The organism is Acinetobacter sp. DMC2 (genome assembly GCF_056314305.1).
The window spans coordinates 530,494-761,179 of sequence record NZ_JBQUYP010000001.1 but is presented as its reverse complement, the minus strand read 5'-3'; the positions used below and the strand labels follow the sequence as shown (position 1 = coordinate 761,179).

At 38.9% G+C, this 230,686-nt stretch carries 222 protein-coding genes and 5 tRNA genes (2 of these 227 running past the window's edge); 134 read left to right on the top strand and 93 right to left on the bottom strand.

Annotated elements, in window-relative coordinates:
• A protein-coding gene (locus ACT53H_RS03670) for a deoxyguanosinetriphosphate triphosphohydrolase (RefSeq protein WP_004790671.1) crosses the window boundary here: on the bottom strand, nucleotides 1–935 show its 5' portion. The gene continues 406 nt to the left of window position 1, outside the view; only the first 935 of its 1,341 coding nucleotides appear in the window; the start codon lies at nucleotides 933–935; its stop codon lies beyond the left edge, outside the window.
• A 309-nt stretch (nucleotides 936–1,244) separates the two neighbouring features.
• Here ACT53H_RS03670 and purL point away from each other — a divergent pair, with 309 nt between their 5' ends.
• The 4 genes from purL (at nucleotide 1,245) to ACT53H_RS03650 (ending at nucleotide 7,082) form a co-directional block, all read left to right on the top strand.
• Nucleotides 1,245–5,078: a phosphoribosylformylglycinamidine synthase gene (gene purL / locus ACT53H_RS03665; protein ID WP_476008634.1), complete on the top strand. Its 3,834-nt coding sequence runs from the start codon at nucleotides 1,245–1,247 to the stop codon at nucleotides 5,076–5,078.
• An 82-nt stretch (nucleotides 5,079–5,160) separates the two neighbouring features.
• Nucleotides 5,161–6,366, top strand: coding sequence for a multidrug effflux MFS transporter (locus ACT53H_RS03660; RefSeq protein ID WP_238611859.1), 1,206 nt, complete (start codon nucleotides 5,161–5,163; stop codon nucleotides 6,364–6,366).
• 200 nt (nucleotides 6,367–6,566) lie between these two features.
• Entirely contained in the window at nucleotides 6,567–6,692 is a 126-nt protein-coding gene (locus ACT53H_RS03655) for a KGW motif small protein (protein ID WP_476008633.1), read from the top strand.
• 69 nt (nucleotides 6,693–6,761) lie between these two features.
• Nucleotides 6,762–7,082: a YqfO family protein gene (locus ACT53H_RS03650; protein WP_004790680.1), complete on the top strand. Its 321-nt coding sequence runs from the start codon at nucleotides 6,762–6,764 to the stop codon at nucleotides 7,080–7,082.
• On the opposite strand, the gene ACT53H_RS03645 is transcribed toward ACT53H_RS03650, so the two are convergent.
• On the bottom strand, nucleotides 7,075–7,875 hold the full coding sequence (locus ACT53H_RS03645; RefSeq protein WP_476008632.1) for an enoyl-CoA hydratase-related protein: 801 nt from the start codon (nucleotides 7,873–7,875) through the stop codon (nucleotides 7,075–7,077). The two genes, ACT53H_RS03650 and ACT53H_RS03645, sit on opposite strands and share 8 nt — an antisense overlap.
• Before the next feature lie 109 nt (nucleotides 7,876–7,984).
• Between ACT53H_RS03645 and ACT53H_RS03640 the strand changes: the two genes are divergently transcribed.
• On the top strand, nucleotides 7,985–8,551 hold the full coding sequence (locus ACT53H_RS03640) for a nicotinate-nicotinamide nucleotide adenylyltransferase (protein ID WP_151964186.1): 567 nt from the start codon (nucleotides 7,985–7,987) through the stop codon (nucleotides 8,549–8,551).
• Here the strand turns inward: ACT53H_RS03640 and ACT53H_RS03635 are convergent.
• Complete coding sequence (locus tag ACT53H_RS03635; protein WP_004790687.1) at nucleotides 8,543–9,469, bottom strand: LysR family transcriptional regulator; 927 nt, start codon at nucleotides 9,467–9,469, stop codon at nucleotides 8,543–8,545. The two genes, ACT53H_RS03640 and ACT53H_RS03635, sit on opposite strands and share 9 nt — an antisense overlap.
• A 97-nt stretch (nucleotides 9,470–9,566) precedes the next feature.
• Here ACT53H_RS03635 and gstA point away from each other — a divergent pair, with 97 nt between their 5' ends.
• The 3 genes from gstA to ACT53H_RS03620 are packed head-to-tail and all read left to right on the top strand — an operon-like array spanning nucleotide 9,567 to nucleotide 10,803.
• Complete coding sequence (gstA, locus tag ACT53H_RS03630; RefSeq protein ID WP_476008631.1) at nucleotides 9,567–10,169, top strand: glutathione transferase GstA; 603 nt, start codon at nucleotides 9,567–9,569, stop codon at nucleotides 10,167–10,169.
• A gap of 39 nt (nucleotides 10,170–10,208) precedes the next feature.
• Nucleotides 10,209–10,421 carry a 2-hydroxymuconate tautomerase family protein gene (locus ACT53H_RS03625; protein WP_476008630.1) on the top strand — a complete coding sequence of 71 codons (213 nt, stop codon included), beginning with the start codon at nucleotides 10,209–10,211 and terminating at the stop codon, nucleotides 10,419–10,421.
• A 1-nt stretch (nucleotide 10,422) separates the two neighbouring features.
• Nucleotides 10,423–10,803, top strand: a complete 381-nt coding sequence (locus tag ACT53H_RS03620; protein WP_476008629.1) for a nuclear transport factor 2 family protein — start codon at nucleotides 10,423–10,425, stop codon at nucleotides 10,801–10,803.
• A gap of 4 nt (nucleotides 10,804–10,807) precedes the next feature.
• Here ACT53H_RS03620 and ACT53H_RS03615 read toward each other — a convergent pair whose 3' ends face one another.
• From ACT53H_RS03615 to dapD, 8 genes are all read right to left on the bottom strand, one after another.
• The gene (locus ACT53H_RS03615; RefSeq protein ID WP_004790695.1) at nucleotides 10,808–11,170 is read right to left on the bottom strand and encodes a glyoxalase superfamily protein; all 363 of its coding nucleotides are present in this window, start codon (nucleotides 11,168–11,170) and stop codon (nucleotides 10,808–10,810) included.
• An 11-nt stretch (nucleotides 11,171–11,181) separates the two neighbouring features.
• The gene (locus ACT53H_RS03610; RefSeq protein WP_476008628.1) at nucleotides 11,182–11,754 is read right to left on the bottom strand and encodes a CAP domain-containing protein; all 573 of its coding nucleotides are present in this window, start codon (nucleotides 11,752–11,754) and stop codon (nucleotides 11,182–11,184) included.
• A gap of 117 nt (nucleotides 11,755–11,871) precedes the next feature.
• Nucleotides 11,872–12,333 (bottom strand): peroxiredoxin, encoded by a 462-nt coding sequence (locus ACT53H_RS03605; RefSeq protein WP_476008627.1) that lies wholly within the window; start codon nucleotides 12,331–12,333, stop codon nucleotides 11,872–11,874.
• Between the two features lie 19 nt (nucleotides 12,334–12,352).
• Entirely contained in the window at nucleotides 12,353–13,039 is a 687-nt protein-coding gene (locus tag ACT53H_RS03600; protein WP_476008626.1) for a Dph6-related ATP pyrophosphatase, read from the bottom strand.
• Nucleotides 13,040–13,138: 99 nt separating this feature from the next.
• Nucleotides 13,139–13,555 carry a hypothetical protein gene (locus tag ACT53H_RS03595; RefSeq protein WP_003650267.1) on the bottom strand — a complete coding sequence of 139 codons (417 nt, stop codon included), beginning with the start codon at nucleotides 13,553–13,555 and terminating at the stop codon, nucleotides 13,139–13,141.
• Between the two features lie 16 nt (nucleotides 13,556–13,571).
• The gene (queC, locus tag ACT53H_RS03590) at nucleotides 13,572–14,240 is read right to left on the bottom strand and encodes a 7-cyano-7-deazaguanine synthase QueC (RefSeq protein ID WP_004790702.1); all 669 of its coding nucleotides are present in this window, start codon (nucleotides 14,238–14,240) and stop codon (nucleotides 13,572–13,574) included.
• Between the two features lie 40 nt (nucleotides 14,241–14,280).
• On the bottom strand, nucleotides 14,281–14,991 hold the full coding sequence (queE, locus tag ACT53H_RS03585; protein WP_133747135.1) for a 7-carboxy-7-deazaguanine synthase QueE: 711 nt from the start codon (nucleotides 14,989–14,991) through the stop codon (nucleotides 14,281–14,283).
• A gap of 98 nt (nucleotides 14,992–15,089) precedes the next feature.
• A complete protein-coding gene (dapD, locus tag ACT53H_RS03580) occupies nucleotides 15,090–15,911 on the bottom strand; it encodes a 2,3,4,5-tetrahydropyridine-2,6-dicarboxylate N-succinyltransferase (RefSeq protein ID WP_004699931.1) in 822 nt (273 codons plus the stop codon).
• A 286-nt stretch (nucleotides 15,912–16,197) separates the two neighbouring features.
• Between dapD and carO the strand changes: the two genes are divergently transcribed.
• Nucleotides 16,198–16,938, top strand: a complete 741-nt coding sequence (gene carO, locus ACT53H_RS03575; RefSeq protein WP_005307508.1) for an ornithine uptake porin CarO type 3 — start codon at nucleotides 16,198–16,200, stop codon at nucleotides 16,936–16,938.
• A 90-nt stretch (nucleotides 16,939–17,028) separates the two neighbouring features.
• On the opposite strand, the gene ACT53H_RS03570 is transcribed toward carO, so the two are convergent.
• The 6 genes from ACT53H_RS03570 to ACT53H_RS03545 all read right to left on the bottom strand — a co-directional run bounded on the left by ACT53H_RS03570 (nucleotide 17,029) and on the right by ACT53H_RS03545 (nucleotide 22,495).
• Nucleotides 17,029–17,952 carry a CysB family HTH-type transcriptional regulator gene (locus tag ACT53H_RS03570; protein WP_004790709.1) on the bottom strand — a complete coding sequence of 308 codons (924 nt, stop codon included), beginning with the start codon at nucleotides 17,950–17,952 and terminating at the stop codon, nucleotides 17,029–17,031.
• 28 nt (nucleotides 17,953–17,980) lie between these two features.
• Complete coding sequence (locus ACT53H_RS03565) at nucleotides 17,981–19,042, bottom strand: sulfate/molybdate ABC transporter ATP-binding protein (RefSeq protein WP_151964182.1); 1,062 nt, start codon at nucleotides 19,040–19,042, stop codon at nucleotides 17,981–17,983.
• Nucleotides 19,043–19,053: 11 nt separating this feature from the next.
• Entirely contained in the window at nucleotides 19,054–19,938 is an 885-nt protein-coding gene (cysW, locus tag ACT53H_RS03560; RefSeq protein WP_151964181.1) for a sulfate ABC transporter permease subunit CysW, read from the bottom strand.
• Nucleotides 19,935–20,768, bottom strand: a complete 834-nt coding sequence (gene cysT, locus ACT53H_RS03555; protein ID WP_004790714.1) for a sulfate ABC transporter permease subunit CysT — start codon at nucleotides 20,766–20,768, stop codon at nucleotides 19,935–19,937. Before cysT ends, cysW begins: the two co-directional genes overlap by 4 nt.
• A gap of 80 nt (nucleotides 20,769–20,848) precedes the next feature.
• Entirely contained in the window at nucleotides 20,849–21,457 is a 609-nt protein-coding gene (locus ACT53H_RS03550) for an RBBP9/YdeN family alpha/beta hydrolase (RefSeq protein ID WP_476008625.1), read from the bottom strand.
• A 30-nt stretch (nucleotides 21,458–21,487) separates the two neighbouring features.
• Entirely contained in the window at nucleotides 21,488–22,495 is a 1,008-nt protein-coding gene (locus tag ACT53H_RS03545; protein ID WP_104079154.1) for a sulfate ABC transporter substrate-binding protein, read from the bottom strand.
• A 263-nt stretch (nucleotides 22,496–22,758) separates the two neighbouring features.
• On the opposite strand from ACT53H_RS03545, the gene pabC reads away from it, so the two are divergent.
• The 4 genes from pabC to ACT53H_RS03525 all read left to right on the top strand — a co-directional run bounded on the left by pabC (nucleotide 22,759) and on the right by ACT53H_RS03525 (nucleotide 25,806).
• On the top strand, nucleotides 22,759–23,571 hold the full coding sequence (gene pabC / locus ACT53H_RS03540) for an aminodeoxychorismate lyase (protein ID WP_238611852.1): 813 nt from the start codon (nucleotides 22,759–22,761) through the stop codon (nucleotides 23,569–23,571).
• A gap of 1 nt (nucleotide 23,572) precedes the next feature.
• The gene (gene mltG, locus ACT53H_RS03535; protein ID WP_016140284.1) at nucleotides 23,573–24,643 is read left to right on the top strand and encodes an endolytic transglycosylase MltG; all 1,071 of its coding nucleotides are present in this window, start codon (nucleotides 23,573–23,575) and stop codon (nucleotides 24,641–24,643) included.
• 9 nt (nucleotides 24,644–24,652) lie between these two features.
• On the top strand, nucleotides 24,653–25,252 hold the full coding sequence (gene tmk, locus ACT53H_RS03530; protein WP_476008624.1) for a dTMP kinase: 600 nt from the start codon (nucleotides 24,653–24,655) through the stop codon (nucleotides 25,250–25,252).
• 137 nt (nucleotides 25,253–25,389) lie between these two features.
• Complete coding sequence (locus ACT53H_RS03525; protein ID WP_476008623.1) at nucleotides 25,390–25,806, top strand: PaaI family thioesterase; 417 nt, start codon at nucleotides 25,390–25,392, stop codon at nucleotides 25,804–25,806.
• A 56-nt stretch (nucleotides 25,807–25,862) separates the two neighbouring features.
• On the opposite strand, the gene nadB is transcribed toward ACT53H_RS03525, so the two are convergent.
• Nucleotides 25,863–27,506, bottom strand: a complete 1,644-nt coding sequence (gene nadB, locus ACT53H_RS03520) for an L-aspartate oxidase (protein WP_476008622.1) — start codon at nucleotides 27,504–27,506, stop codon at nucleotides 25,863–25,865.
• Nucleotides 27,507–27,736: 230 nt separating this feature from the next.
• On the opposite strand from nadB, the gene ACT53H_RS03515 reads away from it, so the two are divergent.
• The 12 genes from ACT53H_RS03515 to ACT53H_RS03460 all read left to right on the top strand — a co-directional run bounded on the left by ACT53H_RS03515 (nucleotide 27,737) and on the right by ACT53H_RS03460 (nucleotide 37,963).
• Nucleotides 27,737–29,113, top strand: coding sequence for a Do family serine endopeptidase (locus ACT53H_RS03515; protein ID WP_005307484.1), 1,377 nt, complete (start codon nucleotides 27,737–27,739; stop codon nucleotides 29,111–29,113).
• 124 nt (nucleotides 29,114–29,237) lie between these two features.
• A complete protein-coding gene (locus ACT53H_RS03510; protein WP_476008621.1) occupies nucleotides 29,238–29,690 on the top strand; it encodes an acyl-CoA thioesterase in 453 nt (150 codons plus the stop codon).
• 174 nt (nucleotides 29,691–29,864) lie between these two features.
• A complete protein-coding gene (lepA, locus tag ACT53H_RS03505) occupies nucleotides 29,865–31,682 on the top strand; it encodes a translation elongation factor 4 (RefSeq protein WP_009393568.1) in 1,818 nt (605 codons plus the stop codon).
• 76 nt (nucleotides 31,683–31,758) lie between these two features.
• Nucleotides 31,759–32,586 carry a signal peptidase I gene (gene lepB / locus ACT53H_RS03500; RefSeq protein ID WP_004790734.1) on the top strand — a complete coding sequence of 276 codons (828 nt, stop codon included), beginning with the start codon at nucleotides 31,759–31,761 and terminating at the stop codon, nucleotides 32,584–32,586.
• A gap of 24 nt (nucleotides 32,587–32,610) precedes the next feature.
• The gene (locus tag ACT53H_RS03495) at nucleotides 32,611–32,985 is read left to right on the top strand and encodes a DUF4845 domain-containing protein (protein ID WP_005307477.1); all 375 of its coding nucleotides are present in this window, start codon (nucleotides 32,611–32,613) and stop codon (nucleotides 32,983–32,985) included.
• Nucleotides 32,957–33,649: a ribonuclease III gene (gene rnc, locus ACT53H_RS03490; protein ID WP_004790741.1), complete on the top strand. Its 693-nt coding sequence runs from the start codon at nucleotides 32,957–32,959 to the stop codon at nucleotides 33,647–33,649. The genes ACT53H_RS03495 and rnc overlap by 29 nt, the downstream gene beginning before the upstream one ends.
• Before the next feature lie 11 nt (nucleotides 33,650–33,660).
• The gene (gene era / locus ACT53H_RS03485) at nucleotides 33,661–34,683 is read left to right on the top strand and encodes a GTPase Era (RefSeq protein ID WP_081399272.1); all 1,023 of its coding nucleotides are present in this window, start codon (nucleotides 33,661–33,663) and stop codon (nucleotides 34,681–34,683) included.
• 17 nt (nucleotides 34,684–34,700) lie between these two features.
• The gene (locus ACT53H_RS03480; RefSeq protein ID WP_336010843.1) at nucleotides 34,701–34,904 is read left to right on the top strand and encodes an NF038104 family lipoprotein; all 204 of its coding nucleotides are present in this window, start codon (nucleotides 34,701–34,703) and stop codon (nucleotides 34,902–34,904) included.
• A 9-nt stretch (nucleotides 34,905–34,913) separates the two neighbouring features.
• Nucleotides 34,914–35,627 (top strand): DNA repair protein RecO, encoded by a 714-nt coding sequence (gene recO, locus ACT53H_RS03475; RefSeq protein ID WP_174764647.1) that lies wholly within the window; start codon nucleotides 34,914–34,916, stop codon nucleotides 35,625–35,627.
• A gap of 13 nt (nucleotides 35,628–35,640) precedes the next feature.
• Nucleotides 35,641–36,366 carry a pyridoxine 5'-phosphate synthase gene (pdxJ, locus tag ACT53H_RS03470; protein ID WP_004790748.1) on the top strand — a complete coding sequence of 242 codons (726 nt, stop codon included), beginning with the start codon at nucleotides 35,641–35,643 and terminating at the stop codon, nucleotides 36,364–36,366.
• Nucleotides 36,367–36,372: 6 nt separating this feature from the next.
• The gene (locus ACT53H_RS03465) at nucleotides 36,373–37,017 is read left to right on the top strand and encodes a MiaE family protein (protein WP_004790750.1); all 645 of its coding nucleotides are present in this window, start codon (nucleotides 36,373–36,375) and stop codon (nucleotides 37,015–37,017) included.
• Nucleotides 37,018–37,204: 187 nt separating this feature from the next.
• Nucleotides 37,205–37,963, top strand: a complete 759-nt coding sequence (locus tag ACT53H_RS03460; RefSeq protein WP_238611844.1) for an SDR family oxidoreductase — start codon at nucleotides 37,205–37,207, stop codon at nucleotides 37,961–37,963.
• Nucleotides 37,964–38,133: 170 nt separating this feature from the next.
• On the opposite strand, the gene ACT53H_RS03455 is transcribed toward ACT53H_RS03460, so the two are convergent.
• Nucleotides 38,134–38,209: transfer RNA gene (locus ACT53H_RS03455), tRNA-Asn, on the bottom strand.
• A gap of 46 nt (nucleotides 38,210–38,255) precedes the next feature.
• Between ACT53H_RS03455 and ACT53H_RS03450 the strand changes: the two genes are divergently transcribed.
• Together ACT53H_RS03450 and ACT53H_RS03445 are read left to right on the top strand one after the other, a co-directional pair.
• Nucleotides 38,256–38,402, top strand: a complete 147-nt coding sequence (locus ACT53H_RS03450) for a hypothetical protein (RefSeq protein WP_443274022.1) — start codon at nucleotides 38,256–38,258, stop codon at nucleotides 38,400–38,402.
• Nucleotides 38,403–38,443: 41 nt separating this feature from the next.
• On the top strand, nucleotides 38,444–38,875 hold the full coding sequence (locus tag ACT53H_RS03445) for a hypothetical protein (RefSeq protein WP_476008620.1): 432 nt from the start codon (nucleotides 38,444–38,446) through the stop codon (nucleotides 38,873–38,875).
• 15 nt (nucleotides 38,876–38,890) lie between these two features.
• Here the strand turns inward: ACT53H_RS03445 and ACT53H_RS03440 are convergent, their stop codons facing one another.
• The gene (locus tag ACT53H_RS03440) at nucleotides 38,891–39,328 is read right to left on the bottom strand and encodes a PaaI family thioesterase (protein ID WP_151964171.1); all 438 of its coding nucleotides are present in this window, start codon (nucleotides 39,326–39,328) and stop codon (nucleotides 38,891–38,893) included.
• 240 nt (nucleotides 39,329–39,568) lie between these two features.
• Here ACT53H_RS03440 and ACT53H_RS03435 point away from each other — a divergent pair, with 240 nt between their 5' ends.
• Complete coding sequence (locus ACT53H_RS03435; RefSeq protein ID WP_476008619.1) at nucleotides 39,569–40,408, top strand: DMT family transporter; 840 nt, start codon at nucleotides 39,569–39,571, stop codon at nucleotides 40,406–40,408.
• A 52-nt stretch (nucleotides 40,409–40,460) separates the two neighbouring features.
• Here the strand turns inward: ACT53H_RS03435 and ACT53H_RS03430 are convergent, their stop codons facing one another.
• Nucleotides 40,461–41,696, bottom strand: coding sequence for a pyridoxal phosphate-dependent aminotransferase (locus ACT53H_RS03430; RefSeq protein WP_004790755.1), 1,236 nt, complete (start codon nucleotides 41,694–41,696; stop codon nucleotides 40,461–40,463).
• A gap of 208 nt (nucleotides 41,697–41,904) precedes the next feature.
• Here ACT53H_RS03430 and ACT53H_RS03425 point away from each other — a divergent pair, with 208 nt between their 5' ends.
• Complete coding sequence (locus ACT53H_RS03425) at nucleotides 41,905–42,084, top strand: hypothetical protein (protein ID WP_002118942.1); 180 nt, start codon at nucleotides 41,905–41,907, stop codon at nucleotides 42,082–42,084.
• A gap of 30 nt (nucleotides 42,085–42,114) precedes the next feature.
• Here the strand turns inward: ACT53H_RS03425 and ACT53H_RS03420 are convergent, their stop codons facing one another.
• A complete protein-coding gene (locus ACT53H_RS03420; protein WP_151964168.1) occupies nucleotides 42,115–43,554 on the bottom strand; it encodes a sensor domain-containing diguanylate cyclase in 1,440 nt (479 codons plus the stop codon).
• 176 nt (nucleotides 43,555–43,730) lie between these two features.
• Entirely contained in the window at nucleotides 43,731–44,522 is a 792-nt protein-coding gene (locus tag ACT53H_RS03415) for an A1S_2505 family phage non-structural protein (protein WP_004790757.1), read from the bottom strand.
• A gap of 180 nt (nucleotides 44,523–44,702) precedes the next feature.
• Here ACT53H_RS03415 and uvrB point away from each other — a divergent pair, with 180 nt between their 5' ends.
• From uvrB to proB, 8 genes are all read left to right on the top strand, one after another.
• Nucleotides 44,703–46,724, top strand: coding sequence for an excinuclease ABC subunit UvrB (gene uvrB / locus ACT53H_RS03410; protein WP_174740113.1), 2,022 nt, complete (start codon nucleotides 44,703–44,705; stop codon nucleotides 46,722–46,724).
• A 93-nt stretch (nucleotides 46,725–46,817) separates the two neighbouring features.
• On the top strand, nucleotides 46,818–47,405 hold the full coding sequence (locus ACT53H_RS03405) for a lipocalin family protein (protein ID WP_004643647.1): 588 nt from the start codon (nucleotides 46,818–46,820) through the stop codon (nucleotides 47,403–47,405).
• Nucleotides 47,406–47,515: 110 nt separating this feature from the next.
• A complete protein-coding gene (gene rarD / locus ACT53H_RS03400; RefSeq protein ID WP_476008618.1) occupies nucleotides 47,516–48,463 on the top strand; it encodes an EamA family transporter RarD in 948 nt (315 codons plus the stop codon).
• 216 nt (nucleotides 48,464–48,679) lie between these two features.
• Entirely contained in the window at nucleotides 48,680–50,137 is a 1,458-nt protein-coding gene (locus ACT53H_RS03395; protein ID WP_004790760.1) for a glyceraldehyde-3-phosphate dehydrogenase, read from the top strand.
• A 149-nt stretch (nucleotides 50,138–50,286) separates the two neighbouring features.
• Nucleotides 50,287–51,012: a hypothetical protein gene (locus tag ACT53H_RS03390; RefSeq protein ID WP_004790761.1), complete on the top strand. Its 726-nt coding sequence runs from the start codon at nucleotides 50,287–50,289 to the stop codon at nucleotides 51,010–51,012.
• A gap of 11 nt (nucleotides 51,013–51,023) precedes the next feature.
• A complete protein-coding gene (locus ACT53H_RS03385) occupies nucleotides 51,024–51,698 on the top strand; it encodes a hypothetical protein (RefSeq protein WP_004790762.1) in 675 nt (224 codons plus the stop codon).
• Nucleotides 51,699–51,880: 182 nt separating this feature from the next.
• Nucleotides 51,881–53,101, top strand: a complete 1,221-nt coding sequence (cgtA, locus tag ACT53H_RS03380; RefSeq protein ID WP_004790763.1) for an Obg family GTPase CgtA — start codon at nucleotides 51,881–51,883, stop codon at nucleotides 53,099–53,101.
• 15 nt (nucleotides 53,102–53,116) lie between these two features.
• Nucleotides 53,117–54,250 carry a glutamate 5-kinase gene (gene proB / locus ACT53H_RS03375; RefSeq protein ID WP_476008617.1) on the top strand — a complete coding sequence of 378 codons (1,134 nt, stop codon included), beginning with the start codon at nucleotides 53,117–53,119 and terminating at the stop codon, nucleotides 54,248–54,250.
• A gap of 26 nt (nucleotides 54,251–54,276) precedes the next feature.
• Here the strand turns inward: proB and ACT53H_RS03370 are convergent, their stop codons facing one another.
• Together ACT53H_RS03370 and ACT53H_RS03365 are read right to left on the bottom strand one after the other, a co-directional pair.
• On the bottom strand, nucleotides 54,277–54,933 hold the full coding sequence (locus ACT53H_RS03370; RefSeq protein WP_174730072.1) for an HAD-IB family hydrolase: 657 nt from the start codon (nucleotides 54,931–54,933) through the stop codon (nucleotides 54,277–54,279).
• On the bottom strand, nucleotides 54,900–56,108 hold the full coding sequence (locus ACT53H_RS03365) for a DUF1615 domain-containing protein (RefSeq protein ID WP_034596550.1): 1,209 nt from the start codon (nucleotides 56,106–56,108) through the stop codon (nucleotides 54,900–54,902). Before ACT53H_RS03365 ends, ACT53H_RS03370 begins: the two co-directional genes overlap by 34 nt.
• Before the next feature lie 83 nt (nucleotides 56,109–56,191).
• Here ACT53H_RS03365 and dusB point away from each other — a divergent pair, with 83 nt between their 5' ends.
• Entirely contained in the window at nucleotides 56,192–57,217 is a 1,026-nt protein-coding gene (gene dusB, locus ACT53H_RS03360; RefSeq protein ID WP_004790767.1) for a tRNA dihydrouridine synthase DusB, read from the top strand.
• 38 nt (nucleotides 57,218–57,255) lie between these two features.
• Here the strand turns inward: dusB and ACT53H_RS03355 are convergent, their stop codons facing one another.
• Together ACT53H_RS03355 and ACT53H_RS03350 are read right to left on the bottom strand one after the other, a co-directional pair.
• A complete protein-coding gene (locus tag ACT53H_RS03355; RefSeq protein ID WP_476008616.1) occupies nucleotides 57,256–58,302 on the bottom strand; it encodes an NAD(P)H-dependent flavin oxidoreductase in 1,047 nt (348 codons plus the stop codon).
• Between the two features lie 117 nt (nucleotides 58,303–58,419).
• On the bottom strand, nucleotides 58,420–59,121 hold the full coding sequence (locus tag ACT53H_RS03350) for a VIT1/CCC1 transporter family protein (RefSeq protein ID WP_151964164.1): 702 nt from the start codon (nucleotides 59,119–59,121) through the stop codon (nucleotides 58,420–58,422).
• Nucleotides 59,122–59,372: 251 nt separating this feature from the next.
• Between ACT53H_RS03350 and ACT53H_RS03345 the strand changes: the two genes are divergently transcribed.
• Together ACT53H_RS03345 and wecB are read left to right on the top strand one after the other, a co-directional pair.
• A complete protein-coding gene (locus tag ACT53H_RS03345) occupies nucleotides 59,373–60,593 on the top strand; it encodes a tetratricopeptide repeat protein (protein ID WP_476008615.1) in 1,221 nt (406 codons plus the stop codon).
• 1 nt (nucleotide 60,594) lies between these two features.
• Nucleotides 60,595–61,737, top strand: a complete 1,143-nt coding sequence (wecB, locus tag ACT53H_RS03340; protein WP_174739900.1) for a non-hydrolyzing UDP-N-acetylglucosamine 2-epimerase — start codon at nucleotides 60,595–60,597, stop codon at nucleotides 61,735–61,737.
• On the opposite strand, the gene ACT53H_RS03335 is transcribed toward wecB, so the two are convergent.
• From ACT53H_RS03335 to ACT53H_RS03295, 9 genes are all read right to left on the bottom strand, one after another.
• Nucleotides 61,722–62,642 (bottom strand): alpha-amylase family protein, encoded by a 921-nt coding sequence (locus ACT53H_RS03335; RefSeq protein ID WP_174739898.1) that lies wholly within the window; start codon nucleotides 62,640–62,642, stop codon nucleotides 61,722–61,724. The genes wecB and ACT53H_RS03335 overlap by 16 nt on opposite strands.
• Nucleotides 62,620–64,464 (bottom strand): hypothetical protein, encoded by a 1,845-nt coding sequence (locus tag ACT53H_RS03330; RefSeq protein ID WP_476008614.1) that lies wholly within the window; start codon nucleotides 64,462–64,464, stop codon nucleotides 62,620–62,622. Before ACT53H_RS03330 ends, ACT53H_RS03335 begins: the two co-directional genes overlap by 23 nt.
• Nucleotides 64,465–65,715, bottom strand: coding sequence for a glycosyltransferase family 2 protein (locus tag ACT53H_RS03325; RefSeq protein ID WP_151964161.1), 1,251 nt, complete (start codon nucleotides 65,713–65,715; stop codon nucleotides 64,465–64,467). It lies immediately after the preceding gene.
• Nucleotides 65,702–66,598, bottom strand: coding sequence for a hypothetical protein (locus ACT53H_RS03320; protein WP_151964160.1), 897 nt, complete (start codon nucleotides 66,596–66,598; stop codon nucleotides 65,702–65,704). The genes ACT53H_RS03325 and ACT53H_RS03320 overlap by 14 nt, the downstream gene beginning before the upstream one ends.
• A complete protein-coding gene (locus tag ACT53H_RS03315; RefSeq protein WP_004790776.1) occupies nucleotides 66,598–67,341 on the bottom strand; it encodes a hypothetical protein in 744 nt (247 codons plus the stop codon). The genes ACT53H_RS03320 and ACT53H_RS03315 overlap by 1 nt, the downstream gene beginning before the upstream one ends.
• 197 nt (nucleotides 67,342–67,538) lie before the next feature.
• Nucleotides 67,539–68,981, bottom strand: coding sequence for a cryptochrome/photolyase family protein (locus ACT53H_RS03310; protein WP_476008613.1), 1,443 nt, complete (start codon nucleotides 68,979–68,981; stop codon nucleotides 67,539–67,541).
• 118 nt (nucleotides 68,982–69,099) lie between these two features.
• Nucleotides 69,100–69,582, bottom strand: coding sequence for a peptidylprolyl isomerase (slyD, locus tag ACT53H_RS03305; RefSeq protein WP_005307390.1), 483 nt, complete (start codon nucleotides 69,580–69,582; stop codon nucleotides 69,100–69,102).
• A 135-nt stretch (nucleotides 69,583–69,717) separates the two neighbouring features.
• Nucleotides 69,718–71,004 (bottom strand): NAD(P)/FAD-dependent oxidoreductase, encoded by a 1,287-nt coding sequence (locus ACT53H_RS03300; RefSeq protein WP_476008612.1) that lies wholly within the window; start codon nucleotides 71,002–71,004, stop codon nucleotides 69,718–69,720.
• Between the two features lie 97 nt (nucleotides 71,005–71,101).
• Nucleotides 71,102–72,421: a D-alanyl-D-alanine carboxypeptidase PBP6B gene (locus ACT53H_RS03295; RefSeq protein WP_111854451.1), complete on the bottom strand. Its 1,320-nt coding sequence runs from the start codon at nucleotides 72,419–72,421 to the stop codon at nucleotides 71,102–71,104.
• A 171-nt stretch (nucleotides 72,422–72,592) separates the two neighbouring features.
• Here ACT53H_RS03295 and ACT53H_RS03290 point away from each other — a divergent pair, with 171 nt between their 5' ends.
• The gene (locus tag ACT53H_RS03290) at nucleotides 72,593–74,296 is read left to right on the top strand and encodes a M61 family metallopeptidase (protein WP_476008611.1); all 1,704 of its coding nucleotides are present in this window, start codon (nucleotides 72,593–72,595) and stop codon (nucleotides 74,294–74,296) included.
• A 398-nt stretch (nucleotides 74,297–74,694) separates the two neighbouring features.
• Entirely contained in the window at nucleotides 74,695–76,932 is a 2,238-nt protein-coding gene (locus ACT53H_RS03285; protein ID WP_004790788.1) for an NADP-dependent isocitrate dehydrogenase, read from the top strand.
• Nucleotides 76,933–77,045: 113 nt separating this feature from the next.
• Here the strand turns inward: ACT53H_RS03285 and ACT53H_RS03280 are convergent, their stop codons facing one another.
• A complete protein-coding gene (locus tag ACT53H_RS03280) occupies nucleotides 77,046–77,834 on the bottom strand; it encodes an rRNA large subunit pseudouridine synthase E (RefSeq protein ID WP_238611835.1) in 789 nt (262 codons plus the stop codon).
• 196 nt (nucleotides 77,835–78,030) lie between these two features.
• Here ACT53H_RS03280 and icd point away from each other — a divergent pair, with 196 nt between their 5' ends.
• Nucleotides 78,031–79,287, top strand: coding sequence for an NADP-dependent isocitrate dehydrogenase (gene icd / locus ACT53H_RS03275; protein ID WP_476008610.1), 1,257 nt, complete (start codon nucleotides 78,031–78,033; stop codon nucleotides 79,285–79,287).
• A 35-nt stretch (nucleotides 79,288–79,322) separates the two neighbouring features.
• On the opposite strand, the gene ACT53H_RS03270 is transcribed toward icd, so the two are convergent.
• Together ACT53H_RS03270 and ACT53H_RS03265 are read right to left on the bottom strand one after the other, a co-directional pair.
• Nucleotides 79,323–79,448 (bottom strand): hypothetical protein, encoded by a 126-nt coding sequence (locus ACT53H_RS03270; protein ID WP_476008609.1) that lies wholly within the window; start codon nucleotides 79,446–79,448, stop codon nucleotides 79,323–79,325.
• On the bottom strand, nucleotides 79,445–80,623 hold the full coding sequence (locus tag ACT53H_RS03265) for a YbfB/YjiJ family MFS transporter (RefSeq protein WP_476008608.1): 1,179 nt from the start codon (nucleotides 80,621–80,623) through the stop codon (nucleotides 79,445–79,447). The genes ACT53H_RS03270 and ACT53H_RS03265 overlap by 4 nt, the downstream gene beginning before the upstream one ends.
• A gap of 96 nt (nucleotides 80,624–80,719) precedes the next feature.
• Here ACT53H_RS03265 and ACT53H_RS03260 point away from each other — a divergent pair, with 96 nt between their 5' ends.
• The 4 genes from ACT53H_RS03260 to ACT53H_RS03245 all read left to right on the top strand — a co-directional run bounded on the left by ACT53H_RS03260 (nucleotide 80,720) and on the right by ACT53H_RS03245 (nucleotide 87,054).
• Complete coding sequence (locus tag ACT53H_RS03260) at nucleotides 80,720–81,601, top strand: LysR family transcriptional regulator (protein ID WP_476008607.1); 882 nt, start codon at nucleotides 80,720–80,722, stop codon at nucleotides 81,599–81,601.
• Nucleotides 81,602–81,809: 208 nt separating this feature from the next.
• The gene (locus ACT53H_RS03255) at nucleotides 81,810–83,204 is read left to right on the top strand and encodes an L-cystine transporter (RefSeq protein WP_238611830.1); all 1,395 of its coding nucleotides are present in this window, start codon (nucleotides 81,810–81,812) and stop codon (nucleotides 83,202–83,204) included.
• A gap of 149 nt (nucleotides 83,205–83,353) precedes the next feature.
• Nucleotides 83,354–84,169, top strand: a complete 816-nt coding sequence (locus ACT53H_RS03250; protein WP_476008606.1) for a PhzF family phenazine biosynthesis protein — start codon at nucleotides 83,354–83,356, stop codon at nucleotides 84,167–84,169.
• Between the two features lie 122 nt (nucleotides 84,170–84,291).
• Entirely contained in the window at nucleotides 84,292–87,054 is a 2,763-nt protein-coding gene (locus ACT53H_RS03245; RefSeq protein WP_476008605.1) for a M16 family metallopeptidase, read from the top strand.
• Between the two features lie 61 nt (nucleotides 87,055–87,115).
• Here the strand turns inward: ACT53H_RS03245 and ACT53H_RS03240 are convergent, their stop codons facing one another.
• A complete protein-coding gene (locus tag ACT53H_RS03240) occupies nucleotides 87,116–87,499 on the bottom strand; it encodes a DUF3144 domain-containing protein (protein ID WP_312821053.1) in 384 nt (127 codons plus the stop codon).
• A gap of 107 nt (nucleotides 87,500–87,606) precedes the next feature.
• Between ACT53H_RS03240 and ACT53H_RS03235 the strand changes: the two genes are divergently transcribed.
• On the top strand, nucleotides 87,607–88,239 hold the full coding sequence (locus tag ACT53H_RS03235) for a hypothetical protein (RefSeq protein WP_107882845.1): 633 nt from the start codon (nucleotides 87,607–87,609) through the stop codon (nucleotides 88,237–88,239).
• 35 nt (nucleotides 88,240–88,274) lie between these two features.
• Here ACT53H_RS03235 and ACT53H_RS03230 read toward each other — a convergent pair whose 3' ends face one another.
• Nucleotides 88,275–89,738, bottom strand: a complete 1,464-nt coding sequence (locus tag ACT53H_RS03230) for a CYTH and CHAD domain-containing protein (protein ID WP_476008604.1) — start codon at nucleotides 89,736–89,738, stop codon at nucleotides 88,275–88,277.
• 165 nt (nucleotides 89,739–89,903) lie between these two features.
• Between ACT53H_RS03230 and ACT53H_RS03225 the strand changes: the two genes are divergently transcribed.
• The 6 genes from ACT53H_RS03225 (at nucleotide 89,904) to rapA (ending at nucleotide 96,875) form a co-directional block, all read left to right on the top strand.
• Nucleotides 89,904–90,287 (top strand): Mpo1-like protein, encoded by a 384-nt coding sequence (locus ACT53H_RS03225; protein WP_111854442.1) that lies wholly within the window; start codon nucleotides 89,904–89,906, stop codon nucleotides 90,285–90,287.
• Nucleotides 90,288–90,402: 115 nt separating this feature from the next.
• The gene (gene thiE / locus ACT53H_RS03220; RefSeq protein WP_174758553.1) at nucleotides 90,403–91,014 is read left to right on the top strand and encodes a thiamine phosphate synthase; all 612 of its coding nucleotides are present in this window, start codon (nucleotides 90,403–90,405) and stop codon (nucleotides 91,012–91,014) included.
• Between the two features lie 42 nt (nucleotides 91,015–91,056).
• Nucleotides 91,057–92,355 (top strand): glutamate-1-semialdehyde 2,1-aminomutase, encoded by a 1,299-nt coding sequence (gene hemL, locus ACT53H_RS03215; RefSeq protein ID WP_476008603.1) that lies wholly within the window; start codon nucleotides 91,057–91,059, stop codon nucleotides 92,353–92,355.
• Between the two features lie 62 nt (nucleotides 92,356–92,417).
• A complete protein-coding gene (locus ACT53H_RS03210; RefSeq protein ID WP_440202604.1) occupies nucleotides 92,418–93,122 on the top strand; it encodes an acyl carrier protein in 705 nt (234 codons plus the stop codon).
• Between the two features lie 132 nt (nucleotides 93,123–93,254).
• Entirely contained in the window at nucleotides 93,255–93,893 is a 639-nt protein-coding gene (locus tag ACT53H_RS03205) for an RluA family pseudouridine synthase (RefSeq protein WP_005307342.1), read from the top strand.
• A 144-nt stretch (nucleotides 93,894–94,037) separates the two neighbouring features.
• Nucleotides 94,038–96,875: an RNA polymerase-associated protein RapA gene (gene rapA, locus ACT53H_RS03200; RefSeq protein ID WP_476008602.1), complete on the top strand. Its 2,838-nt coding sequence runs from the start codon at nucleotides 94,038–94,040 to the stop codon at nucleotides 96,873–96,875.
• A 57-nt stretch (nucleotides 96,876–96,932) separates the two neighbouring features.
• Here rapA and ACT53H_RS03195 read toward each other — a convergent pair whose 3' ends face one another.
• Together ACT53H_RS03195 and fabR are read right to left on the bottom strand one after the other, a co-directional pair.
• Nucleotides 96,933–97,949 (bottom strand): AI-2E family transporter, encoded by a 1,017-nt coding sequence (locus ACT53H_RS03195; RefSeq protein ID WP_004790840.1) that lies wholly within the window; start codon nucleotides 97,947–97,949, stop codon nucleotides 96,933–96,935.
• A gap of 166 nt (nucleotides 97,950–98,115) precedes the next feature.
• A complete protein-coding gene (gene fabR / locus ACT53H_RS03190) occupies nucleotides 98,116–98,811 on the bottom strand; it encodes an HTH-type transcriptional repressor FabR (RefSeq protein WP_476008601.1) in 696 nt (231 codons plus the stop codon).
• A 140-nt stretch (nucleotides 98,812–98,951) separates the two neighbouring features.
• Here fabR and ACT53H_RS03185 point away from each other — a divergent pair, with 140 nt between their 5' ends.
• Nucleotides 98,952–100,019: a ferredoxin reductase gene (locus ACT53H_RS03185; RefSeq protein ID WP_238611822.1), complete on the top strand. Its 1,068-nt coding sequence runs from the start codon at nucleotides 98,952–98,954 to the stop codon at nucleotides 100,017–100,019.
• Nucleotides 100,020–100,031: 12 nt separating this feature from the next.
• The gene (locus ACT53H_RS03180; RefSeq protein ID WP_004790847.1) at nucleotides 100,032–101,126 is read left to right on the top strand and encodes a fatty acid desaturase family protein; all 1,095 of its coding nucleotides are present in this window, start codon (nucleotides 100,032–100,034) and stop codon (nucleotides 101,124–101,126) included.
• A 62-nt stretch (nucleotides 101,127–101,188) separates the two neighbouring features.
• On the opposite strand, the gene ACT53H_RS03175 is transcribed toward ACT53H_RS03180, so the two are convergent.
• Nucleotides 101,189–101,764: an NAD(P)H-dependent oxidoreductase gene (locus tag ACT53H_RS03175; RefSeq protein ID WP_476008600.1), complete on the bottom strand. Its 576-nt coding sequence runs from the start codon at nucleotides 101,762–101,764 to the stop codon at nucleotides 101,189–101,191.
• 118 nt (nucleotides 101,765–101,882) lie between these two features.
• Between ACT53H_RS03175 and ACT53H_RS03170 the strand changes: the two genes are divergently transcribed.
• Nucleotides 101,883–102,779: a LysR family transcriptional regulator gene (locus ACT53H_RS03170; protein WP_476008599.1), complete on the top strand. Its 897-nt coding sequence runs from the start codon at nucleotides 101,883–101,885 to the stop codon at nucleotides 102,777–102,779.
• Nucleotides 102,780–102,826: 47 nt separating this feature from the next.
• Here ACT53H_RS03170 and ACT53H_RS03165 read toward each other — a convergent pair whose 3' ends face one another.
• The gene (locus ACT53H_RS03165) at nucleotides 102,827–103,528 is read right to left on the bottom strand and encodes an SIMPL domain-containing protein (protein ID WP_151766895.1); all 702 of its coding nucleotides are present in this window, start codon (nucleotides 103,526–103,528) and stop codon (nucleotides 102,827–102,829) included.
• A 466-nt stretch (nucleotides 103,529–103,994) separates the two neighbouring features.
• Here ACT53H_RS03165 and ACT53H_RS03160 point away from each other — a divergent pair, with 466 nt between their 5' ends.
• From ACT53H_RS03160 to ACT53H_RS03150, 3 genes are all read left to right on the top strand, one after another.
• The gene (locus tag ACT53H_RS03160) at nucleotides 103,995–105,368 is read left to right on the top strand and encodes a diaminobutyrate--2-oxoglutarate transaminase (RefSeq protein ID WP_174759340.1); all 1,374 of its coding nucleotides are present in this window, start codon (nucleotides 103,995–103,997) and stop codon (nucleotides 105,366–105,368) included.
• A 2-nt stretch (nucleotides 105,369–105,370) separates the two neighbouring features.
• Nucleotides 105,371–106,903: a pyridoxal phosphate-dependent decarboxylase family protein gene (locus tag ACT53H_RS03155; protein ID WP_353154993.1), complete on the top strand. Its 1,533-nt coding sequence runs from the start codon at nucleotides 105,371–105,373 to the stop codon at nucleotides 106,901–106,903.
• A gap of 284 nt (nucleotides 106,904–107,187) precedes the next feature.
• Nucleotides 107,188–108,618: an aldehyde dehydrogenase family protein gene (locus ACT53H_RS03150; protein ID WP_476008598.1), complete on the top strand. Its 1,431-nt coding sequence runs from the start codon at nucleotides 107,188–107,190 to the stop codon at nucleotides 108,616–108,618.
• A 69-nt stretch (nucleotides 108,619–108,687) separates the two neighbouring features.
• Here ACT53H_RS03150 and ACT53H_RS03145 read toward each other — a convergent pair whose 3' ends face one another.
• Nucleotides 108,688–109,173, bottom strand: coding sequence for an Lrp/AsnC family transcriptional regulator (locus ACT53H_RS03145; protein ID WP_017387914.1), 486 nt, complete (start codon nucleotides 109,171–109,173; stop codon nucleotides 108,688–108,690).
• Nucleotides 109,174–109,307: 134 nt separating this feature from the next.
• On the opposite strand from ACT53H_RS03145, the gene ACT53H_RS03140 reads away from it, so the two are divergent.
• The 9 genes from ACT53H_RS03140 (at nucleotide 109,308) to blp2 (ending at nucleotide 122,158) form a co-directional block, all read left to right on the top strand.
• On the top strand, nucleotides 109,308–111,029 hold the full coding sequence (locus tag ACT53H_RS03140) for a thiamine pyrophosphate-binding protein (protein ID WP_238611819.1): 1,722 nt from the start codon (nucleotides 109,308–109,310) through the stop codon (nucleotides 111,027–111,029).
• A 140-nt stretch (nucleotides 111,030–111,169) separates the two neighbouring features.
• Nucleotides 111,170–112,549 (top strand): amino acid permease, encoded by a 1,380-nt coding sequence (locus ACT53H_RS03135; RefSeq protein ID WP_476008597.1) that lies wholly within the window; start codon nucleotides 111,170–111,172, stop codon nucleotides 112,547–112,549.
• Nucleotides 112,550–113,025: 476 nt separating this feature from the next.
• Nucleotides 113,026–114,057, top strand: coding sequence for a substrate-binding domain-containing protein (locus ACT53H_RS03130; protein ID WP_004790863.1), 1,032 nt, complete (start codon nucleotides 113,026–113,028; stop codon nucleotides 114,055–114,057).
• 99 nt (nucleotides 114,058–114,156) lie between these two features.
• Nucleotides 114,157–115,536, top strand: coding sequence for a phosphate ABC transporter permease subunit PstC (pstC, locus tag ACT53H_RS03125; protein WP_476008596.1), 1,380 nt, complete (start codon nucleotides 114,157–114,159; stop codon nucleotides 115,534–115,536).
• Nucleotides 115,533–116,930 (top strand): phosphate ABC transporter permease PstA, encoded by a 1,398-nt coding sequence (gene pstA / locus ACT53H_RS03120; RefSeq protein ID WP_353154985.1) that lies wholly within the window; start codon nucleotides 115,533–115,535, stop codon nucleotides 116,928–116,930. Before pstC ends, pstA begins: the two co-directional genes overlap by 4 nt.
• A gap of 13 nt (nucleotides 116,931–116,943) precedes the next feature.
• A complete protein-coding gene (gene pstB / locus ACT53H_RS03115; RefSeq protein ID WP_004790869.1) occupies nucleotides 116,944–117,846 on the top strand; it encodes a phosphate ABC transporter ATP-binding protein PstB in 903 nt (300 codons plus the stop codon).
• A gap of 146 nt (nucleotides 117,847–117,992) precedes the next feature.
• Nucleotides 117,993–118,955, top strand: a complete 963-nt coding sequence (gene sohB / locus ACT53H_RS03110) for a protease SohB (protein WP_004790871.1) — start codon at nucleotides 117,993–117,995, stop codon at nucleotides 118,953–118,955.
• Nucleotides 118,956–119,094: 139 nt separating this feature from the next.
• Nucleotides 119,095–119,712, top strand: coding sequence for a cytochrome b/b6 domain-containing protein (locus ACT53H_RS03105; RefSeq protein ID WP_476008595.1), 618 nt, complete (start codon nucleotides 119,095–119,097; stop codon nucleotides 119,710–119,712).
• Between the two features lie 247 nt (nucleotides 119,713–119,959).
• Nucleotides 119,960–122,158, top strand: coding sequence for an Ig-like repeat protein Blp2 (gene blp2, locus ACT53H_RS03100; RefSeq protein ID WP_476008594.1), 2,199 nt, complete (start codon nucleotides 119,960–119,962; stop codon nucleotides 122,156–122,158).
• Nucleotides 122,159–122,199: 41 nt separating this feature from the next.
• On the opposite strand, the gene ACT53H_RS03095 is transcribed toward blp2, so the two are convergent.
• The 10 genes from ACT53H_RS03095 to ACT53H_RS03050 all read right to left on the bottom strand — a co-directional run bounded on the left by ACT53H_RS03095 (nucleotide 122,200) and on the right by ACT53H_RS03050 (nucleotide 130,491).
• On the bottom strand, nucleotides 122,200–122,838 hold the full coding sequence (locus tag ACT53H_RS03095; protein WP_476008593.1) for a DUF2238 domain-containing protein: 639 nt from the start codon (nucleotides 122,836–122,838) through the stop codon (nucleotides 122,200–122,202).
• 82 nt (nucleotides 122,839–122,920) lie between these two features.
• Nucleotides 122,921–124,309, bottom strand: a complete 1,389-nt coding sequence (purB, locus tag ACT53H_RS03090) for an adenylosuccinate lyase (protein ID WP_005307301.1) — start codon at nucleotides 124,307–124,309, stop codon at nucleotides 122,921–122,923.
• Between the two features lie 55 nt (nucleotides 124,310–124,364).
• Nucleotides 124,365–125,096 carry a high frequency lysogenization protein HflD gene (gene hflD, locus ACT53H_RS03085; RefSeq protein WP_004643577.1) on the bottom strand — a complete coding sequence of 244 codons (732 nt, stop codon included), beginning with the start codon at nucleotides 125,094–125,096 and terminating at the stop codon, nucleotides 124,365–124,367.
• Between the two features lie 13 nt (nucleotides 125,097–125,109).
• A complete protein-coding gene (mnmA, locus tag ACT53H_RS03080) occupies nucleotides 125,110–126,243 on the bottom strand; it encodes a tRNA 2-thiouridine(34) synthase MnmA (RefSeq protein WP_004790881.1) in 1,134 nt (377 codons plus the stop codon).
• Nucleotides 126,244–126,247: 4 nt separating this feature from the next.
• Nucleotides 126,248–126,736 carry an NUDIX hydrolase gene (locus ACT53H_RS03075; RefSeq protein ID WP_004790883.1) on the bottom strand — a complete coding sequence of 163 codons (489 nt, stop codon included), beginning with the start codon at nucleotides 126,734–126,736 and terminating at the stop codon, nucleotides 126,248–126,250.
• 79 nt (nucleotides 126,737–126,815) lie between these two features.
• Nucleotides 126,816–127,565 carry a DUF4262 domain-containing protein gene (locus ACT53H_RS03070; protein WP_004790885.1) on the bottom strand — a complete coding sequence of 250 codons (750 nt, stop codon included), beginning with the start codon at nucleotides 127,563–127,565 and terminating at the stop codon, nucleotides 126,816–126,818.
• A gap of 71 nt (nucleotides 127,566–127,636) precedes the next feature.
• Nucleotides 127,637–128,179, bottom strand: coding sequence for a gamma carbonic anhydrase family protein (locus ACT53H_RS03065; protein WP_174758315.1), 543 nt, complete (start codon nucleotides 128,177–128,179; stop codon nucleotides 127,637–127,639).
• Nucleotides 128,180–128,269: 90 nt separating this feature from the next.
• Complete coding sequence (gene dacC / locus ACT53H_RS03060; protein ID WP_004790888.1) at nucleotides 128,270–129,418, bottom strand: D-alanyl-D-alanine carboxypeptidase PBP5/6; 1,149 nt, start codon at nucleotides 129,416–129,418, stop codon at nucleotides 128,270–128,272.
• Nucleotides 129,419–129,544: 126 nt separating this feature from the next.
• Entirely contained in the window at nucleotides 129,545–129,967 is a 423-nt protein-coding gene (locus ACT53H_RS03055; RefSeq protein ID WP_476008592.1) for an MCR_0457 family protein, read from the bottom strand.
• Between the two features lie 152 nt (nucleotides 129,968–130,119).
• Nucleotides 130,120–130,491 (bottom strand): MCR_0457 family protein, encoded by a 372-nt coding sequence (locus tag ACT53H_RS03050; protein WP_005307290.1) that lies wholly within the window; start codon nucleotides 130,489–130,491, stop codon nucleotides 130,120–130,122.
• Between the two features lie 101 nt (nucleotides 130,492–130,592).
• On the opposite strand from ACT53H_RS03050, the gene surE reads away from it, so the two are divergent.
• From surE to ACT53H_RS03035, 3 genes are all read left to right on the top strand, one after another.
• The gene (gene surE / locus ACT53H_RS03045) at nucleotides 130,593–131,363 is read left to right on the top strand and encodes a 5'/3'-nucleotidase SurE (RefSeq protein WP_151964126.1); all 771 of its coding nucleotides are present in this window, start codon (nucleotides 130,593–130,595) and stop codon (nucleotides 131,361–131,363) included.
• A gap of 111 nt (nucleotides 131,364–131,474) precedes the next feature.
• On the top strand, nucleotides 131,475–132,299 hold the full coding sequence (locus ACT53H_RS03040) for a peptidoglycan DD-metalloendopeptidase family protein (protein ID WP_476008591.1): 825 nt from the start codon (nucleotides 131,475–131,477) through the stop codon (nucleotides 132,297–132,299).
• A gap of 101 nt (nucleotides 132,300–132,400) precedes the next feature.
• Nucleotides 132,401–133,330: a LysR family transcriptional regulator gene (locus ACT53H_RS03035; protein WP_004790899.1), complete on the top strand. Its 930-nt coding sequence runs from the start codon at nucleotides 132,401–132,403 to the stop codon at nucleotides 133,328–133,330.
• Nucleotides 133,331–133,379: 49 nt separating this feature from the next.
• On the opposite strand, the gene ACT53H_RS03030 is transcribed toward ACT53H_RS03035, so the two are convergent.
• Entirely contained in the window at nucleotides 133,380–135,998 is a 2,619-nt protein-coding gene (locus ACT53H_RS03030; protein ID WP_476008590.1) for a Lon protease family protein, read from the bottom strand.
• A 165-nt stretch (nucleotides 135,999–136,163) separates the two neighbouring features.
• Between ACT53H_RS03030 and ACT53H_RS03025 the strand changes: the two genes are divergently transcribed.
• From ACT53H_RS03025 to rpmE, 4 genes are all read left to right on the top strand, one after another.
• Nucleotides 136,164–138,350: an AmpG family muropeptide MFS transporter gene (locus ACT53H_RS03025; protein WP_151964124.1), complete on the top strand. Its 2,187-nt coding sequence runs from the start codon at nucleotides 136,164–136,166 to the stop codon at nucleotides 138,348–138,350.
• A gap of 2 nt (nucleotides 138,351–138,352) precedes the next feature.
• On the top strand, nucleotides 138,353–138,754 hold the full coding sequence (gloA, locus tag ACT53H_RS03020; protein ID WP_005307276.1) for a lactoylglutathione lyase: 402 nt from the start codon (nucleotides 138,353–138,355) through the stop codon (nucleotides 138,752–138,754).
• Between the two features lie 132 nt (nucleotides 138,755–138,886).
• Complete coding sequence (locus ACT53H_RS03015) at nucleotides 138,887–139,858, top strand: bile acid:sodium symporter family protein (RefSeq protein ID WP_171056844.1); 972 nt, start codon at nucleotides 138,887–138,889, stop codon at nucleotides 139,856–139,858.
• A gap of 194 nt (nucleotides 139,859–140,052) precedes the next feature.
• Nucleotides 140,053–140,277, top strand: coding sequence for a 50S ribosomal protein L31 (gene rpmE, locus ACT53H_RS03010; RefSeq protein ID WP_003650476.1), 225 nt, complete (start codon nucleotides 140,053–140,055; stop codon nucleotides 140,275–140,277).
• Nucleotides 140,278–140,340: 63 nt separating this feature from the next.
• On the opposite strand, the gene ACT53H_RS03005 is transcribed toward rpmE, so the two are convergent.
• From ACT53H_RS03005 to epmB, 3 genes are read right to left on the bottom strand one after another with little or no spacing between them, the layout of a single operon-like run.
• Nucleotides 140,341–142,452 (bottom strand): EAL domain-containing protein, encoded by a 2,112-nt coding sequence (locus ACT53H_RS03005; RefSeq protein WP_476008589.1) that lies wholly within the window; start codon nucleotides 142,450–142,452, stop codon nucleotides 140,341–140,343.
• Nucleotides 142,449–144,194 (bottom strand): GTPase, encoded by a 1,746-nt coding sequence (locus ACT53H_RS03000; RefSeq protein ID WP_151964122.1) that lies wholly within the window; start codon nucleotides 144,192–144,194, stop codon nucleotides 142,449–142,451. The genes ACT53H_RS03005 and ACT53H_RS03000 overlap by 4 nt, the downstream gene beginning before the upstream one ends.
• 15 nt (nucleotides 144,195–144,209) lie before the next feature.
• Nucleotides 144,210–145,226: an EF-P beta-lysylation protein EpmB gene (gene epmB / locus ACT53H_RS02995; protein ID WP_049837195.1), complete on the bottom strand. Its 1,017-nt coding sequence runs from the start codon at nucleotides 145,224–145,226 to the stop codon at nucleotides 144,210–144,212.
• Between the two features lie 73 nt (nucleotides 145,227–145,299).
• On the opposite strand from epmB, the gene efp reads away from it, so the two are divergent.
• From efp to ACT53H_RS02970, 5 genes are all read left to right on the top strand, one after another.
• A complete protein-coding gene (gene efp / locus ACT53H_RS02990; RefSeq protein WP_004790907.1) occupies nucleotides 145,300–145,869 on the top strand; it encodes an elongation factor P in 570 nt (189 codons plus the stop codon).
• Between the two features lie 164 nt (nucleotides 145,870–146,033).
• Nucleotides 146,034–148,130 (top strand): carbon starvation CstA family protein, encoded by a 2,097-nt coding sequence (locus ACT53H_RS02985; protein ID WP_476008588.1) that lies wholly within the window; start codon nucleotides 146,034–146,036, stop codon nucleotides 148,128–148,130.
• On the top strand, nucleotides 148,130–148,435 hold the full coding sequence (locus ACT53H_RS02980; protein WP_151964121.1) for a YbdD/YjiX family protein: 306 nt from the start codon (nucleotides 148,130–148,132) through the stop codon (nucleotides 148,433–148,435). The genes ACT53H_RS02985 and ACT53H_RS02980 overlap by 1 nt, the downstream gene beginning before the upstream one ends.
• Before the next feature lie 167 nt (nucleotides 148,436–148,602).
• A tRNA-Val gene (locus ACT53H_RS02975) sits at nucleotides 148,603–148,679 on the top strand.
• Between the two features lie 207 nt (nucleotides 148,680–148,886).
• Nucleotides 148,887–149,900, top strand: coding sequence for a tyrosine-type recombinase/integrase (locus ACT53H_RS02970; RefSeq protein WP_476008587.1), 1,014 nt, complete (start codon nucleotides 148,887–148,889; stop codon nucleotides 149,898–149,900).
• A gap of 26 nt (nucleotides 149,901–149,926) precedes the next feature.
• Here ACT53H_RS02970 and ACT53H_RS02965 read toward each other — a convergent pair whose 3' ends face one another.
• The 15 genes from ACT53H_RS02965 to ACT53H_RS02895 form a co-directional block, all read right to left on the bottom strand.
• On the bottom strand, nucleotides 149,927–150,220 hold the full coding sequence (locus tag ACT53H_RS02965; protein ID WP_476008586.1) for a hypothetical protein: 294 nt from the start codon (nucleotides 150,218–150,220) through the stop codon (nucleotides 149,927–149,929).
• A 61-nt stretch (nucleotides 150,221–150,281) separates the two neighbouring features.
• The gene (locus ACT53H_RS02960) at nucleotides 150,282–151,679 is read right to left on the bottom strand and encodes an SNF2-related protein (protein WP_476008585.1); all 1,398 of its coding nucleotides are present in this window, start codon (nucleotides 151,677–151,679) and stop codon (nucleotides 150,282–150,284) included.
• Nucleotides 151,680–151,682: 3 nt separating this feature from the next.
• Nucleotides 151,683–152,102, bottom strand: coding sequence for a hypothetical protein (locus tag ACT53H_RS02955; RefSeq protein WP_476008584.1), 420 nt, complete (start codon nucleotides 152,100–152,102; stop codon nucleotides 151,683–151,685).
• Entirely contained in the window at nucleotides 152,099–152,470 is a 372-nt protein-coding gene (locus ACT53H_RS02950; RefSeq protein WP_476008583.1) for a hypothetical protein, read from the bottom strand. The genes ACT53H_RS02955 and ACT53H_RS02950 overlap by 4 nt, the downstream gene beginning before the upstream one ends.
• Nucleotides 152,467–152,730, bottom strand: a complete 264-nt coding sequence (locus ACT53H_RS02945) for a PDDEXK family nuclease (RefSeq protein ID WP_476008582.1) — start codon at nucleotides 152,728–152,730, stop codon at nucleotides 152,467–152,469. Before ACT53H_RS02945 ends, ACT53H_RS02950 begins: the two co-directional genes overlap by 4 nt.
• Nucleotides 152,711–152,908, bottom strand: a complete 198-nt coding sequence (locus ACT53H_RS02940; RefSeq protein WP_476008581.1) for a hypothetical protein — start codon at nucleotides 152,906–152,908, stop codon at nucleotides 152,711–152,713. Before ACT53H_RS02940 ends, ACT53H_RS02945 begins: the two co-directional genes overlap by 20 nt.
• 3 nt (nucleotides 152,909–152,911) lie before the next feature.
• Nucleotides 152,912–154,987 (bottom strand): DNA polymerase, encoded by a 2,076-nt coding sequence (locus ACT53H_RS02935; RefSeq protein WP_476008580.1) that lies wholly within the window; start codon nucleotides 154,985–154,987, stop codon nucleotides 152,912–152,914.
• Entirely contained in the window at nucleotides 154,987–155,283 is a 297-nt protein-coding gene (locus ACT53H_RS02930) for a hypothetical protein (protein ID WP_476008579.1), read from the bottom strand. The genes ACT53H_RS02935 and ACT53H_RS02930 overlap by 1 nt, the downstream gene beginning before the upstream one ends.
• 95 nt (nucleotides 155,284–155,378) lie before the next feature.
• Nucleotides 155,379–156,224: a DUF2303 family protein gene (locus ACT53H_RS02925; protein ID WP_476008578.1), complete on the bottom strand. Its 846-nt coding sequence runs from the start codon at nucleotides 156,222–156,224 to the stop codon at nucleotides 155,379–155,381.
• A 35-nt stretch (nucleotides 156,225–156,259) separates the two neighbouring features.
• Nucleotides 156,260–156,586, bottom strand: a complete 327-nt coding sequence (locus tag ACT53H_RS02920) for a hypothetical protein (RefSeq protein WP_476008577.1) — start codon at nucleotides 156,584–156,586, stop codon at nucleotides 156,260–156,262.
• 171 nt (nucleotides 156,587–156,757) lie between these two features.
• A complete protein-coding gene (locus ACT53H_RS02915; RefSeq protein ID WP_476008576.1) occupies nucleotides 156,758–157,321 on the bottom strand; it encodes a DUF2815 family protein in 564 nt (187 codons plus the stop codon).
• A gap of 5 nt (nucleotides 157,322–157,326) precedes the next feature.
• A complete protein-coding gene (locus tag ACT53H_RS02910) occupies nucleotides 157,327–158,616 on the bottom strand; it encodes a DUF2800 domain-containing protein (protein WP_476008575.1) in 1,290 nt (429 codons plus the stop codon).
• Between the two features lie 10 nt (nucleotides 158,617–158,626).
• Nucleotides 158,627–158,761, bottom strand: coding sequence for a hypothetical protein (locus tag ACT53H_RS02905; protein ID WP_476008574.1), 135 nt, complete (start codon nucleotides 158,759–158,761; stop codon nucleotides 158,627–158,629).
• A 10-nt stretch (nucleotides 158,762–158,771) separates the two neighbouring features.
• Nucleotides 158,772–159,227, bottom strand: coding sequence for a hypothetical protein (locus ACT53H_RS02900; RefSeq protein WP_476008573.1), 456 nt, complete (start codon nucleotides 159,225–159,227; stop codon nucleotides 158,772–158,774).
• 146 nt (nucleotides 159,228–159,373) lie between these two features.
• Complete coding sequence (locus ACT53H_RS02895; RefSeq protein WP_447604110.1) at nucleotides 159,374–160,000, bottom strand: LexA family protein; 627 nt, start codon at nucleotides 159,998–160,000, stop codon at nucleotides 159,374–159,376.
• Nucleotides 160,001–160,152: 152 nt separating this feature from the next.
• Between ACT53H_RS02895 and ACT53H_RS02890 the strand changes: the two genes are divergently transcribed.
• From ACT53H_RS02890 to ACT53H_RS02720, 35 genes are all read left to right on the top strand, one after another.
• A complete protein-coding gene (locus ACT53H_RS02890; protein WP_447604109.1) occupies nucleotides 160,153–160,404 on the top strand; it encodes a helix-turn-helix transcriptional regulator in 252 nt (83 codons plus the stop codon).
• A complete protein-coding gene (locus ACT53H_RS02885) occupies nucleotides 160,401–160,763 on the top strand; it encodes a dATP/dGTP diphosphohydrolase domain-containing protein (protein WP_476008572.1) in 363 nt (120 codons plus the stop codon). The genes ACT53H_RS02890 and ACT53H_RS02885 overlap by 4 nt, the downstream gene beginning before the upstream one ends.
• Nucleotides 160,764–160,815: 52 nt before the next feature.
• Nucleotides 160,816–161,514 carry a hypothetical protein gene (locus tag ACT53H_RS02880; RefSeq protein ID WP_476008571.1) on the top strand — a complete coding sequence of 233 codons (699 nt, stop codon included), beginning with the start codon at nucleotides 160,816–160,818 and terminating at the stop codon, nucleotides 161,512–161,514.
• Nucleotides 161,511–164,129, top strand: a complete 2,619-nt coding sequence (locus ACT53H_RS02875) for a phage/plasmid primase, P4 family (protein ID WP_476008570.1) — start codon at nucleotides 161,511–161,513, stop codon at nucleotides 164,127–164,129. The genes ACT53H_RS02880 and ACT53H_RS02875 overlap by 4 nt, the downstream gene beginning before the upstream one ends.
• Before the next feature lie 216 nt (nucleotides 164,130–164,345).
• Nucleotides 164,346–164,555, top strand: coding sequence for a hypothetical protein (locus ACT53H_RS02870; protein WP_447604105.1), 210 nt, complete (start codon nucleotides 164,346–164,348; stop codon nucleotides 164,553–164,555).
• Nucleotides 164,555–165,280, top strand: coding sequence for a terminase small subunit (locus ACT53H_RS02865; RefSeq protein ID WP_476008569.1), 726 nt, complete (start codon nucleotides 164,555–164,557; stop codon nucleotides 165,278–165,280). Before ACT53H_RS02870 ends, ACT53H_RS02865 begins: the two co-directional genes overlap by 1 nt.
• Nucleotides 165,273–165,896, top strand: coding sequence for a hypothetical protein (locus ACT53H_RS02860; protein WP_476008568.1), 624 nt, complete (start codon nucleotides 165,273–165,275; stop codon nucleotides 165,894–165,896). The genes ACT53H_RS02865 and ACT53H_RS02860 overlap by 8 nt, the downstream gene beginning before the upstream one ends.
• Entirely contained in the window at nucleotides 165,893–166,168 is a 276-nt protein-coding gene (locus ACT53H_RS02855) for a hypothetical protein (protein WP_476008567.1), read from the top strand. The genes ACT53H_RS02860 and ACT53H_RS02855 overlap by 4 nt, the downstream gene beginning before the upstream one ends.
• Nucleotides 166,149–167,771 carry a terminase gene (locus tag ACT53H_RS02850; protein WP_476008566.1) on the top strand — a complete coding sequence of 541 codons (1,623 nt, stop codon included), beginning with the start codon at nucleotides 166,149–166,151 and terminating at the stop codon, nucleotides 167,769–167,771. Before ACT53H_RS02855 ends, ACT53H_RS02850 begins: the two co-directional genes overlap by 20 nt.
• A 77-nt stretch (nucleotides 167,772–167,848) precedes the next feature.
• On the top strand, nucleotides 167,849–168,133 hold the full coding sequence (locus ACT53H_RS02845; RefSeq protein WP_476008565.1) for a hypothetical protein: 285 nt from the start codon (nucleotides 167,849–167,851) through the stop codon (nucleotides 168,131–168,133).
• Nucleotides 168,134–168,186: 53 nt separating this feature from the next.
• Nucleotides 168,187–169,878: a portal protein gene (locus ACT53H_RS02840; RefSeq protein WP_476008564.1), complete on the top strand. Its 1,692-nt coding sequence runs from the start codon at nucleotides 168,187–168,189 to the stop codon at nucleotides 169,876–169,878.
• Nucleotides 169,875–170,207, top strand: a complete 333-nt coding sequence (locus tag ACT53H_RS02835; protein ID WP_476008563.1) for a Bbp19 family protein — start codon at nucleotides 169,875–169,877, stop codon at nucleotides 170,205–170,207. Before ACT53H_RS02840 ends, ACT53H_RS02835 begins: the two co-directional genes overlap by 4 nt.
• The gene (locus tag ACT53H_RS02830) at nucleotides 170,173–170,826 is read left to right on the top strand and encodes a hypothetical protein (RefSeq protein ID WP_476008562.1); all 654 of its coding nucleotides are present in this window, start codon (nucleotides 170,173–170,175) and stop codon (nucleotides 170,824–170,826) included. The genes ACT53H_RS02835 and ACT53H_RS02830 overlap by 35 nt, the downstream gene beginning before the upstream one ends.
• Nucleotides 170,827–170,837: 11 nt before the next feature.
• Nucleotides 170,838–171,860: a major capsid protein gene (locus ACT53H_RS02825; RefSeq protein WP_476008561.1), complete on the top strand. Its 1,023-nt coding sequence runs from the start codon at nucleotides 170,838–170,840 to the stop codon at nucleotides 171,858–171,860.
• Between the two features lie 13 nt (nucleotides 171,861–171,873).
• Nucleotides 171,874–172,278 (top strand): Bbp16 family capsid cement protein, encoded by a 405-nt coding sequence (locus tag ACT53H_RS02820; protein WP_476008560.1) that lies wholly within the window; start codon nucleotides 171,874–171,876, stop codon nucleotides 172,276–172,278.
• 12 nt (nucleotides 172,279–172,290) lie between these two features.
• Nucleotides 172,291–172,473 (top strand): hypothetical protein, encoded by a 183-nt coding sequence (locus ACT53H_RS02815; RefSeq protein WP_476008559.1) that lies wholly within the window; start codon nucleotides 172,291–172,293, stop codon nucleotides 172,471–172,473.
• Nucleotides 172,474–172,478: 5 nt separating this feature from the next.
• Nucleotides 172,479–173,033, top strand: coding sequence for a phage connector family protein (locus ACT53H_RS02810; RefSeq protein WP_476008558.1), 555 nt, complete (start codon nucleotides 172,479–172,481; stop codon nucleotides 173,031–173,033).
• Nucleotides 173,033–175,048, top strand: a complete 2,016-nt coding sequence (locus ACT53H_RS02805) for a phage tail protein (RefSeq protein WP_476008557.1) — start codon at nucleotides 173,033–173,035, stop codon at nucleotides 175,046–175,048. Before ACT53H_RS02810 ends, ACT53H_RS02805 begins: the two co-directional genes overlap by 1 nt.
• Complete coding sequence (locus ACT53H_RS02800; protein WP_476008556.1) at nucleotides 175,045–175,515, top strand: phage protein Gp13 family protein; 471 nt, start codon at nucleotides 175,045–175,047, stop codon at nucleotides 175,513–175,515. Before ACT53H_RS02805 ends, ACT53H_RS02800 begins: the two co-directional genes overlap by 4 nt.
• Nucleotides 175,512–176,183: a hypothetical protein gene (locus ACT53H_RS02795; RefSeq protein ID WP_476008555.1), complete on the top strand. Its 672-nt coding sequence runs from the start codon at nucleotides 175,512–175,514 to the stop codon at nucleotides 176,181–176,183. Before ACT53H_RS02800 ends, ACT53H_RS02795 begins: the two co-directional genes overlap by 4 nt.
• The gene (locus ACT53H_RS02790) at nucleotides 176,184–178,478 is read left to right on the top strand and encodes a transglycosylase SLT domain-containing protein (RefSeq protein WP_476008554.1); all 2,295 of its coding nucleotides are present in this window, start codon (nucleotides 176,184–176,186) and stop codon (nucleotides 178,476–178,478) included.
• A complete protein-coding gene (locus ACT53H_RS02785; protein ID WP_476008553.1) occupies nucleotides 178,478–178,930 on the top strand; it encodes a hypothetical protein in 453 nt (150 codons plus the stop codon). The genes ACT53H_RS02790 and ACT53H_RS02785 overlap by 1 nt, the downstream gene beginning before the upstream one ends.
• A 6-nt stretch (nucleotides 178,931–178,936) precedes the next feature.
• Nucleotides 178,937–179,155, top strand: coding sequence for a hypothetical protein (locus ACT53H_RS02780; RefSeq protein ID WP_476008552.1), 219 nt, complete (start codon nucleotides 178,937–178,939; stop codon nucleotides 179,153–179,155).
• An 84-nt stretch (nucleotides 179,156–179,239) separates the two neighbouring features.
• Nucleotides 179,240–186,058, top strand: coding sequence for a GNAT family N-acetyltransferase (locus tag ACT53H_RS02775; RefSeq protein WP_476008551.1), 6,819 nt, complete (start codon nucleotides 179,240–179,242; stop codon nucleotides 186,056–186,058).
• Between the two features lie 110 nt (nucleotides 186,059–186,168).
• Nucleotides 186,169–186,408: a hypothetical protein gene (locus ACT53H_RS02770; RefSeq protein ID WP_476008550.1), complete on the top strand. Its 240-nt coding sequence runs from the start codon at nucleotides 186,169–186,171 to the stop codon at nucleotides 186,406–186,408.
• A gap of 120 nt (nucleotides 186,409–186,528) precedes the next feature.
• Nucleotides 186,529–186,822: a hypothetical protein gene (locus ACT53H_RS02765; protein WP_476008549.1), complete on the top strand. Its 294-nt coding sequence runs from the start codon at nucleotides 186,529–186,531 to the stop codon at nucleotides 186,820–186,822.
• Between the two features lie 75 nt (nucleotides 186,823–186,897).
• The gene (locus ACT53H_RS02760) at nucleotides 186,898–189,786 is read left to right on the top strand and encodes an SGNH/GDSL hydrolase family protein (protein WP_476008548.1); all 2,889 of its coding nucleotides are present in this window, start codon (nucleotides 186,898–186,900) and stop codon (nucleotides 189,784–189,786) included.
• A gap of 110 nt (nucleotides 189,787–189,896) precedes the next feature.
• Entirely contained in the window at nucleotides 189,897–190,268 is a 372-nt protein-coding gene (locus tag ACT53H_RS02755; protein WP_092708131.1) for a hypothetical protein, read from the top strand.
• A gap of 10 nt (nucleotides 190,269–190,278) precedes the next feature.
• Nucleotides 190,279–190,896: a lysozyme gene (locus ACT53H_RS02750; protein WP_476008547.1), complete on the top strand. Its 618-nt coding sequence runs from the start codon at nucleotides 190,279–190,281 to the stop codon at nucleotides 190,894–190,896.
• Nucleotides 190,897–191,033: 137 nt separating this feature from the next.
• Nucleotides 191,034–191,228, top strand: a complete 195-nt coding sequence (locus tag ACT53H_RS02745) for a hypothetical protein (protein ID WP_476008546.1) — start codon at nucleotides 191,034–191,036, stop codon at nucleotides 191,226–191,228.
• A gap of 290 nt (nucleotides 191,229–191,518) precedes the next feature.
• Nucleotides 191,519–192,121, top strand: coding sequence for a DUF6714 family protein (locus ACT53H_RS02740; RefSeq protein ID WP_004790910.1), 603 nt, complete (start codon nucleotides 191,519–191,521; stop codon nucleotides 192,119–192,121).
• Nucleotides 192,122–192,834: 713 nt separating this feature from the next.
• Nucleotides 192,835–193,050: a cold-shock protein gene (locus ACT53H_RS02735; RefSeq protein WP_107882791.1), complete on the top strand. Its 216-nt coding sequence runs from the start codon at nucleotides 192,835–192,837 to the stop codon at nucleotides 193,048–193,050.
• Nucleotides 193,051–193,160: 110 nt separating this feature from the next.
• The gene (locus ACT53H_RS02730) at nucleotides 193,161–193,388 is read left to right on the top strand and encodes a hypothetical protein (RefSeq protein ID WP_107882789.1); all 228 of its coding nucleotides are present in this window, start codon (nucleotides 193,161–193,163) and stop codon (nucleotides 193,386–193,388) included.
• 68 nt (nucleotides 193,389–193,456) lie between these two features.
• On the top strand, nucleotides 193,457–193,663 hold the full coding sequence (locus ACT53H_RS02725) for a hypothetical protein (protein ID WP_107882787.1): 207 nt from the start codon (nucleotides 193,457–193,459) through the stop codon (nucleotides 193,661–193,663).
• Between the two features lie 758 nt (nucleotides 193,664–194,421).
• Entirely contained in the window at nucleotides 194,422–194,982 is a 561-nt protein-coding gene (locus tag ACT53H_RS02720; RefSeq protein WP_476008545.1) for a TetR/AcrR family transcriptional regulator, read from the top strand.
• 32 nt (nucleotides 194,983–195,014) lie between these two features.
• Here ACT53H_RS02720 and ACT53H_RS02715 read toward each other — a convergent pair whose 3' ends face one another.
• Nucleotides 195,015–195,887, bottom strand: a complete 873-nt coding sequence (locus ACT53H_RS02715; protein WP_476008544.1) for a LysR family transcriptional regulator — start codon at nucleotides 195,885–195,887, stop codon at nucleotides 195,015–195,017.
• Between the two features lie 276 nt (nucleotides 195,888–196,163).
• Here ACT53H_RS02715 and ACT53H_RS02710 point away from each other — a divergent pair, with 276 nt between their 5' ends.
• From ACT53H_RS02710 to ACT53H_RS02695, 4 genes are all read left to right on the top strand, one after another.
• Nucleotides 196,164–196,595, top strand: coding sequence for a DoxX family protein (locus tag ACT53H_RS02710; protein WP_476008543.1), 432 nt, complete (start codon nucleotides 196,164–196,166; stop codon nucleotides 196,593–196,595).
• 31 nt (nucleotides 196,596–196,626) lie between these two features.
• Complete coding sequence (locus ACT53H_RS02705) at nucleotides 196,627–197,541, top strand: glyoxalase (RefSeq protein ID WP_476008542.1); 915 nt, start codon at nucleotides 196,627–196,629, stop codon at nucleotides 197,539–197,541.
• Between the two features lie 109 nt (nucleotides 197,542–197,650).
• A complete protein-coding gene (locus ACT53H_RS02700; RefSeq protein ID WP_476008541.1) occupies nucleotides 197,651–199,111 on the top strand; it encodes an alginate export family protein in 1,461 nt (486 codons plus the stop codon).
• Between the two features lie 18 nt (nucleotides 199,112–199,129).
• Complete coding sequence (locus tag ACT53H_RS02695) at nucleotides 199,130–199,744, top strand: M17 family peptidase N-terminal domain-containing protein (protein WP_476008540.1); 615 nt, start codon at nucleotides 199,130–199,132, stop codon at nucleotides 199,742–199,744.
• A 95-nt stretch (nucleotides 199,745–199,839) separates the two neighbouring features.
• Here ACT53H_RS02695 and ACT53H_RS02690 read toward each other — a convergent pair whose 3' ends face one another.
• On the bottom strand, nucleotides 199,840–200,751 hold the full coding sequence (locus ACT53H_RS02690; protein WP_476008539.1) for an ornithine cyclodeaminase family protein: 912 nt from the start codon (nucleotides 200,749–200,751) through the stop codon (nucleotides 199,840–199,842).
• Nucleotides 200,752–200,866: 115 nt separating this feature from the next.
• Nucleotides 200,867–201,835, bottom strand: coding sequence for a threo-3-hydroxy-L-aspartate ammonia-lyase (locus ACT53H_RS02685; RefSeq protein WP_476008538.1), 969 nt, complete (start codon nucleotides 201,833–201,835; stop codon nucleotides 200,867–200,869).
• A 255-nt stretch (nucleotides 201,836–202,090) separates the two neighbouring features.
• Here ACT53H_RS02685 and ACT53H_RS02680 point away from each other — a divergent pair, with 255 nt between their 5' ends.
• Nucleotides 202,091–202,714 carry a helix-turn-helix transcriptional regulator gene (locus tag ACT53H_RS02680; protein ID WP_151963264.1) on the top strand — a complete coding sequence of 208 codons (624 nt, stop codon included), beginning with the start codon at nucleotides 202,091–202,093 and terminating at the stop codon, nucleotides 202,712–202,714.
• 110 nt (nucleotides 202,715–202,824) lie between these two features.
• Entirely contained in the window at nucleotides 202,825–203,061 is a 237-nt protein-coding gene (locus ACT53H_RS02675) for a hypothetical protein (protein ID WP_081402197.1), read from the top strand.
• A 33-nt stretch (nucleotides 203,062–203,094) separates the two neighbouring features.
• Here ACT53H_RS02675 and ACT53H_RS02670 read toward each other — a convergent pair whose 3' ends face one another.
• Together ACT53H_RS02670 and ACT53H_RS02665 are read right to left on the bottom strand one after the other, a co-directional pair.
• Entirely contained in the window at nucleotides 203,095–203,781 is a 687-nt protein-coding gene (locus ACT53H_RS02670) for a pirin family protein (protein WP_476008537.1), read from the bottom strand.
• A gap of 184 nt (nucleotides 203,782–203,965) precedes the next feature.
• On the bottom strand, nucleotides 203,966–205,204 hold the full coding sequence (locus ACT53H_RS02665; RefSeq protein ID WP_013197180.1) for a L,D-transpeptidase family protein: 1,239 nt from the start codon (nucleotides 205,202–205,204) through the stop codon (nucleotides 203,966–203,968).
• A gap of 302 nt (nucleotides 205,205–205,506) precedes the next feature.
• Between ACT53H_RS02665 and hemE the strand changes: the two genes are divergently transcribed.
• The 4 genes from hemE (at nucleotide 205,507) to ACT53H_RS02645 (ending at nucleotide 209,953) form a co-directional block, all read left to right on the top strand.
• Nucleotides 205,507–206,580 (top strand): uroporphyrinogen decarboxylase, encoded by a 1,074-nt coding sequence (hemE, locus tag ACT53H_RS02660; protein WP_005307229.1) that lies wholly within the window; start codon nucleotides 205,507–205,509, stop codon nucleotides 206,578–206,580.
• A gap of 5 nt (nucleotides 206,581–206,585) precedes the next feature.
• A complete protein-coding gene (locus tag ACT53H_RS02655; RefSeq protein WP_476008536.1) occupies nucleotides 206,586–207,380 on the top strand; it encodes a DUF817 family protein in 795 nt (264 codons plus the stop codon).
• A 148-nt stretch (nucleotides 207,381–207,528) separates the two neighbouring features.
• Nucleotides 207,529–207,999: a DUF3015 family protein gene (locus ACT53H_RS02650; RefSeq protein WP_476008535.1), complete on the top strand. Its 471-nt coding sequence runs from the start codon at nucleotides 207,529–207,531 to the stop codon at nucleotides 207,997–207,999.
• A 70-nt stretch (nucleotides 208,000–208,069) separates the two neighbouring features.
• A complete protein-coding gene (locus ACT53H_RS02645) occupies nucleotides 208,070–209,953 on the top strand; it encodes an Lnb N-terminal periplasmic domain-containing protein (RefSeq protein WP_476008534.1) in 1,884 nt (627 codons plus the stop codon).
• A 70-nt stretch (nucleotides 209,954–210,023) separates the two neighbouring features.
• On the opposite strand, the gene blaADC is transcribed toward ACT53H_RS02645, so the two are convergent.
• Nucleotides 210,024–211,175 carry an ADC family extended-spectrum class C beta-lactamase gene (gene blaADC, locus ACT53H_RS02640; protein WP_476008533.1) on the bottom strand — a complete coding sequence of 384 codons (1,152 nt, stop codon included), beginning with the start codon at nucleotides 211,173–211,175 and terminating at the stop codon, nucleotides 210,024–210,026.
• 148 nt (nucleotides 211,176–211,323) lie between these two features.
• A complete protein-coding gene (folE, locus tag ACT53H_RS02635; RefSeq protein WP_001187844.1) occupies nucleotides 211,324–211,872 on the bottom strand; it encodes a GTP cyclohydrolase I FolE in 549 nt (182 codons plus the stop codon).
• A gap of 260 nt (nucleotides 211,873–212,132) precedes the next feature.
• Between folE and xdhA the strand changes: the two genes are divergently transcribed.
• From xdhA to xdhC, 3 genes are read left to right on the top strand one after another with little or no spacing between them, the layout of a single operon-like run.
• Entirely contained in the window at nucleotides 212,133–213,632 is a 1,500-nt protein-coding gene (gene xdhA / locus ACT53H_RS02630) for a xanthine dehydrogenase small subunit (protein WP_476008532.1), read from the top strand.
• Between the two features lies 1 nt (nucleotide 213,633).
• On the top strand, nucleotides 213,634–216,009 hold the full coding sequence (xdhB, locus tag ACT53H_RS02625) for a xanthine dehydrogenase molybdopterin binding subunit (protein ID WP_476008531.1): 2,376 nt from the start codon (nucleotides 213,634–213,636) through the stop codon (nucleotides 216,007–216,009).
• A 6-nt stretch (nucleotides 216,010–216,015) separates the two neighbouring features.
• Nucleotides 216,016–216,999, top strand: a complete 984-nt coding sequence (gene xdhC / locus ACT53H_RS02620; RefSeq protein ID WP_476008530.1) for a xanthine dehydrogenase accessory protein XdhC — start codon at nucleotides 216,016–216,018, stop codon at nucleotides 216,997–216,999.
• Between the two features lie 10 nt (nucleotides 217,000–217,009).
• Here the strand turns inward: xdhC and ACT53H_RS02615 are convergent, their stop codons facing one another.
• The 6 genes from ACT53H_RS02615 to ACT53H_RS02590 form a co-directional block, all read right to left on the bottom strand.
• Nucleotides 217,010–217,705 carry a Smr/MutS family protein gene (locus tag ACT53H_RS02615; RefSeq protein WP_476008529.1) on the bottom strand — a complete coding sequence of 232 codons (696 nt, stop codon included), beginning with the start codon at nucleotides 217,703–217,705 and terminating at the stop codon, nucleotides 217,010–217,012.
• 9 nt (nucleotides 217,706–217,714) lie between these two features.
• Nucleotides 217,715–218,521, bottom strand: a complete 807-nt coding sequence (gene trpC, locus ACT53H_RS02610) for an indole-3-glycerol phosphate synthase TrpC (RefSeq protein WP_476008528.1) — start codon at nucleotides 218,519–218,521, stop codon at nucleotides 217,715–217,717.
• A gap of 9 nt (nucleotides 218,522–218,530) precedes the next feature.
• The gene (gene trpD / locus ACT53H_RS02605; protein ID WP_174729862.1) at nucleotides 218,531–219,580 is read right to left on the bottom strand and encodes an anthranilate phosphoribosyltransferase; all 1,050 of its coding nucleotides are present in this window, start codon (nucleotides 219,578–219,580) and stop codon (nucleotides 218,531–218,533) included.
• A gap of 9 nt (nucleotides 219,581–219,589) precedes the next feature.
• Complete coding sequence (locus tag ACT53H_RS02600) at nucleotides 219,590–220,174, bottom strand: anthranilate synthase component II (protein WP_003650566.1); 585 nt, start codon at nucleotides 220,172–220,174, stop codon at nucleotides 219,590–219,592.
• Between the two features lie 295 nt (nucleotides 220,175–220,469).
• Nucleotides 220,470–222,272: an aminopeptidase P family protein gene (locus ACT53H_RS02595; protein WP_476008527.1), complete on the bottom strand. Its 1,803-nt coding sequence runs from the start codon at nucleotides 222,270–222,272 to the stop codon at nucleotides 220,470–220,472.
• Nucleotides 222,269–223,828, bottom strand: a complete 1,560-nt coding sequence (locus ACT53H_RS02590) for a peptide MFS transporter (RefSeq protein WP_476008526.1) — start codon at nucleotides 223,826–223,828, stop codon at nucleotides 222,269–222,271. The genes ACT53H_RS02595 and ACT53H_RS02590 overlap by 4 nt, the downstream gene beginning before the upstream one ends.
• 732 nt (nucleotides 223,829–224,560) lie before the next feature.
• Between ACT53H_RS02590 and glnA the strand changes: the two genes are divergently transcribed.
• From glnA to ACT53H_RS02565, 5 genes are all read left to right on the top strand, one after another.
• Nucleotides 224,561–225,976, top strand: coding sequence for a type I glutamate--ammonia ligase (gene glnA / locus ACT53H_RS02585; protein ID WP_171056845.1), 1,416 nt, complete (start codon nucleotides 224,561–224,563; stop codon nucleotides 225,974–225,976).
• Nucleotides 225,977–226,102: 126 nt separating this feature from the next.
• A complete protein-coding gene (locus ACT53H_RS02580) occupies nucleotides 226,103–226,612 on the top strand; it encodes a chorismate--pyruvate lyase family protein (RefSeq protein WP_151963250.1) in 510 nt (169 codons plus the stop codon).
• Nucleotides 226,609–227,487 (top strand): 4-hydroxybenzoate octaprenyltransferase, encoded by an 879-nt coding sequence (ubiA, locus tag ACT53H_RS02575; RefSeq protein WP_151963249.1) that lies wholly within the window; start codon nucleotides 226,609–226,611, stop codon nucleotides 227,485–227,487. The genes ACT53H_RS02580 and ubiA overlap by 4 nt, the downstream gene beginning before the upstream one ends.
• 111 nt (nucleotides 227,488–227,598) lie before the next feature.
• Nucleotides 227,599–228,906 carry an alpha/beta hydrolase gene (locus ACT53H_RS02570; RefSeq protein WP_238611786.1) on the top strand — a complete coding sequence of 436 codons (1,308 nt, stop codon included), beginning with the start codon at nucleotides 227,599–227,601 and terminating at the stop codon, nucleotides 228,904–228,906.
• A gap of 103 nt (nucleotides 228,907–229,009) precedes the next feature.
• The gene (locus ACT53H_RS02565) at nucleotides 229,010–229,210 is read left to right on the top strand and encodes a hypothetical protein (protein WP_049837136.1); all 201 of its coding nucleotides are present in this window, start codon (nucleotides 229,010–229,012) and stop codon (nucleotides 229,208–229,210) included.
• 11 nt (nucleotides 229,211–229,221) lie between these two features.
• Here ACT53H_RS02565 and ACT53H_RS02560 read toward each other — a convergent pair whose 3' ends face one another.
• The 5 genes from ACT53H_RS02560 to ACT53H_RS02540 all read right to left on the bottom strand — a co-directional run.
• A complete protein-coding gene (locus ACT53H_RS02560; protein ID WP_312824672.1) occupies nucleotides 229,222–229,665 on the bottom strand; it encodes a DUF2726 domain-containing protein in 444 nt (147 codons plus the stop codon).
• A gap of 56 nt (nucleotides 229,666–229,721) precedes the next feature.
• Nucleotides 229,722–229,797, bottom strand: a tRNA-Asn gene (locus ACT53H_RS02555).
• A 181-nt stretch (nucleotides 229,798–229,978) separates the two neighbouring features.
• A tRNA-Asn gene (locus tag ACT53H_RS02550) sits at nucleotides 229,979–230,054 on the bottom strand.
• Nucleotides 230,055–230,062: 8 nt separating this feature from the next.
• Nucleotides 230,063–230,138, bottom strand: a tRNA-Asn gene (locus ACT53H_RS02545).
• Between the two features lie 145 nt (nucleotides 230,139–230,283).
• Nucleotides 230,284–230,686: the 3' portion of a superoxide dismutase gene (locus ACT53H_RS02540; RefSeq protein WP_003650584.1), read on the bottom strand. Its footprint extends 224 nt past the window's final position; the window shows 403 of its 627 coding nt (coding positions 225–627); its start codon lies off the right edge, out of view — the gene reads right to left on this strand; its stop codon occupies nucleotides 230,284–230,286.

Here is a 230,686-nt window from a genome sequence, read left to right as displayed (position 1 = left end):
TCATCAACTAGACGTTTCATAACTCGACCACGTAGGGCCGAAATCTTTTGTTGCCATGTACTATTCGGATGTGACAATTCTTCAGGCTGACCATAGTCGGCAATAAGGTTTAAGAAAATTGGTTCAACTTCTTGGTAACTCAGCATATTTAAGATAATGCCATCTTCTAAGTCAATTAAGGCATAGCAAATGTCATCAGCGGCTTCTAACAAATAGGTCAGTGGATGGCGACAATAATGATATTCACCTAACTGGATAAGCCCGAGCTGTTCAGCAATTTGTTTTAAAATTTCTTTTTCAGATTGATAACAACCAAACTTTGCTCGTTGATGGGATGGGCGATCACCTTGTGAAGCAATAGTTTTCGAGAGCCATGGGTACTTTAAATAAGCCCCTAAAGTTGCATAGGTTAAGCGCATTCCTCCATCATTTGGATGATAATCAATACGGCTTAATAAACGTAAACCTTGAGCATTACCCTCAAACTGGCGAACATCTGCTTCTTCTTCTGGACTTAATTTTTTTAAAAAATCATCATGTGAAGCATCGTCAAACCACTCACGAATCGCGTATTCACCTGCATGTCCGAAAGGTGGGTTGCCAATGTCGTGGGCAAGACAAGCTGCTTGAATAATTGCACCGACATCAGCAGGAGAAATCCAGACGGGTAATTCATTTTTTATTTTTTCTGCAGCAAGCATACCCATTGAGCGACCAATACAGGAAACTTCAAGTGAGTGAGTTAAACGGGTATGAATGCCATCATGCTGTGCGAGTGGGTGGACTTGCGTCTTACGGTTTAGCTGACGAAAACTTTGAGAAAATATAATACGGTCATAATCTTTATGGAATGGGCTACGAGCCAGTTCTGTACTGCTTTTTTTACTACCTAAACGAACTGCAGAAAGCAGCTCTAACCAACGCATTTGTTCCATTTATCATTATTCAAAACTGTAAAACCTGATCATGCCAAAAAAAAGTTAAAAGCACTAGCTTGGTGCGACATAGTTTGTCTTAGTTCAGGTTTTATTATGTTATTGAATAAACATGAAACAATTTATTTTTAACTAGAATGCCTAAAAAAATGATTTTGAACAAAAAACTACTCACTTCTTGCAGAATTAGGTTACAGAATACTGATTCTACATCTAGCTGATTTTAGCAAGAAGCAGTAGAATATGCGCTCTCTCTAAAGTCACATTGCGGTAAGGTTCACAAGACCTGCCCGTGGAGCCAAAATCAACATGTTTATCGTGGCCGGTGCAGCAGCACATTCTTCTTTTAAGAAAGCTCAACTATTAACACGTTTATCGTCAATTAGTTCTGTTCAATCTTTTGACAGCCAATGGGTCTATTTGTTTGATCAAGCGCTCAACGAGCAGCAACATCAATCTGCTTTGCAATTATTGAATGACGGTGAGTCTTTTGAACTTCGTCAATCTGCAAGTGATGAGATTCAGATTTTAGTTACACCACGTGTGGGTACTATTTCACCTTGGTCTTCTAAAGCAACTGATATTTTCAAAAACTGTAATACACCAGTACACCGTTTAGAACGTGGTCTTTTATTCACGTTAAAAGGCGTTACTGAAATTACGAATGAAGTTAAACAAGTACTTCATGACCGTATGACAGAAACAGTTTTTGCTCAAATTGATGATGCAAAAGCATTATTTTCAGAAACAGCTCCAAAACCATTAAATTCAATTGATATCTTGGGTCAAGGCAAAGAAGCTTTGGTTAAAGCTAATAATGAGTTTGGTTTTGCGTTATCTGAACAAGAAATTGATTACTTAACTGAAGCATTCATTAAGCTTGGTCGTAATCCAAATGACATCGAGTTGATGATGTTTGCACAAGCAAACTCTGAGCACTGCCGTCATAAAATCTTTGGATCTGAATGGACAATTGATGGTGAAAAACAACCATTATCATTGTTCCAGATGATTAAAAACACTTATAAAGAATCTCCAACTGATGTGTTATCGGCATATAAAGATAATGCTTCAGTAATCGTGGGTTATGACACGATGCGTTTTTATCCGAAAGCAGATGAAAACGGCCACTTTGTTTATAAATATAAGAGCCAAGCTGCTCATATTTTAATGAAGGTTGAAACTCATAACCATCCAACAGCAATTTCTCCATTTGCTGGTGCTGCAACTGGTTCAGGCGGTGAAATCCGTGATGAAGGTGCAACAGGTCGTGGTGGTAAACCAAAAGCTGGTTTAACAGGTTTCACAGTTTCTAACTTAAACATTCCAGGTTTTGAACAACCTTGGGAAGAAAACTACGGTAAACCTTCACGTATGGCTTCGCCATTACAAATCATGATTGAAGGTCCATTAGGCGGTGCGGCATTTAACAATGAATTCGGTCGTCCTGCGTTGAATGGTTATTTCCGTACTTTCGAACAGAATGTAAATGGTGAAGTGAAAGGCTTCCACAAGCCAATCATGATTGCTGGTGGTTACGGTAATATCCGTCCTGATCACGTAGAAAAAGATGCGATTCAACCAGGTGATTTACTCATTGTATTGGGTGGCCCTGCAATGTTAATCGGTCTTGGTGGCGGTGCAGCATCTTCGGTAGATAGCGGTACAATGGGTGAAAGCCTTGATTTCGCTTCAGTACAACGTGAAAACCCAGAAATGGAACGTCGTTGTCAAGAAGTAATCGATACTTGCTGGCGTTTAGAAGACTTCAACCCAATCGTTTCTGTACACGACGTTGGCGCGGGCGGTCTATCAAATGCTATGCCTGAACTTGTGAACGATCATGAGTTAGGGGCAGTTCTTAACCTTCGTAAGATTCCTTCATTAGAGCCGGGCATGAGCCCAATGGAGATCTGGTCAAATGAAGCACAAGAGCGTTATGTTCTTGCTATTCGTCCAGAATCTTTAGACCAGTTCGAAGCAATCTGTGCACGTGAACGTTGTCCGTTTGCTGTGTTGGGTGAAGCAACTGAAGCACGTCACTTAACAGTTGAAGATCCATTGTTCCAAAATGATGCTGTTGATATGCCAATGCAGGTGATGCTTGGTGGTACGCCACGCATGCAGCGTTCTTATGAAACTATTGAACGTAGTGGCGATGATTTTGACGCTTCAAAAGTTGATTTGAAAGATGCGATTTTCCGTGTATTGAAAAACCCTACAGTTGCGTCTAAATCATTCTTGATCACAATTGGTGACCGTTCAATTACAGGTATGGTTGCACGTGATCAAATGGTTGGTCGTTGGCAGGTTCCTGTTGCGGATGCAGCAGTAACGACAACAAGTTTGCAAGGTTTCACTGGTGAAGCAATGGCAATGGGTGAACGTCCACCAGTTGCATTGTTAAATCCAGCAGCATCTGCTCGTTTGGCAGTTGCTGAAGCAATTACCAATATTGCATGTGCAAACATTGAACAAATTAGCGATATCAAACTTTCTGCAAACTGGATGGCTGCTGCTGGTCAAAAAGGTGAAGACCAAGCATTGTTTGAAGGCGTGAAAGCGATTGGTATGGAAATGTGTCCTGCTTTAGGAATTGCGATTCCTGTAGGGAAAGACTCGCTTTCAATGCGCACGACTTGGAATGACAACGGTGAAGATAAAGCCGTAACATCTCCAATGACGGGTGTAATTACTGCATTTGCTCCAGTAACTGATGTTCGTAAGACCTTAACACCTGAACTTAAAAATTTAGAAGATTCAGTACTTGTGCGTATTGATTTATCTAAAGGTCAGTTCCGTTTAGGTGGTTCGATTCTTGCTCAAGTATATAAAGCAATCGGTTCAATCACTCCAGATGTTGATAGTTTTGATGATTTCAAAGCGTTCTTCGCTTTAATCCAAGACTGGAACAATCGTGGCTTGATTCAAGCTTACCATGACATCGGTGATGGTGGTTTATTAGCTTCTGTAGCTGAAATGATGTTTGCTGCACGTTTAGGTGTTGCGTTAGAAAATCAGACTACTGCGGGCTTATTTGCAGAAGAAATTGGTGCAGTACTTCAAATCAAAGCAACTGATTGGGAAGCTTTGCAGGCAGAAATCGCAGCTTCTAGCTTAAAAGATGCAATTGCTGTAGTTGGTCGTGTAAATAACTCAGATCAATTATCTGTAAATGGTTTAATTTTAGATCGTGCTGAATTACAACAAGCTTGGTCTGAGGTATCTCATCAGATCCAACGTTTACGTGATAACGTAGAAACTGCTGATCAGGAATTTTCATTAATTACTGACAATGCACACCAAGGTTTAATTGCTAAACCAACATTCGATTTGAATGAACCTATTGAAGCGCCGTTTATTAATACACGTCGTCCTAATATGGCAATCTTGCGTGAGCAAGGTGTAAATGGTCATATTGAAATGGCCGCAGCTTTTGACAAAGTTGGCTTTAATACGATTGATGTACACATGAGCGATTTACTTGCTGGTCGTGTAAGTCTAAGTGATTTCGAAGGTTTAGTGACTTGTGGTGGTTTCTCTTACGGCGACGTAATGGGCGCAGGTGGTGGTTGGGCAAAATCAGTATTATTCAATGCTAAATTACGTGATCAGTTTGAACAGTTCTTCCATCGTGAAGAAACATTCAGCTTAGGTATCTGTAATGGTTGCCAAATGTTGTCACAATTAGCACCACTTATTCCGGGTGCTGAGCACTGGCCACGTTTCCACCGCAATATGTCAGAAGTTTTTGAAGCTCGTAGCGTAAACGTTCGTGTTGAAAAATCTGTTTCTGTATTGCTTGATGGTATGGAAGGTTCAATCTTACCGATTGCTGTTGCACATGGTGAAGGTCGTGCTGTTGCAAGTGAAGCTAACATTGCAAGCTTGAATGCAGCTAACCAAGTTGCATTGCGTTATGTGGATAGCCACGGTAACCCGACTCAACATTACCCATTGAACCCGAATGGCTCACCTGAAGCGATTACTGGTGTTACTTCTAAAGATGGTCGTGCAACGATTATGATGCCGCACCCTGAGCGTACTTTCCGTGCAATTCAGCACTCTTGGAGTCCAGAAGAGTGGACTGAAGATGGTGCATGGTTACGTATGTTCCGTAATGCACGTAAGTTTATTGGTTAATATAAAAAGTGAAATAAGCCACCGTAAGGTGGCTTATTTGTATGTAGTACAATGTAAATAGAATAAATAGTAGAGAAGAAAAATGAAATCAAAAATCCATTTCCGTGAATTTGCATTGCTCATGGCATTGCTCATGTCGATTGTTTCTTTTTCGATAGATGCAGTTTTGCCTGCTTTAGGCGAGATTGGACGTATTTTTGAATTAAAAAATAATAACCAATCGCAATGGGTCATCATTGGTATCTTTTCTGGCATGACCATTGGCCAGCTCATTGCGGGGCCTCTATCCGATGCGATTGGGCGTAAACGCATTTTATTCACAGGAATTATTATTTATTTTCTGGGAAGTTTATTGTGCTTTACAACACAAAGTTTTGAGTGGTTTTTAGTTGGGCGATTTATTCAAGGTATTGGTGTTTCAGGGCCTTATGTTGCTACTATTTCAATTGTTAGAGATAAATACAGCGGAGCTCAAATGGCTCGCATCATGTCTTTAATTATGATGGTATTTATGGTGGCTCCAGCAGTTGCACCGAGTTTAGGACAGCTCATTATTCATTTCTTTGGTTGGCGTGAGATCTTTGTTTTATATATGGTTTATGCCACAGTGATTGGAGCATGGGTTGCTTTAAGATTAGAAGAAACCTTAGTGCCTGAAAATCGTTTACCTATGCGGTTGCAAGCATTTCAAGAGGGCTTTAAAGAAGTTGTAAGTAATAAAACCACCATGAGCTATTTGCTATGTGCAGGTTTTTGCTTTGGTGGATTCATTGGTTATTTGGGAACTTCTCAACAAATCTTTATGCAGCAGTTTGGTAAAACAGGACAAGAATTTAGCGCTTATTTTGCCGTGCTTGCTGGTGTGATGGGAATTGCCTCATTTACAAACTCTAAAATTGTTATGAAGTTTGGTATGCGTCCAATCTGTATTTATGGCTTTTTAGGCTTGTGCTTTATTTCTTTGATTTTCTTGGGAATTCAGCTTTTAGGCGTGGTTGTATCATTCTGGATGTTTATGCTTTATGCCTGCATTTTATTTTTATTATTTGGAACTCTATTTGGTAATTTAAACGCGATTGCGATGGAACCAATGGGGCATGTCGCTGGAATGGCGTCGGCTATTATTGGTGCAGCTTCCTCTGTCTTGTCACTTATTCTTGCCTCTATTATTGGGCAATTATATAACGGTACATTAATTCCAATGACCTGTGGTTTTGTCATTTTGTGTGGTTTAGCTTTTGCTATGACAATATATGAAAATAGATATTTAAAGAAATCGGATGCTTAAAATTATAGGGATGAAGATAAGTCATTGAATTTTCAAATTTCTTCAAACTAATAGCTACATATGGAGTGTTGAAGCTCTTGAAGCATTTTAAAAAAACGTATAAAAGTATAAGCAGCTTACTATTTAACCACTTATGCTTTATTTGAGGTTGGTTCAATTTTTGCTTTCTCTGTAACAACGATAAAAAATCGGAGATCAAAATGATGAAAAATGGAAATCACATAAAAACGTTTTATAAAAAAGATATGGGCTGGCGTTTATTTGGCTTAGCGCTTGCAATTCAAATCCTCTTTATTGGAGCAAATTATTTAGTAATGATGAACTGACTTTGATTTTGAGGCTTTTTTAACGGTATGATTTAAAGCAAGTTCGCTAGTTTTTGAGTCATTTTGCCCATGTTAAAGCTGATTTATTACGTACCTGAGTCACATCTTGAGTCGACTAAACAAGCCATTTTCTCTGCTGGTGCAGGTGGTATTGGTAATTATGAACACTGCGCATGGCAAGTGAAAGGAATAGGGCAGTTTAAGCCAGTTAAAGGCGCCGATCCTTACATCGGAGAGCTAGGTGAACTTGAACAAGTTGATGAGTGGCGTGTAGAAACAATTGTAATTGAAGAAAACGCCAAGACCGTAGCGAAAGCATTAAAGGCAAGCCATCCTTATGAAGAGCCTGCCTTTGAGTTTATTCAAATCATAGAAATTGATTTTAATTAAACTGAGCGAAATCTGGTTTACGTTTTTGCATAAATGCTTGTACTGCTTCTAGCATTTCAGGTGAGTGAACGCGCTGCATAAAGATTTCAGCTTCATGATCAATACATTCAATAATTTGCTCTAGATTATGCTTCATTAATGCTTTTGTTTGCTTTAATGATGCAAGAGGCAAAGCTGCTAAATGCTGAGCTGTTGCCTGAGCAGATGCGTAAGAATCTTCAACGACTTCATTCACTAAGCCTGCTTGTACTGCGGTTTCTGCATTAAATTTTTTTGCAGTAAGCAGAAGCTCAGCTGCTTTGTGATAACCCGCTTGTTGAATGAGTAATTGACTTGCACCACCTTCTGGAGAAAGGCCAAGACTTACAAATGGAATTTGGAATAGGGCAGTGTTGTCAGCAAAAACTAAATCTGCGTGTAATAAAATCGTAACGCCAATTCCAATTGCCACACCTTTTACTGCAATAAGAAGTGGTTTTGATAATTTGGCAGCCGCTTTAAGTAGAACGAATGGTGGAACTTCTCCAGCTGGCCCCATGTTCGGATTTTGTACAAAACCCATAAAATCTTTCATGTCATTGCCAGCGGTAAAATCTTGCTCGACACCACGTAGAATAACTACTCGAACATCTTTATTAAGGTCGGCTTCATTCAATGCTTTGGCAATCCATAAATAAAGTTCGCCATAGAGTGCATTTTTTGCATCTGGGCGATTTATGGCTAAGGTGAGTACGCCACCTTCTAAATTTGCGTTTAAATGTTGATGAGGTTGTTGAATACAGCTAAGTGTCATCGTACTATCCTTGCTTTAAACCACGTTGTTAATTTTTAGGTTCTCATTATGGCGCATATTTTTTGTAATGAGCGTTACTGATGAGTTCATAAAAAGTGAAAATCTAATTATGTATAAATTTGACTATCTCGTTTTTATAGGGCGTTTTCAACCATTTCATTTGGCTCATATGCAGACAATTGAAATTGCCTTACAACAAAGCCATTATGTGGTTTTGGCATTAGGCTCTGCTCAAATGGAACGTAATATTAAAAATCCGTTCTTAGCAATAGAGCGTGAGCAAATGATCTTGTCAAATTTTTCTCTAGAAGAACAAAAGCGCATTCTTTTTGTACATGTAGTGGATGTTTATAACGACGAAAAGTGGGTAAAACAAGTCAAAACTTTAGTGAATGGCGTGATTGAACCGAACTCAAAAGTTGGTCTAATTGGGCATTTTAAGGATGAGTCTTCATATTATTTAAGATTATTTCCAGAGTGGATCATGGTTGAGCTGGATAGCTTAAAAGATTCAATTTCGGCAACGCCAATGCGTGAAGCTTATTATCGTGGTGAAATCCAAACGGAATTTTTTCCTGTAGGAACGATTAAATTTTTAGATGAATTTAAAGAGACTGAAGTTTATGCTGAACTACAACGCAAATATCTTATAGATGATAAAACCAATCTAAATTAATTCAGCTTGTGGTTTTAATTCTTTGATCAGAAAATCGATAAAAACACGAATATGAAAAGATTCGTGTTTTTTGAGTGGGTAGAGTAGAGAAAACGGACGTGAAGTTCCTGAAAATTTTGTAAGAATCTCAATCAACTCCCCATTTTGTAGCTCTTTTTCTACTATAAAACGGTAGGTTTGTAATAATCCTGCACTATGTTTTGCTAGGGTGATGGTACCTAGAATATCGTCTAAACAGCGGATTTTACCTGTACTTTGATATCCAATAATTTGATGGTTTGAATTGAATAGCCACGGTACATTTTTCCCTGTACTGGGTAGCACAAATTGAATGCATTGATGATGCTGTAAATCTTCAATGCTTTGCGGTATGCCGAATTTTTTTAAGTATTGTGGCGATGCCACCACAATTAGCTCAGCTTGTTCGAGTTGGCGTGCAATCAAGTTTGAATCAGAAAGTTGTCGTCCGCGAATCGCTAAGTCATATCCTTCTGCAATAAAGTCCACATTTTTGTTGGTTAGTTGAACATCCACTTCGATGGCTGGATATTGCTGCGAGAATTTTGCTAATAATGGCAATATTCGGTAATGCCCATAAGGTGTGGGTACGCTAATTCGAATCAAACCTGAAGGTTGTTGTTTTTGGTTTTTAAGTTGTTGCTCAGCTTCTAATATTTGATTTAATGCTTGTTTGCATTCCTCAAAATACATTTTTCCTTGTGGCGTCAAACGTACTTGTCGAGTCGTTCTCACAAAAAGTGGTGTGGCTAAATGCTTTTCTAATCGGGCGATTGAACGGCTTACAGCTGCTGGACTAACACCTGCATGAAGTGCCGCTTTGGAAAAGCTTTCGTTTTCTGCGACTAAGCAAAATAGCTCTACGCTACTAAACATCATTCTTTTTAGTTGTTGAGCCATTTATTACACCATGTAAAAAATGATTTGAGTTCTGGGCTATTTAAGCACATATAAGTAAACAATAAGATGATTTTCATATCTTGTATGGAGTTATTTTATGAAACTATATTATTCACCCAATGCTTGTTCTTTAGCACCACATATTGTTTTAAGAGAGCTGGGACTTGCATTTGAATTAATCAAAGTCGATTTGGACCAACATTTAACTGAATTTAATGAAGACTTTTATCAATTTAATCAAAAAGGACAAGTCCCTTTATTACAACTTGATGATGGTTCATTGTTAACAGAAGGTGCAGTAATTAGCCAGTTTCTTGTTGATCAATCTTTACGAAAAGATTTATTAGCTGAAATAAATACCGCTGGGCGTTACGAGGTTCTCTCATGGATGAACTTTATTGCTTCTGAAATTCATAAAGCGTATTCACCATTTTTTAATGAATCTTACAGTGAAAAAAGTAAAAACGTATATAGCATAATCCTAAATAAGCACTATGCATGGGTCGATCAACAATTAAATGGGCAAAATTATTTAACGGGAAGTAACTTTACGATTGCTGATATTTATCTTTTTGTTGTCACACGCTGGGCTGATTTTATTGGCCTTGATTTAGCACACTTTAGCCATTTAGCCAGTTTTATGCAGAGAATTTCTGAGCGCCAAACAGTTCAAGATGCAATTGCAGCCGAAGTAGCCTAATTCTTTTATTATTAAATAAAATTATAAAAGGAGGTCTATATGCCTTATATTTTAATTCAAATTACCAAAGAAAATGTCTCAATACAGCAAAAACAGCAATTAATTCAACAAGCAACAGAGCTTGTGGTTCGTGTACTTGATAAAGATCCTGCAACTACATTTGTAGTCATTGATGAAGTTGAAACTGATAACTGGGGTGTTGCAGGTGAAACTGTTTCTGCGATACGAAAAAGACAAAGTTTGAGTACTTAAAATGCAAAATAATCCGATTACTGAGATTCAGAAACAACTAGAGCAATATTTTGATGGTTTGTATTTTTGTGATGTACAACTTCTAAATAATGTTTTTCATCCTGATGCCATATATATCAATGTAACTGAGCAACCCGTACTACGATTTAGTATGGCTGAATATTTTCCGATAGTTGCGAGTCGAATTTCTCCAGCTTCAAAGCGACAAACACGACAGGATAAAATCAATTCAATCAATTTGATTCATGAACGGTTGGCGCTAGTCCATGTTGAATGCGTTATCCACCCTAAATATTTTTATGATGCACTTACATTTGTGTTTGAAGATGATCAATGGAGAATTATATCGAAAGTATTCCATTATCAAATTTTAGCGGACTGAATGATTAAGCATCTGCCCAAAAGATAATTCGGTTGGAAAAAGGATCGGTGATGCTGAGTTCAAGTGTTTCCCAATCTGTTTTTTCAACCTGAGGCTTAGAAAATTTATAATCTTTTTTGCTTAGTTCGCTGTGCAGCTCATAAATATGTTCCCAATAAATACGGATTGCACTATGTGGACTTGCATCACCAAAATGCTCTGATAAATGAATAACGCAATCATCTTTGGAAATTTGTAAATATAACGGAAAGTTATCTTCAAATTGATGTTGCCAATCAAGCTGAAAACCTAAGAACTCAAGATAAAATGATTGAGCTAAATCAACATCAAAAATTCTTAAAATTGGAGTGATTGAACCAGATTGCATCATTTTTCCTTTTAACGCGTACCAAATTGTTGAGTCCAATAACTCTTTTGCTTTACAGACTGATCAGAAGCACACGCAATTGCGTAAGTGGTGAATTTTGGATTCATTAGATTACTACAATGCAAGGGACTTGTTAGCCATTTAGACATAACTTGCCCTAAAGTTTTTTGGCCACTAGCGACATTTTCACCATTGGCTTTACCAAGTGTATTGTAAATTTTCAAACGTGATTTTAAGTCCAGACCGGTTGAGCCAACATGCCCGAGAAAGTTGTGTGCAGCCATATCTTCACTATGAGAAAGTGCACCTTTATATAAATTATTACTCCAGCTCAAAGGTTTGGTTGCTGGGAAATACTGCTGACCACATTGGCGTGATTGCTGTCGGATCTGATTAATTGTGTTTAGTACAGCTTGTTGATAGGCTGGGTTTTGCAAATCTTGGCAGCTTATTTCATTGGGATTTTTTTGAATTTGAGCAATTGATGTGGGCGTGTCAGTGGATATTGCTAATGTATTTGCACTACATGCACCGATAAAAAGAGTAGCAGGCAGCAAAGAGCAAGTTTTGAGTAGTAGACTCATATCATTGCCTTAAAATAATTATTCTAATATTTTTATGATACGCCAAAGTCAAAGTATTGGGTAATGCTTTGCAAAAAAAAAGCGAGTGTAAAATTCGCTTTTTTTTTGTTAATTTTATTAAGCTGTTTGAAGGGCTTTTAAGTCTTCTAGAACTTGTTCCGCATGCCCAGCAGCTTTAACTTTACGGTAGCTTTTAACTAAAGTTTTGTTATGGAAAATGAAAGTAGAGCGTTCAATACCCATTACTTTTTTGCCATACATATTTTTTTCTTTAATCACATCGAAGTGCTTACACAGTACTTCTTCTTTATCACTAATCAGATCAATAGTCAGTGCCTGTTTTTCAGTAAAGTTTTGGTGGGCTTTTACTGAGTCGCGCGAAACACCGTAAATACGAGCACCTAAAGCTTCAAACTGATCTTTTAGACAAGAAAAACCAACTGCTTGTGTTGTACATCCTGGAGTTGAATCTTTAGGGTAGAAGTAAATGATTAACCATTCGTTTTCGACCTCAGTCAAGTTAACTTCACCTTGTGTTGTTGGGAATATCTGATTTGGTAATTGGATATTGTCAGTCATTTCTCATCCTTCAAAAAAGCTAAATTTGATCTAATTCAAGTGGTAAAAAAGCATATTCTTCATGATAAACAATATCGAGCTTTTTTACAGGAATTGGTTTGTTAAAAATTGGGCCATCAATTACCGTCGTATGAAATTCACCGCCTTCACCACATGGATCAATACCACGGTTTTCAAGTTCTTTTATATATTCTAAGGTTAAAGTTTTTCCTAAATCTTGAATTGTCATTCCTAGTTTTAAGTTCACTGTTACAAGCACACTATGGAAACCAAGATTGATGAATTCTTCAACAACTTCACGATGTGGGCGAAGCCAAAGAGGCATTCCTAATTTGAGTCCTACCTGTTGAGTTATTCGATCATGCCAACATCCATGTTCAGGCATATCCAGATCGCCTGTAACAAGTACCTCAGCACCTTGTTGTTTTGCCTGAATGAGTAATTCAATAAATTTAGCTTCATAGTCATTCCAGCTTGATGAAGCCATGAATACTGGTAAGCCGATTGCTTTAGCTTGTGCTTGAATAATATCAAGTGGCATAGCATGTGAACGAGAGCGCTGACCTTGTTCTTCCAGCATGACAATGAGCCCACTCACTGTGCCAGTTTTCATGGCATGGTAGAGTGCAAGGGAGCTGTCTTTACCACCACTGAATGAAACAATAGAGGTCTTATTTATTGCGTTGGTTTTCCATTGTTCTTGCATTGTTTATTTCGGATAAATTGTTCAAGTTCGATAAGATCATTTTAACAGAGCTACAAAAAAGCCTGCATAAATGCAGGCTTAATTTGGAATAACAAAAGCTTATTTTTTAGGAGCTTGTTGTTGAGCAGCTTTCATTGCATCTTCAGTTAATTTTTCAAGTTTAGTTGTTAACTGAGGACCGAAACATGCTTTAAGATCACGGTTTTGTTGTTGTACAAATCCTAGAGAGCTTGGGCTTTTCTTCGCATTAATTGCACTTTGGATTTCCCATTTTTGTGCTTCAGTTACTTTACCTTGTGCTTCAACTTGGCAGCTACAGAATTTGCTAACTTCAGATGAACTTAGTTTACCGCCTTTAGCTGTTTGATCTTTACAAACGTTAACTAATGCACCTTTAACGTTAGTACTTTTATATGCTGCTTGAACTGGGTTTTCGGCAGCATGTGCTGCACCAGCCATAAGCGCAACTGTTGAAAACAAAGATGAAAGAATAAGATTTGATTTTAACAACTTCATAAATTTTACCTACTTATTACGGTATATAGCGTGTTGGGTCGGCAACACCAGCCTCGATAAAGCCTTCTTTACGCAAACGGCAACTGTCACATTTGCCACACGCACGTCCTTGAGCATCTGCTTGGTAGCAAGATACCGTTTGACTATAGTCTACGCCATGTTCAATCCCTAAACGTATAATATTCGCTTTGGATAAATGTAACAGTGGTGTTTCAAACTTAAGTGGTTTTCCTTCTACGCCAGCTTTAGTTGCTAAGCGCGCCATATTCGCAAAAGCATCAATAAATTCAGGACGACAATCAGGATATCCTGAATAATCAACAGCATTGATACCAATAACAATCGCTTCGGCATTAAATACTTCAGCTGCTGCTAGAGCATAAGAGAGGAAAATAGTGTTACGTGCTGGTACATAAGTTACAGGAATACCTTCTTGTAACTGTTCTGGTACGGCAATGTTGTGGTCTGTAAGTGCAGACCCACCTAAATTCGCCAAATCAATATTAATTACACGATGTTCAACACCTGCACGTTGAGCTAATGCTTTTGCTGCATCGAGTTCAGTCGTTGAGCGTTGGCCATACATAAAACTAATAGCAATACATTCATAGCGTGCTTGTGCCCAAGCTAGGCAAGTGGTTGAGTCTAAGCCGCCTGAAAGCAAAACAATGGCACGAGGGCGCATATTTTTCTCCATATTCGGAATGATTTATTTTATTGAGTGATTAACGACCTGATTCATCGTTCCAAAGCAGTTTATGTAACTGAAGTTGGAAGCGAACAGGGAGTTTATCATCAAGTATCCACTGTGCCAGATCACGTGCTAGACGTGGCAGGCCAACAGCACCTTTTTCAACTGCAAAGGCAGGGGAGAACCAAACGGTACTGACTTTTTTATGCAGTTGATATTTTTCAACTTGCTGCTTTGACCATTCATAATCTTCGCGGTTACAAATGACGAATTTAATTTGGTCATGTGCAGTCAAATGATCAAGATTACTGATGAGATTGCGATGTTCCTCACCAGAAGTTGGAGTTTTTAAATCGAGAACTTTAGAAACACGCGAATCTACTTTTGAGACATCGAGCGCGCCACTAGTTTCCAAAGAAACATCAAAGCCTGCTTCGCATAAGCGTTGTAATAGAATCAAACAGTTTGGCTGTGCTAATGGTTCGCCACCAGTAACACAAATATAAGGTGTTTGATACTGTTTAGCTGTTTCAATGATATGTTCAAGTGAAAAACGTTCTCCGCCTTCAAAAGAATAAGTCGTATCACAGTAACTACAACGTAGTGGACAGCCTGTTAAGCGAATGAATACAGTCGGTAAACCAGAAGCATTCGCTTCACCCTGCAACGAGTAAAAAATCTCGGTAATGCGTAAGCCAGACGCAGGGTCAGAGACAGGAATTGCAGAGGAACGTAAGGAAGCCATTCTAGAAATACCACACTATATAAAAAATAAAATCTCTACGATCAGTTGGATCGTAGAGATGAGGAGCGATTAAAGCTCCGCAAGAGCGTTATAGCAAATTAGTCAGCGCGTAACAAATCGTTCAAGCTCGTTTTTGCACGTGTTTTTGCATCAACTTTTTTCACGATAATTGCAGCGTATAAGCTGTAAGTTCCACATTTAGATGGCAAGCTGCCTGAAACTACAACTGAACCTGCTGGTACACGACCATAATGGATTTCACCAGTTTCGCGGTCATAAATTTTAGTTGATTGACCAATGAAAACGCCCATTGAAATGACTGAGCCTTCTTCAACAATTACGCCTTCAACGATTTCTGAACGCGCACCGATAAAACAGTTGTCTTCAATAATGGTTGGGTTAGCTTGTAATGGTTCTAAAACACCACCAATACCTACACCACCAGACAAGTGAACATTTTTACCGATTTGAGCACATGAACCTACAGTTGCCCATGTATCAACCATTGTGCCTTCATCTACATAAGCACCAATGTTTACATAAGAAGGCATTAACACTACGTTTTTAGCTTGGAAGCTACCACGACGCGCTACAGCAGGAGGAACAACACGAACACCTGCTGCTTTAAATTGCTCTTCAGTCCAACCAGAGAATTTAGTTTCAACTTTATCGTAGAAACGAAGATCACATGACTCGATTGGTTTATTGTCATTTAGTTTAAATGATAATAAAACAGCTTTTTTTAACCATTGGTGAACAACCCATTCACCATTGATCTTTTCAGCAACTCGAAGTGTACCGTTATCTAAACCAGCAATTGCTTCTTCAACAGCTTGGCGGATTTCGCTTGAGCAATCTGCTGCAGTAAAATTTGCGCGGTCTTCAAATGCTTGCTCAATGATCGTAGAAAGCTGAGACATGATCTTCCTTCCATAAAAAATTTTAAAGATTTTACACTAATTTGTGACAAGAATCTTTGAAAAAACGTGTTACGTTTAATTGAGGATACAAATAGGTTAAATGAAATTAAGCTTATTAGATAATCAAGTGTTTTTTACACAAAAATGATTAGAAAATAAAAATTTAACTCAATTTGTATCAAAAAATAACAGAAATCTAGCATTTTTTGTATAAAAAAGAATCTAAGCTCTTTTATTATGATTTTAGTCACAAAATTAAAAACAGAGCCTTTTTGAGGAGAAAACTATGAAAGCATTACGTGTATTAGTAACAACAACAGCTTTATTCGCTGCTGGTGCTGTAATGGCAGATGAAGCCGTTGTTCATGACAGCTACGCATTTGACAAAAACCAATTAATTCCTGTGGGGGCGCGTGCTGAGGTAGGTACAACTGGTTACGGTGGTGCTTTATTGTGGCAAGCAAACCCATATGTAGGTTTGGCACTTGGTTATAATGGTGGTGACATCTCTTGGTCTGACGACGTAAAAGTCAACGGCTCAACTTATGATCTTGATATGGACAACAACAATGTCTATTTAAATGCTGAGATTCGTCCATGGGGTGCAAGTACTAACCGTTGGGCTCAAGGCTTATATGTAGCGGCTGGTGCAGCATATCTTGATAATGATTACGATTTATCTCGTAACGTTGATGCGACTCGTTCATTCCGTGTCAATAATCAAGACTTCCTTGCTAATGAGGGTGGAGTAAAAATTAATGGTAAAATGTCTTATAAAAATGACATTGCTCCATATTTAGGTTTTGGTTTTGCACCTAAAATTAATAAAAACTGGGGTGTATTTGGTGAAGTAGGCGCTTACTACACTGGTAACCCAACAGTTAAACTTGTTTCAACAGGTTCAGCTACTACTACAGGTGATCAGTCACTTGAAGAAGCAGTAAATGCGGAAGCGCGTAAAATCGCGAATGACGATAAATATCAATGGTTACCAGTTGGTAAAGTTGGTGTGAACTTCTACTGGTAAGATCTAAAATAAAAAACGAGCTTCGGCTCGTTTTTTTTGCATCTAATAAAATAAAAGAGCTTTTTAGCTCTTTTATTTATTTTTGAATTTTTATTCATCTGGGTAAGCAATTTTCTTAAGTGCTTTAATATCTGCATCAGGTGAGCATAAGGAAATAAACTCGTAACCATAACCGCGTAGTAGATGGCCTTTACGAACTGCAATCCATGTCGTATTGACACCAAAAATATCAGTTTTGGTTTGTTTTAAGCGATGATCACGTTCTGTGTCATAGGCCACGTCATTGACAATTCCGACTCCCATACCCAATTCGACATACGTTTTAATAACGTCTGCATCAAGAGCAGACATTACGATATCTGCATCAAGATGAGCTTCTTCAAAAGCTTTGTCAATTTTAGAGCGACCTGTAAAACCGCCATGATAAGTAATGAGTGGATAGTCCGCTAAAAGTTCAAGCGTAATCTTGTCTGCCTTTACTAAAGGATGATTTTGCGGTGTGATAATGCTGTGTTGCCATTGATAGTAAGGAATACTAGCCAGGTTTTCTTCAGTTGTTAAAGACTCTGTGGCAATCCCAATATCCGCCTCGCCTTGTAAGAGCATTTCTGAGATTTCAACAGGGCTGGCTTGTTGTAAAATCAAATGAACTTTAGGAAATAACTTCTTAAATTGGTTTACGATTGGAGGCAGTACATAACGTGCCTGAGTATGGGTCGTTGCGATCGTTAATGTGCCTTCATCAACTTTATTAAAGTCTTCTGCAAGGCGTTTAATATTTTCAGCATCAACCAACATGCGTTCAACAATGCCAAGAAGAGATTGTCCTGGCTCTGTTAAACCTAAAAGACGTTTACCTTTTCGTATAAAAAGTTGTACGCCGAGCTCATCTTCTAGATCTTTAATATGTTTACTTACACCTGATTGAGACGTGTAGAGTGCAGCCGATGCTTCGGTTAAGTTAAAGTTTTGGCGTACAGTTTCTCGGATAATTCTTAATTGTTGAAAGTTCATTCACACTTTTCCTTACCAAATATATTTCTTAAGCAACTTGATCTGCAAATAAGTGCAATTGAGATGCACTCACCCAAACAGTTTGATTCGGTTTAAATGCATGTAATTTTGCAGCTTCACTGCTCAGAGCAATTTCAATTAAACGTCCATTACGGTCTTGTAATTCCGCCACAACTTTTCCAGCAATCCAGATTTCACGTACAAAAATGGCTTCAATGCTATTCGCCTGCGGTTGCGAGTGAATATGTAACTCATCTGGACGGGCAAAAGCAATCACTTTTCCTTGAGGTGCTTCAACTAACGTTGGTAATTGAATACGGTCATTGCCAATACGGATAATACCGTCTGTATTTTCACCTTCAAAACGATTTGCCTGACCCAAGAAATCAAATACGAATGGTGTTGATGGTTTTTCATAAACTTCACGAGGTGAGCCGATCTGTTCGACATTACCTTTATTCATTACAATAATCTGATCTGCAACTTCAAGTGCTTCTTCCTGATCATGAGTCACGAAAATTGAAGTAATATGCAATTCATCATGTAAGTTGCGTAACCAGCGGCGTAACTCCTTACGGACTTTAGCATCTAGCGCACCAAACGGCTCATCAAGTAATAAGACTCGAGGTTCTACTGCTAAAGCACGGGCTAAAGCAATACGCTGACGTTGGCCGCCTGAAAGCTGTGCAGGGTAGCGGTCTGCTAAAAATCCAAGTTGAACTAGATCGAGTAAACGCGTAACGCGTTTTTTAATTTCGGCTTCAGATGGGCGTGTTGCACGAGGACGAACACGTAAACCAAAGGCAATATTGTCAAATACTGTCATGTGGCGGAATAAAGCATAGTGCTGAAATACAAAGCCAACCTGACGCTCACGTACATGTACATTAGTCGCATCTTCACCTTCAAGTAACACTTGACCGCCATCGGCTGATTCTAGACCTGCAATAATTCTAAGTAGAGTCGTTTTACCGCATCCAGATGGGCCAAGTAATGCAACCAGTTCACCTTCTGGAAAGTCTAGGGAAATATTTTTAAGCGCATGGAATGCACCAAAGTGTTTTTCAATATTTTTAACTTGAATACTCATGATTTCATTCCTTACGAATCAGTTGAATGTGGTTCTGGTTTGTCTTGATGTAGTTCTAACCACGTTTTCAATACCAGCGTTAATATGGCTAAAAAAGCAAGTAATGAGGACACGGCAAACGCTGCGCTAAAGGTGTACTCGTTATATAAAATTTCGACATGAAGTGGCAGGGTATTGGTTTCACCACGAATGTGACCAGAAACCACCGATACTGCGCCAAACTCACCCATTGCACGGGCATTACAAAGAATTACGCCGTAAATTAGCCCCCATTTAATGTTAGGGAGTGTGACCTTCCAAAAGGTTTGCCATCCGGAAGCGCCGAGTACGATAGCTGCTTCTTCCTCTTCAGTTCCTTGAGCTTCCATGAGTGGAATTAACTCACGTGCTACAAATGGAACGGTAATAAAGATAGTCGCTAAAACAATTGCAGGTACGGCATATAGAATCTTGATGTCATGGTCCATTAACCAGCCGCCTAACCAACCTTGAGCACCGAAAATCAGTACAATCATTAAACCTGCGATAACAGGTGAAACTGAAAAAGGCATATCAATAATGGTAGTTAAAACTGCCTTACCTCTAAACTGGAACTTAGAAACAGCCCATGCAGCGGCAACACCAAATACCACATTAATTGGAACAGCAATTGCTGCGGTGAGTAAGGTTAATTTCACTGCTGATAGCGTGTCTGGATCAATCAAAGCTTGAACATAAACTTCAAGTCCTTGTTTAAATGCTTCTACAAAAACCAGAATGAGTGGCAACATGAGGCAACTGAGGAAAAAAAACAGCGCAATTGTAATTAAGGTATAACGTACCCAAGTTGGTTCACGTGTTGCATCTCGTGATTGCAATTTAAACGCGAGTGCATTGCTGTCAGTATGTAGGTTCATGTGATATTTCTCCCTGTACGACGGTTTGCCCAGACTTGAAGTAAATTAATGGCAAATAAAATAATGAAAGAGAGAACTAACATCACAGCAGCAATAGTGGTTGCACCTGCATAGTCATATTCCTCAAGACGAGAAATAATCATGAGTGGTGCAATTTCTGTTTTAAAAGGTTGATTGCCAGCAATAAAAATAACAGAACCATATTCACCCACGCCGCGAGCAAATGCTAAAGCAAAGCCTGTAAATAGGGCAGGTAGTAAGATCGGTAAAATAATTTTAGTGATGGTTTGCCAACGATTTGCGCCGAGTGCGGAAGCCGCTTCCTCAAGTTCAGTTTCGATATCACTGAGTACTGGTTGAACTGTTCTTACGATAAATGGGATACCGATAAACACCAATGCCAGCGTAATCCCGATAGGTGTATAGGCAACCTGAATACCAAGTGGTTCCAGATATTGGCCTATCCAGCCAGTAGGTGCATAGAGTGAGGTCAGCGCAATACCTGCAACCGCTGTTGGAAGTGCAAAAGGTAAATCGACCAAGGCATCAACCAGACGTTTTCCAGGAAAGTTATAGCGAACAAGGCACCAAGCTAAAAGCAAACCAAACACAACATTAATAAAGGCTGCTATTAATGCTGAGCTAAAGCTGAGTTGAAGCGATTTTAAAATACGCTCAGACGTTAAAATTTCCCATAATCCGTCCCATCCGATTCCAAATGATTTGATAAAGACTGCGGCTAATGGAATAAGCACAATAAAAGACACATAGGCGAGGGTGAAGCCCAAAGATAGGCCAAACCCAGGCAGCACTCGGGATCGCTGCGACATGATATTTCCTCAAAGAGAAAAGCCTGCTGAAACCAGTAAGCGAATAAATAAAGATAAACGGTGCGGTATAAAGATTGGTATTAAGCAAATTTCAAAGAGAAATGTGTTTTTACCGGGTCGATAGATGAGTAACTACACATCGAATCTTCTGGTATCAAATAATTCAGTAAATCTGGAAATGGCCCAAAACCTGAGGCAACATTAATATGACCAACTTCACCAAGATTCACTGGATTTAACTTCCATGATTTTGCAAGTTGTAAGGCATCAAAAAGACCGAGCCAAGGATCGTTCTCACTAATGAGTAGCGTTGCAGGTACATCAATTTTTAATTGATGAAAATACGCTTTGTAGTCGGTCAAGCTATGACGAGCAAATCCTGCTTCCCCAAAGCGTGCTGGATTTGCTGGCGCGACTAAAATAAGTTTCTTCGCTTGGCTTCTTAATTCTGGGTACTCTGCTAAAGCAGCAACACTTGTTAAACATCCAAAACTATGTGCAACAATCTGAACAGGAGTTGGTGCTGCTTGAACTGTTTTAACAAATTGTTCAACCCATTCGCTTAGTACGGGTCTATCCCAGTTTTTTTGCTCAACACGAGAACTAGACACGAGTTGACGCTGCAACCAAGATTGCCAATGTTGATGTTCACTACCACCTACACCCGGAACAATTACAGTGTGAATCATGTCTGTTCTCCTTATTTTTAGTACAAAGAATTACTTCTCTGCACTATTGATTTTCACGATTTGATCGAAAACACCACCATTATCAAAGTGTTGTTTTTGCACTTTTGTCCAACCACCGAATTCTTTGTCGATAGTTACAAGCTTCAATGGCTTAAATACATTGCTGTATTTCTTAAGAACAGCTGCGTTACGCGGACGGTAGAAGTTACGAGCTGCAATTTCTTGACCAGCAGGTGAGTACAAGTAGTTGAGATAACCTTTAGCAATCGTTAAGTTGCCTTTTTTAGCTGCATTCTTCTCTACAATTGCAACTGGAGGCTCAGCTAAGATCGAAAGAGACGGGGTAATAATTTCAAATTTGCCCGGTTGTTCGCGAAGAGCTAAATGAGCTTCGTTTTCCCAAGCGAGTAACACATCACCAATACCACGCTCAGCAAAAGTAGTCGTGGCACCACGTGCACCCGAATCTAGAACTTTAGTGTGTTTATAAATTTGACGAACGTACTCTTGTGCTTTTGCATCATTGCCACCCGGTTGATGTTTTGCCCAAGCCCAAGCTGCAAGATAATTCCAACGAGCACCACCTGAAGTTTTCGGGTTTGGCGTAATAATTTCTACACCTGGTTTGATTAAATCAGCCCAGTCTTTGATTTGTTTTGGATTGCCTTTACGCACTAAAAACACAATCGTTGATGTATATGGCGTTGAGTTTTGTGGTAGTTTTTTCTGCCAGTCGGTTGGAAGTAGTTTTGCTTTTTCAGCAATTTCATCGATATCTGCCGCAAGTGCCAATGTCACTACATCTGCGTTTAAGCCATCAATAACCGCACGCGCCTGTTTACCAGAACCACCGTGTGATTGCTTAAACTCAATATCTTGACCCGTACGTTGTTTCCAGTAAGTACCGAACTGTTTGTTGAAATCTGTATATAACTCACGAGTTGGATCGTAAGAAACGTTTAAAAACTCTTGAGCTGCAAATGATGAAACAGAAAGAAGTGCAGCGATAACCCCGACTTTTAATTGAGAAAAACGCATGAGATAAGTCCTCAAAAAATATGAAATGTTCAAAACATGAACGCAGAATAGCGCTAGTCTTTATTCTAAAAAAATAATAAAAAACGAATTTAATATGAAAAAAATAGAAATAGCAAAAAGAGATAAACTATTCTTAAATCTTGATATATAACAAGTTTCAAAAGTTAATACGAAATCGGTATAATTTTTTAAAATCAATCATTTATTATTTAAATGAAAGGTGTTGTTTTTATTGTGCGGTTTTTAAGAAAGGGTGATCAAACATGTGGTGTTTTAAAAATGGGCAACCTGTTGAGACCATTCCTTTGTTGGATCGAGCATTTCATTATGGCGATGGGTGCTTTACTACAATTCGTGTTTTTCAAAACCAGATTGAGCTTAAAGAAAGACACTGGGAACGTCTAAAACTTGCATGTCAAAGACTGTCTTTAACTGCGAATTTTGAACTCATAGAACAAAGCTTACAGCAATTACAAAAGCAAAATCTTGTGCTCAACGGCACTTTAAAAATTGTGATTAGTCGTGGTGAAGGTGACCGTGGTTATAGTTTACCAAAGCATGAAGCAGATATTTATATCTGGTTTTATCCAAAAGCTTTAGAGCCATTTTTGCCAGACTCTCTCCAGTGCGGTGTCTTAAATCAGGCTCTAGGTCTAACCATGCCGAGCTTAGTCGGACTTAAATCTTTAAACCGTCTTGAACAAGTATTGCTAAAAAAAGAAGCAGATCAACTCGGGTGGGCTGAAGCATTAGTTACTGATGTACAAGGTTATATTGTTGAAGGGATCAGCAGTAATTGTTTTATTCGTTTAAATGATAGATGGATTACTCCTGAACTTCGCTATAATGGCGTCCACGGTGTAATGCGGGCAGAAATTCTGGCGCGTATGCAGCACCATGGTATTGCCTGTGAAGTACGTGTGATTGAGTTAGATGAAGTATCTGAAATACAAAGTCTATTCTTTTGTAATGCTTTAAACCCTATGCGAGTGGTCACTCATTTAGGCGAAAAAACGCTAGATACACAGGCATGCATAGATTTATTTCATATCCTTAACTTAAATCAGATTCATTAATATGCCGAAGCCACCTGTGAATGCGAAAGCAAAAAACGCCAAGAAAAATAACAAAAAACAAGCTCCAAAATTTTCTAAGCGATTGGTTCTAATTGGCCTTTTTATTGTTTTAATCTCTACTTTTGCCATTTTATGGTCAAGTTTGTTTAAGGCTTATCCTGTTGAAGGAAAAAAACAGATGTTATCGATTACATCTGGAGAAACTTATTCTGGTTTTATTGATCGTTTGGCCAAAGAAGGCAAAATTAGCTTTCCCATCGTATTGAAGCTTTATCAGAAGTTTATGATTCATGACAGCATGAAAGCTGGCGTGTATGAAATTGAGCAAGGGATGAGTGTAAGACAAGTATTAGAGATGTTATCTGACGCTGATAATGCTCAGATGAACCGTGTTTTGGTCATTGAAGGTACAACTTTTAAGCAGCTTATTACTGCACTCAAAAATGATAAAAATGTAAAAAATACAATATTGGATTTACCTAACGATCAGCTTATGAAAGCGCTTGGAATTCCTTACGATCATCCAGAAGGCTTGTTCGCGCCGAATACTTATTTCTTTGCCAAAGGCGAGACTGACAAGAAAATTCTTACCGATTTATATCATCGTCAAATAAAAGCTCTCGATGCAGCTTGGGCAAAACGCGCGCCGAATTTACCTTATAAAGACAAATATGAAGCATTAATTATGGCTTCTATTGTTGAGAAAGAAACAAGTTTAGACAGTGAACTTACACAAGTTTCTGGCGTTTTTGTCCGCCGTTTAAAACTCGGTATGCGTTTACAAACAGATCCTACGGTTATTTACGGTATGGGTAATAACTATAAAGGCAATATTACCCGAGAAGACCTGCGTACCCCAACGCCATATAATACCTATACCATTAATGGTTTGCCTCCAACTCCAATTGCTTTACCAAGCCAAAAAGCGATTGAAGCAGCGTTACATCCAGATAATTCAAACAACATCTATTTTGTAGCGACTGGTAATGGTGGACATAAATTTACGGCAAGTTTGCAAGCGCATAATCAAGCGGTGCAGGACTATTTATCCGTGTTGAGATCGAAGAAATAAGGAAAAGAGATGTTTATTAGCTTTGAAGGCACGGAAGGGGTAGGTAAAACTACACTCATTCGAAAAATTCATCAGTATTTTGAACAACAAGGTAAACAAGTTGTTTTAACTCGAGAGCCGGGTGGGACGCCGCTAGCTGAACAAATTCGTTCAATGCTTTTAGCAGTGAATCATGATGAAAACATGAGTCATGATACTGAACTATTGCTTATTTATGCGGCGCGTGCTCAACATTTACAGCAGGTTATTTTGCCCGCTCTAGAAGCAAACAAAATTGTATTAAGTGATCGTTTTACTGATGCAAGTTTTGCTTATCAATGTTCTGGTCGTGGTTTAAGCCAAGATAAATTACAGCTTTTAAATCAGAACTTTGTTTCGCGTATGCCTGAGGTGACTTTCTGGTTAGATGCACCGATTGAACTTGGTATGAACCGTGCGCGTGAACGTGGAGCATTAGACCGTTTTGAACAAGAAAAGTTAAGCTTCTTTACTAAGGTTCGTGAAGGCTATGAAACCTTATGGAAAGCTGAACCAGAACGTATTAAGCGAATAGATGCAACACGAAGTCCTGATCAGGTGTTCGAACAGGCATTGCAATATTTAGGATAAGCATTTGGATGAGCCACTCTTATAAAAATGGGAGTGGTTAAAGATGACGTTAATTCTGATTTAAATCGTCATAGAAAAGATCTGTTATTTTCTTATGCTATCTTACATATGATTTTATAGATTGAAGAATAACAAGGATGAAAAGTTCAAAAGAAGAAATCGTGGCATTTCTTGAAAAGGAATTTCCACCCAGTCTTGAACATTGCACGATTGAATCAGTCACGCCTAAAGCTGCTGTCGTTTATTATCATGTCGATCAAAGACATCAACGGCCCGGTGGTACCATATCTGGTCCAACCATGATGACTTTGGCTGATTTTGCTTTATATATTGCAATATTAGGTGAAATCGGAATTATCGGTTTAGCTGTAACGACCAATTTTAATATTAATTTTCTAAGAAAACCCGCAGGTGATCAAGACCTACGCAGTAAGTGTAAGCTCATGAAAGTCGGAAAGAGCTTGGTGGTGGGAGAGGTCTGGATTTATTCAGTCGGGCTAGAAGATCCCGTTGCACATGTGACCGCGACTTATTCAATTCCACCTAAATCATAAATATCAAAGCAAATAAAAAGCACAGTCTGAACTGTGCTTTTTTTTAGAAGAACAGTTTAAATATCAGTATTAACTAATGGCTGTTCTACTGCAAAATTTGGAGGAGTTAAAACTGTTTTACGAATCTCACTCGAAGTTTCTGGATAATCAAGCGTGTAATGTAGACCACGTGATTCTTTGCGTTGCATAGCACAGCGCACAATCATCTCAGATACTAAAACAAGGTTACGCAGCTCAATTAGGTTTTTGCTAACACGGTAGTCTTGATAATACTCAGTGATTTCACGCTTTAACATTTCAATACGGTGTAAAGCACGTTCTAAACGTTTTGTAGTTCTTACAATACCAACATAGTTCCACATGGTCGAACGTAACTCATCCCAGTTTTGTAAAATCACCACATCTTCATCAGGGTTGGTTACTTGTGAGTCATCCCAAGTTGGTACTTCAGGTAATTTGAAGTTTTCATCAAATTTATTTTCGATATCTTTTGCTGCACTCATGCCGTAAACGAAGCACTCAAGTAATGAGTTACTTGCCATACGGTTTGCACCATGTAAACCGGTATAAGACGTTTCACCAATCGCATATAGACCTTCAATATCCGTCTGGCTATTTGAGTCAACCACGACACCACCACATGTATAGTGCGCTGCTGGTACCACTGGAATCATGTCTTTGGTAATGTCGATACCTAACTCTAGCAATCGCGCATAAAGTGTAGGGAAGTGCTCTTTGATAAACTCTGGTGATTTATGTGTAATGTCCAACCACACATGACGAATACCGAGGCGTTTAATTTCATGGTCAATGGTACGTGCCACAATATCGCGAGGAGCCAGTTCTGCACGATCATCAAAACGTAGCATAAAACGCTCGCCATCTGGCAAGCGTAAGTAAGCACCTTCACCACGCATGGCTTCTGTAATTAAGAAAGAGCGGGCTTGGGGATGGTACAGGCAAGTTGGATGGAACTGATTAAATTCCATATTCGCTACACGGCAACCTGAACGATAAGCCATTGCAATACCATCACCCGTAGCAATATCTGGATTAGATGTATACATATAAGCCTTCATCGCACCACCGCAAGCAAGTGCGGTAAATGGTGCAAGGAAAGTATGAACCTTTTCGGTATTTTCATCTAATGCATATAAACCAATAGCGCGATTTGCTTGATCTGTATGACCTAATTTATGCGATGTAATTAAATCAATCGCAATGTAATTTTCAAAAATAGTAATATTTTTACGTTCTTTGGCACGTTCAACCAAGGTGGTTGAAATGGCTTTACCTGTTGCATCAGCAGAATGGATAATGCGTCGCTGTGAATGGCCACCTTCGCGCGTTAAATGAAGTTGTTCATCTTCATCTAAAGTAAATTGCACACCTTGCTTTAAAAGAAAATCAACAGAAGGACGACCGCCTTCTACGGTATGTTGTACCGCATCCATTTCACATAAATGAGCACCTGCAATCATAGTGTCATTAATGTGCTGTTGAATAGAGTCAGTCTCATCAAGAACAGCAGCAACACCACCTTGAGCATAGAAGGTACTTGCTTCGGTTAAAGCAGCTTTGGCTAAAACTGCAATATTAAAATGATTTGGTAACGATAAAGCCAGACTTAAACCAGCACCGCCGCTGCCCACAATAATCACGTCAAAGTGGTGAATTGTCTGTAAATTAGGCATGTCCATTCGCAACAATCTAAAACGTCCGCTAATGACACCCCTTTTTATCTAAAAAGGCAAGAGCTTAAGCGCTCTAACTCAGAGAAAAATTGCAATTGGCTTAAAAAGTTGCAATGCGTAAAATAATGATTGTAAGGATGCCTTACAAATAAACATATTGTTACGCACAACCCCAAAGCGTTGTGATACAACAGTTTTATTCTTATTCTCGTAGACCAATTGTGGGTGAGCACCGAATGAAAACTCGCTATTTACAACAAGGAATGTATGCAGCGGTATTTACAGTTGCTGCTGTTCAGGCAAATGCTGCTGTTGATTTTTCAAACCTCGTTGAACAAGTTAGTCCAGCAGTGGTGAGTGTAAACGTCGTAAAAAAAATGACTCAGGATGAACTGTTGCAGCAGCAAGTCCCTGAAATTTTGAAACGTTTCTTTGGAAATCAGGTCATCATTCCACAGCAACAGGGTCCACAAGAAAAAACAGCATACGGTAGTGCATTCTTTATTAGTAAAGATGGCTACCTTCTCACCAACCACCATGTGATTGAAAATGCCTCACGCATTAGTATTACTTTAAATGACCGCCGTGAAATTGATGCAACTGTGGTTGGGAGTGATGAGCGTACAGACGTTGCATTGTTAAAGGTGACTGGAAATAGCTATCCAGCTTTACGCGTAGGAAATGTTGACCGTTTGCGAGTGGGAGAGCCAGTTTTAGCAATTGGTTCTCCTTTCGGTTTTGACTACTCTGCATCGGCAGGTATTGTGAGTGCTAAATCACGAAATATGAGTGGTGAAACTTCGGTACCATTTATTCAAACTGACGTTGCGCTAAACCCAGGTAACTCTGGTGGTCCACTATTTAACCAAAATGGTGAAGTAGTCGGGGTAAACTCTCGAATATTTAGTGGTACTGGCGGCTATATGGGCTTGTCTTTCTCTATCCCGATTGACGTAGCGATGGATGTAGCCGAACAGCTTAAAACTAAAGGTAAGGTAACACGCTCTTATCTTGGTGTGATGATGCAAGACATTGACCGCAACCTTGCCGATGCTTACAAGTTACCAAAACCTGAAGGTGCTTTAATTACTCAAATTTCTCCGAACTCACCTGCACAAAAAGCAGGCTTGCGAGCTGGTGACGTGATTTTGAAATATAACGGTAATCCAGTATCGCGCACCAGTGAATTACTCTACGCATTAAACAAAGTACAGCCAAATCAAACTGTTCAGTTTGAAGTATTACGTGATGATAAAACCCGTAATATTTCAGCAACTTTAACGACTGCTCCAGATGAAACGCCTGCCACAGGTGCGCAAAGTACGGTATCTAAAGGTCCAGTTTTAGGAATGAGCATTCGTGATTTAGCTGAGCCAGAAAAAAGTGCTTTAAGTGTAAAAGGTGGTATCTATGTACAAGATGTTCGCCGTGGTGGCTTAGCATCATTGTCAAATATCATTCCGGGTGATGTGATTGTTCAAGTCAACAATAACCAGATTTTAAATAGTCAGGATTTTGCAAAAGTCGTTTCTAACTTGCAAAAAAATACGGTAGCGCGTGTTGCAATTATTCGTCAGGGACAACGCGCAATGCTTGGTTTACGTATCCAGTAAACTTAAAAAAGAAACAATGAGCCACCCTAAACATGGGTGGTTTTTTGTTATTTATCTTGAGCGTATAGTGATATCTACCTACACTTATTTCAGTTTAAAAGTTAATAAATAAGAGTGAACATTTGTGAGTAGTATTTTTGATTTATATATTCAGGTGCAGCCACATCATATTGATGCTTTAGGACATGTGAATAATGTGATGTATGTACAGTGGATGCAAGATGTAGCTGCTGCTCATGTTGAGACCTTAGGAGTCGGGGTAACAAAATATCTTGAACTAAAACATGCAATGGTCGCGGTTGAACATCATGTGCAATATCGTAAAGCTGCATTTGAAGGCGAACAAATTGTATTACGCACATGGTTAGATGGTATCAATGCTCTTTATTCGTTCCGCCAATATGTATTTTTCCGTCCATCAGATCAGGCCGTATTATTTGTTGGAAATACAAAATGGGCATGTATTGAAATTGCTACAGGACGTCCAAAGCGAATGTCACCAACTTTTACCCATGCATACAAGCCGCTTGACTCAAGCATAAACCCTTATGATTTTACTATTTCTTATGCCCAATAACCTGAAACAATAGGCTCACTGTGATTGTCATTTTTAAAACATAAGTACAAAGCTCATGATTATTTTGGATACTTTAAAATATCCATCTGCTATAATCTCACGCAATTTATTTAACTGCTTTGGCTGTGTATTAAAACAAGCTACATAGCACTCTATATTTTCTCAAGGTAACCCATGGCGCAAGCTAAAAAATCCGTCGATATCAAAAATATACGAAATTTCTCGATTATTGCCCACATTGACCATGGTAAGTCTACATTGGCTGACCGTTTTATTCAGATGTGTGGTGGCCTACAAGATCGTGAAATGCAAGCTCAAGTCTTGGACTCAATGGAGCTTGAGCGCGAACGTGGGATTACCATTAAAGCCGCTTCAGTCACGCTATATTATACTCATCCTAATGGTCAGGAATATCAACTTAACTTTATTGATACTCCAGGACACGTAGACTTCTCGTATGAAGTTTCTCGTTCATTAGCTGCATGTGAAGGTGCGTTATTGGTTGTAGATGCTGCACAAGGTGTAGAAGCACAATCAGTTGCAAACTGTTATACCGCGATTGAACAAGGTCTCGAAGTTCTTCCTATTTTAAATAAAATTGATTTGCCTCAGGCTGAACCTGAACGTGTAATTCATGAAATTGAAGAAATTATCGGAATTGAAGCAACTGATGCACCAACCTGTTCAGCAAAAACCGGTTTGGGTGTGGAAGGTGTTTTAGAGCGTTTAGTCGATGTTATTCCAGCACCTGAAGGCGATCGTGATGCTCCATTACAAGCATTAATTATCGACTCATGGTTTGATAACTACCTAGGTGTAGTTTCTCTTGTACGTATTAAACAAGGTCGTATCCGTAAGGGCGACAAAATGTTGGTTAAATCGACAGGTCAAACTCATCCGGTAACTTCAGTGGGTGTGTTTAATCCGAAACATACAGAAACAGATATCCTTGAAGCTGGTGAAGTAGGTTTTGTAATTGCGGGTATTAAAGATATTTTTGGTGCGCCAGTAGGTGACACGATTACGCTTGCATCTACACCTGATGTTGCGATTTTACCGGGTTTCAAAAAGGTTAAACCACAGGTTTATGCTGGTCTTTTCCCAATTGATGCAAGTGATTTTGAGCCATTCCGTGAAGCGCTACAAAAATTACAAATTAACGACTCAGCTTTATTCTTTGAACCAGAAAGTTCTGATGCATTAGGTTTCGGTTTCCGCTGTGGCTTCTTAGGAATGCTACACATGGAGATTGTACAAGAGCGTTTAGAGCGTGAGTACGATCTTGATCTCATCAGTTCTGCGCCTACTGTAATTTATGAAGCATTAACCAAGAAGGGCGAAACGATTTATATCGACAGTCCATCAAAAATGCCAGACGGATCTACGGTAGAAGATTTGCGTGAACCGATTGCAGAATGTCATATCCTTGTTCCGCAAGAGTACTTAGGCAATGTAATGACCCTTTGTATTGAACGCCGTGGTGTTCAAAAAGATATGAAATTCTTGGGTAATCAAGTTTCTATTACCTTTGAAATCCCGATGGCTGAAGTCGTTATGGATTTCTTTGATAAATTAAAATCATGCTCGCGTGGTTTTGCATCGCTAGACTATAACTTTGTACGTTTTGAAAGTTCAGCTTTAGTTAAGGTTGATGTATTAATTAATAGTGACAAGGTTGATGCCTTGGCTATGATTTGTCACCGTAATGACGCGCGTCATCGTGGTATTGCATTGGTTGAGAAAATGAAAGATTTGATTCCTCGCCAAATGTACGACGTTGCTATTCAAGCAGCTATCGGTGCACAAATTATTGCTCGTTCTACTGTAAAAGCGATGCGTAAAAACGTATTAGCAAAATGTTATGGTGGTGACGTTTCACGTAAGAAAAAACTACTTTCTAAACAAAAAGAAGGTAAGAAACGTATGAAACAAGTGGGAAGCGTTGAAATTCCACAAGAAGCGTTCTTGGCTGTATTGAAAGTAGAAAGATAAGAAATGAAGGTCGGGGGAAGTAAGACATTACTTTTCCCTACTTTAAGACAAGCAGCTAGGCTGCGAGTGAGGTCGTGTGGATTTTGATTTTAATTTAATTCTTGTTCCAGTTACGCTGATTCTATTTGCAGTGTGGTTGTTAGATAAACTTGTATTCAAACAGCGTGCAAATAAAGGGCGCGGGAACGAAAATTTTGTTATTACATGGGCTTATGACTTTTGGCCAGTTTTAGCTGTAGTACTTGTACTTCGTTCATTCCTTTACGAACCATTTAATATTCCATCGGACTCTATGGTACCTACTTTAGAAACTGGTGATTTTATTCTGGTCAATAAATTTGATTATGGTGTGCGTTTACCTATCGTCAATAAGAAAATTATTGATGTGGGAGAACCAAAGCGTGGTGATGTGATTGTATTCCGTTATCCACCTCAACCTACCATTAGTTATATTAAACGTGTAATCGGTTTGCCAGGCGATCATCTTGTTTATGATCATGGACAATTGATTATTAACGGACAAAAAGTACCGAAAGTATTAACACAGTTTAGCCGTGAAAAAGATGTATTAGATACACCAACGTCTATTTATCATAAAGAGACGATTGGTACGCACACCTTTACAATGCGTGAACTTGAAGGCGTAAATGTGGCGCGTCAAGCACCGTTTATCAACTATGTTGAAAATGGTAAATATGCAAACCAAGACGGTTTATATTGGGAAGTGACTGTTCCAAAAGGACATTACTTTGCAATGGGGGATAACCGTGATCAAAGTGCAGACAGTCGTTTCTGGGGCTTTGTTCCTGAAGAAAATTTAACAGGACGAGCATTCTATGTCTGGATGCATAAAGAACCGGGTTTACATCTTCCTAACTTTGGCCGAAATGGAAAAATAGATTAAAAACAACCATTAGGAAAAAAAGAAATGCGTAAGGCACAACAAGGTACTTCGTATTTAGCAATTTTATTTGGGGTGGTTATATTTGCGGTTGCAGTAAAAGCTGTACTTGCAGTTTGGCCAGCATATTGGGATGATCGATTGATTAATAATCAAATAGAAGAGCTTTTACAAGAAAGCTCTTCTGACATCACCCCACAGAAGTTTATGACACAAATGGATCAGCGACTGGAAATGAACAATATTCGTGATCTTCATTTTAAAGAGATTGCGCAAGTGTTTAATGAGTCTGGTCTAAAAGTCCAAAAGAAATATGAGGTAAGAAAACCCTTCTTATCAAATATTGATTTAGTTTTAACATTTGAGAAGAGTTTTGATAAAACATCAGTTCAAACTAAGTGATCCTCGCTTATTGAGTCGAATCGGATATCAATTCAAGCAGCTTGAATTGTTACAGTTAGCTTTGACTCATCGTTCGGTGAGTCATAAATACAATTACGAGCGCTTGGAGTTTTTAGGCGATTCATTATTAGGCATGATTATTGCCAATTATCTATATCATGCCTATCCAAATGAAAACGAAGGTCGCCTAACGCGTATGCGAGCGACTTTAGTGCGTCAGGAAGCGTTAGGTAAGATTGCAACCGATTTGCAACTTAGTCGGTGTTTAATATTAAGTACGGGTGAATTGAAATCTGGTGGTCATCATCGTGAGTCAATATTGGCTGACACGGTAGAAGCCATTATTGGTGCAATTTATATTGATAGTGGTGATCTCAACTTACTTACAGATATTGTGCTAAAATGGTATGTACCGTATTTAGACCATATTGAGCCTACGGATCAACTTAAAGACCCTAAATCACGTTTACAAGAGTATCTACAAGCACGTAAAAAACCTCTCCCTGTTTACGAGGTTGTAGATATTCAGGGTGATGCACCTCACCAGCACTTTAAAGTTGAATGTTTGATAGATGGCTTATCAAAGATTCATGGTGAGGGTTCAAGTCGTCGTTTTGCCGAGCAGGCAGCAGCGGCGGAAATTTTAAAGTTATTGGAGCAATAACCTGCATGTCGATGCATTCTGATCAAATCAATCCAGATTCAAATGAGAACCAAGATCCTAATAATCTGATTGATCAATTTTTTAGTTCCAAAGGCGTAACAATTCCTTCGGATTTTAAGAGCGGATTTGTGGCGATTGTGGGACGTCCAAATGTGGGTAAATCTACCCTCATGAACCATTTGTTAGGTCAAAAGCTTTCTATTACTTCGCGTAAACCTCAAACAACACGTCATAAAATTATTGGTATTGATTCGCGTGAAAAAATGCAGGCGGTATATGTAGATACCCCGGGTATGCATAAAAAAGAAGTGCGCGCTATTAATAAAATGATGAACCGTGCAGCTCATTCTGCATTACGCGACGTCAATTTGGTCTTATTTGTTATTGATGCTTATAAGTGGACGCAAAATGACGACTTAGTGCTTGAAAAACTCAAGAATGCTGAAATGCCAGTTATTTTGGTGATTAACAAAGCTGATACTTTTGAAGATAAAAGAGATATTCTGCCTTTGATTCAAGAGCGCGCTAAGCTTATGAATTTTGCCGAGATCGTTCCTGTATCTGCATTACGCGGAGCAAATTTGGAACACTTGAGCGAAACGATTGAGAAGTATCTTCCTTACCAAGCGCCTTTGTATTCATTTGATCAGATTACTGACCGTTCTGAACGCTTTTTAGCTAGCGAAATTATTCGCGAAAAAATCATGCGTCAGTTAGGTGAAGAATTACCTTATGATTTAACAGTACAAATTGAATCTTTCAAAACGGAAGAAGAGACTGTTAATGAAAAAACTGGTCGTTTAAAACCAGCTTGTACTTATATTGATGCAACGATTTTTGTAGATCGTGCAGGCCAAAAAGCGATTGTGATTGGTGAAAAAGGTGCCAAGCTTAAAACAATCGGTATGGATGCTCGTAAAGACATGGAAAAAATGTTTGAGCAAAAGATCATGCTTACTTTGTGGGTTAAAGTTAAAGGTGGCTGGTCTGATGATGAGCGTGCTTTAAAAAGCTTAGGGTATAGTGATATCTAAAGGATAAGGATGCTGGTATGAAAACAATTACATCATTGGTCGCTATAGTTGGATGTACATTGATGTTACAAGGTTGTGTATATAAGCTTGTAACCGTACCAGTAGGTATCGCCTATAAAACTACAAAAGGTGTTGTTAAAGGTACAGCGGCTGTTGTAGGGGCGGTAATTCCTGATGGTGATGATGAGGATGACAAAAAAGAAAAAGAATCTGAGGAATAGTTTCTTTTTATGATGCGCAATGAAGTCCTCCATGGATATATGATTCATCACCGTAAGTACCGTGAAAAAAGTCATATTGTGCATCTTTTTACTCAAGAGTATGGGCGAGTCGATGGTATTTTAAGACAGACTCCGCCCCCTCAATATCAGCCTATCCGCTTGCAAGCCACGGGTAAAAGTGAGCTGAAAAACTTTACAAAGCTTGAAATCTTAAATCAGCCTGTTTTCTTTTTTGGTGATGCTTTTTTTGCTGGATTTTATTTAAATGAAGTTGTTCTTAGACTTTGTCCCTTAGAAGAGACAATGCCACAAACGTTTGAGCAATATCAGTTAACGTTACTTCAATTACAACAATTATCTTCCCACGAAAATCCTGACCTTTTTCTTCGGCAGATTTTGCGCCAGTTCGAGCATGTTTTACTTCCTGAACTTGGATACGCGATTGATTTCTCAGTCGATACCCAACAACAGCCGATTCAGGCTCATCAGTTTTATCAATTTCAAGTGACAGAAGGTTTCGCTCCTGTTGTGCAGGCGAGTCGTTCTTCTTTGTCAGGGAAAGCGATTTTGTCTATGTTGGATTATGAGCAAGGGCAGGATTTTTCTCTCGAACAATTGCAATTATTAGGTAAACTATACCGTCAAATGATTACATCGCTTTTAGGTGATCGTCCCCTAAAAAGTCGACAATTGTGGATTCAAAACACTCAAACTCAATCGTAATTAGGATTTATTTATGGCTGCATTGCTTGGTGTAAACATAGACCATGTTGCTACTTTGAGACAGGCGCGCGGTACTACTTACCCAGATCCTGTAGAAGCTGCTCTTATTTGTGAACAAGCCGGTGCAGAGGGCATTACTTTGCATTTGCGTGAAGACCGTCGCCATATTCAAGATGATGACGTACGCCGCATGCGTCCATTATTAAAAACACGTATGAATCTTGAGTTAGCTGTTACTGATGAAATGGTCGAGTTTGCGAAAGAAATTCAGCCACAGCATGTTTGTTTTGTTCCTGAAAGACGCCAAGAAGTAACCACTGAAGGTGGTTTAGATGTAGTAGGTAACTTTGAAAAAGTTAAAGCTGCAACTCAGACTTTAGCTGCTATTGGCTGCGACGTATCATTATTTATTGATGCGGATTTAGCTCAAATTGATGCAGCAGTTGCATGTGGTGCACCTACGATTGAGTTACATACGGGTGCATATGCAGATGCGGCAACAGAGCAAGATCAACAAGCTGAGCTGGCGCGTATTATCAAAGGTGTTGAATACGCAGCTTCAAAAGGTTTGGTTGTAAATGCTGGTCATGGCCTTAACCTTAAGAATATTGCTCCAATTGCTGCTATCTCACAAATTCACGAGTTAAACATTGGGCACTCAATTATTGCAGATAGTGTTTTTGTGGGGCTGGTTCAAGCTGTTAAAGATATGAAAGCAGCAATTCAGGTGGCAGGTTAATTAGTTATGTCGAGTATCAATTACGATGAATTAATGCAACCTGTTTTGGCTTTTTTAGGCTGTCAAACGCCAAAAGCATGGTTAGATGAGGCAATCAATAATCTAGATATTTTGATGCAAGATCATGCTAATTGTGAAAAAAAAGCAGCTAGTACAGCAATGAACTTAATGTTCCGTTATAGCTTCTTCCCTGATTTGCAAGTAAAGCTTGCGCAGCTGGTACGGGAAGAAATGCTTCATTATGAACAAGTGCTTGAGCTTATGGCTAAGCGTGGTCAGAAATGGGATGGCTTAAGTGCAGGGCGCTATGCTGGTGGGTTGCGTAAAGAGATTCGTACTTATGAGCCAGAGGCTTTAATTGATGTACTTGTGGTAGGTGCTTTTGTTGAGGCGCGCTCATGCGAACGCTTTCATGCTCTTGCTCCACGTGTAGATGATGAGTTAGGACGCTATTATCGCTATTTGCTTAAGTCGGAGTCTCGTCATTTTGAGGACTACTTGGCACTTGCACTTGATGTTGCAAAAACTGCAAAAATGAAAAATCCTAAAGAGGATATTCAGCAGCGCATTGATCATATTCGTGAGGTTGAAAAGAATCTGATTTTAACGCCTGATGATACCTTCCGTTTTCACAGTGGCGTGCCTGCATAATATTAGAAGTTTTAATAAAAAGTTTACCGTGAAAGGTAAACTTTTTATTAAGTAAGCTTTATACCTTCGGTGTTAGGCGTGTTCTGCTTTTATTTTTTAAAGTAATAACGAATATTATGTAAATATAAAGATAGTTTTGTTCATAATTGGTTCAACTAAATTAGTCGAATATTTTAAGGATATAAGAATGTTAGCATTAGTTACAGGTGCCTCTGCGGGCTTTGGTTATAGTATTTCAAAAAAACTGATTGAGTCAGGTTACAAAGTTATTGGCTGTGGAAGACGGGAAGAAAAGCTAAAAGAATTACAACAAGAGCTTGGTGAAAAGTTCTATCCTTTAGTATTTGACATGACAGATACTGTAGAAAATATAAATAAGGCACTAGTTGATTTACCAGCCGAATTTCAAATCAGTCAAATTGATTTATTGGTAAATAATGCTGGTCTAGCATTAGGGTTGGAGTCAGCCGATAAATCAGATTTAGATGATTGGTACACTATGATTGATACCAATGTTAAGGGGCTTATTACTGTTACCCGATTAATTTTGCCAAGCATGGTAAAGAAAAAGTCTGGCTTAATTATTAATATGGGATCAATTGCAGGTACATACCCATATCCGGGTGGTAACGTTTACGGTGCAACGAAAGCATTCGTGGAGCAATTTAGTTTAAACCTTCGAGCTGATCTATCAGGTACGGGCATTCGAGTAACTAACATTGAACCAGGGCTTTGTGGGGGTACAGAGTTTTCTTTGGTACGTTTTAAAGGTGACCAAGAGAAAGTGAACAGTCTTTATGATAAAAAGAATCCAATCTTGCCTGAAGATATTGCAAATACGGTAGCTTGGGTTGCTTCACAACCTCCGCACATTAATATTAATCGTATTGAAATGATGCCGACCAGCCAGTCTTTTAATCCTTTAAAAGTGGTTGAAATGGAATAATGATTTAAGAAAGGAATATCTTTTTCAAACTTAGATTAGATCATTAAGCTAACTAAATGGGTTCAAGCATGAAAATTAAATCCTCTATATTGATAGGGGATTTTTTTATAGCTATTAATAAAATTATGGCAAAAAAAAGCCCGCTTTAATGCTGCGGGCTTTTTAGTATTTGGCTCTCCCACCTGGGCTCGAACCAGGGACCTGCGGATTAACAGTCCGTCGCTCTACCGACTGAGCTATGGGAGAATCTGCATGCGATTATAAGGAGATTTTGAGAAGGGTCAAGTCTAAATTGTCATGTTTACTTCATTTTTGTGTTGTATGCTTTTTATTTGATCAGTTGGGTGCTGTGTTAAGAAATTACTTGCACTTTAAAAATTCAGTTGCTAGATTCAAGAAAGAACAAGCGTTTGGAGAAATCCAAACAGTGTGGATTTAAACCAACTTGCCAGCACTAAAATGGCTAAATCGGAGATAAGTATGAAAACGCTTACGATCGCTTCTATTTTTTCTAATTTTGATTTTTATCAACAAAATTATCTTAATGTCTTAACTCAATCAGAATCTTATTACACACCTGTAGAAGATGCATGGATTGATGCTTATCCTTTCAAAAAACAGAATTTATATTTAGGTGATTTACTGCAACTTTGGTTGAGTTCTAAATGGAACGTGCATAATTCACTTAAAATTTTAAAAAGCTCGAAATTATTAAACTCCTCTAAATCTCTATATATTTTTCAATTGGAAGGGGAGTTATTGTTGGGTAAAAATAAAGTGTTAGCTTGGTCTACTGAGCATCAAGAAATTATAGAACTTCAACTTAAAAATATTTGGTCGCCTTATGTGATTGCGCAAACTTGTGAACGTCCAAATAATCAAAATTACTCAATAAAAAAGGCAGCGGTTTAAGGCTGCCTTTAATTCTTAGGGACGAATAATCATGCAGGTTGCTGTTGCATAGGCATACAGTTTACCTTCCTCATCAATAATCTTTCCTTCGGAAATACCTAAATTTTTACTTAAATTAATAACTTTTCCTGTCGCAATTAAAGGATGGTTCTTTGGAATGGGGCGGCACATTTTCACGTTAAGGTCGATTGTGCCATAGCCTACACCCGCAGGTAACATCGTATGTACTGCACAACCAGTCACCGAATCTAGAACTGTGGCAGCAAAACCACCATGTACGCCACCGAGTGGATTTAGATGGTTATGATCTGCTTGGGCTTTGAAAGTAACAGATCCTTCTGAAATTTCAGAAGGTTGCATAGGTATGGTTTTACTAATACTCGCTGCTGGAATGTGGCCATCTATCATGGCTTGTAAAAATTCAAGGCCAGTCATTTCCATCGGATTTTTCATTTTTTGAGTCCTTTAATTCTTTAGGTTCTAAAATGGAACTTGATATTAGCCTATTATTAAGTCATCGATATGTCAATTCTATAGTTAAAAAATGAACTGATAAGGTGAATCTTCGAAACTTGTCAATCTAATATAATATTCCTTTATTATAAAAATTGAATTAAATGAGTTGCATAATGAATTAGATAGATAAGAGGTTCTTCTTATACACTATAAAAAAATAGCAGGAGCATAGGGATAATGCTTTTAAAAATTGCACTAGCAATGATGGCTTTTGCAGCAAACTCCGTGTTGTGCCGTTTGGCTCTAGCAGGGCATCATATTGACCCAATGAGTTTTAGTCTAGTAAGAGTAGTAAGTGGTGCAGTTGTTTTATTGGGGCTATTTTCATATTCAAAATCACCTCAAGCCAAAGTCCAATGGAGTCTAAAAAACGCATTTTTTCTAGCGATTTATATTTTGGCATTTTCGTGCGCCTATCTTCAAATCGATGCTGGTATCGGTGCTTTACTATTGTTTGGCGTTGTACAGCTGACTATGGTGCTTTACGGTTATTGGCATGGTGAGCAGATTGGTATATACCGTGGTATAGGCTTATGTATTGCTTTAGCTGGAATCATTGTTTTGCTATTACCGGGTGCTCATGCGCCTGATTGGGGATATGCTCTAATTATGGTGATATCTGGTTTGGCATGGGCGGGTTACAGCATCGTGGGTCGTAATATGACGCAGCCTGTCGGCAGTACATTGGCAAACTTTACATTAGCTGTGCCAATCGTTTTTTTGGCAAATGTATTGCTTAATCAAGAGCGGTATATTGATTTGCAGGGGTGGGTATTAGCAATTTTGTCTGGTGGTGTGACTTCAAGTGTAGCTTATGTACTCTGGTATGCAATTTTGAAGCATATTGATCGAATGACGGCCAGTACTGTGCAGTTGAGTGTGCCATGTTTGGCAATTATAGGTGGAAGCTTATTTGTGAATGAAGCTGTAACAGGCCGAGTGATTTTCTCTGGTTTTATGGTTTTGTTTGGAATTTTTCTGGTTATTTATATGGTGCCAAAGAAAAACAAAGCATAGATCAATTAAAAAAGGGTTCCCTAAAGAGAACCCTTTTTATGCAAAATGCAGATTATTTCGCAGCTTTTTCAGCTTCAATAGATGCAATCGCAGCATCTACACCTTCAATTGAGTCAGCAGCTTTTTTGATACGTGCTAACGCATCAACAAGTACTTCGTCAGCTGTAGCATATGAAATGCGCATAAAGCCGCCTAAACCAAATGCATCACCAGGTACTACTGCTACGCCAGTTTCTTCTAGTAACCATTCAGAGAACTCTGTGCAAGATTTTAAGCCTTTTGCACGAATAAGAGGGCGAATGTTTGCATAGGCATAGAAAGCGCCATCAGCAGGTAAGCAAGAGATACCTTTGATGTCATTTAAGCCGTTTACAACTAAGTCATGACGGCGTTTAAACGCTTCAATCATTGGCTCTAAAACATCTTGTGGACCATTCAATGCAGCTTCAGCAGCAACTTGCGAAATAGAAGTTGGGTTAGAAGTTGATTGAGATTGGATTTTTTTCATTGCCCCAATGATTTTTGCTGGACCGGCTGCATAGCCAATACGCCAACCAGTCATTGCATATGCTTTAGATACACCATTTAAAACAATCGTGCGGTCATATAAATCTGGAGCAACTGTTGCGATGTTGTAGAACTCATCTTCCCAACGAATTGGTTCATACATATCGTCAGATGCAACAAATACTTGTGGGTGGCGACGTAAAACTTCAGCTAAAGCTTCTAATTCAGCTTTGCTATAAATCATACCAGTCGGGTTAGAAGGGCTGTTTAATACAACTAAGCGAGTGTTAGGTGTAATAGCAGCTTCTAATTGTTCAGGAGTGATTTTGAAACGTTGATCTTCACCACATTTCACAATGACTGGAGTACCTTCAGCAATAATGACCATATCTGGATAACTTACCCAGAAAGGTGCTGGAATGATAACTTCATCGCCTTTGTTTAATAGAGCAAGTGCCAAGTTAAAGAAGCTTTGCTTACCACCACATGAAACCAAAATCTGATTCGCTTGATAATCAAGATTATTATCACGCTTAAATTTAGCAATAATTGCTTTTTTTAACCCAGGAGTACCATCTACAGCCGTATATTTGGTGAAACCATTATTAATCGCTTCAATTGCAGCATCTTTGATGTGTTGCGGGGTATCAAAGTCTGGTTCGCCAGCACCTAAACCAATCACGTTCTTGCCAGCAGCTTTAAGTTCAGCAGCTTTGTTGGTTACAGCAAGTGTAGGGGACGGTTTGATAGCATTGACACGATCAGAAAGACGTACGTCCACGGCAATATTCCTCTTATGGGATTAAAAAATAAAAAGCATACTATCTTATCGCAAAAATTAAGTAATTTGCGGATGTGGGTATTTTTAGATGTAAAAAAGTTTGATTTAAGAAAGAACTTGTCGCTGTTTTATTCAATTGAAGCTTTTTTGGAAAGAAATGATAAAAATCATTTATAATAAGTCGCAATCGAAATTTCGAGAATGAATCATGACTGAGCAACAGCCAAAACAGAAAAAGGCTTTGGTGAAATTGCCATTCCCAATGCCGAATGAAAGCAATCAAGCCGACGATGCGGTACACAACCAAGTACGTCCTAAACCAGAGCAATACGCAGATAGAACGTGGATGCCTCCACGTGGTACGCGTCGTTCTATGGGAAAACGCTAATTTTGAAAAACAGGCAATATGCCTGTTTTTTTATTGATTGAGTAAAATTTCCTGATAATAACTTTTTTTCTTTTGATACATGTGATGGTCCGCTCGCTTTAACATGTCCTCAATTTGTTCATTTGTTTGAGTAGTTGCATGTCCAATTGCAATCCGAACTGGATGACTTGAATAATATTGATTGTCGATATTAAAAAGCTCCTGAATGGTCTGAAGCATAATGAGAACATTTGCCTCATCTGCCCCCGGCATTAAAATCACAAATTCATCGCCACCTATTCTAGAAGCGGTATAGGGCGTATTTAAAATGGCCTGACTTAAAATATTTCCAACGCGACGCAATAAACCATCCCCAATATCATGACCAAACTGATCATTGGTTTCTTTTAATCCGTTCATATCTAAGAAAATTGAAGAAACAGGGCGAATAATGCTTCGGTTTAAACGGTTAAGTTCTTCTGTAAAAAAAGCGCGGTTATATAGTTTGGTCAGGACATCGTGTTGTCCCAAATATTCAAGATAGTTTTCCGCTTTTTTCCGCGCGGTAATATCTGTAAGTGCAACTTGTACTAGCCCCCAAGTTTCTTCATAACCGGGAAAAACCGTAAATTGAAGCAAGACATTTCTTATTTGGCCATCTAAAGCATAGTTAATGGCTTCACGTTTATGATGAATATTACCTTGCCATAATTCGATGAGTTGCTCCCGAAAGGTTTCAATCATTTCTTCCGCAAAAATCTTATGTGTATTTCTTAAGAGGGTAGACTTATCAGGAGCCTTAAATAAATCAAGAGTTGCCTGATTAACATCTAAAATTAGAATATCTTCTACACACTGGCGGACAAATTCAGGATGAACATCTAGAAAAGTTCTAAAATCTTCAATTCCCAATAGCCTAAGTTGATCAATTCTATTTTTTATACGGCTGAAATCTTCCACCCAAAGAGAGGTAGGTGAATAGATAAACATGGATTCAGCCAAGCGACGATTTTTTTCTTCTTCACGAAGCGCATTTTGATAAGGTGTAATGTCTTCTGTAGTAATTAGTACACGTTCAAAGGTCGATTCAGAACCGGGTAAAATTGAGCCTCTTAACTGAACATCAATACGTTTGCCCGATAAAGTGTAATTTACAGTCGTACTTGAAAAATGGGTTTTACCATTCCATAGTTCTTCTAATTCATTAATATGTGATTCAAACATCTCTTTTTTAAAAATAAGATTTAAACTCGAATACAGTTCTTCGTGAGTTTTTGCTTCAAAAAGTTCTAATGTTTTTTGATTCACACGAACAATTTTAATTTTATGAGCACATTCAATAATTAAATTTTTATTTTGGCTTAAAAATTCATGGAGGTTTTCAATACCTTGATTTCTCCATAGATCAAATTGTTGTTTAACTTCACTGAAATCCTCAATCCACATTGGAATTGGGCTAAGGTCAAAAATTGAAGAATCTAAAGTTTCCATATGTTTCTTTAAGTATTCAGTTTGCCTTAAAGTATAATGAGAAAAATTAAGATTTGGGAATATAAAGAACTTAAATTTATTAGAATAATTAAAAATAAGAAAATTAAATGTAAGTAAAAATAAACTTATGAGCTAAGCAGATATTATCTGCTTAGCTCATAAGTTTATTGGAGAAATTAACGATTAATAGGGTGGTCAATATTCTTTTCACCACGCCATAATTTGATAAAGTCTTGCTCGTCAAAATCATAAAGTTCCATGAGTGCAACGACTGCACTCACAAAAATCATAGCACCCTCAGAGTTGCCGTGTAGATCAAAAATTTTACCGTTGAGCTTACCTAAAATATCACTAAGCTCATGATCACGGCCTCGGCCATATCGATCTCGAGGGTATAGCTCTTCATTTAAAACAATAAGAGCAATTGCTTTTTCCGCAGCTGATAAATCTGTTTTATCTAAGGCTTCTTCAAAAGATTCACTTCCATGATTGAAGTAAAAAATTACTTCATCGTTAATGAAACTTTTTACCATCTTTTGAGTTAATGTTGGAAATTGTGAAACTGCATTATCTTCAACATAGGGTTTAAAAGATTCTGGAAAGATAACGTTGTGATCAATATCTTTAAAGAGTGGTGCAATTTCAGAAACTTTATAACCTGCGATGCCACAACCCAAAGCGGTGACAAAATATTTCATTTTAGGATGGTTTTTTGCATATATCTTAAAATCTTCAACGTAGTGCTCAATTTGTGAAAGAGGCATTTGTTGGATATGTTCATTTAAAGTTGGAATTGCAAAGCTTTGACCAGCCCAGCCGCGCCCCACACCTTCAACTGCTCCGAAGTGTTGACTGGCAACGCGTGCTGCGCCGCTACCATGCTGTCCAGCAAGGTTACTACCAAATACAAAAACTGTATCTTCTGGAAGTTCGGTTACAATACTTTCATCATGATATTGATAGGTCATGGTTATGCTTTTTATTTAATGGATAGCTTCATGTTGCAACTGATTATAGTATTGGTCAAGTGTTAAGATGCTTAATCTTTTACATTGAATTTCCAACTCAATTTGCACTTTAAATTAAGATAAAAATCCCCATTAAAAGGGGAGACGTTAAATTCAATTTTTTCATAAAGAGAGATAACTTTGAACGAAAATCAACCTTTTGATTTGGTCACTCATTATCAGCCAGCAGGTGATCAGCCACAGGCAATTGAAAAGCTGGTCAATGGTATCGAGCATGGTTTTCGTAATCAGTTATTGCTAGGGGTAACTGGCTCAGGTAAGACCTATACCATGGCAAATGTGATCGCTCAAACACAGCGCCCTACAATTGTGATGGCCCATAACAAAACTTTGGCTGCCCAACTTTATGGTGAGTTTAAATCTTTCTTCCCTAATAATGCGGTTGAATATTTTGTAAGTTATTACGATTACTACCAACCAGAAGCTTACGTTCCATCTTCGGATACGTTCATTGAAAAAGATGCGGCCATTAATGATCACATTGACCAGATGCGATTATCTGCAACACGAGCTTTATTAGAACGTCGTGATGCAATTATTGTCGCATCGGTATCTGCAATTTATGGTTTGGGTGACCCAAATGCTTATATGCAAATGTTGCTGCATGTGGTCGAGGGTGACCGAGTAAGCCGTGATGAAATCATTCGCCGTTTGGTTGAAATGCAATATACGCGTAATGAACTTGAATTCTTACGTGGTACATATCGAATTCGCGGCGAAATTATTGATATTTTTCCAGCAGAATCTGATCAACATGCTATTCGCATTGAACTATTTGATGATGAGGTCGACTCAATCCGTTGGTTTGACCCGCTAACTGGTAAAATGGTTCGTAAAGTTTCTCGGGTAACGATCTATCCAAAAAGTCACTATGTAACGCCAAAAGATCATCTAACCCGTGCCATCGATACAATTAAGGATGAATTACAAGATCAACTTAAATTCTTCCGTGAACATGACAAATTGCTCGAAGCACAGCGTATTGAGCAACGGACACGTTACGATCTGGAAATGATGCAACAGTTGGGTTATACCAATGGTATCGAAAATTACTCACGTCATTTGTCTGGACGACCATCTGGTGAAGCTCCGCCGACTTTATTTGACTATATTCCAGAAGATGCTTTGCTGATTATTGATGAATCACACGTTACGGTTCCGCAAATTGGAGCGATGTATAAAGGTGACCGATCGCGTAAAGAAAACTTAGTAAATTATGGCTTCCGTTTACCAAGTGCGCTTGATAACCGTCCAATGAAGTTTGAAGAGTGGGAGCGTATTGTACCGACTACCATTTTTGTAAGTGCAACACCTGCTAAATATGAATTAGAAAAGTCAGACCAGATCGTTGAACAGGTTGTACGTCCAACAGGTCTCATCGATCCTGAAATTGAGATTCGTCCTGTCTTAACCCAAGTGGATGATGTTCTTTCGGAAATTAATATTCGTAAGAATTTGAATGAAAGGGTATTAATTACGACTTTAACGAAGCGTATGGCAGAAGATCTGACTTCATATTTAAAAGAATATGGCGTTAAGGTGGCTTATCTCCACTCAGATATTGATACCGTTGAACGTGTCAAAATTATTCATGAATTACGTACAGGTGTATTCGATGTTTTAGTCGGTATTAACCTGCTACGTGAAGGTCTGGATATGCCAGAAGTTTCTTTGGTTGCTATTTTAGATGCAGATAAAGAGGGCTTTTTACGTTCGGAACGTTCACTCATTCAGACAATTGGTCGTGCTGCACGTAATGTAAAAGGTAAAGCAATTTTATATGCTGACCGAATTACTGACTCTATGCAAAAGGCAATAGATGAAACTGATCGCCGTAGAGCCAAGCAAATTGAATTTAATGAGTTGCATGGTATTACGCCACGTAGTGCGGTTCGTCAGGCTGTCAAAGAAATTGACTCGGGTGAGGTACTTTCAGACGACGAGATTGATGAAAAAGTACTTGAACAAGCACAAGCATTGAGTGCTGATGAAAGACATATTCTTTCAGACCCTAAATTGTTTAGTAAACATATTACTAAGCTTGAAAAAGACATGTTAAAGGCCTCGAAAGATTTACAGTTTGAGCAAGCAGCGCGGATACGTGATGAAATTCTTCGATTAAAAGCGCAGATGTTGCAATAAATGAATACATAACGCTACATAATGTGTTTAAAAAACAAGCTACTGTAGATATTTGAGTTCTTTTGTATTCACAACTAATCGTTGAGGGCAACAATGGCATTTAGAAATAATGTTCCGCAAGCGAGTTGGCGTTTGGCTAAAATTGCGTTGGGCGGTGTCGTTTTGGCTGGTTTAGCTGTCGGAACCTATGTCTATGCTCAGCCGAAACCCTTGCAAACTGTTTATAAAGTTGAACTGGACCGATATTTAGGTGTTTGGTATGAAGTTGCCCGTAAGCCTGCATTTTTCCAAAAAAAATGTGCTTATAACGTATCTGCAACTTACACCTTAAATGAAAATGGAAATGTGGTTGTAGATAACCGCTGCTATGACAATAGAAAACAATTACAGCAATCTATTGGTGAAGCATTCGTGGTTAACCCGCCATATAACACCAAATTAAAGGTGAGTTTCTTACCGGAAGCTGTGCGATGGATTCCAGTTATTCGCGGAGATTACTGGATTTTAAAAATAGATGAAGACTATCAAACTGTTTTAGTAGGAGAACCTTCTCGTAAATATCTTTGGGTATTATCAAGAACTCCTCATCCTGAACAAGAAGTGGTGGATGAATATCTAAATTATGCAAAAACATTGGGTTTTGATATTCGCGATATTATCCGTACAGAACATAAAGAATAAATGTAAATGTCTGATTAAGAAAAAACCATGTTTTTACATGGTTTTTTCTTTTTTATAGTGGATAAATCAAGTATTGTGGTGAGCTGTTTTTACTAAAGTCTAAGAGGGTGGTGATGTTTAAGGGCGTGAGTTTGTCTGTCATGGCATCTGTCACTTTTGGTGTACTTTATTTTTATACTCAATTGTTAGGCGAGCTTGATAGTGAACAAACTTTTGGATGGCGGATTATTGCAACAATCCCATTTCTAACTTTGTTTATGTGGTGGAGTGGCGATTTAGCGTATATCAAAAATATCTACCAGCGTATTTTGGCTAAGCCATCTTTATTATTGTTGTTAATTACAACCTCCGTTTTAACTTCAGTCCAACTTTGGCTGTTTTTATGGGGGCCTATGCATGGGCGAGGCCTGCAAGTATCTTTAGGATATTTTCTGTTGCCGCTTGTTTTAGTATTAGCTGGAAGTGTGCTGTATGGCGAAAAAATTTCTAAATTTCAATGGGTCGCAATTATTCTTGCTGTCATTGGCGTGAGCCATGAAATCTGGCGTTTAGGAAGTATTGCTTGGGAAACTGCATTGGTTGCAGTTGGCTATTCTGCCTACTTTTTATTGCGTAAAAAAATTAAAACAGACAATTTAGGCGGCTTTTGGTGGGACTTAGTTATTATTTTGCCGATTGCGATTTATTTAACCCATACAGGTTTACTCCCTTATAGCAAATTTATAGATCAACCGAGTCTTACTTTGATCATTATTGGGCTTGGAATTTTAAGTGCTATTGGTTTGGGAAGTTATATTCTGGCAAGTCGCTTTTTACCCTTAGTTGTGTTTGGACTTTTAGGATATTTGGAACCAGTTTTGCTTGCTTTAGCTTCTCTAGTTTTAGGGGAGAGTATTGGCCAAGAAGAATGGTTTACTTATATTCCAATCTGGTGTGCAGTCTTTGTACTCGTTTTAGAAGGCGCAGTTCACCTTTATCAGCAACGTCAAAAAGCCAAAAATTTGCAGCTAAACATCGCGAAATATCAGAAAAGATTAAAAAATGATGCTCAAGATTAGAGCATCAGAATCTAAAAAGTAAGAAAAAGCAAAAATTTAGCTGCTTTAAACAATAAGATAATAAAAAATAATTATAGGTATTTTATGAATTTATGATGAATTTTAGGAAAATCTAGTCACTAACGTCAGCTTTTGATTCATTCTTGTCGATAATTCCATTACAATTACGGGGTTTAAAAAATCACGCCTAGATATAATTAATTAGAGGACGTATCTGTGAGCAAAGACACTATCATCGCCCTGCATGCTGAACACCAAGGCCGTTGGAAAAACCGTGAAGAAATCGCGGAACGTATGATTGCCGTAATCGGTCAATTATACCGTGAAAAAAATATTGTCGTATCTGTTTACGGTCGCTCTTTAATTAACCGTTCTGTTATTCAAATTTTGAAAACTCACCGTCGTACACGTGTTGTAGATGTTGAGCTTTCTGTTGTAAATACATTTCCAATTTTAGAAGCTTTAGCAAAAGTTGAAAACATTGGTTCTGCAGAAGTTGATATCGGTAAACTTGCTGTTGAATATAAAGAAAAAGGCGGTGATGTTGACGCTTTTGTTGCTCAAGCAGTTGAGTCAATTAAAGGTAGTGCAACTTCTGAACAACCTAAAGATGTAGTTCTTTATGGTTTTGGTCGTATTGGTCGTATCTTGGCTCGTTTAATCATTAGCCAATCAGGTTTAGGTCGTGGCCTAAGCCTTAAAGCAATCGTTGTGCGTAAATCTTCTGATGGCGATTTAGCAAAACGTGCTTCTTTACTTCGTCGTGACTCTATTCATGGCACTTTCGCTGGTACAATCGCTGTTGATGAAGAAAACGAAGCAATCATTGCTAACGGTAACTTCATTAAAGTGATTTATGCATCAAGCCCAAGTGAAGTTGACTATACTGAATACGGTATTCAAAACGCGCTTTTAATCGATAATACTGGTAAATGGCGTGATGCTGAAGGTCTAAGCCAACACTTGAAATGCCCAGGCGTTGCACGTGTTGTATTAACTGCACCAAGTAAAGGCGAAATGAAAAACGTTGTATTTGGCGTAAACAACACAGACATCTTAGATGAAGACAAAATCATCTCTGCTGCAAGTTGTACAACAAATGCAATTACTCCAATTCTTAAAGTATTGGATGACAAATATAAAGTTCTTAACGGTCACGTTGAAACTGTTCACTCATTTACAAATGACCAGAACTTAATTGATAACTACCATAAAGCAGATCGTCGTGGTCGTGCAGCTACATTGAACATGGTTATTACTGAAACTGGTGCTGCTAAAGCTGTTGCTAAAGCATTACCTGCATTGAAAGGTAAGTTAACTGGTAACTCTGTACGTGTTCCTACGCCAAACGTATCTCTTGCTATCTTGAACTTAACGCTTGATAAAGAAGTTGATCGTGAAGAAGTGAACGAATACATTCGTCAAATTTCGATTAACTCTAGCCTTCAAGGTCAAATTGGTTATACCAACTCGACTGAAGTTGTATCGAGTGACTTTATCGGTTCTCGTACTGCTGGTGTATATGACGCTCAAGCAACGATTACTTCTGGTAACCGTTTAACTGCTTATGTTTGGTACGATAACGAAGTTGGTTATAGCTGTCAGGTATTACGTATCGCTGAACAAATGTGCGGCGTAAGCTACAAAAAAATTCCAGCAGAATTGAATGCTTAAGATCATTTAACGATCTATAAAATATTTTCACAAAAAGACCCAGTTTAGACTGGGTTTTTTTACAACCGTACAAAATATATGCTGACTATTTTTTGTAAATAAATGAGAATACAAATTAAGGAAAAAAAGAAAATAGTAAGGGATAGGAATTGTCGCAGTTTAAACGTTTGTTGGTCGTTTTTATATTCATCATTATTGCCAATTTATGTGGTGTACTCATCGCAATATGGGTGTTTAAGCACTTTAATATTTATATTCCACTGAAAAATCAGGCAGTTGCTATTGACTTGCAAGAACCTCTACAAGTTAAGGTTAAAGTACAAGATGCTTTAAACGTGGATGTAAAAGGGCGGGTAAATGCCAGTATTCCAATTGATGAGAAACTGAATATTCCATTAACTCAAACATTAACCCCGCGTGTTTACTTCGATAATATGGTGCCGATTAGCACCACAATTCCTGTCAAAGAAACATTAAAAGTTGAACAGAATTTACCAATCGATACGAAGGTTCAAGTGAGGGTTTTGGGACGTGATATTACCTTACCATTGAAAGGGACAATTCCATTAAAACTTGATGTTCCGATTGATATTAATGTTCCGCTTGAGCAAAAGGTTCATTTAAAATTTGATGCGCCTGTACGGACGGTATTAAAAGAAAATCTTCATATTCCTCTAAAGGCAAGATTGGATACTAATATTCCAATTGAGGGTAATTTGAATGTTCCTGTTAAAACAGCACTAAATGCTTCGGTCGATGTGAAAAACACATTGCCTGTGAAGATTGCAAATGGTGAGTTGAAAATTCCTCTGTCCACTATGCGATTAAATCGGGTAGTGGGTTCAGAAACATCGCAGACAACAACTGATCAATAAGGTGAATAGTAATGTTTCGTTCACTCAAGAGTATGTTGATCAGTTTTTTCTTAATGATGATCCTTGCTGCTGTTATGTTTTGGGTATATCTCAATATTCAAGCTAATTTAGTTGTTTCGGCTCATAATGCAGATATTACTTTACCTGACTCTTTAGAAACAAAGATTCAAGTTGGCAATACTTTACAGGTCCAATCTATTGGTAAACTTGATACAACATTAGATATTGACCGCCAATTGACTTTACCTTTAAAAGGGAAATATCTGGCAGATTTAAGTTTTGCTGTAGAGACACCAATTACAGTGAGTGTTGACTATTCAACAACTTTAAAAATTGATCAGGTTATGCCTCTTGAAACTACGACTGACCTCGTCTATCAAAGTAAATTTTTGCCAAAATTTCCACTTAAGCTAGATATTCCCATCAAGCTGGATGTTCCTTTTAATTTAAAACGTAGTTATACCATTCCAGTTAAAATTGTTTTTGATGGTCCTGTTTATTTTGAATTTGATGAGCCAGTAAATTTATCGGTTAAACATCGATTTAACCCAAGTCTACAAGTGAATGACCCTATGGAAATGGGGAATGTCTCTTCATTTAATGCGATCATGTATAATTCGGTTCCAAAAACAAAAGCAAATCTTGATATGCAAATGACCTTGCCATTACGTAATGTCCATCCTTAAAAATTAAATAGTTATTCTGCATTTTATGTTGGGTAAAGCCCGTATTTGTAAATCTAAAATGCTTTTGATGATTTAAAGATAAAAACAGACCGTTATAAATGGGAATTGTCCCATTTTCTATTCGAGAATTTTATGAAAATATGGCAGAATAGGCGGTTTTAGAGTTTTTAGAGGATTGGCAGATGCGCTTTGTTGATGAAGCAGTCATTACCGTAGAGGCTGGCGACGGTGGCAATGGCGTAGCCAGTTTTCGCCGTGAAAAATTTGTACCATTTGGTGGCCCAGATGGTGGTGATGGCGGACGTGGTGGAAGTATCTATATTCAAGCTGATGATGATACGAGTACGCTAGTCGATTACCGTTACACACGTAAGTTCCGTGCTGAACGCGGAAAGAATGGTGCAGGCGCTAACTGTACCGGACGTGGTGGTGAAGATGTGGTTTTAAAAGTACCCGTTGGTACAACAATTGTTGATACAGATTCAGGCGATATTATTGGCGATTTGGTTGAAGATGGCCAAAGAATTCTGGTTGCAGGTGGTGGTGATGGTGGTTTAGGGAATACCCACTTTAAATCATCAACTAACCGTGCTCCGCGTAAATGTACGACAGGTATCAAAGGTGAATTTCGTGAAATTCGTCTTGAATTAAAAGTATTGGCAGATGTTGGTTTATTGGGTATGCCAAATGCTGGTAAATCAACCTTTATTCGTGCTGTAAGTGCTGCAAAACCAAAAGTAGCAGATTATCCATTTACAACCATGGTTCCAAACTTGGGTGTTGTAGATGCTGACCGTCATCGTTCATTTGTAATGGCCGATATTCCTGGTTTGATTGAAGGTGCAGCGGAAGGTGCAGGTTTGGGAATTCGTTTCCTTAAACATTTAGCACGTACGCGTATCCTTTTACACATTATTGATGTGCAACCAATTGACGGTTCGGATCCTGCGCATAATGCAAAAGCAATTATGAATGAGTTAGCTAAGTTTTCTCCTACTTTAGCTAAACTTCCAATTGTTTTAGTGCTGAATAAACTTGATCAGATTGCTGAAGAAAGTCGTGAAGAGTGGTGTCAGCATATTCTAGATGAACTAGAGTGGACTGGGCCTGTCTTTAAGACATCAGGTCTATTAAGTGAAGGTACAAAAGACGTTGTGTATTACCTCATGGATCAGATTGAACAACAACGTGAACGCGAAGTTGAAGATCCTGAATATGCAGCAGAAGTAAGAGCTTTCCGTGAACAACTAGAAGTTGAAACACGTGAACAAACCATTGCGGCAAAAGAAGCATATCGTGCTATGCGTCGAGCACAACGTCTTGAAGGCATGTTGGGCGATGATGATGATTTTGACGATGATGAAGACGACAATGATGTAGAAAGCATCTACGTTCGTGACTAAAAAACCGAGGAAAACATGATAGAAGTGGTCGATGGGCAACGTCAGCTCAATGAGTGTAAACGAATCGTTGTTAAAATCGGATCATCTTTACTCACAGCCAATGGGCAAGGTTTAGATTTGAATGCTATTTCGCATTGGGCGAAACAGATTGCAGATCTACACGATGCCGGACACGAAATTATTTTAGTGTCTTCTGGAGCTGTGGCTGAAGGGATGGTTCGTATGAAGCTTGCAAGTCGACCCACCGATCTACCCAGTCTGCAAGCCTGTGCTGCGATTGGGCAGATGGGTTTAATTCATACTTGGTCTAGTGTGCTTGAAGAACATGGCATTCGTACTGCTCAGGTTTTACTCACCCATGATGATCTAGCGGACCGCCGTCGTTATTTAAACTCATGTGATGCTTTGCAAAACTTGATTGATTGGCGTGTGATTCCGGTTATTAATGAAAATGACACGGTATCTACCGACGAGATTCGCTTTGGTGATAACGATACTTTAGCCGCGATGGTTGCAGGTCAGGTTCATGCAGAATTGTTGATCATTTTAACTGATCAGCAAGGTATGTTTGATTCAGATCCGCGTCACAACCCCGATGCGAAATTACTCTCTACTGTTCGTGCCATGGATGATGTTTTATTCGAAATGGCTGGCGGTGGTGGTGTGCTCGGCAGAGGTGGTATGGTGACTAAGGTTCGTGCCGCACGTTTAGCTGCTAAGTCGGGTTGTCCAACCCTCATTGCGAGTGGTGAAAGTGACAATGTCTTATCACGTGCCATGGCAGGTGAGATGCTAGGTACGTTGTTTACTACTGATAAAGACCGTATGACTGCTCATCAACAATGGCTCGCTGCTCATTTACAAACGGCAGGCCGTCTTGTAATTGATGATGGTGCTGTTGAAGCGATTAAATTGAAACATCGCAGTTTACTCCCAGTTGGGGTTAAAACTGTTGAAGGACATTTTGATCGTGGCGATGTGGTTGAATGTGTAGATAAACAAGGTAAACGTATTGCAGTAGGTCGAGTGAATTTCAGTTCACGATCTGCTGAAATTATTAAAGGCTTAGCCTCAGATAAGGTTTATCAAGTGTTAGGTGAAGCTCGTTCACTTGAAATGATTCATCGTGATCATATGGCAATTTATTAAGTTATGTTTAAATAAAAAAGCTCGCTTTATGCGAGCTTTTTTTCTGGTGTTAAACGAGGTAGCACGTGGTCTTCACCCACCATATAGGGGTGTGTCGCGAGACTGAGCATATCTAGGTCTTCTGAGCTATTACCATACGCATAAACTTGATGGTAATGCTGGAGCGTATATTGCTGATGTATTCTTAATTTCTTTTGTTCACTACTACAATCTGGGGTGGAGTAGTAACCTGTCATCATGCCGTTTTTAATTTGAGTTTCAGTACAAATTAATTCGATATTTAGTAGTTTGCAAAATGGAGCAAGATAGACATCAATTGAAGCCGAAACCAGCACCACTCGATCACCACGTAACTGATGATGTTGTAATTGTGCGAAAAGTTCAGGTGAAAGCGAAGAGACTAACTCTTGTGCATATTCTTCACCTAATCTTTGCAGTTCAATTGCAGGGGTATTTTTGAACATGCTGCGAAATAACTTGGCACGCATAGCATGGGCAGGATAAAAGTTAAGATAGTAGGCTTGAATCCATGGCAGGATTTTCAAACCTTGTTTAACAATATGGCGCTTAGACAAAGCATAAAAGATGAAACCTGTAAAACTATCTTTACTACACAAGGTTCCATCAAAATCGAACAGGGCGAGACTTTTTATAGTCTTATGCGTTTCGCTCGTTGCATACATGATTCATATCGTCCGTTTACGCGGGTTGCATACCAGTTGGTATTATAGTCACGACTTAATTTTGGCCCAGAAATGACCACTTGTGGCATCATTGCATAGATAGGTTCTTTACCTGTCTTTGCTTTATAAAGTTTCGTCAGAGCAATATAGGTTTGAGTACTTTCAAACTTTTTCTCTTTTTCTAATTTAAGGTCATCACGAATTTGACGTGGGGTAACCAATACATTATTTTTTGCAAATACTGTAATCAGTTCTTTTTCTGACTGGCTTTGAGTCGGGCGTGGATCACCATCTTTTGTGTAAAGAAGCAGATCCCCATCAAGACTGATTTCTGTATCTGTTAGGTCATTTAACATGCTTTGAAAAGCAGCATTACGGCTAGAATACATACCTGAGTTATAGTCTGCAAATCGATAAATGGCTTTATCATAGTCTGCTGGATAAACCATTAAACGATGAATACCATAATATAAACCGCCATATTCAGTATATAAGTCATCACGAAGTGCAGCGGTATTCATGCTTGAGCGTTTATTGGCTTTCGCATAGTTAATATGAACTTGCATAGAACCCAAGGTGGTAATAGGGTTCATTTTCTCGCCAATATCTTGCCCAACCAATTTGGCAGCACCTGTTAATGCACTCACATGGTAATGCTTAGCCATAAAATCGAAAATTTCTCGGTAAAGTAAGTCGAGGTCTTTCTCTGTTTTAACCTTGCGCATTTGACTCATATAGTTGTTATCGGGAGAAGGCTGAGTTCTTAGCACTTCTTCAAAATAACCGGCAATTGTTCCACCAATGGTTTTGCCAAGCTTATCTTCAAACTTTTCATTTAAACGTGTGCTAACTTCTTCAACTGCTTTTTGGCCTAATCCCGGTACTTGAGGGTTGGCAACAAAGTTAGATTCTTGATCTACTACAGCCACAATACTACAGACATTTTTCTTGGTTTTAGGAATATCCAAGTCTTTCATAATGTCGTCAATATCTTTAGCCCATGACTCACGATCATGTACACGCGATGGGATTAGACGTTTAATCTGTTGGCTTTCTAATTCAGGCTCATCATTATTTGACCACCAAGCTTTATCTCCACAAGCAGCTAAACTCATGCACACGGCAACCATACCGAATGATTTTAATAAAAAACGGGAAGACAACGGTTTGTTCATGGCGAGGAAAGCACCTGCATAAAAAGATGAGCCGATTAAGCGGATGAAGTATACTATGTTGATCATCAATTGTATGAATATATATGTATATTGGTCCCTATCAACTGTCAAATAATTTAATTGTTGCTCCTATGGCGGGGGTTACTGACCGTCCATTTAGAACGCTCTGCAAGTATTTTGGCGCAGGCCATGCAGTCAGTGAAATGATGACTGCCGATAAGACTTTGCGGATGAGCAAAAAGAGCCTCTACCGTGCAAATTTTGACGGCGAACTCGCTCCAATTTCTGCTCAAATTGCAGGTTCTGATCCTGAGCAATTAGCAGAAGCTGCACGTTATCAAGTGGCAAATGGCGCACAAATTGTTGATATCAATATGGGATGTCCAGCCAAAAAAGTATGTAATAAACTTGCTGGTTCAGCATTATTACAAGATGAAGACTTAGTGGCTCGAATTCTTGATGCAGTGGTTGCTGCTGTTGATATTCCTGTGACTTTGAAAACCCGTTTGGGCTTTTTAAATGGTCAGGAAAATATTTTAAGAGTAGCAAAAAGGGCAGAAGAAGCGGGGATTGCTGCACTGGCCTTACATGGTCGCACCCGTGAAGACATGTATTTAAATACAGCACGTTATGATTTGATCAAACATGTCAAAGAGTTAATCAATATTCCACTTATTGCGAATGGTGATATTGATAGTCCTGAAAAGGCAAAATATGTACTCGATTATACAGGTGCTGACGCAATCATGATTGGTCGTGCTGCTCAAGGTCGACCATGGATTTTCCGTGAAATTGCTCATTATTTAAAAACTGGAGAGCACTTAGCCGCACCTAATATTGAAGAGGTAAAGCATGTGTTACTTGGACATTTATCAGAACTTTATCAATTTTATGGTGAATATTCTGGATGTCGTATTGCACGTAAACACATTGCTTGGTACACAAAAGGATTACGCTCAAGTAACGAATTCCGCCAAAATATGTATAAAGTTGAAAGTACTGCTGAACAAGCATTAGTGGTCGAAAACTATTTTAATCAGCTATTAGCTGAAGGCAATTTGATGAGTGATGTGCAAGTTGAGCAGGTTAACTTACTAGAAACTCATTAAAGAAAAAGCCAGTAAATGTTTACTGGCTTTTTTTAAATTTACTCATCTTCTAGCATTTCTACCACTAGCTGATTAACTAAATCGGCAGCAGCTAATTCACGTATTTGTGAGACATTACTACCCGCCCAAAAAGCACCGAAGCTATAGTCTTTATTCTTGCTTGCAATTGCATTGAGTTGCTTAGCTAGATCGTATGCATATGGATATTCGGGTTGAGGAGGGCGATTAGGTAAATCAATTTGTGTGTGCCAATGATTGAGCAATCCACGAGCCGGACGTCCAGAAAGACTGGCACTAATTTGCGTCACAGGCTCATTAAATAAAGCTTTACGGTACTCGGCAGATGCATTTGAAGATGGACATTGAACGAAAGCAGTTCCGAGTTGAACAGCTGTAGCCCCTAAGCTCAACATATGTCGTGCTTGTGCGCCGTTCATAATGCCCCCGGCGGCTACCACAGGTCGTTTGCAATGTTTGACAATAAGATGTACTAAATCACTCGTTTTAATTGCTGCATCAAAAGTCTTATTAAAGATTCCACGGTGTCCGCCTGCTTCAATCCCTTGAGCAATAATAATATCAATACCAGCCGCTTCAATGGCTTGTGCTTCAACTAAATTGGTAGCAGAAACCATAGTGACAATTCCGGCATCTTTTAATGCCTGAATTTGATGGGGATGGGGAATACCAAAATGAAAACTGACAGCTTTTGGTTTCGTATCTAATACGACATTTAGAAAATCATCGTTATCAAGAAAACTTGGATAAATACAGTTTAAGTTTTGAGGAGGCTGTTCTCCGAACTTTTCAAACTGTGGCCGTAAATATTCAATCCATTGTGCTGAGGTTTGAGGATTAAGTTGTTCGGGTTGATGGCAGAAAAAATTAACCTGAAATGGTTTTTCTGTAAGTGTTTGAGTTTTTAAAATCTGTTCTCGAGCACTTTGCGCGGTATTTGCTCCCAGCCCTAATGACCCAAGTCCCCCTTGATTAGAAACTTCAGCAGCAAGTTCAGGGGTAGACACACCTGCCATAGGGGCAAGAAAAATAGGATGTTTAATTTCAAGTTGTTGTAACAGGGTCATTTTATTCACCTCATTTCTTTCTCTTCACCATAACGTGAAATCAGAACCAAGAGCAAATAATATTGGGCATTTAGTTTTTAAATATTTATTTCTTAAATATTTAAAAGTTCTGGTTTTTTAAAGTGGAGTAACATGAAACAAAGATCCGATCCAGCTTGAAAAAGCCATCGCTAAAATTCCCCACAAGGTAATGCGTAAACTTCCTTTCAGCTTAGAAGTACCTGCAAAATGACTTGATAGCGCCCCTAAAATCGCTAATGAAAGAATTCCTGTAGCTAGGACTGCACGCATAATCCATTGATTCGGGCTCAATAATATAGCGAGCATAGGGAAAAAAGCCCCAAAAGAAAATGAAGCAGCAGATGAGAACGCTGCCTGAACCGGATTTGCTGCGGTATTTTCGTGAATACCGATCTCATCACGGGCGTGAGCACCTAATGCATCATGGGTTGTTAACTGCAAAGCAACCTCTTGAGCCAATTCTTTAGACAGGCCTCTAGAAATATAAATTTGGGTGAGCTCATCTAATTCTTTTTGAGGGTGCTTCGAGAGTTCTTTTGCTTCAATCGCTAGATCTGCTTTTTCAATATCTTCTTGAGATTTTACAGAGATATATTCTCCAGCAGCCATTGATGTAGCACCAGAAATTAGTCCGGCAATACATGTAATTAATAGGGTGTGTGAATTGGCTCCACTTGCTGCCATACCCATAATTAAGCTAGTGACGGAAATAATCCCATCATTGGCTCCTAATACTGAAGCTCTTAACCAACCTGAACGGTGAATTGCATGATGCTCTGTATGATGTGGAAAAGCCATGTGTTTTGCCTTATAAATGTTTTATAGATGCTATGAAATTTTACAATTTATTGATCAAAAAATATGTCATCATTATAGGGAATTTAGGGATGCTAAAGAATAGATCAATAATAAAAATGGAGACTAAATAATTATTTCTAAAAATGCTTAACCTAATTTAACGATGTAAATTATTCTTTTTAATTATAATATTATTGGTCATTCAAAGAACTTGCCCTCCCTAATAAGTCTAATTTACTGTAGAGGTGAAAATGAAGAATAGCAAAACAATAAATTCTATAACTCATTCAATATTAATTATGGGAGCAGTGATTTCTTGTGTAAGCATGCTAAACATAAGCTCGGCTTTTGCACAAGATCAAATAAATTCTGAATATAAACCGGGTAATCCGATTTATGATAAATGGGACCAATTTTATAAAATTGAGAATACTCAACCGGAAAATGCCGAGAAGTTATTATTAGAACTCGGCGAAATGACACCTCAAGATATTAAAGTATGGAAAAGTTTAACTTATTTGCAGATTAGAATAGGCAAGCAAGAAGCCGCTTTGCAAAGTTTAAGAAAAGCAGAGGTATTAGACCCAGCAGATGATAATTTAAAACTCCAAGAAGCCTATCTGCTTAACTCTCAAAAAAATAATAAAGAAGCTTTGGTGGTTTTTAAAGAACTTACGCAATCTAAAGATGCCGATATTGCCAATAAAGCGACACAGGCCGTAAAGAATTTAAGTGGAGGGGAAGTCAAAACTTATTTCCGTGATGTATATTTTGCACCTTCATATGAGTCACGTTACGACGATGTGATTTTTCCACTTAAAGCTCGCTATGGTAAGAATCTTGATAATGGTCGAGCACAGGTGTATGGCTTTTTAAACCTAAACCGTGATACCCAATCTCAGGGCGGGGTACGACCTGAAATTATTGATGAAAATGCAGTAACTCTAGGTGTGGGCGCTAATTACCAACCTTGGACATCTATACCTGTGCGCATGTATTTAGAAGTGGGGGGAAGTTACGATCTGATTGAGCGAAATAGAGATAAATTTCGTGAAAGTGTTGTCGGTGGGGTGACAGGTTATCAAGAATGGTACTCTCAAAATAATTGTAATCATTCACTTTGCTTTAATGATTACTTCACTGATTTATATGGCAATGCAGCGACTTATTCTAGAGAAGATTATAACGTTATTGGCGATTTACGCTTACGTACGGGTTTGAATGTCTATAAAGGCGAGAACGGAACTGTACAGGCTTATTTGAAATTGCATGGTTTAGCTGACAGTAAAGATGAATATTACAATAACTTATTTGAATATGGCCCCGGCATTTCATGGCAGCCTTTTAATTATCAGCCGATAAAACTACGTATAGAACGACTATATGGCAATTACTTTAAAGATGTGCCAGTAAATACGAAAGATCATTACAACAATACTCGAGTAGAACTCGTTTTTTATAAGGATTTTTAAAATGAAGAAAGTTTTTATATCTATTGTATTTGGAACCCGTCCTGAATTAATCAAACTTGCCCCTGTTATTTTATTGGCAAAACAAGATCCTCGCTTTCAAGTTGAGGTAATTTTTACTGGACAACATGATGAATTGGTCAGAGATGCGATAGATTTCTTTGGGGTTGAAATTGACCACCGTCTTAAAATTATGAATGCTGGACAAAGTTTAAACCAGCTATTAATTCATGGTTTGAGTCAAATCGAGAATGTATACACGGATGGGCAAAAAAGAGATGCAATTGTTATTCAGGGAGATACAACAACTGTTTTAGCGGCTGGTTTGGTCGCATTTTCAATGAAGATTCCTGTGGCTCATGTAGAGGCAGGTTTACGTTCTTATGATTTAGATCATCCTTTTCCAGAAGAGGGAAATCGTCAGTTGGTTTCACGTATTACCAAATGGCATTTTGCCCCAACAGAACAATCAAAAAGAAATCTACTCAATGAACAAATTCCGCCAGAACTCATTACGGTTACAGGTAATACCGTTGTTGATGCGGTGTATTTAGGACGTAGATTAATTTCCGAAAAATCTGATTTGAAGAACCAGCTTGAACCTTATGGAATTCAATTAAAGCAAGATGACAAAGTTGTACTTATTACTGCTCATCGTCGTGAAAACTTTGGCGGGGGAATTCAAAATATTTGCAATGCGGTTGAGCATTTAGCCAAAGACCATCCTGATTTACATTTTATTTGGCCAGTCCATTTAAACCCAGCCGTACATGATGTGGTTCATGATAAGTTTAAAGATCATCCGCAAATCCATCTTGTTAAACCATTAGACTATCCTAGTTTATTGGCAGTCATAGACCGATCTACTTTTATTTTGACGGACTCAGGTGGCTTACAAGAAGAGAGTCCATCATTTAATAAGCCAGTTTTAATCTTACGAGATACTACAGAGCGGCCTGAAGTTGTTGAAGTTGGGGCAGGTGTTTTAGTGGGTACAAACCAACAAAAAATTATTGAAGAAGCTGAAAAGCTACTTACTGACCAACAGCACTATGAAAAAATGGCGCACGTAGAAAACCCATTTGGTGACGGGCAAGCAGCTCAACGTATTCTTGATCAAATTGCTAAATCTTATGAATTGGCATAATTATGAGTTAAGAATTTCTTCTCACTTATGGTTTTATTAACACCACCATAAGTGAGGCGATACCACAAGCTCACAATATTGACGCACCAGCGGCTCATGTAATGAGGACCATCAAAAATATAGACAGTTTTTCCTTCATATGCTTTTAGCTGAGAAATAATTTCCCAAGGATATGCAGCTCTAAATTGCCCATTTTTTTTAACTCTAAAGGCTTCTAGTACTATAATTACTTTATCTTTTCCAAGCTTTTGTTCAAGTTGATCTAAAATATGTTTGGCTTGCTGAGGAGACCGTACACCTACGCCAACGCCGTCTTGGAAGAAAACGCCGTTATGTTCTGGTAACCAGCTTTTAACCCATAAATCATAATGTTCGGGTTCGCGTTCACCACTATAAATACTGACCCAAACTGGTACTGGAAGTTTACTTAAAACCTGACCTAAAGCACTTACTCTTAACCAAGTCGGATCTGCTTCTACCGGAAAATAATAACCTTTAGGTGCAGTTTTTTGCTCTTTTATAATTTGGGCAGATTTTTCCCCTAACTCAGTAACATTTGCCCGAGCTTTAGGTTCATTATATTCGCCGGCTAAACCCAATATTAGATTTTTAGCCCAAGGCTCTTGTTTAATTTTTTCTAAATTAATTGCTTTTTCCCATTGAGGAAAGTTTGATTCTTTCCACCATGATTTAGACTCAACAACAGACCATTGGGGAACAAATGTGTTAACACCCAAATAGTGCCAGTTTCCCTCTGGTGGAGTAGTGTTATTGTCAGGCTGCCAGAAAATTCCTTCAATATGTGGGGCTTGTCCTTGATGTTTGAACAACCCCGCATAAGCTATAACACTACAAATAATTAAAATAATAAAAGCAGCTATTTTAATTGGTATCTGTTTTTTCATTATTTCGTCTTAACCAGTACCACAAGAAGATAATTATTATCATGATTGCAGAGATAATCACAACTAATAAGAAGAAAGAAGATTGTTGAACTAAAGGCGCTTTTTGATTTCCGACAATAAGTTTTTGTAAAACATAAATATTTCCATTTTCTGAAACTAACATTTTTGTCACGTTATTTGGTATTTTATGTTGGATTTTTTCCCAAAGATGCATAAAGCTTTGTGCACCACCTTCTGAGTCGGTAATCACGTCAAAGCGATTATTGTTATAACTCACAATAAAACCATTAACAGCAGCAGGCGCATAAATAATATCTTGATGCATTAATACCTGTTGCTGATAAATATCTTTATTCACACGAACATTTACTGATTGTGGTGCATTTGGTGAATACCGGACTAGGTTAAGTGGCATTGGTCCTTGTGTTAAAAGCATTTTTTTCGCAGTTTGTCCTAATACAATCGCGATATTTAGAGCACCCGATTGATCATCAATTGCAATGGTTGGGGTTGTTGCTAAAGTCATTGAAATTGCCGCTACGCCATTTTTGAGTTTATGTGGCAGTTTGAGGGTAGATTTGGCTGTATCAATCCAGAGTGAGCCATGGGCATTGGGTAAACACTGAGAGTTAGCAATCACCGAGTTTTCAAGCTTTAAATTAAAATTGGTCGTATTAGAAATAGCTTTTGCAAAAATGTTGAATTGTCGGTTTACGGGATCGGAAGCAAGGTCAGCTGTTTTCATGCTGCCTGCAAGTCCGCCATCAATCCAAGCCGTAATATTTGAACCTTGCAATAAACCACTTTGAATGCGAAGTGCAATTTGTCCTTGCAAGATATCGGTTGGTTGCCATACTGCTGGGAAATCAAGGAATAAGTTCTTTTCAGCGTGGTTTAATCTGAAGTCTTCAATGCCTAAATCGGCAAGTGTATTAATTTTTTTAAATTGTGCCCAAGCGGGATTGGAGATCGTTGTGGGAAAAATTGCACTCCCAGTATCAAGCTGCTGTAAATAAGAGGGATTAATTAAGCCATTTACAGCAGCAGAGAGTTCTTGTGGGGTATGATAAGTAATTGAAAGAGTGGCTACTCCATCTGCTGGTTTTGCAATTTGTACTAAAGCACCTCCTTTGAGGGGCGTAGCTGAGTGAATCACTTCAATAATAAAATTTGTTTCATCATTTAAATTAATTTGTCCTGAATCAACCCATTCTATCGGCGTGATTGAAGTCCATGAACTTGCTAATCTAGCGAGCATAGAAGCTTCTATAATTTCTTTGCGATTATATTTTAAGATGCCAACAAATGGCGTAGGTCGTCTTGTTTGTGGATTAAATAATGCATCAGGTAAGTAGTTAAGCTGATAATTATTTCTGATTGAAGTAAAGTCGATTTGAGAATTACTGAAGTAAGTTAAATGATCAATATCTTCTGAACAGAAGGTTTCTTTTGTTTGATTAAGATTGGTAGGCTTAGAATATTGCTGAATAATAAAATCTAAACGGTGGAAGCCACTTTGACTTGGAGGAATATCAAATTTGAATTGACCGTCCCCATTCAGGGTAGTGTTATAAATGAGTTTATCATCATATTTAACTAATAAGGTTGTATCACTTTCAGTGGAATAATCACTTGAAAATTGAATGTTTTGCCACTGGGCACCTTTTCCAATATAGAAAAAATGTGGCTCGACTGTATATTTAGTTGAGGTACTAATATCATCGAGTTTCCATGTATACGCATGAGCAGACATGGCGAGCATAAGACTGGTGCTGGCAAGGAGCACTTGAGCTGTTTTATAAAGATCAAAAGTCTTTTTCATTTATTTTTTCTCCTTGCTACGTTCCGTTTTGTACCATTGAAGGGAATTACCCTGTATTTTATTTTTAAGCATGTCATATGCAGCTTTAAATACAATAAATAGGAAGATTTGTGAGTAACTTACGTAAGATAAAACAGAATAAAAGTAGAGTTCCGGTTTAACTTTTTCGAGGGAAAGGGTAAACCACATTTGTGCAACATATAGGCAAAATGAGAGTCCCCACAACGTCGTAAATGGACCTGGAACTGAAATGCCTGCAATACCTAGTAACCCAAGCGTCAAGGTAATATGACTCCAGAATAAAGCGGGTACGAAAAGTATGTAGCACATAATGTTATTTAGAATTTCAATTCCGATAGGAAATGGGGTTCTTAACGCTACTGGTAAATATTTACGAGTCACATAAAAATTACCTTGAGTCCAACGTGAGCGCTGTTTAACAAACACACTTAAAGATGGTGGGTCTTGTTGCCAACCAATTGCATAGGGAACCCATTTAATTCGTTTTTGACCGATAAAAATCCGGAAGCTCATTTCAGTGTCATCGACCAATGACTTCTCATCAAAACCACCCAAGGTTTCTAAAGCATCACGCCAAATGACATAGTTGGTACCCATTAATGTTGATAGCTCAAAACGTTGCCAACGGCCGCCTTGGAAAATCCATTGGAAAAAGATGAATTCAATGGCAATAAATCGAGTCAAAATACTATCTTGCCAATTACGAGTTCTTACTTTGCCATTTACAGCCACTAATTTTTTATCCGCAAGTAGTGTTTGAGCTAATAAACGTACACAATCGGGTTCAGGTGTACTATCTGCATCATAAACAACAATGAGTTCACCCTTAGCATGAGGTAGGCCATTATTCAATGTTCTAGATTTACCTTTGCCTCCCATCCCTTTAGGAACGTTGACAATTTTTATGCAAGGATAAATCTGCGCTAGATTTTCGGCGATTTCTAGGGTGTTATCTTTAGAACCGTCATTAATCAGCAAAACTTCATATGCTTCGGCTGGATAATCCTGTTGCGCGATTGCATGTAAAGTATCTTCAATCACTACGCCTTCATTATAGGCAGGAATCAAAACACTCAAAACGGGCCATCTATCAGGTACGGGTAAGTTCTGCAATTCTTTTTCTGCTGTTTTTGAGTATTTCCAAGCCTGATAACTTAGCCATGCCCAAAATGCTTGAGGAATCCAGATACCTAAAAAACCAAATAGGAAGAGAATATCAATGGGAGCCATTTGATTTAACCCTCCTAATAATAGATGAGATCAGCAATAACAATAAAATCACCCCGATGACCAAGGAGATCCAAGAAATATAGCTGCCGAAAGTACCAAGAAGGTCAGGATAGGTTGTGGTTAAAATAAGATCGAGTGGAACTACGACTGTGCTTAAACCAATAAAAATATATCCAATAAAACTGGTATTTACATGTTCGGGGGTACTTATGTATTTAATATTATTAAATTTCCATGAAATGCCGAGTTGAGGGTATCGAATATTTGTGGTCGGAAGATCAGCAGGAGGATTAATAATAATTTCATAACCCGAAACGTGGCCATTAAAATTTTTAGCTGAATAAAATAAGTGCTGCTTTTGTTTAATCTCTCTAGAGGGTAGCGGAAGTTGCTTTGGATTAAACTGAACAATATAGCTGCCAGCGGTCTGGGAAATTAAATTTTCATCCCAACCTGTTGAAACAAAAGCAGCCATAGGTCGTAAGCCAATTGCAGTTGAGAATGTAGCTTTGGCTGCAAAATATTGGGGTTGTTCAGATTTAAAAAGAGCAATAGGAATAGCACCTTGACTCACTGCTTCTTTTAATAAGAAATAGTGAGAAAAGCTAAAAACTTCATCTGGTAATATGATGCCTGGCTTTATTCCTTTATGAATCAGCCCTTGAAAACTATCTGAACTGATTTGGTCAATTGTAAAAATAGGCCACCATGTGTCCTGTGATGGGAAAAACATGGAAAGATCATCCATACTCTGAACTTCAGTTTTTGTTTGTTCAGATTTAATCTCGCAATGATAATATTGACGATAGAACTGTTGCAAAGTGCTATCTGGATATTGACTAGAGGCTATAATGATTCCACAAATATTAAGAAGATTAGACATTAAGTAACCTCCTCTTCAGGTGGAATCTGAATAACTTTATATTCGACTTCAAGCCGCAAAGTCATAATTTCTTTTAACTTTTTAATAAATTCAGGTTCTTCTTCTGTTTTTTGTTTACGAATAACAATACTGTATATCGTTTCTAGATCATCATCAGCGAACTGGAAAACAATTTCTTGCGGATGATGCTGGCTCAAAATTTTAATCATTTCATTTTGAGTGGTTTTCCATACATCATCACCTAACATTTCTTTAATTAAGCTTCGGTTGAGAATCCTGATTTCAAAGACTTCATAATCTTGTATGTGGTGGTGATCAAGAAGTTTAAAGAAACTACGCTGAAAATACTTAAGTGCGCTAAGCGGGAAAATATCACGGCGATAATTTCGATCATAACTTTGTATATCACGATATTTTTGGACGTTAATTTCAATATTGTGGCGTACAGCACTCAGAAAAAGAGGAATGAGAGGGATAATAAAAAGTAAAAGGAGTTGACGTTCAATATGTGTTTGCGCGCCTAGATCAAGCAGAAAATATACTGCAACGCCTACGAAAGCGATTAAACCTACAATTAAAGATGCACCGACTTCTAAAAAAGCACCAGAAATTAAAAGAATAAGAATAAAAATCCAGCTTCCTCTAAAGCTTACAGGCAGCCACTCATATGCCACCATCCCCATAAATAGATGAGCTGCGATAATCCATAAGACGAGTGTTCTTCCTGGGTTCTTTTGTTGCATGCGAGCTCTGGCTACCTTTTTTGTAATGTTAATTTTTATACTTTTATAATGAACTGTGATGATTTTTAAATTTAATTTATTGTTGTGTTTGTCCTTTTATAAATCCCTTTAGTATTATTTTTAGAGTAAAGTCACAATATAGTCAAATTTCTCGTATTTTTTTAATAAAAAATAAACAGATAAGACGTAATTCTTATCTAAATGCTCTTGAAAGTTTCAATTGCTTTCATACGAGTTTCTTTCAAATCAACAATTGGCTTTGGATAACTCAACTGAAGCGGAGTTTTACTTGAGTAGGGTTCATGAATCACTTTATTGTCTAGATGGGCTAACTCATCCACCCATTGACGAATATAGTCTCCGTTTGGATCAAATTTCTTAGATTGAGCAATAGGATTAAAAATTCGGAAATAGGGTACAGCATCAGTTCCAGTTGATGCACACCATTGCCAACCACCATTATTTGCTGCTAAATCTCCATCAATTAAGTGTTCCATAAACCATTGTTCACCTATTCGCCAATCGATGAGTAGGTTTTTACATAAAAACATAGCGGTAATCATGCGGACCCGATTATGCATCCACCCTGTTTTTTGTAGCTGACGCATGCCCGCATCAATAATCGGTATACCTGTTTGGCCATTTTGCCATGCGGTTAGGTGCTCTGGATGATGATTCCACTTAATTTTCTGAGTATCTTTTTTAAACGGAATGTGTTTAGAAACATGTGGAAAATCAAATAAAATATGCTGATAAAATTCTCTCCAAAGCAGTTCATCTAACCAAGTCTGCTGACCTTCGTTTGTCAGATGGAAGTTGCCATGTTCAGCCCTGAAAAGAGCTTGCAGGCACTGGCGGATAGATAAAATTCCAAGGTTTAAATAGGGGGAAAGTTGGCTAGTTCCTTTTACATTTGGAAAGTCACGTTCTAATTTATAATTAGATAAATGATTTTCAATAAATAAGTCGAGCTGCTCCAGAGCAAAATCTTCTCCAGTCGGCCATAAATCTTGTTGGTCTTTAGAAATAGATGAGTCCAAAAAAGCTTCGATATCTTCTAAACTTAAACTTTTTATATTTGAATCGGGCTCTGGTTTGGCTTTTTGCTTTTCAGGAATTGGATAGCACTGAGGCAAACCGCTGATATCTAGTTTCGAGTAACATGCTTTTTTGAATGCACCAAAAACTTGATATGGTTGCTGTGACTGATTGCGAATAGAACATAAAGGAAAAATCGTACGGTCATGAAATAAAAAAAGTTCTTTACCTTGTTGATTTAAAGCCTGCTGTACAGTTTTATCTCTTTTTAACTCATTCACGCCTACTTCTATATTGGAGTAAACATTTTCGATATGAAGTTGTTGTGTGAGTTCGCAAATATAATCTGCAATATCTTTCCAGTAGGGAATGACTTGAATGATCAGTGGAATATTAAGCTGTTCTAATTCTTTTTTAAGTTGTTGAAGCTGACGTAAATAGAAATTAATTTTTATAGGTGCATCGTGATGTATTTTCCATTGTTCAGGCGACAAGATAATTAACCCAATCGAAGGTCCTTGCTGGCAAGCATGCCATAAAGCAGCATGGTCTCGAACTCTCAAATCCTGACGAAACCAAATCAGCTGATTTACGTTTGACATGAAAGATACCCTTATAAAGTTGAGTGAGTTAGAGGTTTATTATCAAGATATTATATAAAAATAAATACATAAAAAAAGCAAAGCCGAAGCTTTGCTCTTATCTTCATCTAAAGATGAATTAGTGGTGGTGACCACCTGCACCGTGTACGTGACCGTGATCTAATTCTTCTTCAGAAGCTTCACGGATTTCTACGATTTCAACTTCAAAAGTTAAATCTTGACCAGCAAGTGGGAAGTTAGCATCTACAACAACGTTGTCGCCTTCAACAGCTTTAACAGTTACGATCTGAACGCCGTCATCTGTTTGAGCTTGGAATTGCATACCAGGTTGAATGTTTTCAACACCTTGGAACATTTGAGCTGGAACTTCTTGTACTAGGTCTGGGTTGTATTCGCCATAACCTTCAGCTGCTGGTACATTAACAGTAAATTTGTCACCAACAGTTTTACCTTCTAATGCATTTTCAAGACCAGGAATGATATTGCCTGCACCGTGCAAATAGGCAAGTGGTTCGCCTTGAGATTGATCAAGTGTTTCACCCTCAGCGTTTGTTAATTTGTAGTGGAATGAAACCACGTGGTTATTTGCAATAGCAGTCATGTTTTTGATCCATTCAATCAATTAAAGCGTACATCATAAAGTGAAAAATAAATTTTGTAGACTACAAAATCTTAATCTTTGGCACTTTTTCTAATGCGTTTTTATATAAATAGGGACGAACTTAAAAAATTCAACTTAATACAGCTTAATTTTTGGACGTACACGTCTTGTAAGTAAATCTTTCATTGTGAGTAGTCCAGCTTGAGTGTATCCATGAATCGTTGCTTGATGTAAACGATACAAAGATACGTACATGGTTTTTGCAATATAACCTTGCACACTTACATCGCCAAGTAATTCTCCAACGGCTTTATTACGACTTAAAGACACGAGGGAACCTTTGTCGTTAAACGTGAACATAGGTTGTGAACGATTGTTTAAGCGGGCAGCGATAGCATCGACTAAAAAGCTTGCTTGTTGGCTCGCAACTTGAGCACGCGGAGCAAGGGGAGGATGTCTTGCATCAAGCTGGCAATGAGCACAATCACCAAACGCAAATACATTTGGATCAGAATAGGTTTGCAACGTTGCATAGACCATTAAACGGTTAATGTTATCGCGTTTAAAGTCTGTAAAACTTTCTAGTACCTTAGGTGCTTTTACGCCTGCTGCCCAAACGGTAATATCACTTTTGAGTTGGTTGCCATTACTAAAGTAGATGCAATGCTTATCAATTTTTTCAACGCGGTGTTGAGTTAAAATTTCAACGCCCATTTTTTGGAGCTGTTTTGCACTATGCTCAGCCGTTTTCTCATTTAGGGCAGGAAGAATTCGTCCTGATGCTTCAATCAGTGTAATTTTGACTTGGTTGGGGTGAATCTTCTTTAAGCCATATCGATAAAAGTTTTTGGTTGTTTCAATTAACTCGGCTGCAAGCTCTACACCTGTTGCCCCCGCACCAACGATTCCGATATTTAAAGTTCGCTGATTAGGTTGATTTTGAGCTTCAATATAAAGATGGAGTAAATCTTGCTGGAAAACATCGGCTTGCTTTCTGCTGTCGAGGAAATGACAGTTTTCACGCACACCCATGGTATTAAAGTCATTAGATACTGAACCAAGCGCTAAAATAAGAGTGTCATAACTGAGCTCTTGCGGATGATTCTGTTGATCCTTAGATACTTGAGGGGGCATTAGTTCAATTAATTTTTTATCTTTATTGACTCCAATTAATGTTCCTAGCACAAATTCATAATGATGTTTTTCTGAGTGTGCGAAATAGTTAGTTTGTTCTTCGTGTGGATTTAAAGATCCAGCAGCAATTTCGTGAAGCAGGGGTTTCCAAATATGAGTGAGGTTTTGGTCGACCAATGTAATTTTTGCTTTACGATTTTTCCCAAAAGTTTCACCGAGTTGTGTTGCCAGTTCTAAGCCACCAGCACCACCACCAACAATTACAATATGATGTAAATTTTGGGCCATTTTTTCACCTAATTATTTTTCTATAAAAAAAGATGGCTAAATTATGCCATCTTTTATTTATAAAATTTATTGTGCGTCTGTGCACAATTTGATGTTTTTAGTGCGAATCTACCGGGTAGAGTTTTGCAGCACTATGTTCACTTGAAGAAAAAATAGAGAAGAGGCTAGAAAACCACATTGCGATTTTTTGGAAAATATTGGCTTCTTCAATATGTACGTTATCTTCGATTTGAAGACTACGGATCAGTTGATTATTTTGATAAATCGATACTGTGGCTAAGCTCATTACTTTCATTAACGGCGCAGTTAATTGTTTTTCATTGAGTTCAATGTTTACACGTGTTTGAGTCGTTTCAAGCGGAGCGATAACTTTGGGCTGTAGGTTACTATCAAGTACTTGAACGCGCTGAGTGATATTATCAAAATTATTTAAGTCAATTGGTGCTGGGTCAGCATATAAAGAAGTCGTTACAATCGTAGGTTGCTTTGTCGCTACCTTGAACATTTTTAAAGTCGACTTGACAACAGGCAGCTCGGCAATTAATTTTTGCTCAGGAATAATGACTTCATCACGTGTATAGGTATAAGCAAGATTCATTAATTTATCTGCAATCTCAGCACGTTTTACCGCACTCGGTGTACCTAAAACAATAACCAGTAAACGTCTTTGAGCTAAGTCTGATGAAAATGAAGGACGTGAAGCCGTTAATGCCAAATTATAACCCGCTGCTTTAGTGTAGCCAGTTTTTAGGCCGTCAACAGATGGATCATATTTCAAAGCAAGGTTAGTCGCATGGTGAAAACGTTGATTGTAGCTAAAGCTTGGCATTTTTGAATAATGCAAATATTCAGGCGTTTCTTTAATTACAGCCTGACCTAATAAGCTTAAATCATGTGCCGTAGTGTAATGATCCGGCATCGTAATTCCAGGAGGGTTACTAAAATGGGTATCTTTCATACCCAAAGCCTGAGCTTCCTGATTCATACGTTGTACAAAATGGGGAACATCACCAGAAATTTTTTCAGCTAAGGTCACGGCTGCATCATTCGCAGACATAACAATTAAACCTGCCAATAACTGATCAACAGAAATTTGTTCACCAGCTTTAAGATACATTTGTGATTCATCCCACTGCACGACACCAACCACTGGTGTTGCAGTAATGATTTCTTCTTTTTTCAGCTTTCCGGCTTTAATCTCTTTTAAAGCAATATAGGCAACCATCATTTTGGTTAAAGATGCTGGCGCACGTTGCACATGGCTATTATGCTCGGCAATGATTTGACCCGATTGAGTATCTACAATAGTCCATGCGGCGGCTTCAACACTTTCAGGTGCAATATTGAGTAGCGCAGCATTGGTTAGGGTGGTGCAGAAAAGACTGAATAGGGTAAAAAGAGATAGAAAAAATTTCACGGATGACCTTAACTTTTACTGGCAAATACGGGACACAGATGCACAGCATGCTATGCCTTTTTTTAATGGAAGGCTAGTGGAAATTGTTGCCAAAAAATACATGTACGCAAGACGATACAAAAAAGTGATAATCTAATGCAAAGCCGTTCTTATTTTTAAATTGAAGAATTTATGTTGCATTATCAAATTGAGTTCGATGATTACAAACAACACCTTGTTCACGTGACAATTCGTTTTTTAGCCAATCCGAATCAGGAACTTTGGCTGCCAACGTGGATTCCAGGTAGTTATCTAATTCGAGAGTTCTCAAAACATATTGAAGCCGTTAAAGCTTATGATGAAGCTGGACGTCTGTTGGATATTAAAAAAACGAGTAAAAATCGTTGGCGTTTATTTAATACCGATCATGAGTTAATGACGATTGAATATGATGTATATGCATATGATTTGTCTGTACGTGGTGCATATGTTGATCAGACACGCTTATATATTAATCCAGCATGTGTATGTTTAGCTTTAGAAGGCCAAGAACAGTCTGTTTGTGAAGTCGAAGTTTTCTTACCAGATGAGTTAAAACATTTTCAACTAGCAACAGGTTTGGCTTCAAAAAGTCTAGTCAAAGGTCGCTTTACTTTAAAAGCCGATCATTATGATCAATTGATTGATAGCCCGTTTGAATTGGCTGATCAAACACGTTTTAGTTTTGAAACACATGATATTGAACATGAGTTTGTAATTTCTGGCCCACATAATGCCAATGTTGATCGCTTAAAAGCTGACATTGAAAAGATTTGTGCAGCCGAAATAAATATGTTCGGTTCAGCGCCATTTAAAAACTATACCTTTATGACGATGGCAACAGGGAATAGTTATGGTGGATTAGAACATTGCAATAGCACAAGTCTGATTACACCACGTGATGATTTGCCAAAATCAAATGAACCAACTGAACCTTCTAAAGACTATCAACGCTTTTTAGGCTTATGTAGTCACGAATATTTTCATTCATGGTTAGTAAAGTTCATTCGCCCAGAAAACTTTGCAAATTATAATTTGCACCAAGAAGGCTATACCTCTTTACTTTGGATATTTGAAGGCTTTACTTCATATTATGATGACCTGATTTTATTACGTAGTGGCGTAATTTCTCAGAAGTCTTATCTTGACCTACTTAAAGCACAAATTGATCGCTATTTACAAAACCCAGGCCGTTTTGTTCAAACAGTGGCCGAATCAAGTTTTGATGCTTGGATTAAATTTTATCGTCAGGATGAAAACTCAAATAACGCGGGTACGAGTTACTACAATAAGGGGGCTTTAGTTGCGTTGTGCCTAGATTTAGGTTTACGTTTACGTGGTTCTAGTCTTGATGCTTTAATGCGTCGATTATATGAAAATACTCAAAATGGTATGCAAGTAAACGAAAGAACCATTTTTGATTTATGTAAAGAACTGACGGGTGATAATTGGATTGAACAAATTAATCATCTGATTAACACGACTGATGAATTACCGCTTGATCAATTGTTTCCTGAGTTTGGCTTAAGCTATAGAGTTAAAACTGACAAATCTTTGCCATTAGGTTTAAAACTTGTCGATAAGCCAGAAGGTGTGCTTGTGCAAAGTGCCCGCCGTGATAGTGCAGCAGCGAAAGCAGGTATTTCTGCCAATGATGTGATTATTGCAATTGATGGTTTAAAAGCATCCACTAAGCTTATCGAGAAGTATGCAAAGCAGGGCGGAACTTATACTGTCTTTGCTTTCCGTCGTGATGAGTTAATCTCTTTTGAAGTCGATTGCGCTACATCTGATTTAACCGAAGTTGAACTCATCGTTGAAGATCAAGCTAAAACTGAAAAATGGTTAAAAGCTTAGATTAAAGCTAAATAGTTTATAAAAAACCGATGTTTTGCACATCGGTTTTTACTTTTAAGTACTTCCAAAAGATGAAATCCGTTTTGCCTTTGAGTTTATTTTGAATGAAAAGTATAATAATTGTCAGAACACTGAAAGATATCTCATGTAATTTAATGATGTTTAATGCCTGAAAAGTGATCTGAATGTGCATATTACAATGACTTAGATATCAGAAAATTATCTATATATTTGAATTATGTATTATTTCGCTGCGAAATGTCGTTATCACTGGATATTTCGTTGACTGGAAGGCAATGAGAGCCGATACTCTCAGGGTTTTATTTAAGCATATCGGTTCGTAGGCACTGGGCCAAAAGCTCGGTCCTCAATACTCAATCAAACGGAAGGGGCTATATATGGCTGGTGAAAAGTCAACTATTATTTACACACTGACTGACGAGGCGCCACTATTGGCGACCTATTCGCTACTGCCGATCATTGAGACCTTTACTAAGCCAGCTGGCATCGAGATTATTAAAAGTGACATCTCTGTAGCTGCACGTGTGCTCGCAGAATTCGCTGATTACCTAAGTGAAGAGCAAAAGGTATCCGACAACCTTGCAGAGCTTGGTCGTCTTACACAAGATCCAGATACTAACATTATCAAACTCCCGAACATTAGTGCGTCTGTTGCGCAATTAACTGCATGTATCAAAGAGCTTCAATCAAAAGGCTATGCAATTCCTGATTATCCGGAAAATCCTGCAACCGAAGAAGAAAAATCAATCAAAGCTCGTTATGGTAAGTGCCTTGGTTCAGCAGTAAACCCTGTTCTTCGTGAAGGTAACTCTGACCGCCGTGCTCCAGCAGCAGTTAAAAACTATGCGAAAAAACACCCTCATTCAATGAGCGAGTGGAAACAGTGGTCACAAACTCACGTTTCACATATGGAAGAAGGTGACTTCTACCATGGTGAAAAATCAATGACACTTGATCGCGCACGTAATGTGAAAATGGAACTTATCACGAACAGTGGTAAGAGCATTGTTCTTAAGCCGAAAGTTGCGTTACAAGACGGCGAAATCATTGATTCAATGTTCATGAGCAAGAAAGCACTTTGTGATTTCTATGAAAAAGAACTTGATGATTGTAAAGAAGCAGGAATTTTATTCTCTTTACACGTTAAAGCAACAATGATGAAAGTTTCACACCCGATCGTTTTCGGTCACTGTGTGAAAATCTACTACAAAGAAGCTTTCGAAAAACACGGTAAGTTATTTGACGAATTAGGCATTAACGTTAATAACGGTATGGCTGGGTTATACGAAAAAATCGAAACTCTTCCTACTTCATTACGTGAAGAAATCATTGAAGACTTACATGCTTGTCAAGAACACCGTCCTGCACTTGCAATGGTTGACTCGGCAAAAGGCATCACAAACTTCCACTCACCAAACGACATTATCGTTGATGCTTCTATGCCAGCAATGATTCGTGCCGGTGGTAAAATGTGGGGTGCTGATGGTAAGCAATATGATGCTAAAGCTGTTATGCCAGAATCAACATTTGCCCGTATTTACCAAGAAATGATCAACTTCTGTAAGTGGCATGGTAACTTCGATCCGAAGACTATGGGTACTGTACCGAACGTTGGCTTGATGGCTCAAAAAGCTGAAGAATACGGTTCTCACGACAAGACTTTTGAAATTTCAGAAGCTGGTATTGCAAATATTACCGATCTTGACACTGGTGAAGTGTTATTGACTCAAAATGTTGAAGAAGGCGATATCTGGCGTATGTGTCAGGTTAAAGATGCTCCGATTCGTGACTGGGTAAAACTTGCAGTAACTCGTGCACGTAACTCAGGCATGCCTGCAATCTTCTGGCTTGACCCGTACCGTCCACACGAAAATGAATTGATCAAGAAAGTACAAACGTATTTAAAAGATCATGACACGACTGGTCTTGATATCCAGATTATGTCTCAAGTTCGTGCAATGCGTTACACACTTGAGCGTGTAGTACGTGGTCTAGATACTATTTCTGTGACTGGTAACATCTTACGTGACTATTTAACTGACTTGTTCCCAATTATGGAACTTGGTACTTCTGCGAAAATGTTATCTATCGTTCCGCTTATGGCGGGTGGTGGTATGTACGAGACTGGTGCAGGTGGTTCAGCACCAAAACACGTACAGCAGCTTGTTGAAGAAAACCACTTACGTTGGGATTCGCTTGGTGAGTTCCTTGCTCTAGCTGCTTCTTTAGAAGAAATGGGCATTAAAGAAAATAATGCTCGTGCTAAGTTACTTGCGAAGACTCTTGATGAAGCGACTGACAAGTTACTTGATAATGGTAAGTCTCCATCACGCCGTACAGGTGAGATTGACAACCGTGGTAGCCATTTCTACTTGTCTCTTTACTGGGCAGAAGCACTTGCTGCACAGAACGAAGATGCTGAGTTAAAAGCTAAATTTGCTTCACTTGCAAAAACTTTAGCTGAAGAAGAACCGAAGATTGTTGCTGAACTTGCTCAAGTACAAGGTAAACCAGCTGACATCGGTGGTTACTATGCAATTGATAAAGCAAAAGTAGATGCTGTAATGCGTCCAAGTGCTACATTTAATGCAGCTCTTGCAACTGTTGGTGCTTAATTACTAACTCGTTAGTGAATAGCTCAAAAGCCGGTGTATAAACACCGGCTTTTTATTTTAAAAATAAATGGCATTAAAAAAGCCCACCGAAGTGAGCTTTGAAAATTTAGATCTTAACGACTATTACGTCCACGACCGCGTGGTGCTTTTGTATTTGGACGAGTTGTACCATTAGTCTTACGACGTGGTTTTTCACTTTCATCCATTTGCCAAATACGTTTTGTACCCGACTTTTTCGCAGAACCATCTTTGTTTTTACGAACCATCGGTTTGCCGCCAGTACCACCTGGTTTTTTCACATATGAACGTGAACGATAAGGCTCTTCCGCAGGAACATCTTTAAAGTCAGGATAAAGCAAAGGCTCAATTTCTTTCACATCACCCGGTTTTAAACCGAGTTGAACTAAATCAATTGAACCAATTTTAGTACGAATTAAACGTAAAGTTGGAAAACCTACCGCAGAAGTCATACGACGAACTTGGCGGTTACGACCTTCGCAAATTGAAATTTCGATCCAAGATGTTGGAATATTTGCACGATAACGTACAGGTGGGTTACGTTCCCATAACCACTCAGGTTCACTTACTTTAACGGCAGTCGCTGGAAGCGTCATACCATCATTAAGTTCTACACCTTTACGAAGCTGCTCAAGCGCTTCTTCAGTTACATCGCCATCAACTTGAACTAAATACGTTTTGTATTTTTTATTTGCAGGATTGGTAATGAACTGGTTAAGACCACCATGATCGGTTAAAAAGACTAAACCCTCAGAGTCCATATCAAGACGGCCTGCCAAGCGTAAAGTCGGGTCATCAACAAAGTCAGAGACGGTCATATGCGCTTCGTCTTTACGAAACTGGGAGAGAACGTCATAAGGCTTGTTGAGAATGACAATTTTCATAAAAAATGGCTTCTTCTTTCAAATAACTAGAGAAAACATTGAGCTATATTTAAGTGTGAAATTTGCTTATTTCCCACATAAATCTCAAAAAGAATTAAATTCGATTAAGCTATTATGCGTTAATAAAAGTTGAAAGTATTGTTTATCGATAATTATTTTTAGTTAATTAAGTATTATAAAAGGGAGAATTTACACAATGGGTTATCAGAAGATCGTGGTTCCTGCTGACGGCGACAAAATTAAAGTAAATGCAGACCTGTCGCTGAACGTACCAAATCATCCAATCATTCCTTTCATTGAAGGTGATGGTATTGGTGTAGATATTACGCCAACCATGAAAGCAGTCGTGGATGCTGCTATTTTAAAAGCTTATGGTGGCAAGCGTTCAATCGAATGGATGGAAGTGTATTGTGGTGAAAAAGCCAATAAAATTTATGGCAACTACATGCCAGAAGAAACTTTCGAAGCACTTCGAGAATTCGTTGTATCAATCAAAGGCCCATTAACGACTCCAGTGGGTGGAGGCATTCGTTCACTCAATGTTGCCTTACGCCAAGAATTAGATCTATATGTTTGCGTACGTCCAGTACGTTGGTTTGAAGGTGTTCCTTCACCTGTTCAGCATCCAGAATTAACAGATATGGTGATTTTCCGTGAGAACTCGGAAGATATCTATGCAGGTATTGAATGGAAAGCTGATTCTGAAGAAGCTAAAAAAGTGATTAGGTTTCTTCAAGAAGAAATGGGTGTCACAAAAATCCGTTTTCCTGAAGGATGTGGAATTGGAATTAAACCTGTATCGAAAGAAGGTTCACAGCGTTTAGTCCGTAAAGCCATTCAGTTCGCAATCGATAATGACAAGCCTTCTGTAACCCTTGTTCACAAGGGCAATATCATGAAATATACCGAAGGGGCATTTAAAGAGTGGGGTTATGAATTGGCTCTAGATCGTTTCGGTGGAGAATTAATTGATGGTGGTCCATGGGTTAAAATTAAAAATCCTAGAACTGGTAAAGACATCATTATTAAAGATGTCATTGCAGATGCCTTTTTACAACAGATCCTCATGCGTCCAGCAGATTACTCGGTTATTGCTACCCTAAATTTAAATGGTGATTATATTTCTGATGCTTTAGCCGCAGAGGTAGGCGGCATTGGTATTGCACCAGGTGCAAATATTGGTGGTGCAATTGCAGTTTATGAAGCAACTCATGGTACTGCGCCTAAATATGCAGGTCAGGATAAAGTAAACCCGGGTTCTATTATTCTTTCTGCGGAAATGATGCTACGTGATATGGGATGGACAGAAGCTGCTGATCTGATCATTAAAGGAATTGCTGGAGCGATTGCAGCTAAAACCGTAACTTATGATTTTGAGCGCCTAATGCCGGGTGCAACCTTATTACGTTGTTCTGAATTTGGTGATGCGATTATCAAACACATGGGAGAGTAGTCTTCTATTAAAAAGCCCTCAGTTGAGGGCTTTCTTTATTGCATAAATTCGGGATGTTTCGGAGTTTTAATAAAACCAGTTTTCTTTTGATAACTCTGGTCTAGGGCTTGAATAATAAGAACGAAAGCAACTAGAAATAAAGGAAAGAACAGAGTTTTCACGATTTGGTTTCTCCGAGAGTTGAGGTGAAAGAAGGGCGTACAGGAAATAAAAGGCAAACCGCAAAAAGAAGAACGATTCCACCCAAAAGAAAGAGATGGGCATAAGACCAATGCAAATGATGCAAAGTACTTATGACAACCCCACCTAAAAGCTGAGTGCTAGCAAACCCAATGGTGGCAAGGCTCCAAAGCTTTTGATAACGTTGCTCATAAATCTGTAGCAGACTATAAGAACTAATAAATACGGTTGCGGGAGTGAGTAAGCCTGTCAGAAGCGAAGATAAGGCCAGTAAAGAAGTGGTCTGTGAAAGGAAAGGCAAAACAACGGCTAGGCAGTAAATGCCATATAACCATTTAATGGCCTGTATATATCCCACTATTCGGCTTAAGCAATAAGCGACAAATGCACCAATGCAGCTTCCCACTCCATAGAGAACCCAAAATAAATTCCTTTGCTGTAAGGGAAAATGCAGAGTTCCAGATAAATAATCCATCCAAAACAAAGAATGTGGAATATAGGCAAAGGCACTACACATATAGGCAATAATAATCACCAGACCTAAATGTGATTTTTGTGAGGCTTGTAAAGTAGTAAATTGCAGTTTAATCATCTGGGCAGTATTGCTACTTAATAAGCGATAAAGAGTTAAGCTTCCTAAGAGAGAAATACCTGCAAAAATATCCCAAACATAATGCACGGGCATATTTTTAAGTAGGGGAATAATAATGGTGGCAGATAAAACCCCCACACCAATTCCGCTAAATCCTAAAAAATTAACTTTTAATCTTTGCGTGGTGGGAATGTATTTCATTGCAAAGCTAGGTGCCAAAATCATAAGTAAACCACCGGCAATACCTGAAATCGTACGCCAGACAATGAACCACATCAGAGGCATATCCATGAATGAACAGCAAAGTAGGCTAAGGCTACCAGCTATAGCCGAAAGTACGATGAGGGATGGGATGTACTTTTCTTTAACACTCAATAGTGCTAATAAGGCACCCATCAGATATCCCAATAAATTTGCACTGCCTAAGTAACTGGCAAAATCATGGGTCCAGTGGTACTGCTCGATCATGATGGGCATGAGGGCAGTATAGGAAAATCTAAAAACACCTATTCCCAAACAAGTTGCCAAAAAGACAACTGAGCTCATTCGATAAAATGTAGACATGAGAAGACGCTCAATTTTTTTATTATTAAAAGCGAGTTTATCAATCATTAAAAATGATTTAATATGATATTAATTATCTTGTTTTGAGATAGTGGTATGTTGCTTAAGTCTCTAGAGTTTTTTTTAGCGGTTGCAGAGAGTGGAAGTTTTTCATTGGCTGCACAAAAAATGTATACGGTTCAATCGAATATCACGAGCCATATAAAAAAACTTGAAGAAGAGTTGGGGGTTATTCTATTCAATCGTAATAATCCTGTGACTTTAACGAATGCCGGACAACAGCTACATAGTTATGCTGTTCAAATGATTGCATTGCACGATAAAGCTAAGAAAATCTTTCAAGAAGGTGATATTGACCCGAATGAAACCATTCGCTTGGGTAGCATGGAAACAACCGCAGCAATACGTTTGCCACAGTTGCTCAATCAATCTATGCAGCAATATCCGACTTTACCTATTGAGCTTCAAACTCATCCAACAGGTTATTTATTAAATGCTGTGCATAGGGGGGAATTAGATTGCGCCTTTGTTGCCTCTAAACATGCGATTCCAGAGCTATATAGTTTTCCTGTGTGGCATGAAGAGCTGGTTTTGGTTTGTCCTAAGCAACAACAGAGTTTTCCAGATAAGACAACCCTTGCAAAGACTAGATTTATTGCATTTCGGCAAGGTTGTTCATATCGACATGCCATAGAGCTTTTCTTGAATGATTTTAGTATTCCGCCTTCGCAAATTATGGAAATGGGAAGCCTTGACGGAATCGTGAGTTGTGTAGAGTTGGGTGTTGGTTTTGCTTTATTACCGAAATCATATCTCACAAAAGTTGCAGATAAAGTTTCAGTCAATTCTTTTGCACTAAATACAGAATCTGCTTTTTTTACTACATATTTAGTTGCCCAGTTACCAGAAACATGGGGAACCAATTTAAAGCAATTTATTCATTTTATTGAGCAACAATTTGAATTAAAGGTTGCTTAAGTAGAGGCTGATTTTTATACATAAATATCTCACTTAATTTATAAGTTAAAAGTGATATATATGTATTTAAAAGTCATTTTATATTCTCACGCAAGTTTGTAATCATCTTGATGCTATAAAATTGTTGAAAAGGGTAGTTTATATAGGCCGGCTATGGTCAAATATGCCCCCTTGAAAGATGACACAAGCAATAATTTGGAGTTTGGGAATGAATATACCCTTAATCATCAATATTGTGGTTTTTGTCGGGTTAATATTTTTACTCGCCCAAACACGTAAAACAGACTGGAGCTTATCGAAAAAAGTTCTGGCTGGCTTAGTTCTAGGTGTAGTGTTTGGTTTAGGACTACATTTGATTTATGGCGGTGGCCATCCGATTCTTGCTGAATCTATTAGCTGGTTTAATATCGTTGGAAACGGCTATGTAAAACTTTTACAAATGGTCGTTATGCCTTTGGTATTTGTGTCTATTTTGGGAGCGGTTGCAAAATTACACCAAGCCTCATCTTTAGGCAAAATCAGTTTCTATACGATCGGCACTTTACTCTTTACAACGCTGATTGCTGCACTCGTAGGTGTATTTGTTACTAACCTATTTGGCTTAACAGCAAAAGGTTTAGTGCAAGGTGCTGCTGAAACTGCACGCTTGACTGCCATTAATACAGATTATGTAAGCAAAGTTACCGATTTAAGTGTACCGCAATTTATTCTTTCCTTCATTCCAACTAATCCATTTGCTGAATTGACGGGTGCAAACCCGACTTCGATTATTAGTGTGGTTATTTTTGCGGTCTTTTTAGGGATAGCAGCACTCAACCTAATGAAAGATGACGCAGAGAAAGGCCAGCGTATTTTAACTGCAATTCAGACTTTGCAGTCTTGGGTAATGAAGCTGGTTCGTCTAGTGATGACACTTACACCGTATGGTGTTTTTGCACTTATGACAAAAGTTGTAGCAAGTTCGAATGTCGCAGATATCTTAAACCTTGGTGGTTTCTTGGTGGCATCTTATTTAGGTCTAGCTATCATGTTTGTCGTGCATGCCATTATTTTGACCCTGACAGGTGTTTCTCCAGTTAAGTTCTTCAAAAAAGTTGCTCCTGTTTTGACATTTGCATTTACCAGTCGTTCAAGTGCTGCCAGTATTCCGCTCAGTATCGAAACCCAAACTCGTCGTTTAGGTATTCCTGAATCTATTGCAAGTTTTTCTGCTTCTTTTGGGGCAACGATTGGTCAAAATGGCTGTGCAGGTTTATATCCAGCAATGCTCGCGGTGATGGTTGCGCCAACCATGGGGATTAACACTCTAGATCCAATGTGGATTGCATCGTTGGTTGGTATTGTGACTTTAAGTTCAATTGGGGTTGCTGGAGTAGGTGGCGGTGCGACTTTCGCTGCGCTAATCGTGCTTCCTGCCATGGGTTTACCTGTGACTTTAGTTGCACTTCTTATTTCAATTGAACCGTTAATTGATATGGGGCGTACTGCATTAAACGTAAATGGTTCAATGACTGCGGGCGTAGTTACGAGTCAATTGATGGGTCAGACTGATAAAGAAATATTAAATAGTGAAGATGAAATTGAGTTAACTCAACATCATTAAAAGCTGATATTAAACGGCTCATCTACTCTGGATGAGCCGTTTTTTTATATGTGTGAATTGCCACTGTGATGTTAATTTTTAAAAAACTGTATCTGTTTTTCTTTTAAATAATTTTCGAAAATGAGTCTATTACAAAAGAGAGTACTATCATGAAAATGTATCAAGTCGACGCTTTTACAAAAGAGCTATTTCGTGGAAATCCGGCTGCTGTGATTGTTGAAAAAGAATGGCTAGATGCAGATTTAATGCAGAAGATAGCACTTGAAAATAACTTGTCTGAAACTGCGTTTGTAAAAATCATAGACGCTGAAAATTATGAAATCCGTTGGTTTACTCCAACGGTTGAAGTTGATTTCTGTGGACATGCCACACTTGCTAGCGCTTCTGTAATCTTTAAAGATTTTACCGAGAAAAAGACAATTAATTTTCATGTTCGAAACTTAGGTCTTTTTATCGTTCATCAAGATGATGATGGCAAAATCAGAATGGATTTTCCGATTCGTAAGGCTCATCAAGTCGAAGATTACCCAGCTGTTTTACGTGAGGCATTAACCAAACCTTTTAAAGCGGTTTATCAAAATGTTCAGGCCTACATTGTTGAGTATGAATCAGTACAAGATGTGTTAGATGAGCAGCCTGACATGAGCTTGCTCAAAACCCTAGGTAAACGGACTGCGATTACAACGACAGGAATGGAGGTTGCAATAACCTCAAAAACAGACCAGCAATACGATTGTGTATCGCGCTATTTTGCACCTGTCGCGGGTATTAATGAGGACCCTGTTACAGGTTCAATTCATACCGCAATAGCGCCGTTATGGGCAGAAAAACTGGGCAAAAATAATATTACGGCTTATCAGGCTTCTAGCCGCGGTGGGGTTTTATATTGCAATATCCTGTCTGAAGAGCGTATTGAAATTTCAGGCTACGGAAAACTTTATATGCAAGCTGAAATTTTTCTTTAAAATATAAGGCCGTTTAAATAAACGGCTTTTTTTTCAAAACTTTACTATTAATGTCAGCTTAAATTTCCTACTATAGTCCCACAACTATTGATTTTTTATTATTCAAATTAATTGGTATTTATATGTTTATGCAGTTTAAACAACTGACTCTCTCCCTATGTATTCTTGGTTTAAGTGCTGCGTCTTTTGCACAAACCACATTAGTAAAAACCAAGCAAAATATTGAGGAATATAAATTAGATAATGGCTTTCGGGTTGTACTTGCACCGAATGACAAAGAAAATAAAATCTTTATTAATACCATTTATTTAACAGGTTCATTAAATGACCCACAAGGTAAAAGCGGTTTAGCACATTTGCTTGAGCACTTGGCTTTTAAAGGGACAAAAAACGTTAAAGGGGAAGAATTCCAGCGTCGTCTAGATCAATATACATTGATGACGAACGCCAGCACAGATTATTATTCGACCAAATATACCAATATTGTTCGTCCGGAAAAGACTGCGCTCAATGAAGTGTTATATCTTGAATCGGAACGTATGGATAAATTAGTTCTACAAGAAAAATTTGTTCCTTCTGAAATCGAAATCGTAAAACGCGAACGTGAAGTCCGTATGGATCAGCCTTTTGCTGTCCTGATGGATCAAATGTGGAAGTCAGCTTATGGTAACCAATATTTAGGTCGTTTACCGATTGGTGATTTACCTGAACTTAAATCTATTAAAATGCCTGAATTGAATCAGTTCTATCGTAGCTGGTATGCGCCTAATAATGCAGTCATGGTGATTTCAGGTAAGTTCGATAAGACAGATGTCTTAAAAACTATTGATCAATACTTTAGCCCAATCGCGGCGCGTGATGTTCCTAAGCCTGTACAGATTCCTGTGCTCGACTCTACAAAAATAAAAAATCGTCAGTTTGTGGTGAAAAAGGGGAGCGATCTCGCTAAATTCCATATCTATATGAATGGTAAAAATACCAAAATTCAGCCGACACTCGCTTTAGCGCCTTTGTTATATACCATGCAGCCAAGTGGTCACCTATACCAGAATATGGTTGAAACGGGCATTACCACAAATGTTGATGCAAGTACGTGGTTAGACCAAGATTTTAATGTGGTGTTTCTGGGTGCCATTTATGCACCAAGTAATGACCCTAAAAAAGTTGAAAGCTCTCTGCTCGCTGGTATTGAGAAAGGAAAGCCTTTTACTGAAGTTGAATTAAATCGTGTTAAGAGTTTAATGAAAACCCAAGGCGATTTAATTACTAAAGATGCGGTAGCACTTGGGTCACGTTTAAGTGATTACACCGTCGCTGGCGGACAATGGGATCAATATTTTAAAGATTTAGATTCAGTAGAAAACGTTAAGTTAGACCAAGTGAATCAAACTTTAAAACAGTTCCTTGTGGCTGAGCATCGTATTGACGGTGATATTTTGCCAACACCTGAAGATCAGAAAAAAGCTCAACAACAAAATGCAAAAGAGGCACCTAAAACTCTAGATCAGGTAGAAGCAAAGGCAGAGCCTTTAAAAGATCCAAAGGTGTATCAACAAGAAGTCGCGGAGTTTTTAAAAACTTCTAAGCAATATGTTGAAAGCAATGAGAAAAAGATTATCCGTGGAAAACTGAAAAATGGAATGAAGTACGCTTTATTCCCAGTTGAAACACGTGATGATCGTACTTATGCGACGATTACAATGGACTTCGGAACAGAAAAATCTTTATTTAATAAAGGGACGGTCGTTGATTTAACCTCATACTTATTGCTTCGTGGTTCTGATAAATACAGTTTGCAAGATATTGCTGATAAATCGATTGATGCGGGTGGCGCAGCTTATGCAAGTGCTGACGGCAATGGCATGACCATTAATATTCAATCTAAATCTGAAAAATTTGATGAGTTTTTCGAGTTTGTTCTTGATGTGATGAAAAATCCAAAATTTGAGCAATCTCAATTTGATTTAATTAAATCACAAAGTTTATCGAGCCTTGATCGCCCTTATACCGAACCAGATGTAGTAGCTGGCTTAACACTTTCACGTTTGCTTGAAGAATATCAACCGGGTGATTTGCGTTATCACTTTGAACCTGAACTGGCAAAACAGCAATTGAAAAATGCAACTCAAGAGCAAGTAAAAGAGTTGTACGAGCGTTTCTTTGCAATGAACCATGCTCAAATTGCCATTACGGGTAAATTTGATGCGAAAAAAATGCAGAAATTACTTAATCAGGAATTTGGTCGTTGGAATGGTAAACAGCCTTATCAAAAAATCTTGATTAATCATGTGGATTTTCCAGCACAGCAAGTTCATGTTTTGTCTGAGCAGCGCGAATTTGGTAGCTATCAGAGTGTGCTTTCAATTCCAGTTGGGAAAAACCATCCAGATGCATCTGCATTAATTTTACTTAACTATATTTTAGGTGAGTCTCAAATTTCATCACGTTTGGCTCAAGAGCTTCGTGAGAAAAATGCGCTAGTCTATGGTTTTGGAAGTGGGCTGCAACTTGACCGTGATACGAATGTTGGCGCCTTAAGCATTAGTGCAAATTATACTTCGGGGCGCTCAGCGCAAGTGTCTGCATCAATACATAAAGTGTTGAATGACTTGTTGAAAAATGGCGTGACTGAGCAAGAACTTGAAGCTGCTAAAGCAGATATCATGAAGAAACGAGTTACGGCATTAGAAGATGAACGTAATATTCATGGAATGTTAAATCTACAGCTTGAAACAGATAAAACATTGCAAGACCGAATTCGACATGATCAGAACTTGACTAAACTAACTGTTGCAGACGTAAATGCAGTAATTAAAAAGTATATTAAACCTGAACATTTAGTCGAAGTGATGGCTGATCAATATGGTCAGGCAGCAAAAAAATAAAGTCTTATTGCAAATAAAAAGCCACTCAATTGTGGCTTTTTATTTGGATGTTTAAATCATCTTAATGATCATGTTTATGCGTATGAAAATCTTCATTTTTACGGAAACGTAAATAATTTTCGAACTGTTCACAGTACTCATCAAAGTTATCTTCAAGCATCATTTGAAATTGTTGCACAAGGTAAGACATCACTTGATCTTTAGCAGCGCGCATTTCTTCGCCATCTTTAAAATTATTTGCTGCTACCCACGTGTTAAAACGGGCACTAGCAAACAACATTGCTGCACTTACTTGACCACGCAGTTCGGCTGGATCTGGCTTTTCACCTTTTTGCGGGCGACAAAAATCATTGGCTTGTTTAATGAATTCATCCGCACGCTCAAAGAAAACCGCATTTAACGCTTCTTCTTCAGTAATATCTGTTGCATTAATCTTTTGAGACATGACTTATTCCCGCAAAAATAGAGCTGCTTATTATAGGCAAACGCTTGCGGAAACAAAACCTTTGACTTAGTCTGTAAATAGCCTAAGTATTGGTTGGAGAGTTTAATATGCAAGATGCAATTGCTATTCAAAGTTTAAAAACAGATATTGCTTTATTACGTCAGCATGTTTTCCCACCTCAATATTTAGAGCATGTCGAAGGACTGCCGATTTATTATGGCTTGCAAGAAGAAGTCGAAAATTATTATCACCAATGGCAAGGTCTAATTGAAAGAGCACAAGAACTTTTTCAGCCATTTATGGAAGATGAATTACCAGATGCCATTCATTTGCCAAGTCATTTAAATTTACCGCTATTCTTTTTTCATGTAGACCGAATTCGGATTAATAAAACACGCGCAAAAGAATCGAAAACTTTCCGTGGTGTTGCAAGTCTTATTGAAAAATGCGGGCAGTTCGAAACTGATCAGATTTTTACGATGCAAGAATGGTTGCAAAGCGACGATACCGCGGCTCTAGTTGCTCACCGTGAATTCATTGATTTAAGAACCTATGTATTCCAGCACGGGCAAAGTGAATATACCCGTTCGCGGTTTTATACTAATGGTATTGTGTTAGGGGTTGAGCCGCATTTTAAATTGGTCGATGCTCGTGATAAACCAAGAAAGCAGCGCAGTGATAGCTATAATGACCCATTAGCAGATAATGGTGTATGGAAAGTATTTGGTAAATACAGATAAAAAGTCGCTGCATATTTACAGCGACTTTTTATAAATTACCAGAAAGTTTCAGTCTGACTAAACGTTTGTAAAGCTTTTGCTGAACGCTTTTGTAGCTGCGGTTGTTTGGCTTTTACCCAGCCTAAAGCAAACCAGAAAGATGGGTCATTTTCGACAGCTTTATTGAAAATACCTTCCGCAATAAATAAGTCGTTATAGTGACCTAAAGTGTTTTGTACAGGTTGTAGCTGTTTTAAATATTGCTGTACTTTCTTGTCAGGATAAAGACTTGAAATAAACTCAACACAATAACGTAACTGCTTAGCTTGCTTTCTTATTTTGTGCTGTTCAACAACTTCAAGCTCAGAGAAATGGTCAGCATGGCTAATCACTTTATGATGTAACTTATCTAAACTCTTTTTAATATGTTTTTTTAACCCACCAGTTTTGCTCTCTGAATCTTCTTCTGAATAAGCAAATGCTAATAAATCAAGTAATAGCTTAATCGTGTCCGCAGAGGTAAAGATTGTTGAGAGTTCTTTTGAGGGTTGGACTGAAACAGGTAGTAAAAGCTCAGGCGAACCATGTTGTTGAATGACAGGTAACACCTCGGTACGAATAGCATCTTCATCGCGAGTGTCTCCAAGCTTACGGAAAAGCTCGGCAATTTGTTCTTCCCAAACAGGGTTTAGCTCGCTAGACCAGCCAGAGAAATGTTTTAGAGCACTGCGTAAACGACGTAAACTTACACGTGCCTGATGAATATGCTCAGGTTCGGCAACTCCATCGGCAATTGCAGCCATATTTGGTAAAAATTGTCCTAAACAGTTTTCGACAATCTTTTTTAGGGCCTGTTCAGCAGTAATATCTTTATTTAATGTCAGCGCTTTGGCATGGACAGCGGGTGAAGCTGCTTGTCCCAGTGCTAATAAATTACCACGCTCGGCTTTACTTCTTACATCAAGCCAAAGGGCGTAACGATTAATCCATTGCTGTGCAAATTGAATTAGCGTTTTTACTGCGCCTTGCTTAAGTTCAAATTCGACTTCACAAATTATACTTTGTATATCTGCTGTTTTTACGACGCCGTCATCTAAACAAACTTCTATAGCCGTATTATCTGCTTCAAACACATGATAAGTGCGCTGTACATCCGTCTCAAACTGCAAACTCAGTTTTTCAGCTTGCGTTCCTAAAACCGCGTTAATTAAATCAGTTACGACTTTATTATCTTGATATAACTCAAGGTTTAAGTCAGGTTCTTGGTCACAAGCACCTAAATGAATTTCTTCTTCAACACGGTGTAGGTGGCTTTGACCTGCGGCTTTAAATGTTTGTACCCATTGATCATCTTCTTTACGTAAACGTAGGGCCATGCCATTTTTTGCGAGTAATCGATCAGGGGTATCGTAATACTTGGCCTGTAAGTGAATATATTTCGCTTTATGTTTTTTTAAGTATTGCTGGACAGTTTTTTTCTTCGATTCAGGTAACTGAAACTTTAGTTCGACTTCGACCATAATATATCTCCCTGAATCAGGTATTTAAACTATCTTGAATAAGTATAATCGCTTAGTACTAAAAGTAATGGTTTTGATAGAGAAAGTTACAATCAAATATATGTCGGTAGGCTTTTATTTAGGTGTACAATCAGGTGACGTTTTGATCAAATAAAAATCAGGAAGATGATCGTGAATGCACCAGTAAACTTTAGCCATGAAGCTCAGCCAGAGTTTGAATTGCCGATTAAAAACTATCAGGAATTTTATCGTTTTTATTTAACTGAACACCGTAACATCATGAGCAGACGTTTACATGTGGTGGGCAGCAGTATTGGCATATACTTTTTTTCAAAAGCAATTCGTAAGAAACAGGCCAAATATGTGCTCTATGGTTTGGTAGCGGGTTACGCAAATGCTTGGGTTGGACATTTTGTGTTTGAAAAAAATAAGCCTGCCAGTTTTAAACAACCTTTCTATAGCTTTATTTCTGATTGGCGAATGTTGTCTGATGTTGCACGTGGTCGTTTGAGTTTGACTGATCGCAAGCATGACAAAATACCAAGTTAATTTTACTTTCTATTCTTAATATACCGATTGGTACTGGTAAGCCTATATCAATCGGTACTTATGATGTCCTATAAATCCGTTATACTAGCAAAGTTTTTTAAAGCGAGAGTAGAGTATGCGCGGTTTATACCTCATTACCAATGATGACCCAATCCAATTATTATTAGAAAAATTAGACGCCGCGCTCGCAACTCGTCAGGTCGCAATTTTACAGTACCGCCGTAAGAAAATAGAAAAAGCTGACCAGCTTGCTGAAGTTGAACAAATCAAACTTTTATGTGAAAAATATCAAGTTCCTTTTGTGATTAATGATGACCTAAAACTGGCTGCTCAGTTTGGTTTAGGTGTGCATTTAGGGCAAAGTGACGGTGAAATTACAGACGCAAAATCGCAGTTACCAGAAGGTGTCATTATTGGCCGTACTTGTCTGAATTCGTTAGAGCTTGCACAAAAAGCAATTGCAGATGGCGCGACTTATATTGCATTTGGTGCAGTCTATGCGACCTCTACAAAACCGGAAGCAGGTAATGTGGGTATCGAAGTGATTAAGCAAGCAGCCGCCCAATATGATTTACCAATTTGCGCGATTGGTGGTTTAACTGTTGAAAACTCAAAACCTGTGATTGAGGCTGGGGCTGACCTCTGTGCAGTCATTAGTGATATATTAGGCCGATCAACTGCTGAAATTCCTGCCCGTGTACAGGCCTGGGCACAATTATTTTCTTAAGCTTTCAAAATTATTTTTTAGATATTTAAGACGAGCATTTCCATGAGTTTATCTCCAAAGCAAGAACAGTTATTTAAACAAGCCAGCAAACACATTCCAGGTGGTGTGAACTCTCCGGTACGTGCCTTTAATGGCGTTGGAGGAACACCTGTTTTCATCGAGAAAGCAAAAGGTGCTTATTTATGGGATGTAGATGGCAAGCGTTATGTTGACTATGTTGGTTCTTGGGGACCAATGATTTTGGGCCATGCTCATCCAGAAATTATTAAAGCAGTACAAACAGCCGCAGAAGATGGTTTAAGTTTTGGTGCGCCAACCGTACATGAAACAACCTTGGCAGATATTATTTGTGAAATCATGCCATCAATTGAATTGGTACGTATGACTAACTCTGGTACAGAAGCGACCATGACGGCTATTCGTTTAGCACGTGGTTACACTGGCCGTGACAAGATTGTGAAGTTTGAAGGTTGTTACCATGGTCACTCTGATTCACTTTTAGTAAAAGCAGGTTCAGGCTTACTTACCTTAGGTGAGGGTGAGCCGACTTCGAAAGGTGTGCCTGTTGATTTTGCTAAACACACCTTAACGCTACCTTACAACGATATTGCAGCATTAAAAGAATGCTTTGTTAAATTTGGTCATGAAATTGCTGGTGTTATTATTGAGCCTGTCGCAGGTAACATGAATATGGTGAAACCAATCGACGGTTTCTTACAAGCCATTCGTGATGTGTGTGATGAATATAAATCTGTATTCATTATTGATGAAGTAATGACAGGTTTCCGTGTTGCTTTAGGGGGCGCTCAATCGGTTTATAACGTTAAACCTGATTTAACGACTTTAGGCAAAATTATTGGTGCGGGCTTACCTGTTGGTGCATTTGGTGGTAAGCGTGAAATCATGGAATGTATCGCACCTTTAGGTGGCGTATACCAAGCAGGTACTTTGTCTGGTAACCCACTTGCTATGCGTGCGGGTATTGAAATGTTCAAACATCTTCGCCAACCAGAGTTTTACAGTAATTTATCTGCTCAACTTGAAAAGTTACTTGCAGGCTTACAAGCCGCAGCAAATGAAGCAGGTATTCCATTTAAAACTCAGCAAGCTGGTGCAATGTTTGGTCTTTACTTTACAGACCAAGAAGACATTACAAGCTTTGACTCAATGTTGGCGTGTGATATTGAAGCTTTCAAAAAGTTCTTCCATGGCATGTTAAAACGTGGAGTAAACTTAGCACCTTCAGCATTTGAAGCAGGCTTTATTTCATCTGCTCATTCTGATGAAGATATTGAATATACGATTCAAGCTGCCAAAGAAACTTTCGCTGAAATGAAGTAAGCAAAAAAGCCCGTGTTAAACGGGCTTTTTAATTTGAGCTATTTTTATATTTGTAGAGAACAATGTTTTATCCTTTACCTCGAAAAATTCAATTAGCAGCAAATACTTCAAATTGGTCAATTGAGTCTACGCAAAGTATTTTGCTCATGGTTGGGCTAAATGAACTTGAAAAATCACCTGACTGGGCGCACCAGCCATTAGCCGATCATTTAGAATTGCTAAGTAAAAGAGCACAGGCCCTCGAAATTCCAGTTATTTTTATTGATGCATCTCAGCTTCAACAAACCATGTTGCAGTTGGGCCAGCGACTGTCTTCAAATGCTAAAGCCCAAGTGATAATGGCTGGTGATTTGTCACCGCTGTTTAAACAAGTCATGCAGCTTGTTTTATCTATTACCGATTATGTAGCTATTGTGAATGATGCGATCTTGGCAGCTAATCTAGAGCAGCACATTCAATGGGTTGAAAAGATCAGTTTTGACCATATAAAACATTTAAATACACAGACCTTAATGCGCCTATGGTCTTTAAGTGCGCCGTCTGAATATATTTTGTCGGATAAAGGAATTTTATTGGCAATTGCTGAACAGGTGGGGCGACACCCCATGGAGATTCACCCGGAAATAGATTTACGAAACTACGGATTAGATCAGTCTGCTGTGGATTATCTGGTCGAACTTTGGCGTGCAAATGGTGCGAGCTTGAGCGCTGAAGAGTTAATGCAAGCACCGACATTGCAGCATATTATGCAGTTATTGAAGCCTTGACTAACTATAGACTCCAAGTGATCCATAATATTTGCAAATTATGCTGTTAATTTACCCGAACGGCATTGTAATTCGGACGTAAGCTTTTTATTATTGCCCGCTTGTTTTTCATCTTGCCTTGGGAATACAACTTTGAGTGATTTTCTAAGTGAACATCTGATCTATCGTGATGATGATTTTATGGTGATTCATAAACCTTCGGACATCTTGAGTGTTCCTGGTAAAGGTGATTTACATGATAGTGTTTTGACAAGGTTGGTTGCAATTGAACCTAAAACTTTGCTCATTCATCGTCTAGACCGAGATACTTCAGGTATTTTAGTATTTGGTTTATCAAAGCGCGGTCAAAGTGCAATTGCACGTCAATTTCAGGATCGTCAGACTTCAAAAATATATGAAGCACTTGTCGCAGGTCATTTAGAGGGTGAGGGGACTGTAGATATTCCTGTCATCTATGATCCAAGCCGACCACCTTTACATATTGTCGACGCTTCTCACAACAAACCTGCTTTAACACATTGGCAGGCAATAGAACATTTTCAGATTCAGGGACAGCCTGTAACTCGTGTGAAATTAACACCAATTACGGGCCGATCCCATCAACTCCGTGTACACATGCAATATCTTGGGCATCCAATTGTAGGTGACACGCTGTATGCAACACCGGAGCAGCAACTTGTTCCGCGTTTATGTTTGCATGCCAAACAGTTAAGTTTTAATCATCCTGTCACAGCAGAAACATTAACTTTTGACTGTCCTGTACCGTTTTAATGTAAAAATTTTAATGCGTGATTTTTTGTAGCAAAGTCATTTAATTGGTTTTTGCTTCAAAATTTTGCTTTAAAGACTACATAAAAAGATGCAAAAATAAGCTAATTTGCATCGTACAATATGTAGTGCGAACTTGAGAGAAAGGTGGAAAAATTGCAGCAGTATGCTATTGGTCAACGTTGGCTATCAGACACAGAAACTGAACTCGGTTTAGGTGTGCTTATTGATGTAGATGAAAGATCTGTCAGCATTTTATTCCCCAAAAGTGATGAGACACGTGTCTATGCACGTAACAATGCTCCACTATCTCGTATCATCTTTAACACAAATGATGAAGTTCAAGATCAAGAAGGCAAGAAGTGGATTGTTGAGTCTGTTGAAGACCGACATGGTGTTTTGCGTTACAACGTTGTTCGTACCTTAGAAAATGGTGAACAAGATCGTAAAGCGCTAAATGAAACACGTATCGGTGCGCAAATTCAGTTGTCGAAGCCTTTAGATCGTTTGCTTGCAAGTCAGGTCGACTATAAAGAGTGGTATGACCTGCGTATTGAAGCGATGCTTATGCAAGCACAAATGCAGAATAGTCCTCTACGTGGGATGGTTGGGGCGCGTGTTGGTTTAATTCCACATCAGCTTTATATCGCACACGAAGTTGGTAAACGTTTTGCACCTCGTGTTTTACTTGCCGATGAAGTGGGTTTGGGTAAAACAATTGAAGCTGGTTTAATTATCCACCAACAGCTTAAAACCGGTCGCTCAGAACGAATTCTTATTTTAGTCCCTGATTCTCTACAGTATCAGTGGATGATTGAAATGCGCCGTCGTTTTAACTTGCAATTCTCTCTATTTGATTTAACACGTACCGCATCTATTAAAGAACATGATCCAGAACTTAACCCGTTCTTGACTGAGCAATGCATTATTGCCAGCGTTGATTTAATGGTTGACCATGATGATTTGCGTGAGCAAGCCATAGAAGCTGGCTTCGATTTGCTTGTGGTCGATGAAGCACATCATTTGATGTGGAGTGAAGAAGAAGGCGGTAATGATCGCTACGATTTAATTGAAGAGCTTGCTGAAAATACGGCTGGGGTGTTATTGCTTACCGCAACACCTGAACAGCTTGGTGTGGAAAGTCATTTCGCACGTTTACGTTTACTTGATCCGCAGCGTTTTAGCAGTTTAGAGCGCTTCTTAGATGAAGAAACTCAATACCAGCAGACTGCAAAAATTGCTGAAGTACTCATGTCTGATCAGCCTTTAGCTCCAGAGCATTTGTCTGCTTTAGAGGGCTTGTTAGGTCACAGTATTGAAGACCAGCCTGACCAGCGCTTTAGAGCAATTCACGAATTATTAGACCGTCACGGTACAGGTCGTATTCTATTCCGTAATACACGTGAAGCAATTCAAGGCTTCCCAGGGCGTGATTGTCAGCCAGCACCATTACCAGCACCAGAAGATTGGTCAAAAGATGGGAAACTGCGTGAGCAAATGTGGCCGGAAGAAGCACAACTTGATGGTTCATGGATGCAAAATGACCCACGTGTGCTATGGGTAATGGAAATTCTGCGCAAAGATCTCAAGCATAAAAAAGTGCTTTTAATTGCGCGTAGTGGACCAGTTGTTGAAGCTTTAGAAAATGTATTGCGTTTGCATGCAGGCATTCGTACTGCAATGTTCCATGAAGGCATGAGCTTACTTGAACGTGACCAGGCAGCGGCTTATTTTGCTGAAGAAAGCTATGGTGCACAGATTCTCCTGTGTTCGGAAATTGGTTCGGAAGGCCGTAATTTCCAATTTGCCAGTGATCTAATTTTATTTGATCTACCAGCTAACCCAGATGTTTTAGAGCAACGTATCGGACGTCTAGACCGTATTGGTCAAGAAAACCGTATTCAGATTCATGTGCCATATCTTGTGGGAACAGCTCAAGAACGTATGTTCCGTTGGTACAATGAAGCACTTAATATTTTCAGCAATATTTCGCCAACAGCGCAAACGCTGCAAGAGAATTTTATTGTTGAATTAAAAGACTGTTTACTGGCAGACCAAGGTCAAACATTTGAAGATTTGCTTGAAGAAGTGAATGTTCAACGTCAAGCTTTGGAAGCTGAACTTCAAGCGGGCCGAGATCGTTTACTTGAATATAACTCATGTCGTCCTATCGTGGCGCAAGAGATTGTTCAGGCTTTAGAAGATTATGATGACAATACAACGCTACCAATGTTTGTGAAGCGTTTCATGTCTTCAACTAATATTGACTTTGATGAGCAAAGTAACGGTACTGTAATTATTCGTCCAACAGACCAAATGCAAGTGCAAGGTTTGGCGCTAGACGAAGAAGGCATGACCGCTACTTTCTATCGCGATCAGGCTCAGCTTCGTGAAGATGCCCAATATTTAACTTTAGAGCATCCATTCATTGAAAGTGTGATGGAAATGATTCGTACGCAATCATTTGGTAGTACGAATGTTGCTGTACTCAAATCTAATGCGTTAAAGCAGGGTTCAGTATTAATTGAAGTATGGTTTAAAGTCGATGTAGTTGCGCCTAAGGCGTTGAACTTACCATCGAGCTTGCCTAAGCAATTAATTCGTGTGCTATTAAGCGAAACTGGTCAGGATTTGTCTGAAAAAATTGATCCAGCAATTTTGAAACCATATTTACATCACTTAGATGGCAATAGCTGTCGTCAAGTGGTTAAAGCTCGCCGTGATATCATTGAAGAACGTTATAAACAAGCGTTGGATATCGCGAAAGTTGATTTACCTCAGCTTCAACAGCAAGCAAAAGAACACTATGGCAATAAATGGCAATATGAAATTGACCGTTTAACTTATCTAAAACAGTTCAACCCAAGTATTCGTCAAGATGAAATTGACCGTTTACAAAAGCTGCAAAAAGAAGGCTTGAGCTTGCTAGAAGGTTTAACTGTTACACCAGAAGCAATTCAAGTATTAGTTGTGGTTAAGCCATAATTAATTCAACATAAAAAAAGCGCCTAGAGGGCGCTTTTTTTGTACATCAATTTTGAATTAGATGAGACCAGCATCTTTGAGTTCTAATTTTAAATATGCATAGAAAATTGGAGCTGCGATTAAACCGCCTAAGCCAAAAATTGACTCAAATACCAGCATTGCTAATAAAATTTCCCATGCATTTGCATTGATTTTATGCCCAATAATTTTAGCATTAATAAAATATTCAAGTTTATGAACCAGAACGAGATAAAGTAATGCTGCACCTGCGAGTCCAAGTGAAACAGTAAGAGCAGCAATGAACGTCAATGTATTGGAAATAAGATTACCTAAAATTGGAATCAGTCCAAACATGAAGGTCAAAATAGTAAGCGTTTTGGCAAAAGGAAGATGCACTCCCCAAAGCGGTAATAAAACAAAAGCAAATAAAATAAAGAGCAGCGTATTAATTGCTGAAATTTTTATCTGTGCAAAAACAACATTTTTAAATGAAATTGATAGTTTCTGAATACGTTGGATCAGAAGAGATTTAAAAACAGGTTGGGGAGTGCGGCGATGAAAACCATGTATAGCCACCAAAATACCGATAATGAGGCCCATAACCATCGTCACGAAATTATGTAAGATATCTGAACTGGTATTTTTCAATATAGTCACGTTATCTTTCATAAACGCGAAAATTTCATCTTTTAATTCTGTCACGCTATCTGGAATATAACCCGGAAGATATTTGCTAATTTCAGCCTGTAAGTGCAGTAGCGTCTGATCGACTTTACTGTTGATATTATGGATGCCTACACCTTTTAAATCATGAACTACAAAGCTAATTAAACTTGTAAAGAAAAAGGCAATGAGTGAGATCGTAATAATACTTAATAAAATACTAATGAAAATACGGGCTCTTTGACCATCAATGTAACGTTCAACAACCGAACTCAAGCTAATAATAATTTCATAAATAAGGAAGCCTGCAAAAAAACTGGCTAATAGATGTAATGGGATAACCGAAAGCAAAAAGATGCCCATAAGAATGTAGCTTGCAATCAGACTTTGACGATTATTCAAATTTTGCATGTTGATCCCTGAGATCGTTGGGAATATAGAAGAAAGAGCAAATGGAATAATTATTTATACTCTCGCAAGCTATTCGCTTCAATCGGTGAATTATATTTTTGTTGGAAAATAGAAGAGTTAGATGTAAAAATGGCCTGTTTATTAACAAGCCATTCATTAGACAATTTTAACGAATTTCTGCTTCATCCAAATGCCGAGCACCTTCTAAAATCATTCGAATCATAATCATGGTTTGCTCAGCCACTTCTGCACGCTGATTAATTGGAAGATCAATCACTTTGGCACCCATGTGAAACACAAGCTGAGTAATTGCTTTTGCAACGAGTTCAGGGTGGTACAGATGGTTATTATTTAAGTGCTCTAGACGAATTAAATCTTCTTGTAGTTCTTGCTGAAAGAAGTTTAATTGACGATCAACAGCAGCTTTATAAGAAGTAGAACCTGTAAAACCTTCGCGTAGTAATAAACTTAAATTACCTTCATCGGCATCGAGCTGCTGAAGAAAAATATCGACAGAACTGCGAATAATACTTTCTTGCAAGGAAGCACGTAGGCGAGCCTGTCGGATAATTTTACGTAAGACGATACCTGCACGGTCAATTAAAGAAATTGCTAATTCATCAATATCTTTAAAGTGTCGATAGAAACTATTTGGCGCAATGCCAGCTTCTCGTGCTACTTCACGTAAACTTAATGAAGCAATACTCTTTTGTGGGCCAATCAGATTGAGTGCAGCCTGAAAAAGTTCTTCTTTAGTAATTGTCGCTTTTCTTCCCACAGAACGCGTAGCTGTTTTAATTTCAATGACATCTTGTTGTTGAGGTGTGTCATTCAGGTTCTGAGAAAGTGAAGATTGGGTCATGCTGTTCAATATATTTATAAACTCTCAGGATTATAGCCTTAGAAGCTGAACTTGTGAAATTGTAATTAAAAGTACGTGTGTATATACAAATATATATACATGTGTATAATAATTAAAAAAAGAGCGACAGAGCCTCAGTTATGCAAGCAATCGAAAAGAGAAATTCTCTATTCAATTCATTGACACAAGCCATCTTTGATAAAGAAATGGCTAATTTCTGGCTACAAAAAGTTAATCCTTTATGGTCTGTAAAACATGGCCTTGTTCAAATTGTAAAAAAAGAATTTGTCGCTCACGACATGGTGAGCTTGACGCTAAAATGTAACCGCTTAGTGAAAATGGGCGTTGCAGGCCAGCATCATCCTGTCATTGTTGAAATTGCTGGTCGTCGCTATGAACGTACTTATAGTTTGACGCAAATTGACGAACAACATTTACGTTTAACGATTAAAAAAGTGGCTGATGGTATTGTCAGTAACTGGTTTATGACTGAAAGCCAAATTGGTGATGTTTTTGAGCTTGGTCAGCCTTATGGCGACATGCAACAAAATATCAAAACACCAAAATTAATTATGCTAGCTGCAGGTAGTGGTATTACCCCAATGTTGAGCTTAATCACTGCAATTAAACAAAGCCAGCAGTTAGATAAAGTTCAAGTACAGCTTTTATATTGGGTAAAGCAACGCTCAGATGCAGCTTTTGTTGAATACTTTGAAAAAGTTGCACAGCAATTTCCAAATTTTAGTTATCAGGTTTTCTATACACAAGAAACACCAAATGATGAACGTTTAAATGCAGAGCATTTAGCATTAGTAGACGATTTGGAAAATAGCACCATATATGCATGTGGACCTTCTGGCTTCGTTTCAACAGTGGAACAGCTTTTTGAAAAAGCACCGACTGTATTAACAGAAGCTTTTAGCTTAACGCGTGATAGTACGGCTGAAGTTGGTTATGTAAATGTCACATTAACCCAGTCTAATAAGGTTATTGCAATTCCAAAAGGCGAATCAATTTTGGTGAGTCTTGAACATGAAGGACTTAAGCCAACACATGGCTGCCGTATGGGAATTTGTAATAAGTGCGTTTGTAGTAAAGCTCAAGGTTCTACACGTAACTTACTCAACGGTAGTGAAAATACCGAACCAAGCCAATTACTCAAAATTTGTGTGAACTCAGCACAATCTGATCTAGTTATTGATCTTTAAGAGAGAACTTTTATGAATATGCCAGTGAAAGTCGAATATTTTAAAAATCCTAAAAATCGCGATTTGACTCCAGCAGAACTTGACGCATTTGCAAAAGAGCTTGATCAGATCAAACAAGAAGTATTGGATGATTTGGGTGAAAAAGACGCTAAATATATCCGCCGTGTCTATGCAGCAGTTCGCTACAGTAGTTTTTTAGGCCGAGCATGTTTGTTTGCAGGTTGGTTCCCACCAGCATGGATTTTAGGAACAGGTCTATTAGGCTTTTCTAAAATTATGGAAAACATGGAACTTGGTCATAACGTTATGCATGGCCAATACGACTGGATGAACGATCCTAAATTTAATGGTCAAACTTACGAATGGGATACTGTCGGTACTTCTGATAACTGGCGTCAAACGCATAACTATAAACATCACACATATACCAACATTAAAGGTATCGATGATGATATTGGTTATGGTTTACTTCGTTTATTCCCAGAGCAACGTTGGAAGCCTGGTTTCTTGCTTCAACCCGTTTATAGCATTCCATTTTGCTTATTGTTCCAATGGGGCGTAGCGATTCAAAACCTTGAAATTGGTCGCGTTCTTTACAAGCGTAAGAGCATGGCTAAATTCTTGGAAGAATTGAAACCAGTAAATAAAAAGATTGGTACCCAGCTTTTCAAAGATTACGTTTTTTTCCCATTAATTGCAGGGCCAGCAGCTTTACCTGTTTTGACAGGAAACTTGGTTGCGAATGGTCTTCGTAATATCTGGACATTTACGATTATTTTCTGTGGTCACTTTACTAAAGATGCAGAAGTATTTCCAAAGTCTGTTTTACAGGAAGAAAGCCGTGGTCACTGGTATATGCGTCAGATTCGTGGTTCTTCAAACTTAAAAGGTTCAGAAGCATTACATATCTTAAGCGGACATTTGAGCCATCAAATCGAGCATCATTTATATCCTGATGTACCTGCGCGCCGTTATCGCCAAATGGCTCCAAAAGTTGAAGCTGTATGTAAAAAATATGGTCTAAATTATAACAACGCGAGTCTGGCTAAACAGTTTGGACAGGTTGTGGGGCGTATCTTTAAATATGCTTTACCGTTTAAAAAATAAGATATTACTTTAACTCCGAAACGCACTACTGATTTTCAGGAGTGCGTTTTTTATTGTTAGCACTAGCATGAATAAGTAAGAGGAGCATTATTGAATATCCCCCATTGTTCAAACTGCTTTAAAGATAATGAAATTTCTTTTTCTATATCATTTTCATCTAATTGATTTGCATTAAAAACAGCATGAGGTGTGTGCCAGTTTAATCCGCATCGACGTGCAGTAGCTTTTAAAGGTGCCATGAGCTCATCTAGGGTGAAGCCATTTTGTCCTTGTTTTTGATATGCCGAATTCAAATTGCCAACCGTAACATGTAGGTAAAGTGATTTACCTTTAATATTCTGACCTTCCTGTTCATAAAAAAGATAAAACATCCGCGTTAAAACCGCATCCATCCAAGTTTTGAAAATTGGAGGAACTGAATACCAATAGATAGGGAACTGGAAAATGATGTGTGAAGCAGAGATTAGACGTTGGGCTTCAATTGCGCCGTCTTTCATTATATCTAGAGATCCATTATATAACTCTTGAATATCAACAATATCGATTTGGTTTCGAAGCTTTAATGCTTCAACCAAAGCACGATTAACCTTGGACTGATTTAAATCGGGATGAAAGACCAGTAAAAGTGGCTTATTCATAGTATGTCTCCTTAATTTCTAGGATGAGTAATCAGATGCATAAACAATATTCACATCATAAAAAAAGCAGACCTATAATAAAATTGACTAAATTAATTGAGCAGATGAAAGAATTTTGATGAACAAACAGACTTCTTGGGATGATCAGAAATTCTTTTTAGTGGTTTTAGAAGAGGGGAGTTTCTCGGCAGCCGCTCGTAAATTAGGCGTTACCCAACCCACTGTTCGAACACGTATAGAACAGCTTGAAAATCAGTTGGGAACTGTTTTGTTTAGTCGTTCTGTTCATGGCTTGAAACCGACAGAACATGCTCTAGCTCTTGAACTTCCAGTTCGGGCTATGCAACGTGCTTCTGACCATTTTATGCGTACAGCAAGTGCTCCTCTAAATCTAATTGCAGGCAGTGTACGAGTGAGTGTATCGGAGTTCTTGGGCACGCTTGTTCTGCCTCAAATGCTCACAAAATTCCGTTCACTTTACCCAGAAGTTAATATCGAAATATCTTTAAACAATGCTTCTGCCAACTTACTAGAGCAAGAGGTTGATCTGGCAATCAGGATGTATCCTCCTGTTCAGGAAGCGCTTGTAGCCAAAAAGGTTGGTGAGGTGCCATTGGGTCTATATGCACATCGAGATTATATACAGCGTAAAGGTTTTCCCATCTCTCTAGCAGATTTAAGTCAGCATGATCTGATAGGACCCGAGCGTAATCTTCTTGAAAGAGAAATGATGAGGATTTTTCTACCTGAAATAAGAAATGAACAATTCAAAATACGCACCGATAGTCATCCTGCACAGTTCTCAGCAGTTAAAGCTGCTTTAGGAGTAGGTTTTATTCAGTGTCCTATAGCAAATCAATGTCCAGAGCTTGTACAGCTACTTCCAGATTTAGAGGTTCATCGATATGATCTATGGCTGGTGATACATGAAGACTTTAGACAAATTCCAAAAATCAGAGCGCTTTTTGATTATTTGGCTCAAGCTTTTGCAGAATATTTAGATGAGGAAATTTAGTTAATAAAAAGCCCAAGCAATCAGGTGCTTGGGCTGGAAAAGGTAATTTATTTAAACTGAATTGAACCGTTTGCATTCACAGTAATTTTAGACTCACCAGCTGCCATGTCTTGAGCTGGTGCAGCTTCGGCCATAGCAAACTTAGCCATGCTCGCTCTCATTACAGGCTGAGGGAAATAGTTGTTGGTATTTAAGTTTAAGTTAACGAGCGTGTATTGGCTTTTATTCCACGCTTGAGTCAACATTTGAGCACGTTGTTGAAAGTTTTTAGATGCTTCAACCATCAAGTCATTTTCAACTTTTTTACGTTGCTCATCTGAAACCGTAAAATTAATCGATTGAGTTTGGAAGCTTTGTTGCAATTCATTGACTAACTGGCTTGCTGCTTTAAAGTCTTTACTTTCAAGACGAATTTCAGCACGGCCACGCCATTCTTTTAGCTTATTACTGTCGTTATCGTAAATTGGGTAAGTGCTTTGAGCACCAGTTTCCACTTTGACTTGCGGATATTTACGAGAAACGGCAAGTGCCTGATTCATTAATTGATTAATCTGATTTGAAAGTTCGGCTGGTTGCTTGTTACTTTTTTCAATATATAAAGTTGCGTGCATTTCATCATTAGAAACTTGACGAGAAGCTTCAGCTTGTACATTCACAATATTATAGTTCAAAGCATTATCGTCCTGAGCAAAAACTAAAGGGCTAAGGAGAGAACCTAAAAGAAGGGTTGAGACAGCTAAAGTACGCATAATTTTTTCCTTTAAAAATTAATATAAATTTAATTTTTTTCATTAAGAAATGTTAAACATAAGTTATGCATAACTTTTGCAGATTTTGTGGCGTATTTGTAATATTTAGATCAGTTTTTTTAAATTTTGGTAAATATAAAATCTTTTAAAAATAAAAACTTAAAAATAAAGTGTGTCAATGTAACTTAAAAAATCAAAGTAATATAAAAAAAGAATATTTTCTTTAGGTTGTCACATAGTATGATGATAATTCATCTTAACTATTGGGATGATACATTTTTTCAATAAGATTAGATGAGTAAAGTACATAAAAGACGTTTTTTTTCTTGTAAAATTAGGTATCATCGCGCTCCTAGTTACAAGATATAAAATAAGTGTCTTTACTAGTTCTATAAAGCACCGAGTCAAAGGACCAATCGTCACCAGACTTATTTCTTTCTACCCCTATCAGAGATGGTAATCCGATATGAGCGTTACTTCCGTTAACCCTGCCACTAATGCTACTAACGAATATTATTTGACTCGCCAAAGTCAAATGGAATCAAATGTTCGTAGCTATCCACGTAAATTACCGTTAGCGATAGCGAAAGCACAAGGGTGCTGGGTTACTGATGTTGAAGGTACAGAGTACCTTGATTGTTTAGCTGGGGCAGGTACATTGGCTTTAGGTCATAATCATCCTGCGGTGATTCAAAGTATTCAAGATACATTGGCAAGTGGTTTGCCATTGCATACTTTAGACTTAACCACACCTTTAAAAGATGCATTCACTGAAGCATTGTTAGCATATTTACCTGGTGGTAAAGAAGAATATTGCTTGCAGTTCTGTGGTCCTGCTGGTGCAGACGCAACTGAAGCAGCAATTAAACTTGCTAAGACTTACACTGGCCGTAGTTCAGTAATCAGTTTCTCTGGCGGTTACCATGGTATGACTCATGGTGCACTTGCTATGACTGGTAACTTAAGTGCAAAAAATGCAGTTAACGGTTTAATGCCAGGCGTACAATTCATGCCATATCCGCATGAATACCGCTGCCCACTTGGTTTAGGTGGTGAAGCTGGTGTTGACGCTTTAACTTACTTCTTTGAAAACTTTATCGAAGATGTTGAAAGCGGTGTAACAAAACCGGCTGCTGTTATTCTTGAAGCGATTCAAGGTGAAGGCGGCGTAGTTACAGCTCCAGTAAAATGGTTGCAAAAAATCCGTGAAGTGACTGAAAAGCACAACATCGTTTTAATTTTAGACGAAGTTCAAGCTGGCTTTGCACGTTCAGGCAAAATGTTTGCATTTGAACATGCAGGTATTGAACCTGATGTTGTTGTAATGTCTAAAGCAGTAGGTGGTGGTTTACCACTTGCAGTATTAGGTATTAAACGTAAATTTGATGCTTGGCAGCCTGCTGGTCACACGGGTACTTTCCGTGGTAACCAACTTGCTATGGGTACAGGCCTTGTCGTATTAAAAACGATTACTGAACAAAATCTTGCTCAAAATGCGCAAGAACGTGGTGATTACTTACAAGCTGAATTTAAAAAATTAGCTCAAGAATTCCCATGTATCGGTAACGTACGTGGTCGCGGTTTAATGATCGGTGTTGAGATTGTTGACGAGCGTAAACCAGCTGATCGTATCGGTTCGCATCCTGCTGACTCACAATTAGCTGCTGCAATTCAAACTGCTTGTTTCAACAATAAATTATTGCTTGAAAAAGGTGGTCGTAACGGTACAGTAATTCGTTTACTTTGCCCGCTTATCATCACTCAAGACGAGTGTGTTGAAGTAGTTGCTCGCTTTAAGAAAGCAATTGCAGAAGCATTGGTTGCAGTACGAGGCGCATAAGTATGGTGGATTTTGCAGAACATCGTAAAGCGTTACTCTGCAATGATGCACAATCCATTGCTGACTATGAGTCAGCAATGGGCGAAGCGGTAAAAGCCGTTTCAGCATGGTTGCAAAATGAAAAGATGTACACAGGCGGTAGCATTAAAGAATTGCGTTCAGCAATTTCTTTCCAACCTTCAAAAGAAGGTATGGGTGTACAAGAATCACTTCAACGTATGATTGAGCTTTTCTTAAATAAAAGCTTAAAAGTACATCATCCACATTCATTAGCGCATTTACACTGCCCAACCATGGTGATGAGCCAAATTGCGGAAGTGTTAATCAATGCAACTAACCAGTCTATGGACTCATGGGATCAAAGCCCAGCCGGTTCATTAATGGAAGTTCAGCTTATTGATTGGTTGCGTCAAAAAGTTGGTTATGGTTCTGGTCAGGCAGGTGTTTTCACTTCTGGCGGTACTCAATCTAACTTAATGGGTGTGTTACTTGCTCGTGACTGGTGCATTTCGAAAAACTGGAAAGACGAAAACGGTAATCCGTGGTCTGTACAGCGTGATGGTATTCCAGCTGAAGCAATGAAAAACGTCAAAGTTATTTGTTCTGAAAATGCGCATTTCTCTGTGCAAAAGAACATGGCAATGATGGGCATGGGCTTCCAGTCAGTTGTGACTGTTCCTGTGAATGAAAATGCACAAATGGATGTAGATGCTCTCGAAAAAACGATGGCGCATTTGCAATCAGAAGGCAAAGTGGTTGCTTGTGTTGTTGCGACAGCAGGTACAACTGATGCTGGTGCAATTGATCCATTGAAGAAAATTCGTGAAATCACAACGAAATATGGTTCATGGATGCATATCGATGCGGCATGGGGCGGTGCATTAATTCTTTCAAATGACTATCGTGCAATGCTTGATGGTATTGAGTTGTCTGACTCGATTACCCTCGACTTCCATAAGCATTATTTCCAAAGCATTAGCTGTGGCGCGTTCTTGTTAAAAGACGAAGCAAACTACCGTTTCATGCACTACGAAGCTGAATACTTGAACTCTGCTTATGACGAAGAACATGGTGTACCAAACCTTGTTTCTAAGTCATTACAAACGACTCGTCGTTTTGATGCATTGAAATTGTGGATGACAATTGAATCACTAGGTGAAGACCTTTACGGTTCAATGATTGACCATGGTGTAAAACTTACTCGTGAAGTTGCAGATTACATCAAGACAACTGACGGTTTAGAGCTTTTAGTTGAGCCTCAGTTTGCTTCGGTATTGTTCCGTGTTGTGCCACAAGGCTACCCAATTGAGTTTATCGATAGCTTGAATCAAAACGTAGCGGACGAGTTGTTTGCACGTGGTGAAGCAAATATCGGTGTAACAAAAGTGGGTAATGTGCAGTCATTGAAAATGACCACATTAAGCCCTGTTGTGACATTTGAAAATGTTAAAAACCTTTTAGGTCAAGTATTGGCTGAAGCTGACCGCATTAAAGATGCGATTGCTTCTGGTAATTATGTACCACCAATCGACTAATTGAGTTGATAACAAAAAAGCCCGGCTTCTTGCTGGGCTTTTTTATTACAGATTCTTTTATTCAAAATGTGTATGAGTAAATAAAAATATGCACAAACCATGCATATTTTTCAAAAACAAAAATAATTATGCATGATCTATCTTATGCAAATTTCTTATTGTATTGGTATGTCCCCAATATTTTTGGTCACATTGATATATCAATATCGTACTTACTTGAAATCATCCCGTTTTAACTGAAAAAAGTAAGTGGCTGTAATTACAATTAAGACAAGGAAGAAGAAATGCAACAAGTTAATGTGCTTAATGAATTTAAACTGATTATTAACGGTCAATCTTGTTCAGGTGAACAGGGTGAACTAGAAGTTATTAACCCTGCTACAGGTCTAACTGCAGCACGCTGTGCAAAAGCATCGGTTGAGCAAGTAAATCAAGCGGTTAGCGCTGCTAAACAAGCATCTAAAGCTTGGCAACAAGTTTCACACGAAGAGCGTAAGTCAATCTTAAATAAAGTTGCAGATGGTATTGAAAAACACGCTGAAATGCTTGCAGAGTTGGTTGTACTTGAGCAAGGTAAGCCACTGGCACTCGCGCAAATGGAAGTGCAGGGTGCAATTGGTTGGACTCGCTATGCCGCTGCTATGGATTTACCTGTTGAAGTGATTGAAGACAGTGAAACCAAGCGTATTGAGCGTCATCGCCAACCATTGGGTGTAGTGGCTTCAATTACTCCTTGGAACTGGCCACTGATGATTGCGGTTTGGCATATCATGCCTGCATTACGTGCGGGTAACGTAGTCATTAGCAAACCTTCTGAATACACGCCACTCTCAACTTTGCGTTTATGTGAAATTATTCAACAAGAAGTTCCAGCAGGCGTGATCTCAATTGTGGTCGGTGCTGGTGAGATTGGTGAAGCATTATCTTCTCATCCAGATGTACAAAAAGTTGTGTTTACGGGGTCAACTCGAACAGGTCAGCACATTATGGCTGGTGCAGCTCAACAGTTAAAACACCTAACTTTGGAGCTTGGTGGTAATGACGCTGGTATTGTATTACCAGATGCAAATATAGATGAAATTGCAGCTAAGATTTTTAATATGGCGTTCTTAAATGCAGGCCAAACATGTGCCGCCTTAAAGCGCCTATACGTGCATGAAAGCCAATATCAAGCTTTATCTCAAAAGTTAGCTGACATTGCCAACGCTCAAGTTTTGGGTGGTGGAATGGAGTCTTCTACAACATTTGGTCCAGTGCAAAACCAAATGCAATATAACAAAGTGAAAGCCCTTATTGCTGAAGCCATTGAACAAGGTGCAAAAGCACTTTCTGGTCAACAGCAGTTACCAGAGCAAGGTTACTTTATTGCACCCACTATTTTGACTGAAGTTTCTGACTCTTGCCGTGTGGTGCAAGAAGAACAGTTTGGTCCTGTGTTACCTGTTTTAAAATATACAGATATTAACGATGCAATTGCCCGTGCCAATGACAGCGAGTTTGGTTTAGGTGGTTCAATCTGGTCTTCTGATCTAAAAGCTGCTCAAACTTATGCTACACAGCTTCAATGCGGTACTGTTTGGATTAATACCCATGCAGAAGTCCTGCCTCATGCGCCTTTTGGGGGCTGGAAAATGTCAGGCTTAGGTGCTGAGTTTGGCTTAGAAGGTTTACTTGAAAATACGATCGGGCAAACAGTTCATATCAGTAAAGTCTAAATATTGATTTTAAGGCGGATCATAGATCCGCCTTTTTATTTTAAATTATCTTATTAAATACTAACCTGCTTAAGTCGTGTGATGGTAACCGTGACTTTTAGGTTTGATTAAAAAATGATTCTGTTCTTTAATTTTTTTTAGAACAATGTAAGACTTTATATGACCTATAAAATTATAAGAAAGTAATCTTTCAGTCACAAATTGAGAGAGCTGTTCTAAGTTTTCAGCAACGACTTTTAAAATAAAATCCGCATCGCCACTAATTGAAAATGCATCTTGAATGTTATCTTCCGCTTCAATGAGTTCCTGAAATGCTTGCTGAGATTTTGCCTCGTGTGTTCTTAAATTAATGTGGATCATCGCTGTAACTTCCAGCCCTAGCGCTTGTTGCTGGATGCGGGCGGTGTAACCCAAAATTATGCCTTTTTGCTCAAGTAGCTGTCTTCTTCTAGAACATTGAGAAGCAGATAAACCGATTAAATCTCCAACTTCCTGATTGGTGAGCCGTCCATTCTTTTGTAGTGCCTGAATGATTTGCCAGTCGAACTTATCCATTGCATAAAATCCTTTTATGATACACAAATCATGTATTTTTATTAAAATGCGTTTTCATTATGCACGAAATCTAAAAGGTAGATGAAATATTATTTTTCTATGGAATAAAAATTGGTCTCAAAGGATATAGAGCAATGTTCATAGAAATCGGTGACTTTTTAAATCTTCGTTTAAAACAAATGGGTATCCAACATCTTTTTGGTGTACCTGGTGATTTTAACCTCTCATATCTCGAACAAGTTGAAGCAGATCCAGAACTCGAATTTATCGGAAATTGTAATGAATTAAATGCTGCCTATGCAGCAGATGGTTATGCACGAATTAACGGTTTTTCTGCCTTAGCAACCACTTATGGTGTAGGTGATTTAAGCGCGATTAATGGCATTGCGGGTGCATATGCAGAAAATGTACCTCTTATTCATATCTCTGGTATTCCGCCTTTACATGCAGTTCAAAAGGGTACTTTAATTCACCATACGCTTGTCGATGGTAACTACGACAATATTATGAACTGTATGAAAGAGTTCACAGTTGCTCAAACACGTTTAACTCCTGCAAATGCAGCTTTTGAAATTGATCGTGTATTACGTCAGTGTTTCCTTGAACGCCGTCCTGTGCACATCCAGTTAGCGGGAGATATTACTCACGTTAAAATTGAAGTTACTGACCGCCCACTTGATTTAAGTTATCCATCTGTTGAACCAGACTTATTGCAAAGTGTGGTAAGCAAACTTTGTGACATTTTGAACAATGCAAAAAGTCCAGCACTTCTTATTGATAATGAAGCTTCAGTTTTTGGTGTAACTTCGCTTTTAAATGATTTATCTCAAAAATGCTCAATTCCATTTGCGGGCATGAATACTGCAAAAAATATTATGGATGAAGGCTCGCCTCGTTATATCGGAACGTATGTAGGTGGGGCAAGCCAACCGCATGTGAAAAATATTATTGAGCAATCTGACTGCCTAATTGGTATTGGCGCACGTTTTACAGATGTTGGTTCAGCTGTATTTACTCATCAAATTGAGACCAAGAATTACATCGAAATTAAATCTTATGGTCTGAACATTTTCGGTCAGGATTTTCCGGGTATTGAAATTGGACAGTTACTTGTTGAGCTAAATAAAAAAGTTGCACCACGTAAATCGTCAATGCCTCTTCTTGAAAAACAGCCACAGAAAGTAATTGAAGCTCCAGCCCAACAAAAGCTAAGCCAAGATGTGCTTTGGAACTACATTTCAGGTTTCTTAAAAGAAGACGATGTGATTATTGGTGAAGTAGGAACTTCAAACTCAGCTTTGTCTGGTTTAAAACTTCCTGCTACAGCTAAATATATTGCTCAGCCGCTTTGGGGTTCAATCGGTTATACCTTGCCAGCTTTACTTGGTAGCTTGTTGGCAGCTCCTGAACGCCGTCAAATTTTGTTTATTGGCGATGGTTCTTTCCAGCTTACAGTACAAGAGCTTTCTACAATTATCCGTCACGGTTTAAAACCAATCATTTTCTTGCTGAACAATGGCGGCTATACCATTGAGCGCTTAATTATGGGTGAAAACGCAGCCTATAACGACGTACAAAACTGGAAATACACCGAAATTCCTGCGGTATTTAACGGTAAAAAAGGTCATACCACTTATGTGGTTGAAACCGCTGGGCAACTGAAGAGTGTTTTAGATAATGTTCATTTAAATGATCAGTTAACTTTTATTGAATTAAAACTACCAGCAATGGATGCGCCAGTAAGTTTGAAAAAATTTGCTTCAGTTATCGCGCGTTTTGATTACGGCGATCGTGGCTACGAAATTTTAAAGGAGCGTTCCCAGCCTATTAAATGTAAGGATGCAAGCTCGTTTTAAATAGAAGATAGGACAAGTCTTCTTAAAATTAAATGGACTCATATTAAAGCAAACGTATTTCCGAAGGTCGGTTTCTGGCCTTCGGATATGGTGCTGAATAAAGGTGTACAGGAAGTGACACCAACATTGGAGATAATGTTATGGATGCAAACAATAAGCACGAGTTAAAACAAGGCTTATCCAATCGGCATATTCAACTCATCGCGCTAGGAGGTGCGATCGGAACAGGATTATTCTTAGGTCTTTCTCAAACGATTAAACTGGCAGGTCCTTCAATTTTATTAGGATATGCGATTGCTGGAATTATCGCTTTCTTAATTATGCGTCATTTAGGTGAAATGGTTGTAGAGGAGCCAGTAAGTGGTTCTTTTAGTTATTTTGCGAACAAGTATTGGGGCAAAATGGCTGGTTTTATGTCTGGCTGGAATTACTGGGTGTTGTATGTGCTGGTAAGCATGGCTGAACTCAGTGCAATTGGAACCTTCATTCAGTTTTGGTGGCCTGAAATTCCGACATGGCTGACTGCTTTATTTTTCTTTATTTTAATTAACGGCATTAACTTGGTGAATGTCCGCTTTTTTGGGGAATCCGAATTCTTATTTTCCTGCATTAAGATTGTTGCAATTTTAAGCATGATTGGTTTTGGTACTTATCTCTTATTTACAGGTTCTGCTGGTCCGCAAGCAGGTATTGCAAATTTATGGCAACACGGTGGTTTCTTCCCGCACGGGATTCACGGTTTTGTCATGGCTTTAGCCGTTATTATGTTTGCATTTGGGGGGCTAGAACTTATTGGTATTGCTGCTGCTGAAACGAAAAAACCTGAAACCACTATTCCTAAAGCAGTAAATCAGATTGTTTATCGTATTTTAATTTTTTATATCGGTGCTATTGGGATCTTGCTGTGCCTTTACCCTTGGAATATGGTGGCAGAAGGTGGTAGCCCATTTGTTATGATTTTCCAGTCATTAAACAGTAATGGCGTTGCGAATGTTTTAAACTTTGTGGTCTTAATTGCTGCTATTTCGGTTTATAACAGTTGTATCTATTGTAATAGCCGTATGCTGCATGGCTTAGCAGAGCAGGGTAATGCTCCGGCAATTTTGAAAAAAGTAAATAGCCGTGGTATTCCAGTTCCAGCAGCAGTTGTTTCTGCATCAATCACAGCAATATGTGTGGTCGTAAATTACCTAATTCCTGGACAAGCCTTTCAACTCTTTATGATGTTGGTTGTGGCTGCACTTGTCATTAACTGGCTTATGATTTCAGTCACACATTTGAAATTTACCAAAGCAATGAAATTGCAAAAACGTCAAACCAAATTTCAAAGCATTATGAGTCCATGGAGTAATTATTTAACCATTAGCTTTGTATGCTTTATTCTTATTATTATGGCAATGACGCCAGATATGAGATTGGCCGTTATTTTAGGCCCAATTTGGCTTACTGTTTTAGCACTGATGTATTTCTTAAAATATCGTAAAAAAATGGTCGCAATGCCAGAAGTGCAATCGAATTAATCCACTAAATTTACAATGATATTGCGGTTACCTTACACACGGTAGGTAACCCTTTATCTTTTGTCATATTATTTTCATGTTACAAATAAATTATTATCTACCGTAATTTTTGATCAGAATTTTAGTAATAAAATTATTTTTAATAGTAAAAGTAAAAATACAGTTAAATTATCGATTTTTAAAATAATTATAATATCTTTTGTTTTTATATTTTATGAAGACTTAAAATCTATATTTTTAATCAGTGTCATAATAGAGACTAATATACAGAGTAAAATATCCGCTCAAGTTGAATTAAATATTTGATAACAGATAAAAAATAATAATGTGACAATTAACAATATCGAAATCATTAAAGCGTCATCATACTGTAACTTAATTGTCATATTTTCTATTCACAATGCAGCTATCGAAGAGCGTACAAGCACTCAACAAAAAGTGACGTACAACCTATTGCATTAATGAGAGAGAACAGAATGCGCTTAAATCCACGTCAAATCGCAATTGCGTTAGCAGTAACTGGGGCAGCTGTAACAACGACTGCAAATGCAGCTCGTGATACGATTCAAATTGCTGGTTCTTCAACTGTACTACCATTTGCCAGCGTTGTAGCTGAAGAGTTCGGTAATACATTTCCTCAATTTAAAACTCCTGTAGTTGGTTCTGGCGGTTCTTCTGCTGGTTTGAAACAATTCTGTCAAGGTGTAGGCGATAACACAATCGACGTTGCTAACGCTTCTCGTAAAATTAAAAGCACTGAAATTGAAGCTTGTAACAAAGCTGGTGTAAAACAAATTCAAGAAATTAAAATTGGTTACGACGGTATCGTATTTGCGTCTAACTCACACAAAGCGGCTTATAAATTAAAACCTTACCATGTGTTTGCTGCTTTAGCTGCACAGTTACCTTCAAAAGGTAAGTTGGTTCCAAACCCATATACAAACTGGAACCAGATTGACAAATCACTTCCAAATGAACCAATTACACTTGTAATTCCTGCGTCTAACCACGGTACTCGTGAAGTTTTCCAAGAGAAAATGGTTGATGCTGGTTGTGAATCGTATGAATACTTCAAGAACTTAGATAAAGATGCTCAGAAGAAAGCATGTTCTACTTTCCGTAAAGATGGCCGTGTAATTGAAATTGCTGGTGACTATACAGAAACTCTGGCTCGCTTAAAGACTTCTCCAAGTGCAGTAGGCGTGTTTGGTTTAAGTTTCTATGATATGAACCGTGACAAGTTACGTGTAGCAACAGTAAATAACGTTGTTCCATCTGAGAAAACTGTATTGAACGGTACATATCCTGTGTCTCGTCCATTGTTCTTCTACGTGAAAGGCGAACATTTAAAATCAGTTAAAGGCTTACCGCAATATGTAGAATATTTCGTAAGCAAAAAAGCAACAGGTAAAGGTTCTAAAGCTGAACGTGATGGCTTAATCGCAATGTCTGATGCTGAACGTGCAAAAGTTTTGGCTGACTTTAAAGCAGGTAAAACTGTTAAATAAGTTAGTTTGAATGAAGGCTGGTGATCTTGAGAGTTCATCAGCCTTTTTGTCTAACTTGTTTTTCCAAATTATGACAATTGAGAAAACAGTGGAGAGTACATGAATCTGCTACTTATCGGTGTGTTGTTAGCCCTTGTGGCAATCGCATATCAACTTGGGCTGAGAAAGAGCCGTAGCCTAGCAGGTAAGGGAAGCAACTCGGCGACATTACATTCTCGTCCTGGTTATTATGGTGCACTGGTTGGTCTTTGGTGCGGTATCCCTGCTTTTTTAATTTTGATCATTTGGAGCTTGGTTGAACCAAGTATTTTAAATCACATTATCTTTAATAATATTCCTGCATCTGTAAGTGCATCACTTGATGAAGCTGGCAGAAGTGTCTTGATTGACCGTGTTCAAGCGATTGCTTCAGGTTTTGGAGTAAGTGATAAGCCAGCAGCTTATGAATTAGCTGCTGCAGAACAGTTTGCAAAATTTCAAACCATTGGCTCTTTTGCCAAATTTGCTGTTGTCGTTTGTGCAGCTTTATTAGGTTTAGTGTGGGCAAAGAAAAAGATTAATCAACAATATCGTGCGCGTAATCAAGTTGAACGTGCGATTAATGTTGCTTTGATTTTATGTTCTGGAGTTGCGATTTTAACAACCATCGGTATTGTGATGTCGATGTTTGGTGAAGCAATGCACTTCTTCCGTTTTGTAAGCCCGCTTGATTTCTTCTTCGGGACAGAGTGGAATCCAGGCTTTAGTACTTCGGGTAATGCTGAAGGTAGTTATGGTTTATTGCCATTACTCTGGGGCACACTCATGGTCAGCGGCATTGCTTTATTAGTAGCCGTACCCATTGGATTAATGATTGCCATTTATTTAGCTGAATATGCCTCTCCTTGGTTGCGCTCGTGGGCAAAACCAACAATTGAAGTTTTAGCGGGTATTCCAACAATTGTTTATGGTGTTTTTGCTATGATGATTATTGGACCATTTTTCAAGACAGCTGGTGCTTACGTTGGTCTTGAAATTAACGCGACCAGTGCTTTAACTGCTGGTTTCGTGATGGGGATTATGATTATTCCGTTTGTTTCTTCTTTATCAGACGACATTATTACCCAAGTACCTCGTGCAATGCGTGACGGTTCTTTAGGACTGGGAGCAACGAAGTCTGAAACAATTCGTCAAGTCGTTTTACCTGCTGCTTTACCGGGTATTACTGGTGCCTTTTTATTAGCTGTCTCTCGTGCCGTAGGGGAAACCATGATTGTGGTTTTGGCAGCAGGGAATAGCCCACTTTTACATGCAAATCCATTTGAAGCTGTTTCGACAGTGACCGTTACGATCGTAAAACAGTTAACTGGTGATACTGACTTTGCCAGCCCACAAGCTTTGGTTGCATTCGCGTTAGGTCTAACACTCTTTGTGATTACCTTATGTTTAAACATTGTTGCACTGTACATTGTGCGTAAATACCGTGAGCAATACGAATGAGTACATCAAATACATCGTCTCCTATGGATCAGAACGTATTTGATCCAAAAGCTGCTGCTGAATCACGTGAACGACGTAAACAGGTCATCCAAAAATCTTTGGCTAAACGTCATCGTAAAGAAAAAGCTTTTCGTTATGCTGGATTATCGGCAGTCGTCATTGGTCTTGCATTTGTTGCGCTGTTGTTTAGCAGTATTTTGGCAAAAGGTTTACCTGCTTTTTGGCAAACGAGCATGAATGTTCCAATTTACTTTGATCCGAAAGTCATTGATGCAGGTCCAGTACCTGTACGTACTCAAGGTGAAACACCTGCTCATTACCAAGAGCGTTATGTCGATTGGCAAACTAAAATGGGTATGGTGGATTGGGACGGCATCATTGTAAATGGAATGATTGCCAAAGACCCGGCACTTGCTAGTGAGCGTGATTACTTAAGTAGTCTTTATGCAAGTTCAGAGGCTTATCGTTTACGTGACATGGTTTTTGCAGACCCATCACTTATTGGTAAAAAAGAAAATATTAATTTCTTGGGTGATGCCAATGTGGATGTCTGGTTAAAAGGTAATATTGACCGATCATTGCCAGATGATCAGCAGCAACTTGAACCAGAAGTACGTAAACTTGCAGATGAACTAAAAGCAAAAGGTGTTCTTGAAAATACATTCAATTTGAACTTGTTTAAGAATCCAGACTCTCGTAGTTCACCTGCAATTAGTGGTCTTGCTGGCGCATTTATGGGTTCATTATTCATGATGCTGATTGTGATCATTATTGCGATTCCAATTGGTGTTGCTAGCGCAATCTATCTTGAAGAATTTGCTCCAAAGAATATTGTCACAGACATTATTGAAGTTAACATCAATAACCTTGCTGCTGTTCCTTCAATTGTGTTTGGTTTACTCGGTGCGGCAATTTTTATTGGCTGGATGCATTTGCCTTTATCTGCTCCATTAGTCGGTGGTTTAGTTTTGAGTTTGATGACATTACCTACAGTCATTATTACGACACGTGCCTCATTAAAAGCAGTACCACCTTCTATTCGACAAGCTGCGCTTGGTTTGGGAGCTTCTAAGTTCCAGACTATTTTCCACCATGTTTTACCATTAGCTTTACCAGGCATTATGACCGGCTCAATTATTGGTGTTGCTCATGCGCTTGGTGAAACGGCACCTTTACTTTTAATTGGAATGAGTGCATTCGTTGCAAGTATTCCAACAACACCATTTGATCAATCAACTGCATTACCTGTTCAGGTTTACTTATGGCAAGGTAATGAGTTGCGTAACTTCTTCGAAGGCCGTACTGCCGCTGCGATTATCGTACTACTTGCACTAATGATTGGTTTAAACAGTCTTGCAATTTGGTTACGTAAAAAGTTCGAAGTGCGTTGGTAATAGAGGATAAATAATGAATACTATTGATATTACGAATTCCTTAGAAAAGGATAAGTTAGTGAACACTGAACAATCTCAATTTACAGATAAATCGCAGAATCATGGCACTTCGTATGTTTCGCATTTTGAACCACAAACTTCAAAAAAGCAGAACTCAACCGAAATCAAAATTAGTGCACAAGATGCCCATGTTTATTATGGTGATTTTGAAGCGATTAAAGGTATTGACCTCGATATTTACAAGAACGAAGTTATTGCTTTTATTGGACCATCAGGTTGTGGTAAATCGACTTTCCTTCGTACGATAAATCGTATGAATGACACCATTGATGGTTGCCGTGTGACAGGTAAAATTACACTCGATAACCACAATATTTATGATCCAAACCTTGATGTCGTATTGTTACGTGCTCAGGTTGGTATGGTATTCCAAAAGCCAAACCCGTTCCCTAAAACTATTTTTGATAACGTAGCTTACGGCCCTAAACTTCATGGTCTCGCGCGCGATAAATATGATCTTGAAGAAATTGTTGAAAATAGCTTGCGTAAAGCGGGTTTATGGGAAGAAGTGAAAGATCGTTTGAATCAACCAGGTACTGGTTTATCAGGTGGTCAGCAACAACGTTTATGTATTGCTCGTACAATTGCAGTAAGTCCTGAAGTGATTTTGATGGATGAGCCATGTTCTGCACTTGACCCAATCGCAACAGCAAAAATCGAAGAATTAATTTCTGATCTATCAGAGCAATATACAATTGTAATTGTGACTCACTCAATGCAACAAGCGGCTCGTGTTTCAGATCGTACTGCTTATTTCCATTTAGGTGATTTGATTGAAGTTAACTCAACTGAAAAAGTCTTTACTCAACCTGACCATCAGTTAACAGAAGCTTATATTACTGGACGATTCGGTTAATTAGTCATCCATATAAAAAAAGAGCCATGTGCTCTTTTTTTATTTTATAAATGAAAATGACTCTATTTTGCAAAAACGCTATTGAATTTTAATCAAAAGGACCACATCTTAAGGCTATAAAAGATAACTTATGAGCTTAGAATTTTATGTTATTCCATTTGCCTAAACTCCCTGCAGAAATACGTGTTAGTCATTTAAATGCACGTGTAAATGAACAGAGAAAAAAAATTGCACAAACAACTGCAAGCCGTTTAGAACTTTTACAATTGGCTCAACAACTTGCTAAAGAAGCTAAAATTCGCCGTAAAAATAATCAAAAAATCTTTGTTTTAGATTTTAAGGGTGATATCCAAGCCTCAGCAGTTGAAAACTTGCGAGAAGAAATTACCCTCATTTTAGCAACTGCTAAAGCAGGCCGTGACCGTGTTGTGGTTCGCCTTGAAAGCCCAGGCGGCATGGTACATGGTTATGGTCTAGCAGCAGCTCAATTGGTACGTCTACGCGATGCGGGCTTCCATTTGACGATTTGCGTAGACAAAGTAGCAGCAAGTGGCGGCTATATGATGGCATGTATTGCAAATGAAATTATTGCAGCGCCGTTTGCTATTGTTGGTTCAATTGGTGTGGTTGCTCAAGTTCCAAACTTTAACCGTCTTTTAAAACAACACAATGTGGATTTCGAGCTTTACACAGCAGGGCAATATAAGCGTACTGTCACGATGTTTGGTGAAAATACCCCTGAAGGTAAAGCGAAGTTCGAAGAAGAGCTTCAACAAACTCATGTGCTATTTAAACACTTTGTAGAAAAGTACCGTCCACAACTTAATGTTGATAAAGTCGCTACAGGTGAGCATTGGTATGGTGAAGATGCGCTAGATTTAAATCTTGTTGATAAATTACAAACATCTGATGAGTATCTATTAGCATTATTACCACAGCATGATGTTTATGTGATTAATACGCGTAAGAAAGCAACATTAGGTGAAAAGTTAGGTTTGCAAGCGGCTCAAATGGCTGATAGCTTGATTCCGGCTGTAATGAATAAAGTTGCAGACACGTTGGCCAAAGCCAATTCAACCTTAGTGCAAATGCGTGATACTAGATTTTAATTAAGCTAAATTTTGAAAAAGAGAGTACCTACATAGGTGCTCTTTTTTTTTATGTGAGTGATGAAAGAAATTTGATTAATATTTGTTTAAGTTTCAATTGTCAGAGTTATAGTTAATCTTTCACTTCTGAGTTTTTGTAATGTCAAAAACATGGTCACACATTGATATTCTCATACGTATTTTACATATCATTATTATGCTTGGTTTTATTGGTGCTTACTTCACAGGAGATAATGAAGATCTACACCAAGTCCATATGATGTTTGGGTACATACTTCTTATTAGTATTACCGTGAGAGTGATCTGGCATTTTTTGAGTCCACATATTTCAAGTACAACACCATTCGGTATTAAAAAACGAAGTAACATAGCGATAAATGCGATCAAAAAATCTTTAAGTCATGCAAACTTTAAGAGTATTTTTTCTAAAAATTCAATTCATTCAGTTAGCATTGCACTTTTTCAAACTTCAATTGTACTTATTTTTCTTGTGATTCCCATTGTGGTGGGGCTAGGGTATGCAACTGAACATGTTAATTTTTCTTTGAAAGACCTACACGAATTTTTTGCAAACTTGTTTTTAGCTTTGGTTTTGTTGCATGTTTCAACTCTTATTCTAAATAGTATTTTTGCAAAACGTTTTCAGGGCTGGAGTATGCTAAAAATGACCTTGTCAGATGCGAAAATAACTAAATTTGCTGCTTTATGTCTTTTGATTCTGATAGGTACTTTTAGCTTCTTTTACTTACGAATGTAAATGATGGAATTAATAACTATGAGAGATTTAGTAAATAATCGAACAGGGTGAAATTTAAGGTTGATATGAGTTTTATGAGGAATAGATATTTTAATTAAAAGTCAAAAATAATTATTGATAAACATGCTTTTTGAATTGTGATAAAGACATGCTTTTGATATTTTAAACAGCAATAAAATAGCTTTTAGATGAATCATTTAAAAAGTTAGACATTTAAAAATATAACTGAAATTCAGGATAGGAAATAATGACAAGAATAATTGTGGCATCCAAAGAGGGTTTGGACGTTCTACAAGATGGTCAGCTCAATAAAGTGGTTTTAAACCAACCAGCAATCATTCAAATTGGTGTAAGTCAAAAAGATATAGCATCAATGGAAAAGCAAGGTGGAAGTCTTATCATCCATTTAAAAAATGGTGAAACCCTTGTTTTAGAAAATTTCTTTAATGAAGCAACAAATACAACAGACCATTCACTTGTTTTTCCGACTGAACACGGAAAATTTGTTGAAGCCCAATTCGACGCACAAGGTAAGGTGATCGACTATACAGGTTTAAACCATGTCACAGATTTAGCCTATACAAGCACTAGTCAACCAGCTTCAACAATGGCGGTTGATGATTCCCCAACGTTTTCGATGGGCAATGTATTAAAAGCTGGCTTAGCAGTTTTAGCTGCTGAAGGTTTATATTTGTGGGCTTTTGATAAAGATGACAAAGATGGTTCATCATCTGTGCCAGATTTAATTGCACCTAATCAGCCAACAGCTACTTTGGCTGATGATACTGTTACGGTCACTGGTAAAGCAGAGGCTAATGCTAAGATTTATATTCAGGATGCGAAGGGACAGATCCTTGCTTCTGGTACTGTCGATAGCAATGGTAATTTTACCGTTAAACTTGATAAGCCATTAGTAAATGGCGAGAAAGTGGCTGTTATTGCTCAAGATGCTGCTGGTAATAATTCTAAAGCAACCGTTGTTACTGGCACTAAAGACACAATTGCTCCAGATGCTCCTCAGGCTCAATTAAATGACGATGGTTCGATCTTAGATGGTAAAACTGAAGCAAATGCTACTGTAAATGTCTATGATGCTAGCGGAAAATTGTTAGGAACCGTAAAAGCAAATTCAGAAGGAATTTTTTCTTTAAAGCTAACTCCGCCTTTGACTAGTGAAGCGGGTGGTAAAGTCATTGCTCAGGATGCTGCTGGGAATAAATCTGAGGCAACTCCTATTTTTGCTGGGAAAGATACTATTCCGCCAGAAACTCCTTTAGTTGAAGTAAATAAAGAAGGAACAGTGGTTGAAGGAAAAACAGAGGCTAATGCAAAAGTTCAGATAAAAGATGCAGATGGTAAAGTCATTGGAACTGGTATGGCAAATGCGCAAGGTGAGTTTCAAATTACGCTTTCTTCTGCCTTAAAAGAATCACAAAAGGCGACAGTCATTGTTGAAGATGCAGCGGGTAATACCTCTAAGCCTTTAGAAGTCACCTCTGGCTATGACACTATAGCGCCAGATAAACCTACAGCTCAAGTGAATGCAGAAGGAACATCTGTTACTGGTACAGCCGAAGCCAATGCAAAAATAGAAATCAAAAACTCAGCAGATAAGGTTATTGGTACTGGAACAGCAGATTCGAATGGAAAATTTACAATCGCGATTTCTCCTGCTTTAACCGATAGCTTAAAAGGTTCAGTAATAGCAACCGATAGTTCTGGAAATAAATCGGATGCGCTGGAAATTGTTGGGAGTGATAAAGATACGATTCCACCTGCTAAGCCTGTGTTAAAAGGTTTAGATGATGATGTAGGGCCTCTAAAAGGAGCAATTATAGCAGGTTCTGAAACTGATGATGCTAAACCAAAATTTACTGTTCAAGTTGAAGCTAACGCAACCTTAACTATTTATGATAATGGAGTCGCAATTTCCATTCTTAAAGTTGGCCAAGTAGGTGCTAATAATCTATGGTCATTTATGCTTGATAAAGATTTAGCCGTTGGTAAACATACGATTACTTTCGTGCAAACAGATGTAGCTGGGCTGACGAGTGAAGTGAGTTCACCATTTACTTTTTATGTCGTCGCACTAAAAGTGGCGAGTACGAGTGAAGTTGTCAGTAGTGATGTAAATGAAGTTGTCCCTTCTGTGGCCGATAGTGTTGGGTTAAATACATTAAAGTTAGCGCAAACTACAACCAATGAAACGACTAGTCAGCAGCAAAAATCTGTGTCATTAGATGATTTATTAAAAAGTTCTTCAACGGATGCTTCTGACCCAATCGCAAAAATTTTATCTGCAACAGATTCTAAACCTGTAGTGAATGAGCAGAGCGAAGTAAATAATACAGCGAGTGATGTCACAACGAATCTAGAACAGCTTCTATCAAATACGACTTCTTCAGCTTTATCAAATCTGTTAGATCAAACTTATTCAGTCGTCTAAAGAACTCTTAAAAAAAGCGCTCATTGAGCGCTTTTTTTTATTTATGAATTATTTATTTTAGGTGTTTTTATAAGAGCTACAAATCCATAGAGAATTGCACCGATCGTTGCTAATAACATATCTTTATGGGCATCCCACATGTCACCTTGTTGCCCATTATAATTTTCGGCTTGCTCTGGCGATAAACCAATCGCAATTGCCCATTCAATGAGTTCATAAAAAACGCTAGATGCCATGACGAATTGGACCACAAGTAAAAACAGAGTAAAAGGCCGTGCTGTAGGTAACCAAACCTGAAAAACTCGATAAATAAGAGGGTAGAGCAAAACACCATAGGCAAGATGAACTAAACGATCATACATGTTACGGGACCATCCCATGTATTGATCTAGATTGAAATGGAATATATGTTGAATCCAATCATTGTAAGGAACATATGAATACAGATAGTGTGCACCAATAATGTGGATCAACAAGAACACTAAATAAAAAGTAAAACTTAAAAAATCGAGGCCAATCTTTTTAAAAATAATAAAAAGCAAAATCAACATAAAAACAGTGCCTGCTTGATGAAGTAAATAGGCTTCAAATTCAAGGGGCTGGATGCCAGACAATATGATGGCAATAAAAATAAGGCCAAGAGCAATATAGTGTTTAAGTTTGAATTGTTTTTCGATCATTTTAGAAATAGTACTTTATTGTGCTTTATATTAGTGTAATAAAAAAGCGAAGCCGAAGCTCCGCTTTTTATGAACTTTTTAATTAGATTTTGCTAATTAAATCGTTAATTTGTTTAGCTTGTTCAGCTGCATTACCTGTGTAAGTTGCAGGAGTAAGTTCAGCTAAACGTGCGCGCTCTTCGCTTGGTACTTGAGAAAGTTCATCACCATTTACGAAGTTAACCATCATGTCGCGAGTCATTGCTTGACCACGAGTTAATGCTTTTAACTTTTCATATGGCTTTTCAACGTTATAACGACGCATAACAGTTTGAATTGGCTCTGCTAAAACTTCTTGAGCTTGATCAAGATCTTCAAGTAAGCGGTTTGCATTGAGTTCAAGTTTACCTACACCTTTTAAACACGCATCAAAAGCAATTAAACTTTGCGCAAAACCAACACCCATATTACGAAGTACAGTAGAGTCAGTTAAGTCACGCTGCCAGCGAGAAATTGGTAATTTTTCGCCTAAGTGCGCTAATACAGCATTCGCAATACCTAAGTTACCTTCAGAGTTTTCAAAGTCAATTGGGTTAACTTTGTGTGGCATAGTTGAAGAACCAACTTCACCATCTTTCAATCTTTGTTTGAAGTAACCTAAAGAAATGTAACCCCATACGTCACGGTTAAAGTCGATTAAAATCGTATTAAAACGACGTAACGCATCAAACAACTCTGCCATGTAGTCATGTGGTTCGATTTGTGTCGTGTACGGGTTGAATGCTAAACCTAAAGATTCAACAAATGCTTGAGCATGTGCAGCCCAGTCAACATCTGGGTAAGCAGAAAGGTGAGCATTGTAGTTACCTACAGCACCATTGATTTTACCTAGTAGCTCAACATTTTCAAATTGTTTAATTTGGCGAGCTAAACGGTATGCAACGTTCGCCATTTCTTTACCCAAAGTTGTTGGGCTTGCAGTTTGACCGTGTGTACGAGACAACATTGGTTGTTCAGCGTGAGCTGTTGCTAAAGTAGAGATCGCATTTAAAATTTGCTTCATGCTTGATACTAAAACTTCGCGGCCGTTTTTAAGCATAAGTGCATGAGACAAGTTATTGATGTCTTCTGAAGTACATGCAAAGTGAATGAATTCACCTGCATTTTGTAATTCAGCGATACCTGCGATTTTCTCTTTTAAGAAATATTCAACAGCTTTTACATCATGGTTAGTTGTACGCTCAATTTCTTTAATGCGGTTAGCATCTTCTTCAGAAAAGTTGCTAACAATTGCATCTAAAGCTGCATTTGTTTCATTTGAAAAAGGAGCAACTTCAACAATTTCTGGACGGTTAGAAAGTGCTTGTAACCAACGCACTTCTACAGTGACACGAGCATGAATTAAACCAAACTCAGAAAGAAAAGGGCGTAGCGCATCACATTTGCTGGCATAACGTCCATCTAATGGTGATAGTGCGGTTAAAGCGTTCATAACGATTCCTTAATGTTGGAATAAACATAAAACAAAAAATAATCTCTTTACAGCCTTAGATGACTTGGTACTGTAAACGAGCAAGTGCCTGAATATCCTGTAGCAATTTACGTTTGCTAAAAATCATGTTCCACGAACTACCACCGAGTTGTCGCCATAAATGGGCCATTTGTAAGCCAGTAAATAGACAAGCACGGATGCGGTTAGTATGGTTGGTATCTTTAAATGCTTCTGCATTACCACGAACGAGAATGCGAGGGTTAATCTGCCCAGCAGTATCAACATAAGTTTGAGCCAAATTGGCTAAAATACTTGGGTGCAAGTAGTTGTTATCAAAAAAAGAAAGCTGTTTTAAAATCTTTTGCTGAGCTTTTTCAATGATTGCGACGTATTCAGGATTGCTATAGACCTTCTTTTCTAATTGCAAAAGGGACATCGCATATGACATTGGAAGCTTGGCAGTGCCCATTTTTGGAAGGCGAGATTTGGGCATATTTGTAAAAGGTTGAGTAATACAATTTTCGAGGGTTTTAAGCCCCAAAGAAATATCTGCCAACTGATTAAAAAAATCTAATGTTTGAACACCATTGTTGACTGTAGGGCGAATATTTAAACTCGCCTTGATTAACAGCTCAAAATAGAAGTTACCACTTTCACCAATACTCTGCTGACCAGTTAAAGCTGTCATGTGCGTGAGCTGGGTAGCCTGAAATACCCCAGCCAAGGCAAGGGCACGGTTTTGGCGAACATTCAAGGCTTGTGATTGTTGAAATGGTAACTCCACCATGTCATTCATTCCCTTAAATAAAATTTGGTGTAGGGGCATTTGTATGGTGAATGACACCCCCGCCTAAGCAAACTTCATCTGAATAAAATACAACGCTTTGACCCGGTGTAACAGCACGCTGAGGTTCATCAAACTCAACTCGTACACCGTGTTCACTATTTTCATCAATAAAAACTGTACATGTCTGATCAGGTTGGCGATAGCGTGTTTTAGCTGTACAGCGTAAACCTTCAACAGGAATATTCTGTTCACCCGCCACCCAGTCAATTGACTCACTCCAAAGCTGTGTGCTTTGCATGAGAGGGTGTTCATGTCCCTGACCAATAACGAGGCGATTATTGGCAATATCTTTATGTAGTACGAACCATGCACCTTCCGCTGCACCCTTCAAACCACCTAGACCAATTCCGCCACGTTGACCGAGCGTATAGTACATCAGACCATGATGTTCACCAACTTCTTTACCTGTATCAAGTACAATTTTTCCAGGTTGAGCGGGCAAATATTGTTTAAGGAAGTCATTAAATCGACGTTCGCCAATAAAACAGATTCCTGTAGAGTCTTTTTTCTTGGCTGTAGCAAGATCAAGTTCTTCAGCAATTCTGCGGACTTCTGGTTTTTCAATCTCACCTACTGGAAATAGGGTTTTGTTAATTTCTTTACCATGAACAGCATGCAAGAAATAAGTTTGGTCTTTGTTATTGTCTACACCACGTAATAATGGTGCGTAGGCTTCGCCTTTCGAGTTATATGCAGTTTCACCACGGCGAGCATAATGACCAGTCGCGATAAAGTCTGCACCTAAAGTCATGGCATGATCTAAAAATGCGCGGAATTTAATTTCTTTATTACATAAAATATCTGGGTTTGGGGTGCGTCCAGCTGCATATTCAGCTAAGAAAAGTTCAAACACGCGATCCCAATATTCCATAGCAAAGTTTGCTGTATGGAGTTTAATACCGATTTTATCCGCTACTGCTTGAGCATCGGCTAAATCTTCCATTGCCGTACAGTATTCCGTGCCGTCGTCTTCCTCCCAGTTCTTCATGAAAAGACCTTCAACTTGATATCCTTGTTGAAGTAAAAGTGCTGCAGAAACAGAAGAGTCTACACCACCAGACATACCGACGATGACACGTTGTTGCATAGGACTAGGCATCCAAATGAGAAGTTAATGAGGGAGAGAAAGGGTGCTCATAAATAAGCGATAAAGGATAACGGTGGCCTTTTATGGCATCTTCAACTGCTTTGAGCACGAGCGGACTACGAGCACGAGCAGATTCTTTGAGCTCATCTGGTGTCATCCACACAGCAGCTACAATATCTGTATCGAGTTGAGGATTATTTTCAACTTGAGTCACATGTGCTAGAAAACAGAAGCGGTAATAGGTACGATCCGGAAACATGGGCGGGGTATACGTATAAATACCAAGCAAGGCATCAATTTCAACATGATGACCTGTTTCTTCAAGTGTTTCTCGAATAGCGGCTTCTGTTAATGACTCACCGCATTCCACATGACCAGCAGGTTGGTTAAATACTGTGTGTACAAACCCTTCGCTATGTTCTTCAACAAAAAGATAGCGTCCGTCTTTTTCTACGACTGTAGCAACAGTGACATGAGGAGTCCATGCGGCCATAAAAAAGCACCATGATTTAAAAGACGTATGATACGAAATTTAGGGGTTTTTGGCTATGATAAGATTTTTATAAATCTTTTTACTCATCAAGATTTCTTCTTTTCCATGAATTATCAATACAATCTCTTTCAGCAGTCTGGCCATAATCAAGATCAAAAACTTCATTTAAACTTGAATCTCTTAGTATCATTTGTTCTAAGGCAACAAGACGAATATCCTCTGGTTCCTGGTTGCCTGTTAGAAATTGCCAATCTCCATCATTATCATGAATAACTCTTAAAATAGGTTGATTGAAATCCAGCCATTGTCGAGTGGTGAAAACACCTAAATTTCTAGCCTCTCTAAATTTAAAATTAGCATTTCGATCTAGTAAAGGCTGATCATAAATGAACTTTTCCTCATATCCATCTTCCCAAGGAAATTTGTCATTGCGATCAGTCCAGACTAATTGTAAAGCTGAGAATTTATTATGTTGGTAATAATTTAGCGCCCCACCAAAATAATCTTCAATATTCCTTAAGTCTACAGGTAAAAACTGAGCACGACTTTCTTTAAAAAATTTGTCATTGTAATCTTGATAGGAGATGATTTTTTCTCCATTTTTAATTAGGTTTGCTACATCATTAATAATGAGATGAGCTAGATCCGTAGATAATCCAAAACAGATAATTTCAGGATGCTGATAACTCTCATATAAACCCACACTGTAACTAAAAGAGGGTAAATAGTCCGTTGCGCTAATTCCCATAACTTGTAATCCATATTCTTCAATATTGATTTTGATTTGGTTTATTAGTTCATGTTCACTAGGGCAGTTATCTAAGCTCACTATTTATTTCTCAAAGGTTTATTATTCTTGTAAATGCAATATACAGGTCAATTAAATTAAAAATAGCAAAGTTAGACTTCACTATTTTTATGATTATTTTGTACTTTTACATAATGTCTTGCCGAATAAGGAAGAAACGCTAATTCTTTTTCGGTTAGTGGTCGCACTTGCTGTACAGGGCTTCCTACATATAGGTAACCACTTTTTAAAACCTTACGCGGTGGAACCAAACTTCCAGCACCAATCATCACATCGTCTTCAATAATCACGTCATCTAAAATAACAGTATTGATTCCGATTAAAACTCGGTTGCCAATTGTACAGCCATGTAAAGTCACATGATGTCCAACCGTCACATCTTCACCAATAATAAGAGGTGAGCCATTAGGTTTTGCATCATTTTTATGGCTAACGTGTAACATACAATGGTCTTGTACATTACTGTTTTTACCAATTTGAATACTATTTACGTCACCACGAATGACGGCAAAAGGCCAGACAGAAACATTTTCGGCTAAGCTGACTTCACCGACTACAACGGCCATGTCATCGACATAACATGTTGTATCAATTTGAGGACGGTGTTCAAGATAAGGACGTATGTTCTTTGCCATGAGTAGTATCAAAATAAAATTTAGATGAATTATAAAATAAAAAAGCACTCAGGCTAAATAGCATGAGTGCTTAATTCAACTATTCAAAAATTAGAATAAGTTGCTGAAGAATTGTTTAACATGGTCGATTAAGCGTGCAAAGAATCCTGCTTCTTCAACTGGTTTTAATGCTACTAATGGCTTTTCAGCAATTACTTTGCCGTCAAGGCTAGCAACAAGTTTGCCCACAACTTGGCCTTTTTGAAGCGGTGCATTTAAGTTAGGTTGAACAACTAACTGTGTTTTAATGCCGTTAGCTTTGCCTTTAGGCATAGTCACGCTAAAGTTTTCAGCTAGACCAATTTGAACTTCATCTTCTTTACCAAACCACACTTTTGCTTTTGCAAGAACTTGATTGGCTGGTTGAATATTTGCAGTTTCAAAGTTTGCAAAGCCCCAAGACAATAATGTACGCGTTTGGTTGGCACGTTCATTAACGCTATCCGTTCCGAAAATAACGGAAATGAGACGCATTGGACCACGTTTGCTTGACGTTGTTAAGCAGTAACCCGCTTCATCTGTATGGCCTGTTTTTAAACCATCTACGCTTGGGTCTGTGTAAAGCAAGGCATTACGGTTACCTTGTTTAATGCCATTAAACGTAAATTCTTTTTCAGAGTAGATTGGGTAATATCTTGAGCTGTCTTTAATAATATGTTGCGCTAAAACAGCCATATCTTTAGCACTTGAATAATGACCTTCTGCCGGTAAACCAGTTGAGTTCATAAACTGGGTATTTGTCATGCCGATACGTTTTGCTTCCTGATTCATCATGTGCGCAAACGTGCCTTCATTTCCGGCAATATGTTCAGCCATTGCTTTTGATGCATCATTACCTGACTGAATAATGATACCGCGAAGCATTTCTAGAACAGTCGCTGTACCATTTAAAGGAACATACATACATGATTCAGAGCTGCTTCCTTTACACCATGCAGACTCGTTCATACGAACCTGCTCATTTTCAGTCAGTTCACCTTTTAATAATTTTTGTTCAATGATGTAGCTTGTCATCATTTTTGTCATTGAAGCAGGTGCAAGCTTTTCGTTTTCATTTTTAGAAGCGAGAATTTGTCCTGTCTCATAATCCATTAATACATAAGACTTATTATTTAATTCTGGCGGAGCTGATAAGACAGTTGCTGCATAAGAAAAACTTGGTAAGAGGAGGAGTGCAGCAATAGCGCTTTTTCGAGTCATTCTAGGTAATTCCAATATCTTGTATGAAGCAGAAGAACCTAGCATTTTAGGATAAAGCAAAGCCGACTTCTATGGGGGAAGTCGGCTTTTTCAAACAGTATTGTAACTCAAGAGTTTTTTACTAATTTAGTTTTGCGATTGATAAGCTTTCACGTCTTGACAAATTAATGTATTTTGCTCGTTACCAGCAGCTTTTGCATCATTACGCGCTTCTTTTAAGACTTTCTTGAAACTTTTGTCTTTAGCACGTTTCTCTAAAGCTGCAACTGGGTCGGCTTCATTTGGTAAATAGTCTTTTACTAAACGTTCATAACCTTGAGCAAAATCAGCATCTTTTTTGCCAATAAGGCTTGGGCAAATTTCAGAAAGTACTTGAATTGCAGCTAATTCTTCAGGAGTTATAGTTTGCTGTGGAGTTACTTCAACAACATTTTCATTTTCGGTTTTCTTTTCAGCTGTTTTCTTCTTATCAGCAGCAAAACCAACTGTTGCCATGCTCATAAGTAAAACCAAAGAGAGCGATTGAACTAAGCTTTTCTTCATAAACATCGATAACCTAAAATAAAATTTTTAAATATGTCGATAGCTTAACCAATTTACAGGTTAAAAAAATGGAAAAAATGTATTGTTATGTTGGTTTTCTGCTTAATACCAAGCAGAAAACCTCAGTAAATAAAAATCTACTCTAAACGAGCAAAAACCTATTCTTTATAGTTGACGATCTCTTCACAGAGTTCATGTTGCTCATGATGGTCCATTTGTTTTGAAGCTTGACGTGCTTCATTTAACAGGGTTTTAAACTCTGCATCATTTTGTAGAGCAGAGAGGGTAATTGATTTATTTGAATACCCTTGAAGATACGTTGTGATAATTTTTTGAGTATTTGACTCAAGTTTTTTATTTGTCCCTACGAAAGCTGGACAAATTTCCTGTAAGACTTGCGTTGCCGCAATATCATCTTTAATTAAGCTATCAGCTTCTTGTGTTGAGATATCCTCATCTGCAAAAACCGCTTGCGTACACAATGTGATACTGATCCCCAATACCTGAAAAAAAGGAGCAAAAGTTTTCATTTTTTCACAATTTTATAATGCTATGGAGGCATAAATATATATAATTCAACAAATAATTCAATTGTGAAAACCTTTAGGTTTATTTGTAGAGAAAGATTTTAGTGAATATTTTGATAGCGAATGATGACGGTGTTTTTGCGCCAGGTATACAGGCTTTAGCTGAAGCATTAAAACCGCTTGGACGTGTGGTTGTGGTTGCACCAGAAAGTGAAAGAAGTGGTTTTTCAAGTGCATTAACACTAGATCGACCATTGCGCCCAATTCAAATTGCCGAAGATGTATGGGCAGTGAATGGTACGCCAGCAGATTGTGTTTATTTATCTATGAATGGTTTGTTTGATTTCGAATTTGACTTGGTCGTAAGTGGAATCAATAGTGGCGCGAACTTGGGTGATGATGTTTTATATTCTGGAACAGTTGGTGCTGCATTTGAAGGCCGTTTAATGAAGCAACCTGCAATTGCTGTTTCTTTAGCTGGTCCTGATGTACGCGCTTATAATGTTAAAGAAGATTATGCTCAGGCTGCACAGTGGGTACATGATTTTATTGCAAGCGGTTTACCAGCTTTGCCTCCGCGACACATCTTTAATATCAATATTCCTGATGTGCCGAAGTTAAAAGGAGCACAAATTACGTATCAGGGACGTCGTGCTCAATCTAAACCTATTACCAGCCATGTCGACCCAAGAGGACGCCAAGTTTACTGGATTGGATTAGCAGGCGAGGCGGTTACAGATCCGGAGCGTGTTTCAAGCCAGATTCAATCGGATTTCTTTGCGGTAGCAAACGGTTATGTCAGTGTTACACCTATTCAAATGGATGCTACAAATTACGCCGTTTTAGAAGATCTTCAGATCAGTTTGAGTCAATAATTGAGCTCTAATGTTATAACTTTGTGAATAAAGAAAAAGAGGAACGTGTTTCCTCTTACTTTTTTGGTACTCTTAGCCGAAATGATTTGTAGCATTTAGTGAGGGAGATCAATGCATTTAATTGGGCAACAAAATAGAGTGCATATCCAAAAAGACAAAATAATGAAAATTATGTTGTTGGCTGCGGTTGTAGGTTTTACCGTAGCTATGGCAGGTTGTGCTTCTAAACCACAAATTAATAATAGTTCTCGCTATGCAATGGCTCCTAACTATTACACAGTTCGTTCAGGTGATACTTTAAGTGGTATCGCAATGCGTTATGGTCTGGACTACATCAGTATTGCCGAAATGAATGATATTCCTGCGCCATATCGTATTTATGTCAATCAATCGTTACGTTTGAAGAAAGGTTCATCACCAAGAACGGTATCTACACAAGTCATGGCGCAGCCTGAGCAAATCAAGCGTCAAACGATTGCTTTGCCAACTACACAGCCTGTGACTCCAGTAACACAGCCGTCTACTGTACCGTCAACAAATACGACAGTGGCATCAGTTGCACCAAATTCGAGCTTACGTTGGATAAAACCGACAAATGGACCAGTGATTCAAGGGTTTAATTTGGCAAATAATGTCAAGGGAATCCGTTATGGTGGAAATCAGGGTGACCCTATTTATGCCGCAGCCGATGGTCAAGTTGTCTATGCAGCTGATGGCTTAAAAGAATACGGAAATCTGGTTTTAATTAAGCATATTGACGGATATATCAGTGCGTATGCCCACAATAGCAAGATGTTTGTGAAAAGTGGTGATAATATAACTGCTGGACAAAAAATTGCCGAAATGGGATCTACTGGCGCATCTCAAGTCATGCTCGAGTTCCAGATTCGTTTGGATGGAAAACCGATTAATCCTGTAAATCTTTTACCAAAATAGCTAATGCAAAAAACTTAGGTTTCCTCGTATAATGTAATTGGTTGCTTTCATTACAACAATAAGCATTTTTTATAAATTTAAAATTAGATTCGAGGAAACCTATGTTAGATCAGCTTCGTGCGATGGGTGTTTTCGCTTGTGTGGTTGAAAAAAGTTCATTTAGTGGTGCGGCACGTGAATTAGGAATTACAACAAGTGCGGTGAGTCAGCAGATACGCTCGCTTGAGCATGAAATGGATGTAACTCTATTACATCGCTCCACTCGTAAACTTAGTTTGACAGAAGCCGGACAGGCTTTTTTTTCAAGCTGTCAAGAGATGTTGGCCGCTGCTGAAAGGGGAAAAATCCGAATTAATGAATTGAGGGACGACTTAATCGGGGATTTGCGTATTGCGACAACTCCTGATTTGGCAGTTCAACACCTCATTCCTGCATTATCTCACTGGATGTCGGCTCATCGCGGTTTATCTGTGCATTTCGAAGTTGGGCATCGTTATATCGATTTAATTGAAGAGCGAATTGATATTGCAGTCCGCATGAGTTCTACTCCTGTAGAAGAAAGTAGCTCTATCATTCCGTTGGCTTTTGTAGATCAGATTTTGATTGCTTCTCCTAGTTATCTCAATCAGTCTAGTCCAATTGTGCATCCTAATGATTTAAGAGATCATGAATTGTTGTCGATTAATGTCATGAATGACTCACGCCATTTCAATTTTCAACATGTAAAAACAGGTGAAACGCTCAATATTGAAATGCAAAGCCGTTTGCAGAGCAATAATTTACAAGTTGCAAAAGCGTTATGTCAGCAAGGACATGGTATTGCACGAATTTTATATTTGGATGCTCAGAAAGAATTAAAAAATGGTTCTTTGATTGAACTCATGCCAGATTGGAAATTACCAACCTTTACATTGTATGCAGAGGTTGCCAAGCATGATCAACAACCAATGAAAATTCAACGTTGTGTTGAAGCACTTAAACAATATTTTAGCCAGTTAGCAGGAGGACGAGCGATTCAGATCGTTCGTTAATTTTGCTAGTCTAAAAGTAAAAGGGCCTGTATTTACAGGCCCTTTTTTATTACTTCTGTTTTAATGTAGCAACTTCTTCTGCATTTTCTTGTGGCAGATCGTCAGCTGTAAGTTCTTCATGCTTCTTAATTTTTTTCTTATTTTTCTTTTTCTTTTTTGGCTCTTCTTCAATTTCAGCACCATCTTCAATGGCTTGCCAATATTCAAGTTGTTCCATTACTGCTGCATAAATTGAATTTTTGCTGTATTTACCCTTCTTATCGAGCGTACCGACTGGACGAGCCATCAAAATTTCAAGTGCTTGATCAATCGTATCAATTGCATGGATATGGAATTGACCGCTGCGAACAGCATCAATAACATCTTGACGTAACATCAAATGCTGCATGTTTTGACGAGGAATAATGACACCTTGCTTACCTGTCAGACCTTGTAGCTTACATGCATCATAGAATCCTTCAATTTTTGCATTTACGCCGCCAATAGGTTGAACTTGTCCTAATTGGTTCATCGAGCCGGTAATTGCCCATGATTGATCAATTGGTATCTGGCTAATCGCAGAAATCAACGCTGAAAGCTCAGCAACAGTTGCACTATCGCCATCAACTTGACCATAGCTCTGTTCGAATGCGAGCGCAGCGGAGAAGTGTAAAATCTGTTCACGACCAAAGTGAGCTTTCAAGAAGCTAGACATCAACAACACACCTTTCGCATGAAGTGAGCCACCAAGTTCTACACTACGTTCAATATCAAGAATATCACCGCCACCTTGATAAACAGATGCCGTTAAACGTGAAGGTAAACCAAACTCAACATCTGCATAGTGAATGACAGAGAGGGCATTAATCTGACCTAAACGGTATCCCGACGTTTCGATTAATTGTGTACCACGTGAAAGATCTTGCCAGTAAAGTTCTCTTAAATAGCCTAAGCGATATTGGCGATGTTGTAGAGCGAGGTTAATGTGCTGATCGGTTACCAACTTCTCATTCGCTTTAAATGCATGATGATGTGCTTCGCGAATAAGATCGCCTAGAGTTGAAGCATGTAAAGACAGTGAACTTTGGTCTTCAGCCTGACGGCTTGAATCAGTAAGTAACGCTGCTAAAGCACTACGATCAAACGGAAGCAATTTATCCGCTTGTACATAGTCAGCAATGAGCTGCATGTAGGCTTGTTCATTTTCGTCATTACGTTGTAATGTATCAGTAAAATCTGCACGAATTTTAAATACACTACCAAGCTCTGGTTCTACTTCCAAAATTTCATAATAAATTTCAGGTTCTGCCATAAGAACCACTTTAATATCAAGCGGAACTGCGGCAGGTTCTATAGAGATAGAGCCTGTTAACGTTAGCATATGTTCAAGAGAAGATAACTTGAGTTGGCCTGATTTTAAGGCACGCTTTAAACCTTGCCATGCATAAGGCTGTTCAAGTAATTGCTCGGCCTCAAGCATTAAAAAACCACCATTCGCTTGATGTAGAGCACCTGGACGAATGAGAGTGAAATCTGTAGTAATTGTGCCGTTATGGGTGAGCTGTTCAACGTGGCCGAGTAAATTATAGTGCGTTGGAAAGTCTTCAAAAATAACAGGAGCGCCGCTATTTGGTTTATTTGCAACAATCACATTGGCTTGATAACGTGCTGGAACACGATTGAACATTGATGGAGTAAAATCATCTTCATCTTGTTCTAAGATCAGTTCAACATTATCAATAATATCTTGGGCATATTGTTTTAAATAATCTTCAAGTCCTTTAACTTGACCATATTTATTTAAAATAAGCTCCATTCTTGGCATAACGACTTGCGTTGCAATATCCCGATTTAACACAGACACTTTGTCACGTGCATCATCTTCTAAATCACCTAAATGTAGACCAAGGCGATCTAGCTTTTTATCCATATAGCGAATATTGGCCGCAATTTCAGCGCGTTGCTTATTATTTAATGCATCAATATCTGTTTGGGTAAGTTCTTGAACCTGATCATCTTTGACGTGTACAGGAACAAAACCGTGTTTCTCATTACGAGAAATGAGTTTTAAATCGAGCTCTTCGCCTTCTTTGGTTAGTTCAACAAGCGCTTGTTGTTGTACATCACCTGTTTCCTGACGGATACGTTCAATACGATTGTGATAAGTCTCTGCACTAAAACGGCGTTCAAGTTGTTTTAAAATAATTTGCCAAGTTTGGTCATGTGCTTGTTGAAACTTAGTTCCTTGACCTGCTGGAAAGCGTAGGGCAATAGGTTGACGTGCTTGTTTGAAATTATAGACATACACCCAGTCATCAGGCGTTGGCATTGTTTTAGCGTGTTGCTGTAACAAACGTTTAATCATGGTACGTTTGCCTAAACCAGCAGTTCCTACTGCAAAAATATTATAGCCTGAGTAGGGTAAAGAAATTCCCGCCTCTACAGATGCTTTAGCACGATCTTGACCTAAAAAATTATTAAGAGGTTTGATGCGTTTAGTTGAAGCTGGAATTTTTTCAAAATCTGGAATATGTGTAAGTTGTTCAGGTTTTAAAACGGTTTTATCTAAGGTCATTTTTATATCAGGTTGCTCAAAAGCTGAAGGAAATGCATTTACTGTGACATTTGTGGTGGTTGTTTTAGCGAGTGATAAAGTTGAAATAGTCACTTGATCAAGTTTTTGTGTCACTGTTGATATCCAGCAAAAGAAAACGAAGGTTGAAGCCTTAAGGTATACAGGTTTAGCATAAAATATCAAGCAAACTTGCGGTTTTTATCGCCAAAACAAAAATGTTTGCATAAAGAATCTTGAAAGCAATTGTAAGAAGGGTTTGAATAGGCACATTTATAATTTATGGAAAATAAAAAACGAATGACCACACAAGCTTCGGGTTGGGTCTCGGCTTTTAAAGCGTTTTTAGATCGCCGTGCATTAATTATGCTGTTTCTGGGTTTTTCTGCCGGAATTCCAATTTTATTAATTTTTTCTAGTCTCTCTTTATGGCTTGGAGAGGCGGGCATTGATAAAAGTGCAGTCACTTTTTTTAGTTGGGCGGCTCTAGGTTACTCTTTTAAGTTCGTTTGGGCTCCTCTTATTGATGAGTTACCTGTACCACTCTTAACTAAAATGTTAGGACGAAGACGAGCTTGGTTATTAATTGCACAGTGTTTGATCGTTCTTGCTATTTGTATTATGGCTTTCTCTGACCCAGCTTTAGGTCAGAGTTATCTGGTTCAAATGGCAGTGGGTGCAGTGTTGCTTGGTTTTTCAGCAGCAACACAAGATATTGTAATTGATGCCTATCGTATTGAACTAGCAGAAACAGAAATGCAAACCGTATTGGCATCTACCTACAATGCTGGTTATCGAATCGGAATGATTGTGGCTGGAGCGGGGGCATTATTTCTAGCTGCGCATTTGGGAACTGCTAAAGGTAATTACATTTACGAAGCTTGGAAAATGACTTACTTAACCATGGCAGCGGTTATGTTAGTCGGTATTGTAACGACTTTGCTCGTTCGTGAACCTCAGGTAAATCGTGTCTATAAAAACTATAAGAGTAGTGATTATTATCGCTTGGTGTTCGTGTTTTTTGTTGCCGTTATTTCATTTGTAGTCACCTATATTTATTCTGGGCAGATTACAGATGCAATCTCACAAGCTGGAAATATAAAAGATAACGCGGCACTGTTTGGCTTAGAAGCTTTAAGATTTTTAACGGCTACAGCTTGCGCCATTTTTGTGGGTTATTTACTGGTTAAATTTGGTGTAGTTAATCAGCAAATGGCGAAAGAAACGTGGATTGCACCCATTTTAGATTTCTTTAAACGTTATGGTGTCAAACTTGCCTTAGTTTTATTACTTCTCATTGGTTTTTTCCGTATTTCAGACATTATTGCTGGTGTCATTTCCAATGTGTTTTATCAAGATCTTAACTTTAGCAAAGAAGAAATTGCCGAAGCAGTAAAAATCTATGGTGTGTTATTCAGTTTAGTTGGTGGATTCTTAGGAGGACTTTTAGCACAGCGCATAAACATTATGAAGCTGATGTTTGTGGGTGCAGTTTTAGCAAGTTCTACTAATCTCATTTTTATTGGGCTCGTAAAATCTGGTCAGCCATTAGATATGGTTGATGTAAAAGTTGGTGGTCAAAGCTATCAAGTTAAACCAGATGAAGTAGGCTTATGGAAATTAGAAGTTCCAAGTTCTGCTTTTAGCGGAACAAAACAAATTGAAGTAAAAGCTGCTTATGCTGCACAAAATACTGTGCCGCCTGTGGTGCGTACTCAGCCGTTACTGACCACCGAATTGGCAAAATCACCTCTACAAATTTTACCTGTTATGGGAAATGATCAGGTTTCATTAAAAGATGGAGAGGGAAGTGTTGTCGTTCGAGGCCAATACTTTGGACAAGCTTTAACTCCTGCACAAAAAATTATAATTAGTCTTGATGGGCAAAATTTTGATGCAAAAATGACTGACCAAAAAGGTGTTTTTAGTACGACAATTGATGCGAAAAAATTAGTGGCATCAACGAGTAAAGAGCTTAAGGTCGCTGTAGTAGAGGGCGAACAGAAGATACTTACTGCATCTCATCCATATGCAGTGAGTGCGAATCTAAAAGCGACAAGTGAATTAGATGTGAATATTGAGCCGCTCCCTTACATCGATCCTCTTTCTGGCCAATCAGTTGAAATCAGCGGTAAGGTAATTAAACCATATAGTTCTTTATGGCTCTATTTTGCCATTATTGTCGACAACTTAGCGTCTGGCTTGGCTGGTGCAGCATTTATTGCATTCCTTTCAAGTTTAACGAGTGTGTCATTTACAGCTGTTCAATATGCGATCTTTAGTTCACTCATGACGCTCACACCAAAACTTTTGGGTGGATATTCAGGTACCATAGTGAGTAATATTGGCTATCCAAAGTTCTTTTTGATGACCACTCTTATTGGTATTCCAATCTTGATTTTAGTGGTTTGGGTTGGAAAGCTTTTAAAAGATCATCAAACTCATGAATCAGAAAAGGCAGGTGAATAAACATGCGAATGCTTCATACAATGTTGCGAGTAGGCAATTTAGAACAATCTTTAAAGTTCTATACCGAAGTATTAGGAATGAAGTTACTTCGTAAGCGTGATTATGAAGAAGGGCGCTTTACACTGGCATTTGTTGGTTACGGTGATGAAGAAACCAATACAGTGCTTGAGCTTACCCATAACTGGGATACATCAAGTTATGAGTTAGGCAATGCCTATGGTCATATTGCGATTGGTGTTGACGATGCTTATAAAGCGTGTGAAGAAATTAAAGCACGTGGTGGTAAAGTTGTGCGTGAAGCAGGCCCAATGAAAGGTGGTGTGACCGTTATCGCATTTGTTGAAGATCCAGATGGTTATAAAATCGAGTTGATTCAACAAGATGCTAATGCGACAAATAACTAAAAATTGACTATGATACTTTAAGATTTAGGTCTTAAAAGTCTAGCTTTATTTTTTTAGCCCAGTATGATGAACGTTTGACCAGATGGTCAATTTATCAACTGGGTTTTTTATTATCTAAAATAATCATAGGATGTGGCTATGTTGAAGTTATTGGCACTTGATCGATTTACAATTTTGTTAGTTGGAATGGTACTGCTAGCAACATTTTTTCCAGTCAGTGGTCAAGCAGCGCAATATTTCAATACACTGACTACAGTCGCGATTGCAATTTTATTCTTTTTGCATGGTGCGAAACTGTCTCGCGAGGCTGTAATTGAAGGCGTTTTGCACTGGAAGATGCATTTACTTGTCTTCGCATTTACTTTTTTTATTTTCCCCGTGCTGGGTTTGTTAGCTAAACCGATTCTGTTACCTCTACTCGGCCAGCAGCTGTACTGGGGTTTTCTGTTTATGTGCTTTTTACCCTCTACAGTTCAATCTTCTATTGCATTTACATCAGTTGCAAAAGGGAATGTGGCTGGAGCGGTTTGTAGCGCATCTTTTTCCAATTTGATTGGTATGTTTATTACACCAGTGTTGGTGAGCTTTTTTATTTTAGGCCAAAGCCAACATGGGTTCGATCCAACCGCTTCAATTATACAAATTACATTGTTGCTATTAGTGCCGTTTATTTTAGGGCAAATATTACGTCCTTATATTTTTCCTTATATGGCAAAAGTCCCAAGTATTGTTAAAGCATTCGATCAAGGCTCGATTTTGATGGTAGTGTATGGCGCATTCAGTGGGGCAGTGGTTGCTGGTCTTTGGCATCAGGTGAACTGGAAAACCTTACTTATTTTAGTCGTTGCTTGTTCAGTTCTTTTAACGGTCATTATGTTATTAGCACTGTATTTACCTCGTGCTTTTGGATTTAACCGCGCAGATCAAGTTACGGTTTTCTTTTGTAGCTCAAAAAAGACATTAGCAAGTGGTGTGCCGATGGCGCAAATCTTATTTATTGGCCAGCCTTTAGGCATGATTGTGTTACCTATTATGATTTTTCACCAAATCCAGTTAATGGTTTGTGGGGTCATTGCAAATTACTGGGCTAAATCTAAAGATTAATTCGCAAATAAAAATTATTTGGCGTATAATCTTGTCCACTTGTTGTGCTTAGCTCTAACCCTAGGGGTTTCGGTGAGCCAAAAGAATGGTCTGTTGTGGTGTTGATCTGCTCATTTTGAGCTTTCCTCGATTTATATTGAGAGTGATCAATTGCGATAACAGCTTAAGCCTTTCTAAATTAGGAGTAATCGACGATGCGCGCCGATATTCACCCAAAATATGCAACATTAGTAGCAACTTGTTCTTGCGGTAACGTAATCGAAACTCGTTCTGCTTTAGGTAAAGACACTATCTACCTTGACGTATGTTCAGCTTGCCACCCTTTCTACACTGGTAAGCAAAAGAATGTAGACACTGGTGGTCGTATCGACAAATTCAAACAACGTTTCTCTGGTATGTCTCGCTCTATCAAGCGTTAATACTGCAAAACGAAACAAAAAACGGGCTTTATGCCCGTTTTTTGTTTATGAACGGCAAGACCACTATTGGTCTTGTACGTCTGTTAATCGATCAAGTCTTTTCTGGAAATAACGGCCTTGTAAGAAACGTGCTTCCACATTCCACGCGTTAGCAAATAAGTTCATATCATTAAGATCAGCAAGTAAAATCCCTACAGGTTTTACAGTCAAATAATTTAGAATCTTTTCTTGTAATTGCACTAAACCAGCATCTGAGTTTAATAGCTCTGTCTTCTTCGTTTGCAATTTTAAATATTGAACATCAAGTTGTTGCAATATCGATTCACTATACATAGAAGATGTGAAATCCCGAATTGAAATTTCTGCGCCGTGTTGTCGTAAGCGGGCTATGAGTTGCTGCGCAATTGCAAGGTGTGGCTGAATCGCTTGCTCTGAAAATTGTAAAATCAACGGGCTTTCTTGCTTACTACCAATAATGGTGAGTAATTTCGAAATGAGTTCAGGGGCTGATTTATCTTTGAGTAAGATATCAATATTTAAGTTAATAATCAGCTTGGCTTTCGGATACTGCGTAATGAAATTATGTAGCTGCTTACAAGCCTCGACTAAAATCCAACGGTCTAATTGAATTGAAAGTTCACTATCATCTCTTAATGCAGCTAAATCATTTAAATCATGCCACTGTTCATCTGCAATAAAACCACTCGTCACTTCGTAGTTATGGGTGTCTTGATCATGCTTATCATAAATCTGCTGATATTTTAAATGAATTTCACCCCGTGCCAGCTGTTGCTTTAACTGCTGCAATAACGGTGAGGGCATTGCAACATCAACATCTTGAAGGCTTAAATCAAGTGACAGAGAAGAGTTGGTAGGTTCAGAAGAGATAATATCGATTGTTGGCGTTATCTCAATTTCTGGCTTTGCCTTAGGTAACGCTTGCTGATTTGTTTGATCAAGAAGCTTTGCAAAGCTAGCTTCATTTAATGGCTCTGTAATTTGCGCATAACTCAGCTTGAATTGTACTGAGTAATTAAGTTCATTAACCGTTAATAAATGCTCTTTTTGCAAACTTTGCAGACTAGCCAATTGGGAGTTAAGGACTGTACTGTTTTCGGCTTGCAAAACGCCAAGATATGCCCCAAGTTCAAGATTGAAAATCGGCATTTGAGCCTGTTCTTTCAGGAAACTTTGTAGCTGATTAAAATATTGTCCGGGTGTTTGCCAGTCTAGTTGAAACACTCGTTCTGGGCACTGATTTAGTCTGAATAAAACCAATGCATTCGCTTGAGCAGGATGTGTTGATAGTTGTCGATTAATGTGTTGCCAAGGCGCAGTTGAGCCGTAACTTTTTTCAGAAAATGCTGTATTTGCAGGTGATTGTAAATCCAGTTGATAGTCAATAGTTAACTGTACAGCGTCTTCTTCCTGACTCGGAATAAATTCAAGTTTTAAAGCATTATTACCTGAAATTGCTGCATGTTGACTCTGGATTTCAAAACGAGCCTGATCAAATTGACCTAATGAAATCTTCTTAAATCTTTGTTTAAAAATATTTAAATCATTGGGTTGTAAAACATCTAAGATGGGGAGACCGATAATCTCTTCTTCTTGCTTAAAGCCAAAAAGGTTGAGGTATTCTGTATTTGCCTTAACGTGCATGCCTTCTTGAAAGAGGGCAACTGCTTTATGACTGTTATTAACCAATGTTTGTGTATGAGAATGAATAGTTTCCAATTCATTGGTCAGACGTTGCTCAGTTTGCAATAAGTGGCTATACGACAAGGTCCGAATAAGCGTGATATAAAAATAATCTAATGGCTCTAATGGAACTACGTCATAAATACCTTTATGAATATAGGTTTGATATTGCTGAGGTTGATAATCTTCAGGTTGCAATAATAAAACAGGTAAATGTGGCTGCTCAGATGCTTGAATAAGGGAGAGTGTTTGTTCGATTTTTAGGTCATAAGCACGACCAAAAATAATAGCATCCCACGGCGTATTTAACTGTTTTTCGAAACTTTTTAGATCATCAAGTAATAACGCATGAACTTGATAATTATTCCCCAATAATAAATTTAAAATCTGGTTATAACGTAGCTGGTTGTCATCAATAATGAGTAAACGTGTTTCAGTACGTTTTAACTTTTTAGATAATAAAGAGTTTCTCACTTTAGTGCTTCCCATAAATCTTGACTGCTAGAGTTGCTATTCTTTTTCATCATGAACTGATCAAGCAGACTTTGTTGCTGCTCATTCAGAAGTTCGAAATGAAATTGAATAAAACTTTGAGTAATGAGTTGTGCTTTGAGTAGATACACTTTGATTTCTTCTGTCCCCAATCGTAAATGAATTGTTTGTTGCTCTCTAAAAATTTGTGACCCCGGTAAAATCAACGTATTTTGTATTTCTTCTAGATTTTGTGTTTGTAGTAATAGTGCAGGATGATAGTTACGTGTATGACGCTCAGCTTGAATATGCACTGCACAAGGGAACATCGCCTGTGACAGAATCTCTAGACCTAACTCTAAAGATTTTTCTGTCGACTGTTTAATCCAGCGGATTACACCACCACGCCATTGTCCATGCAAAGTTTCTTTAACTAAAATATATTCACCGGTTCTTAGATTTTTCGGTGCTTCCCCAGACCATTTAATACGATATCCATTGACACTAATATCGAGAACAGTGGTTTGATAAATGGTTTTGCTTTCACGACTTAAGCGTTGGTAGGATGTCGTTTGTTGTTCTTTTTTCTCTAAATTTGATAAAACTTTAGACTCACTTTGTAAGTTGTAATTATTGTTGAGTTGTAGCGTTTCTTCAAAGTTTTTTGCTTTCGCTAGATAGAAATGAGCTGTACTTAAACCGAAACAAATTTGTAGTTCTGCATTGTATTCATAACGTTCGTGACGACGTTGAGCTGTTGTACCTAAAATTGTTTGAACATGAAACTTTAAAGCTGGGCTTAAATAAAACTTTTCATTTTTAGAAATATATTGCGCATTTTTATGCATGGTTGCAGTCACATGCTCAAGTAAAGCCTGTGTGCCTATAAAAATGCTTGGACTGAAATTAGAGCTGCGTTTGGTGTTATAGACTGGCGGATGGTCTTTACTTGGGTCGACGACATATTTGGTTAAGGCAGTATCTTTCGGCAAAATATGAATCATTCTTGCCCAGTCAAAACTACATTGAAATAAGGCTTGAATTTCTGATTGGCGAATTTGATTTGTATTTAAAATATCGAGCAAAATTAGCTGAGCATAAGCTTGGGTAATATTTGCTAGAGGGTGGTGGATACCCTGAATATGATTAATATTGATGAGATGATATTTGTGTTGAACAGCGGTTTCGTAGAGCTGATGTGCAACTAGCCACTGTCCTTTAAGAGGCTCACTATAGAGCATATGCTGCTGATATAAGAGACTCGTTAATTGTTTTAGAGCATGAAAAGTCGATAAGGTACGTGCCGTTTGCAAATTCTTTTTTTGCTTATAGGCAAATAGAGAAAACTTTTGATGCTGTAATTGCCCATGGCTATTTTGTGCAATATTTAAATAAATACTGGCGAAATAGCAACGCAGCAACATCGCCAACTCAATAATATGTTCGTTACGGTCTGTACTAATCACACCTTGGTTAAAAAAGTTTTTTTCTAGACTTGCAAGAACGTTATTAATGGTGGGATGAAGCGTTTGTATAAGATCAAAACGTAAGGTTTCACTACACTTTAATTCATTGAGCTCTAAAATAGCGGTGAATAATGCTTTTGACGTATCGCCGAGTTGCATAATAGAAAGGGTAGTGACCCATTCATTAAGATCTTTAATATTGGCTTCACAAAAGCTTAACCGTTCACGAGTGAGTTCGGTTTGATTGTGAAAAATGTCCGATAGTGCATTATTCATCATCACTTATTATATAACTCAAAATGTTGTTGCCCCAAAAAGCGGTGTTTTATTCTTTTCGCCCGCAATTTCCCTGACGAGTTTAGGAACCAAATACCCCGGTAGGTTCGCTAACACATCACGATATATATCATCTATCTCAGATGGTATTAAATCAAAATGTTGTGCACCTTTTACTTTATCTAAAACATGTAAGTAATAAGGCATAACGCGAGCTTCAAATAAACGATAACTTAAATCAATTAATGTCTGTGCAGAATCATTAACGCCTTTAAGCAATACTGCCTGATTAAGTACAGTAATGTGCTCGGCAGATAACTGCAACAATTTTGAACAGGTAAAGTCATCGAGTTCAGAAGCGTGGTTTGAGTGTACCACCAGAATAATACGCAGCCTACTGTTTTTTAATAAAGAAATTAGCTCTTCGTCGATCCGGTTTGGAATCACAATTGGAACTCGTGAATGAATTCTCAGAATCTTAATTTGTTTGAGAGATGATAAACGTTCTAACCAAAGTGCTAATTTACGGTTAGAAAGCGTAAGGGGGTCTCCACCACTTAAAATGATTTCATTAATGTGCGGATTCGCTTCAATATAATTTTTAATATTTAGCCAATCATCATTTTTCGGTAAATTTTCTTGGTAGGGAAAATGACGACGGAAACAATAACGACAATGTACCGCACAAGCACCTGTCAAAGTCAGTAAAAAACGTGATTTATATTTATGTAATACACCGGGTAATTGATTTGCTGCTTCTTCGCCCAAAGGGTCCGTTACAAATTCAGGATGTTCTTCAAGTTCTAAATGATGAGGTAAAACCTGTAGCAAAAGCGGGTCAAAAGGGTTTTTAGCGTTCATTTTTCCGACGAACGCGCGAGGAACACGCAATTTAAACTGTTCAGAAGCCAGAATCGCACCTGATAATAGCTGATCAGAGGATAACTCGAGTAGGCTTAGCAACTCCGACGGATCAGTAATAAGGTCACTCAGTTGTGATTGCCAGTTTTGCTCTTGGTATAAATAGTTTATCATTTGACACGATTAAGATAATGCAACAACGCATTATATCGCATAGTTGACTTGTTAAGTTTGGAGTGTGCCTTTCATGGCCTATTATTCTACAAATGATTTTAAAGCAGGCCTTAAGGTTATGCTTGATGGTAACCCATGTTCAATCATGGAAAACGAATATGTAAAACCAGGTAAAGGTCAAGCGTTCAACCGTGTAAAATTACGTAACCTTAAAACTGGTAAAGTATTAGAAAAAACTTTCAAATCAGGTGACTCTTTAGAAGCTGCTGATATTGTTGAAGTTGAAATGGAATACCTATACAACGATGGTGAAATGTGGAATTTCATGGATCCTGTATCTTTTGAGCAAATCGCTGCAGACAAAACTGCAATGGGTGATGCTGCAAAATGGTTAAAAGACGATTCAAATGAAAAATGTACAATTATGTTGTTCAACGGCGTACCTTTAACAGTAAACCCACCGAACTTCGTTGTATTAAAAATTGTTGAAACTGATCCGGGTGTACGTGGTGATACATCTGGCGGTGGCGGTAAACCAGCTAAGCTTGAAACAGGTGCGGTTGTTCGTGTTCCGTTATTTGTTCAGCAAGAAGAAAGCGTTCGTGTAGATACTCGTACTGGCGATTATTTAGAGCGTGCATAATAGTTAAAAAATACACTATTATCGAAGGGATGATGTAAATCATCCCTTTTTTTATGCGAAAGTATAAGAGGAAAAAAGAAAAAGGAGGAGTAGAGTCACAAGGATTAAGAGAAACAGTACATAACAATATAAAAATGCTGTAGTTATTTATTGAGAGGTTAAGAATGGACACAATGCAAGCGAAATCTACGCTTCCCTCCAAGCTGGTCTGGAGCCTAGTGGCAATAATAGGTGCAATTTCTTTTGGGATGCTGGCACTCAGTCGTGGTGAACATGTTAATGCGGTTTGGCTTGTACTGGCTGCAGCATGTGTATATAGCATCGCATATCGATTTTATAGTCTATTTATTGCAACTAAAGTATTTGAATTAAACCCAAGACGTTTAACCCCAGCCCACCGTTTAGCCGATGGTCTGGATTATGTTCCCACCAATAAATATGTACTTTTTGGTCACCACTTCGCTGCGATTGCAGGAGCGGGGCCATTAGTCGGGCCAATTTTGGCTGCACAAATGGGTTTTTTACCAGGGACAATCTGGCTACTGGTCGGTGTGGTTGTCGCGGGTGCAGTACAAGACTTTTTAGTTTTATTTATTTCAACGCGTCGAGACGGTCGTTCGCTTGGTGAAATGGCAAAACAAGAATTAGGTTCTTTTGCTGGTATCGTTGTAATGCTTGGTGCGCTTGGGGTAATGATTATTATCCTTGCTGTATTGGCTTTAGTTGTGGTTAAAGCACTTGCCCATAGTCCATGGGGTGTTTTCACGATTGCAGCAACCATTCCAATTGCATTGTTCATGGGCGTTTATATGCGCTTTATCCGTCCGGGACGTATTGCTGAAGTTTCGATTATTGGCTTCGTCTTAATGATGCTTGCAATTGTTTACGGTGGAAATGTTGCAGCAGATCCTTACTGGGGTGAGTTTTTCACTTTAACAGGAACACAGCTTACATGGTGCTTAATCATTTATGGTTTTATCGCCTCAGTCTTACCTGTCTGGTTATTGTTAGCGCCACGTGATTATCTATCAACATTCCTTAAAATTGGTGTCATTCTCGGTTTAGCAGTCGGTATCATCATTGCATTACCTGAACTGAAAATGCCAGCAGTGACTCATTTTATTGACGGTACTGGCCCAGTTTTCTCGGGTAGCTTATTCCCATTCCTATTTATTACCATTGCCTGTGGTGCGATTTCTGGTTTCCATGCGCTTGTATCAAGTGGTACAACACCAAAACTCGTCGATAACGAAGCAGATATTCGTGTGATTGGTTATGGCGGTATGCTCATGGAATCATTCGTCGGTATTATGGCGATGATCTGTGCAACTGTCTTAGACCCAGGTGTGTACTTTGCAATTAATGCACCTGCGGCTGTACTGGGTACAACTGTAGAAACTGCGGCAGAAGCTGTACGTAATTTAGGCTTTGTCGTTACTCCTGAAATGCTAACTTTGTTGGCTCAAGAAGTGGGTGAAAGCTCAATTCTTTCACGTACAGGTGGTGCGCCTACCTTTGCGATTGGTATGGCACACATCATTTCGGAAATTTTCAATAGCCGTTCAATGATGGCGTTCTGGTACCACTTTGCGATTTTATTTGAAGCGTTATTCATTTTAACTGCTGTAGATGCGGGTACTCGTGCTTGCCGTTTCATGGTGCAAGATACGGTTGGTATAGTTATTCCTGCGGTTAAAGCATCAGGTTCATTCTTTGGTAACTTGGTCGGTACGGCAGTTGCAGTCGGTGGATGGGGCTTCTTCGTCTATCAAGGTGTGATTGATCCACTCGGTGGTGTTAACTCCTTATGGCCTTTATTTGGTGTTGGTAACCAAATGTTGGCTTCAATGGCACTCATTTTGGGTACAGTCATTCTGTTTAAAATGAAAAAAGAAAAATATGTTTGGGTGACCATCATTCCAACAATTTTCTTATTCATCACTTGTATGACTGCGGGCTGGCAAAAGATTTTCCACGAAAATCCTAAGATTGGTTTCTTGGCGCAAGCGCATAAGTTCTCTGACGCGATTGCTCGCGGTGAAATATTAAAACCAGCTAAAAGTATTGCTGAGATGCAAAACATTGTGATGTCTAATCAGATTAATGCTGCGCTTTGTGGCTTCTTTATGATTGTTTCGATTGTCATGATTATTGCTTCGATTGGTATTGTGCGCCGTGCTTTAGCAAGCCCTAAACCAACTGTAAATGAAGCGCCTGCTGTATATGCTGATCGGGAAGTGGTCACCCCACGAGGAGAGTAATGATGAATTTTAAATTTGCAAAAAATGGAACGGTCATTATTGCGAAAATCATCAAAATGACAGTGCTCTCGCAAAAAGAGCTGTTGCTTTCGCCAAAGAACTGGTCTCGTATTGCGACGCTGTGGCAGCGTTTACAGCAAAGCTTTCGACTGATGGTTGGTGTTCCAGACTACCAAACTTATTTGGAGCACATGAAAGCTCATCATCCTGATTTAACACCAATGGATGCAAAGACTTTCTATCGTCATTGTGTCGATGTGCGCTATCCATCGGCAGGCGGTACTTTGAAGAAATGTCCTTGTTAAGTTGAGCTTAATATTCAGCTAAACAAAACGGTATGTGGTTAAACCATGTACCGTTTTTCTTTTTTTGGAAATGAAAAAAGGTTGCTTAAAGTCTGCTCATTTGTATTTTTTTCAATTGAAAATCACTTGTTTTGCTTTTGAAAAATGAATATTATGCTTTCCATTCTAGGTGTATAGCTCAGTTGGTTAGAGCGCTACGTTGACATCGTAGAGGTCTCCAGTTCGAGTCTGGATATACCTACCAAGATTTATTGCTTAAATACCAATTATTTAAGTGCCTAAATCGAGGAATGAAACCTAAGTTTTTAATGCTTAATTGGTCAGCTTGGGGGCGTAAAATTCCCAAAATTCGCATCAAAAACACCTTATCATTTCCGTTTTAGCACCAAAATGACCCCAAGTTTCGACTTGGGTTTTGTGTTTGGTGCTGCTACGACACCAAGGTGACTTTATGCAAAAACCAGTGAAGCGCGGCAATGCTTGGCGTATCCAAGTTCGTTATAAAAATCTTAGAGATAGTGCAACCCGTGATACTATCCGTGAATGTGAACAATGGGCTGCTACGCGATTGCTAGAAATGAAATCGCAATATAAAGAGCTTGTTGAAGAAAATAAAAAACCTCCATTCCCTTTTAAGTCTTTATTTGAAAAATACTATCAAGATGTGGGCTGCAAAACGCGCAGTTCGTCATATATCAAGCAGCAGCTAAGGGCCTTTGATAAGTATTTTGGTGAATTGGCTTATGCATCCATACACGATATTACCCCGCAACAAATAACCCAATGGCGTAATGAACGTTTAAGGGAAGTTGCACCGGGTACCGTGCATCGTCAAATGTGCCTTTATAGTTCTATTTTTACTTATGCACGTACTGAACTATTTTTAATTAAAGAAAACCCTTTTCGTGATGTGGCAAAACCTCAAAAACCGAAGCCGCGGAACGTTTCTATTAGTGAAGATACCATTCAACAAATCATTGATGGCTTGGGGTATGTGCGCGGTACCGAACCGAAAACAGCCGCTCAATATGTTGGATGGTCATTTTTATTGGCTTTAGAAACAGCAATGAGACGTGGTGAAATTATTAGAATTATGCGTGATCATATTTATGATGATTATATTCATTTGCCGATCACTAAAAATGGCGATTCAAGAGATGTCCCTTTAACCTATGAAGCTAAAGAACTAATTGACCTTATACCCAAGGACCGTGAAAAATTGATACCGCACAACGACAATTCTTTCCGGTTGGTTTGGCAACGTAATTTGAAAAAACTCGGTTTAACTGGAAAGGTCCATTTTCATGATTCGCGTCATGAAGCTATTACACGACTCGTTAATAAAAGAAAACTACCAGTTGAGATTTTAGCCAAGGTGACGGGGCATAAGACAATTGGGATTTTAATTAATACTTATTATAATCCGTCTGCGTCTGATATCGCTAAGATGATGAACGCATCATAATTTAAAGGGGCTTTATAGCCCCTTTTTTAATTCTTACGTTGTGCTCCACGTTTGGACACTACATTTAAATTATCCAAAATCGGTATGACTTCTTTCGGGTCATACAAGTGTTTCGTATCAGTGCCGCGGTTAAAAGCTTTTAGATGATTTACGATAGTTTTACGTGATAAGCCGTATCTTTCTTCAAGCCATGAAGCCGACACACGGTTTGGTATTTCCTCCGCTTTGATTTCCAAAACCTTACCAATATTAGGCACATTATCGTGCACGAAAATTTGCGGTGGTTTGTCCGATTCAACTACAACAATATATTTTCCCATTACGCTACTTCTCCAATGCTAATTAAAATTTCTTCTGGTAAATCGTCGCTGTCTTTTTCAATTAAACTTCGCATCGCTTTTTCATAGCCTCCATTAATAAATCTTGTACTTCGCGTTTTGACTCACGGCGCTCCATGACGATTTCGTCCATCGTGCCTTTTGCAATGATGTGATAGATATAAACAGGGCGGTCATAGCCTGCTTGCGCTTGGCGTGTTGGCCCGATACGTTCAATGATCTGTTGGTATTGTTCTAAATCCCACCAGTGAGAAAAGAACACAAGGATGTTTCCGCCATCTTGTAAATTTAGCCCGTGGCCTGCGCTTGCAGGATGAGCGAATAGCACAGGGATTTTTCCCGCGTTCCAATCGTGAATCGTTTGCGGGTCTTTATCTAAATGACGACCTTTTGGAAACGCTTTTAATAAACGTTCAAGGTCGCTTTTAAAATGATACGCTACTAATACGGGCATGCCTGCCGCTTCTTCAATTACAGATTCAAGCGCCTGAATTTTTAAATCATGGATCGGGTGCCAAGTGCCGTTTTCATCGGTATAAATAGAGCCGCTTGCAATCTGCAAACACTTCATTGTTTTTGATGCTGCATTAAATGCTTCAACTTCTATTGTTTCGGCTAATTCAATGAACATTTCCTTTTCCATTTCTTCATACGTCTTCAGGGCTTTGCCTGTAAGCTCTACTTCGATAGGGCGAAAGATCGGCTCTTTAATATCAAAGTAATCTTTGGCTTCGATGCTTAAGCAAACGTCTTTAATACGTACTTGAATTTCGCCTTGACTATGATCAAACGGTACAAGATTTACAGCATTACGATCGTCACCGACTATGATTTTTTGAAACCAACGATCAGTAAAAGCGCTGAAACTAGTGCCTAATCTTTGACCGCGGTCGATAAACCAAAGTTGGCCCCATAGGTCTTTAAGCCCGTTGGGCGCAGGGGTTCCTGTTAATTCAATGAATCTTTTGACTCGAGTATGCGCAACTTTACCTAAGGCACGAGCGCGAACCGAACCTTGTCTTAAACGAAATCCTTTTAGCTTGGTGCTTTCATCTGCGACCACTTTAGAGAAAGGCCAATCGCTACCAAGAAATGAAAGTAACCATGGTAGATTTTCATAATTAATGGTGTACACGTTGGCTTTCTGTTTTAAAGCGCGTACACGGTCTTCAGGCGAACCAACAATAGCAACGACTTTAAAATTCTGTAGGTGCTGCCATTTCTTAGCCTCATCGGGCCAAGTGGTAGCAGCAACGCGCAAAGGTGCAACTACAAGCGCAGGCCCCGGCTCGAACATCTCAAGAATTTCTAAAGCGGTGAGGGTAGAGGATGTTTTACCCGTACCCATTCCCGCAAACACCGCACAACGATCATTATCAAGAATGTGATTGATAATTGAATGTTGGTAATCGTGCGGCTTGTATTCAATTGGTTGGGTCATTTTTCAGCCCTCTATCTGTATTTCTTTTAGGTGTTCTATGCTTGAGAGAATTACAGTATCACCAATGAAAACGTCATCGGGGTACGACCAAAAGGTGTACCCGTCTTCTATAAACCCCTTGATTTCATCAAGCCCCCAACTTGTTAAACCAGAAGCATACAGCTGTTGGGGCACAATGTTAGATAGAGGGATAAGATAGTTTTTAGCATTTTTTATGCTTAGATCAGCTAGAGTGGTGTCGTAATCATCTTCAAAAACCCAAGCGTCAAAAGTTCCGTCAGCATAAGACTCAATCGTTTTAACTTGCGATTCAAGGCATTCACCAAAAATTCTTTTGTAGCCCATGCTTTCAAGCACACGACAAACATCTTTTAAGGGTTGATCCGCTGTAATGGCTATTTTCATTCTTTTAAATCTGATCATTTTTCAGCCCCTGATTCGCTTGCTTCAGTTAAAATTTTATATTCCCGAATTATTTCCCACTTTTTAGATAACAAATTACTCTTATAAGCACGTTCAGCAATTTCAACCCAAACAGGATCATTCTCAGGGCGTGGTTTCTGAATTCGCTCTACTGCTAACTTTTCCGCAATTTTTTCACTAAGTTCAACTGGTACAAGTTTATAACCCTCTGGCACCGCTTGACCTTTTGCAGCTAACCACGCTTTCTCACTCGTATAAAAATCTGAAATGTATTCAGGACTAAGAGCTTTGAAAAATTTATATGCGATTGGGTCATCATTCTTATACCAATCTTCATGAGCTTGCTTTTCTTGATCTTCATTAATCATTTGAGTAACTCCTCAATTCGCTCTAAGCTGTCTATGACTTCAACGCGTTGACCCATCTTGCGCATGCGTTCATGCTCGCGGGCTTGTGCTGCTGTTGGCTTTTGGTTTGGTGCTTTTAGCTCTGCCCAAAATGTATTGTCTGGAAGCATCACGATACGGTCGGGGGCTGAGTTGCGACCAATCCATTTAACTTTGCGTACTTCACCGCCTAGTGCTTCAACACATTGCACTAGGTGTTTTTCAATTACCGATTCGCGCATGTTCTACAAACACCTTTCTAAGTTCAAAATAAAGGCGCTCCATTTCGGCACGGTCTGGTAAAAACCATGAGTAACCGGTTTGGCTATGGCGATCCACAAATATCTCTAAATTGTTTTCGAGAATGAAAATCGCCTTATCCATTTCTTGCCAACTTGGCTCGTTATCTTGCTCAACCATTTCTTAATCCTTCTTATAGCGATATGACTCAAAGCCCGCTGCCGCTAAAGGCAAATCAAGTGCCCATTCGGGATTTGTAGCAAGCAGGCTTGATAAATGTTCGTGGTTGTATTCCGGTACGTCATCGGCTTCTGTAATCACTTCATCGTGTACAGTTAAATCGATTTCGTAGCCTGAAATCTCGATTAATGGCATGTTGTGGCCTAGCACATCACGGGCAACCGCTTGCGTAATGTTCTCGGCAAACTTGCCCCCGTAGGTGGAAAGGCGTTCCCATTTGCGTGTGTATTGGTTATTGCCCATATAAGAAATTCTGTTGTCGTCCGCTTTTGCACCCGGATAACAAAGGAAACGACCGCTCGGCAATTTGATGTAAAGCCAAGAACCTTTTTTAATGAATGTTACTTTGCGACATGGAAAAGCTTTGTCAGGGTTGTTAATGGCATTAATCGCTGCCACGCGAAGCTCATTCCACCATGCGCTAATATTTGGATGTGCATAACGCCAAGAGCGTTTGAACGAGTCGCACACTAACCATGTATTTTTCTTTAAACCGAACGTAGTGCGTTTTTCTTTCTTGTGCCATTCCCAAGCGCGGATTGCTTCATTCATTATGCTTGGGTCAATGCTGTCAAAAGCCTGTGCGGCCATGTCGTCAAGGTCCAGTCCATAAGCCGCGGCGAACGTTAAAAACGCGCCTACACCGCCTTCGAAACCTAATGCTAATTCTTGAACCTTACCGACTTGGCGTTGCTCTTTGTCTACGTCTTCAGGAGATACGCCAAATGATTTTGCATAAGATAAGTTATAAAGGTCGTGGCCTTTACCTGCATCAAAGTCATAGAAGGCTTTAATTTTCCAAGATTCGCCCGCAAGCCATGCCAATGCACGGCCTTCAATGTTTGATAGATCGGCTACAACTAATTTTTTGCCTTCAGGCGCACAAATACAACCACGGATTGCCGAACTGATTAGTTCCATGACATTTTCATAGAACATATCCGCACAGCCGATTTTCAAAGTCTCAATACCTTCATCAATCACGGCTTGTTTAAGTGCAGGACGTGGCAAGTTTTGAGGTTGGAATAATCGGCCCGCCCATCGTCCTGTGCGTGAAGCTCCGTTAAATTGAAGCGTTCCGCGTAATCGACCATCTGAGCTTGTGCCTTTGGCAAGGGCGTTGTATTTGGCTGTACTGGTAGTTGAAGCCTGTAAACGCACCGCAATCAGTTCGCGTACTGCAAGCGGTAAAGCGTCATCATTTATACGACGCTCTAAAGTTGACTTTTGCATATCTGGCAGTGAAACACCGTGCGCTTCGAGAATGTGCTTTAACATTGCATCACGTTGGGTAGCTGCTTGTACTTGCCCATCTGTTAAAGCAACCGTGCGTTTAGCTAAGCCTAATTGCGCTTTGTTTACGGCTTCAATTGCAGCTGCAACTAGATCAAGGTCAATGCAAACACCGCGGTCATTAATTTTTTGGTCAAGATGCCAAAGGGCTAATTCAGCCCCGCGGTAATTCCACTTAGGAATTTTATTGCGCAATTCGCGCATAGCTAAAATATCGTTCTTCGCATATTCAAGGAAACGCGCCCACTCAAGCGGATGCGTTTCACCAGTAGCACGGCGCAACTTTTGATTTGCGGGGCGGGGCTTACAGAAAAGCTGAATAAGTTGTTTACCTGCTTTGTCTTTTGCCTTGTCCTTATCAATCTTGAAAATTTCACAAAGCGCATCGAGTGAGCCGGGTAACGAATGGCTCAAAGCTTGAACCATTGTGTCTTCCCAACGTTCGATTGGTATTTGAATATCAAGGCCCATTTTTGGCAATGCATGACGCAAAACAGTACGGTCAAAATGCGAGTTATGCGCAATTAGCTTTATGCTTTGATCATTCAGTAATTTGCAAAGATCATTTGATAAAGGATTAGATGCTACATCTTCAACATGAACGGGGCCGTCATTGAGTGCCCAAGCAAATACGGTAATTTCAACTTGTTCTGCATAAGCGTGTGTGCCGTTTTTAATTGGCACAGGGCAATAGGTTTCAAGGTCAAGCCAAAGGATGTCAGACATTAAAAATCGCCCCCACTTAATACTGACTTCAAACCACCGTCAGCGGCTTCTAAATCTTGTTGAGGGTGGCCGCTTGAACTGTGCGGGTCTCCAAGCATCAAAATCATGCCATCGCTAGCGCTGTAATACTGGGCATCTGGAAAATTTTTACGAATATCCTTCATAAGCTTTTCCAAGCCTTTTGTTAGTTTTTTAAACTGTTTTTCAAAGTTTGGATTTGCTTGATTCAAAAGGTCGTTGGCATCAAATTCACCTTCGGCAATGGTGTTTAATACATCTTCTTCAGTCATATACATTTTTAATTCTCCTTTGCTTTGGTAAAGTGAACGCAGAGGGTCAGCAATACATTCACTTTCCAAAGCAACCCGCTAAAGGCGGGGTGCTTTTAGGGTTATGCTTCGAAAACGCCTTGATAGAATTCACCTTCAAGTTCAGCCAATTTATTTTTGAGAATTTCAATAAATTGGTCGGCACGTTTTTGGTCGTGATTGTCTTTACCTACAATTCGCAAAATGAAAATAGGGTCTGAATCTTTCACGGAAATACGTACAGAAATAAGCACTGATTCAACGGGCAAGCCTTTGAAGCTTTCAGTGTTAAGAACAATGGTTGTAGGCAAGTCAGCATCAACACCTGTGGCTTCCATACTTTCTGCTGCGCTTTTTTGATAGCCCATTTCAGCTACATGGCTGTTTACTTCAGTGCCTTTAGTAAGTTTCACTTTGCGAAGTGCGCGAATGCCTTTTTCAAAGGCAATAGAAGTATCTACAAGCGCGCCATCTACGAGTGTTTTACCTTTGAAAGTGATGAACTCGGCCCAATCGTCTAAAAGATCGATTAAAGTTTCTTGATCAAAACGACGACCATTTGCATGTTCAAACGCTATAAATTCAGGTTTTTTAATCAAAACTAAAGTTGCAGTGTCATCTGCGTGACCAGGGTCGGCTTCATCACCAATGTTAAAAAACGCTTCAGTTTTTAAAGTGCCTGTGGTGTTAACGAAGTTTTTTAAGCCTTCAACGCCACGGGCTTTTGCATAGTCAACAAAAGATTCAATGTTGTTCGTTTGGAAAGTTCCGCGGAAACGGTCGCGCAAAGAATTGTATTTTTCAGTGCTATAAATTTTAAAACCTTCAGGCACAATTGCGATTGAAGCGGTTTTATCAACTTGCACGGGTAAGTTGCCTTGAGCCGCAATTGCTAGCGCTGCGATTTTGTCTACGTTTAATTGTTCCATGTGTTATTTACCTTATAAAGTTTGGTAGGAAGGGTTTAGCCGTTTAGATAATCTTCTGTTTTGACTCGTTCAGGCATCAAAGACAGCTTGCCGCCTTGAAGAACATGCATGACGGTTTTGCCGCTTGCATTTTCGTTTTTGTCGCCCGTTTCGGTTGGGGCTTTGAAACTGATTTTGTGAGCAATTTCGACTTGGGTGCTGTCAGAAATTTGGTTAACAGATAGTTCCAAAGTAACTTTGCCTGCTTTGCCGTGTGTGATTACTGAACCCGCAACAGTTGAAAGGAATAGACCTAATTGCTTTTCAGCTACACCGCCTTTTAGGTCGCCAAGGAATTGAGGTACATCGGTTAAATTATTCATTCTTGTTTTCCTCATTAAGGATTTAAAAATTCGAGTCACACTCTCGCAGTGACCGCGGTAAACGCCTTTCGAGTCATGGGCAAAATCGTTTACAGCCGTGGTTGTTTCCAGTATCGACACTCACGGCTTGTCGATTAGCGTCGGTCTCCTAACGCACTGGCCACTCAACTTTTAAGATTCTGCAAATAGCGCGTCTTCTTCTACGGATTCGGCGCTTAAATCTTCAAAATCATCTTCAGACGCTACGCCACCGCCTGCGAATGCTTCACCGTCTTTCAGGAATTGCACACCGCGAAGTGATGCATTGATGCGTTTACCATAGTTGTTGTCTTGGCACCAAAGCTCAATTGCAGCATTTACATAGCAACCTGCATAAGGGCGACCGTCTGCTTGAACTAATGGTGTTTTGCCGTCACGGTCAAAAATGGTAGGGCGGGTTTTGTTACGTGCAGAGATAAAGAAATTACCTGCATAACCTTCGTAATCCGCTTTAGTGTCACCGTCATGCAAAGCCATACGGTCTTTGGTTTCGATTTCTTTTTTAACTTGAGGCCATTTCGCGCCCCATTTTTCAGCGCCCATTTTTTCCATTGCTTTGTTGATTTCAGCAATTTGCGGATGATCACCTGAAAGGATGAATGATGCAGAGAAAGCAGGCTCGCCTTCGCCATTAACGGTTTTAGCTTCAAATAAAGCAGGGAAAGCAAGGCGTACATTGTTTAAACGAATTTTCATGGGTATTACTCCGATACTGTTAAATCTTCAAATTGTGGTTTCATGTCCAAGGCAGGACGTTTGTCGCTTTCAGGTGCGACAGTAGGTTTACCGTCCGCCTGAGTAATAAGTGCTTGTACTTTTGCCCATTGGCGCGGGCCGATAACTTCTTCTTTTTGAAGTGCTTCAGCTTTGGTCGGGCTAATTAATTTCAGGTCATACATTTGTTCGGTTTTAAGGCGCATGCTCTTAAGCATTTTTTCTGCTTCTTCTGCATCAACCCAAGCTCGTGAACCTTTACGGCCTTGAACCATCTTGAAGCCGGGTATCGCTTCACCTGCATGCATCTTTTGGTGAACAGTTGAATCAACTGCCTTAATCCATCCTTCAAGAAGGGGGATAACCGCATACATTTTGCTGAGCTGTTCGTTCTCAAAACTTGGAACAAGTGCTGTTGCGTTGGTGATTTCTTCTTGCAAATCGAGTTGGGTTAAATCCTCAAACTCGCCTGCAATTGTTTCGACCAAGTGTTTTTGTAGAGCAGGGCAAGTTGCCTTTGCTTTACACCAATGGCACTGTTTTTCGCCCGGATTAAATGAACCTTCTAGGTCAGCAATTGCGCCCCCGTCACCATCTTCTAATCCGACTTCTAAAGAGTGGATATGAGAAACTGAAGCTTTTGCATCACTAGCAAATTCGTAAAGCTCTTCGACTGTTAATACCGCTTCAGATTGATAGCCTAAGCGTGGTTGATGGATGACCATTCGTACTTGTTTAAAGTCGCCGAACATTCCGAACGTTGCTAATGCGCCCAAACTGTAAAGAGATAATTGCTCGTTGCTTTCTGCATCGACCTTTAAGCCTTTGCCGTATTTCAAGTCGTGTACTTGAATTTCTGTTTCGGTTAGAACAACCGCATCGCTTGTGCCGAACGAACCTTCAGCGCCTACGAAATCAGAAAAATCAACACGCTGTTCTACAAGTAACTGATTGCCTTCTGCTTGTGCACGTACCGCATCTAAATAAACTTGGACGTTTTCAACCATTTCTGCATCTACAGTAAAGAAGCTAGAAATTGTGCTTTCAATTTCAGCAATCCAGTGCGCATTTCCTTTGAAGATGACGATCGTGTCACCTTCAAAATCCGCTGCGTTCTTTTCCTGTTCTAAACATTCAGAAGCGAGGAAATGTGCCGCTGTTCCTAAATCTGCATGTTCTGAGCTGCTATCAGGTAGGTCTTTCTCAAGAATTACGCTACCTGCGCAACGCATCCAACGGTGTGCAGAGGAAGGACTTAATTTTGCATGTGCTGTCATGACTAAATCCTTATTGAGCTGCCGTAAAACCTGCTGCAACTGCCAAAGCAATAATGAATAGCAAGGCAAGTACGAATCCGATTAACTCGCCAACTGTAAAGATGGCTTTAATGCGTTTGTTTAAAAATGGAGTTTGAGTGCTCATGCGCATTTCCTTATGCAAGTGCTTTTTCACACGCGTCGATAACAGCCGCGTAATCTTCTTCTTTGATTGTTGGAACAGAAGGCGCGCCCACTTTTTCTAAAATATTGAGAAGTTTTGAACGGTCTTTTTTAGCGACTGCCATACAAGCATCGGTCACTTCTTTTTTGGTGATTGTGGTTGTAGCGGTTTCCACATTTTCAGTTTGTGTAATTTCTTCAACCTGAGCTGTTTCAACTACTTTTACTTCTTCAACTGGTTCTGCTTTTACAGTTTCAGTTTTAACTGGCTTAGAAGTTTTACCTTCTGCGTTTTTAATTTCAGGTTTTGAAGCGTCTGATGCTTTTTCACCGAAGACATAAACTTCAATGTTTGAAGCCTCTGAAACGATGTTTTTAGAGTCAGTTAAGCCTGCTTTGATAAGCTGTTCGCAGATTGCACTGCGCCATTGTTGGATATCTGTTGTCATTTGCGTTCACCCTAAAAGTTACGTTGTACGTAAGTTATGGAGTTAAGTTAAACGCAATTAATACTTACGTCAAGCGTAATTTTATGTTTGAGACGTAAAAAAGCCCGCATTTAATGCAGGCTTTTGATTTATAAAAATTTAAAGTTTCAAACGTCCATTTCCATGCGTTTTACAACACCACAAAAGGTCGTGCCTGGTGGGACTTCAATTACAGGGTATTTATCGTTTAGAGGTTTTAAATAGGTTCCTGACTCATCATCTATTAGTTGTTTAAAGGTAGCTTTATTGCTGTCAGGCATTAATGCGATGACATGGCTTTTATTGTGTGCTTGTTCTTCTGGCTCAACGATGATGATACATCCTTCTGGAAATTTAGCTTCCATACTGTCACCTACAACGCGTAAGGCATATGTGTATTTGCGAGCGCGATACGTTGTTTCTACCCATTCAACATTATCAAGGGCGTGGGGTTCGTTAAACACTTCTTGGCATTTCCCTGCTTGGACCCATGAAATTAAAGGAACTTTTCTTAATTCAGGGGCGGGTTCAAAGTTATCAACTTCTGTTCCTGTGGCAATGGCAAAGAAGTCTGCAACTGTTACACCTAATGCTTCAGCTAATGTAGGTAACTTATCAACTTCAATTCCTTGTTGACCGTTTTCATATCGGGAAATATTCGCGGGTGCAACGCTCAATTTTTCTGCAAGTGTATCTTGAGTCATTTTCTTAGCCTTTCTCAACTTACGCATTGCTTGCCCGATTTCAGTTTTCATGTCTATCCCACATAGGTCTAAAAAGTTGGCTATTTATACCCTATTTTAATGATTATTACGTTAAACGTAATGAAGCGAGGCGTAATTTTGCTTGTTTAAAACTTACGTTTAACGTATATTTTGAAAAGTTACATATAAAAAGGTTAATGAAAATGGCCTCTCCATTAGCAAGAAAACGCAAGGAATTAAAGCTGACTGTTGAACAAGTCGCTTTAGGTGTTGGTTGCTCTCCGCCTAACTACTGGCGCATTGAATCAGGGGAACAGCAACCAAGGAAAAATCTATTGCAAGCGATTATTCGGTATTTCGACGGCGCGCTTTCTGAAATGGAAATCTTATTCCCTGAGCAGTTCGCAAGTGAAGAAGATTTCGAAGACCTCACGCAAGAGGAGAAGACAGAATGATTGAAGGTCAAAAATTTGATAGCGAAAAGCCGCGCTTCTCGCTTATTCCAAAGGGTTCGCTTGCACCTGTAATCAATGTTCTTGAATACGGTGCGCGCAAATATTCAGAAGACAATTGGCGCAAAGTGCCTAATGCACAAACCCGTTATTTCGATGCAGCTCACCGACATTTAAATGCTTGGTGGAATGGGCAAACACTAGACCCTGAAACGGGCGAATCACATTTAGCGCATGCGGTTAGCTGTTTGCTCTTTCTCATTGCATTGGAAAAAGGCCAAGTTCGCGCCATGTGCAGTACTTGTGGTTTTCATCCTTGCCAATGTGCAAATGTCTCTTACGGTGCGGGAGATTTAGGATGAATGCTAAAGATTTTGGCTATATGGAATAACGTGTGTATTGGGAGTTTTGATAATGTCGATTGAACAGATACTTGATCATCTATTTGGTGATATTGATGAAATACAAGATAGAACAAAACGGATTCAATTACGCAACCAAAAAGACAAACTAAAAAAGTCTTTTAAAAGTTTTGATTTTAGCAATGTTACTTTTAGTTCAATGAGTTCGACAATTATTACAGGTTTAACTCATGACGGCTTGAGTTTTAATTGGTACATAAATTCAGGATATAACGAGCGTTCAAGATTTTGTGGAAGTTTGACAATAAATGGTCAATGTGTGTTTACAAGTGGCTCTATAGCTAAAGTTGTTACACATATTGCTAAAGCAATTCCACGCGATATTCCGAATGCTAAAGATTTTAAAGCAGGCGACTTAATAACTTATAACGAGTCAGATTTTATTTATAAAATCGATACGCTTACTTCAGATGGGTTACGCGCAACAACTGTGCATCCTGTCAAGCGTTGCATAATTGCGCTTTTCGAACATGACAAAATTAATCACGCCTCTCCTGAAGAAATAGCGGCAGGGCATCGTATTGAAGAAGATGTGGTGCCAGTTTATGCCAACCCTCAGTTTGCCTACACCATGTTATCTGGTGCACAAGTTGGTTCTGTGCTTCAGATCGCGCGACAAATAGATGACATGGGCGACGATAGCAATTTGCAACACCACCTTTCACCGTTTTGTGAGGTGCGTGACGTATGAGCTATTTCAAGGAATTTGGAAAAACCTTGCTAGCCAATCATTACATGATTGTGCCGATTAAGCAGGGTTTAAAACGTCCTGTTATGGATGGGTGGCAAAACGTTCGGCTTACTGCAAGTGACATACCGCGCTTTGCAAATCAAGGTGTGGGTATTTTAACAGGTCAAGGGCCTTTCCCACTTAGCGCAGTTGATATTGACGTAACAGACGCAGATTTAGCGCACCAGTTTGCAGAATGGTGTCGTGACAATTTGGGTGTGAGTTGTGAGCGTGTCGGGAATGCACCAAAAATATTACTGGTGTATAGAGCAGAAGATTCTGATTGGGGTAAATCGACTTCGGCTTGGTTTGCAGATCCTGCCGAAGTTGATAAACCTTTTAAAGAAATACATAAGCATCGTATCGAAGTGCTTGGTCGCGGTCAACAATTCGTCGCTTATCACGTGCACCCAGACACGGGCAAACCGTACGAATGGGTTGATTTTTTTGGTGGCATTTCTGAATTTGCTGCTAATGCCTTGCCGACCATTACCAAAGAACAGGTAGAAGAAGCAATTCAAGCCTTTGAACGTATGGCTGAAGAACACGGCTTTGTTCGGGTTAAAAACAGCAAATCACGTATTGGTGCTTTGACATCTAGCGAACTGGCAGATGAAGAAGATTTATTAATGACGACTACGGCAACAATCGGTTGGTCGTTGGATGATGCAAAAAAATATTTAGAACATATAGACAATGAAGATTATGACACTTGGTTGCGTGTGGGGATGTCTTTACATCATGAGTTTGACGGCAATGATGATGCTCTCGAACTATGGAATGAATGGAGTTCTACCGCATCGAATTACGTTAGCTTTGAAGAGCTCGAATATCGTTGGGGTACGTTTAACGGCACCGGATCAAGTATCGTCACCGCGCACTGGTTACTTAAGACAGGTCGCGAATCTAAACAGGCAAAAATTAGATTAGAGAAACGTCAGATTCTTGCTGACATCAAAAATCAGATTAATGATTGCCGTGACCAACAAGAGCTTTTGCAAGTTGTCGCCAAAGAAGCAGGCAAGGTTGCGGGTAGTGATTTGGCATTACGTACTGAACTATCAGGCTTATTACGTCAACGCTTCAAGCAATTAACCAAAATCAGTATTTCAGCACGTGAAGTAAATATCGCTATGGGGGGTCGCAAAGTGCAAATTGCACTAGACGATGCCCAAAAGCGCCCGATGACTGAATTCGGTAATGCTTCAAGAATGTTAGACGCTTACGGCAACGAAATCATGTTCGTGGCTGAAACAAATACCTGGTACAGATGGAACGGCGTTTATTGGGAATTGTGCGTAAACATGGTCATCGAACAGTTTGCAAAACAAACTGTTTTGGCTATGGGTGACGAAGCTAAAAAGATTGATGACGACTCGCAACGTGCCGAGTTCTATCAGTTTTGCGCCATGTCTCAAAAAGCGTTTATGGTCAAAAACATGGTGACGCTTGCGCAATCCGACCCACGTGTACTTGTGCCGATCAAAGAATTGGACAGTGATATTTACTTGTTGGGCTGTGCAAACGGCGCAGTGGATTTGCGTACGGGCGATTTAGTCAAGCCTAACCAAGAATTGCTAATCACGTATAGCACTGGTGTCGATTACAACCCTAAAGCCAAATGCCCTTTATTTGAAAAGACGGTTCTTGATGCCTTCTTTGGCGATCAAGAAATGGCGGATTTTTTCCGTCGTTTAATGGGCTACGCGATTTTAGGAAGTCCTATTGAAAACCTAATGATTATACCGTTTGGCGATGGCTCTAATGGTAAATCCACTATTTTTACAACCATTTCTAAAGCCCTTGGCGATTATTCAACAACCACGTCGCCTGAAACCTTCTTAGGGGATACAAAATCATCGGCAGGTGGGGCACGTGAAGACGTTTTGCGTTTACGTGGTTCTCGCTTTGTCTATGTTGGTGAGCCTGACGAAAACAAAGAGCTTAAAGAAAATCTTGTAAAAACCATTACAGGTGGCGAAAAAATTAGTGCACGGGGTCTTTACTCAAGGCACACCGTGGAGTTTGTACCCACTTGGACAGTGGTTATGCCTACAAACCATAAACCGATCATTAAAGGCAGCGATCACGGTATTTGGCGTCGTCTAATGATGATTCCTTTCGAACGTAACTACGATACTGACAAAAGCGTAGTTAAAGACCCTTTCCTTACAACCAAGCTCACGGACGAATTGTCAGGGGTATTGGCTTGGCTTGTGCGTGGTGCAATCGAATATCAGCAAGAGGGTTTAAACCCTCACGCTAAGTCGAAACAAGCACGTGAAGAATACCGCGATGAAATGGACCTTTTAAAGGACTGGATCAGTGAATGCTGTGAAGTTGGCGACCCCGAATCCGTTTCTGAGCTTTCATCAAACCTTTGGACTAGTTGGCACGAGTATGCCGCTAAAAAGGGCGAACTTCGCTACATACCTACAGCAAGAAGCTTAGGGCGGCGTTTAAGTTCGAAATTTAAAACAGCAAAAGGCGCAAACGGTGCAAGAAAAATGCTTGGTATTCGTGTGCGCGTTTCTGCGGATTCTGACTTATTTGAGGACGAAAGCAGTAAGCAGTAGGGGGTGAGCACGTAGTTTTTTGCGTATTTGCATTTTATTGCGTGTTCGTTGTTGTAGGCGTTTCGGTTTTAGTGGCGTTAAGGCGTTTGAATGGCATTTTTCTATAACTTTCTATTTATATATATAGGACTTTATAGAAAAAACATAAATAAACGCCTTAACGCCACCTCCAAAGACAAAAACGCAGAAATTAACGACTTGGCAGGAGGGGCGCGCATGCCTGTATTGGCTTTTCTCCCTGAATTTGTAGTGAAAGACAAAGTAAAACGCGACTCTACGCCAAAAGTGACAGAGGAAGATGTGAAGAACATTCGCGAATTACATAAATCAGGTCTGTCTTTCCGACAACTTGGGCACAAATACGATATTTCCCATGAAATGTGCAGACGAATCTGCAATGGCTATTGCTATAAGGAGGTCTTCTAATGGCTTTACGCGGAAAACAACAAAGATTTGTAGATGAATATCTGATTGATCGTAACGCAACGCAAGCTGCAATTCGCGCAGGATATTCTGCAAAAACTGCATATTCAATTGGCGAACAGAACTTGAAGAAACTTGAAGTTAAAAAAGCCATTGAAGAGGGCGAAGCTGAACTTGCAGAACGCAACAAGATCACCCAAGACAAAGTATTAAATCGCTTATGGGAAATGGCACAAGCAGACCCTAACGAATTACAGCGTTTTGTGCGTGTAAATTGCAGATTTTGTTGGGGAATTGATCACAACTACCAATGGACTACAGGCGAATTTAAAAGAGCAATTGCCCATGCACACGAAACCAATGCCCCAGAACCTAAGTGTGAAGGCGGCTTAGACTTTGATCGTCTCAAAGAGCCAAACCCAGATTGCCCTGAATGCCGCGGCGAAGGTGTTGGCTATACACATGTTGCAGATACCACAAAGGTAAGCCCACAAGCCCGTTTGATCTATGCAGGCGTTAAAGAGACGCAACACGGCATAGAAATCAAGATGCACGACCAACTAGGCGCATTGATTAAAGCAGGTCAACACATTGGCATGTTCAAAGAACGTGTAGAACACAGCAATGACCCAGAAAACCCACTAACAGACCCGAAAGCATCAAGCAAAAAGCTATCTGCACTTGCCAAGTTGATGAAGGCTAAAAAGAAGGTGAAAGGCGATGAATAATTCATTAATCAAAAAGATTGCACTAGAAAACGGCTTTAATTTGAAAAAGCAACTAAACGGTGACTGTGATTTACACCCGTATGTTTATGCATTTGCCAATAAGTTATTGGAGGAAAAGCAAAAAGAAATTGATTTACTGCACAGCAACTACAAGCATCTACTTGGCAAGTATCAACCTACTAAGCAGCTTCAATACAGTACATCTGAGCATAATTCACGCCTTCATAGAACATTGCTTTTTGTCAAAGATCATTTCGATATGAATGGTTTGAACAAAGCAATGCCACGTGTTTATGAAGAAATCACAGAGTGCTTAGATAATCAACCGCGCAAAGTACATAACACATCATGCACCTATCAATTTGAGCTTGCATTTCTTCACCTGCAAGACACGCCTGAGCTACGCAAAATGTATTGGTCTGCATTAGGCCAATTGCAATTTGATTCTAACGATCAGGTTATTCCACCTGAGCTTGAAGAGTGCCCATGTTGCAATGCAAAGATTCAAATAGTAGGAGTCGAAACAGTCGGCTATGAGACTTATGAAATAGGCATTGATGAGAGCGGCAATAGATATATCAGGCATCGATATGGCGAATGGGAGTTTGAAGAATGAAAATAGCTGCCGTAATTTTCTCGCTTATATTCATGGCCTTTTTTTCAGGAGCACTGACCTTGCTAATGCTCAAGATGAAATGCATTAGCAAGAAAAAATCATTTTCATATTTCACATGGTTATTTTTCATTGTTGCCGTTGGTCTTTATTTCAAATTATTTGGTAATCAACATTTCAAGGACCTTTCAGACGTTTGGTTTATTTTCGCAATGGGTTACAGCATTGTGTATGGCCCTGAAGATTGGGGGATGTATGACCAAAACAGCCGATGATGAAATTCTCGCATTGCTTGCTGAAATGAGCGAATCGGAAATCGAGCAATATCTATTGGAACTTGATGAAGATGAACGTGCAGAAATCATCAAGCTTCTTGCAGATGCGCCTGTATGGTTCCCGCTTGAAGGTCCGCAAATGGCTGCTTACTTATCACAAGCTGACATTATCGGCTTCGGCGGTGCAGCGGGCGGGGGCAAGACAGATTTAGTAATCGGGTCATGTTTGACGACCCATAAGCGTAGTCTTGTCGTACGTAAGGAGAAAGCGCAGACAGATGGCATTGTGCAACGCGGTGAAGAAATCTTAGGGCATAAGAACGGCTATAACTCGCAAAAGTCACAATGGAATTTAGGCGGCGGACGATTAATTGAATTCGGCGGCTTAGACAACATGGGGGATGAGAAGCGTTGGCAGGGACGTGCACATGATTTAAAGGCCCTTGATGAAGCTACTGAGATTCGAGAATCACAAGCTCGTTTTGTTATGGGATGGAATCGTTCGTCTGACCCTACGATTAAATCCAAAGTGCTTATGACCTTTAACCCTCCAACTACTGCGGAAGGCAGATGGGTAATTGATTTTTTTGCGCCTTGGATTAAGAAAGGGTATCCCAACCCTGCAAAGCCCGGTGAATTACGTTGGTTCGCTATGATCGATGGTAAAGAACAAGAGGTTGAAAGCAATAAGCCATTTGTATTGATCGATGAGCAAATCGTTTATGACTTTGACCCTAACGACTATAAACCCGAGCACGTTATCAAACCTAAATCACGCACGTTCATTCCGGCACGTGTGACAGATAACAAGTACTACATGGAAACAGGCTACATGAGTACTTTACAAGCATTGCCTGAACCTTTGAGGTCACAAATGTTATACGGCGATTTCGGTGCAGGTATTGAGGATGACCCATGGCAAGTTATCCCGACAGAATGGGTAGAAGCAGCACAATCACGTTGGAAAGAATTAGCAGAAATGCGCATGTTGCATCGTGGCGATTTCAAAATGGATTCTTACGGCTTAGACGTTGCACGTGGGGGCGGGGATAACACAATTGGTTATGGACGCTATAAGTTTTGGTATGACCGTGCAAATGTGCTTGAGGGCAAAGACTCACCAGACGGACCAACTAGCGCATCCTTTGCTGTGTCACATGTAAGAGACCATGCGCCCATTCATGTCGATGTCATTGGAGTTGGTGCAAGTACTTACGATTTCTTAAAGCAATCAGGTATGCATGTAATTCCTGTTGATGTTCGTAATGCTGCAACGTCTTTCGACCGATCGGGTCAGCTTTCTTTCTTCAACCTACGTTCACAACTCTGGTGGCAATTCCGCGAAGCCCTTGACCCCGCATACGGTAGTACAGTTGCTTTGCCTCCTGAACCGCAGCTTTTAGCAGACTTAACCGCACCACGTTGGGCCTTACAAGGTACAAAAATCAAAGTGGAATCACGCGAAGAGATTGTTAAACGTATTGGTCGCAGCCCCGACTATGGTTCTGCAATTATCAATGCGCAAATTGACACACCTAAACGCCACATCATGCAGTCAATCAATGCGTCAGCTGCAAGACGTGATTACGACCCGTTTGCGTAGTGTCAACAGGAAACAGGGCCTTGTGCATTTCACAAAAGCATAATGATACGAATGACAACCTCACTCGGAGTTCTCACATGTGCAGTAGCAATTTTACGGATGTTTTATTTGGCGGTAATAGCGTGCTTGATAAGACCGCAAAGCTTTTTGGTATGGACGCAAAGAAAGCGGATATTCAAGCACCACCTAAAACCACAGTGCGCCAAGACTCAAAAACCCCTGACGCATCGGCAACAATCGACCGTGTGCAAAATGCACAAAACTCTATGTCTGGCGGCATTGCGAACACGTTATACACCGATGCAACGGGTGTTGATGATGAGCAATTACGCTTAGGCAAGAAAACATTATTAGGCGGTTAAGAAGATGAAAGTTTTCTTTGAGGGCTACGGCTTAGGTTAAAGGGTATTTAACAATGGTTGAAGATGATATCAGAGCGCTGAAAAAACGGTTTGATGCCGTTTGGCAACTCCGTGTCAGCGATATGGACGATTATTGTGCGGAGTTAGCTTTGCACGTTTTGCCTGTTGCTATTAAAACGATTAAGAACCAACAAAAGCATGATCGTGCTGCTTGGTCAAAGATCGTTGATAACACAGGTAAAGATTCGCTGAAAACACTTGCAGCGGGCATGGTATCGGGAACATGTTCACCAAGCCGCAAGTGGTTTACTTTGCAAGCCGCTGACGAAGTATTGCAGAAAGATATTGAAGTAAAACAATGGCTTAAAGCTGTTGAAGATGCGTGTTACGTTGCCTTTTCACGTAGCAATGTATATCGCTCTGTACATCATATCTACATGCAAGAAGGTGCCTTCGGTATTGGTACAGCATTAGCGCCTGATCATGGGCCAAATGCTAAAGCTGAAACGATGGACCTTATCCCGATGACCTTCGGGGAATTTGCGATTACTACCGATCAGTTTAATAAACCGAACGGCGTTTTCCGTAAGTTCAAATTAACCACGGCTAACATGGTTAAGCAATTTGGCCTTGAAAATGTTTCAGACACAATCAAAAGCGCATTTAACAATAAGAACTACGAACAGGAATTCGATGTTCATCATGCGATTTATGAGCGTGTAGATGCCAAGGGCCACGGTCCTAAGAACATGCCTTATGCATCGATCTACTACGAACCAAGTGCAACTGACAAATTGCTACGTGAAAGCGGCATGATGAGCTTTCAGGTTATTTGTGGACGTTGGACCGTTTCTAGTAGTGACGTCTACGGCGAAGGGCCTGCAAGCGATTGCATAGGCGATTTAAAAGCATTGCAGAAAGGGCACCAACAAATTGCAGTTGGCGTTGATTATCAAGTTCGACCGCCTTTGTTATTGCCTGACTATCTAAAAGGCCATGAGCGCGAAACCTTGCCGAATGGCATTGCTTTTTACCAAGCATCGCCAACAAGTCAAGTTGCACAAGTTCAAGCAATGTTGAATGTGCAATTCGATTTAAATGGTGTTATGGCGCAAATTGCACAATGCCAAGAGCGTGTCAAACGTGCATTTCATACGGATTTGTTCATGATGCTCGATGCTTTTGACAAAGGCCAAATGACAGCAACCGAAGTGTATGAACGTAAATCTGAAAAGATGCTTATGCTTGGTCCTGTTGTTGAGCGGCAGATCGATGAATTATTACGACCGCTTGTAGAACTTTGTGTTGAACGTGTATTGCGTGATAACGCCTATTTACGACAAATCGCACCTGAAGCAATCCAAAACGCAGATGTCGAAATTAACTTCGTATCTATCCTTGCGCTTGCACAAAAATCTTCTGACTCCGCTGTTCTTGAACGTGCTTTAGCAATGGTTGGTCAGATTGCGCAAGTGGATCCTCAAGTATTAGACAAATTTGACACTGACAAATTCCTTGATGAATACGCAACGAATAACGGCGTGTCTCCTAACATTTTCCGTCCGAAACGCGTAGTGGATGAAATCCGTAATCAACGCGCACAGCAACAGCAAATGGCACAAGAGCAAGCACTTGCAGCGCAACAAGCACAAACCCAAAACACTAATGCCAATACGGTGAAAACTGTAAGCGATACAGATGCAGAAACCATTTCTGACATGTTCTTGCAAGGCGGTGCGGCATGAGCGAATTAGAGCAAAAGCGGCTTGATAGCAAGAGCGTACGTGACCAGGAACTAAACGACCTGAAATCTATTCTTGCAACTGATTATGGTAAGCGCTTTTTAATGCGCTTAATTGATCGCGCAAACCTATATCAGCCCACCTATGGCGGTGGGGCACAAATCAGTGATTTTGCTTTCATGGAAGGTCGCCGAGAGTTCGGCCTATACATCCTTGGTGAAATCACACAAGCAAATTCAGATGCATGGTTAGACATGCAAAAACAACAATTTTCAAAACTTAAAGAGAAGGTGAGCCATGAGCGAAGCAGCAATGACTACGACAACGACTGATACAGCAACTACGGCTACAACTACAGATACGCCTGCTGTAACTACAACTGAAAATAATGCAGGTACACCGCCAGCAACTACGGTTGAAACAACACCTACAACAACCACGACTGAAAATCAAGAAACTAAGCCCGAAGTGCTTTTAGGCGGGGAACAACCTCCTGCGGAACAACCGATTCAGTACACCGATTTCACAATGCCTGAAGGCTTTGAAATGAACGGCGATGATGCAAAGGTGCTTCAAGAGTTAGGGCAACAGTTCAAAATGCCTCAAGAAGCAGTGCAAAAGCTTGTGGATTTAGGCGTTCAAATGCAGCAACGCCAAGTACAAGAGCAACAAAAAACGATTCTTTCTTGGCTAGATGCCGCTAAGGCAGATAAGGAGTACGGCGGCGAAAACCTAGAAAAGAACCTGTTGACAGCGCAACGCGCCTTCAGCTTACCGAAAGGCGCCGAAATCTCTAAGATTCTTTATATGAGCGGACTTGGTAACCATCCCGCTGTAATTGGCTTTATGACCGAAGTCGGCAAATTGTTAGAACCTGACAATATGACGCATGGCCGTGGGGCAAATAACGCGAGTGTGACGCCAGCGACCGTATGGTATGACAAATCATAAGGAATACTTAGATGCCTACGATTGTACAAACAAACCCAACCTTAGCCGACGTTGCGCATAACATTGGTACGAACTCTAAGGTTGGTGCGATTATCGAAGTACTCAATAAACGTCAAGATTTACTTGACGATGCTGTAGTGCTTGAAGCGAATAGCGGTACCAACAATAAAACCAGTGTTCGTTCTGGTTTACCAAAGGGCACTTGGCGTAAATTGAACTACGGTGTGCAACCTGAAAAAACATCACGTGTTCAAGTCTCTGACAGTACAGGTCAGTTAACTTCATATTCTGAAGTTGATAAAACCTTGTACGACCTTCAAGGCGAAAACAAAAAGCAATGGCGCTCTGAAGAAGATGCAGGCTTTTTAGAAGGTATGTCTCAAGAGGTAATGGAAAACATTATCTACGGCGATGTTGCAGGTGATGTATCAACTTTCAACGGTTTGGCAACACGATACAACCATCTTATTGACCCTGAAACAGGCGTTGCCCCTGCAAACGCTGTAAATATTTTAGATGCAGGCGGTACTGGTACTGACAATACGTCAATTTACATTGTGCAATGGGGTCGTGAAAAAACCCACTTGTTCTATCCGAAGGGTACACAAGCGGGCCTTGATATCCAAGACAAAGGGCAAGAAACCGTACTTGATGCACAAGGCGGTCGCTTTGAAGCAATGCGCACATACTTCCAATGGGATGTTGGTTTGTCGGTACGCGACTGGCGTTCGGTAATTCGCATTGCGAATATTGACGTTTCTGAACTTTCAAAAGACGGTACTACAGGCGCAAACCTTATCGATCTTTTAGACGACGCATTGTCTTTGTTGCCTTTAGCAGGTTCGGCACGTACCGCGATTTATATGAACCGTACAGTTAACCAAGCCCTAAAAGGCCAAGTTAACCATTTCAAAAATGTGCGCTTAACTCTTGAAGATTTCCGTAAAGATGGTAGCCGCAAAATTCAAGCATGGGATGGTGAGCCTATTCGCATCTGTGATGTGATCCTCAACACCGAAGCCCGTGTAGTTTAAGGAGAATTTGACCATGGCATTAGTTGATAAATTACTACAGTTCTCCGATAAGCAAGCTATTGCGGCGGGTGCTAGTACGTTCACTTTGGACACAGTCCATAAATCTGTAGGTACTGCGGGTTTGCCTATTTGCCTACAAGGACATGTGGTTGCCCCTGCAAACGCTACTGTTACCGTAACGCTTGAAGAAAGTGCAGATGGTACGACATTCACCGCTGCGGCTGCTTCCAAAGCTTTTAAAGCAGCTGAGTTAAACAAAGGCACTTTCTTCTACGTGAACAGTGCAACCAAACGTTTTATTCGTTTGTCGTATGCCGTTGCCAATGCACCGACCGGAACGATTTCCGCTTGGCTTGGTAATCAAGCAGATATCCGTACAAATTACGACGCTGTAACAGGCGCGACTGTTCCAGTTTAAGGAGTTGCTTAAATGTCAGAAGTATTAGTAGTTGCAACCAAAAAAGGTTTTTATCACGGGATTCGTGATGTTGGTACACAGTTTTATGTACCTGCGGATATGGTGAATCCGAAAGTAAAAACTTGGTTTAAGTCTGTTGAAGAAAAGCCTAAGCCATCGGGTCGAGGCGCGACAGGCTCAACACAAGCTGAGTAAAGCCTATGAGATCAATTGTTGATCTTTGCAATTTAGCCCTGTCGCATCTCGCGCAGGGCTATGTTGTAAATGAACTTACTGAACCCACAAAACATGCAAGATTGTGTAATACATATTATCCAATTTGTAGACGTGAACTATTGGCAAACGAGCATCAGTGGTCTTTTGCCGTTAAACGTGTGCGCTTGAACGTTGATGCAAGCTATGAGTTTGGCACAGCGTTTGTTTTACCAAGCGATAGCGTACGTTTATTCCAACTTGAATCGGGTTCTCGTTTCTTTGTAGAAGGCAATCTTTTATTTACAGATGATGCTTCGCCAATCTTGCGCTACGTCCATGACGTAAAAGATTTAGCTTTAATGCCCGATTCTTTTAAGGTCGCATTGTCTTATCTTTTGGCAGCACGAATTGCAGGACCATTGACACAGAACGAGCAGAAACAACTGACCATGATGCAGCTTCATGAGGTTGAAAAGAACAAAGCTATTTTCATCGACCTTCAACAGCATCGTATTGAAAACCGCCCAGAGCATACGGGCTCAATGTTTGAGGCAAGATAATGCAGTATTCGTTTAATGGTGGCGTAATATCGCCCGATATGTTTGGTCGTATTGATCAAGCTAAATATCAAACTGGCGTAGCTAAATGCAAAAACATGTATGTCGAGCTATTTGGCGGCGTGGTCTATCGTGCAGGTTTTCGTTACGTACATCATTATCCGAAATCTATGGGCAAGATGCGCTTAATTCGTTTTGTCTTCAGTGAAGAACAAACCGTTGTTTTGGCAATTCGTGCAGGTGCCGTAAATTTCTTTGCTGACGGCGGTATGCTACTGGACGATAACGATCAACCATTAGAAGTTGCAGTACCTTACGCCGAAGAGCATTTAATGCAACTTCGATATGCTCAATCCGCGGATGTCATAACAATTACGCATCCTGCATACCCGCCTAGAAAAATTATTCGTAAAGGTGCAACCGATTGGGTAACGGAACTTGTTACTGTAGGGTACGGACTTACTCCACCGCAAAATCTAACAGGCACAGTAAACAAACCCAATGAAACGGGATATGTTGAACGTGATTATGTTTACCAAGTCACAGCGGTAAATGATGAGAATGAATCGCAGGCTTCAGCAAGATCACCAATTCTAAAAAACGATCTGACATTATCAGGAAATACCAACGTTTTGACATGGGATGCGGTAGAAGGCGCTACCCGCTATAACGTTTTTAAATTACGTTCGGGTTTAGCTTCATACATTGGTGAAACAACCGAACTAAGTTTTACGGATGATTACATCGAAACGAATGGAGCTATTACACCGCCTTTAATCCGTAACCCTTTTGAATTTTACCCGACTGCTGTTGCATATCATGGTCAGCGAAAAGTTTATGGCGGTGGGTATAAGGCCCCTCAATGGGTGCGTATGTCACGTACAGCAACGGATGATAATTTTGGTTATCACATCCCTATGCAGGATACCGACTCTATCCAAATTCGTTTTGCTGCAAGAGATGGGAACGGCGTAAAACATCTTGTTCCAATGAGCGATTTACTTATTCTGACGAGTGGGGCGCTTTGGAAAATGTCAGCGGACGGGGCTGTAACTGCTGCCAGTGTGAATATGAATAAGCAGTACAGCACAGGTGCAAATGACGTGACGCCTGTTGAAGTTGATGGTGCTGCGATTTTTTCATCTGATCAAACAGGACATGTACACGAAGTGTCATTAGCAAGTGGGTACAACGCATCTTTTTATCAAACCATTGATTTATCAATTATGTGCCCACAACTTTTTGACGGGCATAAAATTGTTGATTGTGCTTTGTTGCGTAATCCTTTGAATATTATATATTTTGTTCGCGATGATGGGGTGTTGTTGTCTTTAACATACGAACCACAACAACAAGTATGGGCATGGGCAGAGCATCATACGAATGGTAAGTTTCTTTCAGTTGCAGAAATACCTGAAGAAAACCAATCCGCATTGTATGCATTTATTGAGCGAGACGGTTTCTATACTGTTGAAAGGATGCTTACAAGACAGCCTTTAGACATTCAGGACAAGTGCTATTTAGATAGCAGCATTCAATATAAAGGCGCTCCTACCACAACACTAACAGGTTTAGATTGGTTAGAAGGGCAAACCGTTTCTATTTTCGCTGACGGTGGTGTAAAACCGCCTGTTAAAGTTGTGAATGGAACAATTAAATTGCCGCGCGAATTATCAAATGTTTGGGTCGGCTTGAACTATGAAGCAGAGTTGCAAACACTGCCTGTTTTTTCAGAACAAAAGAATCCTGTTAAACCTAAAGTGGTTACTAAAATTCACCTACGTGTTTTAGAAACGCAAAATATTATGGCGGGTGTAAATCAGGATATTGCAGAAAGAACCCCCGTAGATGAGTTTAAGCCGCGAAGCAATGAGCCTTACGGTTCGCCTCTTAATCTCTATTCAGGCCTTGTCGAAATGCCAGTTGACAGCACTTACGAAAGAGACGTTCAAATCACAGTAAAACATGATAAACCTTTACCTATGAAGCTATTAGCCCTAGAGGTAGAAATGACATGAGAAGAAATAATATTGAGATTCGCAAGCCGACTGAACGCGACATTCGTATTCTCGTTGAAAATCTACGCCCTGCGGATCAAGAAGAACTAAAAGCCTATTTCAGTGACAACTATCATTGGATTGTCAAAACCTGCGTAAAAGGTTCACGCGATTCATGGGCAGTCGTTGTGAATGGCAAATTACTATTCATTTGTGGTGTAGGCATTACAAGCCTTATCGGTAAAGTTGGTTGCCCTTGGCTTTTGGGTACTAATTTTATTAGTAAATACCCATTTGAATTCGTCAGACAAACGCGCAATATTCTTGTGGAAATGCTTGAGAATCATGAATTATTGCTTAACCATGTTTATGTTAAAAACGATGTTGCAATTCGTTTTTTAAAGCACCTTGGTTTCAAGTTAGATGCGCCTGTAATACATGGGGTAAACGGTGAGTTGTTCCATCCGTTTAGTATGGTGGCTGCATGATGGGCGGTGGAGGTGGTGGCGGCCAAATGGGCGGCGGCAATCTATACCAAGCGATTGCGACCGCTGCCGTTAAAGGCGGTACAACCTATTTAAAATTAAAAGCGCTTAAGCAGTCTTTAGAACAACAAGCTGATATTGCAGGCCAAAACGCAACGCTTGCAGATATCCAAGCGCGTGATGCTATTGACGATGGGCGTAATACCGTTACCGATTTTCAGCGTAATTTATCAGGTTTTAAATCAAGCCAAATTAATGCGCTTGCTGAAAATGGTATTGATGTTACCCAAGGTTCTGCAATCGATTTGCTTGCAAGCACTGAGATGGTTGCCCAAGGTGATATAGACACGATCAAATACAATGCAGCCATGCGTTCGTGGGGTCATCGAGTTCAAGAGACAAATTATATTAATCAGAAAAACTCTCTTACAGCTCAAGCCAAATCGGTACGCCCGCGCTTAAATGCTGAACTTGCAGCGATGGACCAATTCGCCTCGTCTTTAATGGGTGGCGGAGGCGGAAGCCCAATGCAAGGGGGAGACTCTTTGACAATGTCACAACCTTCAAACAGCTCGTACAACGCAAACAGCAATTTTTCAATGTCGCTTTATGGCAAAGAGCAAGGCGCATCGTGGCAAAACTACAATTGGAATTGGATGGGAGCAGCTTAAATGCGTATACCTCAGTTTACTTCTCAAGTCGCTGAAGGCGATATGCCTAATGTCCAAATCAGCGGCGGAGTCACTCCTGGTCAAGCGGTCAACATGGTTGGCAATCAAGTAGACGGTTTTGCTAATCTTGCAAACACGGCTGCTAATAAATATAAAGAATATCAGGATGAAAACGACCGTGTGCGCGTGATTGATGCACAAAACAAACTTTCTGAATTACGTTTGCACTTGGAAAACAATGACACTGACGGCTACATTAAGAAAAAAGGCGCAGAGGTTGTCGGTTTTGACGATGGTGAAGGCGGTAATTTTGTTGATTATTACTCACGGGCTTATCAAGACGGCGCAGGGGAAATCGCAAGCAAGTTAAGCAATGGTCGTCAACGTGCCATGTTTCAGCAAATTGCCGCACGTGATTCACTTCAATTCAAAGGCACATTGCAAAATTACTTTGTGCGTGAAAATGACGTTTATCAACAAAGCGTTTATTCATCGTCTGCTGAACGTTTTATTCGAGAGATCAATGAAAATCCTGCTGACTTTACCAAAATTGATGAAAGCCGTGAAAATTTAAAAGCTTCATTAGGCAAACTTATGTCACTCAATGGTAAGTCTGCCACTGAAGCAGAAAATATGTACTTGAAATCAATTTCAGGCGCACACCTAAACAACATCAATGCTTTCATTGAAAATGGCGAATTAAAATCAGCGGTAACTTATAAGAGTAAATACGGTGAAGAAATCTCACTTGCTGATAGATTTAGAGTTGACCAACGCATTCATCAAAAATTAGAAGAACAACAGGTCGAGCTTTTAGTAAATAGAGCTACAACCGGAACACAAGAATATAGTAACCCTGCGCTAAATACTCCTCCTCAGGCATCTGCGGCAATTGCAAAAGAATTGAAAGCGTTAACGCCTGAGCAAATGAAAAACATTAAATACAATGATCAGCGATTAGATGTTTACACAGTACATGCAGCAAAAGAAAAAGGCATGGATTGGGCTGCACCATTACTGTTAGGGCTACGACTAGCAGGTGAAAGGTCTGATAACAGTGCCGTCTCAGATAAAGGGGCGCGTTCAGTTATGCAATTCATCCCATCTACTTGGCATGGGGCAGATACGCAAAAAAACGGTTATAAATGGGATCGTCAATCTGGCAGAGAACGAGATATTGATAACCCTGCGGATACGATCGACGCGGCACTAGATTTTGTTTCAGACATTAGTAAGAAATTTAAAACTAAAGACCCGATGGTTATAGCAGCCTATTACCATGGTGGTGATGACGATGCTCGTAGAGTTTTAGCAGGGGGGCAGCCAAAGGGGCCTATAGGTCGGGGTTACCTCGCACGAATGGATAAATGGCTTTCTCAAGAATTTGGAGATTATGCTAAGAAGCCTGCAAAAACTCGCGAACAGGCTCAAGAAGAAATTTGGAATAGCGATGTTCCTCTTGACGTTAAAAATAAGGCATTATCTTTTACGGATAGATATTACAGTGGTTTGGATAAAGCCAAAGAGGAAAAACAAGACCAAGTTTATGATTACTACTTTAAGGGCATTAATGCGGGGCAGTTCTCTTACGACCAAATTCCCGCTGTAGATATTAATGCCCTCGAACCAAATCAAATTAGAAGCCTTGAATCAGTTAGCAATGCCAAATTCAAAAAAGACATTAAAACCGATTCGACCGTTTACAGCATGATTATGCTAAACAAAGAAGAATTATTTAAAGGCAAGCCTCAATCCGTATTGCATCAATATGCTGATAAATTATCGCCTTCAGACTATCGTGCAGTCACAAAAATGTTCATCGATGTTAACGCTCCCTCGAAAGACGGAAAAAAAGATGATTCACTTGAAGTTAGTCCGAAAACCGTTTCAGATTATTTAAATCCTTATTTACCTATGCTTGGCATAACTAATAAAACCAATAAGAACCAGATTGATCATTATGCTGCTGTTCAGGCTGATGTGACTCAAACGTTGCGTGAAGCTGAAGCTAGAAAAGGAAGTAAACTGACCAAGGACGAGTTTAGCCGAGCCGTTCTTAAAACAATTGGACTAAATACCAAAATCACAATGTCACGTTCTTTGTTTGGTGTTTCAGTTGGTGATTCTGAAAGCACACTAAATCGCATATACTCTGTGAAAAGCAAAGATGATATTGCTCCTAATACTCAAAAAAAGATTGATGATCTGTTTAAAAAACAAGGTCGGGATTTGTCAAAAGTAACTTTGGCAGAATATCTCAATGCTTACTACTCAATGGCTAGAAGGGGGTTTTAATGCGCGATTTTGAAAAAAGACAATATATAAATTCGTATTTAGGTTTTATAGGTGCTGCTAGCATTTGTGGTTTCATTTTCTATGCTTTAGTAAACTTAGAAAGCTATTACAAATACGAGACTATCGTAGACGGATTCGGGATCATATTTTTTATCAGCGGTCTACTAACTTTATTTTTGGTTTTAAAATTTGGTAATGTGCTTAGAGAAGCATATAAAGACAGATTTGATAATGACCAATATATCGGTTTAAAAACAGAAAATTACTTCGGGTTGCTCATCCTTTCATTAATATCAGTTGTTTTATTTAATCCTTTTATTTCCATCCCTCAAATTTTTGATAGTAGTAAAAGCGCCGATGGTAGCAATCAGGGCTATCTGTTTATGGCAGGTTTTTTAGTTTTGAATGCATACTTCTACTACTCATCTCGCCAACAGATCAAAGAAATTTAAATACCTATGACAAATTTAAAAAACGAACTTGTAGAATCACAAGTTGAATCTGTTGAAGGCGAGTATTTAAACGCCCGTGATTATGCATTCTTGCGTATGGAACAGATGCGTGAAGAAATTAACGCAATGAAGCGACAATCTGAACAGCGTATGAGAAGAAACAAACAAGTGGAAAGACAAGCTCAGATTTCAGTATTAAGGGCCATGTTTACTAAAATGATATAAAGTTAAGCTGTCAACAGCAAACGGCAGTCTAATCAATAACAGCATTTAAGATTACAAATAACCGTAGTCTTAAGTGCTTTTATTATGTCTGATCAAAATACAAATCTGACAATTGGTCAATTATTCGAATTAAACCAAGGCAAGAACCCAACGCAAATTGCAGATACAGAAGCCCATGCGCGTAAAGCTGCTAAGTCACTTGGTTTAGATTATGACAAGATGACAGAAACACCTGAGCAAGTTGTTTCTGTTGCGGATGAGATCAATACACAGAAACGTGTGAATGACGTTGTCGCAAGCGATCCTGTACTTGGTAAATATGCACTTAATCCAAATCAAGCTGCTGTTTCTTTAGATGACTTTGAAAATTTAAAGGGTATTAGTGACAATGTCTCTTTGCTTGGCTCAAGTCTCACAAAACCATATCAAAGCGTTTCCTATCAAGACATTCAAAACGTTTTGTCTAAAGGTACATCGCCACAACAAAAACAGAAACTAAAAGAAATGGGTTTGTATGAAGACCCTCAAAAACAGATCAAGCCTAATGTTAGTACCAATTTAATTGATTCCTTCAGCAACACCTTGGTACCACAAACATCGGACCAAGTATTCAAAGAACATTACGACCGTATTAAAAAGACTGCGGGGGTAATGTCCGCTGAACGATTCAAAAAGTATTATGAAAATCAAGTTTATTGGATGGAGCATACGGCAAGTGCTGAGCCTGTAAGCCCTCAAGAGCAAGGCAATCGCTATGTTAATGCTGCGTTCCGTGCGGTGGCTGCAATTGGTCAGACCGAGGGCGCAGTAATTAATGCAACCACTGGAAACGATAGCCTACTTAATTTAGCAACTCGCGTAAAAAATAGAGCTGCACCATCACAAGAAATGTCACAAGCACTTTATCAAGCGCAACTTGCTGCACAAACAAACGATGCAGGTGTATTAGGTGCGGCCCAAGAGTTGATTAGTAATGCCGATGCGGGGTTGGTTGGGGAATTTCTAATTGAACAAGCACCCCCCGCATTAGCCGGGTTTTTAGCAGGGTCAGGCGCAGGGGGTGTTTTAACCAATTCACTTGTCCGCAATACCGCCAAATATGCCCCAATGGTCATGAACTTAGAAAAGACCGCTAGATTAGTTCGAGGTGTTACAGCCGCAGGAAATGCCGCACAAGGCGCATTAGGTGCCGGCACTGCCGATGCCCTTGTGTCCTACGGTCAAAACATGGCTGAAGCCCGTGAAAAGTTTTTAACACGGGAAGAGCAAATTGATTATGCAGCTGCAAAAACTTGGGGTTCTGCAAAATATTCTGCCTTAGGCGGTGCATTAATGCCCGTAACTTTTGGCGGTCCTTTGCGTACGGTTGGCGGTCAAGCTGTCATTCAATCCGCTGCGGGCATGTATTCTGTGCAAGGTGCTGCCGATGCTGTTGGGGAAAAAGCAGACCCCGTTGAAATGGCATTAGAAGGTTTGTTAGAGGTTGCAACCGCTGCGCCTGAAGTGGCAATTACTTCTGCGGCCAAAGTTAAAAACCAACGTACAGCACAATTTGCATTAGACCAGTTGCGCCAAGATCAGCAAGAAGATGCCGTGCGTTCAAGCACCTTTGCATCTGTATTAAACAATCTGATTGACCGTAACAAAGAGAGTAAAACAGCACAGCGTGATGATTCTGCAAGCCAAGCATTTATTAAGCAAGCGGTCGAAGAGCATGGTGCAGTTGATGAGGTCTATATAGACGGTCAGACCTTCAACCAGTTATTACGTGACCGTAATATTGAGCCGACAGACCTATTTGAACGTGCACCAAGTTTACAGGACCAGTTGGGCACAGCCGAAACTTTTAATGGCACTGTGCAAATACCAGTAAATGAGTTTGTATCTGCAATGTCTGTTGTTGAGCGACCGTCAGATTTCGTTGAAAACGTCCGTTCTGATCCGAACATGCCAACATACCGCGAAGCCCAAGAGAACCTTGCAAAAACTACAGAGCAAATGCAGCAAGAAGCTGATGTATTTATGTCTGAGCAAGCGCGCTTTGAAAATGCCGAAGATGCTAAAGAATTAGTAGCTACAGAAGTGCAAAAGCAGTTGGCTAGCATTGGTACGTTTACAGCTAAATATAATCGTGCTGCGGGCGAATTAACTTCTGCTTTCTATTCAACGTTAGGCGATAAGCTCGGTATCAGTGCAAAAGAAGCTTTCGACCGTTACCCAATCCGTATTGCTGATGAGCCGACCGCAGATAAAGGAACTTCATTTAATCAAAGTGCTACACCTGAACAAACAATTTCAATTGATGATTTTGTTAAAGGCATTAAAAAACAATATGGAATTGAATTAGGTTTAAAAGGCAGTCCATCAAGTAACGTTCTTTCATTGCATAAAATCGTTGTACCTGAAGCTGTCCGTAATCAGGGCACTGGTACCAAGGCTATGCAAGATATTCTGAATTATGCTGACTCTCAAAATAAGACGATTGCACTTACTCCAAGTCCTGACTTTGGCGGCAATAAAAATAGACTAACTAACTTTTATAAAAAACTTGGCTTTGTTGAAAACAAGGGCCGTAATAAAGACTTTGAAATTTCTGAAAGTATGTACCGTTCACCAAATGGTCGTAAATACAAGCAAGCAAACGGCGGTACTCGCGGTTCAATTACATTCAGCATTGGTCAAGATGGTTCAACAATCGTTCTAAGCAAGAATGCAGACTTTTCAACATTTGTGCATGAGCTCGGGCATCATTTCTTAGAAATGAATATGCAAATTGCATTAAGTCCTGATGCGCCCGCACAAGTCCGTAAAGACATGGAAACGGTAATGAAATGGGCATCACCAGAAACAACCGATCTGGGCGAATGGGATTTTTTCACCGATGCAGAAAAAACAGAAGTTCATGAAAAATTTGCTGAAACCTTTGAACAGTATGTCTTTACGGGTAAAGCACCAAGCGCGTCATTAAAGCAAGTTTTTAACCGCTTCAGACAATTTATGATTGCTGTGTACCGGAACATTGAAAAGTTTATTGGCATCAATGACCGCGCAGAATTGAATGCTGATATCACAGGCGTAATGGACCGTATGCTTGCATCGTCAAGTGCCATTGCTGAAGCGCAAGCCGCTTCAAATCTTGAAATGCTAATCCATCAAGATGACGCAATGCGTCTTGGTATTTCGCCAAAAGATTATGACGAAATGCGCCAAGATCATGAAATTGCTACAGAATTATCTATAAATACTTTAGAACAAAAATCCCTGCGCAATATGGTTTGGTACCAAAAGCAGAAATCTAAGTATATGAAAACATTGCAAAAAGAAGCAGATAAAAAACGGGCTGCGGTTCGTGAAGATATGGCAAAGGAAATTGCCCAACAACCTGTTTATCAAGCTATGTCCTTTTTACGCCAACCACTTGACCAAGTTGCTAAACGTGATTCAACCAAGGTTGAGCCAAGTCAAGATAACCTTTTTGAAGCTATTGCCAAGTTCGGCGGGCTTGATGCCAATGAGGTCGAAAGCACTTGGGGTATTGATGAAGCTGCCAAAACAAAATCAGGTGTCGGCAATAAGCCTGTTGTGCGTTCTTCAAAGTCAAAAGTAAAAGGCCTGTCGATTGAATCGATGGCTGAGAAGCTTAGCGAAGAAGGATATTTAACTTTAGATGAGCATGGCAAATTTGATACTCGTGAACTTGAAGATAAGTTTGCAGACCAGTTGCGCGGCATTAATCAGTACTCAAATCAAGTTGATCCTGAGCTTTTAGATTATTCGCAAGATATGGATTTGCTTCAACGCTATGCTGAAGGGCGCACGACTAAGGGTAAGTTGTCTCTTGATTGGATTGAAGCCAAATATGGAAGAGACAGCGATATTTACCAAAGAATTTCTAAAGGAGCTTATGGCTTTGCGCAACGTGGAGGGGAAAACCCCGATATGGTTGCTGAGATGTTCGGTTATGAAAGCGGTGACGCTTTAATTCGTGACTTACTAAATTCACCAAGTCCTAAACAAAAAATTGATGAGCTCACCGATGCGCGCATGGCTGTGCAATATTCTGAATTCTACGATCAGCAAAGCATTGTTGAAGCAGTCGAAGCCGCATTACACAACGATGTTCGCGCTCGTATGTTATCCGCTGAAATGGCAGCATTAAACGGCTTACTTGGTCGTAAGTCTGCTTTGAATGAAGCAGCAAAAACGGTTGCTCAAGACATCGTGCAACGCCAAAAAATTAAAGACATTCGACCGCATGTTCGTGCACAAGATGATGCGCGTTTAGGGCGTATGGCTAATGATGCATTTCGTAGAGGTGAGACAGTAGAAGCAGCACGACACAAGCGCAATCAGTTGGTACAGTTCTATGCAACAAAATACAGCTATGACGCTAAAGACCAAATTCAAAAACACTTAGACTTAGTGAAAAAGATTTTTGGTAATAATGAGAAATTATCTAAAAACCGTGATTTTGATTTTGTGACTGCGGCCCGCGGCATTTTAGGTAAATACGACTTAGGTCGTGAATCTACAAATTACGAGCATCAATTAGAATTGATTCGTAAGTATGACCCGACCACGTATGCTGAAATCCAAAACATCGGTGCATTGCCTGAAAACCAAAGCTACCGAGAATTAACGCTTGAACAATTCAATGCGGTAATGTCTGCGGTCGAAACACTGTGGCATCGTTCAAAAGAAAACAAAATTTGGCATACAACCAATGAGGCCTTTGAGCGTGAACAGGTCCGTGAAGAACTCATACAGCAATCGGGCGGTAAGAAAAGCATTGAGAAAATTCAGCAAAATTTATTGGGTAAAGATAAAACTGCTGAACTCAAAGCTAAATTCATGGAATTGGGCGCATCTGCAAAACGTGTTGATCAGGTGGTGACGTGGCTAGACGGCGGGCCAACGGGTAAATTCCGTGATTATTTAATTAACCCTATGCAAGATGCTTTAGCTAGATACCGTATTGAAAAGGCCAAGATGCTTGAAGACGTTGTAAAAACGTTTGAAGGTTTCGGTAAACTCGATAATTCAAAAATTGCTGCACCTGAATTGAATAACTTTACCTTTGTTGGTAAGCAATCGTTGCTTCATGCGATTTTGCATACAGGCAACATGAGCAACAAAGAACGCTTAGTTTTGGGTTATGGATGGGGTGAACGTTTAGAAGACGGCTCTGTTGATTTCAGCGCGTGGGATAAATTCTTTAGCCGGATGATTACTGAAGGCGTGATTACCAAAAAAGATATGGATACTGTGCAGAAGCTATGGAATCTATTTGACCGCTACAAAGAGCAAGCGCAAATCACTCATAAGAAAATTAACGGTCGTTATTTTGATGAGTTACCACGTACACCAGTGAGTACGCCTTTCGGCGAATATGAAGGCGGCTATGTGCCTGCTGCTTACGATCGTATTCGATCAAATGAACAAGACCGTATTCAAGATAAAAACTTAGCAGAAAACAACCTACAGGCTTTAGACATCGCAACAACTGGCGCGAACTTCACAAAATCGCGTGCAGAACGTTACCACGATCAGCTTGAACTAGATATGTCACGCTTGCCGAGTCATTTAGATAAAGAGCTGCGTTACATCCATCTTGAATTACAGATTCGTCAAATTGGTCGTTTAATGCTGAATAAGGATTTCCGAAATGAAATTGAGCGTGTATTGCCATTCGGTGTGAAGCAAATTTTTAACCCTTGGCTTAAAGCTATTGCAAGTCAGCGTGTAGATGAAAGCTCGGGCGTAAGCTTGCTAGACAATATTTTCCGTGTGTTGCGTCGAAATACAGGGATTGCAATTATGGCGGGTAATTTGAAAAATGCTATTGAACAGTTCACGGGATTTACGCAAGTTGCTGTTGCAGTACCGCCTAAGCAATTACTTAAAGCACAGGCACATTACTTTACTTCTGTGGCAACGCGCGAAGACATGGCAAACAACATTATGGAAATGTCGGACTTCATGAAAACCCGTTTTGACCGTGCAGCCGATGAATATCGTTATGCAGTGGACGAGATCGTTTTTCAAAAAGGTACAATCCAAACAGTGAAAGATTTCACTATGAAACATGCCTATGTTTTACAGACAACGATTCAACGCCCAATGGAAATGATTTCTTGGCAAGCAGCCTTTAACCATTACACAGAGCAGGGCATGGGGCAATACGATGCTGTACATGCAGCCGATGCGGTAATTCGTCAATACATGACTGATATGTCACCAGAAGGGATTTCGAATCTTGAACGTGGTACGCCTGCGAAACGAATGTTTTTAATGTTTTACAACTGGTTCAATATGATTTGGAATACAACAAGCTCTGAAGCTAAGTTAGCGCTTGAAGCAAGCAACGGGTCATGGGTTCAAGCTTCGCCACGTTTGGCTTATGTGGCCTTAATGATGATTTCCATTCCGTCTATTTTATCTGAATTGCTAAGCATTATTTTTGCAGGTGGCCTGCAAGATGATGATAAAGACGATAATAAATGGGATGACTTATCTGCAAAACTTGCGCTTTCACAGATTAAGATGCTTGCAGCATTTGTACCGTATGCAGGTAACGTATTGAACGCGGCAATTAGCAATACTGACGATAATGTTATTAATGACCGATACACAGCGTCACCAGTATTTAGCATGGGTGAAAGTGGGCTTTCATTAATTCAACATGCAAAACGTTCATTGAGTGAAGACAAGGAAGTAAACCAAGGCAAGGCCGCTAAGGACATGTTGAACACAGCTACGCTTGCAACAGGCATACCATTTGCTGTTTTAGGTAAGCCTTTTGGTTATTGGCTTGCAATTGCACAGGGTAAGAAGGAAGCACCAGACAGCATTTATGATGCAACCCGTGGAACAATTACAGGGAAACATGCGCCTGAAGATTAGGAGAAAGTCAACTATCATTTTTCATTATAAAACAATTGTTTGATTTGTTATTTCAATTTACTCTGTAATTTGAATAGTTCGATATCTAATCAAATTACGGAGTTTTTAACATGAGTTATTTAGTCATTAAAGAATTAGGCTACAAGATTTTTCTAGCTAAGAAAGGTAATAGCGATTCAAAAAATGCTTATGTTGTTTTTACAAGCGATAAAGAGATGTTTGTAGGCGTAGAATCTTATACCTATGATGAGTCAAGCAATAAATTGCTATGGGAAGGGGTTCAAGATTTAGGCTTAGTTATAGTCGGTTTTGCTGATACTGAAGAGGAAGCTTTAGATTTAGCATTTTAAATTTTACAAAATGTCAACTGACAAACGTAATTATTTTGTTAATATTGTGTTTGTCAGTTGTTTAGACACGCGCGGTAAATTATTCCGCTTTTAAAATAACCATAAATATAAGAGGTAAAAATGAGTAAAATTAATTTAATTTCAAAACTATACGATGAATTTAAAGAAAGTGATGCTTTTGAAAAATTAGATAAATTAGATAATAGTCGCCAAGTAGAAATATTTTTAAGTGAAAAGATTCATAGCGAAATTCTACCCAAAGGGTATTCTCAATTTGGCGATAAGTTTTATTATGAAGGTTACTATTTGAGGTTGGACCTAAATTCGGCACCACCAATCAATGAAAAAGAACAGATAGTAAATTGGGTTTTTAACTCTATAAGCAATAAGCACCTGTTGACAGTACAAGACTAGCAATCAACTATTTATTTGTAAGCTTACCTAAAATTGGCTGTAGAGATTACAGCCTTTTTTATTGGTGGGCAAAATATGACAGTTCCAGTTTCCGACCGTTTAAGCCAACTTTACGTTGGAAACGGCACAAATACGCGTTTCGACTTTACCTTTCGAGTTTTTCAGCAAGAAGACGCAACAGGTATTGCTATTCGCAAAAAGGGTACTACTGAATTTGAAACAGTTGACCCTACTACATATACAGTAACCCTTAACCAAGATGGTATGGGCGGCTATGTCACATTCAATGCTGCGCCTTCTTCCACTACGTATTTTTACATAGCGGGCGCTACGCCTCTTGATCAACTACTTGATATTACCAACTATGATAATTTCTATCCTGATGCGATTGAGCGTGCATTAGATAAGCTCACTGCTTTACTTCAAGAATGGGGCACTCAATTAGATCAAGAAAAACAAGCTCGTATTTTGGCGGATATTCAGTACGATTCTTTAGCAATGGAACGCGAGGAAAACTTAGAGAATCGACTAACTAGTTATATTAATGCTGTTGTGGGGATTACTAATCCCGCTATTTTTGAAGGTATTTCAGACCGTATGATTATCACCAAGGATGGTCGAACACAGCGTGAATTTAACGAGTCAATTCCATTCTGGACGGATGATTATGTAAATTTTAAGCAAGAAACTTATTTACGAGAAGAGCAAATACTTGATCATACTAATCAGGAAATTGGATCAACTAATGCAACATTAACAACCCTCATCAATGATGAAAAAGAGCGCGCGCAAGAGGCAGAGGCGGCTATTGATGCAAAAGTAAATGCAAACGGCGTTGGTAACCGAGCCTATAAGACTTATGCTGAGATGGATGCGGATAAAGCAAATATTCCTGTTAAGTCTAAAGTCACTGTAACCAACGACAGTACTGCAGCAAATAATGGCGATTGGCAGTGGGATGGTTCAACGTTTACAAAGTCATCTTACGATCCAGTACAACAGTCAAAAGATTTTGCCAACGCTAATAAAGCATTTAAACCACAGGCGATTGTTGAGCCTACGGATTTTAATACATTAGGCGATTACGGATTTTACTACTTCTTCTCAGGGGCGACTTGGGATAGTAGTCCAAACAAACCCCCATTCAATAGCCAATGGGCTTACATGCTTGTTATGCCTGTTTCTAGCAGTGTGGTAGCTCAATACGTTTGGGCGTTTAATTCTCAAAAAATTACCTATCGTTTCCGCAACGCATCAAATGTTTGGTCTCCTTGGACAACCTTTAGCGATGACGTGTCTTTGACGGCGATCGTTAAAGCGGCAGTTAATATTGATCGGGATGCAACTTTTGACTCAAGGAGTGTTAATGCAACCACACCAGTTTTTGAAACTCTTTCAAAGAATATATTTGATAAAAGTGTTCAGCTATTAGCAAACTACCGATTAAATGCCAGTGGTTTAATTGAAGCGAATACTAATAGCGTTTTATCACAGTTAATCAATGTAAAAGGACTAACTTCAATTGCTGTGAGTGGTTTGCAGGCTAGCGCAGCTGCATACCGCGCATATCGTTTTCTTGATGCGAATAAAGTAAAAATCAGTAATTCGTCAATTGCGCCTAATTTAACTGGCGCAGTAATTACCGTTCCAAATAATGCAGTATGGATACAGCTTACTTTAAAAGATAGTAGTGATTCATGGGTACTCGATACAAGCACAATTCAAATTGAGAGCGGTACGGCTTCATCTGCATTAACGGCTTATGTTAAAGGCAAGCTAAAAGAGCTTTATGGCGCTAGTATTTTAGTTGATTCAGTTCAAGTTAAAGATATTTTAAATCCGGTCTTTTCAAGCAAATCTAAAAATATTTTTGATAAAGACTCTTTAGTTAAAGACTATCGCATAACGGCAGCAGGTGTAGTTGAATACAACTTAAATAGTGTTATGACACGATTAATTAGTGTCAAAGAACTGACATCAATTGCGGTCAGTGGCTTGCAAGCAAGTACAGCAGCGTATCGAGCTTATAGATTTTTAGATGTAAACAAAGCGAAGATTAGTAATTCATCCATTGCCCCTGGTTTAACGGAGAAGATTATAGCCGTACCGGCGGGCGCTGTTTGGGTTCAACTCTGTATTAAAGACAGTAGTGATTCATGGGTACTCGATACAAGCACAATTCAAATTGAAGCGGGAAATGCTGTTACGGCGTATACTCCATATGTTCGGGGTAATTTGCTAAGTTTGTATGATGCTGATGTTAGTGGGGGAGGTTCTGGCTCTTCATCAAAAGCATTTGGTGCAAGATATTTGATTTTTGGTGATTCTATTACTCAGACATCAAATGTCGATGGGGGTGTATATGACCAAATTAGCTATTTTACACAATGGCCTACATATGCGTATGAAAAGCTAAAAATGTCTCAGTTTAGGAATTATGCAAAATCTGGTGCATCATTCCGAAATCGTAACCTCTCTAATCTTTATCAATACCTTGGCTATCAAGTTGAAACGGCTATTGCAAATAATGAAGTAACCGATGTTGTAATTGTTTCATGCGGCACAAATGATGGAATTACTAATCTAGGCAGTTACGAAACAGCGATGTCTAAGGCAACTAAAGCTGATCTTGATAAGACGTTGCTTTTTGAAGCTTCAAGATATGCATTTTGGAGTATTCGTGAAAAATGGCCTGATGCTATTTGTTTTTATTGTGTACCTCTTCAACGTGCAAGCGCGGATACAACTGAGTTAAGCCCTATGCTTGATGGTTTAACTAAGATGGCAAAGCGCTATGGTTTTACAATTATTGATCAACATAGTGAATCTGGAATAATTCGTGATTTTGAGATTGCAGGAGCTGAAGGAAAATTTTTAGCGGATGGGCTGCATCCGAATACTGCTGGAAAAATACTTCAAGCTATTTACATTTGCAGCAAAATCATTGCACGGATGATGTTTTAAGAAATTTTTCATAAGCCCCGTACTTAACGGGGCTTTTTACTGTCAACAGATTTCGATACTAAAACAACACCAATCAATAAAATAATGAAAACATTAGCTTGGTGGCAAAAATGAACGACCCTTTAACTATTAAATCATTGCCGTGGGTAATTAAAATCTGGGCGGCAGTCATGGGCGGCATTTTTGCTCTCATGTTAAGCGGTGATATCGACATTGAAGGCAAGATAAAAATCAACCTTAGTGTCATTTTAAAACTATCAATCAGCATCACTATCAGCTTATACGGCGGTTCTGCTTTTATTGAATACCAAGATTTAGGCAACCTTCACCCAATGACCCACGGTTTTATCATGCTAATTTTTGCCGTGTTCGGGATGCTCCTAATTGGTATCTGGTATCAAGCGATTAGGTTGTGGAAAGGTAAAACCATGAGTGAACTAATCTTTGAAATAAAAGAAGCGTTCAAAGCACTATTCAAATAGGGGATTGCACATGTCAGTAGATTATAAAGAACAAGTGGCACAAGCTTATTCATGGCTACGGGCAATGTCTGGCGGTAAACTTAAGAAAGATCAAATTACCGCAGGTGATTCAATTATCGCAATGAATGGCCTTGAAACGTTTGCTCAAGTCATCGGCTATAACCTAGATAACGCTGTTACTGGTTTTCGCGATATTTCCGAAAATGGGTACAAACTCATAAAATCGTTTGAAGGTTTTATGCCAAAAGCTTATCAAGATACAGGCGGGGTATGGACGATTGGATATGGAACAATAAAATATCCAAATGGTACACGTGTTAAGAAAGGAGATATGTGTACGATGGCTGAAGCTGAAGAATGGTTGAAAAATGATTGTGGATGGGTAGATGCTTGTCTTGATCGTTATTTGAAATTTCAGCCAACACAAAACCAATTCGATGCTTTAGCATCTTTGGTCTATAACATTGGTGAAACTGCATTTTCTAAAAGTACTTTGTTAAAAAAATTAAATGAACAAGATTATGCGGGCGCTGCCAATCAATTTGATAAATGGGTATATGACAACGGCAAAGCGATTAAAGGTCTAGTAAATCGTCGTGCAGCTGAAAAGAAGTTGTTTCTAACATGAAAGTCTTTCACTGCAAGCGGACCAAGTTTGCACTTCTTTTAAGTGTGCTGTGCCTTCTATTTTCAGGGTGCACAGCACATTCTATTAATAACAACATTCAAGTATCATTGTGCTTAAAAGCACTATGAGTTTAGAAGATGAAACAAGAGTTAATTAAGGTTCACGACTTAGCAAACTCTAAAATGATTGATTTACTGGCAGAGTTTGACAAAAACGGCGAAGTTACAAAGATGTTTGATTACAACGGTAATGAGTTAAAAGTTAACTTTCTGCGTGATGAAGTTTATTTTAAAAAGATATGGTGGCATTTTGATAAGAAGCAGCCTGTTTAAAATGCCCTTTTCCGAAAATCGTAGAGTTCAACCAACAAAAAACGTAACAAAATATAGCAGCCCCAATAAAACACCGATAAGAAATAAGTATTTGAAAACAAATAAGAAATATCACGTTGACATCGTAGAGGTCTCCAGTTCGAGTCTGGATATACCTACCAAGATTTATAAAGGGTTTACATCGTTTCATAACGTGTAAGCCCTTTTTTTATGCCTGTTTGTCGCATTTAATAATTGGCAGAGTTGAAAATTTTGGAAAAAAATTTATCTAGGGGTTTTAGGACAATAAAATGAATATCGATACTTTAAAGAATCAAATAGAATTTGAATTTAAAAATGTTACTTTGGGGGATGCTTATACTCTGCCTGAGGAAGATTATGCCGATACAAGCTACTGGTACTTTGATAAAAGGCGCACCGATTTAAACTTAACTGAGGAAGAATGGGTAAAGCAGGAACTTTTCCTTCTTGAGACTGGTAATTGGTTTAGAGAGGACTTTAAAGAGGCTGTAGATGCAATTAAAGAAAAGAGGAAAATGAATAATAGGTACAGTAATCCTTTTGAAATACCTGTTTCATATTTAGACAACTATTATACGGGTTTTAGTTTTTTAGAACCTCAGGGATTTCTGTTTTATACCCCAGCTATTATGAGTTCTGTGTTAAAAGACACCGAAGTTCTATCTTCACCTAGTTTTTCATATTGGTTTTATCGTTTAAGAAGGTCAAATACTTTTGAAGAAATTTCTAAGTTATTAAATTGTTTTACCAAAGCACAGATAGAAGTGCTAAAAGACTTTTTGTTATTTATTTCCACTCTATCTCTAGATATGAAAGAAGAAAAAGAAGGAGTAGATAAGTGTTTAAATAACATAAGTTTATTAGGGTTTTGAGTGTAACGATAAAGGGTTTACATCGTTTTAATAGCAGTAAGCCCTTTTTTAATACCTAATTTTTGCATTAGACCCATTAAAATTAAAATCAAAAGTGAAGATTGAAGCGGGTAGTGGATTAGATACAAATCTGCCCCCCGATTGAGATCAAGTTGTAAAAATGATCACGACAAAAAGCAGGTCATTAAGCTATTCATAAAATGGCTTTGGCAAATTAGCTTCCTCTGTTATGAAAAATATCTGGTTCTAAAAACCCCACCTTTATAACCCCCCATTAAACAATCACTTATTCATTATTTATCCTTACTTTTAATGATCTATTTTAAAACAAAACTCATTGTGTGGGCTTGACTGCAAAAGGGTAGAGCACAGTTCTTTGCGTGCCTCTTGATTCATTCTATATAAGGTAAGCGAAGAGGTAGGCCAAAAAATGCATGGACTGAGCATAACTTGCTTATAAACAACTTAGAATTAAGAGAATTCCTCATATTTTATAAATAAAATAAATATATATATTAGAAAACTTGATTAATTTTATTTTTCGTATACAATGAACATAACTAGAAAAAGTCATGTTTGGTAAATCTTCTCTAAGTACCGCAGTATTAGTCATAATTCTTCGTTTTTTTTAGATTTTAAGCTCCATTCTTTATTATTTCGATGTTACTCATAACCAATAAACTGGTTTCAATTTAAAAAAAATAGGATTTATTATGTCTAATTCAAATATCATGAAAGGTACTGTTAAGTGGTTTAACGAAGCTAAAGGTTTTGGTTTTATCCAACCAGAATCAGGACCAGACGTTTTTGCTCATTTTAGCGAAATCACTAGCTCAGGTTTCAAAACTCTTGCTGAAGGTCAACGCGTTGAATTCAGTGTTACACAAGGCCAAAAAGGCCCAAATGCTGTAAATATTGTTGCTCTATAAATAATTATAAGCACTAATAAATAAAAGCACTAATGGGTGCTTTTATTTTGGTTTTAAAATAATTTTAAAGTTTTTTAAGATTATAAGTAAATTTTAATTTAGGAAATAAATTGTTAAAAATAAATGACTTAATTGCAAAATCTAAAAATGGTACAGAAATTCTAGTGTCTTTAATTCCTCTAAATAGAATACAAAATACACGTGATGGTTTTAAAACTGTTGAAGTTGGTAAAAGAGTTCTTCTTTCCTCTGGAATTGAAGTTGATTTAAATTTAGATGGTCGCACCTTTTATGCGTCTATAAATCAACTATTTAAATTAGATTATAGAGTTAGTTAAAACTCAGCTTGCTATTGGATATTTAGGCGGGTCCATTATTTCTGCCATAATTTTATAAGGATATCGTCATGCTTAAACAAAATATCAGTGTTAAAGACCAGTTTGGAATTAAATACGTTATTCAGGCAACAGTAGATAGTAATTTCGCTAATACTCAATGTTTTTCTAATTTAAAATACATTACAGTTGAAGGCGAAGATATACGACCAAGTTTTGAAATGTTTTTTCAAAGCACCTTAAGTGGTAAAATTTTTAAAATTGATAAAATAAATTAACTTATCAAGGTAGTACATTTAACGCGGTAGGATAGATTCTTTTCAAAAATAGAAAATCCTCATCGCGCTAGGGCACGTTGCAAACACTTAATTAAACAATAACTTTAATAATAAAGCGTAGGTGGTGAAAGCCACACTAGCGTATTTCTACTTCACAAAATCCACAAATCCCCCTTTATAAACCCCCACTTAACAATAACCAACTCATTATTTATCCTTACTTTTTAATGATCTAATTTAAAACAAATGTCATTTTGTGTGCTTGACTGCACTAAATGTGAAGCTTATCCTTTGCCTGCTGGCCACATTGCCAGCCGGCTTTGACAGGCTGTTCTTCAAGTACATTGAAAAAACTCGTTTTTTTAATGTAGACCCGTTCGTCTCCCTTTTGTTGCGGTAGGACGGAAGGGGGACGCCTTCGTGCGTGCTGGGTTCTTGAAGCCAGTCTGTCAACCCTCTTTCGTTCTGCCACCATAATTCTATAAATGTCTGGCAGAACTCCCAATAAAAAGGAGTTGGCTTTGCACATTCTTAATTTCTTGGCAGCCTTTGCCAAAAGCTATAACGACACAACTTAAATTTTTAAAGCAGTTTGAATATCTAAAGATTTTCAGGCTTTAAATCATTTCGTCTAAAAACTTAGTTCAACAATAAAACTTGAGATGTGCCACGCACAGTCTTTACGGCTTTGCTATGCCTTTTTTCTCCCAAAAAAGTATCTCATTAAGAAACAACAATAATTTTATAACGGTAAAACGATGCCAAATTTAGTTCTCCCAGCACGTGCTATAGAAGTTGTTAATACATCCATTTATTTGTTTCACCATCACGGGTTTCATACCGTGGGAATCGACCGAATTGTGAAAGAGTCACAAATTCCAAAAGCGACTTTTTATAACTACTTTCACTCTAAAGAGCGGTTTATCGAAATCTGTTTAACCGTGCAAAAAGAGCGCTTAAAAGAAAAAGTGGTTTCAATTGCTGATGAGACCAACCGCACCAATGTAATTGCTCAATTAAAGAAACTTTATTTCTTACATACCGATTTAGAAGGGCCGTACTATTTATTGTTTAAAGCTATTTTTGAAATCAAACTGACCTATCCAAAAGCCTATCAAGTCGCAGTGAGATATCGAACATGGCTCATCAATGAGATTTATAGCCAGCTTAGAACACTCAAAAACGATGCGACCTTTCAGGACGCTAAACTCTTTTTATATATGATTGAAGGCGCAATCATTCAGCTTTTAAGCTCGGATACGGCAATCGAGCAAGAAAAGGTATTGGATTGTTTTTTGGAAGGGTTGATTTGTGGTTAATAAAAAATACATAGTTGTAGGTGATTCAAAAATTAAATTATAGAACTCTCAGTGATAGGCTGAAAATGCTGCTTTAACGAGTCTAAAAAAAGCTGAACTTTTTTTGGAATTTTTGATCCATACGGCGTGGTTGCATAAAAATAAACTGGTGATGAAAAGATGTCCTGCGAACAATTAATAATAATGCCGGCATCTTCATATTTTTTTGCTAAAAAATCGGGAAGAAATAAAATACTTTGATTCTTTTGGCAAAAATCTAAAAGAATTTCTATATTATTGCAAATGAGTTGAGGAATTGAATCAATAAAATTATTTTTTAAATCTGATCTTGAATATAGCGATATATTATATTTTCTTAAATCTTCTATGCTTTTAGGTCTTCCATATTTATTTAAAAATGTTGTTGTTGCATAAAAGTTTCTTTTATAAGTATCTAGTAAGAATATATTTTGTTCTTTAATTTCTTCTTCAATTTTTAAAATAATATCAAATTTATGTTCATTGATATCAACTGAGTTTTCTGAAAATAAAAGATCAATTTCAATATTAGGATATTGATTTAAAAAATTAGAAATAATCTCTGAAAAGCATGTTTGTACAAAAGCATGAGGAGCACTAATTTTTAATATGCCTTCAGGGTACTTTTGATCGTAGATGAAGTCATTGGCGGCTAAATCTAATTCTTTAACAATGACCTTACAACGTTGATAAAACTTCTCTCCAGAGCGGGTAAGGTCCATCTTTCTTGTATTACGTGTAAACAATGATGTACTAAATAGACTTTCTAAATAAAGAATTCTTTTAGAAACTTGATCTCTAGTAACACCTAATTTTCTAGAGGCATGACTAAAATTTCCAGTTTCTACAACACTAATGAAAGTATTAATACAGTCTAGTTTATCCATTAAATTTTGAAAGGCTAAATTGGCGTTTCGCTAAACTATATTATGATGTTCTACTTATCAATCATTGTATCTTTTAAGGATACAGTTTGTATTTAAATAAATATCTAGTAGTTTACAGTTATTTTTGATTTTATATAGTCTGCTAATTAATTTGTTTGGTGGGTTATATAAATAATCATTTTAAATATCTAAATTAAAATAATATTTCTTGAAAATATTAATATTTTTATAACTTTATAGGGTTGTTAAAAATCGAAATACCAATGAGGTAAATAGATGAGTGACTTAATTAATAATAATCCTGTGTGGGTAAAAAAAATCTTATCAATTCATGGATTGCTGCCACTTCTTCGAGTTGCATTAGTTTCAGCCTATTTAGTCGGTGGAATGAATAAATTCATCGGATTTCATGCGGCGATTGAAGAGCAGGCGAGTTTCGGTTTACAGCCTGCTTGGCTCTGGGCATCTACAGCGATTGTGATTGAAATTGTGGGTTCGCTCTTGGTTATTTTTAATCGTTTTGTCTGGTTAGGAGCAGGGGCTTTAGGCTGTCTAACCGCCATAGCGATGCTGGTTGCAAACGACTTTTGGAATCACACAGGTCCGGCATTTTTTAGCACGTTTAATAGTTTCTTTGAACATCTTGGCCTCATTGCAGCTCTAGTGATGGTCACCATTCTTTCTAATCAACAAACAAAGTCACAATAAGTTGTAGTACTCAATTCTTACGGAGTCTTTTATGCGTAAATCATTATCAGCCTTGCTTTTAAGCACAATGCTAGTGGGCACAAATGTTGCCATTGTTCCTCAAGTTTTTGCCAAAACAACAACCAGTGTAAAAAGTGAAGCGCCCGGTGTAGCTCCTCAATACGATACAACGCATGTATATGTTAACCCCGAAGACTTCGATAAACTTACCGACAGCTTAGTCGAAACTTTTGGCGGAACTAAATCTAAACAGGGCGTTTTTCAGGTGACGCCAACACCAAGCCAGACCATTTCCCAGCTTGTATTGACTCCAGTAGGAACACTGTCTGTATTTGGTTTTAAAACTCCAATTCCACATCCTTTTGGTCTGGAAAGAACAGGTTATTTAGTCAAAGATATGGATGCAGCCGTCCAGTCTGCCAAAGCGAATGGCGCAGATGTGATTGTTGATGCATTTCCTGATCCAATCGGGCGGGATGCAGTCATCCAGTGGCCGGGTGGCGTAAATATGCAGCTTTATTGGCACACGACTAAACCGAGCTATAACAAACTAGAAACCGTTCCAGAAAATCGTATTTATGTTTCAAAACAAAGTGCCGATTCTTTCGTTAAAAAGTTCGTCAACTTCTCGCATGGCAAAGTGGTTTCAGATAACCCTAAAGCGGCTGGTGTAGAGATTGGACGTCCAAATGAAACGTATAGACGTATTCGCGTTGAATCTGATTTCGGCAAAATGACAGTGTTGGTTACCGATGGTCATCTTCCATATCCATATGGGCACGATATGACGGGTTATGAAGTCAAAAATTTATCTGAGACTTTAGATAAAGCCACAAAAGCGGGTGCAACAGTTTTGGTGAATACTTATAAATCGGATGGTCGTGAGGCGGCGATGGTACAGTTTCCGGGTGGTTATATTGCCGAAATTCATGCTGCTACAAAGTAATTTATTCGCTTAATGATAGATAGAAACTGACACTCATATGGCCTAAGGGCGGTGTGAGTGTAAAAGACGAAGTCTCTGCAATGACCTGTTTATTACCTTGGATAACCATATGGCTCAGCCTATTTCTAATGATAGAAAATATCGCATTAGGACCTCAGAAAATTATCTTAAAATTATAAAAATGAGCGTCTTATTTACGGGTAGTTTATTTCTTTATGAATTTGCTCATGCGGAAAATGAAGCTTCAAATACAAATGCATGTCCAGCTCGTCCAAAAATCTCAACCAATCGGTGGCAAGAAAATTGGGATGTTTTAAAAAACTCGTGTGTCCCAAAGAAAATAGGTGATGATTTCAAATATATACCTTTTGGTGATAATAATTATTTGTCATTGGGTGCGAATATTCGCGAGCGTTTTGAAGTCAATAATAATGCGAGATTTGGCAGCGGAAATAATCAAGCCGATCGCTATTTAATTCAAAGATTACAAGTTCATGCAGATGCACGTATTGGCGATCATTTACAATTATTTACTCAGCTCAGTGACGCGCGAGCGTTTGATAAAAAGAATATTAGCAGTACCGATCAAAATAGACTTGATGTAGAGCAAGCTTTTATTGCTTGGGTGAGTCCTTTCAACAATGGAAATTTTAAATTTAGAGTAGGCCGTCAAGAGATGGCGTTTGACTTACAGCGCTTTATTTCAAATCGTGAAGGCCCAAACGTTAGGCAAGCCTTTGATGGCATTTGGTCGGGTTATGAATATGGCGATTGGAGAGTTTTAGGTTATCTCACCAGACCTGTTCAAATTGAAAAAGATTCAACTTTTAATGACCACTCGAAACGTAATTTAAGCTTTAGCGGTTTTCGCGTAGATAAACAAAATGTATGGGGAGGTGAGTTGTCCGGTTATTACTCACGTTATGAAAGGGATAATGCATCTTTTACCAGTGTTAAGGGCAATGAAATTCGAGACTTATATGACGTTCGCCATATGGGTAAAAAGAATAATATCGATTGGGATGTTGAAGGCATGCTGCAACATGGAAGGATTGGCGGACAATCTATTCAAGCATGGGGACTCAGTAGCATTACAGGCTACACGTTTGCTGAGCAAGCTTGGTCACCGCGTTTAGGCGTCCAGTTTGATATTGCCACAGGTGATAAAAACGCCAACGACAATGAACTCAATACCTTTAACCAGCTCTTTGCAAACGGCTCATACTTTACTTTGGCGGGTTACAGTGGCTATAGCAATATTATTCACATAAAACCATCTCTGACACTTAAGCCTTCAGATAAACTCACTCTATTAAGTGCATTAGGTTTTCAATGGCGTGAAACAACTAACGATGCAGTTTATTTCCAAGGTAATAACAGCATGGCGAACACCGCAGGACAAGGTTCAAGCTGGACGGGGGCATACATTCAACTAAGAGCAGATCAAAAAATAAATTCTAATTTGTCTATTGCTGCCGAAGGGGTTTACTTTGAAGTTGGAGATACGATTAAGAAAGCAGGAGGCAAAGACTCAAATTATCTAGGTCTTGAACTTAAATATGGCTGGTAAAACTAAAAGAGTAAAAATATGAGCACAGATTTAAAGAAAACTAAAATTGGACGTTACCAAAATCTAGACATTGAACTCGTGACTTGGGATTGCACCACGGCCGAGGTTGATCTTTCTTGTGCTTGTATCTTTGAACATGAAATGAATAACCGTCCTTTTTCGGGCGGTTTGGCACATTTAGATGATGCTCTAAATGGAAGACTAAATGAAATACGGATAAATAACTGGTTCAGCGCGAATTTGAATGATGCTCTTTTAATAAATCAAACTCCTTCAACCATACAAGCTTCTAAAGTTTTATTGATAGGAATGGGTGCGCCAGAAGATTTTACTGTAGAGAAAATAGGGACTGCGATAAAAACTGCTGTGAAAACAGCTCATCAATTGGAACTCAAAAGTGTGGCATTTGCGCCTAGTATTTTAGATACGGGTCTTAATCCTCCCGCTGGTTTAAATGAACTCATGCTAAGAAGCTTAAAAGAAGAATTAGACCGACATAATCAGCTTTATTTGCAAAATTTAGTCAAAAAATCTGAAATTGAAAGGTGGGTATTTGATGCAGGTTTTCAAAATTATGACGTTAAGGTTGAACAATATAGAACGTCTTTTGCCAAAATTTTTACTGAAGATTAATTCTTGTTTTTAAAATGAATTCGGTAAAGCGGTACAAAAGAAACACGTTTTAACTTAACTGCATCAACCTGAATGATGCAGTTAAGTGATAAATTTTAAGAAATTTCTAAAATTTTTTGGGCGATATATAAGTCTTGTATAGATAACCCTGAACTATCATAAATTGTGATTTGTTCCTGAGACTGTCTTCCTTCAGTGTTTGCTAAAAGTACATCACCGATATTGGTTAAAGTTACAGACTCAGGCGCGTGTTGAAATTCACCGATGACTTTAGACTGAGTATTAAGATCACAGAACAAACCACTCTGTGAAAATAATTCTGGAGGAAGTTCTTGTTTGCCTTTTTTATCGGAACCCATAGATGAAATATGAGTGCCGACTTTGACCCATTCTGCTTTAAAAAGAGGGGTGTGTGAGGAAGTCGCTGTCACAATAACATCAGCTTGTTCACAGGCTTCTTTTGCACCAGCAATTTTAATCTCAATCCCTAACTTTTTGAGGTCTTCTGCCATTTTTTCAGCTTTATTTTGATCGCGTCCTACTATCAAAATCTGATCGAAGTTTCTAATTCTCGCTAATGCCTCGCATTCATATTTGGCCTGATTTCCTGTACCAAATATGACCAATACTTTTGAATCTTTTCTTGCCAATATTTGGGTAGCAACAGCATTAGAAGCCGCTGTACGAAATGCATTCACCTTGCCTGCTTCGATGGCTGCTGCCATTTTTCCATTGGCTTGATTAAATAATAAAATGAGTGCGTTATGGCGGGGTAATCCATTTTTAGGATTATCTTCCCAGAAAGAACCGACTTTAAGACCAGCTAAGTGCTGATTAGCAGACGATTTAATACTAAACGTATTTTTTGTATCAGACGCTTGACCATGAACCACAGAAAAACTTTTAGTATCCAATTGAGTAGCAGCAATTAAAGCTTGGTAAATGGCGTCATAAGCCAGTTCATGATTGATGAGCGCAGAAGATTCAGACTCGGAAATAAATCTCATAACCATCTCTAAAAATTAATATTTAAATTAAGACGTGAACAAGTCGAGAGACGAGTAGCATGTAATGTCTATCTATGAAGCACTAACTGACATCATAGATAGACAGTGACTTTTATTAAGCAGATAAAAACACTACATATTTAGAAATATCGACATTCCCGCCACTAATAATGATGCCTATACGTTTGCCTTTTAACTCATGCTTTAAATTACACGCAGCAGCAAATCCGAGACATCCCGTTGGCTCAACCACCATTTTCATTCTTTCAGCAAAGAACTTCATACAGCTAATCAGGTCTTCATCTTCTACTGTCAAAATGTCATCTACATTCTTTTGAATAATAGGGAATGTTAATTTGCCTAAATATTGAGTTTGAGCACCATCAGCAATGGTTTGTGGCGTATCAATATGAACAATTTCCCCTTTTCTAAAAGACATCTGTCCATCATTTCCTAGAGCAGGTTCAACACCATATATTTTACAGTTTGGAGAGAGCTTGCGAGCAGATAGGGCAGAACCTGCCAATAAACCGCCGCCACCTAAACATACAAACAGGTAATCTAATTCACCTACTTCTTCAAATAACTCTTTTGCAGCCGTTCCTTGACCAGCAATTACATGAGGATGGTCATAAGATGGAATGAGTGTCAGGCCATTTTTTTCGGCGATCTCTTTTCCAATTTTTTCCCGATCTTCCGTATAACGGTCAAATTCAACAATATCGGCGCCGTACTCTCGCGTTGCTGCCATTTTGGCTGCTGGGGCATCTTGGGGCATAACGATTATGGCTGGAATACCAAGAGTTTTTGCTGACAGTGCGATCGCTTGTGCGTGGTTTCCCGAAGAGAAAGCAACCACCCCCGCTTTTTTTTGAGCATCACTAAATTGCAAAAGTGCATTCATTGCACCACGAAATTTAAAAGCGCCAACACGCTGAAAATTCTCACATTTAAAGAATACTTCTGCTTCAAATTCATTGTTCACAGTACGTGAAGTTAAAACAGGAGTCTTATTTGCAAAACCTTTTATACGTTCAGCAGCGGCTGCTACATCTTCATAAGTGGGAAGGGTTAAATTTTTCATAATTAAACCTAATGCTATTCAATGTTTTCGGATGCAAGATTTGCTATTGCTCAAGCAACGCACAATGTATTGACCTTGTTTAGATAAAATATATATATTTAGATAAAATGTCTAATTTTATTTTCTAATGTGATAACAATGAGATATAAGATTTTGATTTACATTAAGTTTAAAATTAGATAAAAAGTCTAAATTACTATTGCATGCTTCACGCTAGGGTTTGAAATAGTAAGTAAGTCATTAGGAGGAAATACATTGGGCAATCGTAATAAACATTTACTCACTCAGCTAGATACAATTGCAAAGGGATTAAGTGAAACGCTATCTCCTTTTTGCGAAGTTGTGGTCCATGACTTAACAAATCCTGAACATGCCATACTTTCAATACACAATAATTTATCTGGTCGAAAAGTTGGAGATCCAGCAACTGAATTAGGATTGGCTAGAATCATGTCTCCAGAATTTCCAAATCTTATTTCAAACTATGCAAATCAGTTTGCAGATGGCCGTCCCGCAAAAAGCACGTCTATTGGAATTAAAGATGAAGAGGGCCAGTATGTGGCTGCTTTATGCATGAATATTGATTTAACCCTGTTTAGAGGGATGCAAAGTGCTTTAGAGCATTTCACTAAAATTGAAACTGATAACATTGTTGAAAATTTGGAGCCGAGTGGCACTGAAGCAATCCGGAAATATATCGACCAATTTGCCTCAAAACATGCCACTACACCGCGTATGCTAAAACTCAATGAGAGAAAACAATTAATACATGAGTTAAAGAATAATGGTTTGTTAGATATTAAAAAGGCTGTCGAGACAGTTGCACAACATTTAGGTATATCAAGAGCAAGTGCTTATTTGTATGTAAAGGAAACTTAAAGGTTTGAGCTTATTTATCAAAAAACAACTTGTTTCTTCAGTATGACTCATTTAAATAATGAAATAGGAACACAACACACATCTCTGTTGCTTTATGAGGAGGTCGTTATTTGAAGTTATTTATTATTATATTTATTGCAATTTTTTCTAGTATTGGACTGATCTGTTTAATTGCTCTACTCAAAAATCTAAAAAACAATTCGTCATCTGGCGAGCATGATCATTCATCTTCTTCAACACATCATTTTCACGATAATAGTTCTAGTCATCATAGCTCTAGTTATTCAAATGATTGTTCATCATCTTCAGATTCAGGTAGCTGTGATAGCGGCGGTGGTGGAGATTAAAAAAGCCCTTTTATGCAAAGGGCTTTTAATGATTTAAGGTAAATCGAACCAGATAAATTGACTATCTTCAGTTGCCTGAATTGTCGCTTTACCTTCAAACACGAAAGCATCGCCTGCTTTAACTTCTTGATCGCCAATGTGAACTACACCTGAAATCACGTGTACATAGTTCACTTTTTTAACTGGCTCAACACTTAAGTCACGTCCTTTTTCCAATACAGCTGATTTTATCTCTGCATTCTGACGAATATGCATCGGTGCATTTGCATCAGGCCCTGCAATTAAATGCCATTTATTTGGATCATTACGTGGGTCAAGGCTAATTTGCTGGTAATTTGGCTCAGCTTCTTTTACGTCTGGAATAATCCAGATCTGTAATAAATGTACAGGCGTATCAGTGTTGTTGATTTCACTGTGAGCAACACCTGTACCAGCGCTCATGAGCTGCCATTCACCTGCTTTAATCTGACCTTCATTTCCCATGGTGTCACGGTGTGAAATAGCACCATCTAGCACACAAGTTAAGATTTCCATGTTGTCATGCGAGTGCGTACCAAAACCATTGTGCGCATCAATTCTGTCGTCATTAATCACACGTAATGCACTAACACCCATATATTTAGGATCGTACCAGCTACCAAATGAAAAGCTATGATAAGACTCTAACCAACCCGCTTTTACATGACCTCGATCTTCACCACGATGTAGATAAGTATTCATGATTTAATCTCCCAAATTTTTTATTTATCTCTTGAGAAATATATTAATGTTCTATGGAGACTAGAAAAATAGGCTAACTGCAACATGTCGTTGCATAATTGATATGGTTGTAAAGTTTTTATTGATCAATTTTTTAAGAATAAAAAACCTGCCATGAAGGCAGGTCTTTTAAAGAATATATGGATTACTCAAGGAATTTAACAGTTACGCCAGAACGTACTTTATTTCCTAAATCGTTTGCATCCCAGTTTGTTAAACGGATACAACCGTGTGATGCTGTTTTAGAAATTAAAGATGGATTTGGTGTTCCGTGAATACCGAAAGATTTTTTACTTAAACCAATCCAGATATTACCCACTGGAGCATTCGGGCCAGGTGGTAAAGAAAGAGGTTTTAAGTTTTTACCTTGTACGAAGTTCGAAGGTGAATAGCTGTACCAAGGGTTACGGGCCACACCAACTACCTTGTAAGTACCGGCCGGAGAAGGCGTATCAGTACTGCCAATTGTTGCAGGAAATGAGGCAATCATTTGGTTCCGGCTATTGAAGAGATACAATTGTTTTGCACCTTTATGGGCAATAATCAAATGAATATCTTCTGGTAAATCATTGCGTACGTTTGGAACAATGATTTTTTCACCCGCTTTTTTGAATGTCGCAGTTGGGTTAATTTTCTTTAAGAAAGCTTCATCAATATGAAACTTCTCGCCCAACATTTCGGTTACACGCGTGTAGTACAAACCTTTCATTTTAGCTTGTAATGCGTAGTCAGAAGGAATCGACTCAGCATATGGGCCTTTTAGGTCAGCATCAGAAATTGTGTATTCAATAAATGCTGGCTTAGTTTGTTTAGCAACCAATGCATCCCAAGTTTCTTTGGTCAGGTCACCAGTAGGTGATAAACCATTCATTTGTTGGAATGAAGAAATTGCTTTTAATGTATTTTTACCGCTCATGCCGTCAATTGCACCTGGCGAAGCATGTGCATTATTGAGCATTACATGTGCACGCGCATAAACTGGAAGTTGGCCTTTACCAATATTTTCAGACCATTCTGCCGAGTTTAAGCTATCTAAAGTCCATGATGCAGCGGTTGTCGCAGGAGCCGTAGACGCAGCGCTGCTTTTAGCAACAGCTGGAGTAGACGCCGCGATGCCTGATTCAGCATTTGGATCTTCAGTTTTCTGTAAATTTTGTAATGTTGTTGACGCTCGATTTAAGTCATTTTGTTCTTGAGCGGTAATTTGTGTCGAAGCTTGAGCTTTTACAGTTGAAGCTGCATCTACTGCTAAAGGATCAATCGGATCTTCTACAGGAGCTGATACCTTTTTAGGGTTCAGGGGTTGCTCAGTTGTTGAAGCAGCAAAAGCAACATTAGCAATAATACAACTTAAACTCATAGCGAGTAATGAGCGAACAAACATGTAATTCAACCTTAAGAATTTTCATATAAGCAATAGGGGATTGATCTAATCTCAAAGTGCATAAAATTACCAATAACTCATTTCTATGAGCCCAAGATTGATAATTTAGTGATTAAAAGAATATCCAATGACCCCAATGTAACATGTTGCAAGTATTGCAGAAAACCCCAAGGCTTGCAGTAGACTTTTGTGTAAATATGCATTTTTTAGTAGATTGACGAGTTTTTTGTGTGAAATTGAAATTATAAAAATGTCTCTGTTTTTGATATGATGCTGCCACATAAAGAAGATAGAGATTGGTAATGACGACTTTGAAAAATGATCGTTTCCTCCGTGCTTTGTTACGCGAACCTGTAGATACCACACCAGTATGGATGATGCGTCAAGCAGGGCGTTATTTGCCTGAATATCGCGAAACACGTTCACAAGCAGGTGATTTCCTATCTTTATGTAAAAATACAGATTTTGCCTGTGAAGTGACTTTACAACCTTTGCGTCGTTACGATTTAGATGCAGCAATTTTATTTTCAGATATTTTAACTATTCCAGATGCACTCGGTTTAGGGCTTTATTTTGAAACTGGCGAAGGCCCTAAGTTTCAAAAGACCGTACGTACTGAACAAGATGTCGCAAATTTACCAAAATTAAATGCAAAATCAGATCTTGATTATGTGATGAATGCGGTAAGTACAATTCGTTCTGCTTTAGGTGGTCAAGTTCCACTGATTGGTTTCTCTGGTAGCCCTTGGACACTTGCAACTTATATGGTTGAAGGTGGTTCAAGTAAAGAATTCCGTTTTACCAAGCAGATGATGTACGCTCAACCAGAAGTTTTGCATGCTTTGCTTGATCATTTAGCAGACTCAGTCATTGACTATTTAAATGCTCAAATTGATGCAGGTGCTCAGGCAATTCAGATCTTTGATAGCTGGGGCGGGGCATTAGCACACCGTGAATATGTCGAATTCTCTTTAAACTACATGAATAAAATCATTGCAGGTTTACAACGTGAGAAAGATGGTCGACGTATTCCTATCATTGTGTTCACGAAAGGTGGTGGTCAATGGTTAGAGCCAATGATTACTACAGGTGCAGACGCATTAGGATTAGATTGGACGACACCATTAAATACGGCTCGAACTACTGTGGCTGGACGTGTCGCTCTGCAAGGCAATCTTGATCCGGCTGTTTTATACGGTTCGGCTGCTTCAATTGAGAAAGCAGTGAAATTGATGATAGACGATGCCTACGCAAATGGCGAAAAGACCGGTTACATTGCTAACTTGGGCCATGGGATTACTCAATGGGTAGACCCTGCACAACCAAAAATCTTTGTAGATACAGTGCATGAGTATAGTGCTAAATATCTAGGATAGTTTTTGTGCAATATCTAACTTTACCGTTTCAATTTATCGGCAAGGCTGTTTCGGCAGCCTTGTTTGGTATTTTGCTTTTAATTGCTTTTGCTTTAACAGCACCGATGGGAAGCCATGAATACATGGGGTTCTATCGTTATGATTATTTACTGACTTATGCACTGTTAATTCAGATTTGCTTACTCTATTTAAAATTGGAGTCATGGGCAGAAGCCAAAGTCATTGCTTTATTTCATGTCATGGCGATGTTCATGGAAATATTCCTAACGCATCCTGCGATTGCATCGTGGCAATATCCACAGCCCGCCGTATTTAAAATTTTAACTGTGCCTTTATTTGCAGGTTTTATGTATTCGGCTGTAGGTAGTTTTTTTGCACGCTCAATACGACTGTTTCAAGTTTCTTTTGAAAAGCTTCCTAGTTTTGCAACTATGCTGTTACTGGCATTTTTCTCATATATAAATTTTATGAGTAAATTTTTTGTTCCAGACATTCGCTATATTTTATTCGCGATTAGTATTTTTATTTTTTGGAAAACAAAACTTTATTTTCAGTTAAATGAACATAAATTTAAAATCCCGATGTTACCTGTTTTGTTTACACTCGCGTTTCTAATCTGGATTGCTGAAAATATAAGTACATTTTATAAAATCTGGCTTTATCCAAGTCAGGTCGATGCTTGGCATATGGTTGGTTGGGGCAAGCTAGGGTCGTGGTATTTATTATTAATTTTAAGTCTCGTGCTCGTGCTTAAAATATTAGGCAACAGGGATAATCAAGGTAACTGGAATTTAAGATAATTTTTCTTTTGCACTTTTTATCATATTGTTTATTTTTTAATTGCTAAATCACAACCTTCTCGTTATCTTTAATATCGTGTAATAAGAATTACACATAACAATACAACACATAAGAAACAATCAATAATGATTTTGGAGATTTACATCTATGTTAAAAAAATTAGCTTTAGCTGCTTTATTAGTAGCTGGTTCAAGTGTTGCAATGGCTGACAACGATGTTGGTTGTGGTGTGGGTACACAAGTATGGGCTGGCAAAAAAGGAGTAGCGCCTAAAATTCTTGCAGCAACAACAAACGGTATTTTTACTAACCAATTATTAGGGATCACTTTTGGTACTCTAGGCTGCCGTCAAGGCGGAACAGTAACAGCGCAAGTTGTAACATTCACAAATGAAAATGCAGAAGCTTTAGCACGTGATATGGCAGTAGGCCAAGGTGAAAGCCTGAACGTACTTGCTGAGTTAATGCAAATTAAACCTCAAGATAAAGACCGTTTCTTTAAAGTTTCAAAAGCAAACTTTGGTGAAATCTATTCTGCAAACAACCAAAATACGCTTCAAGTATTAGCATCATTACAAACTGTAATGGCTAAAGACGACGTTTTAAAAGCTTACGTATAAGTTTGAAACTGAAAACCCTGTCGTATGGCAGGGTTTTTCTTATATTTAATGATAAAAATTGATGAGCTTAATGAAGTTAGTTGTTTTAGTTTTTGCCTCTTTGGCAGTGAATATTGCGTATTCAGCAGATATAAATCCATCTATTCAAAAATATTGGTCAATTGCAGAACAACAAAAATTAGATCAAGACATTACCTGGCAAAGGCTTATGTATGCCAATAAAGACCATAAAAGTGAAGTGACTTATTCTGGCTATTTCATGTCGAAAAATGGGAAAAATAATTTAAAAGAAGAACTGAAAGCGGATATCTCGGCATTATTTATGCCCGCTCAAGATAATCAGTCGATTCGCTGTAAATTTCCGGCACGCAGTCAATGGCTTATAAAAAAAGTAGGCATTCAAGAAAATGAATTGCCTCAAGTGAAGTGTTCAGAGTTTGAAAATTGGATTGGACAGATTAAGCCTCATAAAGCGACATTAATTTATGCGACAGATTTTATGGGCAATCCGAGCTCAATGTTTGGCCATACTTTATTGCGTTTAGACCCCAAAGATCAGCAACAATTAAATTTAGTTTCTTACGCTGTAAATTATGCAGCAACTGTAGCAGGTAACGACAACTGGTCATATGCATGGAAAGGTTTAACAGGGCAATATCCGGGTGAATATTCACTCATGCCTTATTACCGTAAAGTAAAAGAGTACGGTGATTTTGAAAGCCGTGATTTATGGGAATATGAGCTAAATTTAACACCTGAAGAAACACGGTTTTTAGTAAGCCATATTTGGGAAATGCAACATGTGAGCTTTCCTTATTACTTTGTGAGTGATAACTGTGCCTATCGATTGTTAGGGTTGGTTGATTTAGTAAAACCTGAGTCTCACCTGCAAGAAAAATTCACTCATGCTTCCATCCCGATGGAAACCATTAAATCGATGCAGCAGCAAGGGTTAACCAAAGCTCCTGTATATCGACCTGCTTTAGAAACTCAGCTATTGGCCCAAGCTCATCAGCATGGCGAATCTTTGGCGAAAGTGGCCCATCAAATTGCGATGATGCCCACTCAGCAGTCTTCTCAGATTTTAAAATCATTTAGTGAGCAAGATCAGGCTAAGATTTTAGAGATGGCTTATGATGATTTATATCTTCAATTTACGAGCCGTAAAATAGAAGAAAGCGTTGCTCAGCCACAGTTACGCCAGCTGTTAGCACTCAGAAGTCAGATTAATTTAGACAAACAGCGTCAAGAACCTAAAAGACCAACAAAAGAGCCAACTCAAGGTCACAATGCACGTAATATTTCAGTCAAAGCTGGTGAAGTGCAAGGTGATAAGTTTATCGAAATTGGTCATCGCCAAGCCTATCATGACTTGATAGATCCGCAAGGCGGATATCGTGCGGGAACTCAATTACTCTTTTTAAATGGTAATGTACAGTGGCGAGATGACCATTTAAAACTAGAACGTCTTGATCTGCTAGAAGTAAATTCTTATAACCCGATTCAACCTTTTAAAACACCGCTGAGTTGGGGATTTAATTTAGGTTGGCGTCAGGAAGCGATTCATGATGGTACTTTTAGTGAAGAAAAACAGCATGGCGTAGCGAATTTTAATGCTCAGGTTGGATATAGTTTTGCTGACTATGAGCGCAAACATATCTGCTATGGGCAACTACAAACCTATCTACAAGGCGGTTCAAATTTAGATAAAGGGTGGCGTGTGGGAATGGGGCCAACTTTGGGGTGTATGAATCAATGGTTTGATCGGTTTAATTCTGTGGTGCAAATTGAATTGCCATATTGGGAAGACCAAAATCAATGGAATTTAAGAGTGAATACCCAGTGGCAATATGTGATTAATAGTAATAATACCATTCGATTAACCTGGGATTATGAACAACAAAATCATCAAGACTGGATGAAATCAAGTCTAGGATATGTTTGGTTCTTTTAAGTAGTCTTACGAATTAGAAAAAGAGAGAAATGAATGAGATCATTTCTCTCTTTTTTGTTTTAAGAAAAGATTATTTCTTTATCGCATTCAACACAGCATAGGCAGCTTTAATACGCTCTTCATTTGGAATGCGTTTATTGGTTAGCATGACTAAACCAATATTTTCTTTCGGAATAAACACAACATACGTTCCAAAACCATTGGTTGAACCAGTTTTGTGGTAAATCTTAACGGAAGGCTCTTTAGAAATAGCAGTGACTTTATTTGATTTCATTACGATTTGTTCAGAATTACTGTCTAATAAAGTTTGTAAAGGTGCTGGATAAGCGAATTCTTCCCAACCTAATGCCTGATACATCGTGCCGACTTGGTAGAAGCCTTTATGAGTTTCATTAATTGCACGTTGGATATCTGTTGGATATTTTTGTGGATTTAAATTGGCACTTATAAAATTAAGCATATCTGGTAAGGTTGATTTAACGCCGTAAGCAGGGGCATCTAATGGGCCAGATGTTACACGAATCGGCTGATTTTCTTGGTTATAACCAAATGCATAGTTTTGCATTTGAGTTTTAGGCACATTTACATAGCTCTGTTTTAAATGAAGAGCTGGAAAAATTGTATTTTCTAAGACTTGGTCAAAAGGTTTATTCATAGACAAAGCTACAACTTTTCCAAAGAGACCAATACTTGGGTTTGAATATTGTCTATATTCACCGATTGAATTTTTAGGTTTCCATTCTTTGAAAAAAGTTAAAACCTGAGAGTCTGTTTGTACTTCATCTGGAAACTGTAAGGCGAGGTTACCACTGGTATAGGTTGCAAGCTGGAGTAAGGTAACTCGGTCTATAGGCGTGTTTTTTAGCTCTTTCCAATATTTTCCAGGTGTGTCTTCAAAAGAGAGTGTTCCTTTAGTTTTGGCATATCCACCAGCTGTGGCGGTAAATAATTTACTGACTGAACCTAGCTCAAAAATCGTATTGCTATTTACCGTTTGCTTGTCTTGAACGGATCTTAAACCATAATACATTTCATACTTTTTATTATTTTGAATGACACCAACGGCCATACCGGGAACATTATACTTTTCTAATAATGGTTTAAAGTTTTGATCAACCAGTTTTTTGATCTCTTGTTCTTTTGGTGTATTCTCTGCATAAATTGATGTATTAAAAATAAAAAGAGGGGATAAAAGTAAGCAAGAAATTTTGTTAAATCGCATGATTAACTCATAAATTATTTAAAATTAAAGATGTGTACTTTTATAACAAAAATCACATAATTTGATTGTTATGTTTTATAGAGTAAGTGCTTTATCTAAATATAAAAAAAGCCCAACTGAGTCGGGCTTTTTTGCAGTAGTCACCAGATTAGTAGCTTTCTGGTACTGCACTTAAAAATTCACGGCGTGCTTCTTTGTCAGTTTTAAAATCTCCGACAAATGAAACTGTACGAGTTGTAGATTCCTGTTTACCTACACCACGCATCATCATACACATATGTGCTGAATCGATAACGACAGCTACACCACGTGCGCCAGTCACTTCAGCTACAGCTTCAGCGATTTGCTGAGTTAAATTTTCTTGAATTTGCAAACGACGAGCAAACATCTCGGTAATACGCGCAAATTTAGATAAGCCAAGAACTTTGCCTTCTGGTAAATAGGCAACATGAACACGGCCATAGAATGGGAGGAGATGATGTTCGCAAAGCGAATAGAATTCAATATTCTTCACCAATACCATTTCATGGTTATCTGATGGGAAAACCGCATTATTGGTGACTTCTTCTAAAGTTTTACTATAGCCAGAAGTTAAATATGAAAAAGCTTTAGCCGCACGCACAGGCGTATCTTTAAGGCCGGGACGATTAAGGTCTTCACCGACGGCAGTCAGAATGTTTGCGTACGATTGCTGCATTGACATAAGGCGTATAAATTTACTCTATTAGACAAGCTCGGCATTGTATCAGAAACATGCCCTGATGTTCATAACTCGTCGCACTATATTTATCCTGTTCGGCATGCATTAGATAAATGGTGAATAAATTTCATGTTTTTTATCGTTAATAGTCAATTATTTGAGCATGAAATGTGCAACTAATATGGGTAAGTTATAAATGATCGCCTGATGGCATCATATTTGCAAATATGCCGTACTATAGAGCATAAGGATAAAACATGTCAGAACGTCCAATCACCTTTTTTTTTCGTGGTAATCAGCAACAAGTAGAAAATGTATTACCCACAATGACAGTCTTACAATTTTTACGAGAATATACTCAAACGGGTAAGACTCGGCAGACTGGTACAAAAGAGGGCTGTGCTGAGGGCGATTGTGGTGCATGTACAGTAGTGATTGGTGAGTTGGTCAATGACAATCTGCAATTGCGCAGTGTGAATGCGTGTATTCAGTTTTTACCGACTTTAGATGGTAAAGCCCTATTTACAGTAGAAGATCTGCATAATTTATTGCCTGCACAAGATGGAACACTTCACCCAGTGCAACAGGCAATGGTGGATATGCATGGTTCACAATGTGGTTTTTGTACGCCCGGTTTTATCATGTCCTTATGGTCAATGTATGAAAATGAGCAAGAGCCTCCAAGCAAAGATCAAATCAGTGATTATCTTTCTGGAAATTTGTGTCGCTGTACAGGCTATCGCCCTATTTTAGATGCAGCACAAAAAGCATATGACTATCCGCGTGTTTTATTAAAACGTCAAAAAATAATTGATGTATTAAAAGAGATCAGAATATTACCTGCATTACATTTAAATGATCATGGTCAACAATTCTTTGCACCAAAGACTTTGCAGGATTTTGCCGCATTACATTTGCAGTTGCCGCAAGCACGGATTGTTGCAGGTAGTACAGATGTCGGTTTGTGGGTAACAAAGCAGGGCCGTGATTTAGGCGATATGCTTTATATCGGTCAGGTTGATGAGCTGAAAAGGATTGTAGTCAAAAACCATGCTTTAACGATTGGGGCAAATGTCAGTTTGAGTGATGCACTCATCAAAATTTCAGAGTTTTATCCTGACTTTCAAGAATTACAGCGCCGTTTTGCTTCCATGCCGATTAAAAATGCAGGAACCCTAGGTGGAAACATTGCTAATGGTTCACCTATTGGCGACTCAATGCCGGCATTAATTACGCTAGGTACACAATTGATTTTGCGTGTAGGTGAACAAACCCGTGAAATCGCCTTGGAAGACTTTTATTTAGACTATCAAAAAACAGCATTACAGCTTGGTGAGTTTGTAGAGGCGATTGTTATTCCGCTTCGTGAAGAACAGACGCGTTTTAAATTTGCCAGTTATAAAATTGCCAAACGTTTTGAGCAGGATATTTCTGCGGTATGTGCTGCTATTTCATGCGAGTTAGATGCTCATCATGTCGCTCACAATGTGAGAGTTGCTTTTGGTGGCATGGCGGCTATTCCCAAACGTGCAAAATATGCAGAAGCTATATTGGAAGGCCAGCAACTTACATCGGAATTGATGGTTCAGGCACAGCAGGCATTGTCGCAAGACTATCAACCTTTAGACGATGGACGTGCTAGTTCGGCATATCGTTTGCACGTCGCGAAAAACTGTTTACAGCGTTTTTATGTAGAAAAAGTCCTGTCTCAAACGATTACTCGTGTGAATGATTTGATTGCTATGGTGGAGATCTAACATGAATCAAACCATTGACTTAAGAGTTTCTAAAAAATCAGCTAAAGCTGGCGACTCGATTCCACACGAGAGCGCACATTTACATGTAACTGGGCAAGCAACTTATATTGATGATTTACCGGAGCTTGAAAATACCCTGCATCTGGCGGTCGGATTTTCAAATTGTGCCAAAGGTAAAATCAGTAAGTTTGATTTGGATGCAGTACGTCAGGCTGAAGGTGTTCATGCAGTTTTTTCGGCAAAGGATATTGAGGTTGAAAATAATTGGGGACCCATTGTAAAAGATGACCCAATTTTTGCCGAAGAGCAGGTTGAATTTTATGGACAAGCCCTATTTGTGGTTGTTGCCGAAAGTTATCAGCAAGCCCGTCATGCAGTTCGCTTGGCAAAAATTGAGTATGTGCCTGAAACTCCAATTTTAACGATTCAAGATGCGATTGAAAAAGAATCGTGGGTGTTACCGCCTGTTGAATTTAGCCATGGTGAAGTTGAACAGGCATTTCAAAATGCCGCCCATCAACTTTCAGGTACGATTGAGCTGGGTGGGCAAGAGCATTTTTATTTAGAAGGTCAGATTTCCTATGCGATTCCACAAGAAAATCAGAGCTTAAAAGTCTATTGCTCGACACAACATCCAACCGAAATGCAGCTGCTGATTTGTCATGCATTAGGCATGAATATGCATCAGGTGAGTGTGGAAAGTCGCCGTATGGGTGGGGGTTTTGGCGGTAAAGAGTCGCAATCGGCGCAGTGGGCATGTATCGCATCTTTGGCAGCACAAAAAACAGGTCGTCCGTGTAAATTACGTTTAGATCGTGACGATGACATGAGTGCTACAGGCAAACGTCACGGTTTTGCTTATGAGTGGTCTGTGGCTTTTGATGACAGTGGTGTTCTGCAAGGCTTAAAGGTGCAACTGGCTTCAAACTGCGGTTTTTCGGCTGATCTTTCTGGTCCAGTGAATGAACGGGCGATTTGCCATATTGGTAACGCCTATTATCTAAATGCAGTTGAGTTGCGTAACTTACGCTGTAAAACTAACACTGTTTCTAACACGGCATATCGTGGTTTCGGTGGACCGCAAGGCATGTTTGTCATTGAAAATATTATTGATGACATTGCTCGTTATTTAAGTTGTGACCCAGTTGAAATTCGTCAACGTAATTTCTTTGCCGAACAGCTGGGTACTGGACGTGACCGTATGCACTATGGGGCAGAAGTCCGTGATAATGTTGCGCCAAAATTAGTAGCCGAACTATTGCAAAGTAGTGACTATGCGAAACGCAAACAGAGCATTCATGCCTTTAATCAGAACAATGACATTATTAAGCGTGGTATTGCGTTAACTCCATTAATGTTCGGTATTTCGTTTAATGCCGTACATTACAATCAGGCAGGTGCACTGGTCTACGTGTATATGGATGGTACTGTTTCTATTACACATGGCGGTACGGAAATGGGACAAGGGCTATATACCAAAGCACGTCAGGTTGCTGCGCATGAGTTGGGTTTACCAATCGATAGCGTTCGTTTAATTGCAACAGATACTTCTCGGGTTCCAAATACTTCAGCAACTGCAGCATCGAGTGGAGCAGATTTAAATGGTAAGGCTGTTCAAAATGCCTGTATTAAAATTCGTGAGCGTCTGGCAAAACTTGCCGCAGAAATAAGTGACAGTGCGGCTCACCAAGTCCAGTTTGAAGATAGTATGGTTTCAACAGCGAATGGTCATTCATGGACTTTTCCTGATTTGGTTCAACGGGCATATATGGCGCGTGTACAACTATGGGACAGCGGTTTTTATAAAACGCCAGAAATTCACTATGATCAGGTCAACCATTTAGGACGTCCATTTTTCTATTACGCTTATGGCGCAGCCGTCAGTGAGGTCGCAATAGATACGCTAACTGGGGAAATGAAAGTATTACGTGCCGATATTTTGCATGACGTCGGGCGGTCAATTAACCCTGCAATTGATATTGGACAAATTGAAGGTGGGTTTGTGCAAGGGATGGGGTGGCTCACCACAGAAGAGCTGTATTGGCAGCCACAAGGACCACACGCAGGCCGTTTGTTTACCCATGCACCTTCAACTTATAAAATCCCGACCAGCGTGGATATTCCTCATATTTTTAATGTGAAACTGTTTGATAACCAAAATCAGGCGGACACCATCTACCGCTCCAAAGCGGTAGGTGAACCGCCATTTATGTTGGCATTATCTGTTTTCTCGGCAATTCGTCAGGCGGTACAGGCGGCTATTCCAGAAAATGCACCGCTCGTACTCAATGCTCCAGCAACTGCCGAAGAAATTTTACGCGCAATTGCGATTGGACGAGGACAAGCTTTGGCTGACCGCCCACAAGCTAAAATGTAGAAGATTATGCAACATTTACAATGGTGGACTGATTTTGTGGCGTGGCAAGTCGATGCTCTGCCTATGGTATTGGTCACAGTAGTCCGCGCTGCTGGTTCAACACCACGAGAAGTTGGTGCAACCATGTTATTGCGGTTTAATTTGCAACAGCAATGGCAGCAGTCAGATACGATCGGTGGTGGGCATTTAGAGTTTCAGGCTATTGATATTGCTAAAGCAATGTTAAGTGAAATGGATACTTGTGTCAGGCGTATTGAACGCTTTAACCTCAGTGCTCGGTTGGGGCAGTGTTGTGGCGGAGTAATGTGGTTATTGTTTGAGAAAATATCACCCACTGAAAGCGCATCGGATTTATCTGCGAGTTTGCAAGCATGGCGAGCCGGAAAGCATATATGGCGTACCGTCTCACATCAATATGCGTCCACTTGGCAGACTAGAGATATGGAACAACAATCAAGTTTCGAGTTTCATTCTGGCAACAGTGAAGAATGGCAATTTGGCCAGCAGATTCAACCTTATGCTATGCAAGTGCTGATTTGTGGCGCGGGGCATGTGGGTGAAGCAATTGTCCGTTGTTTATTGCCTATTGGTGTGAGAGTGAAATGGATTGATCCACGTGATCATATTTTCCCATCCGATTTATTGGAACAGGTGCAATGCTTATCGACTGATACCTTAGAAGCCGAGATCGAGCATTTTGACCGTTCAGGTGCAATTTTAATTTTAACTCATGATCATCAATTAGATTTGCAACTATGTTTTTCAGCCTTGAAACCTACGGCAAAACCATTTGCTTATGTTGGGATGATTGGCTCAAAAAGTAAAAGGGCTATTTTTGAAAAGCGTATGCAAATACGTGGTTATACCCCAGAAACATTACAACGATTGGTTTGCCCGATCGGGATAGAAGGGATTTCATCGAAACAACCTGCAATGATTGCCATTGCAGTAGTTGCTCAATTATTACAGGCACTTGATGTAAAAAAATGATCCCAAAGGATCATTTTTTTTGTTCGAACTTAGGATTTTTTTCTGCACGTTTAAGCAGTACGAGAACGGCACCTGTACCACCTTGATTTTCAGGGGCACTTACAAAGGCCAAAACATCACGATGCTGACGTAACCATCCGTTGACGTAGGTTTTTAAGACTGCTTCAGGGCCTTTGCCATGCACAATTTTAATGACATTTTGATTTTCATCTTTTGCCATCTGGATAATTTGTAATACGGCGTCACGTGCTTGCTCAATTGTACAGCCGTGTAAATCTACAGCTTCAAACCAACGCATTTTTCCAGCTTTTAAGTCTTCAAACACTTTATGCTGAAGGGTAGCTATGCGATAGCTTAAAGTAGCTTGGCTTGCGACCGGATTTAAAGCAGCTTGTGTATCAGATAGTTCGGCATGCTCAGTGTCCCGACCACCTTCGGCAGCTGCACGTTTAGCTAATGTTTGAGCATCAACTTTTCTGGCGCGAGGAACTCTAATATCAGCAATATTACTATTATTGATGGGTTTAACACCTGCTACAGCGCTTTGAAACAGATTTGCATTTTCCAATTCTTCAGACTCAGCCTGAGGTTGTTTGGTCTCAGGCTGACTTGCGATTTTGCTTGAATGAGGATTGGAGATTTGCTTTTTAAATTGCTTCAATAACTTTTGTTGCTCTTTAGAAAGCGATGAATCTTTATTACTCATATATCTTCATTAAACCGTTTGAGGTTGTCCAAAAAGGGCAGTAAAAGCTTGATCTGGACGTGGTTGTTTCATAAAACTTTCGCCGACCAAGAAGCTGTGAATATCATGCTCTTGCATCATATGCACATCATCTGGTGTCGCTATACCGCTTTCAGTAATTAATAAACGTGAGGCCGGAAGTAATTTTTTCAATCGAATGGATGTATTTAAATTCACATCAAACGTTTTTAAATTACGGTTATTCACACCTAATAAACATTGCTCAGAAAGCTTTAATGCACGTTCCATTTCTTCTTCGTCATGAACTTCAACTAATACATCGAGTTGATGTTCAAACGCAGTTTTAGACATTTCTTCGAGTTGCTGGTCAGACAAACATGCAACAATTAATAAAATACAGTCAGCATGCAAAGCACGTGCTTCAACTACATTATATGGATCGATCAGAAAGTCTTTACGTAAAGCAGGTAGGGCACAATGATTACGGGCAATCGCAATATTCTCATCTGCACCCTGAAAGAAATCAACATCGGTCAGTACCGATAAACATGCTGCTCCAGCTTGTTCATATTGCTGAGCAATTTCAGCAGGATTAAAATCTGCGCGAATAATTCCTTTTGATGGAGATGCTTTTTTAATTTCAGCAATCACACCCGGACGTTTATGTTGTAAAGCATTTGCAAAGCCACGCACTGGAGTCGCAGATTTTGCTAATTCTTCAACGTCTTGCAAATTACGTTGTTTTAATCGCGCAGCAAGTTCCTCATGTTTACGGTCAACAATTTTACCTAAAATGGTATTTTGAATATTAATCATGAGAAATCCTTAATCTGCCTGACATTGTTTCAGTGTTTTGGTAAATTCAGCCAAAACGCTCATTTTTTCTAAAGCTTGTCCGCCGTAAATAATATCTTGAGCGAAGGAAACAGCTTGAGCATAGGTTTTGGTAATACCAGCTACATAAATACCAGCACCCGCATTAAGTGCAATCATGTTTGCTGCTTTTTCACCAATAGCAGTTTTATTTTTACCTAACGCATCTTTAATTAGCTTTAAGCTTGCCGCTGCGTCTGTAACCACTAAGCCATTTAAAGTTTGTGACTCAATTCCGACATCTTCAGGATTAAGCATCCATTCAGTAATTTCGCCGTCTTTCAGTTCGGCAACAGCAGTAGGAGCAGCAAGACTGATTTCATCAAGACCATCTTTTGAATGAACTACCATGACATGTTCGGCACCGAGTTGCTTCATTACCTCTGCAATAGGACCGCAAAGCTCATCTGAAAATACCCCAATCACAAAACGTTTTACACCAGCCGGATTCGTAAGCGGGCCGAGTAAATTGAAAATGCTGCGAACACCAAGCTCACGACGTGGGCCGACAGCATATTTCATTGCTTTATGATGGTTTGGAGCAAATAAAAAACCTACACCCATCTCACGAATGCAGCGTTCAGTTTGTTGCATGTCTAAATCTAGATTAATTCCTGCTTGCTCAAGTAAGTCTGATGAACCTGATTTACTCGAAACGCCTCGGTTACCATGCTTTGCAATGGTTGCACCTGCTGCTGCAATCACAAAGCTTGAAGCAGTAGAGACATTAAATAAGTTTTGTCCATCACCACCAGTACCGACAATGTCAACTAAATATTTGATATCGCTAACATCAATTTTAATCGCGAATTCACGCATAACACGTGCGGCAGCAGTAATTTCGTCAATACTTTCACCTTTCATGCGAAGGCCCATCATCAAAGCACCAATTTGTGCTTCGGTTGCCTCACCTTGCATGATGCTACGCATAATGTCTTCCATTTGCGGCTGAGTCAGGTGAATATTTTTTGTAATATGGTTAAGTGCTTGTTGAATATTCATAGTGATCACTTATGCATAAATATCTAAAAAGTTTTTAAAGATTTGATGGCCATGTTGACTCAAAATTGATTCAGGATGGAACTGCACGCCTTCAACAGGCAATGTCTTATGTTTAACACCCATGATTTCTTCCATTGAGCCATCTGCTTCATTGGTCCAACACGTTACTTCAAGGCAATCAGGCAGTGTTTGCTGATCAATAACCAAAGAGTGATAACGAGTTGCTGAGAATGGGCTAGGAAGATTACTGAAAATACCTTTGTTACTGTGGTACATATCAGATAAACGTCCGTGCATAACCGTTTTGGCTCTTACAATGTTTCCGCCAAAAGCTTGCCCAATACTTTGATGCCCTAAACATACGCCAAGCAAAGGAATTTTTCCGGCAAAGTGATTAATTGCAGGAATTGAAATACCAGCTTCGCTTGGAGAGCAAGGGCCAGGACCAATCACGAGATATTTAGGTTGCCATCGTTCAATATCCTCTAATGTGACTTGATCATTGCGAACAACTTTTACTTCCTGATCCAACTCGCCAAAATACTGGACGATGTTGTAGGTAAAAGAGTCGTAATTGTCGATCATTAAAAGCATGATGAACTTAACCTCATGATAGTTAATATATATTTAATAAGTGACTAGAGATTTACTCACAATATTGCTCACTTTTTAAAAAGTACCTTTATTTGATCAAATAAAAAGCCGCTTTCTAAGCGGCTAATATAACAAAAAAAGAAGTAACCAGTTTAACTATTTCATTCGTTAGAAATTTGCAGAAAAAACGACTTTGAGAAGTGAGACTTTTTGAAATAATAGATAACTACAACTCGGGCAGAATAAGCTTTTCATTGGAAATAGAAAATTATTCTGCCTGAGTTAAAAAAGAAGATTAAATCGCTCTAGTGTTGTAAATCAGCCAGTCTAAAACTTCTCCAGACAAATGTTCAGCGAGTCTTTCTTGGACTGTTTGATGGTAATGATTTAGCCAGTCTTTCTCTTCATTCGTTAGCATATCAACAACGATACAATCTAAATGAATCGGGCAAAGGGTCAGCGTTTCAAACTCCAAGAATTCACCGTAAGTTTTTTCAAACCCAGAGTGGAGCTGGTTTGCAACTAGATTTTCAATGCGAATACCATATTCTCCCTCATGGTATAAGCCCGGCTCATTAGAAATAATCATTCCTTCACGCAATTTGCTATAGGCATGTATAGGTGCGTAATAAGAAAGAACTTGCGGACCTTCATGAACATTAAGCGCAAAGCCTACGCCGTGGCCTGTTCCATGTCGATAATCTAAACCATGCTGCCATAAAGTATTGCGACAAATTGAATCGAGTAGAGGAGCAGCTAAACCTTCTGGATAAATCGTTTTTGCCAAAGCAATGTGACATTTTAAAACCAAGGTGTAGTCACGTTTTTGTTGCCCTGTTGGCGTGCCTACAGGAACAACACGAGTAATATCGGTTGTTCCATCTACATATTGACCACCTGAGTCAATCAGCAATAGACCATCGCCTTCGATAAATGAATAGTGCTCTTCAGTTGCACGGTAGTGGGGCAAAGCACCATTAGCATTAAAGCCAGCAATCGTTGAAAAACTTGGCCCTATAAATCCATCTTGCTCAGCACGGAAAGCTGTAATCTTTTCATCAATAGTGAGTTCTGAAATTCTTTTACCATGATGAAGTGCTTTCTCTAACCAGTGGAAAAAGTGGCAAAGCGCGACTCCGTCTTTAACCATTGCATGACGGATATGAGCAATTTCGCTTTCATGTTTACGCGATTTAAAAAGCGTACTTGGGTTGATGTCGTATACAACCCGAATATCTTTTGCGATGGCTTGTTCATGAAAAATCGAGACTTTGGCTGGATCTAAAAGTACTGAAGCATCAGAGATATTCGATAAAAACTTAGCTGTATCTTCGTAGTTACGAATTTCAATACCATCGGCTGCGAAAGCTTGTTGAATGGTTGAGTCTAGTTTACTGCTATCAATAAACAGAACAGCTTGCTCTGCATTAATATAAAAATGAGAAAGAAAAACTGGGTTGTATTCTACGTCTTGTCCACGTGCATTTAAGATCCATGCAATATCATCTAAAGATGAAATGAAATGACCCGCAATATTCTTGCTATGTAAAGTTTCACGGATTGCCTGAATTTTCTCTTTACGAGATAGGGCATTTAGCCCTTCAGGCATTAAATAGATTTTTTCAGAGGGTAGTTCTGGGCGGTCTAACCAAATCTCTCCAACTAAATCTTTTTGAGTCTCGAGTTTATAGCTATGAACTCGTGCAGTATGTTCGAGTGCTTTAAATTGTTGAATAGATAAGGTATGTCCATTTACAGCAATGATCGAATTTGCTGCTAAGTTTTGTGTAATCCAAGCTAAATGTGTTGAAGACTCATCGCTCGTTAATTTTTGAAGCTCAAAGCCCGTTCCTACAAGTTGTTGTTCAGCTTGTACCCAATAGCGCCCATCGGCCCAAAGTCCTGCAAAGCTTTGAGTTACGACGAGCGTACCAACAGAGCCACTAAACCCGCTGAGCCACTGTCTTGCTTTCCAGTAATCTGGTAAATACTCTGACATATGTGGATCGGCACTCATGACAACCAATGCATCAATCTGTTGATTGCGCATGATTTCACGAAGTTTCTCAAGTTTTTCTGGAACAGTTAAGATGTTCATATGGTTTCCAATTCAGGTTGAACTTTACTGGTACTTTTATTCATTAATCTATTGATAGGTTTCTTTAATAAAAATAACACGATTGCGCCAATCACCAACGCTAAAACACATCGCATAAAGAGGGAAGGTAAATGATTAATACCATCTGCCGATACGTGCCCGCCAATTAAACCCGCAATGAGATTACCTAAAGCTGAACCAGTAAACCACAGACCCATAATTTGACTACGGATGACATCAGGTGCAAGTTTAGTCATGGTTGATAAGCCAATTGGGCTTAGACAAAGTTCGCCTAGGGTAAGAAGAAATAAAGTACCAACTAACCAAAATGGTGAAACTGCCCCGCCATTAATAGCAAAATGACTGGCAAGAGACATGAGCAAAAAGCCACCTGCTGCGAATAACAATGCAATAATAAATTTGCTGATATAGCTTGGGTCTTTATTTACCTTACTTAGCTTCACCCATAGCCAAGCTGCAACTGGAGCAAAAACAATAATAAATAGGGCATTGATTGATTCAAACCATACCGTCGGGATCTCAAATCCGAAAACAATACGGTCTGTATAATCTTGAGCAAATAAAGTAAAAGTTGTGGGCTTTTGTTCGAACGCCGACCAGAATAGGGCAGATGCTGCTAATAAAACGAAACAAATAATAATTTTGAATTTATCATGCTGCTCTAAGTTTAAGAAAAATAATAAATAAGCAAAATAAGTAATAATCCCAATGCCTAGTGCAACTGTTAAATAAGTTGCTACCGCGACTGGATTGATATGAATAACGCCAAAGAAAGTAAGAGCGATAACGACTGCGACACTTAATAAAAATGAGAAAGCAATTTTGGGCGCATTTTTATTTTCTACCACAGGTCTATTGCAGTTATCAGTTTCTTCACGCAATTGATTAAAAGTTTGTAGCTGAGGAATGGCCAATGCACGGAAGATGAGTAATGCAATCAACATTCCAAGGCCGCCAATCCCAAAACCTAGATGCCAGCCATGATCGCGAGCCAATATACCTGTAATAAGCGGGGCAATAAACGATCCCATATTAATCCCCATATAAAAAATGGAGAAACCGGCATCTCGTCTACTATCTTGCGCTTTGTATAATGTTCCGACAATCACTGAAATACAGGTTTTAAATAAACCTGATCCAAGAACAATAAGAACTAAACCAAAATAAAAAAAGAATTGATCAAAAATGGTAGTGAGGGCAATTAATAAATGACCTAGCGCAATAATAATAGAACCATACCAAACAGACCGGGCCTGACCTAACCAGTTATCGGCAATCCAACCACCAAAAACGGTCATTAAATACATGGAGCCTGCAAATAACCCAACAATTGCTGCTGCGGTTGGGCGGTCAAGACCTAAACCACCATCATTGACCATTGCAATCATATAAAGAACGAGTAAAGGCCGAATTCCATAATAAGAAAATCTTTCCCAAAGCTCTGTAAAAAATAAAGTTTTTAATGGTTTGGGATGGCCGAAAAAAGCTTTGTCATATTGTTCGAGTTCATGCTTCATTTCAAATCCTTTGAGCATATTTGTAGTTTAAAAAACAAAACTTTTAGTTTGTTTAGTTATAAAAAAAAGTTATGTTTTATTTTTTAGATTTTTTTAATTTTAAAAGCAAGTTTGTCATGTATAAAAAAGGTATATAACAAATGGTAAAAAATCCCTTTAATTTCTTACTGCACCAAAGCTGATCAAAACTTACTTCACCGCAGAGAAGTTGATAAGCGAAAGAAAACTAATTTTATAAAACTTTAGTATTTATTGAGGTAAGGGGATGATTCGATCGCTGACGTTTTTAAGTTTTTGAGAACTATTCTTTGAAGTGATATTTGCGTTAGAGCTTTTGGCAAAGGCATGGATAGATATAGAAGGGGGCTGCTAAAGGTTAAAATTTTATAAGTCATCTTTTATTATTTTCATTCTTTGTAATAAGAAAGTCAGCTTTCTATATGAGAAAGTATTATGATCATGAATGACTGTTAGATATTGATGCGGTGATTCATATTGGCGCAACAATTTTGCACTAAATTAGGGCGATTGCGAGCTATTCTTGTATGCCATAATTTGAAAATGTCTGAATATGGTGCATTTAACTATGCAAACAGTATAATGGGTTCAAGACAAGGGGCCTAAATCATGGATAGTTATAAGCAATTCAATGTTTTAGGTAAGTCTTATAAAGTTGGTATGAGAATTGCTATATAAATACCAGCAATTAACACGCACTTAACAAGTGCAACAAAATTTCATTGGAGCAAAATGAGCATGGCGAACAAGGTCCTTCAACTCATACAAGAAAGTGGCGCAAAATGGGTCGATTTTCGCTTTACTGATACTAAGGGTAAAGAACAGCACGTAACTTACCCAGCTGATTCTATTGATGAAGATACTTTTGAAGACGGTAAAATGTTTGATGGTTCTTCAATCGCTGGTTGGAAAGGCATTGAAGCATCTGACATGATTTTACGTCCAGATGCAGAAACTGGTTTCATCGACCCGTTCTTTGCTGAACCAACTGTAGTTGTGACTTGTGACGTTATTGAACCTTCAACTGGTCAAGGTTATGAGCGTGACCCACGTTCGATTGCTCGCCGTGCAGAAGAATACTTAAAATCTACAGGTATCGGTGATACTGCATTCTTTGGTCCAGAACCAGAATTCTTTGTATTTGACGAAGTGAAGTGGGACATCGATATGTCTGGCGCTCGTCATACATTAATCGCTGAAGAAGCTGCTTGGTCTACTGGTAAAGATTACGAGTCTGGTAACTCTGGTCACCGTCCACGTGTTAAAGGCGGTTATTTCCCAGTTCCTCCAGTTGATTCTTCACAAGATATGCGTGCAGAAATGTGTGCAAAAATCGAAGACATCATGGGCCCAGGTCGTGTAGAAGTACACCACCACGAAGTTGCTTCTTGCCAGTTAGAAATTGGTGTGAGCTTCAATACACTTGTACGTAAAGCTGACGAAGTTCAACAGTTCAAATATGCTGTTTGGAACGTTGCTCACCAATATGCAAAAACTGCAACCTTTATGCCTAAACCAATGGTAGGTGATAACGGTTCTGGTATGCACGTTCACATGTCTATCTCTAAAGATGGCAAGAACTTGTTTGCTGGTGATGAATATGCAGGCCTTTCAGAAATGGCATTGTATTTCATCGGTGGTGTGATCAAGCACGCTCGTGCATTGAATGCAATCACAAACCCATCTACAAACTCATACAAGCGTTTGGTTCCTCACTTCGAAGCACCAATCATGCTTGCTTACTCAGCACGTAACCGTTCTGCTTCTATCCGTATTCCATACGTTTCTAGCCCTAAAGGTAAGCGTATCGAAGCTCGTTTCCCAGACCCAATGATGAACCCGTACTTAGGTTTCGCTGCATTGTTAATGGCTGGTATCGACGGTATCCAAAACAAGATCCATCCGGGCGAAGCTGCTGATAAGAACTTGTACGATCTTCCTCCAGAAGAAGAAGCAAAAATCCCAACAGTTGCTCATAGCTTAGACATGGCTCTTGAAGCACTTCAAGCAGATCACGAATTCTTGTTAAAAGGCGGCGTGTTCACTAAAGAAATGCTTGATGCATACATCGAACTTAAAACTGAAGATGTACGTCGTCTTAACACGACTACTCACCCAGTTGAATTCGATATGTACTACAGCTTGTAATACATATTTTCATAAAAAAGCCTGCTTATGCAGGCTTTTTTATTGCTTGGAATGTTGATTGAATTCTCTACATTTTTTATCAAAAAATTGGGGTAAACTAGGTGCGAGTTTTCATGTGAGCAGATTATGCGTAAACGACAACCAGTACTTAAACAGGAAAAGAATTTAAATCCTGAATTGAAAACATGGTTGTATGCGTCTGGTTCATTGACCCAACAATTGACTGAACTTGGCGGTGGCCAGTTTAGTGTAAAGCCTTTTCAAGAACATTTTCAGCGTTTAACTTTTGCAGATAGTCAGTGGATGAAGATGTCTCATGCTCACACTTCGTGGGTAAGGGAAACTTATTTATATGGCTGTGAAGCAGAGCCATGGGTGAAAGCAAAAAGTATTTTTCCAATTCAAAGTCTACAAAAAAAAGCCCGTATATTTCAGCACATTGGTTCTAAGCCAATCGGCTTTTTTCTATTTCAAAGAACAACACCACTTTGTGACCGCCGTGTTATTTGTTTACCAGAAGGCTGGACACGACAAAGTTGCTATACTTGGCATGGGTGTAAATTTATTGTTCAAGAAACATTCTTACCGGCTTTTGAAGCTTTTTTAAATCAGCAGCACGACAAGGAATTACTATGACGACTGCAACAAGCACAACATGGCGCCAGCGCTTAGAAGCTTATTATTATCTATGTCGATTTGATAAGCCAATTGGTACTGAACTGGTTTTTTGGCCAACCATGTGGGCGCTTTGGATTGCAGCAGAGGGAATGCCACCTCTACATATTCTTTTGGCGATGGTGCTAGGTACAATTTTTATGCGTGCCGCTGGTTGCGCAATTAATGATTTTGCAGACCGTAAAGTAGATGCCCATGTTGAGCGGACGAAAACACGTCCTTTGGCAACAGGGGTAATTAGTCCAAGAGAAGCAGTGTATGTATTTTTAGCATTAGTATTTGCCAGTGCTTGTACGCTGTTCTTTTTACCTATAGCGACGTTCTACTGTGCATTAGGAGGGTTGGTTTTAGCATTTGTATATCCTTTCATGAAACGTTATACCCATTTACCGCAAGTCGTTTTAGGTATGGCATTTTCTTGGGGTATTCCAATGTCATTTACTGCAATGGGTAAGCCTTTAGATATGACGTGTTGGCTACTTTATTTTGGTAATCTGGCCTGGACAGTGGCTTATGACACTCAATATGCAATTACAGACCGTGAATACGACTTGAAGATTGGCGTGAAATCTACTGCTATTCTTTTTGGTCGATATGACATTCAGATTATTGCACTCTTACAGGCAACTAGCCTTGTTTTGATTGGGGCTGCACTGTATTTAGAAAATATCTTATTTCCATGGGCGATCATTGCTTTAATTGTTGTTGCATTCGATTTTATATATCAAACAATTAAAACCAAAGACCGCAACCCTCAAGTATGTTTTTGGGCATTCCGTCACAATCGCTGGGTTGGATTAATCATTTTTCTAGGAATATTTTTAAATTTCATATAGTAAAAATGACCGCAAGGTTGAAAAGTGTTCTATGCAGAGCACTTTTTTTATGTCTTAATATTCGTGCATAAAAAATATGCGGAATAAATAATACATAAAAAAGGATATTCTATGAAACGGTCAAAAATTGCTTTAGCTATAACATTATCGGTTTCAACATTATTTCTTGCAGCATGTAATGACAATGATGATGATTATATTGGTGTAAATCCCGATAAAACTTATGTGTCTGAAAAAGCTTATTCTAAAGATAGCTTAAGTGGTGCTTCATCTATAAAAGTCATGACTTATAACATGGTCAATGTACAAGGAAAAACAGCTGAAGCAACTGCTTTGGTAATGTTCCCTAAAGCAACTCAGCCTAAAGACGGTTATCGCGTAGTGGTATGGGAGCACGGTACTGTAGGCGTAGGAGATAGTTGTGCCCCAAGCAATAATACCATTAATCCACGCTTCAAAATTCTAGCGGATACACTATTGGCAGCTGGCTATGTTGTGATTGCTCCAGATTATGAAGGTTTGGGTACTCGAGGAATGCATCCATACCTTAATTTAGGAAGTGAGGCTAAATCTGCAATTGCGGCAGTTAAAGCTGCGAAGGATCATTACGGTAGTCAGTTAAATAGTTCATGGATGTCAATTGGGCAGTCTCAAGGAGGCCATGCTTCATTAGGAACAGCTGAATTTGCTAATAACGACAGTAATTACAAAGGAGCGGTTGCAACAGCACCAGCTTCTAGCCTTGGTTATATTATTTCAGTAGTTGCTCCGCAAGCAATTCAAGATATTCTTAAGAAAGAGCAGGCTGGTACTGCACCTGTTGGTACGGCTGTAGAAGTGTATGCTGAGTTACTCGCGTATGCTGCATATACCACAGTGGGTATTACTGCTTATGAGCCTAAATTTAATTATCGTGAAATTTTCCAACAACGTTCTCAGAGTGTAGCTGAGTTCGCAGAAGGGACTACTGGTGAAAATGGCGTATGTTTAACTGATTTGCATAATAAATTTGCAGATGATATTCGTGATTTCCTTGCGACTAATACTGACAAAACAGTTTTAGATTATCCTGGTTTAGCTGGTAATTTCCAAGAAAATGCAACTGTGAAAAAATTCTTGGCGGATAACCAACCTGCAACCAAAAAAATTAATTCACCTGTCATGATTGTTCAAGGTACTGCTGATATGGCTGTACCATATCCTGTTACTAATGCCTTGCAAGAGGGGCTTAAAAAAATGGGAACTGATGTGACATTTGTGCCTGTTGTAGGGGCTGCTCATACTCAAGCGATTGTATGTAGAAATGCTGAAATCTATCAATTTGTTCAATCTAAGATGCCAGCTAAAACAAATATCATGCTTGATCCATCAGTAATAGATGCTAGTAAGAATGTTGAATGTACAGGAATAGCCCAATAATTTTTGTATTTAAAATATTCAAATTAAAAGGGTCCTAAAGAGGGCCCTTTTTGTTATATTGTTACGCATTCTGAAATTGATATCGTTTGAGTTTGAAGTAGTCATGAACCAGCAACCTGTTGAAAAAAAATCTGTTCCTTGGTTATTAATGGGATTAGGTTTACTTATTCCTTTTTTAATTATTGGAATACTTTTCTTGGCTGCAAAAAGTGATGCTAAGACTAAAAAGCAATATGAACAGCAACGTTTAGAGATGGAAAAAAGAATAGCTGAAAAAGAAGCAGCAAGTTCTGAAAAGAAATAATAGCAGTGCTTTTAATGAATATCCTTTTGTAGCTGACGTACACTTGGGATGTTTGTATAACGTTTTACTATATAACCTGCTTCTGTGAGCATTTGATCGCGAATACGGTCTTCTTCCGCTTTTTCAAGATGGGTAGGATCATCTAACTCAATAATGGCAATTACTTCCATCTTGTCGTTAAGTACAACGAAGTCAGTAACTTTACGGTTGAACTGACTACGAATTTTATAGTCATTGCTGGTAATCAAAGCACTAAAAGCCACTTGTGCTAAAACATGATGACTTGGAAAACTTTGTTTTAGACGAATAAACATCTGAGTTTCAAAGTTGGTAATGATAGGACGAGCAAAGAATTTTTGTTTAGGAAATAAATAAGGGCGTAAACAAACAACAATAAAAATACAGGTGCTTAAGCAACCTAAAACAATAAAAAATAAGTGACTCGATTCGAACATGTGAAAGCATCATACAAATAAAAACCCACTCATGATGAGTGGGTTTTTAAGAATCTTGGCTCTCCAACCTGGGCTCGAACCAGGGACCTGCGGATTAACAGTCCGTCGCTCTACCGACTGAGCTATTGGAGAATCTGGAAAAGGATTTTAGGGAGGAAAGAGGGCTGGGTCAAGTCTTAATAACGGAATTAGTCAGAATATCTAATCGTTTGGTTTAAAAATATTCGAAACATTGATTTTATTAAAAATAATAGAAAATTATTAAATGATTAGATAAGAAAAAGCCCGCAATAGATGCGGGCTTTTAGAATCTTGGCTCTCCCACCTGGGCTCGAACCAGGGACCTGCGGATTAACAGTCCGTCGCTCTACCGACTGAGCTATGGGAGATTAGTAGATGGCTCTCCAACCTGGGCTCGAACCAGGGACCTGCGGATTAACAGTCCGTCGCTCTACCGACTGAGCTATTGGAGAATCTGATGCGCATTTTATGGATGAAATCTAAAAGCGTCAATAAGAATATTAAAGAAAATGAATTGTTTGCTTGATTAATATGCTTTTGTTGTATTAAAAATAAAAAAACCACCCAAAATAGGGTGGTTTTTATAAAGAAATAAAATTATTTCTCTACGCCTGCTGGTTGGCCTGCAAGTTTTGCATTTGCATAGTCCCAGTTCACTAGGCTTTCTAAGAAAGTTGCGATGTATTTAGGACGTAAGTTACGGAAATCGATGTAGTAAGCATGTTCCCATACGTCAATTGTTAATACAGCGATTTGACCATGTGCAAGTGGAGTGTCTGCATTAGAAGTTTTAGTGATAGATAATTTACCGTTTACTTCGTCAGCAACTAACCAAGCCCAACCTGAACCGAATTGAGTTGTTGCAGCAGCAGCAAATTCTTCTGCAAATTTTTCGTAGCTACCAAAAGCTTCTTCAATTTTAGCAGCGATGGCGCCAGTAGGCTTACCACCACCATTTGGCTTCATAGAATTCCAGTAGAATGTATGGTTCCAAACTTGA

What these genes read in the sequence shown, in the direction of transcription:
- purL (WP_476008634.1), top strand. Translation starts at nt 1,245, where the DNA reads ATGTTTATCGTGGCCGGTGCAGCAGCACATTCTTCTTTTAAGAAAGCT.
- ACT53H_RS03660 (WP_238611859.1), top strand. Translation starts at nt 5,161, where the DNA reads ATGAAATCAAAAATCCATTTCCGTGAATTTGCATTGCTCATGGCATTG.
- ACT53H_RS03655 (WP_476008633.1), top strand. Translation starts at nt 6,567, where the DNA reads ATGATGAAAAATGGAAATCACATAAAAACGTTTTATAAAAAAGATATG.
- ACT53H_RS03650 (WP_004790680.1), top strand. Translation starts at nt 6,762, where the DNA reads ATGTTAAAGCTGATTTATTACGTACCTGAGTCACATCTTGAGTCGACT.
- ACT53H_RS03645 (WP_476008632.1), bottom strand. Translation starts at nt 7,875, where the DNA reads ATGACACTTAGCTGTATTCAACAACCTCATCAACATTTAAACGCAAAT.
- ACT53H_RS03640 (WP_151964186.1), top strand. Translation starts at nt 7,985, where the DNA reads ATGTATAAATTTGACTATCTCGTTTTTATAGGGCGTTTTCAACCATTT.
- ACT53H_RS03635 (WP_004790687.1), bottom strand. Translation starts at nt 9,469, where the DNA reads ATGGCTCAACAACTAAAAAGAATGATGTTTAGTAGCGTAGAGCTATTT.
- gstA (WP_476008631.1), top strand. Translation starts at nt 9,567, where the DNA reads ATGAAACTATATTATTCACCCAATGCTTGTTCTTTAGCACCACATATT.
- ACT53H_RS03625 (WP_476008630.1), top strand. Translation starts at nt 10,209, where the DNA reads ATGCCTTATATTTTAATTCAAATTACCAAAGAAAATGTCTCAATACAG.
- ACT53H_RS03620 (WP_476008629.1), top strand. Translation starts at nt 10,423, where the DNA reads ATGCAAAATAATCCGATTACTGAGATTCAGAAACAACTAGAGCAATAT.
- ACT53H_RS03615 (WP_004790695.1), bottom strand. Translation starts at nt 11,170, where the DNA reads ATGCAATCTGGTTCAATCACTCCAATTTTAAGAATTTTTGATGTTGAT.
- ACT53H_RS03610 (WP_476008628.1), bottom strand. Translation starts at nt 11,754, where the DNA reads ATGAGTCTACTACTCAAAACTTGCTCTTTGCTGCCTGCTACTCTTTTT.
- ACT53H_RS03605 (WP_476008627.1), bottom strand. Translation starts at nt 12,333, where the DNA reads ATGACTGACAATATCCAATTACCAAATCAGATATTCCCAACAACACAA.
- ACT53H_RS03600 (WP_476008626.1), bottom strand. Translation starts at nt 13,039, where the DNA reads ATGCAAGAACAATGGAAAACCAACGCAATAAATAAGACCTCTATTGTT.
- ACT53H_RS03595 (WP_003650267.1), bottom strand. Translation starts at nt 13,555, where the DNA reads ATGAAGTTGTTAAAATCAAATCTTATTCTTTCATCTTTGTTTTCAACA.
- queC (WP_004790702.1), bottom strand. Translation starts at nt 14,240, where the DNA reads ATGCGCCCTCGTGCCATTGTTTTGCTTTCAGGCGGCTTAGACTCAACC.
- queE (WP_133747135.1), bottom strand. Translation starts at nt 14,991, where the DNA reads ATGGCTTCCTTACGTTCCTCTGCAATTCCTGTCTCTGACCCTGCGTCT.
- dapD (WP_004699931.1), bottom strand. Translation starts at nt 15,911, where the DNA reads ATGTCTCAGCTTTCTACGATCATTGAGCAAGCATTTGAAGACCGCGCA.
- carO (WP_005307508.1), top strand. Translation starts at nt 16,198, where the DNA reads ATGAAAGCATTACGTGTATTAGTAACAACAACAGCTTTATTCGCTGCT.
- ACT53H_RS03570 (WP_004790709.1), bottom strand. Translation starts at nt 17,952, where the DNA reads ATGAACTTTCAACAATTAAGAATTATCCGAGAAACTGTACGCCAAAAC.
- ACT53H_RS03565 (WP_151964182.1), bottom strand. Translation starts at nt 19,042, where the DNA reads ATGAGTATTCAAGTTAAAAATATTGAAAAACACTTTGGTGCATTCCAT.
- cysW (WP_151964181.1), bottom strand. Translation starts at nt 19,938, where the DNA reads ATGAACCTACATACTGACAGCAATGCACTCGCGTTTAAATTGCAATCA.
- cysT (WP_004790714.1), bottom strand. Translation starts at nt 20,768, where the DNA reads ATGTCGCAGCGATCCCGAGTGCTGCCTGGGTTTGGCCTATCTTTGGGC.
- ACT53H_RS03550 (WP_476008625.1), bottom strand. Translation starts at nt 21,457, where the DNA reads ATGATTCACACTGTAATTGTTCCGGGTGTAGGTGGTAGTGAACATCAA.
- ACT53H_RS03545 (WP_104079154.1), bottom strand. Translation starts at nt 22,495, where the DNA reads ATGCGTTTTTCTCAATTAAAAGTCGGGGTTATCGCTGCACTTCTTTCT.
- pabC (WP_238611852.1), top strand. Translation starts at nt 22,759, where the DNA reads ATGTGGTGTTTTAAAAATGGGCAACCTGTTGAGACCATTCCTTTGTTG.
- mltG (WP_016140284.1), top strand. Translation starts at nt 23,573, where the DNA reads ATGCCGAAGCCACCTGTGAATGCGAAAGCAAAAAACGCCAAGAAAAAT.
- tmk (WP_476008624.1), top strand. Translation starts at nt 24,653, where the DNA reads ATGTTTATTAGCTTTGAAGGCACGGAAGGGGTAGGTAAAACTACACTC.
- ACT53H_RS03525 (WP_476008623.1), top strand. Translation starts at nt 25,390, where the DNA reads ATGAAAAGTTCAAAAGAAGAAATCGTGGCATTTCTTGAAAAGGAATTT.
- nadB (WP_476008622.1), bottom strand. Translation starts at nt 27,506, where the DNA reads ATGGACATGCCTAATTTACAGACAATTCACCACTTTGACGTGATTATT.
- ACT53H_RS03515 (WP_005307484.1), top strand. Translation starts at nt 27,737, where the DNA reads ATGAAAACTCGCTATTTACAACAAGGAATGTATGCAGCGGTATTTACA.
- lepA (WP_009393568.1), top strand. Translation starts at nt 29,865, where the DNA reads ATGGCGCAAGCTAAAAAATCCGTCGATATCAAAAATATACGAAATTTC.
- ACT53H_RS03495 (WP_005307477.1), top strand. Translation starts at nt 32,611, where the DNA reads ATGCGTAAGGCACAACAAGGTACTTCGTATTTAGCAATTTTATTTGGG.
- era (WP_081399272.1), top strand. Translation starts at nt 33,661, where the DNA reads ATGCATTCTGATCAAATCAATCCAGATTCAAATGAGAACCAAGATCCT.
- ACT53H_RS03480 (WP_336010843.1), top strand. Translation starts at nt 34,701, where the DNA reads ATGAAAACAATTACATCATTGGTCGCTATAGTTGGATGTACATTGATG.
- recO (WP_174764647.1), top strand. Translation starts at nt 34,914, where the DNA reads ATGATGCGCAATGAAGTCCTCCATGGATATATGATTCATCACCGTAAG.
- pdxJ (WP_004790748.1), top strand. Translation starts at nt 35,641, where the DNA reads ATGGCTGCATTGCTTGGTGTAAACATAGACCATGTTGCTACTTTGAGA.
- ACT53H_RS03465 (WP_004790750.1), top strand. Translation starts at nt 36,373, where the DNA reads ATGTCGAGTATCAATTACGATGAATTAATGCAACCTGTTTTGGCTTTT.
- ACT53H_RS03460 (WP_238611844.1), top strand. Translation starts at nt 37,205, where the DNA reads ATGTTAGCATTAGTTACAGGTGCCTCTGCGGGCTTTGGTTATAGTATT.
- ACT53H_RS03445 (WP_476008620.1), top strand. Translation starts at nt 38,444, where the DNA reads ATGAAAACGCTTACGATCGCTTCTATTTTTTCTAATTTTGATTTTTAT.
- ACT53H_RS03440 (WP_151964171.1), bottom strand. Translation starts at nt 39,328, where the DNA reads ATGAAAAATCCGATGGAAATGACTGGCCTTGAATTTTTACAAGCCATG.
- ACT53H_RS03435 (WP_476008619.1), top strand. Translation starts at nt 39,569, where the DNA reads ATGCTTTTAAAAATTGCACTAGCAATGATGGCTTTTGCAGCAAACTCC.
- ACT53H_RS03425 (WP_002118942.1), top strand. Translation starts at nt 41,905, where the DNA reads ATGACTGAGCAACAGCCAAAACAGAAAAAGGCTTTGGTGAAATTGCCA.
- ACT53H_RS03420 (WP_151964168.1), bottom strand. Translation starts at nt 43,554, where the DNA reads ATGGAAACTTTAGATTCTTCAATTTTTGACCTTAGCCCAATTCCAATG.
- ACT53H_RS03415 (WP_004790757.1), bottom strand. Translation starts at nt 44,522, where the DNA reads ATGACCTATCAATATCATGATGAAAGTATTGTAACCGAACTTCCAGAA.
- ACT53H_RS03405 (WP_004643647.1), top strand. Translation starts at nt 46,818, where the DNA reads ATGGCATTTAGAAATAATGTTCCGCAAGCGAGTTGGCGTTTGGCTAAA.
- ACT53H_RS03385 (WP_004790762.1), top strand. Translation starts at nt 51,024, where the DNA reads ATGTTTCGTTCACTCAAGAGTATGTTGATCAGTTTTTTCTTAATGATG.
- cgtA (WP_004790763.1), top strand. Translation starts at nt 51,881, where the DNA reads ATGCGCTTTGTTGATGAAGCAGTCATTACCGTAGAGGCTGGCGACGGT.
- proB (WP_476008617.1), top strand. Translation starts at nt 53,117, where the DNA reads ATGATAGAAGTGGTCGATGGGCAACGTCAGCTCAATGAGTGTAAACGA.
- ACT53H_RS03370 (WP_174730072.1), bottom strand. Translation starts at nt 54,933, where the DNA reads ATGTATGCAACGAGCGAAACGCATAAGACTATAAAAAGTCTCGCCCTG.
- ACT53H_RS03365 (WP_034596550.1), bottom strand. Translation starts at nt 56,108, where the DNA reads ATGAACAAACCGTTGTCTTCCCGTTTTTTATTAAAATCATTCGGTATG.
- dusB (WP_004790767.1), top strand. Translation starts at nt 56,192, where the DNA reads ATGTATATTGGTCCCTATCAACTGTCAAATAATTTAATTGTTGCTCCT.
- ACT53H_RS03355 (WP_476008616.1), bottom strand. Translation starts at nt 58,302, where the DNA reads ATGACCCTGTTACAACAACTTGAAATTAAACATCCTATTTTTCTTGCC.
- ACT53H_RS03350 (WP_151964164.1), bottom strand. Translation starts at nt 59,121, where the DNA reads ATGGCTTTTCCACATCATACAGAGCATCATGCAATTCACCGTTCAGGT.
- ACT53H_RS03345 (WP_476008615.1), top strand. Translation starts at nt 59,373, where the DNA reads ATGAAGAATAGCAAAACAATAAATTCTATAACTCATTCAATATTAATT.
- wecB (WP_174739900.1), top strand. Translation starts at nt 60,595, where the DNA reads ATGAAGAAAGTTTTTATATCTATTGTATTTGGAACCCGTCCTGAATTA.
- ACT53H_RS03335 (WP_174739898.1), bottom strand. Translation starts at nt 62,642, where the DNA reads ATGAAAAAACAGATACCAATTAAAATAGCTGCTTTTATTATTTTAATT.
- ACT53H_RS03330 (WP_476008614.1), bottom strand. Translation starts at nt 64,464, where the DNA reads ATGAAAAAGACTTTTGATCTTTATAAAACAGCTCAAGTGCTCCTTGCC.
- ACT53H_RS03325 (WP_151964161.1), bottom strand. Translation starts at nt 65,715, where the DNA reads ATGGCTCCCATTGATATTCTCTTCCTATTTGGTTTTTTAGGTATCTGG.
- ACT53H_RS03320 (WP_151964160.1), bottom strand. Translation starts at nt 66,598, where the DNA reads ATGTCTAATCTTCTTAATATTTGTGGAATCATTATAGCCTCTAGTCAA.
- ACT53H_RS03315 (WP_004790776.1), bottom strand. Translation starts at nt 67,341, where the DNA reads ATGCAACAAAAGAACCCAGGAAGAACACTCGTCTTATGGATTATCGCA.
- ACT53H_RS03310 (WP_476008613.1), bottom strand. Translation starts at nt 68,981, where the DNA reads ATGTCAAACGTAAATCAGCTGATTTGGTTTCGTCAGGATTTGAGAGTT.
- slyD (WP_005307390.1), bottom strand. Translation starts at nt 69,582, where the DNA reads ATGACTGCTATTGCAAATAACCACGTGGTTTCATTCCACTACAAATTA.
- ACT53H_RS03300 (WP_476008612.1), bottom strand. Translation starts at nt 71,004, where the DNA reads ATGGCCCAAAATTTACATCATATTGTAATTGTTGGTGGTGGTGCTGGT.
- ACT53H_RS03290 (WP_476008611.1), top strand. Translation starts at nt 72,593, where the DNA reads ATGTTGCATTATCAAATTGAGTTCGATGATTACAAACAACACCTTGTT.
- ACT53H_RS03285 (WP_004790788.1), top strand. Translation starts at nt 74,695, where the DNA reads ATGGCTGGTGAAAAGTCAACTATTATTTACACACTGACTGACGAGGCG.
- ACT53H_RS03280 (WP_238611835.1), bottom strand. Translation starts at nt 77,834, where the DNA reads ATGAAAATTGTCATTCTCAACAAGCCTTATGACGTTCTCTCCCAGTTT.
- icd (WP_476008610.1), top strand. Translation starts at nt 78,031, where the DNA reads ATGGGTTATCAGAAGATCGTGGTTCCTGCTGACGGCGACAAAATTAAA.
- ACT53H_RS03265 (WP_476008608.1), bottom strand. Translation starts at nt 80,623, where the DNA reads ATGTCTACATTTTATCGAATGAGCTCAGTTGTCTTTTTGGCAACTTGT.
- ACT53H_RS03260 (WP_476008607.1), top strand. Translation starts at nt 80,720, where the DNA reads ATGTTGCTTAAGTCTCTAGAGTTTTTTTTAGCGGTTGCAGAGAGTGGA.
- ACT53H_RS03255 (WP_238611830.1), top strand. Translation starts at nt 81,810, where the DNA reads ATGAATATACCCTTAATCATCAATATTGTGGTTTTTGTCGGGTTAATA.
- ACT53H_RS03250 (WP_476008606.1), top strand. Translation starts at nt 83,354, where the DNA reads ATGAAAATGTATCAAGTCGACGCTTTTACAAAAGAGCTATTTCGTGGA.
- ACT53H_RS03245 (WP_476008605.1), top strand. Translation starts at nt 84,292, where the DNA reads ATGTTTATGCAGTTTAAACAACTGACTCTCTCCCTATGTATTCTTGGT.
- ACT53H_RS03240 (WP_312821053.1), bottom strand. Translation starts at nt 87,499, where the DNA reads ATGTCTCAAAAGATTAATGCAACAGATATTACTGAAGAAGAAGCGTTA.
- ACT53H_RS03235 (WP_107882845.1), top strand. Translation starts at nt 87,607, where the DNA reads ATGCAAGATGCAATTGCTATTCAAAGTTTAAAAACAGATATTGCTTTA.
- ACT53H_RS03230 (WP_476008604.1), bottom strand. Translation starts at nt 89,738, where the DNA reads ATGGTCGAAGTCGAACTAAAGTTTCAGTTACCTGAATCGAAGAAAAAA.
- ACT53H_RS03225 (WP_111854442.1), top strand. Translation starts at nt 89,904, where the DNA reads ATGATCGTGAATGCACCAGTAAACTTTAGCCATGAAGCTCAGCCAGAG.
- thiE (WP_174758553.1), top strand. Translation starts at nt 90,403, where the DNA reads ATGCGCGGTTTATACCTCATTACCAATGATGACCCAATCCAATTATTA.
- hemL (WP_476008603.1), top strand. Translation starts at nt 91,057, where the DNA reads ATGAGTTTATCTCCAAAGCAAGAACAGTTATTTAAACAAGCCAGCAAA.
- ACT53H_RS03210 (WP_440202604.1), top strand. Translation starts at nt 92,418, where the DNA reads ATGTTTTATCCTTTACCTCGAAAAATTCAATTAGCAGCAAATACTTCA.
- ACT53H_RS03195 (WP_004790840.1), bottom strand. Translation starts at nt 97,949, where the DNA reads ATGCAAAATTTGAATAATCGTCAAAGTCTGATTGCAAGCTACATTCTT.
- fabR (WP_476008601.1), bottom strand. Translation starts at nt 98,811, where the DNA reads ATGACCCAATCTTCACTTTCTCAGAACCTGAATGACACACCTCAACAA.
- ACT53H_RS03185 (WP_238611822.1), top strand. Translation starts at nt 98,952, where the DNA reads ATGCAAGCAATCGAAAAGAGAAATTCTCTATTCAATTCATTGACACAA.
- ACT53H_RS03180 (WP_004790847.1), top strand. Translation starts at nt 100,032, where the DNA reads ATGAATATGCCAGTGAAAGTCGAATATTTTAAAAATCCTAAAAATCGC.
- ACT53H_RS03175 (WP_476008600.1), bottom strand. Translation starts at nt 101,764, where the DNA reads ATGAATAAGCCACTTTTACTGGTCTTTCATCCCGATTTAAATCAGTCC.
- ACT53H_RS03170 (WP_476008599.1), top strand. Translation starts at nt 101,883, where the DNA reads ATGAACAAACAGACTTCTTGGGATGATCAGAAATTCTTTTTAGTGGTT.
- ACT53H_RS03165 (WP_151766895.1), bottom strand. Translation starts at nt 103,528, where the DNA reads ATGCGTACTTTAGCTGTCTCAACCCTTCTTTTAGGTTCTCTCCTTAGC.
- ACT53H_RS03160 (WP_174759340.1), top strand. Translation starts at nt 103,995, where the DNA reads ATGAGCGTTACTTCCGTTAACCCTGCCACTAATGCTACTAACGAATAT.
- ACT53H_RS03155 (WP_353154993.1), top strand. Translation starts at nt 105,371, where the DNA reads ATGGTGGATTTTGCAGAACATCGTAAAGCGTTACTCTGCAATGATGCA.
- ACT53H_RS03150 (WP_476008598.1), top strand. Translation starts at nt 107,188, where the DNA reads ATGCAACAAGTTAATGTGCTTAATGAATTTAAACTGATTATTAACGGT.
- ACT53H_RS03145 (WP_017387914.1), bottom strand. Translation starts at nt 109,173, where the DNA reads ATGGATAAGTTCGACTGGCAAATCATTCAGGCACTACAAAAGAATGGA.
- ACT53H_RS03140 (WP_238611819.1), top strand. Translation starts at nt 109,308, where the DNA reads ATGTTCATAGAAATCGGTGACTTTTTAAATCTTCGTTTAAAACAAATG.
- ACT53H_RS03135 (WP_476008597.1), top strand. Translation starts at nt 111,170, where the DNA reads ATGGATGCAAACAATAAGCACGAGTTAAAACAAGGCTTATCCAATCGG.
- ACT53H_RS03130 (WP_004790863.1), top strand. Translation starts at nt 113,026, where the DNA reads ATGCGCTTAAATCCACGTCAAATCGCAATTGCGTTAGCAGTAACTGGG.
- pstC (WP_476008596.1), top strand. Translation starts at nt 114,157, where the DNA reads ATGAATCTGCTACTTATCGGTGTGTTGTTAGCCCTTGTGGCAATCGCA.
- pstA (WP_353154985.1), top strand. Translation starts at nt 115,533, where the DNA reads ATGAGTACATCAAATACATCGTCTCCTATGGATCAGAACGTATTTGAT.
- pstB (WP_004790869.1), top strand. Translation starts at nt 116,944, where the DNA reads ATGAATACTATTGATATTACGAATTCCTTAGAAAAGGATAAGTTAGTG.
- sohB (WP_004790871.1), top strand. Translation starts at nt 117,993, where the DNA reads ATGTTATTCCATTTGCCTAAACTCCCTGCAGAAATACGTGTTAGTCAT.
- ACT53H_RS03105 (WP_476008595.1), top strand. Translation starts at nt 119,095, where the DNA reads ATGTCAAAAACATGGTCACACATTGATATTCTCATACGTATTTTACAT.
- blp2 (WP_476008594.1), top strand. Translation starts at nt 119,960, where the DNA reads ATGACAAGAATAATTGTGGCATCCAAAGAGGGTTTGGACGTTCTACAA.
- ACT53H_RS03095 (WP_476008593.1), bottom strand. Translation starts at nt 122,838, where the DNA reads ATGATCGAAAAACAATTCAAACTTAAACACTATATTGCTCTTGGCCTT.
- purB (WP_005307301.1), bottom strand. Translation starts at nt 124,309, where the DNA reads ATGAACGCTTTAACCGCACTATCACCATTAGATGGACGTTATGCCAGC.
- hflD (WP_004643577.1), bottom strand. Translation starts at nt 125,096, where the DNA reads ATGGTGGAGTTACCATTTCAACAATCACAAGCCTTGAATGTTCGCCAA.
- mnmA (WP_004790881.1), bottom strand. Translation starts at nt 126,243, where the DNA reads ATGCAACAACGTGTCATCGTCGGTATGTCTGGTGGTGTAGACTCTTCT.
- ACT53H_RS03075 (WP_004790883.1), bottom strand. Translation starts at nt 126,736, where the DNA reads ATGGCCGCATGGACTCCTCATGTCACTGTTGCTACAGTCGTAGAAAAA.
- ACT53H_RS03065 (WP_174758315.1), bottom strand. Translation starts at nt 128,179, where the DNA reads ATGGCAAAGAACATACGTCCTTATCTTGAACACCGTCCTCAAATTGAT.
- dacC (WP_004790888.1), bottom strand. Translation starts at nt 129,418, where the DNA reads ATGACTCGAAAAAGCGCTATTGCTGCACTCCTCCTCTTACCAAGTTTT.
- ACT53H_RS03055 (WP_476008592.1), bottom strand. Translation starts at nt 129,967, where the DNA reads ATGTTTATGAAGAAAAGCTTAGTTCAATCGCTCTCTTTGGTTTTACTT.
- ACT53H_RS03050 (WP_005307290.1), bottom strand. Translation starts at nt 130,491, where the DNA reads ATGAAAACTTTTGCTCCTTTTTTTCAGGTATTGGGGATCAGTATCACA.
- ACT53H_RS03040 (WP_476008591.1), top strand. Translation starts at nt 131,475, where the DNA reads ATGCATTTAATTGGGCAACAAAATAGAGTGCATATCCAAAAAGACAAA.
- ACT53H_RS03035 (WP_004790899.1), top strand. Translation starts at nt 132,401, where the DNA reads ATGTTAGATCAGCTTCGTGCGATGGGTGTTTTCGCTTGTGTGGTTGAA.
- ACT53H_RS03025 (WP_151964124.1), top strand. Translation starts at nt 136,164, where the DNA reads ATGGAAAATAAAAAACGAATGACCACACAAGCTTCGGGTTGGGTCTCG.
- gloA (WP_005307276.1), top strand. Translation starts at nt 138,353, where the DNA reads ATGCGAATGCTTCATACAATGTTGCGAGTAGGCAATTTAGAACAATCT.
- rpmE (WP_003650476.1), top strand. Translation starts at nt 140,053, where the DNA reads ATGCGCGCCGATATTCACCCAAAATATGCAACATTAGTAGCAACTTGT.
- ACT53H_RS03000 (WP_151964122.1), bottom strand. Translation starts at nt 144,194, where the DNA reads ATGATGAATAATGCACTATCGGACATTTTTCACAATCAAACCGAACTC.
- epmB (WP_049837195.1), bottom strand. Translation starts at nt 145,226, where the DNA reads ATGATAAACTATTTATACCAAGAGCAAAACTGGCAATCACAACTGAGT.
- efp (WP_004790907.1), top strand. Translation starts at nt 145,300, where the DNA reads ATGGCCTATTATTCTACAAATGATTTTAAAGCAGGCCTTAAGGTTATG.
- ACT53H_RS02985 (WP_476008588.1), top strand. Translation starts at nt 146,034, where the DNA reads ATGGACACAATGCAAGCGAAATCTACGCTTCCCTCCAAGCTGGTCTGG.
- ACT53H_RS02980 (WP_151964121.1), top strand. Translation starts at nt 148,130, where the DNA reads ATGATGAATTTTAAATTTGCAAAAAATGGAACGGTCATTATTGCGAAA.
- ACT53H_RS02970 (WP_476008587.1), top strand. Translation starts at nt 148,887, where the DNA reads ATGCAAAAACCAGTGAAGCGCGGCAATGCTTGGCGTATCCAAGTTCGT.
- ACT53H_RS02965 (WP_476008586.1), bottom strand. Translation starts at nt 150,220, where the DNA reads ATGGGAAAATATATTGTTGTAGTTGAATCGGACAAACCACCGCAAATT.
- ACT53H_RS02960 (WP_476008585.1), bottom strand. Translation starts at nt 151,679, where the DNA reads ATGACCCAACCAATTGAATACAAGCCGCACGATTACCAACATTCAATT.
- ACT53H_RS02955 (WP_476008584.1), bottom strand. Translation starts at nt 152,102, where the DNA reads ATGATCAGATTTAAAAGAATGAAAATAGCCATTACAGCGGATCAACCC.
- ACT53H_RS02950 (WP_476008583.1), bottom strand. Translation starts at nt 152,470, where the DNA reads ATGATTAATGAAGATCAAGAAAAGCAAGCTCATGAAGATTGGTATAAG.
- ACT53H_RS02945 (WP_476008582.1), bottom strand. Translation starts at nt 152,730, where the DNA reads ATGCGCGAATCGGTAATTGAAAAACACCTAGTGCAATGTGTTGAAGCA.
- ACT53H_RS02940 (WP_476008581.1), bottom strand. Translation starts at nt 152,908, where the DNA reads ATGGTTGAGCAAGATAACGAGCCAAGTTGGCAAGAAATGGATAAGGCG.
- ACT53H_RS02935 (WP_476008580.1), bottom strand. Translation starts at nt 154,987, where the DNA reads ATGTCTGACATCCTTTGGCTTGACCTTGAAACCTATTGCCCTGTGCCA.
- ACT53H_RS02930 (WP_476008579.1), bottom strand. Translation starts at nt 155,283, where the DNA reads ATGTATATGACTGAAGAAGATGTATTAAACACCATTGCCGAAGGTGAA.
- ACT53H_RS02925 (WP_476008578.1), bottom strand. Translation starts at nt 156,224, where the DNA reads ATGGAACAATTAAACGTAGACAAAATCGCAGCGCTAGCAATTGCGGCT.
- ACT53H_RS02920 (WP_476008577.1), bottom strand. Translation starts at nt 156,586, where the DNA reads ATGAATAATTTAACCGATGTACCTCAATTCCTTGGCGACCTAAAAGGC.
- ACT53H_RS02915 (WP_476008576.1), bottom strand. Translation starts at nt 157,321, where the DNA reads ATGAAAATTCGTTTAAACAATGTACGCCTTGCTTTCCCTGCTTTATTT.
- ACT53H_RS02910 (WP_476008575.1), bottom strand. Translation starts at nt 158,616, where the DNA reads ATGACAGCACATGCAAAATTAAGTCCTTCCTCTGCACACCGTTGGATG.
- ACT53H_RS02905 (WP_476008574.1), bottom strand. Translation starts at nt 158,761, where the DNA reads ATGAGCACTCAAACTCCATTTTTAAACAAACGCATTAAAGCCATCTTT.
- ACT53H_RS02900 (WP_476008573.1), bottom strand. Translation starts at nt 159,227, where the DNA reads ATGACAACAGATATCCAACAATGGCGCAGTGCAATCTGCGAACAGCTT.
- ACT53H_RS02895 (WP_447604110.1), bottom strand. Translation starts at nt 160,000, where the DNA reads ATGAAAACTGAAATCGGGCAAGCAATGCGTAAGTTGAGAAAGGCTAAG.
- ACT53H_RS02890 (WP_447604109.1), top strand. Translation starts at nt 160,153, where the DNA reads ATGGCCTCTCCATTAGCAAGAAAACGCAAGGAATTAAAGCTGACTGTT.
- ACT53H_RS02885 (WP_476008572.1), top strand. Translation starts at nt 160,401, where the DNA reads ATGATTGAAGGTCAAAAATTTGATAGCGAAAAGCCGCGCTTCTCGCTT.
- ACT53H_RS02880 (WP_476008571.1), top strand. Translation starts at nt 160,816, where the DNA reads ATGTCGATTGAACAGATACTTGATCATCTATTTGGTGATATTGATGAA.
- ACT53H_RS02875 (WP_476008570.1), top strand. Translation starts at nt 161,511, where the DNA reads ATGAGCTATTTCAAGGAATTTGGAAAAACCTTGCTAGCCAATCATTAC.
- ACT53H_RS02870 (WP_447604105.1), top strand. Translation starts at nt 164,346, where the DNA reads ATGCCTGTATTGGCTTTTCTCCCTGAATTTGTAGTGAAAGACAAAGTA.
- ACT53H_RS02865 (WP_476008569.1), top strand. Translation starts at nt 164,555, where the DNA reads ATGGCTTTACGCGGAAAACAACAAAGATTTGTAGATGAATATCTGATT.
- ACT53H_RS02860 (WP_476008568.1), top strand. Translation starts at nt 165,273, where the DNA reads ATGAATAATTCATTAATCAAAAAGATTGCACTAGAAAACGGCTTTAAT.
- ACT53H_RS02855 (WP_476008567.1), top strand. Translation starts at nt 165,893, where the DNA reads ATGAAAATAGCTGCCGTAATTTTCTCGCTTATATTCATGGCCTTTTTT.
- ACT53H_RS02850 (WP_476008566.1), top strand. Translation starts at nt 166,149, where the DNA reads ATGACCAAAACAGCCGATGATGAAATTCTCGCATTGCTTGCTGAAATG.
- ACT53H_RS02845 (WP_476008565.1), top strand. Translation starts at nt 167,849, where the DNA reads ATGTGCAGTAGCAATTTTACGGATGTTTTATTTGGCGGTAATAGCGTG.
- ACT53H_RS02840 (WP_476008564.1), top strand. Translation starts at nt 168,187, where the DNA reads ATGGTTGAAGATGATATCAGAGCGCTGAAAAAACGGTTTGATGCCGTT.
- ACT53H_RS02835 (WP_476008563.1), top strand. Translation starts at nt 169,875, where the DNA reads ATGAGCGAATTAGAGCAAAAGCGGCTTGATAGCAAGAGCGTACGTGAC.
- ACT53H_RS02830 (WP_476008562.1), top strand. Translation starts at nt 170,173, where the DNA reads ATGAGCGAAGCAGCAATGACTACGACAACGACTGATACAGCAACTACG.
- ACT53H_RS02825 (WP_476008561.1), top strand. Translation starts at nt 170,838, where the DNA reads ATGCCTACGATTGTACAAACAAACCCAACCTTAGCCGACGTTGCGCAT.
- ACT53H_RS02820 (WP_476008560.1), top strand. Translation starts at nt 171,874, where the DNA reads ATGGCATTAGTTGATAAATTACTACAGTTCTCCGATAAGCAAGCTATT.
- ACT53H_RS02815 (WP_476008559.1), top strand. Translation starts at nt 172,291, where the DNA reads ATGTCAGAAGTATTAGTAGTTGCAACCAAAAAAGGTTTTTATCACGGG.
- ACT53H_RS02810 (WP_476008558.1), top strand. Translation starts at nt 172,479, where the DNA reads ATGAGATCAATTGTTGATCTTTGCAATTTAGCCCTGTCGCATCTCGCG.
- ACT53H_RS02805 (WP_476008557.1), top strand. Translation starts at nt 173,033, where the DNA reads ATGCAGTATTCGTTTAATGGTGGCGTAATATCGCCCGATATGTTTGGT.
- ACT53H_RS02800 (WP_476008556.1), top strand. Translation starts at nt 175,045, where the DNA reads ATGAGAAGAAATAATATTGAGATTCGCAAGCCGACTGAACGCGACATT.
- ACT53H_RS02795 (WP_476008555.1), top strand. Translation starts at nt 175,512, where the DNA reads ATGATGGGCGGTGGAGGTGGTGGCGGCCAAATGGGCGGCGGCAATCTA.
- ACT53H_RS02790 (WP_476008554.1), top strand. Translation starts at nt 176,184, where the DNA reads ATGCGTATACCTCAGTTTACTTCTCAAGTCGCTGAAGGCGATATGCCT.
- ACT53H_RS02785 (WP_476008553.1), top strand. Translation starts at nt 178,478, where the DNA reads ATGCGCGATTTTGAAAAAAGACAATATATAAATTCGTATTTAGGTTTT.
- ACT53H_RS02780 (WP_476008552.1), top strand. Translation starts at nt 178,937, where the DNA reads ATGACAAATTTAAAAAACGAACTTGTAGAATCACAAGTTGAATCTGTT.
- ACT53H_RS02775 (WP_476008551.1), top strand. Translation starts at nt 179,240, where the DNA reads ATGTCTGATCAAAATACAAATCTGACAATTGGTCAATTATTCGAATTA.
- ACT53H_RS02770 (WP_476008550.1), top strand. Translation starts at nt 186,169, where the DNA reads ATGAGTTATTTAGTCATTAAAGAATTAGGCTACAAGATTTTTCTAGCT.
- ACT53H_RS02765 (WP_476008549.1), top strand. Translation starts at nt 186,529, where the DNA reads ATGAGTAAAATTAATTTAATTTCAAAACTATACGATGAATTTAAAGAA.
- ACT53H_RS02760 (WP_476008548.1), top strand. Translation starts at nt 186,898, where the DNA reads ATGACAGTTCCAGTTTCCGACCGTTTAAGCCAACTTTACGTTGGAAAC.
- ACT53H_RS02755 (WP_092708131.1), top strand. Translation starts at nt 189,897, where the DNA reads ATGAACGACCCTTTAACTATTAAATCATTGCCGTGGGTAATTAAAATC.
- ACT53H_RS02750 (WP_476008547.1), top strand. Translation starts at nt 190,279, where the DNA reads ATGTCAGTAGATTATAAAGAACAAGTGGCACAAGCTTATTCATGGCTA.
- ACT53H_RS02745 (WP_476008546.1), top strand. Translation starts at nt 191,034, where the DNA reads ATGAAACAAGAGTTAATTAAGGTTCACGACTTAGCAAACTCTAAAATG.
- ACT53H_RS02740 (WP_004790910.1), top strand. Translation starts at nt 191,519, where the DNA reads ATGAATATCGATACTTTAAAGAATCAAATAGAATTTGAATTTAAAAAT.
- ACT53H_RS02735 (WP_107882791.1), top strand. Translation starts at nt 192,835, where the DNA reads ATGTCTAATTCAAATATCATGAAAGGTACTGTTAAGTGGTTTAACGAA.
- ACT53H_RS02725 (WP_107882787.1), top strand. Translation starts at nt 193,457, where the DNA reads ATGCTTAAACAAAATATCAGTGTTAAAGACCAGTTTGGAATTAAATAC.
- ACT53H_RS02720 (WP_476008545.1), top strand. Translation starts at nt 194,422, where the DNA reads ATGCCAAATTTAGTTCTCCCAGCACGTGCTATAGAAGTTGTTAATACA.
- ACT53H_RS02715 (WP_476008544.1), bottom strand. Translation starts at nt 195,887, where the DNA reads ATGGATAAACTAGACTGTATTAATACTTTCATTAGTGTTGTAGAAACT.
- ACT53H_RS02710 (WP_476008543.1), top strand. Translation starts at nt 196,164, where the DNA reads ATGAGTGACTTAATTAATAATAATCCTGTGTGGGTAAAAAAAATCTTA.
- ACT53H_RS02705 (WP_476008542.1), top strand. Translation starts at nt 196,627, where the DNA reads ATGCGTAAATCATTATCAGCCTTGCTTTTAAGCACAATGCTAGTGGGC.
- ACT53H_RS02700 (WP_476008541.1), top strand. Translation starts at nt 197,651, where the DNA reads ATGGCTCAGCCTATTTCTAATGATAGAAAATATCGCATTAGGACCTCA.
- ACT53H_RS02695 (WP_476008540.1), top strand. Translation starts at nt 199,130, where the DNA reads ATGAGCACAGATTTAAAGAAAACTAAAATTGGACGTTACCAAAATCTA.
- ACT53H_RS02690 (WP_476008539.1), bottom strand. Translation starts at nt 200,751, where the DNA reads ATGAGATTTATTTCCGAGTCTGAATCTTCTGCGCTCATCAATCATGAA.
- ACT53H_RS02685 (WP_476008538.1), bottom strand. Translation starts at nt 201,835, where the DNA reads ATGAAAAATTTAACCCTTCCCACTTATGAAGATGTAGCAGCCGCTGCT.
- ACT53H_RS02670 (WP_476008537.1), bottom strand. Translation starts at nt 203,781, where the DNA reads ATGAATACTTATCTACATCGTGGTGAAGATCGAGGTCATGTAAAAGCG.
- ACT53H_RS02665 (WP_013197180.1), bottom strand. Translation starts at nt 205,204, where the DNA reads ATGTTTGTTCGCTCATTACTCGCTATGAGTTTAAGTTGTATTATTGCT.
- hemE (WP_005307229.1), top strand. Translation starts at nt 205,507, where the DNA reads ATGACGACTTTGAAAAATGATCGTTTCCTCCGTGCTTTGTTACGCGAA.
- ACT53H_RS02650 (WP_476008535.1), top strand. Translation starts at nt 207,529, where the DNA reads ATGTTAAAAAAATTAGCTTTAGCTGCTTTATTAGTAGCTGGTTCAAGT.
- ACT53H_RS02645 (WP_476008534.1), top strand. Translation starts at nt 208,070, where the DNA reads ATGAAGTTAGTTGTTTTAGTTTTTGCCTCTTTGGCAGTGAATATTGCG.
- blaADC (WP_476008533.1), bottom strand. Translation starts at nt 211,175, where the DNA reads ATGCGATTTAACAAAATTTCTTGCTTACTTTTATCCCCTCTTTTTATT.
- folE (WP_001187844.1), bottom strand. Translation starts at nt 211,872, where the DNA reads ATGCAGCAATCGTACGCAAACATTCTGACTGCCGTCGGTGAAGACCTT.
- xdhA (WP_476008532.1), top strand. Translation starts at nt 212,133, where the DNA reads ATGTCAGAACGTCCAATCACCTTTTTTTTTCGTGGTAATCAGCAACAA.
- xdhB (WP_476008531.1), top strand. Translation starts at nt 213,634, where the DNA reads ATGAATCAAACCATTGACTTAAGAGTTTCTAAAAAATCAGCTAAAGCT.
- xdhC (WP_476008530.1), top strand. Translation starts at nt 216,016, where the DNA reads ATGCAACATTTACAATGGTGGACTGATTTTGTGGCGTGGCAAGTCGAT.
- ACT53H_RS02615 (WP_476008529.1), bottom strand. Translation starts at nt 217,705, where the DNA reads ATGAGTAATAAAGATTCATCGCTTTCTAAAGAGCAACAAAAGTTATTG.
- trpC (WP_476008528.1), bottom strand. Translation starts at nt 218,521, where the DNA reads ATGATTAATATTCAAAATACCATTTTAGGTAAAATTGTTGACCGTAAA.
- trpD (WP_174729862.1), bottom strand. Translation starts at nt 219,580, where the DNA reads ATGAATATTCAACAAGCACTTAACCATATTACAAAAAATATTCACCTG.
- ACT53H_RS02600 (WP_003650566.1), bottom strand. Translation starts at nt 220,174, where the DNA reads ATGCTTTTAATGATCGACAATTACGACTCTTTTACCTACAACATCGTC.
- ACT53H_RS02595 (WP_476008527.1), bottom strand. Translation starts at nt 222,272, where the DNA reads ATGAACATCTTAACTGTTCCAGAAAAACTTGAGAAACTTCGTGAAATC.
- ACT53H_RS02590 (WP_476008526.1), bottom strand. Translation starts at nt 223,828, where the DNA reads ATGCTCAAAGGATTTGAAATGAAGCATGAACTCGAACAATATGACAAA.
- glnA (WP_171056845.1), top strand. Translation starts at nt 224,561, where the DNA reads ATGAGCATGGCGAACAAGGTCCTTCAACTCATACAAGAAAGTGGCGCA.
- ACT53H_RS02580 (WP_151963250.1), top strand. Translation starts at nt 226,103, where the DNA reads ATGCGTAAACGACAACCAGTACTTAAACAGGAAAAGAATTTAAATCCT.
- ubiA (WP_151963249.1), top strand. Translation starts at nt 226,609, where the DNA reads ATGACGACTGCAACAAGCACAACATGGCGCCAGCGCTTAGAAGCTTAT.
- ACT53H_RS02570 (WP_238611786.1), top strand. Translation starts at nt 227,599, where the DNA reads ATGAAACGGTCAAAAATTGCTTTAGCTATAACATTATCGGTTTCAACA.
- ACT53H_RS02565 (WP_049837136.1), top strand. Translation starts at nt 229,010, where the DNA reads ATGAACCAGCAACCTGTTGAAAAAAAATCTGTTCCTTGGTTATTAATG.
- ACT53H_RS02560 (WP_312824672.1), bottom strand. Translation starts at nt 229,665, where the DNA reads ATGTTCGAATCGAGTCACTTATTTTTTATTGTTTTAGGTTGCTTAAGC.